Origin of the sequence: Streptomyces sp. NBC_00328, from assembly GCF_036139655.1 — a bacterium.
Classification (GTDB): domain Bacteria; phylum Actinomycetota; class Actinomycetes; order Streptomycetales; family Streptomycetaceae; genus Streptomyces.
In genome coordinates this window covers 4,539,798-4,766,878 of sequence record NZ_CP108013.1, presented here as the reverse complement: position 1 = coordinate 4,766,878, position 227,081 = coordinate 4,539,798, and the positions used below count along the sequence as shown (strand labels likewise).

Sequence of the window (227,081 nt, the reverse complement as noted above, 5' to 3'; positions counted from 1 at the left end):
GCCTGTAGGAGCGTTCTCCTTCCCGTGCGGGTGTCGACTGCTGGGACTGCCGATCCGTAGCGATTCAGTTGTGGTGGTGCGGGTTGACGCGGTGGTGCGGACCGACCATGCTCCCGGCTCCCCTCCGGAGGGGAGCGTGGTCAGCCGGACTGGCGGACGTGGCGTCCGCTCAGCCGGACTGGGCGAGCAGCATCACGAGGATCACGGCCCCGATGCCGCTGACGGTGGTGTTCCGGGCCTTGAGCCCGACGGACAGCGCGACGAACGCGATGATGCCCATCGGTCCGTACTCCCATTGGATGAGCTGCTCGAATCCGATGGCCAGGGCGGCGATGGCGAGGGCGATGAGCGGCATGACGGTCCCTCCTTCGGGACGGGGAGGCGGACCCCCGCTGAGGACCGTCCGCCCCGACCACCCGGCATCCAGGCGGAACTTCGGCGGCCAACCCTCCGGAAGTTTGACCATGTTGAGCAAGTTGGCGACCAACTCACTCTTGGTTATCTCCTTGTTGGGACGACTCATAACCACCTGTCCGGCAACTGCCAAAAGATGGCGGGAAGTTGTAGTGTTCTGGTTGTGGAGACGAAGCATGCCGTCGTCAACGGGCGGAACAGGTCACCACGGCCGCCGAGGTCACACCGAGAGGTGGCCGACGAGCTGCGCAGCCGGATCAGGTCCGGTCAGCTGCGGGCCGGCCAGCGCATGCCGACCCAGGCCAGACTGGCCGACGAGTTCGGCGTCGAACGCGGCGCGGTGCGCCAGGCGCTGCGCATCCTCCAGTCGGAGCACCTGCTCGTCAATGTGTCCAAGGGGAGCCCGGCGACGGTCGCGGACCATCCCGAGCGGGCTCTGACCGGGCCGCAGGACAAGCCGCAGTCCACCGTGGTGGCGCTCGCCCCGCGGATCACGGCGGCCTTCGCGGTCCCGCACGTGGAGATCGACGCGCTGTGTCTGACCGCCGTGTCGCTCACCCTCGCCATGGGCGAGCCGTTGCGCGAGATTCACGCGGGACGCATAAAACCGGCCAAGGTCGACGTCCGGGTGCTGCTTCCCAGCCGGGACATCGACCTCGCGTTCCCCGCGCCGGTCGACGGCCTGACGGACGACCGTCCGCGGCGCCGCTGGCTGGCCCAGCGCAATGCCCAGGTGCAGGTGCTGCGGCACAACCTGATGGCGCTGCGCGCCACGCACGCCATCGACGTGCGGGTCTCCTTCCGCGCGCTGCCCTTCACCCCGCCCGTGAAGCTGTACCTGCTCAACGAGACCGAAGCGCTCTTCGCGTACTACACACTCACGCGGCGGGGCGAGGAGATCGACCACGAATACCTGGAGATGTACGACGCCGAAGGTACGCAGTCGATGCTGTTCCCCTTCGGTCAGGGGATGGGACTGCGGGACACCACGTTCGTGGAACAGTCCCACCTCTGGTTCAACGCGCTGTGGGAGACGATCAGTTCGGAACTGCTGATCACGAACTGACGGCCGGCCCCGCCACCAGCAGGGCCAGGACGACGGCCCCGATGGTGCTGCACGTGGGGTTCTTCGCCTTGATCCCGATGGTGAGCAGCAGCAGTCCGACGATGCCCGTCGGGCCGTACCGCCATTGGACGAGTTGCTCGAAGCCGACGACGGAGACGGCGGAGAGGAGGGCGATGGCGGGCATGGTGGTTCCTCCTGCTTCTCTTCGGTGACCTGCTCGGGGTGTTCGGTGCCACGGATGGGTGAGGGGAGGCAAAACTTCCGCCATCTTGGCTAAGTTGGCAACCAACTCTGCTTAGGTTGTCCCCACTTGGTAAGTGTCGATAAACAACTTTCGAGTAACTCCCCAAAGATGGGAGAGAGTTGTACCGTTTGGTCGTGACTCAGGAGAACGTTGTGGCGAGTGACAGCAGCAGAAGGCTTTCGCCCCAGGAGATCGCCGACGTCCTGCGGGAGCGCATCCGCACCGGCGAGCTGAAGGCCGGCGACCGTCTGCCCACCCAGGCGGAACTGGCCGACGAGTTCGGCGTCGAGCGCGGCACGGTCCGGCTGGCCCTGCGCGAGCTCCAGGAAGGCGGCCTGCTCAGCAACGTCAGCAAGGGCAGCCCGCCGCGGATCGCGGAAGTCACTCCCACCCGGAACGGGCCCCAGCCGACCATGGTGGCCCTCGCCCCGCGTATCACCGAGGCGTTCTCCGTCCCCCATGTGCGGATCGACGCGGCCTGCCTCACCGCGGAGACGCTGATGGTGGCGCTCGCCGAGCCGGTCCGCCAGATCCACGACGGAAGGATCCGCCCGGAGCGCATCGACGTGCGGATCCTGCTGCCCAGCCGGGAGATCAACCTGGCGTTCCCCGTCTCCGTCGACGACCAGGGCGACGACGACCCGGTCCACGAACGCTGGCTGATGCAGCGCAACGCGCAGGGCCACGTCCTGCGCCACAACCTCCAGTCCCTGCGCTCCTCCCACGGCATCGAGGTCCATGTGACCTTCCGGGCCCTGCCCTTCACCCCGCCGGTGAAGCTGTACCTGCTCAACGGGTCGGAGGCGCTGATGGCGTACTACACGATCACCAGGCGGGAAGAGGAGATCTCGAAAGACGAGAAACTGGACATGTACGACGCCCTCGGCGCCGAGTCCCTGCTCTTCTCCTTCGAGAAGCGGGCCGGCGGCCGGGACACCGCGTTCGTGGACGAGTCCCAGAAGTGGTTCAACGCCCTCTGGGAAACCATCACCAAGGACCTCAGACTCTCGTAGTGACTTCTGATACGACGCAGACTGATGCGGTGGCGACACAGACGGAGAACCTGCGGGACACGATCACCGGCGCGCGCTTCGTGCTCTTCGACTTCGACGGGCCGGTCTGCCGGCTGTACGCGGGGCACGCCGCCGAGAAGGTGGCCAGGGACCTGGTCGAGTGGCTCGAACAGCAGGGGATGCGCAGGCTGTTGACCCCGGAGGAACGTGAGCACGCCGATCCGTTGGAAGTCCTGCACGCGGTCAACCGGCGGCGTCCGCGCAGCGACCTGGTGGCCGAGCTGGAGGAACGATTCACCCAGCAGGAGCTCAAGGCGGTGGCCAAGGCCTGGCCCACCGAGTACGCCGACGCGGTGATACGGACCTGGAGGGCCGTCGGCGCCCGGCTGGCGATCGCCACCAACAACTCGCCCCGCACGGCCTCCCGTTACCTGGAAGGCCGCGGTCTGGCCGAATGCTTCGCACCCCACGTCTACGGCCGTACCCAGAACCTCGCCCACCTCAAGCCCGATCCGAACTGCCTCAACCGGGCCCTGAACGCCCTCGGCGCGGACCCGTCGAAGGCGCTCATGATCGGTGACGCCCCCTCGGATCTGCACGCCGCCCGGCGCGCCGGGGTCCCGTTCCTCGGCTACGCGCGTCACCCCGACAAGGAGAAACTGCTCCGGGACGCCGGAGCCGAGCATGTGGTGGCGTCGCTGAAGACGGTGCTGCAAACCCTGCGGGGTCAGCTGTGAAGCGCGCGGGCCGTGCCCCGAGGGGGTGAACCGTGTGACCCCCGCGCGGCGGCCCGCGCGAGCCGTAGCCGCTGCTCAGTGCCCGCGTCACGACAGCGGGAAGTCGGGTCTTCGCGTAGCGGATCAGCGCGCTGAGGAGCAGGTCTTCTGGAATTATGCCCATTCACGAGTGGCGACGGAGTACCGTTCTCCCCTCTTTTCTCTTTGGTTGCGGTTGCGTGAGAGAACGGTCAATGTCACCCGAATCGGCTTCCTTGGCTCTGCGGCGAGCCGTTGAGATGAGTGGCGACGCGGGAGTGGTCGAGGGGCCACTCCATGGCTACCACCACGAGACGTATGTCGTTCCGCTGCCGGGCCGGCCGGGAGAAGCCGAACCGGTCCGCTGGAAATGCCGGGAACCGCGTCCTGGGCTGCTGTGGTTCGACCGGCGATGTTTCGCGTCCGAGGAGGAGCTGCTCCGCGCGTTGCAGGGGCGCATCGAGGGCATCCCCGACCTGATCCAGGCGGGCTCCGCCGGTCTTCAGCGGTTCATCGAGGGCGAGACGCTGGGGACCCTGTACGGATCCGGTGGCGGGATCCCCTCGTCCCTCCTCGGGCAAATCGTTTCCCTCTTCGGGCAGTTGGCCCGAGTAAGACCCGATTCCCTGACGGCGGAACGGACGTGCACATCTGTTTACCGGGCTGCGGAGGGAGACAGCGACGGCTTTTTGGAGCGGCTGATCCTGTTCACGGAAGAGGAGGTGTACCAGCGGAATATGCCCGACTTCAAAGGCCTGTTCTGCGACCTCGGACTGGACGAGGTCTCCTTCGAAAAGCTCCGTGAGTGTGTGTCGGGACTGACCCGCCGCCCTTTCCATCTGCTGCACGCCGATCTGCACCGCGAGAATTTCGTGGTCGACGGAATGGGCCGGCTCTGGACGATCGACTGGGAACTGGCGATGTTCGGAGACCCGCTCTACGACCTGGCCACGCACCTCTACCTGATGCGGTACCCCCGGGACCAGGAAGACCTGATGGTCGAGCAGTGGTGCGAGGCCGTCGAGAGCGAGAGCGTCGTCCCCGGCAGTTCGGACGGCTGGGAGAAGGACCTTCCCAAGCTTCTCGACTTCAAGAGGGCCCAGTCCGTCTTCACCGACGTCATCCGGACGGCCCTGTCGCTGGAGGAGGAGGAGCGGACGGCCGACGCGAGTCTCCTCGCCCGGGCGGGCGACAGGATCCGGCAGGTGCTGAGCGCCGCGACGGTGCCGCTGGGGATCAAGGTCCCGGCCGAGGAGAGCGTCACGGCCGCGTTGGGTCGTTGGTGCGAAGAACGGGCGGAGAGCGCGGGAGTCATGGCCGGGGCCGCGGTCCCCGGTGGTGCGTAGGCTCGTGACCATGAGTGACACCGGACTGCGCGAACGCAAGAGGCGGCGGATGTACCAGTCCGTCTCCGACACCGCCATCGGCCTCTTCCTGGAGAAGGGGTTCGACGCCGTGTCCGTCGCCGAGGTCGCGGCCGCCTCCGAAATCTCCAAGCCGACGGTCTTCCGGTACTTCCCTTCCAAGGAGGACCTGGTCCTGCACCGTTTCGCGGACCACGAGACCGAGGCCGCGCGGGTCGTCGAGGAGGGCCGGGCGGCCGGCCGGTCCGCGATCGACGCCCTCCGCGAGCACTTCCTGGACGGTCTGCGCAGGGAGGACCCCGTCACCGGGCTCAACGAGCATCCCGGCGTTCTCGCCTTCCACCGGCTGCTCTACGGGACGCCGTCGCTGGTGGCGCGGATGTACGGGTACCTGGAGCGGTCCGAGGCCGCGCTCGCCGAAGCTCTCGCGGAGCCGCTGGGCACCGGGCTCGACGCACGGCTCGCCGCCGGACAGATCACGGCCGTACGCCGCATCCTCGCCGAGGAGAACCTGCGGCGGATCGCGGAGGGGGAGCGGGTGGCCGCCGTACGGCCGGACGCGGTGGCGGCGGCCGAGCGGGCCTTCGCGCGGCTCGCGGCCGGGTTCCCCGGGCTCGCCTGACCCCGGGATCTCCGGATCCCCGGGTTTGCCTGGTGGGGCGGCCGGGGGTCTGTTCAGGGGTCTGCGGAGCCACCCAAGGTGTGACCAGGTAAAGAATGTTACTTGGTTAAGTTATTCCGGTACCCTGGATGGAATGACGCCACCCGACCCCGCCCGACGGCCTGCCCCGGACCTGCCGCTCGCCCGCTCCCTCTCCCGTGAGCGCGCCTTTCACGACACCTGTCGCGCCGCCCTCGCCGCGATGGTCGACGGCGCCGAGGAGCAGGTCGTCACCGGTGAGGACGTCTCCGCGTCCGGGGCCGACGCCGAAGTGCTCGGGTATCAGCTGCGCAGCCAGGCCAAGGAGATGCGGGAGCTGCCCCAGGGGCCCCTGTTCTTCGGCCGGCTGGACTTCCAGGACTCGGTGGCGGCGGCCGGCGACCACGCCGGGCAGAGCTATCACATCGGGCGGCTGCGGATCAGGGAACACCCCGCCGCCCCGCCCCTCGTCGTCGACTGGCGGGCCCCCGTCTCGCGCGCCTTCTACCAGGCGGGCGCCCGCGACCCCCAGGGCGTCGCCGTCCGCCGGCGCTTCGGCTGGGCCCCCGGCAGCCGCGGCGACTCCGCCGACCTCACGGGTCTTGAGGACGAACCCATCGGGATGGAGAGGTCCTCGCCGGGAGCGGTTCCGCCGGAGCCGACCGGAGCCGGAGCCGCCGGATCCAACTCCGACTCCGACTCCGACTCCGACTCCGGGGCCGGGGGCGGAGGCGGGGAGGGCCGGGCCGTGCTGAGCGGGACCGGTCAAGGGAGTTCGATCCTCTCCGAGGAGATCGAGCGCCCCCGTGTCGGCCCCATGCGGGACATCGCCGCCACCATCCAGCCCGAACAGGACGATCTCGTACGGGCCGATCTGTCGGCGTCGGTCTGTGTGCAGGGCGCCCCGGGCACCGGCAAGACCGCCGTCGGCCTGCACCGGGCCGCCTACCTCCTCTACACCCATCCGCAGCGCGTCCGCCGCGGCGGCCTGCTGATCCTCGGCCCCAACCGCACCTTCCTGTCGTACATCGCGGAGGTCCTTCCCGCGCTCGGGGAGACCGGCGTGCGCCAGTCGACGATCGGCGAGGAGATCGCCGGCCGTCCGGTGACGGGCGAGGACGGCGAACGAGCCGCGGCCGTCAAGCACGACGCCCGGATGGCGCGGGTGCTGCGCCGGGCGCTGTACGGGAACATCGGCGTCCCGGCCGAGGACCTCGCCGTGCCGGACGGCACGTACCGCTGGCGGGTCCCCGTCGCCGTACTGCGCCGCATCGTGGACGACGTACGAGCCGAGGAACCGCCGTACGCCGTCGGGCGGGAGCGGGTGCGGACACGGGTCGTGCGGTATGTGCGGGCACGGGCCGAGCTGCGGGCCGGGCCGCAGACGAACGCCTGGGCGCAGCGGATCTCCAGGGCCCGGCCGGTCGGCGCGTACGTCGACGTGGTGTGGCCCCGGGTGCGCCCCGAAGAGCTGCTCACCCGGCTGCTCGGCGACGCCGAGGCGCTGGAGCGGGTGGCCGAGGGGATCCTCGACGCCGAGGAGCGCAAGGCGGTCCTGTGGGCGCGGCCGCCGCGGTCGTGGAAGTCGGCGCGGTGGTCGGCCGCCGATCTGGTCCTGCTCGACGAGATCGCCGGGCTGATCGAGCACCCCGAGGGATACGGCCACTTGGTGATCGACGAGGCGCAGGACCTGTCGCCGATGGAATGCCGGGCCATCGCACGGCGGGCCTCCTTCGGGTCGCTGACCGTGCTCGGGGACCTCGCGCAGGGCACGACTCCCTGGGCGGCACGGGAGTGGGGCGAACTCCTGGCCCATCTGGGCAAACCGGAGGCGGCTGTCGTCCCCCTGACGGTCGGGTTCCGGGTGCCCGGGGTCATCGTCGAACTCGCCAACCGGGTGCTGGAACGCCTGGACGTGGGTGTCCCGCCGGCCCGGTCCCTGCGCGGGGACGGCGCGTTGAGGATCCGGCCGACCTCCGACCCGTCGGCCGAGACCGTCGCGGCCGTACGGGAGGCGCTCGCGCACGAGGGGTCCATCGGGGTCATCACCGCGGACGCCGACGTCACCGAGGTGCGGGAGGCGCTCGGCGCCGCGGGGATCCGCGCCGCCGGAGCCGATGAACCGGGCGCCCGGATCGCGGTGCTGCCCGCGAGTCTGGCCAAGGGGCTGGAGTACGACCATGTCGTGGCCGTGGAACCGGCGGCGATGGCGGAGGCCGAGGCGCGGGGCCTGCACCGGCTCTACGTGGTGCTGACCCGGGCGGTGTCGCGCCTGGACGTGATCCACGCGCGCCCGCTGCCCTGGTGACCCTGCCGCGGTACTACGGCGCGAGCGGGACAGGCCGACGGCCGGTGTCCCGCTCGGCCCGTGCGGCGCGCACACCCTCGGGCGTGCGCGCCGCACGGCTTACCGCCGGGCCGCGCGGCGGCGTACGAGCAGGACCGCGCCCGCACCGGCGGCGACGGCCGCGGCCGCGGCGCCCGCGAGGGGCAGTGCCGGGCCGGAACCGGTGGCGGCGAGGTCACCGCCGGTGGTGGCGCTCCCCGAGGATCCGGTGGCCGAGGAGCCGCCGCTGGTGTTCGCTCCGCCGCCCGTGGTCCCGGATCCCCCCGTCGTCCCGCTTCCGCCGGTGGAACCCGAACCGCCCGCGGAGCCGCTTCCGCCGGTGGACCCCGAACCGCCCGTGGAGCCGCTTCCGCCCGTCGAACCACCGCCCTCGACGTCGAGCAGGATGTCGGCCTTGTCGTTCGCCTTGTTCACGTCGTACGGGCGGGCTTCGGAAGTGAGGGCCACCGAGCCCTTGGCTCCCGCCACCGCCTTGTTGATCTTCAGTTTGAAGGAGTAGGTGTTCACCTGGTCCTCCTCCACCCAGTCCTGCGCGATGTTGCAGGAGTAGGTTCCGACTGTCGGGGTGTCGCAATACTGGAGTCCCTTGACCACGGTCGTACCCGCGGGAATTTTGATCAGGGTCCGGGTCGGCACCAGGTCCGGCATGCTCAGCACCCACGCGGGGCCGGCGTTGGTGAACTTCACCTTGGCGTCGACCGTGTCCCCGACCCGGCCCTTCAGTTCCGTTCCGGACACCTGGAAGTCGGCCGTGTTCACCGTGTTCACCCGCACCCGGGCCCTGACGGAGCCCTCCGAGCCACCGCCGGGCAGAACGGAGCCGGGCCGCGCCACCAGCTTCGCCGCGGGAGCGGTTCCGCGTACGGGCCTGCGGGCGTATTCGTCGCCGCCCTCGTATTCGTAGTCCCAGACGACGACGTCGAGTTGGTCGTACAGCGCCCTGTCGAGAGCTTTGAAGGGCAGCTTGTCGGGGGCGTAGACGACACCGGGCTCGACGGTCTGGTCGAACTCGCAGGTCAGAAGGGTTCTGGGCGGCAACTCGTCGTACTCGCCGATGTTCCACCGCACGCAGTTCGAGGGCACGTCGGCGAAGTCCAACCCCTTGGTGACGTAGTACCACAGATAGATCTTGTCCAGCGCCTTGGTGCCCGTGGTGCCGAAGGTGACCGGCGCCTCGAAGGTGCTCCCCGGCTTCACTCCGTCGATCGGTGCGGTGTTCAGCACCAGCCCGGTCCCGGGGCCGTCGGCCATCGCGGAGGGAGCGCTGCCCAACGTGATCAGCGCGCCGGCGCCGATGATGCCGACGGCCGTGCGGAGTGTGCGGAGGCTGGGCCCGGAGCGGAGCATACGGTTACCTCTGGGTTGAAGTGGCGGGTACACGCGGTGAATTGCGGGTCGCAAGTCCCGGACATCAGACACGCGCAGAGGTCGAACGGTTGTACTGGCGCCGTCATGATCGGCCGAGGGGCCACGTCCTTCGTGGCGTGACACACTTTTGCAAGCATGTGCTTGCAATAGTTAGCGACGATGGGGCAAGGTGGAGGCATGGCATCGCTCAACGTCGGCAATCTCGGCGAGTATCTGCGGGAGCAGCGGCGCAGCGCGCAGCTGTCGCTGCGGCAGCTCGCCGACGCCGCCGGGGTGTCCAATCCGTATCTGAGTCAGATCGAGCGCGGGCTGCGCAAGCCGAGCGCGGAGGTGCTCCAGCAGGTCGCCAAGGCCCTGCGGATCTCCGCCGAGACGCTGTACGTGCGGGCCGGCATCCTCGACGCCGAGCGGGACCGCGACGAGGTGGAGACGCGTGCCGTCATCCTCGCCGATCCCACGCTGAACGAGCGGCAGAAGCAGGTGCTGCTCCAGATCTACGAGTCCTTCCGCAAGGAGAACGGATTCGAGATCGCACCGGCGGACGAGACCGGTCACGGCACCGACGCACCCGAGACTCAGGACATACCGGACGCCCAGCCTCCGCAGGACACCGCCGTCCGCGGCCCCCGCAGGGCCGACGGCAGCGATGCCGGTCCGCAGCAGACCGCGAGTTGACCGCATGCGGATCACACAACCCTCAGCTGAAAGCGATTACGGGAGGACCATCGTCATGGCCATCACCGACGACATCCGCAAGGCCGCCACGGACCCGACCCCGCTCTACTTCCTCGCCGGCACCGCCGACCTGGCCGTTCAGCAGGCGAAGAAGGTCCCCGGCATCGTGGAGCAGATCCGCGCCGAGGCCCCGGGCCGCATCGACACCGTGAAGAACATCGACCCCAACGCCGTCCAGGAGAAGGCCACCGCCCGCGCCAAGGAGGCGCAGGAGACCCTTCAGGCCAAGGTGACGGAGTTCCTCGGCACCCTCGACACCGACCTGAAGAAGTTCGGCGAGTCCGCCCAGGACTTCGCCCTGCGCGGTGTCGGCGTCGCCGCCGAGTACGCCGTCAAGGCGCGGGAGACGTACGAGAAGGTCGCCGAGCACGGCGAGCAGACCGTGCGGACCTGGCGCGGCGAGGCCGCCGAGGAGATCGAGGACTTCGCCATCGCCGTCGAGCCGAACGCCGAGCCGGTCGAGGTCAAGGAAGAGGTGAAGCCGGCGGACGCCGCCGAGGACACCTCCTCCAAGAAGACCCCGGCGAAGAAGACCCCGGTGCGCAAGCCGGTCGCCAAGAAGACGGCTCCGCCCGCGAAGTAGGCGAGCGGGGCGACACCACTTCGCCTGACGCGGACGGGCCGGGCACTCTCCGAGTTCCCGGCCCGTTCTCCGGGTACGGTGGCCGTAGAGACGACTCGAACAGGCGGTGGGCATTGTGCTGATGACGGCATTCGGCGGTCTGATGTGGCTGATCTTCACAGCCATACTCGTTCTCGCCGTGGTGGCGCTGGTGATGGCCGCGATCGCCCGCGAGGACGCCTATCGTGCCGCCGACAAGCAGAACAAGATGTTCTGGCTGATCATCCTCGGTGTCACCGTGGCGGTGAACCTGGTGGTGCCCTACCTCTTCCTGCAGCTCGCGGGCCTGGTCGCCACGATCGTCTTCTTCGTCGACGTCCGCCCCGCGCTGCGGCAGGTGTCGGGCGGCGGCCGGGGCCGCCGTGGCGGCAGCAGCAGCGACGGCCCGTACGGCCCGTACAACGGCGGCAGGTAGACCACCCCCGCCCGGCGGGGCGCCGGGCATGGCCGGACCCCGGTCACGGAACACCCGTGGCTATCCCGGGCACGGAACACCCGTGGCTACCCCGGCCGCGGGACACCCGTGGCTAAGGAGTCCGGTCCAGCAGCAGTACCGCCACGTCGTCCGCCAGTTCCCCGCCGTTGAGTTCGCGCGCCTCGTTCACCGCCGCGCGCAGCAGGTCCTCGCCCTGGAGTCCCTGGGCGAGCTGGCGGCGGACCATGTCCACCATGCCGTCCAGGCCCAGGCGTTCCTTGCCCACGCCGGTGTGGCCCTCGATCAGGCCGTCGGTGTAGAGCATCAGGCTCCACGCGGCACCCAGCTCCACCTGCATGCGCGGCCAGCGGGCGTTCGGCAGCAGACCGAGCGCGGGGCCGTTGTTGTCGTACGGCAGCAGCTGGGCGGGCCGGCCCGGACGGGCGATCAGCGGTGACGGGTGACCGGCCAGGCAGAGCCCGGCGCGGCGGCCGTCCGGCGCGATGTCCACGGTGCACAGCGTCGCGAAGATCTCGTCGTTCTCGCGCTCGTGCTCCAGGACCTGCTGGAGCGTGGACAGGAGTTCGTCGCCGCACAGGCCCGCGAACGTCAGGGCGCGCCAGGCGATGCGCAACTCCACACCGAGCGCCGCCTCGTCGGGTCCGTGCCCGCAGACGTCGCCGATCATCGCGTGCACCGTGCCGTCGGCCGTGCGCACGGTGTCGTAGAAGTCGCCGCCGAGCAGCGCGCGGGAGCGGCCCGGGCGGTAGCGCGCGGCGAAGCGCAGCGGGGAGCCCTCCAGCAGCGGGGTCGGCAGCAGGCCGCGCTCCAGGCGGGCGTTCTCCTGGGCGCGGAGCTTGGACTCGGTGAGCCGTCGTTCGGCCTTGTCGGAACGTTTCCGCTCCACCGCGTACCGGATCGCGCGGCTCAGCAGCCGGCTGTCCAGCTCGTCGCGGAACAGGTAGTCCTGGGCGCCGACGCGCACCGCCTCCGTGCCGCGCTCCGCGTCGCCGGACGCGGTGAGCGCGAGGACGGCGTGGCCGGGCGCGAGCCGCAGGACGTGCTTGAGCGTCGCCAGCTCGTCGGCGCTCTCCGCCGCACGGCCCGGTGCGGGCAGCGCGAGGTCGAGCAGGATGCAGTGGACGTCGTCGGTGAGCAGTCGCTCGGCCTCGGTGAGGTTGCGGGCGGTGCGGACCCGGACCGGCCTGCCGGCCGCGTCGAGTATTTCGGGCACACCGAGCGAACCCGCCGGGTCGTCTTCGATGACCAGGAGAGTCAGATGGGTGGTGCCGGTGATCGGGGTCGTGGTGCGGGCTTCCGGTGTCGTCCCGGCGGGGCCGCCGGTGGTGTCGCCGGATGGGCCGCCGGGTGAGAACACGTCTTGAGCCTGACCACTCTCCACGGCCGGGATCGCTCTCTGCCGCGGTACGGGTACGGGCATCGTCTGGGTTCCTTCCCTCCCCCCGAGGGCGTGGTGGGGCGAAGGACCTCGACCCACCGACGGGGACCATAGCGCCCGCCGGTGCCGCAACGGAATGGCGTACGGTGCGGTGCCGGGCGAAGGGTCACCGTCATATGCCGCATCCCGTAACGCACTTGGACAGGACGCGGTTCCCCGGGGGATGACGAAGGTCACGTCCCCGGCTCCGAGCGGCCGGGGCAACCGTGCGGTAGGTCACGTGCGGTGCGTCACGCGTGTGCCGTCACGCCTGACGGCACACCCCGTTCGCGGCGCTCCGTGCCTGTTGGGGCGTCCTACGCGTCCGGCCGTACGACGCCCAGGATCTGCATCGAACCCGCGCCCGTGATCGTCACCGTGCGCCCGGGGCGAGGGGCGTGCACGAGCGCGCCGTCCCCTATGTACATCCCGACGTGGCTGGCGTCGTCGAAGTAGATGATCAGGTCGCCGGGGCGCATGTCCTTGATGTCGATGTGCTTGAGCTGCTTCCACTGCTCCTGCGAGGTGCGGGGGATGGGGTGACCGGCGGCCGCCCAGGCCTGGGAGGTGAGCCCCGAGCAGTCGAACGTCTTCGGGCCCTCGGCGCCCCACTCGTACGGCTTGCCGATCTGGTCGGTCGCGTACTTCACGGCCTTCTTGCCCTGTTCGGAGGCGTCGCTCTTGATGTCCGAGAGGACGCCGGAGCTCAGCCAGACGGACTGCGCCTGGTGGGCGGCCTCCTCCTCCAGCTTCGCGAGCCGCTCCTTCTCCTTCTTCTCCAGCCGGGACTCCAGCTTCTCGGCGTCGGAGATCCGCTGTTTGATCTTCTTCTTGGCCTCGGCCCGGGTCTCGCGGTCGGCTTCCAGCTTCCGCCACTGAGTGGAGGCGTCCTTCGCGTACTGCCGCAAGTCCTCCTGGGTGCGGGCCATCTCGCCCATCAGTCCCTTGGTGGCGTGCTCGCCCTGCCGCACCCGCCCCGCGCCGTCCAGGAACTCCTGCGGGTCGTCGCTCAGCCACAGCCGCGCCTGGGGCGGCAGCCCGCCGCCCCGGTACTGGGCGCGGGCCGCGGCACCCGCGCGGTCCTTCAAAGCGTCCAGCTTCGCCTGGCCCTTGACGATCTGCCGGGCCAGCCCGACGATCTCGGCGGACTGCTTCTGGACCTTCTCCTCGGCCGCGTTGTAGGCGTCCGTGGCGACCGCGGCTTCGTGGTAGAGCTTGTCGAGCTTCTTGCGGACCGCTTCAAGGTCCTTGTTGCTCACGGGTGTCGGGGCCGCCGTGGGAGTCCTCGTCGACGTCGGCTTCGGTTCCGGGCTCGCGTAGGCCGTCCCCGCCGACGCCAGCACCACACAGGCACATGCGCAAGCCAGGGCCATGGCCGCCGTGGTCAGGCTCCGCTTGCCGGATCCCATTTCTCCGCCCCCCACCTGATTTACCGTCAGTAACATACGGATGCCTGAGGGATCGTGCCATGTCGGCGCGCAATGCGACAGAGCCGGGCAAGAACTCCCTTCCCGTCGCGCGAGCGGCAGGCAGGAGCTCCCTCCCCCTCGCGCACGCGGCAGGCAGGAACTCCCTTCCCCGCGGCTCGCGTCGGCATGACGATCTCATCCCCCCGCCTGTGTGACGAGCGACTCACCGAGATCGTTCCCGCCGGTTCGCGCACCGGTCGCCTCCCGGTCGCCGCGGCGGCTCGCCGGGCCCCTGCTCCGTCAGGCGCGGGGCGCCAACGCCTCCCAGCGCACCGTCACTTCGCCCTGGCGCCAGCGGGCGATCCCGTCCACGACCGGCCAGTCGGCCCTCAGGTCGCGGACGGTGCGTATCCAGCGCTGCCTCGCGCCGTACGCCGCGTACGGCGCGGCGGCCGCCCAGGCGCGGTCGAAGTCACGCAGGAAGGAATGCACGGGCTCGCCCGGCACATTGCGGTGGATGAGGGCCTTCGGCAGCCGCTCGGCCAGGTCGGACGGACGGTCCAGGGAGCCGAGCCGGGTGGCGAAGGTGACCGTGCGCGGGCCTTCCGGGCCGAGGGCGACCCAGACGTGCCGACGGCCGATCTCGTCGCAGGTGCCCTCGACGAGCAGTCCGCCCCGGGAGCCGGGGCCCGCGGGCGCGAGCCGTGCGCGGAGCCGCTGCCAGACCTCGGCGACCTGCTCCTCGTCGTACTGGCGCAGCACGTTCGCCGCCCGGATCAGCTGCGGCCGGCCCGGCACCGGGACCTCGAAGCCGCCGTGCCGGAACGCGAGGCCCTCACGTTCGTACGGGCGGGCGGCGGCGACCCGCGCGGGCTCGATCTCGATGCCGAACACGTGGGTGCGGGGCGCGGCGGTGCGCAGCCGGGTCAGCAGCTCGACCGCGGTCCAGGGCGCGGCACCGTAGCCGAGGTCCACCGCCACCGGTTCCGGCGCCCGGCGGAGCTCGGCGCCGTGCACCGCCGCGATCCAGCGGTCCATGCGGCGCAGGCGGTTGGGGTTCGTCGTCCCGCGCGTCACCGTGCCCACGGGCCGGGACGCTGCGCGGGTTGTCATGCGTACGAGAGTAGGCGGCCCGGCGCGGACCCGGTGACCCTGTGGGCAACCGACGGGCGCCCCCGCCCTGCCTGTGGAAAACCCCGGCGGATCCGGACGGACAGGGAGGCAGACGCCTCCCGTGGTCGAACGGTTGAGCGATATGGGGTAATGATTCGGCAAAGGGGAAATGGAGCGGACACCTCCGGCGTTCTCCCCCCTGGAGGGCGTGACACGTCCTCCGTCCGGCATGCCCGCAGCAAGGAGGACCGCCACGTGAGCCAGTACGTCAGCAGGCTCGGGCGTCGCTCCCCGGCGGGGGCCTCGCGGCTCAGACTGCACCGCAGGCCCCGTCGAGTCGCCATGCTCTCCGTGCACACCTCGCCCCTGCACCAGCCCGGCACGGGCGACGCGGGCGGCATGAACGTGTACATCGTCGAACTCGCCCAGCGGCTCGCCGCGATCAACATCGAGGTCGAGATCTTCACGCGGGCCACGACCGGGGCACTCCCGCCGGCCGTCGAGCTGGCACCGGGCGTCCTCGTCCGGCACGTCGACGCGGGCCCCTACGAGGGCCTCGCCAAGGAAGACCTCCCCGCCCAGCTGTGCGCGTTCACCCACGGCGTCATGCAGGCCTGGGCCGGTCACCGCCCCGGCTACTACGACCTCGTGCACTCCCACTACTGGCTCTCCGGCCACGTCGGCTGGCTGGCCGCCGAACGCTGGGGCGCGCCCCTGGTGCACGCGATGCACACCATGGCCAAGGTCAAGAACGCGGCGCTGGCCGAGGGCGACACCCCCGAGCCCGCCGCCCGTGTCATCGGCGAGACCCAGATCGTGCGCGCCGCCGACCGCCTCATCGCGAACACCGCGGAGGAGGCCGACGAGCTCGTACGCCACTACGGGGCGGACTCCGGCAGCGTCGCCGTCGTCCATCCCGGGGTCAACCTCGACCGCTTCCGGCCCGCCGACGGCCGGGCCGCCGCCCGCGCGCGGCTCGGCCTCCCGCAGGATGCCCTGATCCCCCTGTTCGCGGGCCGCATACAGCCCCTCAAGGCCCCCGACGTGCTGCTGCGCGCGGTCGCCGTCCTGCTCGACGAGCGGCCCGAGCTGCGCGGCCGGATCGTCGTCCCTGTAGTGGGCGGTCCGAGCGGCAGCGGACTCGCCAAGCCCGAAGGCCTCCAGAAGCTCGCCGCGCGGCTGGGTATCGCCGACGTCGTACGGTTCCGGCCGCCCGTCGGCCAGGATCAGCTCGCGGACTGGTTCCGGGCCGCGTCGGTGCTGGTCATGCCCTCGTACAGCGAGTCCTTCGGACTGGTCGCCATCGAGGCGCAGGCGGCCGGTACGCCGGTGCTCGCGGCCGAGGTCGGCGGCCTGCCGGTGGCCGTACGCCACCAGGAGACCGGCTTCCTCGTACAGGGACACCATCCCGCCGACTACGCGCGCGTGCTGGGCGAGTTCGCCGACGACGAGACCCTCGTGACCCGTATGGGGGCCGCCGCGGCACGCCACGCGGAGCGCTTCGGCTGGGACACCGCGGCGGCGGCGACGGCGGACGTGTACACGGCGGCGACACAGGACCACCGACGCCGCCTGCGCGCGCACCACGCCTGAGACCGGCGGCGGACGCGCCACCCCCGGTATCCGTCCGCAGGGCTACCACGCCCGACAACCGTCCGCGGAGGCACCACGTCCGGTATCCGTCTGCGGACGCGCCACGCCCGACAACCGTCCGCGGAGGCACCACGCCCCACGTCGGCTCCCCGCGTCCGACCAGGCGCGGCACCCCCGACGCGGGTCACGTACGCTCGGCCCATGGCTGACGCAGCGTCGATCATCGAGCGGGTCCTCACCGAGGCCGAGCTGGAGTGGGAGAGCCCCGACGCGGGCTCGTACGTCGTGAAACTGCCCGGCACCCGCAAGCTGTCGACGACGGTCTCGCTGATCGTCGGCAAGCACTCGCTGTCGCTGAACGCGTTCGTGATCCGCCACCCCGACGAGAACCACGAAGCGGTCCACCGCTGGCTCCTGGGGCGCAATCTCAAGCTCTACGGGGTCGCCTACGCGGTCGACTCCCTCGGGGACGTCTATCTGGTCGGCAAGCTGCCGCTGACCGCCGTCACCCCGGAGGAGGTGGACCGTCTCCTCGGGTCCGTCCTCGAAGCCGCCGACGGCTCCTTCAACACTCTCCTGGAACTCGGTTTCGCCTCCTCGATCCGCAAGGAGTACGCCTGGCGGGTGTCCCGCGGCGAGTCGACGCGCAACCTGGACGCGTTCACACATCTGACTCAGCGTCCTGCCAACTGACGCTCGCCGTCCGGCAGTTCCCTGGTGCCCGACCTCCGCTAAATAGCCATTGCGGGACCCTTTCCCCGCGCGGGGTCCCCGTGGCATGCTCGCCGCCGACGCACACCTGAACATCGTTCACGTACATGAAAATCCGCAGGGAAATGCATGGAAGGGCGGACGGCCATGACCGACAGGCACGGGTACGGGTACGGGTACACGGGGATCACCAGGCGGGCCCTGCTCGGCAGTGCCACGGCGGTGGCGGCCACGGCAGTCACCGGCACGACGGCCGCCGCGGCGCCAGGCGCCACCGCGGCGGGCCCGCCACCCGCCCGGGGCACGGCCGCCGCACTGTCCGGCGGCGCGCCGACCGCCTCCGCCCGGTCAGGCGAAGTGCCCCCGCTCTGGAGGGAGTTCGTCCGCTCCCCGTTCACCCACCCGCAGATCCCGTACGTCGGCAGGGCCGGCGCGCACCGCGGGGCCGCGCGCTTTCCCCGCCGGCCCGTCGTGACCGACATCCGCGACCACGGCGCCGTCGCCGACGGCACGACGGACTGCGCTCCCGCGATCAACCGTGCCGTCGCCGCCGCCGGAAGGGCCGGCGGTGGCACGGTCACCATCCCTCCCGGGACGTTCCGCATCGACGACCTGATCCACATCGGCCACTCGAACGTGATCCTGCGGGGCGCCGGCAGCGGCCGTACGACCCTGTACGCGACCCGGAACCTCACCGAACTGATCGGCGCCTACGGATCCCGCTACGGCGGCGACAAGTCGTCCTGGTCCTGGGCCGGCGGCCTCATCTGGCTGGCCCCCACGGCTCGTTGGGACGCGCTCGTCTCCGCCGTCAAGGCGAAGGCGTGGCCCTTCGAGGGCTGGACCGGCAACACACGCGACGCCTGGCGGACCCTCACGACCGTCGAGCCCGCACGCCAGGGCTCCTGGACGGTGACCGTCGCGGACGCCTCCGAACTGCGCCCCGGAGCACTCGTCCTCCTCCGCCTGGCCGACGACGCCGAGCACACGCTCCTGGAGCACATGTCGGGCGGCGGACCCGGGCCCGAGGCGTATTTCTGGGACGACAAGACCAAGCTGACCTCGTACGTCCCCTACGAGTGGCCCGTCCGCGTCGCCCGGGTGCGCGGACGACGCGTGACCTTCGAACGCCCTCTCCCGCTCGACGTACGCCCGGAGTGGAACCCCCGGCTGACCACGCACGTCGAGGAGCTGACCGGCTCGGCGGTGGAGGGGCTGACCCTGGAGGCCGTCGAGACACCTCAGTCCCCGCACCTGCTCGACAAGGGCTACAACGGAGTCGTCCTGCAGTGCGCCTACGACTGCTGGGTGGACGACGTCACGGTCCGCCACGTCGACAACGGATTCGGGCTCGTCGCCGCCTCCGCCTGCACCCTGCGCCGTACGACCGTCGCCGGACGCGGCTCGCACCACCCGTACTTCTGCCGCGAGGGCTCGCACGACAACCTGATCGAGGACTTCACCGTCGAGGAGCGCACCGTTCCCGCGCCCGCCGGAACCCAGTTGCACGGCATCAACGTCGAGGGCCTGTCCTCGTACAACGTCTGGTCGCGCGGCGACATGCGGATGGGCACCTTCGACTCCCACCGCGGACTGCCCTTCGCGAACGTCCGTACCGACATCACCGTCGACAACGACGGCCGGCACGGCGGCGACGCCTCGGCGGGACCGCTCTTCGGGGCGCGCTTCACGCACTGGAACATCCGGGTCACCAACGGCCGGGCCGGTCTGATGAAGATCGACGGCCTCGCTCCCCGCAGCGCCACCGTCGGCGTCAACGAGGTCACCGAGTCCGACCAGATCGACGTCCCCGACTTCACCGGGGACCTGCACTCCCGGCTGGAGCTGTACGGGACGACGGACGTCGTACGGCCCCGCAATCTCCACGAGGCCCAGCGCGACCTGTAGGCCGGACGGACCTGTAGGCCGGGCGGAACCGTGGGTTCACGACCGTGCGTACCGCCCCGGAGTCACCCCCACCAACCTCCGGAAGTGACGGGTGAGATGGGACTGGTCGTAGAAGCCGGTCAGGGTGGCCACCTCGCCCGGCGGGCGTCCGTCGAGGAGCAGGCGGCGGGCGCGGTCCACGCGGCGGGACATCAGGTACTGGTGCGGTGCGATGCCGAACGCGCCGCTGAACGCCCGGACCAGATGCGCGGGGTGGGCGTGCGCCAGCCGCGCGGCCTCGTCGAGGGTGACGCCTTCCACGACCCGCTCGTCGAGGAGCTCGCGCAGGCGGAGGGCGAGCGGCCGGTCGGCGGGCGGGAGTTCCGGCGCCGACCGGGGGAGGAGCAGCGCGCGCAGCCGGTCCGAGATCAGCGTCAGTCTGCTGTCGGCCTCCAGCTCGTCCCCGGGGCGGGCGAGCGCCGTGTGCACCTGGGCGACCCGGGCCCGCAGTACGGGATCCGCGAGATCGGGGCCGTCCACCGTGGGGCCGATGAGGTCGTCGGCGAGGCGCGAGCCGTCGAGGTAGAGGACCCGCTTGCGGAAACCGTGCTCGGTGGCGGGAGCGCCGTTGTGCGGGATGTGCGGCGGGAGCAGGGTCACCGTGTCGCGCGGGGTGCCGTGCTGGTGCCGGTCGAGGTCGTAGCGGACGGCGCCGTCGTCGACGATCAGCAGGGTCCAGGCCTCGTGCACGTGCATCGGGTACGCGTACTCGGTGTAGTGCGCGTGAAAGACCTCGACGATGCCCGGGACGCCGGGGCGCCAGGCGGACGTCTCACGCTGGGGGGCCATGCAAAGAACGTACAAGACGACGGGGTACGCGGCTCGGCAGTCTTCTCGCATGAGCAGCGAGACCGACATGAACCCGTCCGGCGAGACCGACATGAACCCGTCCGGCGAGACCGGGATGAACCCGTCCGGTGCCGGCGGCGCGGGCCTTCCGGACGCCGCACCCGTCCGCTTCGACACCAAGATCACCGTTGTCCTGCGGGACGACCTGGAGCCCTGGCAGCGGCTCAATGTGACCGCCTTCCTGGTCAGCGGCCTGGGGACGGCCGTCCCCGAGGTGGTCGGGGAGCCGTACGAGGACGCCGACGGGATCTCCTACCTGCCGATGTTCCGGCAGCCGGTGCTGGTCCTGGAGGCCTCGAAGGAGACGCTGACCGCCGCCCATGCCCGCGCGCTGTCCCGTGCGCTGCCGCGAGCGGTCTTCACCTCGGACCTCTTCGGCACGGGCAACGACCGGGACAACCGCGCGGCCGTACGAGCCGTGCCGACCGGCGAACTGGACCTGGTGGGACTCGCGGTGTACGGACCGCGTAACGCGGTGGACAAGGTGGTGAAGGGGGCGCGGATGCATCCGTGAGGTGCGGACGCATCCGCGGAGCGGACTTCCGGGCGGGGTGACGCCGGGCCGGGTCGACGCCGGGCCGGGCCGGGGTGTCCCGGTGCGGCCGGTTCCGCAGGCCGGGGGCTCAGGCGAGGGTGACTCCGGCTCCGGCACCCTGGGCCGGCTCCCGCACGGAGTCGGGCACGGACTCCCGTACCGATTCCTGTACGGAGTCGGGGACCGATCCTGCCCCCCGGACGGACTCCTCCGCCGGAAGCCGTCGCATGAGCAGCCCGTACCCGAGACCCGCCGCCGTGCCGACCACCGCGCACAGCCCCCAGAGCCAGACCGCGCCGAAGCGGTCGATGACGACGCCGGACATCACCGGGGCGATCAGCGCGGCGAGGGCCCAGGAAAGCGTGTACATGCCCTGATAGCGGCCGCGCCCGTGGACGGGGGAGAGGCGGACGACGAGACCTGTCTGCGTCGGGGCGTTGACGATCTCGGCGAGGGTCCACACGCAGACGGTGAGCGTGAAGACCCCGACCGACCCGGCGAAGGCGGTGAGCCCGAACCCGTATCCGGCGAGCAGCGACGAGATGACGAGCAGCGACTTGGGGTCCCGGTGCTCGATGAAACGGCCGACCGGGATCTGGAGCGCGACGATCATGACGCCGTTGACGGCCATGGCCATGCCGTAGTCGGCCGGGGTGAAGCCGGCCCGGCCCATGGCGACCGGCAGTCCGACGGAGCCCTGCTGGAAGACGAGGGCGACGAGGAACGACAGCCCGACCACGCTCATGAACCGTCCGTCGCGCAGCACCGTCCCGAGCCCGACCGCGGGTTCCGCGTCCTTGGCGACCTGCACCGGCCTGGACTCCGGGAGCTTCGCGAAGACGACGAGCGCGCAGACGAGGGTCATGGCGGCCTCGATGAGGAAGCCGGCGAGGTAGCTGAACTCGGCGATGAAGCCGGCGCCCATCGAGGAGACGGCGAAACCGAGGTTGATGGCCCAGTAGTTGAGCGAGAAGGCGCGGACGCGGTCCTCGGGCCGGACGATGTCGGCCATCATCGCCTGCACGGCGGGCCGGGAGGCGTTGCTGGCCATGCCGACGAGGAAGGCGACGGCGGCGATGGCCGCGGGGTCGTGCATGAAGCCGAGCAGGGCGACCGAGGCGGCCGTCGACACCTGCGCGACGAGCAGCGTGGGGCGCCGCCCGAACCGGTCGGTCATGACACCCGCGACAAGCGAGGAGATCACGCCGCCGAGGCCGTGCAGGGACGCGACCAGACCCGCGTACGAGGCGGAGTAGCCGCGGTCGAGGGTCAGGTACAGGGCCATGAAGGTGGCGACGAAGGCCCCGAGCCGGTTGATGAGTGTGCTGGTCCACAGCCACCAGAACTCGCGGGGGAGCCCTGAGACGGTCTCTCGGACGGCACGTCTCATGACGGCGGCTGGCATGGATCCCCCACGGATGTAAGCGGCTCGGGCGGTGAGCACAACTTACGAGCCGTCTGTCGTCGAGATCCACTCAATTAACAGATGCCGTCAACTGAAGGGCGTCGGGGCGGGCGGGGGACGGCCGTACGGGGGCTCCCGTGTCCGACAGATGGCCGGAGGCGCGAGCTGTCGCGGGGTTCGATTACGCTCGGAGCCATGGCCGACGCACCGTACAAGCTGATCCTCCTCCGCCACGGCGAGAGCGAATGGAACGCGAAGAACCTGTTCACCGGTTGGGTGGACGTCAACCTCAACGAGAAGGGCGAGAAGGAGGCAGTACGCGGCGGTGAGCTGCTCAAGGACGCCGGCCTGCTGCCCGACGTGGTCCACACCTCGCTCCAGAAGCGCGCGATCCGCACCGCGCAGCTGGCGCTGGAGTCCGCGGACCGCCTCTGGATCCCGGTCCACCGCAGCTGGCGCCTGAACGAGCGTCACTACGGCGCCCTGCAGGGCAAGGACAAGGCCCAGACGCTCGCCGAGTTCGGCGAGGAGCAGTTCATGCTCTGGCGCCGCTCGTACGACACCCCGCCGCCGGCGCTGGACCGCGACGCCGAGTACTCCCAGTTCGACGACGCGCGCTACGCGGCCCTGCCGCCCGAGCTGCGCCCGCAGACGGAGTGCCTCAAGGACGTCGTCGTCCGCATGCTCCCGTACTGGTTCGACGGCATCGTCCCGGACCTGCTGACCGGCCGTACGGTCCTGGTCGCGGCCCACGGCAACTCGCTGCGCGCCCTGGTCAAGCACCTCGACGGCATCTCCGACGCCGACATCGCGGGCCTGAACATCCCCACCGGCATCCCCCTCTCCTACGAGCTGGACGCCGACTTCAAGCCCCTCAACCCGGGCGGCACCTACCTCGACCCGGACGCGGCGGCGGCTGCGATCGAGGCGGTCAAGAACCAGGGCAAGAAGAAGTAACGCGACATCAGTAAGCCCCCGACCTGCTGTTTCTTGGCGGGGCGGGGGCTTTTTGCGTACTTGGGTGCCGGCGGCAGTGTCAGACCATCGCGGTACCGTCGGGCCATGACGTTCGACGGCGGAGCGGCCAGGCGGTTTCGGTCCAGGGATGCGGACGACGATCCTTGGCGGGGTGATGAGCGTCATCGTGTGATGGCCGAGGCGCTGAACCGCTACGGATTGTGGGATCACCTGTCGGCTGAGCTGCGTGAGTCCGCGATGACCGAGACCGCGACCGGCTGCCATCCGCTGCATTTCGACCTCTACTTCGAGCAGGTCGAGTTCTCCGCGGACGGAGAGGGACTGGCCGAGGGCGGGGTCGAGAGGTTCCTTCGAGAGCTGGCACCGGCACTGGTGCGATACGGCGTGGTGCTGGAGGTCGAGACAGTCCGGGATGTCGACGACTACACCGTCTCGATCAACGGGATCCGTTGCGTGGTCTTGAGGCCCGCGGACTGGGAGAGCGGAAGTCCGTGGGCTCTGGCAACCGTCCGTCCCCTGACTGTCGTCAACCAACTGCTCGCCGCTGCCGGGCGTAGCGCGCTGCGTGCTCACACCCTCTACACGGGTGGGAATGATGGACTCGTCCTCCTGATGGATCCACGAGCCGCCGAGGCGATGCGGGCCAGCGGCTTGTTCCCCGAGGACGAAGTGCCGGCGCCGGCCGACGGGACAGTGCGTGCCTACTGAGGTCGTAGGCCCGGCTCCCCTGTCCGAGGTGTCCGGCTTCAGTTGTCGTTGTCTGCGTCCGTGGCCGCGGCGGGGGCCGATTCCGTGTTGTCCGGCATGACCGCGGTGACCCAGTAGTGATGTGCGATGCCCTCGGGGGCGCTCGTGTCCGAGTAGAAGCGGGTGCCGGCGCTCAGCGGGGTGCTTGTCAGCCGTACGTACGACGAGGTGCGGCCGTCCCACCGGTAGACGTGGAATCCCGTCGCGCCGGCACAGTCCTCGGCGTGACAGCTCCAGGTCAGCTCCGCCCAGGCCTCGCTGATCGACCTCGCGGTGAGCTGCAGCGGCGCGCCGGGTGGTGTCGGAATCGTGGGGGTGGCCAGGTCGAGTTCGGTCACGGTGACGAAGGAGAAGGTCTCGCCCGTGTCGAACCGTGAGTTGCCCGACTCGTCGACGGCGACCACGGCGTAGCGCACGGTTTCACCGTCCGCAGGGGTCTCGTCGAAGTAGGAGGGGTGATCGCCGACGCTGTACCACTCTTCCCAGAGCAGGTAGTAGGTCCAGGTGCCCGCCGCGTACTCGCCCTTGTAGACCTGGTACTGCGAGATGTCCTCGCTCTTGCCCGGCTGCCATCTGACCGCGACGCCGTCCTCTCGCGGGGTGGCGCTCACCCCTGCGACGGGAGCCGGTGCCAGTCCTTCACGCGGGGCCACGGCGGAGGCCTTCACGGACTTCACCGACTCGTTCGACTGGCTGTCCACCGCGGTGACCGTGTAGTCGTACTTCTCGTCGTGGAGCACGTACGGGTCGGTGTACGTGGCCGTCCGCAGGTAGTCCTCGACGAGCTCGCCATCTCTGTACACGTGGTAGTGAAGGACGTCCTCGCTCGGCGAGGCGGTCCACTTCAGCACGATGCCGGTGCCGGACACGGGCGAGGCCGTGAGACCGGTCGGCGGGAGCGGCGGGTGGTCGCCGCGGGTGACGCCGTCGACCGCTGACCGCGCGGACACATTGCCCGCCGCGTCCACGGCCGAGACGCGGTAAAGATGGTTCAGCCCTTCCCGGGCGGTGGTGTCCGTCCAGGAGGCGGTGGTGACCGTGGCGACCTTGCTGTAGGCGGGGGCCGAGTCGTCGTCCATGATCTGGCTCGCCCGGTAGACGTAGTAGCGGGCAGCGCCCGCGACCGGCTGCCAGGCCACGGCGATGCCCGACGAGCGGTCCGTGGCGGTGAGCCCCGTGGGTACGGGGGGCGGTGTCCTGTCGGTGGTGGTGACGGTCCGGAGGGGCGAGCTGCCCGATTCGTTGCCGGCCTTGTCCACGGCGCGTACGACGTACTCGTATGCGGCACCGGTGGCGGGCGGGCTGTCGGTGAAGGACGTCGTGGTGGGTGCGGCGATCCGGGTCCAGGCCGTGACGCCGGCGAGGCGCCGGTAGACGCGGTAGCCGGCGAGGTCCATTTCGGGGCTCTTCGCCCAACGGGTGCTGACCTTGAGGGTGGTGGCGTCGTAGGCCGCCGAGACGCCGGTGGGAGTCAGTGGCTTGATGGTGTCGACGGTCGCCGAGGTGCGGGGCGCGTAGCCGAATTTGACGTTGGCGTAGCCCGTCCACGCGACGAAGTCGACACGGATGCTGTGACGGCCGCTCGGAATGGTGAGGTTGACGGTTTTGACCTGGGTCGTGGAGACGTTCTTCCACAGGTCGACCTTGCGGGTGCCGTCGACATAGACGCGGATGCCGTCGCGGACGGCGATGCCGAAGCTGAAGGGTCCCCCGGAGCCGAAGTCGCGGGTGGTCTGCCAGCGGACGCCGAAGTTGTCGCTGGGCAAGGTGACCCCGGCCGGGTCGCCGGTGCCGTAGTCCTCGTTGATCGAGGTGTCGCAGGTGGTCAGCCTGGGCGTACCGCTGAAGGAGGTGTTCGGATGGTACGTGGCCTTCCACACCCCGTCCGCGCAGGTGACGGTGGCGTGGGCGGTGGCCGGCAGGGCAAGTCCCGCGGTGGCCGCGGCGATGGCGGCGGCCGTGGCGCGGGCAGCGCGGAAACGCATGTGCATGAGTATCGGTGAATCGCTCTCGGTCATGGGGGCGTGGAGGACGGCGCCGAGCCATGGGGCCGGGGAGCACCGGCCGAATGATCGCATGTCTGTGCGTTCGCTGTCAGTGCTTTTCTGGAGGCGGCCACCGTCACGGCAGGCCGAGGCACGTATCGCGTCCTGAACGAGGCATGGCCCCGCGAGCGGGCGGATCGGCGCGGGACCGTCGGTGGTGGGGGTCCGTCAGGGGCTCGGCACGGTGGTGCGGAGCCAGTTGGTGAGGGTGGTGAAGTCGATCGTGGTCAGGCCCTCGGACGGGGGGACGTGGTACAGCAAGTAGGGGCTCTCGTACTGTGCGGCCACCCACAGGCGGTCCACGGGGCCGATCTCGTCGTCGACCCAGATGAACGGACGGCCTCCGGCCCGTTCGACGATGGGGCGGGTCTTCCAGTGCAGACCCCGCGGACCCGTTTCGGTCGCCTCGGGCCATTCCAGCACAGGCAGCGGGGGCAGTCCGATCCGTGGGCCGACGGACTCGTTCGCCTCCTCCATCCACGTCGTGGCCCACACCAGGTCGCATCCCAGCGCCGTCAGCCGCGGGCCCACGGCGGGGTCGAGCCGTCCGAGCAGTGGGTTCCCCTCGTCGGGGAGTGCTTCGGAGCCCGATCCGGAGTCGGAGGACTCGCGGGGTGCCCGCGAAGGGCCGAACGGGATCAGGGGGCCGTCGACGTCGAGGAAGAGGATCGGGCGGTCCACATCCACCGTGTTTCCTGGGTAGTTGCTCACCCGGCGGCGTCCCCCGGGCAGTTGTCGCATCAGACCCGTCTTGCTGGACAGGTCCTGGGCAGGTCCTGGACAGGCGTCTCCTGGACAGGTGTTTCTGATCGTCGGGGACGGTGGGTGCGTCCCCGACAGATCAGTCAATCGACCGGTCGAGTCGTGGTCAATCGGTTCAATCGGTCAGTCGGTCAGGTGCAGGGCGGCTCGTGCGTCCGGGCCGTGCCAGCCTGCCGCCGTTCGCCATACGACGTGCACACCGAAGGCCTCCCGGATCGCGTCGGGAGCCCAGTCCTCCGTGGGCGGCTCGGACAGGACCAGGTATCGGACGTCCGCCGGGCGCGCTTCCACCCGGTCGAGTTCCATCAGGCGGGCCGCTCCCGCCCGCAGCTGCGCGTAGCCGGAACGGTCGGCGCCGAGCACCTCGTAGCGGAAGCAGCCCTCCGGGCCCTCCAGGGTCGCGTCGGAGACCGGGGAGTCCGAAGGCCGGAGTCCCGCTCGCAGGAGCGCTGCCTTCAGCTCGAAGCGCACGGCCTCGTGCGTGTTGCAGTCCCGGTCGGCCTGTGCCTCGACGTCCAGTCGCCGCGCGAGTGCCTCGCTCCATGCCGTCCGTCCCTCGGACGAGGCGGCGGACGAGTCGGCGGACGGGGCGGCGGGCTCGATTTCCAGGAGAGCGGCAGTGTTCATGGGGTCGGTGTCCTTCTGTTGTTCGAGTGTTCTGCGGGGCTCGGTCGGCGGGGCCGTGATCGTCCCGGGTGGTGCTGTCTCGGTCGGCGTGCCGGTCCCGGTCGCCGGGGGCCCGGTCTCCGCACCCGTTTCCGGGCCGGTGTGCATCCGATGGCGGAGTTCGTCGCGGGCCCGGTCGAGAGCGTCGGTCCAGTGCCGGAACGCCGGGTCGTCCGTCAGGGCGGCTCGCAGGCCGGGGGTGTCCGCGCCGATCGCCTGCCGGGTGCGCTGGGCGAGGTCCGCCAGATCGCTCAGCCGGTCACGGTCGGCGGAGCCCAGCAGGCGCCAGACGCTGAGCCAGTCGACCCGGTCGCGCCGCAGGCAGCGGCCGGCCATGCCCTTCAGTTCGGCGAGGAGGGCCGTCGTCTCCGGTGGGGCCGCGTCGTCGCCGTTCGCGATGTCCCGCAGGACACCGAGCGCGGCCTCGTAACGGGGAGCCATCCGGGAGGAGATGGGCCGACGCCCGAACTCGCCGGCCGAGACCAGGCTCAACTGGCCTTCGTTCCGGGTCACCCAGCCGTCCAGCCGCGAGCCCGTGGCCGGGGTGGGTTCACCGTGGCGCGGGACGAGAAGGACGGTTCGCTCCGTGTCGGGCGCGAGGACCTTCACCTTCAGGTGGGAACCAGGGCCGGGGCCGAGCACCCGCACCTCGACGGGGGTGCCGACCGGCAGGTCGTCGCCCGTGGGATCGGTGCTGCCGGAGGCGTGGGCGGCGGAGGCATGGGTGGAATCGCCGGGGTCCGTCCCGTTCTCCGGCCGGGCGGCCATGGGCGTCAAGTAGGCGTAGGCGGAGGTGACTTCGCCGTCCGTGCCGTCGGCCGGTGTGCCGAGTTCGCCCGGCAGCGGTGTCGTGTGGAGCACCGTCAGCGTCTGGGTGCTGCGGGACAGGGCGACGTACAGCCGGCGCGGTCCGGCGGGACCCCGCTCGGCGATGGCCGCCGGCTCCAGCACCAGGACATGGTCGAACTCCATGCCCTTGGCCTGGGCGGCGGGGAGCACGGACACGGTCCGCAAGGTCTCCTCGGTCATGCCGTCCACGAGGCCGACGCGCCGACGGACCTCCTCCAGCCAGTCGGAGTCGTCGGGCACGATGACGGCGATCGACCGCGGGGACCGGCCGTCGTTCGTGCCCGCGAGACGTGCCGTGCGGGTCGCCGCGTCGTCCAGCAGCTCCCAGGGAGTCGTGGGGACCAGCCGCACGGCCCCGTCGCCGGCCCGTCGTACGGCCGTCGGGTAGGGCAGGGACGGGGCGATGGCCCGGGCCAGCGGCGCCACGAAATCCATGATCTCCGCGGGGACCCGGTAGCTGGTGTTCAGCTCGGCCACGCGCCAGTCACCCTGCGCGGACAGAATTCCGCCCAGCTGTTTCCAACTGGTGTAGGAATGCGGTCCGGTGGCCTGGGCCAGATCGCCGAGCACGGTCATCGAGCCGGTCGGACACCGTCTGCGCAGGGACCTCGCCTGCATCGGGGTGAGGTCCTGCGCCTCGTCGACCACGATGTGCCGGTACCTCCGCGGACTCTCGCCCGCGATGAGGAAGCGCAGCTCTTCGAGGCACACCAAGTCGTCCGTCGTCCACGGCTCTTCGGCGGCGCTTTCGGCCTTCCGCCTCTGCAGGGAGGCCTGTTCACCCGGGTCGAGGATCCCGTCGGCGCACTCACGCAGTCTGGTGGGGGAGTTGAGCAGGCCGCGCAGTGCCACCTCGGGGCTCAGCGCGGGCCAGACCCGGTCGACGAGGGTGGTGACCTGCCGGTTGCGCTCCAGGTCGCGGCGCACGGTCGCGTCCCTGCCGCGGTGCGGGGCGACGCCGGCGAGTTCGCCCAGCAGCCGGTCCACCAGCAGGGTGCGGAACCGGTCCCTGCGCGCCCGGTAGCCCTCGGTTCCCTCCCGGGCGTCCTGGAGGAGTCCGAGCACCTCCGAGCGCGGCAGACGCAGGGAGGTGCCGCCCACGACAACGACGAAGGCCGGTTCGTCCTGGGCGTGGGAGGGGGCGGAGACGACGGTGTCGATGGCCTCGGGCCGGCACTCGCTCTCCACCCGCCTGCGCAGGACGGCCGCCATCCGTTCGTCGGACTTCACCAGCCGCGCGGTGGGGGAGTCCGAGCCCCGGACCTCCCCTTCCCAGAGACGGCCGAGCTGTACGGCGGTGACGTTCCGGGTGCCGAGGGTGGGCAGGACGCGCCCCACGTACTCCAGGAAGTTCTGGTGCGGGCCCACGACCAGGATGTCCTGGGCACGGAAGTGATCGTTGTTGACGAGCCAGGTCACGCGGTGCAGGCCGACCGCGGACTTTCCGGTGCCGGGCCCGCCCTGGATGACGAGGATGTCCGCCGGGGAACCGGTGACCAGCGCCAGCTGGTCGCGTCTGATCGTCTCGACGATGTCGCGCATCCGGCCGCTGCGCGACCGGCGCAGCTCCCGCAGGAGGAACTCGTCGACCGGCTGCGGCTTTTGACGCCGTCGGCCGGTGGCCTGCCGCTGTGCCGGGACGACGGCACGCGGCCGTGCGTGGCGGCCTCCGGCGGGCGGGGCGGTGGCGCTTTCCGCCTCCGCCGGGGCTTCCTCCGGGGCTTCTCCCGAAGATTCCTCCGGGGCTTCTCCCGAGGATTCCTCCGGGGATCCTCCCGGGGAGTCTTCCGGGACTTCCTCGCCATCGCCGGAGCGAGGGATTTCCGGGACGTCAGGGACGTCGGGTATCTCGGCGGCTTCGGGGAGGTACGGGGCTTCGAGCGGAGCGGGCTCGTCCACGAAACGCGGCGGCAGGCCGGCTTCCTGCCCGGGCTCCGGCGAGCCGGGGTACGGTCCCGCGCCCGGGGTGATCTCGTCCAGGAAGTCCTCGACCCGGCGCCCGGCGCACCGTAACCGGCGCCGCAGGAGCACCTCGCCCGGCGTCTCCGGCCGGGCGTTGTGCCAGCTCACGGCGATCGGGTTCGTCCAGGAGACCACGACCTGATCGCGGGTCTCCGTGTCGAAGACATGGCGTCGTCCGACATAGAACGTCTCCGGCTCGGCGTCGCCCGCCTCCTGGACGTCGACACGGCTGATGACCAGGGCCTCGCCCCCGAGACCGCCGTACTCCTCCGCCGCGCTCACCGCCTTCTCGCGGACCGCGATGCCGTCCTTGCCGCTCGCGGAAGCCGTGGCCGCCGACGGCGACGTCATCTCCGCGAGCCTGGCTTCGTAGCAGTCGTAGGCGCGATCGACGGCCTTCTGCTCGATGGCGATGACCGTGTCCCGTGGTGTCGTGCTCACGTGTGTCCCCTCCTGGCGACGCCCCTCGCGCCGCCGCGGGCCAGAGCCCGCCTCCCCTGTCCCAGAGGTAGCAGAGTTCGTCGGTCAGACCACGGTCAATCAGACAACAGCACCATAATCGTGCAGATTTCGGTCGGACCCGGACGCATCCGATCCTCGCGTGTACGTCTTCGTGCGACGGGCCGAGCCGGAGGGGCGCGGGCCGGGTCACGTGGCCGAGGAAGGGAGAAGGGCCCCGTCGCGGCGACGGGGCCCTTCCGGACGTACGTAGGTGATCAGCCGCACTGGCAGGGATTGCCCGACTGGCAGCCGCAGCCGCAGCCTGAGCCGCAGCCGCAGGCGCCGAACAAAGGGAGGTTCTTGATCTCGGCGGGCTGTTGGGTGTCGCGGTCCTGGGTCGGGTCGGGCGTGCTGGGGGATTCGGCCATGGGTCCCTCCTTCAGGCACGGAGGCGTCGGCGCACACCGCGCCGCACGGCTCCTGTCGCCCATCACATGCCCAGTCGGGCGGGCGCATCAACGGCGCACTGAGGCGTCCTACGCGCCCGGGGTGCGAATTCCGCGCGGGGCGGGCCGGAACCAGGTCACGCAGCCCCGCCCGCGAGCCGCCCCTGCCCGAGGGCCGACTCGGGCGGGCCGTCCCGCGGTCTTGGCCCGCAGGGGAAGCCGGTCCCGCCGACCCAGCCCACCGGGACGGACCTGCCCGCCGCCCCATGTCCGTCGGGGACGACACTCCCGGCGTCCATGCCCGCCGCCCCTCACGGTGACGACTGCCCCGGACCGCCCCCGGGAACGCGGCCGGGCCCGGCCATTCCCTGGGGGGAGCGGCTGGGCCCGTCGGCTTCACGAGTACGGAAGGGGCGCCCGCCCAAGGCAGGCCGGTCGCCGGCCGCTTCCCGGGAGGTCACGCGTCCCACGCTCGGTGCCCGACAGGACTGGGCACCACGGGGTCCGCGCCCGGTGAGGCTGGGCCCCCGCGGCCGGTGCACGGCGAGGCTGGGTACCACCGTGTCCGTGCCCGGTGAGGCTGGGCACTTCCCGGTCCGTGCCCGGTGTGCTGGGCGCCCCGCCGCCGGTGCACGGCGAGACGGGGCGTCCCACGCTCGGTGCCCGACAGGACTGGGCACCACGGTGTCCGTGCCTGGTGAGGCTAGGCCCCCGCGGCCGGTGCACGGCGACGCTGGGCACCACTGTGTCCGCGCCCGGTGAGGCTGGCCCCCGCGGCCGGTGCACGGCGAGGCTGGGCACCACCGTGTCCGTGCCCGGTGAGGCTGAGCCTCCCGCGGCCAATGCCCGGCAGGGCTGAGCCCCTCCGTGTCCGTGCCCGGTGAGGCTGGGCCTCTTGCGGGCCGGTGCCCGGTGAGGCTGGGCGCCCTTCCGGTTTCCGGCCGGCAAGGGCTCCGCCCCCGGTTTCCGCCCGGCAAGGGCTACGCGCCCTCCACCCCCGTGACCGGCTGGATGTCCGACTGCAGCTCGTCGGCGTGTTCGCCGGTGACCAGGTAGACGACGCGCTTGGCGACCGAGACGGCGTGGTCGGCGAAGCGCTCGTAGTAGCGGCCGAGGAGGGTGACGTCGACGGCGGTCTCGATGCCGTGCTTCCACTTGTCGTCCAGCAGGTGCTGGAAGAGCGTGCGGTGCAGGAGGTCCATCTCGTCGTCGTCCTGTTCCAGCTGCATCGCCAGGTCGACGTCCTTGGTGATGATGACCTCGGCCGCCTTGGCCATCAGGCGCTGGGCGAGCTGGCCCATCTCCAGGATCGTGGCGTGCAGGTCGTGCGGGATGGCGCGGTCGGGGAAACGGAGCCGGGCCAGCTTGGCCACGTGCTGGGCCAGGTCGCCGGAGCGCTCCAGGTCGGCGGACATCCGCAGCGAGGTGACGACGATACGGAGGTCCGTCGCCACCGGCTGCTGGCGTGCCAGCAGGGCTATCGCGCGGGCCTCCAGCTCGTGCTGGAGGTCGTCGACCCTCTGGTCGGCGGCGATCACGCTCTCGGCCAGCTTCAGGTCGGAATCGAGTATGGCCGTCGTGGCGCGCCCGATCGCCGACCCGACGAGCCGGGCCATCTCGACCAGGCCGTCGCCGATCGAGTCAAGTTCCTCGTGATACGCGTCACGCATGTGGTCGTCCCTCTCGTACGTCAGCTTCGGGGGTCCGGGGTCCGGGACCGTGCTGTTCCGGCCACCGCCCGGCGGCCGGAGGGACCCGAGAACCCCACGCTCCCACGTTCGGACCCGTACGCGTCCGTTTCCGGCACCTCAAGTGAATCAACACTGGCTCCTGGGTGAACTCTGGGCGACGAGTGTTCGAGCTCGCACCCGGATGGCTGTGGCCGGGAGCGACGGCATGCCTAACCTGGGTGCATGGACGTGAACGCGGCGGTCGCCGCAGCGGCAGCGATCGCCGGAGTACTGACCGGTGTCATCGCCATGCTGGCGTTCCGTTGGAGCGAGCGCGACCAGAAACGCCCGACCCGCACTTCTCTGCACACGGACGCGGTCCTTCCGCCCGGTGTCGACACCGTGCTGTCGGTTCTCAGGTCCTCGGCAGTCGTACTCGACGAAGCGGACGCCGTGGTCAAAGCCAGCTCGGCGGCTTATGCCCTCGGACTGGTGCGCGGCGGAAAACTCGCCGTCGAACCGATGATCAACATGGCGCGTGACACCCGTCGTGACGGGGAGATACGTCAGGTGGAGCTGGACCTGCCCAGAAGGGGCACGGGGAGGGGTGAGGCCCTCGCGGTCTCCGCGCGGGTGGCTCCCCTCGGATCGCGCCTGGTCCTCCTTCTCGTCGAGGACCTGACGGAGGCACGCCGCATCGAAGCGGTGCGGCGGGACTTCGTCGCGAACGTGAGCCATGAACTGAAGACTCCCGTCGGAGCGCTCTCCCTGCTCTCCGAGGCCGTCATGGACGCCTCGGACGACCCGGAGGCCGTCGAGCGGTTCGCCGGACGCATGCAGATAGAGGCCACCCGGCTCACCAACCTCGTCCAGGAGCTCATCGACCTGTCGAGGGTGCAGAACGACGACCCACTGGAGGACGCCGAGCCGGTCCGGGTCGACGAGCTGGTCGCCGAGGCGATCGACCGCTGCCGCCACCAGGCCGGCACGAAGCAGATCACCATGGCCGCCGGCGGCACCGCCGACCTGAGCCTGTGGGGGAACCGGGGCCAGCTCGCCGCGGCCCTCGGCAACCTCGTCGAGAACGCCGTCAACTACTCGCCCGCCCGCACCCGCGTCGGGATAGCCGCCCGCCGGGTGACGGCACCTGGTGGGGAACACATCGAGATCGCCGTGACCGACCAGGGCATCGGCATCTCGGACAAGGACAAGGAGCGCATCTTCGAGCGCTTCTACCGTGTCGATCCGGCCCGCTCCCGTGCCACCGGCGGTACGGGCCTCGGGCTGGCGATCGTCAAGCACGTGGCCGCCTCGCACGGCGGGGAGGTCACGGTGTGGAGCTCCGAGGGTCAGGGCTCCACGTTCACCCTGCGGCTGCCGGAGGCGACCGCGGCCCGCGACCGCGTCACCGATCACCACATGCCCGGACTCGACGAAGAGGACGAGACCGGGCAGCCCGACGGGACGACCACCGTCACATCCCCGTACGAACCGCTTCCTGCCCCGGAGGTCCTTCCGTGACCCGTGTGCTCGTCGTCGAGGACGAGGAGTCCTTCTCCGACGCCCTGTCGTACATGCTCCGCAAGGAGGGCTTCGAGGTCGCCATCGCGACCACCGGGCCCGACGGACTCGACGAGTTCGAGCGCAACGGCGCCGACCTCGTCCTCCTCGACCTGATGCTGCCGGGCCTGCCCGGCACCGAGGTCTGCCGTCAGCTGCGCGGCCGCTCCAACGTCCCGGTGATCATGGTCACCGCCAAGGACAGCGAGATCGACAAGGTGGTCGGACTCGAAATAGGAGCCGACGACTATGTCACCAAGCCCTTCTCCTCGCGTGAGCTGGTCGCCCGCATCCGGGCCGTCCTGCGCCGCCGCGGGGAGCCGGAGGAGGTGGCTCCCGCCGCCCTGGAGGCCGGTCCGGTCCGGATGGACGTCGACCGTCACGTGGTCACCGTCTCCGGCGGCAAGGTCGACCTCCCGCTGAAGGAGTTCGACCTCCTGGAGATGCTGCTGCGCAACGCGGGCCGCGTGCTGACCCGCATGCAGCTCATCGACCGGGTCTGGGGTGCCGACTACGTCGGTGACACCAAGACCCTCGACGTCCACGTCAAGCGCCTGCGGGCGAAGATCGAGCCGGACCCGGGCGCGCCGCGGTACCTGGTGACGGTTCGCGGTCTCGGTTACAAGTTCGAGCCGTAGACCGGCCTCGTCCCCAGCGGCACGGCACGGCGGTACGGCGGTACGGCACGGCGGTACGCCGAAGGGCGGGACCCCTCTCCGGGGGTCCCGCCCTTCGGCGTACCGGACTGCTGTGCGCGCGTACGGCCGCGTGACGGGTGCCGGACGCGTGACGGACCGTGTGCCGGCCTCTGTCTAGCGCGCCTTCGGCGTCACTGGCCGGCGGACGCCGACGCCGTGGCCGTCGTGCTCGACGACTCGGTCGTGCCGGGCTCGCCCGACGCGGACTCGGACGCGGACGGGGAGCCCGTGGCCGACTCGGACGGCGAGGTGGCCGGGGCCGAGGAGGTCGCCGGCGCCGAGGGGATGTCGCTCGGGCCCCACTTGGAGAAGTAGCTCTCGGCCGGGACGACGAAGGCGCTCAGGCTCACGGCACCGGTCTCGCTGAAGGAGAAGGTGACCTTCTGGACGCTGCCGTTCAGGACGGTCTCGGAGGGGCTGGACAGCGCCGCGGAGGCGTTGCCCTTGCCGCCGATGACGACCGAGCCGCCGGCCGGGACGGTCAGCTTGCCCTGGCCCTCGGCGGGCGTGATCTGGGCGGAGCCCTCACCCTCGACGCTGATCGAGTCCAGGGTCTGCTCGGTGGTGCCGTTGTTGAACAGCGTCGCGGAGATCACCGCCGGACCGGTGGCCTTCACATCGGGCTGGGTGATGACGAGCGCGTTCTGGACCTTGATGACGCCCACGGAGGTGGCCGCGTTGTCCGGCTTGACCTCCAGCGTCTGGGCGTCGCTGCCGGCGCCACACGCGGCGAGCGAGGCGATCGAGAACGCGATGACGGCGGCGGCGAGAGTGCCGCGTCGAAGGCTGCTGCTCACGGCGGCGCAACTCCTTGAACGTGGGCGAAGCAGGGCGACCTCTGTGTAAAGCCGCCCTAAGGGTCTGTCAGCGGCCTTAGGTTACCGATCCGTTCCCGCCCGACCGCACCCGACCCTCCCCAAGCCGCCGACTTTGCTCGCCGGAGAGGGAAGAGGGAGGGGAGAGGGAGGGAGGAGGGGGTGCGCTCGGGGCCGTCCGGTGCAGGGCGGCGGGCATGCGCACGCGTCCCGGGTGGCGGTCATGCGCCCGCGGGCTCCATTGCGCCGTGTGTGCGCCCCGCCGGACACGATCCGCCCCATCGGCGTGTCCGCTACTTTGACCCGCGTCCCGTCCGCCATTCACATAACTTCCGCAGTCTTAGGCCTGCGCATTTCATGGAATGAATGCCCGGCTCTCCGAAAAAGGATCACGGTGTCATCGAGGGCCGTTGAGTACGTGATCATCGAACGTCTTGATCAATTCCGGATTCGGCTCGTACTCGGCTCCGCCCGTCGAACGGAGTAGCGGAACTCGCGCTCTTGGAGCAGGACAAAACGGGATGTTCGGACCCTGGTGACGGGCTCCGGGTGTGTGTAACGTACGCGTTTCGCTCCGCATGGACAGCCGCTCCCACCTGCGAATACCCTCTTCCGCTCGCCCCTCGCAGCACGTTCCTGTTGCGGTTGTCAAGCCCCGAGATATGCCCTGACCTGCGAAAACGCCATTCAGAAGACGCCGTTTCCGTGTTACTCTGGATAGCCACGGAAGGGGTACCTGTCACATGACGTTCAAGGTTGGCGACACCGTGGTCTATCCCCATCACGGGGCCGCGCTGATCGAGGCCATCGAAACTCGCCAGATCAAAGGCGTGGACAAGACCTACTTGGTGCTGAAGGTCGCCCAGGGTGACCTGACGGTACGTGTGCCAGCGGACAATGCGGAGTTCGTCGGCGTACGTGATGTGGTCGGTCAGGACGGGCTGGACCGGGTCTTCGAGGTGCTGCGCGCGCCGTACGCCGAGGAGCCCACGAACTGGTCGCGTCGCTACAAGGCAAATCTGGAGAAGCTCGCCTCCGGCGATGTCATCAAGGTCGCGGAAGTCGTGCGTGACCTGTGGCGTCGTGAGCGCGAGCGCGGACTCTCCGCAGGTGAGAAGCGCATGCTCGCCAAGGCCCGCCAGATTCTGGTGAGCGAGCTCGCCCTCGCGGAGAACACCAACGAGGACAAGGCCGAGGCCCTGCTCGACGAGGTTCTCGCGTCCTGACGCCGGCTCAGTCGCCGAGACGCGAGCCGTCTTGACGTACGCCCAAGCCCGCGCACAAGCGCAATGAAATGCCGCGGTGCCCGATGACGCAATTGCCAAATTGCTGTCGCCGGGCGCTGCGGCATGTTCGTACCCGCACCCATTCGGTCAACCGGACGTTCACCCGGCATCGGCTTTCCCGCGGTATACCGGCGTAACCGATACTTGGGATACCGACCCGGGCGGTCGACTTGACCGGATGTCACGGAAGGGTCCGGTCAGGGCGTCGCGCCCGGTGCTCCCCCGGCTCTCCGAGCAGGGGGTACCCCCAGGCCATACCCATCCCGGTCGAGCACACAAACCTGACAGGAACCGATGTCTGACGTTTCGCTCCCTTCGCCGCCGGAGGCCCGCACCGCCGCCGTGATCCCGGCCGCCGGACGAGGTGTGCGCCTCGGTCCGGGTGCCCCGAAGGCGCTCCGCGCGCTGAACGGCACGCCCATGCTCATCCACGCCGTCCGCGCGATGGCCGCATCGCGCGCCGTCTCCCTGGTCGTCGTCGTGGCTCCGCCGGACGGCACGGCCGAGGTCAAGACGCTGCTCGACGCGCACGCGCTGCCCGAGCGCACCGACTTCGTCGTCGTCCCGGGCGGTGACAGCCGCCAGGAGTCCGTGAAGTACGGCCTCGACGCGCTGCCGCCCGGCATCGACATCGTCCTGGTGCACGACGCGGCCCGGCCGCTCGTCCCCGTGGACACCGTGGACGCCGTCATCGAGGCCGTACGGGACGGCGCTCCCGCCGTCGTACCGGCGCTGCCGCTCGCCGACACGGTCAAGGAGGTCGAGCCCGCGGCCGTCGCCGGGGAGCCCGAGCCGGTCGTGGCCACGCCCGAACGCGCGCGGCTGCGTGCCGTGCAGACGCCCCAGGGCTTCGACCGCGAGACGCTGCTGCGGGCCCACGAGACCGTCACCGACGACGTGACCGACGACGCGAGCATGGCCGAGCAGTTGGGCGTGCGGGTCGTTGTCGTGCCGGGGCACGAGGAGGCGTTCAAGGTGACGCGTCCGCTGGATCTGGTGCTGGCGGAGGCGGTTCTCGCACGGCGGAGGCTCAACGATGGGTTCTGAGACACCGGAGCCGACGGCCGGACCGGGGCATGGCCGGCTCCCCGTCCAGGGCCTGGTGCTCCCGCTGGTCGGGATCGGCACCGACATCCACGCCTTCGAGGAAGGCCGGGAGCTGTGGTGCGCCGGCCTGAAGTGGGAGGGGGAGGGGCCCGGACTCGCCGGGCACTCCGACGCGGACGTCGTCGCGCACGCCGCGTGCAACGCGCTCTTCTCGGCCGCGGGCCTCGGTGACCTCGGGGCCCACTTCGGCACCGGACGCCCGGAGTGGTCCGGGGCGCCCGGGGTCGTACTGCTGACGGAGACGGCGCGGATCGTCCGCGAGGCCGGCTTCGTCGTCGGCAATGTCGCGGTCCAGGTCGTCGGACCCCGTCCGAAGATCGGCAAGCGGCGGGACGAGGCCCAGAAGATCCTGTCGGACGCGGTGGGGGCGCCGGTGTCGGTGTCGGGTGCCACGACGGACGGGCTCGGGTTCCCGGGCCGCGACGAGGGTCTGATGGCGGTCGCCACGGCACTGGTCGTGCGGGCGGACTGAGAGCAGCGGCCGTCCGGGCGGAGCGGGGGCACCGGCCTTCCCGGCGCGGCGGGACCGCCGCGCCCGGGGCGGTTGACACCGCGGTGCGGGCGGAGCGGGAGCAGCGGCTGTCCGGGTGCGCCGGGCAGAGCCTTCCGTGGCGGGTGATACCGCCGTCCGGGTGGTCCGGGACCGGGGCAGGAACTGCCCCGACGCTCCCTGGTCCGCCCGCCGTTCGCCCGAAAGGTCCGTCCCGGGACGCCCGGCGGGCGGCGAGGTCCCTCCGTATGTCACGAATACGTGGCCTTGCCGCGGAAAGGGGCGCGGGGCACTGCCCGGGGCCCACTACCCTGGAGTGGTGACTATTCGCCTGTACGACACCAGCGCCCGGCAGATCCGTGACTTCACCCCGCTAGTGCCGGGTTGTGTCTCGATCTACCTCTGTGGCGCGACCGTGCAGGCCGCACCGCACATCGGGCACATCCGCTCGGGCCTCAACTTCGACATCATGCGCCGCTGGTTCGCGTACCGCGGCTATGACGTGACGTTCATCAGGAACGTCACGGACATCGACGACAAGATCATCAAGAAGTCGGCCGAGCAGGGCCGCCCCTGGTGGTCCATCGGTTACGACAACGAGCGTGCCTTCAACGACGGTTACGACGCGCTCGGCTGCCTCCCGCCCACGTACGAACCCCGTGCCACCGGCCACATCCCCGAGATGATCGAGATGATGCGCGGGCTCATCGAGCGCGGTCACGCGTACGCGGCCGACGGGAACGTCTACTTCGACGTGCGGTCGTTCGAGGGCTATCTCCAGCTCTCCAACCAGGAGCTCGACAACCTGCTCCAGCCGTCCGGCGAGGGGGAGACGGGCAAGCGCGACCCGCGTGACTTCGCCATGTGGAAGGCCGTGAAGCCGGGCGAGCCCAGCTGGGAGACGCCCTGGGGCCGCGGCCGTCCGGGCTGGCACCTGGAGTGCTCGGCCATGGCCCACAAGTACCTGGGCATCGCCTTCGACATCCACGGCGGCGGGATCGACCTGATCTTCCCGCACCACGAGAACGAGATCGCCCAGGCCAAGGCTTTCGGGGACGAGTTCGCGAAGTACTGGGTGCACAACGCCTGGGTCACCCTCAAGGGCGACAAGATGTCGAAGTCCCTCGGGAACTCGGTCCTCGTGTCCACGATGACCAAGGCGTGGCGTCCCATCGTGCTGCGCTACTACCTCGGCACCCCGCACTACCGCTCCATGATCGAGTACAGCGAGGAAGCCCTGCGCGACGCCGAGTCGGCGTTCGCGCGCATCGAGGGCTTCGTGCAGCGGGTGGTCGAGAAGGCGGGGGGCGTCGTCGAGCCGTCCGCCGAGGTGCCGCCCGCGTTCGCCGAGGCGATGGACGACGACCTGGGTGTCCCGCAGGCGCTCGCCATCGTGCACACGACGGTCCGCCAGGGGAACTCCGCCCTGGCCGCCGACGACAAGGAAGCCGCCGTCGCCCGCCTCGCCGAGGTACGGGCCATGCTCGGCGTCCTCGGACTCGACCCGCTCGACCCGCAGTGGGCCGAGGAGGGCGACCGCGGCGACGATCTGCACGGTGTCGTCGACACCCTCGTCCACCTGGTCCTCGACCAGCGCGAGGCCGCCCGCGCCCGCAAGGACTGGGCCGCCGCGGACGCCATCCGCGACCAGCTCAACCAGTCCGGCCTGGTCGTCGAGGACGGCCCGCAGGGGCCGCGCTGGACGCTCGGACCGCGCTGACGGCCCGCTCCGGCGCCCCCGGCCGACCCCGGTCGGCCTTGATCGATTGTGCCGCCCGGACCTCCGGGCGGCACACTTCATATACGTACGCACGCACGTCTCAAACAGACAGGTAGGTCATGGCTGCTAACAACCGCCGCATGTCCGGCAAGAAGGGCGCGCAGGTCGGCAGTGGCGGCCAGCGACGCCGGGGCCTGGAAGGCAAGGGTCCGACCCCGCCCGCCGAGGCGCGCAAGGGTCACAAGAAGAACCGCGTCGCCAACGCCAAGGCGAAGCAGATCGTCCGCCGCCCCGCCCACCCCAAGGGCCGCGGCGGCAAGGGCACGTCCGAGATGGTCGTCGGCCGCAACTCCGTCGTTGAGGCGCTGCGCGAGGGCGTCCCCGCGATGACGCTGTACGTGCAGCAGTTCATCGACAACGACGAGCGGGTCCGCGAGGCGCTCCAGCTCGTCGCCGAACGCGGCGGCATCCACCTGATGGAGGCCCCGCGTCCCGAGCTGGACCGCATGACCAACGGGCTCAACCACCAGGGCCTCGTCCTCCAGGTCCCGCCGTACGAGTACGCGCACCCCGAGGACCTCGCCGCCGCCGCGTACGACGAGGGCCAGGACCCGCTGATCGTCGCCCTCGACGGTGTGACCGACCCGCGCAACCTCGGAGCGGTCGTCCGTTCCGCCTCCGCCTTCGGCGGCCACGGCGTCGTCGTGCCCGAGCGGCGTGCGGCCGGCATGACCGCCGGTGCCTGGAAGACGTCGGCCGGTGCCGCCGCCCGTACGCCCGTCGCGCGCGCCGCCAACCTGACGCGGGCCCTGGAGTCGTACAAGAAGGCCGGCCTCGTGGTGGTCGGCCTGGCCGCGGACGGCGAGGTCGAGGTCGGTGAGCTGGAGGCGCTGGGCGGCCCCGTCGTCATCGTCGTCGGCAGCGAGGGCAAGGGCCTGTCCCGACTCGTCGGCGAGACCTGCGACTTCCGGGTGCGGATCCCGATGCCCGGTGGCGCCGAGTCGCTGAACGCCGGTGTGGCGGCGGGAGTTGTGCTGTACGAGGCCGCGCGCCGCCGCGCCTGACCCGGCGTACGGGCGGTCATCCTCGTGGTGTGACCGGGGTGTTCGGAACGATCTTGACGCGGTCCGGACAGTCGGCGTGGTCAAAGCAGTGTCCTAACCACACGTCACTCGGTTAGATGAGTGTGGACACCAGAACACCCCGCACACCCACGGGGGACCGCTCGTCGGGATTCGACGACGTTCCCGCGCTGAGCATGGTGAAGGTGCCGAGCGATCCGGCGCAGGTCATCGTCAACCATGCGAGCTTCCGCGTCCAGTTGGCGGGTGCGTCACGGGGCCAGTCCCCGCGCATCGCGCGGCACTCGGGCTCTCCCGGCGCCGGTGCGCCGGGCCGACCGGGCGGGGCCGGTCCGGCCGGCGGGTCCCGCCGCCGTGCGCCCGTCGTCTGGAGCGGGAAGTCCGCGCCGGACGACACCGGCGCCCACCGCCTGCTCCAGGCCGTACGGACCGCGGGCATGACCCACGGCTCCACCGGGCCGACGGGTGACGCCGGTTCGACCCGGGTCATCCCGCGCGTCGGTGAACAGCCGGGCTACGCGGGCGACCTGACCGTCGACACGGTCGAGACGCCCCTCGTCGGCGGCCAGCGCGCCCCCTTCGGCGAAGAGCAGCGACTGCTGCCCCGGATGCGCAATGCGGGCAGCGCCTACGACGAACCGCGGTACGGCGGTCCGCCCTACGGCGAACACGCCTACACGGACGCCGACTTCGGGGACGAAGACGGCTACGAGGACGACGGCTACGACACGGCCGCGGGCGATGCCCCCGGCAGGCGGCGCGGCTCCGACTCGGTCCGGCACGCCTATCACCCCGGGCGCCGGATGAACCTGGGCGTCGTGCTGCTCCCGCTGCGCGTCTTCCTCGGATTCATCTCCGTCTACGCCGGCATGGGCAAGCTCTGCGACCCCGTCTACTTCGACGGCGGCAAGCGCGGCTCCATGACGAAGTGGCTCAACACGCTGCACCCGTGGGAAGTCGCCGAGCCGCTGCGGCAGTTCGCGCTCCACCACCCCGTCGGCTCCGGACTCGTCATCGCCTTCTTCCAGGTCATCGTCGGCGTTCTGACCGTCCTCGGGCTGTGGCAGCGGGTGGCGGCCGTCGTCGGCGCGACGCTGTCGGCGGCGCTCATCGTCACCGTCAGCTGGAAGACGGTGCCCGTGTACGACACGCCCGACATCATCTACCTCGCCGCCTGGTCCCCGCTGATCATCGCGGGTGCCCCGGTCTACTCCGCCGACGGACGGCTCTCCAGCGAGGCCTGGCGCACGCTCGGGCCGCGCGCCGACATCTGGGACCTGCGTGCCCGCGTGCTGCGGCGCGGCGCGCTGCTCACGGCCGTCGCGGTCGGACTGACGCTGCTCATCGGTTCGCTCCTCGGCGGCGCCGTCCGCGACTCCAGCCGGATCGTGGTCCCCGGTCCCGGCGAGGCCCCGCGCAACGAACTGCCCGGTTCCCCGCTCCCCGAGACGCCCGGCGAACGGCACCGGAAAGCCACCCCCTCGGCCTCGAAGGCGCCCACCCGGAGCAGCTCCGCGACCCCGTCGCACACGGCGGGCACGCCGGGTGCGACCCAGGAGACCAGCCCCTCCGGCAGCGCGCAGCAGCAGCCCAGCCAGACCCAGGGCAGCGGTCAGGCCCCGCCCCAGCAGTCCTCGCCGGTCGGCGAGGCCCCGAGCACCAGCGCGGGCCCCTCCAGCAGCGGCGGCTCGTCGACCGGCGGCAGTGGCGGAAGTGGCGGCACCGGCAGTGCCGGAGGCACGGGCACCGGGAGCGGCACCTCCACCGGCGGCAGCTCGTCCACCGGTCAGCCGGGCCTGGTGGGCGGCCTGCTGGGCTGACGTCTCACCGAGGCGCGCCGGCCCGCCAGGCCGGGCGCGACGACGGCAGGGCCCCGCACACGGATGTGCGGGGCCCTGCCGTCGTGTCGTCGCGCGCCCGCGGTCCCGCTCTCGCAGAGCCTCGGCTGTCCGGCCGTGCCCCTCGGAGGACCTCGGCTGTCTGTCCCCGTGCCCCTCGTATGGCCTGGGGGTGGGCCGCCCGTGGCTCGCGTAGGGCCGTGCGGGCGTCTCTAGCGGCCCAGGGCCGCGAGTTCCTTCGCCGCCTCCGTGAGGTCCTTGGCGGTGTCGATGGCGCGCCAGTAGGCGCCCTGCGGGATCGGGAAGCCGGACAGCCGGCGTTCACGGGCCAGGCGCGGGAACGTGGTGCGCTCGTGGTCGCCGCGCTCGGGGAGCATGTCGGTGAACTCGGGCGAGAAGACGTAGACGCCCGCGTTGATCTCGAAGGTGGAGGGCGGGGCCTCGATGAAGTCCGTGATGTGACCGAAGCCGTCCGTCTTGACGGCGCCCCACGGGATGCGCGGACGGGCCAGCGCGAGCGTGGCGACGGCGTCGCGCTCGGCGTGGAAGTCCGCCATGTCGCGCAGCGAGAAACGGGTCCAGATGTCACCGTTCGTCGCGTACCAGGGCAGGTCGGGGTGCGGCAGATGCGCGGCGGCGTACTTGAGGCCGCCGCCGCGGCCGAGGGGCTCCGTCTCGACGACCGTCGTGACGTTGAGCGGGAGGTCGGCCGAGTCCAGCCACTTCTGGAGGACGTCGGCGAGGTGACCGCAGGAGACGACGACGTCGGTCACGCCTTCCTCGGCGAGCCAGGTGAGCTGGTGGCCGATGATCGGTGTCCCGGTGCCGGGGATCTCGACCATCGGCTTGGGCCGGTCGTCGGTGTAGGGACGCAGCCGGGAACCCTGGCCGCCGGCCAGGACGACGGCTTGAACGGGGCGCGACGCGGCGTTCGGATCGGTCATGTTCGAACTGTACGTGGCGCCCCGCACGCGGTTCCCCGCGGCAACCGTTCCTTAACCGGCTGTTACCGCGGTCGGCCGTGAAGGGCCGTACCCCTCGGAGGGAACGGGGAACTGTGGTCTCCGAGGGGAACCGGGCCGGGTGCGGTGACCTCAGGAGCGGGCCGCGACCCCCGAGGCGAACGCCGTGTCGCACACGGGCCGGGCGTAGGACTGGGCACGCGTCGGCCCGTACGCGCGGACCGCGGCGTGGCCGAGGGCGCGGGCGATGGTGACGCAGTGCTTCGCGAGCGACGGCCGGCCGTTCACCGCCTCCTGGAGGTGGGTGAGGGCCACGCCCGGGTTCTTCTCCTGGAGTTCCAGGAGAAGCCTGTCGCGCAGGACGTCCTGCGGGGCGCGGGAGACGGCTCGCGTCGAGACCTCCTCGGAGGACGCGGTGAGCACCGAGCTCGCGGGGTTCCCCGACCAGTTGACTTGGGTGACCGCGAGAGTCCCGGAGAGCACCAGGACGACAGGCAGAACGAGGGCGAGGGTGCGGCCGATCTGGCGGGCGGGGCCACGGCCACGCCGGGGCCGCTGGTTAGTGGTGGAGTGCTTCACGCGAGTGAGGGTAGCGCGGGGTGATGATTTGGCGACATTTAGTCACCGGTTCGGGGGACGGAGAAATTGGCTTTTCTGGGTAGCGGGTTGACGCGCGGCTGCCGTGCGGCCGCCGCGCGGGGGTCGAAATGCCCGGTCTGTCGGGGTATTTGTCGACAACGAAGAGGGCCCCGCGGCCGGCCGCGGGGCCCTCTTCGTCAACGTGGGTGAATTCAACCCTTACAGGGGTGAGTGCTTTCGCCCGGATGACGCGGACGTCAGTCGGACAGGCGCTCGCCCGTCGAGGTGGAGAACACGTGGATCTCGCCCGGACGCGGCACGACGTGCAGCGTGGCGCCCTTGTCCGGGACCGAGCGGCCGCTGACGCGGACGACGAGGTCCGTGAGCTTGTCGTCGACCTTGGCGGAGCCGTAGACGTAGCCGTCGGCGCCGAGCTCCTCGACGACGTTCACGGAGACGGCGAGACCGGCCGGGGCGTCCTCGGTGTCCTTGGAGAGCGACTTGGCGGCCTCGCCGTTGTGCTCGACGACATCGAAGTGCTCGGGGCGGACGCCGACGGTGACCGTGCGGTCGCCCTTGTCGGCGGCGGCCTTGAGGGCCTCGCGGTTGACCGGGACGACGCTGTTGCCGAACTTCACGCCGCCGTCGGTGATCGGGACCTCGACCAGGTTCATGGCCGGGGAGCCGATGAAGCCGGCGACGAAGAGGTTGGCCGGGCGGTCGTACATGTTGCGCGGCGAGTCGACCTGCTGGAGCAGACCGTCCTTGAGCACGGCCACGCGGTCGCCCATGGTCATGGCCTCGACCTGGTCGTGGGTGACGTAGACCGTGGTGATGCCGAGACGGCGCTGGAGCGAGGCGATCTGCGTACGCGTGGAGACGCGGAGCTTGGCGTCGAGGTTCGACAGCGGCTCGTCCATGAGGAAGACCTGGGGCTCGCGCACGATGGCGCGGCCCATGGCGACGCGCTGGCGCTGACCGCCGGAGAGGGCCTTCGGCTTGCGGCCGAGGTACTCGGTGAGGTCGAGGATCTTCGCCGCGTCCTCGACCTTCTGGCGGATCTCGGCCTTGTTGACGCCGGCGATCTTGAGCGCGAAGCCCATGTTGTCGGCGACGGTCATGTGCGGGTACAGCGCGTAGTTCTGGAACACCATCGCGATGTCCCGGTCCTTGGGCGGCAGGTGCGTGACGTCGCGGTCGCCGATGTGGATCGAGCCGCCGTTGACGTCCTCGAGACCCGCGAGCATGCGCAGGGAGGTGGACTTTCCGCAGCCGGAGGGGCCGACGAGGACGAGGAACTCGCCGTCCGCGACGTCGAGCTCGAGCTGGTCGACGGCGGGCTTGTCGCCACCCGGGTAGATGCGGGTCGCCTTGTTGAACGAGACAGTGGCCATGGTGAGGGGCCCCCTTCACCGGCAGGAACGTGCCGGACGATCCGTTGTAAAGGTGGTGAACCACTACGGAAACGCCCATAGTGGTGTAGTCCACATGAGTGAACCGGGTCAGGACGCTACCTGGCGTTCATGTGTTCTGTCAGCACCCCGGGACCGGTGAAGTTCGCGGAAACTCCCGACGGCCCCCCGCGGCGACCTGGGTACACTGCACGGGCACGCACGCCCCACGCGCGCGGCATGCCTCCTTAGCTCAGATGGCCAGAGCAACGCACTTGTAATGCGTAGGTCGTCGGTTCGAATCCGACAGGGGGCTCTGCTTCAAGCCCAGCTCGGACGTCGTCCGAGCTGGGCTTTTGCGTTCAGCGGACGCGACGGCGGCGCCGGGCGCGGGTCGGGCGGCTGTCGGGGGTCTCGGTCTGCTGCGGGGTGACCGGGGGTGTTGGCTCGGCAGACCCGATCGAGCTGGCCGTTCGGGGCGCAGGGGCGTAGCGTTTTTAGGCAAGGCAGGGTGACCTTACCTATCGACACGGGGAGTGCCTCATGATCGGCGCCACCGTCACCTTCTCCTACACCGGCGACTTCGATCGCTCACGGATAACCAAGGTGGCCGAGGACGGCCGCGCCATGTTCGAAGGCATGCCAGGCGTGCGGTTCAAGTTCTTCACCTTCGACGAGAAGCATCAGCAGGCGGTCAACTTCTACGTCTGGGACTCGAAAGAGCAGGCGGAACAGTTCTTCTCCGATGAGCTGCGCGAGCGAGTGACCGGTCTCTACGGCGTCGCGCCAGTCGTCGAGTTCGTGGAGATCGCCGAGATCGTCGACAATTCGGCTCGGTAGCGGCGTGCTCGTTCACGCGTCCCAGTAGCGCGATGGCGCTGCCGCTTGCCTCTCAGCCGCGCTTTCCGAGGGTTTCCAGCGCGTCGTCCGTCAGCCGGTACACCGTCCACTCGTCCTGCGGGCGCGCGCCGAGCGACTCGTAGAAGTCGATCGCGGGCCGGTTCCAGTTCAGGACGGACCACTCCAGGCGCTGGTAGCCGCGCTCGACGCAGATCCGCGCGAGTTCCGTGAGCAGCGCCTTTCCGTGGCCGCCGCCACGTGCCGTCGGGCGTACGTACAGGTCCTCCAGGTAGACGCCGTGGACACCGCGCCACGTCGAGAAGTTCAGGAACCACAGGGAGAAGCCGACCGGCTCGCCCGTCACGTCGTCCTCCGCGATGTGCGCGTACGCGGCCGGATTCGTTCCGAACAGCGCCTCGCGCAGCTGCTCCGGCGTCGCCCGCGCCTCCTCCAGGGCCTTCTCGTACTCGGCGAGTTCACGGACCAGGGCGTGGATGACGGGGATGTCGTCGGGGGTAGCGGTACGGATCATGGGCCGAGAGTAGGCGTCCCCGCGGCCGCCCGCCCGGGGCGGGTCCGCCGTCGTGCCGGGCGCTCCGGTGACGTGGCCGGATCGTCCGGAATGTCGATCACGTCAGGGACACTGCGGGCATGGGTGAATCAGGCCATGCGGGGTGAGCGGTTCTTCCACAGGGTGTGGATGTACGTGCGCGGGGCGCCGGGCACGTACATCTGGCTGACGATTCTCTTCGTCACCACCGTGGCCCTGCACCACATGTCCCCGGATTTCGAAGAGGACTTCCTGCGGCAGCGCTCGACGAACATCCACGAACTGTCGAACAACCCGGTGCGGGTGCTGTTCGCGAGCGCGATGTGGATCGACGGCGGGCACTGGGTGCCGTACGCCGTTCTCTACACCGTCTTCCAGGCGCCCGCCGAACTCTGGCTGGGAACCGCCCGCTGGCTGGCGGTCAACGCGGCCGCGCACGTCCTGTCGACGCTGGTCAGCGAGGGTGCGCTGCTCTGGGCGATCAAGCACGGCGTGGCACCGCACTCCGCGGCCGACACCCTCGATGTCGGGGTGAGCTACGCGCTCGCGGGGGTGGTCGGCGTGCTCACCTACCGGATCGCCACGCCCTGGCGATACGCGTATCTGGCGGCCGTCCTGGCGGCGTACGGGATTCCCTTCATGATGGAGCGGACCTTCACCGATCTCGGGCATTTCACCTCCGTTCTCATCGGACTCGCCTGTTATCCGCTGACCAGAGGACGCGGAAAAGCACGGAATCCGAAGGAGACAGCCGGCACCCGGCGGAGTTAGCGTCCCGCCATGAGCAGCTCGGCGAGCAAGGTCGTGAACGGTGGCATCTCCTTCTGGTACGCGGACGACGGCCTGCCCGCACCCCGGGAGCCGTTGCCCGGCGACGCGACCGCCGACGTCGTCGTGGTCGGCGGCGGCTACACGGGACTGTGGACCGCGTACTACCTGAAGAAGGCGGCCCCCTCCCTGCGCGTCACCGTCCTGGAGCAGAAGTTCTGCGGCTACGGCGCCTCGGGGCGCAACGGCGGCTGGCTCTACAACGGCATCGCGGGCCGCGACCGGTACGCGAAGCTGCACGGCCGGGAGGCGGCCGTACGGCTCCAGCAGGCGATGAACGACACCGTGGACGAGGTCGTCAAGGTGGCCGCCGAAGAGGGCGTCGAGGCGGACATCCACCAGGGCGGCGTCCTCGAAGTGGCTTACACGCCCGCCCAGTTGGCTCGCCTCAAGGCCTTCCACGCGCACGAGCTGTCGTTCGGCGAGAAGGACCGCGAACTGTACGGCGCGAAGGAGACCGCCGAGCGGATCCGGGTCGCGGACGCGGTCGGCTCGGCCTGGACCCCGCACGGGGCCCGGCTGCACCCGGTGAAGCTGGTCAAGGGTCTCGCCGCCGCCGTGGAGGCGCTCGGCGTCACCATCCACGAGCAGACGCCGGTGACCGAGATCCGCCCGCAGCACGCGGTGACCCCGTACGGCACCGTCCGCGCCCCCTACGTCCTGCGCTGCACCGAGGGGTTCACCGCGAGCCTCAAGGGCCAGAAGCGGACCTGGCTGCCGATGAACTCCTCGATGATCGCGACGGAGCCGCTGACCGCCGGCCAGTGGGCGGAGATCGGCTGGGAGGGCCGCGAGACGCTCGGCGACATGGCCCACGCGTACATGTACGCCCAGCGCACCGCCGACGACCGGATCGCGCTCGGCGGCCGCGGCGTCCCGTACCGCTTCGGCTCGCGCACCGACAACGACGGCCGCACCCAGCCGGCGACCGTCGACGCCCTGTACGAGATCCTCGTGCGTTTCTTCCCGTCGCTGACCGGCGTCCAGGTGGCCCACGCCTGGTCGGGCGTCCTCGGCGTCCCGCGCGACTGGTGCGCCACGGTCACCCTGGACCGGGCGACGGGCCTCGGCTGGGCCGGCGGTTACGTCGGCTCCGGCGTCGCCACCGCCAACCTCGCCGCCCGCACCCTGCGCGACCTCGTGCGGCAGGACTCCGGCCAGGCGGGCGCGACCGAGCTGACAGGCCTGCCCTGGGTCGGCCACAAGGTCCGCAAGTGGGAACCGGAGCCCTTCCGCTGGATCGGCGTCCACGGCATGTACGCGACCTACCGCACGGCCGACCGCCGTGAAGGGACCACCCGCAGCCCGGAGTCGTCCCGGCTGGCCCGGATCGCCGACCGGGTGGCGGGGCGCCACTGACCCGGCGCCGGTGTGGCCCCGGGCCGCCGGCTCCCCGCGGCCCGGGGCCACACCGTCCGGGGGCCGGGGTCAGCCCACCGACTCCGCGACCGCCGCGTCCGACGGCGCGCGCTTGGGGGCCTTGGCCGTGACCATGAGCCCCGCGACCAGGCCGGCCAGCAGCATGATGCCGACGGCCCACCAGATGGCCACGGTGTACCCGTGGACGACGCCCTCCCGGGTGATCAGCTCCCGCTGCGAGGGATTGCGGAGATGAGCGGCGATGTAGGCCGTGCTCGCGGTGGTGGCGATGGTGTTCAGCAGCGCCGTGCCGATCGAACCGCCCACCTGCTGCGAGGTGTTGACGGTCGCCGAGGTGACGCCCGCGTCCTGCGGGGCGACCCCGGCGGTCGCGGTGGCGAAGACCGGCATGAAGGTCAGGCCCATGCCGAGACCCAGCAGGAGCAGCCCCGGCAGCAGCTCGGTGGCGTAGGCGGAGTCGACGGTGAGCTGGGTGAAGAACAGCATGCCGCCGGCCGCGAGGACCATGCCCGGGACCATCAGCACGCGCGGCGCCACACGGGGCAGCAGCCGCGCCGAGATCTGCGTCGAACCGATGATGATCGCGACGGTCAGCGGCAGGAACGCCAGACCGGTCTTCACCGGCGAGTATCCGAGGACGACCTGGAGGTAGTAGGTCATGAACAGGAACACGCCGAACATGCCGATGACGGCGAGCCCCATCGTCAGGAAGCAGCCGGCGCGGTTGCGGTCCTTGACGATGTGCAGCGGCAGGAGCGGGCTCGGCGCCCTGTTCTGCCACCACACGAACGCGACCAGCAGCGCGACCCCGCCCGCGATCAGACCCAGCACCAGCGGGGACGACCAGCCGTGCGACTCCGCCTCGCTGACCCCGTACACGATCGCCACCAGTCCGCCGCAGCCCAGCACCGCGCCGGGCACGTCCAGCCGGACGTTCTTGTGGCCGGGCCGGTCGCGCAGCAGTCCGAACGCGCCGAAGACCGCGATGACCGCGATGGGGATGTTGACGTACAGACACCAGCGCCAGTTCAGGTACTCCGTCAGCAGGCCGCCCAGGATGAACCCGATGGCCGCGCCGGAGCCCGCCAGCGCTCCGTAGACACCGAACGCCTTTCCGCGTTCCTTCGGATCGGTGAAGGTCGTGGTCAGCAGGGACAGTGCCGAGGGCGCGAGCAGGGCGGCGAAGGCGCCCTGGAGGGCGCGGGCGCCGAACAGCATGCCGGACGTGGTCGCCGCGCCGCCGATGCCCGACGCCACCGCGAAGCCGATCAGCCCGATGACGAAGGTGCGTTTGCGTCCGACGAGGTCGGCGACACGGCCGCCGAGCAGCAGCAGCCCGCCGAAGGCCAGCGTGTAGGCCGTGATGACCCACTGCCGGTCGCCGTCGGATATGCCGAGATCGTGCTGCGCGGACGGAAGGGCGATGTTCACGATCGTCGCGTCCAGCACGACCATGAGCTGGGCGAGCGCGATGATCACCAGCGCCCACCAGCGATGGGGGTCGGGACCCACGGGCGCTTCTGGTTCACCTGTCCGGGTGACACTCATTCGCCCAGAAGACCATGGAACGGAATGGGTCGCATCTTTGGGCGATTCGGCCTCATGAGGTGCGTTCCACCGGCTCGTGGTCATGGTTCCAGCACCACCTTTCCGATCGTCGCCCTGTTCTCCAGGGCCCGGTGCGCCGCGGCCGCCTCGGCGAGGGGGAAACGGGTCACGGCCGGGACCAGGCGGCCGGCCGCGGCCTCGGCCAGGGCCCGCAGCTCCAGGGTCCGCACGGGGTCGGGTCCGCCCGCCCTGCGCATCATCACGGGGCCGAGCACCTGCTCGGACACCCCTTCCACGAGGTACGGGGAGCCGCCGAGCAGGCCCGCCCCGGACCAGCCGAAGACGATGTGCCGGCCACCGGGGCCGAGCAGCCCGACGGCCTCCCGGGCCACGTCACCGCCGACGCCGTCGAGCACGACGGTCGCCGCCCGGCCGCCGAGCCGCGCGCGGACTTTCCCCGGCCAGCCGGGATCGGTGTAGTCGACGGCCGGATCGGCGCCGTTCGCGCGGGCCAGCGCCACCTTCTCGGGACCGCCCGCGAGGCCCACCACGGTCGCGCCCGCGTGGTGCGCGTGCTGCACGAGGAGCGTGCCGACGCCGCCCGCCGCCGCGGGCACGACGACCACGGCCGAGGGGCCGAACTCGGCGAACTGCGCGATCCCCATGGCCGTACGGCCCGTCCCGATCATGGCGACGGCCTGCACGAAGTCGAGATTCCCGGGAATGTCGTGGAGGCGCTCGACGTCCGTGACCGCCAGCTCGGCGTAGCCCCCGGGGGCGAAACCGAGGTGGGCGACGACGCGCCTGCCGAGCCAGAGCCCGGCGACGCCCTCGCCGAGGGACTCGACGGTCCCGGCGACCTCACGGCCGGGGACGGTCGGCAGGACGGGCTCGGGGGCCGGGCCGCCCCGCATGCCCGCGCGCAGGGCGGTGTCCAGGAAGTGGACGCCCGCGGCGGCCACGGCGATCCGGACCTGGCCGGGTCCCGGCTCCGGGTCCTCCGTCCGCTCGTGGACGAGATTCTCGGCGGGGCCGAAGGCGTGCAGTCGGATCGCGTACATCGGGGGGCTCCTCGGAATCGGCGGGATCGACCGGTCGGGCCCTGACCACTGTTCAACCTCAAGCTCGCTTGAGGTCAAGGCGCTCCCGGAGGCCCAGGGCCAGCGACACGGCCTCCATCGCGCTGTTGAAGGACACCTCCGAGAGCACCCCGGGAGCCGCGACCTGGTCACCCACGAGGTAGACGCCGTCGCCCCGGTCGATGCGCGGACGGTCCCGCCAGGTCGTGCCGGGCAGGTCGACCGCGCCCGTGCGGCCGTTCGCGACGCTCGTACGCCGCCAGGTGACGCGCTCGCGCCAGCCCTGGAAGGCGAGGTCGAGGAGCTGCTCGGCACGGGCGGCGCCGTGTGCCCCGGACTCTCCCGGAGCGATCGGGAACTGCCCCTGGAGGAGCTGCTCACCGGCCGGGGCGAGGGTGCGGTCCCGGGCGGTGAAGCGCTCGATCCAGCCCGGCGCGTCCAGGTCGGAGACGGCGAACGCGTCCCCGCGGCGGCTCCGCAGCGCCAGGTCGACCAGGGCCGTACGGCCGCTCGGCCAGGTCAGCGAGTCGTCCTTGAGCAGACGGCGGGCCGAGGCCAGCGAGGTGGCGACGACGACCGGGCCCCCGCCCTCGGGGACGGCGTCCACCCGGGCCAGCGTCTCCATCCGCACGCCGAGGTTCCATGCCCGCCCCGCCATCCGGTCGATGACGCCGGCCCAGCCGCCCCGGGGGCAGTGCACCTCCGTCGGCACCTTCATGGCCCGGCGCAGCCGCTCCTGCGCGAACGCCGCCGACAGCGAACCGGGATCGTGGTGGAAGAGGACGACCGCCGCATAGTGAGCCGCGGCCCGCGCGCCCTCCTCTCCGGCCTGTCCCCTCGCCCAGGTCATGAAGTCGACGTCCGCCGGAGCCCGCTGGCAGGAGCGCCGCAGCAGCTTCAGCATCGCGAACGGTGGGGTGCGGCGCAGCACGCCCCGGTGCCGCAGGCGCAGCCGGGCCGCCTCCAGGGGCGGGATCGGGGCGAGCGCTCCGATCAGGTCCCGCTGATGGAGCCAGGTCCGGTGCGGGCCCGCGCTGTAGAGGGCGTGCGGTCCCTCGTTCGTCCGGTACGGCCCCTCGGAGGTCCGGGCCCGCCCGCCGAGGGTGTGGTGAGCCTCGTAGACGGTGACCTCGGCGCCCGCCTCGGCGGCGGTGACGGCGGCGGTGAGTCCGGCGAAGCCGCCGCCGATGACGGTGATGCGGTACATGGCTGGAGGTCTCCTCTGCTCGGTGTCGGCCGACCTGCGCTCGCGCTTCCGGCGGTGCTCCGACGACAGGGCTTTCCGTGTGTACGACGTGACGCGGGCCCGTGATGTGACATGCCGTGCGTTTCCGCAGGCCGGCGCCCGTTGTCAGTGGCGGCGGGCAGGATGGGGGCATGGCGAGGAGAGTGGCGGGCGGACGCGGCGGGACGGGTGCGAAGGCGCCGGGAGCAGGCCCGAGGGCGGCACGGCGGCCGGAGCTGCGGCTGCCCGCGCTGGAGCCGTACGACGGTGCGGAGCTGGAGCCGGACGGCGACTACGACGGGCTGGAGTTCCGGGAGGCGGACTTCGCGGGACAGGACGGCGGGGGAGCCCGCTTCATGGACTGCGCGCTGACGGGCTGCGCGCTGGACGAGACACGGCTGCACCACGCGCGCGTGCTGGACTCGGTCCTCACGGGCATCCGGGGCGTGGGCACCGATCTCGCCGAGTCGACGCTGCGCGATGTCGAGCTGATCGACGCCCGCCTCGGCGGGGCGCAGTTGTACGGCTCCGTCCTGGAGCGGGTGGTCGTGCGCGGCGGGAAGATCGACTACCTGAATCTGCGCAACGCGAGACTCAAGGACGTCGTCTTCGAGGGCTGTGTCCTGGTCGAGCCGGACTTCGGGGGCGCCCGCCTGGAGCGGGTGGAGTTCGTGGACTGCGTCCTGAAGGGAGCGGACCTCACCGGGGCCACCCTCGTGGACGTGGACCTGCGCGCGGCGGCGGAGCTGGACATCGCGCGGGGTGTGGACCGGCTCGCGGGCGCGGTCATCAGTACCCACCAGCTCCTGGACCTGGCACCGGTGCTGGCGGCAGCCCTGGGGGTGCGGGTGGACGGCGGCGCGGAGGGGGCCTGAGACCCGCCGGCTGTCCGGTCCGCTTGCTAGGAGACGCGGGGGAAGCGGGCCTGGAGCGTCCAGATCGCCGGGTTCTCGGCAAGGTCCTCGTGCAGGTCGGTGAGGTCCGCGAGCAGGTCGTGCAGGAAGTCACGGGCCTCGCGGCGGAACTCGGTGTGCGAGAAGGTCAGCGGCTCCTCGTCGCCCGGCATCCAGTCGGCCTCGATGTCCACCCAGCCGAAGCGGCGCTCGAAGAGCATGCGGTCGGTCGACTCGGTGAAGTCCAGTTCCGCCTGCTGGGGGCGGGAGGCCCGGCTGCCCAGCGGGTCGCGGTCGAGCTGCTCCACGATGTCGCACAGCGCCCACGCGAAGTCGAGCACCGGCACCCAGCCCCAGCCCGTGGACACCTCCCGGTCCGTCTTGGTGTCGGCGAGGTACACGTCCCCGCAGAACAGGTCGTGCCGCAGCGCGTGGACGTCCGCGCGGCGGTAGTCGGTCTGCGGGGGGTCGGGGAAGCGGTTGGAGAGGGCGTAGCCGATGTCGAGCACGAGGTGATGGTGTCACGCCGGGCGGCGTCCGCTTTCCGGTCGGGTGGGAGCCACGGTTTGCGCCCGGGCCGGGGGCGCCGGAGGCTGCGGTTCCCGCCCGGGCCGGGACGCCAGGAGTCGCGCTTTCCGGCCGGGCCGAGGGCGCCGGGGCTGCGGTTTTCGGCCGGGCCGAGGGTGCCGGGGCGGTGGTTTCCGGCCGGACCGGGGGCGTCGGACCGCGGGGATGCGGCGGCCGCCCCGCAGGTGGCGGAGAGGCCGCCTAGGATCGCGGATGTGCCCCGATTTTCCGTCATTGTCCCCTTTGTTCTGGCTCTCGCGCTCGGCGCCGGGCTCACCGCCTGCGGCGGGGACGGCGTGCACGGGAAACCCGGCGCGGCCGGCGTCGGCGACCCGTACTTCCCGAAGATGGGCAACGGCGGCTACGACGTCACGCACTACGGACTCACGCTGTCCTACGACCCCCGGGACAGACGGCTGACGGGGACCGCCGAGATCACCGCGCGGGCCCTGGAGGACCTCAGCGCCTTCCGTCTCGACCTGCTGGGGCTGGATGTCTCCGACGTCACCGTCGAGGGCCGCGGCGCCCGCTGGAACCGGGCGGGCCAGGAGCTGACCGTGCGTCCGCACGACGACCTCGACAAGGGGGAGACGTTCAGCACGACGGTCCGCTACTCCGGGATCCCCCGGACGATCACCGACGCCGACTCCTCCAAGGAGGGCTGGCTGCGCACGGCCGACGGCGCCCTCGCCCTCGGGGAGCCCACGGGGTCGATGGCCTGGTTCCCCGGCGACCACCACCCCTCCGACAAGGCGTCGTACGACGTCAGGATCACCGTCCCGAAGGGCCTCCAGGCCGTCTCCAACGGCGAGTTGACGAGCGAGTCGACCACGGGCGGCCGGACGACCTACGCCTGGCACACCGCGGAACCGATGGCGAGCTATGTGGCGACGCTCGCGATCGGCGGCTACGACGTCACCCGCTCGACGACGAAGAACGGGCTGCCGGTCTACACGGCGGTGGACCCGACCCAGAAGCAGGCGAGTAAGAAGGTGCTGGGGGAGATCCCCGAGATCATGGACTGGGCGGAGTACAACTTCGGTCCGTACCCCTTCTCCTCCACCGGGGCGATCGTGGACCGCGCCGACGACGCCGGCTACGCCCTGGAGACCCAGACGCGCCCCGTCTTCCCCGGCGCGCCGGACACCAGAACCCTGGTCCACGAACTGGCCCACCAGTGGTTCGGCGACTCGGTCACCCCGAAGTCCTGGCGGGACATGTGGCTCAACGAGGGCTTCGCCACCTACGCGGAGTGGCTGTGGCAGGAGGACCACGACGGCGACTCGGCCGAGGAGATCTTCAACGCCCTCTACAAGGGCGACTACTACGAACCGGTCGACAGCAGCGAGATCTGGGCCTTCCCGCCCGCCGACCCGCCCGGTGCCGCGCAGATCTCCGACCCGCCCGTCTACTACCGCGGTGCGATGGTCCTGCACAAGATTCGCCGACTGGTGGGCGACGACACCTTCTACGACATCGTCCAGGGCTGGGCCGCCACCCGTCGTCACGCGAACGCGGACACGGCCGAGTTCACCGCGTACGTCGAGAAGGCCGCGCCGGACAAGGACTTCGGCGGGATCTGGAAGAACTGGCTGTACGGAAAGGGCAAGCCGGCCCACCCGTGAGCCACCGGGCAGGCCGACGCCCGTGAGCGCCCCGGCGTCCCGCCCGCCGGACGGCTCGGACAGTGCTGCCCCATGAGAGGAGCCCCCGGGTGAACCGCGGTCCGGGGGCTTCGCTCATCGTGCGCGTGCGCGCGGCTGTCAGACGCTGACGCCGAAGTCCTGCGCGATACCCGAGAGGCCCGAGGCGTAGCCCTGGCCGACCGCGCGGAACTTCCACTCCGCGCCGTTGCGGTAGAGCTCGCCGAAGACCATGGCGGTCTCGGTGGCGGCGTCCTCGGAGAGGTCGTAGCGGGCGATCTCGGCGCCGCCGGCCTGGTTCACGATGCGGATGTAGGCGTTGCGGACCTGGCCGAAGTTCTGCGTGCGGGTCTCCGCGTCGTAGATGGAGACCGGGAAGACGATCTTCTCGACGTCGGCGGGGAGGCCCGCCAGGTTGACGTTGATCGCCTCGTCGTCGCCCGCGCCCTCACCCGTCCGGTTGTCACCGGTGTGGACGATGGTCTGGTCCGGGGTCTGCTTGTTGTTGAAGAAGACGAAGTGGGCGTCCGAGTAGACCTTGCCCTGGGGGTTGACCGCGATGGCCGAGGCGTCGAGGTCGAACTCGGTGCCCGTGGTGGTGCGGACATCCCAGCCGAGACCCACGGTGACGGCGGTCAGGCCCGGAGCCTCCTTGGTGAGCGAGACGTTGCCACCCTTGGACAGGCTTACAGCCATTGTTGGGAGTCCCTTCCCTCGTGACATACGGGCTTCGTACTGGGGACGAAGCTACCGTCACCCCTATGAACGCCGCGGGAGGTACCCGAGGTTCCGTCTGTCTTTACCTTTTTTACCCGGACTCCCCTCTTCACCCCGAGAGACACCGAAAATCGCGTGACGCGGACCGGCCGCGCGGGCGACCATGAACACATGTCCGGTCCCTATGTCATCCGCGGCTCCGTCTCCCTGCCCGAGGCCGAGCTCATGTGGCGTTTCTCGCGCTCCGGCGGGCCGGGCGGGCAGCACGTGAACACCAGCGACTCGCAGGTCGAGCTCCGCTTCGACCTCGCGAACACCGAGGCGCTGCCGCCCGTGTGGAAGGACCGCGCCCTCGAGAAGCTCGCGGGACGGCTCGTCGACGGGGTCGTCAGCGTCCGGTCCTCCGAGCACCGCTCCCAGTGGCGCAACCGTGAGACGGCGGCCGTGCGCCTGGCCGCCCTTCTCGCCGAGGCCACCGCGCCGCCGCCCCGGCCGCGCCGCGCCACCCGTATTCCCCGGGGCATCAACGAACGTCGGCTGCGCGAGAAGAAGGCCCGCTCCGAGACCAAGCGCGGCCGCACGGGCCGTGACTGGGGTTAGACCCCGGCCGCCCGGGGAGTGGTGTTCGGCGCCGCCCCGGGCCGTTTCAGCCGAGCTGCCGGTAGCGGCCCTTGAAGTACGCCAGGGGCCCGCCGTCGGCGCTCGGCACCCGGGCCGTCAGGACGCGGCCGATGACGAGGGTGTGGTCGCCCGCGGGGATCCGCTGCTCGGTGCTGCACTCCAGGGTGGCCAGGGCGCCGCCCATCAGGAGCGCCCCGGACGCCTCGCCGCGGACGTACGGGATGTCCTCGAAGAGGAGCCGGTCGCTGATGCGGCCCTTCATGGAGAAGCGGCCGGCGATGTGGCGCTGGCTCTCCGAGAGCACGGAGACGCCCCACAGCGGCTGTTCGTCGAGCAGGTCGTCCATCCGGGACCCCTCGCGCAGACTGACCAGGACCAGCGGCGGGTCCAGGGAGACGGACATGAACGCGGTCGCGGTCATGCCGACGTCCTCGCCGCGCGGCCCGTCGGGGGCCAGCGCGGGTTCGTGCGCGGTCACCAGGACCACACCCGCGGCGAGCCGGGTCATGGCGGCGCGGAACTCGTCGTTGCTCACCCCCTCAGCATGCACGGACGGGGTGGCGGCGAGAGCGGGGGGAGTCGTGAGCACGCCGAAACGCTAGTCTCCGCGCCGGGAGCGCCGCATCGGACCTCGGCCCGAACCGGGACCTAGGTCCGGGGACCGAGAGAGGCCCGGGCGGAGAGGCGTCGGCGCCGGGGCCGGAGGCGGGGCGGGCGAACGCGGAGGCCGGGACGGCCGTACTCTCGTCCGTACTCGTTCCACGGGTCCGGGCGTGCACAGGTTTTGCACAGTCGGCCAATAATGCATGTGTCAGACGCACACGGAAATGCAGAATCTCCACTCAATTGCTCAGGTTCTGCTGTGACTTGAGTCACAGGAGCCATATTTTGTTGACCCTGTGTACCGAGTGGGGAGCGCGCTGTGATTCAGTGGCGGAGGCGTTGAGCGGGAAGCTACCAAGCAGTACGGCGTGAAGGGGTTCGCGGGGAAGCGCCGGGCAGTCAGCACGGAACCGAAAGAGCACCCAGTACGCCGAGTGAACCCTGGAGTTGCTGCGAGGTCTCGAGGGGAGGGCGAATGGAGACCGAGTCGGAGCCCTACGTCCGTCTTGCGACCCTGCGGCAGCTGCACCAGGCGATGGCGGACATGAACACCGCCCGCAGCCTGGCGGACACGCTGCAGACCGTCGCCGACGGCGTGGTCACCGGGCTCGGCTACGAGCTGGCGTGTGTCAACCTCGTACGCCCCGACGGCGACCTCGTCGTCGCCGCTCTGGCCGGAAACCCCGCGGCCGAAGCCCTCATCACCGGCCGCGTCGGCTCCCGCACGTCCTGGGAGCGCCGGCTCACCATGGGCGAGGCCTGGGGCGACCTGCGGTTCATACCGCACACCGAGGGCTGGGTCCTCGACGAGGACGACGTACCGCAGTGGTACACCGACGGTCCCGCGCCCCGCTTCGAGGACGAGTGGCATCCCTCCGACCGTCTCTTCGCGCCGTTGTACACCCCGAACGTCAACGGCGGCAGCAGTGGCGGCCGCGGCGAGCTGATCGGCGTGCTGTCGGTGGACCGGCCGCGCAACGGCCGCAAGCCGGGCGCCTGGGGCCGCGAGGCCCTTCAGATGTACGCCTTCCAGGCCGCCATCGCTATCAGCAACGCACGTCTACGCGCGAATATGCAGCGCGCCCTGGTCCGCCTGGAACGTGAGCAGCAGGCTCTGCGCGCCAGTGAGGAATCCTTCCGGCAGGCCTTCGAGTACGCCCCCTCCGGCATGGCGATCGCCGAGATGGGCGGGGACCAGCACGGCCGCATCCTGCGCACCAACGACGCCCTGTGCCGACTGCTGGGCCGGCCCGCCTCCGCGATGCGCCGCTACTCCTTCTCCGACCTCGTGCACCCCGAGGACATCGGCACCCTGCTGCGGACCTCCGCCGAGGGCGGACGGGCCGAGCTGCGGCTCGGGCGCCGCGACGGCACCTACGTCTGGGTCCACCTGCGCAACTCCGTCGTCGCGGACGCCGCCGACGGCCCCCGCTTCCTGCTCACCCACGTCGAGGACATAGAGGACCGCAAGCGCCGTGAGCTCCAGCTCGCGCACCGCGCCTCGCACGACGCCCTCACCGGCCTGCCCAACTCCGCCGAGCTGCGCTCCCGGCTCGGCGCCCGCCTCTGCCGGCGCCCGGCGTCCCTGCCGCCCGGCGTGGTCGCCTCGCTGGACGCGGCGTACGGCCACGGGGATTTCACGGACCCGCTGTCCGGCGAGTACGACGACAACGGCCACCCCGCCTACGACGGGAACGGGCACGGCTTCGACTTCCGGGCCGGCGCCGAGGCGTTCGAGGCCTTCGACCACCATGTGCACACCATCGCGCCCGAGGGTGAGACGGACGACGGCACCAAGGGGCTCGCGGTGCTCTTCTGCGACCTCGACGGTTTCAAGTCGATCAACGACCGGTTCGGGCACAACGCGGGTGACGAGGTTCTCATCGAGGTCGCCCGCCGCCTCACCCATGGGGTCCGGGACGGCGACACGGTGGCGAGGCTCGGCGGCGACGAGTTCGTGGTGCTCGCCGACGGCCTCGGCCGCGCGGACGCCCAGGACCTCGCCGTACGCCTGAGGAACGCGATCATCCCTCCCATCAGGGTCGATGGACGGGCCGTCCGCGTCGGCGCCAGTTTCGGCATCGGGTGGGCCCACTGCGGAATGACGGCGGACGAGGTGTTGAAATCGGCTGACGAACGGATGTACGTCGAGAAACGTTCTCGTCCCAAACAGCACAGGCGCGCGGGGTAAGACGCAGGTCAGTGCATCGATGCGGTGAAGGCCACCCGTTCGGCCCAGGGAAACCGGGTAGGCTCGCCATTCATTCGTGTACCGCATCAGAACCGCACCCGCTGAGGAGACCAAGGGATGACGCCCGGCAACAACGGCGCGAGCACGCCCGAGGAGGACGACCCGTTCGGCTATCTCTACGCCGACGGTCAGGCCAACGGAGCCACGCCGCCCTCTGGAGGCGGCGGCTACGGCTACCCGGGCTCGGTCAACCGGGTGCGGGCGGTCGGCGAGCGCAAGTACGGCCACCAGGCCGCTCAGGGCACCTACGGCCAGCAGGCCCCCACCGCCCCGTACGGCCAGGTGCCGCAGCAGGGCGGCTACGGCCAGCCGAACGCCCACTACGGGGCCCCCGAGACCGTTCCCGGCGGCGCGCAGACGGCGCGGACGCCGATGCCCGGTCACGGTGACGGCGGTCGCGGCCGCGGCCCGAACACCAAGGGCCTCCTCATCGGCGCGATCGCCGTGGTCGCCGCCGTGGTGATCGGCATCGCCATCGCCATGACGGGCGGCGGTGACGACGACAAGGACGGCGACCAGGCGGGCACGACCCCGACGGCCTCCCAGAGCGCCGCGCCGACCCAGGAGGAGACGAAGGGCGCCGACAAGCCCAAGGACCTCCCCAAGCTCGACGCGAAGGCGCTGAACCTGGGCGCGGGCGTCACCACGGCGTCCGACATCAAGGGTGCGAAGGCGGACGGCGGCGTCTACGTCACGGGGTTCAACCACGTCGGCGCGTCGGTCGTCTGGAACGTCAGCGGCATCGAGAAGGCCGGCAAGTACACGCTGAACATCGACTACGGAGTGCCCGGCAAGGACGCCAACGCCATCCTCACGGTCAACGGCACGGCGCAGGACCGCCCCCTCAACATGAAGAACTTCGCCAAGGCGGCGGAGGGCGACTATGAGAAGGGCTGGACCAACACCTGGGCGGACATCACGCTCAACAAGGGCACCAACACGATTCAGATCTCCTGCGGGGAGGGCAACCAGTGCGACGCGAACTTCGACCAGCTCTGGTTGGAATCCGGGTGGAAGTAGCCCAAGGCCGGTAGCCGGTAGACGAACGCGAAGGGGCGTCCCGACAGCGAGACTGTCGCGGCGCCCCTTTTCCGTCGGGTCGGATCGCGTCACACGGGCTACGCCGCGGACGCCTCGCTCGTCACCGCCACCTGTTCCGTCAGGGTCTCGTACGTCGGGCGATCGAACTCACCCGCGGCCGGGGCCAGTACGGTCGCAGCGGACAGGGCCACGGCCCGTGCCAGACGGTCCGGCCACGGCAGGTTCTCGACCAGGCCCGACAGCAGGCCCGCGACCGCCGAGTCGCCCGCGCCCGTCGGATTGCCGTGGACCTGGCGCGGGGGAGCGGCCCGCCAGCGGCCCGCCGCGTTCTCCGCGAGGAGTCCCTCCGCGCCCAGGGAGGCCACGACGGTGTGGGCGCCGCGCCGGCGTGCCGAGCGGATGGCCTGGAGCGGGTCGTGGGAGCCGGTGAGTTCGGCCAGTTCCTCGGCGTTCGGCTTGACGATGTCGGGGCGGGCGGCGACTCCCCGGCGCAGGGGCTCGCCGCTGGTGTCCAGGAGCACCGGGACGGCCGAGGCACGTGCGGTGCGGACGAGCTGGGCGTAGGCGCCGACCGGGACGCCCGGGGGCAGGCTGCCGCACAGGGCCACCGCGGAGGCGGAGCGCAGCAGATGCTCGTACCTCTCCTGGAAGGCCGACCACTCGGCGGGTGTTATCGCCGGTCCCGGTTCGTTGAGCTGGGTCGTGTCACCGGTCGTCGTGTCGACCACGGCTATCGTGCGGCGCGTCGAGCCCCGCACCGGGACGAGCGCGTCCACCACCCCGGCCGACTCGGCCAGCTGGTCCCGTACGGAGCGGCCGGTCGCGCCGCCCGTGAAACCGGTGACCGTCACCTCGTGCCCGAGCGCGGCGAGCACCCGCCCCACGTTCAGGCCTTTGCCGCCCGGGCGTTCGGTCACCTCGCTCACCCGGTGCGAGCTGTGCGGGCGCAACGCCCGCACGCGATAGGTGATGTCGAGAGCGGTGTTCAGTGTGACCGTGAGGATCACCTGGGCCGACCTCCCCCGAAGAGTTCTGTGACATGGCGCCGGTCGGACGCCCGCCGGTGGTTCCGGAGGCTTGATCATGCCAAACACAACGGCGGTCGGCCCAGTCCCCCCAGGCCAACCGCCGCACGCAACAAAGGTGTGAATCACCCCAGTCGGGGATCGACCACCCATTCTCCGCCGCGCATCACGCCCTTGAGCGCGAAGTCGGCGTCGAGAACCACGAGGTCCGCGTCCTTGCCCGGCTCCAGGGAGCCCACGCGGTCGTACGCGCCGAGCAGACGGGCGGGGTTGGCGGAGATGGCCGCCACGACGTCCTCGACCGGCAGCCTGTCGACCGTGACGGCGCGCTGGAAGGCACGGTCGAGGGTGAGCGTGGAGCCCGCGATCGAACCGCCCTCCACCAGGCGGGCGACGCCGTCCGCGACCTCGACCTCCAGCGGGCCGAGCATGTAGCGGCCGTCGCCGAAGCCCGCCGCGTCCATCGCGTCGGTGATGAACGCGACCCGGCCGGGGCCCGCGTGATGGAACGCCAGCTCCAGCGAGGCGGGGTGCAGATGCGTGCCGTCGTTGATCAGCTCGACGGTGATCCGCCCGTCCTCGAGGAGGGCGGCGATCGGGCCCGGCGCACGGTGCCCGAGCGCCGGCATCGCGTTGAACAGGTGCGTCGCCACGGTCGCGCCCGCGTCGATGGCCGCCTTCGTCTGCTCGTACGTCGCGTCGGTGTGCCCGATCGCGGCGATCACCCCGTGTTCGGCGAGCAGCCGTACGGAGTCGAGTCCGCCCGGCAGTTCGGGGGCGAGCGTGACCATGCTGGCCCGGCCGCGCGCCGCGTCGAGGAGCTTGCGGACGTCGGCCGGGTCCGGGTCGCGCAGCAGTTCCTCGGAGTGCGCGCCCTTGCGGCACGGCGAGATGAACGGACCCTCGAAGTGGATGCCCGCGATATCGCCCTGTTCGGCCAGCTCGGAGAGCATCCCGGCGCGTTCGGCGAGGCCGTGCATGTCACCGGTGACGGTCGAGGCGACGACGGTCGTGGTGCCGTGCAGCCGGTGGGTGCGGATGCCCCGCAGGACGTCCTCGACCGTTCCCGAGGTGAAGGACGCGCCGCCGCCGCCGTGGTTGTGGATGTCGACGAAGCCGGGGACCACCCAGTGGCCGGACAGGTCGGTCACGGGCGTGTCCGCGGGGGCTCCCCCGGGAACTCCGGCGGGTCGCGTCTCGGGGGCACCCGCGCCGGCGATCCGCGCACCGTCGATGATCACGCGGCCGTCGTGCACGATCCCGGTGGGCAGTACCACCCGGGCGCCGGCGAGAACCTTGCTAGGGGCCATCGGGTGGTTACCTCCGGGGAGTCGTAGGAGTGGTGTTCAGGAGGTCCCGGGCGAGGAGCCCGGCACCGAGGCATCCGGCGGTGTCCCCGAGGGCCGCGGGGACGATGGACGGCAGCTTCTGGAACGTGACGCGTCGCTCGACCGCGGCTCGCAGTGGTGTGAACAAGGTTTCCCCCGCCTCGGCGAGGCCGCCACCGATGATCAGCGTGCGCGGGTCCAGGAGGGTGAGCGCGGTGACCAGGCCGTCGGCGAGCGCGTCGACGGCCTCCTGCCAGACGGCCCGCGCCCTCGGGTCGCCCGATTCGACGGCCTTGGCGCAGTCCGCCGCGTCCGCCCCGGGGTCGCCGGACGCCTCGGCCCAGGCCTGGCTGACGGCCGCCGCGGAGGCGAACCGTTCCAGACAGCCGCGCTGCCCGCACGGGCACGGGGTTCCGCCGGGCCGTACGACGATGTGGCCGATCTCGCCCGCGAAGCCGTGCGCGCCCTCCTCGACGGCGCCGTTGATGCCGATGGCGCCCGCGATGCCGGTGCCCAGCGGGACGAACAGGAAGCGGTCCGCTCCCCGCCCGGCGCCGATCCGGCCCTCCGCGAGCCCGCCGGTGCGCACGTCGTGCCCGAGCGCGACGGGGACGCCGCCGAGCCGCTCGCCGAGCAGCCGGCGCAGCGGGACGTCGCGCCAGCCGAGGTTGGCGGCGTAGACCGCGATGCCCTCGGCGGCGTCGACGATGCCGGGGACGGCGACACCGGCCGCCAGGGCGCTCTCGCCGAAGTGCTCCTCGCCGTGGGCGCGCAGTTCGGCGGCGAAGTCGAGGATCTCCTCGACGACGGCGTCGGGCCCGCGTTCGCGGCCGGTCGCCCGGCGGGCCTGGTGCAGCAGCGCGGGGTGCCCGGGGGCATGCGGCCGCGGCGCGTCGGGGCGGTCCGGGGAGGGCTCGGTGTCCACCCCGACGAGGGCGGCCTTCATCCCGGTGCCGCCCACATCGAGGGCGATGACGTGTCTCACGGGGGACAGTGTCGCCCTTTACCCCTGGAAAGGTCTAGTCCACTCACGTGATAGGGGGCGTTGTATTCCGCGTGTTCCGCGTTCCGGGACCGGTACCCCGCGCGCGGCGGCACGGCGGCCCCGGCCCCGGCGCTTGTCGGTGGCGGGGACTACCGTGCTGTCCATGGAAGAGCTGCCCGCGCGCGAACGGAGCATTCTCGCCCTGGAGCGCCGCGGCTTCCCCGGTCCCGGCGCCAAGGAGCGCGCCATACGCGAGCAACTGGGCCTGGCCCCGGTCCGCTACTACCAGCTCCTGAACGCGCTCCTGAACGACCCGCGCGCCCTCGCGCACGACCCCGTCACGGTGAACAGACTGCGCCGGGTCCGGGAGGCCCGCCGGGACGAGCGGTGAGACGGCGGCATCCGGCCTGAGCTGGAGTATCAAGTGCTCGACAGCATGCGGCATTTGACGTCGTGTCACACGATCGTGTGATTTGAGTTAAGATCCAAAAGTCTGTTGACCAAGGAAAACGGGGCTTCGTATGAACATGCTCAAGAAAAGTCTGACGATGGCGGCTGTGGCCGGTGCGCTGCTGGGCGGCACGTTCGTCACGCCGGCCGCGGCGGCTGATCCCAACACCTGTCCGAAGGGATTTGCGTGTGGATGGACGGGCGCGAACAGGACTGGTGAGAGGCACGTCAACTCTCTGACGCCCGGCTGCTATCCCCTCGGAAGGGTCAACCGGTCCGTCTCGAACCAGACGTCCTATCGCGTAGTGCTCTGGCACGTCACCGACGGCTGCGGCAGCGGCACCAAGCTGGCCACTCTGAAGCCGGGCACCTACGCGGACAACCCCGGCGCCGTTACCGGGATCGAGGTTTACAAAATATAGTGCCGCGGCCTTCGTATCGAAGGCCGAGCCCGAGATGCACCGACGGTGTTCCGCCCGTGACGGGCGGAACACCGCGCTTGGGCGCCCACGGCGTCCACCCCCCACCAGAGCCGTCACTCCCGCTCGTCCATAGGAACGGTGCGGTCGCCCCCGCCCGGATAGGGTCGCCCCATGGGCAGCCACCCCGAATCCAAGGACTCCTTGCCGGCCCCGGTGACCCCCGCCGGACGCGACGCTCTGGAAGCGATCCTCACGCGCCCCACCCACACCGTCGTCGCACTCGACTTCGACGGCACCCTCGCCCCCATCGTCCCCGACCCCGACCGGGCCCGCGCGCACCCCGACGCGGTCCCCGCACTCGCCGCACTCGCCCCCAAGGTCGCCTCCGTCGCCGTGGTCACCGGCCGCCCCGCCGGTGTGGCCGTGCGCCACGGCGGCTTCGCGGGCGTGGCCGGACTGGAGCACCTGGTCGTCCTCGGCCACTACGGCGCCGAGCGCTGGGACGCGGTGAGCGGCACCGTCACCGCCCCCGCCCCGCATCCCGGCGTGGCCGCCGTCCGCGCCGAACTGCCGGGGTTCCTCGACGGTATCGGCGCCTGGCAGGGCACCTGGATCGAGGAGAAGGGCCGTGCCGTCGCGGTGCACACGCGGCGTGCCGCCGATCCTCAGGCCGCCTTCGAGGCGCTCCGGGAGCCGCTGGGCGAACTGGCCGCCCGGCACGGGCTGATCGTCGAGCCGGGGCGCATGGTCCTGGAGCTGCGTCCGCCCGGGATGGACAAGGGTGTCGCTCTCATGGAGTACGTCCGGGAGATCGGTGCGGAGGCCGTTCTGTACGCGGGTGACGACCTGGGGGACCTGCCCGCCTTCGCCGCCGTCGACAAGCTCCGCTCCGACGGGATCCCCGGCCTTCTGGTGTGCAGCGGCAGTTCCGAGGTCGCCGAACTCGCCGACCGTGCCGACCTGGTGGTCGACGGGCCCGCCGGAGTCGTCCGCCTCCTCGCGGCCCTCGCGGCCGAACTCGCCTGACCGGCCGCTCGTCTTCCGTGCGGGCCGGGGCGGCGGCAGGCTTTTTTCGCCCCCTCCGCCCCTACCCGTCCCACCCCGGGGCTCCGCCCCGGACCCCGCTCCTCAAACGCCGGAGGGGCTGGATTCAAGTTCGCGGAGCTGGTCCAGGAACCACTGGGACGGGGGGAGGGCGGTGGCCGCGGCGGCCAGGCGCTTGGTGCGTTCGGCTCGTTCGCCCGGCTGCATGCCGAGCGCCTCGTGCAGCGCCCGCGCCGTACCGGTCACGTCGTACGGGTTCACGGAGATCGCGTCCTCGCCCAGTTCCTCGTACGCCCCGGCCTCCCGCGACAGGACCAGCGCGCAGCCCTCGTCGGAGACGACCGGGATCTCCTTGGCGACGAGGTTCATGCCGTCCCTGATGGGGTTGACGAGGGCGACGTCGGCCAGCCGGTAGGCGGCGAGCGAGCGCGCGAAGTCGTCCTTCACATGCAGCACCACCGGGGTCCAACCGGGTGTCCCGTACTGGGAGTTGATCTCGTCGGCGACGCGCTGCACCTCGGCCGTGTAGTCCCGGTACACCGCGAGGTCCTGCCGCGAGGGGTAGGCGAACGCCACGTGGACGACCCGCTCGCGCCACTCGGGGTGGTCGTCGAGAAGCTGCCGGTACGCCAGCAGGCCCCGCACGATGTTCTTGGACAGCTCGGTCCGGTCGACGCGCACGATCGTCCTGCGGCCGGCCCCGATCTCCTCGCGCAGCGCGGCCATCCGTTCCCCGACGTCCGCCCGGTGCGAGCGCTCGCGCAGGAACTCGGCGTCCGCGCCGAGGCCGTGCACACCGACGAGGGTCAGACCGGGCGGGGAGCCGTCGAGGTGCTCGATCTCCGGCCGGTCGACCGGGGACGAGGCCACCCGGTACCGCTCCGGGGCGGCCGTCTCCACGCACCGCGTGAAGGCCGTCGCCCACCGCCGGGTCAGGAACGCCACGCGGTCCGCGCCGAGCATGCCGTCCAGCAGTTCCGCGCGGATGTCGTCGGGGAGCATCCGGAAGTAGTCCTCGGGCGCCCACGGGGTGTGGGAGAAATGGCCGATGCGCAGGTCGGGGCGCAGTTCGCGGAGCATCCCGGGCACCAGGCACAGGTGGTAGTCCTGGACCAGCACGGAGGCGCCGTCCGCGGCCTCCTCCGCCAGCGCCTCGGCGAAGGCGCGGTTGTAGGTGCGGTACGACTCCCACTGGCGCCGGAACTCCGCGTCGAAGACCGGCTCCAGCGGGGTCTGGTAGAGCATGTGGTGGACGAACCACAGCACGGAGTTGGCGATGCCGTTGTACGCGTCGGCGTGGACCTCGGCGTCGATGGCCAGCATCCGTACGCCGTCCTCGCCGACCCCGCGCCGGACCGCCTCCCGGTCACCGTCGCCGAGGGCCGAGCACACCCACAGGGCGCCCGCGTCCGGCCCGATCGCCGAGAGTCCCGAGACGAGGCCGCCGCCGCCGCGTTTGGCGTGCAGCGAGCCGTCCTCCCGTACCTCGTAGGTGACCGGGCCGCGGTTGGAGGCGACCAGAATCCTGTGGGCACCATGCGTTGAAGCCATGCCTCGAAACCTAGCCCCGTGTCGAAACGCTCAAACGCGCCCCTTCGGCCGTATGTGATCGCGGCCGTCAGGGCCGGTCTACGCGGCCCTGCGCCGCTGGTACTCGGAGATTTCGCTCATCGGCGGCCTTTCCTCGGTGTCCACCGAGTACGTGCGCGGCTGGAAACCGTCCCGGCCACGCTCGAACTGGGTGAGGGCGGGGCGGATCAGGTGACCGCGGGCCAGCCGGAGCTGGGCGGTGCGGTAGATCGCGGCGGCCATGCGGCCGAGTGCCTGGCCGTCCTGGTGGCGGTGCTTGCGCACCCCCACGTCGACCTGGGCGAGGGCGTCCAGGCCCACCAGGTGCAGGGCGTCGACCAGCATGCCGAGTTCGACGCCGTAGCCGACGGGGAAGGGGAGCTGTTCGAGCAGCGATCGGCGGGCCGCGTACTCGCCGCCGAGCGGCTGGACGAAGCCCGCGAGCTGCGGCCAGTGCATGTTCAGCAGGGGGCGGGCCATCAGCTCGGTGACCCGGCCGCCCTGTCCCGAGGCGCCGCCCAGCGGGCGGTCGTACATGGCCTTGACCAGGTCGACGCCGGGATCGGTGAGCAGCGGGCCCACGATCCCGGAGACGAAGTCGGAGGAGAACTCCTTGAGGTCCGCGTCGATGAAACAGACGATGTCCCCGCTCGTGACGAGGAGCGACCGCCACAGCACCTCGCCCTTGCCGGGCACCGCGGGAATGCGCGGGAGGATGTCGTCGCGGTGCACGACCCTCGCGCCCGCGGCGGCGGCGACCGCGGAGGTGCGGTCGGTCGAGCCGGAGTCGACGACGACGATCTCGTCGACGAGGGGCACCTGCTGCATCAGGTCGTGGCGGATGATCGCGACGATCTCGCCGACCGTCTCCTCCTCGTTGAGCGCGGGCAGCACGACGCTGACCGTCGATCCCGTGATGCGTTTCGCGGCCAGGATCTTGTGGAGCGGGCGGTCGGTCACGGACCAGGAGCGTGTGCTCAGCCAGCTTTCGACGTCTTTCAGCACGGTCTGCGGCTCCTCACTGTCTGATCACACGCTCTCATCGGCGTGCCCGCTGCGGCCAGCGGCAGATCGATTGCCGTCGTCTCGCGGTTCGGACGACTATCTCAACTGTCCTGGCCTTCGGTTACAGTCTTGAACAACGCGGATGACCATCGCATGTCCTGGATCGTCGGTACGTATCGCGTTCAACAGTTCAACAATCAAATACCGCTCATCCAGAGGGGCAGAGGGATACGGCCCGATGAAGCCCCGGCAACCCTCCAGCCGGTCTCGTACCGATCGATGTCGATCGCGTCGCGAGGCTCCCGGCTCGGGAAGGTGCCAAATCCGTCTCACGGCGAAGTGCGTCGTGAGGAAGATGAGGAAAGGGCCTCGCCTCCATGGCTGCGCAGACAGTTGCAAGTACCACGAACTCCGCCGAAGCGGTTGACCTCGGCCCCGCCGCGGCGCTCTCCTGCCGCGAATGCGGCCACCGCGTCCCGCTCGGTCCGGTCTTCGCCTGCGAGGAGTGTTTCGGCCCGCTGGAGATCGCCTACGACTTCTCGGCCTACGAAACCGAAGAACTCCGCAAGCGCATCGAAGCGGGACCCGCGAACATCTGGCGCTACGCGCCGCTGCTGCCCGTCCCCGCGGACGTGGCGGACAAGCCCAACATCAACCCCGGCTGGACCAAGCTCGTGCAGGCCGACAACCTGGCCCGTGAGCTCGGTGTCGACGCCGGAAAGCTCTTCGTCAAGGACGACTCCGGCAACCCGACGCACTCCTTCAAGGACCGCGTCGTCGCCCAGGCCATCGAAGCGGCCCGCGTCTTCGGCTTCACCACCCTCTCCTGCTCCTCCACGGGCAACCTCGCCGGCGCCGTGGGCGCCGCGGCTGCCCGCGCCGGCTTCCGTTCCTGCGTGTTCATCCCGCACGACCTGGAGCAGGGCAAGGTCGTCATGGCCGCGGTCTACGGCGGCGAACTCGTCGGCATCGAGGGCAACTACGACGCCGTGAACCGCTTCTGCTCCGAGCTGATCGGCGACCCGGCCGGCGAGGGCTGGGGCTTCGTCAACGTCAACCTGCGGCCCTACTACGCCGAGGGCTCCAAGACCCTGGCGTACGAGATCTGCGAGCAGCTCGGCTGGAAGCTCCCCGACCAGCTCGTCGTGCCGATCGCCTCCGGCTCCCAGCTCACGAAGATCGACAAGGGACTCCAGGAGCTGATCAAGCTCGGGCTCGTCGAGGACAGGCCCTACAAGATCTTCGGCGCCCAGGCCGAGGGCTGCTCACCGGTCTCCGTCGCCTACAAGGCCGGCCACGACGTCGTACGGCCGCAGAAGCCGGACACCATCGCCAAGTCGCTCGCCATCGGCAACCCGGCGGACGGACCGTACGTGCTCGACATCGCGCGGCGCACCGGCGGCGCAGTGGAGGACGTGAACGACGAGCAGATCGTCGACGCGATCAAGCTGCTCGCGCGCACCGAGGGCATCTTCGCCGAGACGGCGGGCGGTGTGACCGTCGGCGTCACCCGCAAGCTGATCGAGAACGGTCTCCTCGACCCGACCCTCACCACGGTCGTGCTGAACACCGGCGACGGCCTCAAGACTCTGGACGCGGTGGCCTCGGACACCGGGCTGACCGCGACCATCCGCCCGAACCTCGACTCCTTCCGAGAGGCTGGCCTCGCATCATGAGCGTCAACGTCCGCATCCCCACCATCCTGCGCACCTACACCGGTGGCGCCGCCGAGGTGACGGCCGAGGGCACGACCCTCGCCGAGGTCATCAGCGACCTGGAGAAGAACCACACGGGCATCGCCGCGCGCGTCCTGGACGACCAGGGCAAGCTGCGCCGCTTCGTCAACGTGTACGTCAACGACGACGACGTCCGCTTCGAGCAGGGACTGGAGACGGCGACTCCGGACGGTGTCGGCGTTTCGATCATTCCGGCCGTCGCCGGAGGCTGATCGTTACCCTCGGTAATGCCGGACACAGCGCGTTCACATAATTGCCCCCTCCGTAAGACAAACGGAGGGGGCAATTCTGTTGGGTTGAACGCGCTAGAGTTGGGGAAGTCGCTCCGATTTTGATGTTGGTTTCATGCCGGACGCATATGAGTGACCGTTCGGCGGGCGACAAGAAGTAGCCAAAGTAGCTCACCTTTTTGGGCATTTTATGGCATTTGCGGGGCCCGACTTGCCCTGAATCCTTGCGCATTCTCCGCATATCATTGATCGGCCATGCCCAGAATTCTCGTCCGATTGACCTGTTGCAGAGGGCAGTTGGACAGATACATTCAGCCGCGGTCGACGCGTTCCGGCGCACACCCCCAACCGTTGGGGGGTGAGGTCTGACCCGGATCCGCGAAGTGTGGATCTGTGCAAGGGCCAGTAATAGGGGAGTTAGGCATGGCTCAGGGCACCGTCAAGTGGTTCAACGCGGAGAAGGGGTACGGCTTCATCGCGGTCGACGGTGGTGCGGACGTCTTCGTGCACTACAGCGCGATTCAGATGGACGGCTACCGCACCCTTGAAGAGGGTCAGCGAGTGGAGTTCGAAATCTCGCAGGGCCAGAAGGGTCCACAGGCGGACATGGTCAAACTCGCCGTCTGATCGGGCGCGAACGACCACCGACGCACTCACACACGAGGGGCCCGCATCCCGCAGGGGATGCGGGCCCCTCGTGCGTCCCCGGCCGTCTTGGGCCGTCCTCCGCTTGTCCCGCGCGCGCCCGCGAGCGCGCCCGTGCGGGACAAGCGCGGGGGCCGCCCTCCAGGGCGCGTGCGGAGGTCGCCCATCGGCCCCGTTTTCGTGAGAGGCGCTTGCACTCGCAGTGGTCGAGTGCTAATCATTGGCGTTAGCACTCTCCCAGTGAGAGTGACAGAACTTGGATCGGGTCAGCGAGGCCCGCAGGCCTGTGGGGCAAGGAACCACAAGGCTTGCAGGCCGTCCGTCGCGGGCGCGGGCACGATCCGGAGCAATCCACCCCGTCCGGGAGGACCACTTCACATGGCCAAGATCATCGCGTTCAACGAGGAGGCACGGCGCGGTCTCGAGCGCGGGATGAACCAGCTCGCTGACGCCGTCAAGGTCACCCTCGGCCCCAAGGGCCGTAACGTCGTCCTCGAGAAGAAGTGGGGCGCCCCCACGATCACCAACGATGGTGTTTCCATCGCCAAGGAGATCGAGCTCGAGGACCCGTACGAGAAGATCGGCGCCGAGCTGGTCAAGGAAGTCGCCAAGAAGACGGACGACGTCGCCGGCGACGGTACGACCACGGCGACCGTGCTGGCCCAGGCGCTCGTGCGCGAGGGTCTGCGCAACGTCGCCGCCGGCGCCAACCCGATGGCCCTCAAGCGCGGTATCGAGAAGGCCGTCGAGGCCGTCTCCGGTGCCCTGCTGGAGCAGGCGAAGGATGTCGAGACCAAGGAGCAGATCGCTTCGACGGCCTCCATCTCCGCCGCCGACACCCAGATCGGCGAGCTCATCGCCGAGGCGATGGACAAGGTCGGCAAGGAAGGCGTCATCACCGTCGAGGAGTCCCAGACCTTCGGTCTGGAGCTGGAGCTCACCGAGGGTATGCGCTTCGACAAGGGCTACATCTCGGCGTACTTCGCCACCGACATGGAGCGTATGGAGGCCGTCCTCGACGACCCGTACATCCTGATCGCGAACTCCAAGATCGCGAACGTGAAGGACCTGCTCCCGCTCCTGGAGAAGGTCATGCAGGGCGGCAAGCCGCTGCTGATCATCGCCGAGGACGTCGAGGGCGAGGCCCTGTCGACCCTGGTCGTCAACAAGATCCGTGGCACCTTCAAGTCCGTCGCCGTCAAGGCTCCGGGCTTCGGTGACCGCCGCAAGGCCATGCTCGGCGACATCGCCATCCTCACGGGCGGCGAGGTCATCTCCGAGGAGGTCGGCCTCAAGCTGGAGAACGCGGGTCTGGACCTGCTGGGCCGCGCCCGCAAGGTCGTCATCACCAAGGACGAGACCACGATCGTCGACGGGTCCGGCTCCGCCGACCAGGTCGCCGGCCGTGTGAACCAGATCCGTGCCGAGATCGAGAACTCGGACTCGGACTACGACCGCGAGAAGCTCCAGGAGCGTCTGGCGAAGCTGGCCGGCGGCGTGGCCGTCATCAAGGCCGGTGCCGCCACCGAGGTCGAGCTCAAGGAGCGCAAGCACCGCATCGAGGACGCCGTTCGCAACGCGAAGGCGGCCGTCGAGGAGGGCATCGTCGCCGGTGGTGGCGTGGCCCTGCTCCAGGCTTCCTCGGTCTTCGAGAAGCTCGAGCTCACGGGTGACGAGGCGACCGGCGCCAACGCCGTGCGTCTCGCCCTGGAGGCCCCGCTCAAGCAGATCGCCGTCAACGGTGGTCTCGAGGGTGGCGTCATCGTCGAGAAGGTGCGCAACCTGCCCGTCGGCCACGGCCTGAACGCCGCGACCGGTGAGTACGTCGACATGATCGCCGAAGGCATCATCGACCCGGCGAAGGTGACCCGTTCCGCTCTGCAGAACGCCGCCTCCATCGCCGCGCTGTTCCTGACCACCGAGGCCGTCATCGCCGACAAGCCGGAGAAGGCCGCCGCCGGCGGCGCTCCGGGCGGCATGCCGGGCGGTGACATGGACTTCTGATCGACCCCGGTCGATCAACCGTCCTGACGTTCCGAGGGCGGCACCTTCCCGCAAGGGGGGTGCCGCCCTCGGGCGTTTCCCGGCCCGCTCCCGGACGGCTTCCGGGGCCGCGCCCCGCCCCCGGCGTGTCCCGGATCACAGGGGCGGGCGCGGGTACGGCGGAATGTCCCGCCCGGTGCGGAGGTTGACGCTGACGAGCAGTTGATGCATGTGCACATACCGCACGGAATCTCCTGCTTCGCAGACCGCTCGACGTCATACCGACCACCTCTTCGAGGAGCCCCCACGTGACCACTGACGCCGCGACCCGCGCAGCCGAGATCCTGTCCCGTCCCGTCTCGATCAACGGCCTGACCGTCCCGAACCGGATCGCCATGGCCCCGATGACCCGGATGTTCTCGCCGGGCGGTGTGCCGGGGGAGGACGTCGTCGGCTACTACTCCCGCCGCGCCGCCGCGGGCGTCGGCCTGATCGTCACCGAGGGCACCTACGTCGGCCACGACTCGGCCGGACAGAGCGACGCGGTGCCGCGCTTCCACGGCGAGGACCAGCTCGCCGGATGGGCGAAGGTCGCCGACGCCGTGCACGCGGCGGGCGGCACGATCGTCCCGCAGCTCTGGCACATCGGCATGGTCCGCAAGGCGGGCGAGCCGCCCTTCGCGGACGCCCCGCCCGTCGGCCCCTCCGGCCTCTACAAGGAGGGCGCCGAGGTCACCGGCAAGAGCATGACCCAGCAGGACCTCGACGACGTCATCGAGGCGTTCGCCAAGGCCGCCGCGGACGCCGAGCGCATCGGCTTCGACGGTGTCGAGCTGCACGGCGCCCACGGCTACCTGCTCGACCAGTTCCACTGGGCGGGCACCAACCGGCGCGAGGACGCGTACGGCGGCGACCCGGTGGCCCGTACGAAGTTCTCGGCGGAGATCGTCGCCGCGGTGCGCGCCGCGGTCTCGCCCGAGTTCCCCGTCATCTTCCGCTACTCGCAGTGGAAGCAGCAGGCCTACGACGCCCGGATCGCCGAGACCCCGGAGGAGCTGGAGGCGATCCTCGCCCCGCTCGCCGCCGCCGGAGTGGACTCCTTCCACGCCTCCACCCGCCGCTACTGGGTGCCCGAGTTCGACGGTTCCGACCTCAACCTCGCCGGCTGGACGAAGAAGCTGACGGGCAAGCCCACCATCACCGTCGGCTCGGTCGGCCTGGACGGCGACTTCATCAAGGCCTTCGCGGGCGAGGGCTCCCCGGTCAAGGGCATCGACGACCTCCTCGACCGCATGGAGCGCGACGAGTTCGACCTCGTCGCCGTCGGCCGCGCGCTGCTCCAGGACCCCGAGTGGGCGGCGAAGGTCCTGGCCGGCCGCTTCGAGGACCTGGCCCCGTACGACGCGGCGGCGCTGGGTTCCCTCAGCTGACCTGAGCTGACCTGACCTGGAGGGGCGGCGCCCGCTGTACCGCGGGCGCCGCCCCTTTTTTCGCGCTTCGCGCCGGTCAGCCGGTGGCTCCGAGGTGGCCCACGAAGGCGCCCCACGCGGCGGCACCGAAGGCGATCACGGGCCCGAGCGGATTCTTGGAGTCCCGCACGGGGACGAGAGTGGCGTGCCCGTCGGCGACTTCGAGGCAGTCGCCGCCGTCACCGGCGCTGTACGTCGACTTGCGCCAGCTAGCGACCTCCAGGCAGTTGCCGCCGCTGGCGTCGCTGTAGTTGGACCTGTGCCAGGTGACCGAACTCAGTTCGTACTCATGGGCGTTGTTCTCCATGCTCGTAATCATGCGCCACGGACTCGACCAGGGACAGGGAAGCCTGAGGTGCGAGTGCCGCCGCCTGAATGAGGTTGAAGGTAAGGCTGTGCCGGGCCACCGTGGCCGGGTCGTCCACCAGTTTCCCCATGTCCACTCCCTCGACGAAGCACAGCGGGGGCGCGTCCATGAACTCCATGAGCTTCAACGAGCCGCCCATCGCGGCATGTGTACCGGCGTCGAACGTCAGCACCTGCATGATGATCCGGCGGCGGTGCGCCAGGTCCGCCAAATGGCGAAGAGCCTCTGCCATCGTTGCGGCTCCGCCGACCGGTCGGCGGAGAGCGGCCTCGTCCAGGACCACCCACAACAACGGGGTTGTTGGATCGTCAAGAAGGCGGGCGCGTTCCATGCGGGTCGCCACCAACTCCTCGATCTCGGTGTCGGGGACTGTCGGCCGATAGGTGCGGAACAGGTCTGCGGCGTACGCCGGGGTCTGCAGCAAACCGGGGATGAGCAGCGGGAGGTAGTGCCTGATCGCCGTAGCGATCGCTTCTGCCTCCGCCGCCTCCGCGAAGTGGTCCGGGTATCTCGACTTGGCGAGGGCTGCGCAGTTGCGGGTGAAGAACCCGTTCGTCCCCAGGATCTCGTCTATCTGGACGGCGTATTCGAGCTGCAACCGCCTTGTCCCCGACTCCAGTTGACCGACGAAGGAACCGCTGACGAAGAGTGGTTCGCCCAGTTCGGCCTGGCTCAGGCCGGCGTTCTCGCGGGCGTGCCGCAACTCTGCGCCGATCATGGCGCGCGGTGAGGAGGACGGGTCGAGGTCCTTGGGGCCGGGCATCGCGACTCCCTGTCACACAGGTGGGGTTGTTGGAGCGCCGACTCTGGCCAGGTTAGAGGTGTTATGGCCACGCTGGGTGGTGAATGCGAACACTCAGCGTGGAGGGTGCGGTGCGATGGAGATGACGTCGAGCAAGCGGGTACGCCCGACGGAGGAGATCGTGGAGGAGCTGCGGGCGGCCCTGACCGGGGTCGGTGTGGTGCTGCCGTCGCTGCGGGTCGATCCGGTGACCGGCGCGAGCGACGAGCCCTTCGCCCTGGTCGCGCTCGGCCGCTGCAACGTGGGCACCGCCCAGAAGCTGACCGCCGTACTGCGCGCGTGCGGCACCGGCGAGGGCGGTGGCGGGGCGTGAGCGCGGAGTACGCCGTCGACGCGCGGGACGGGCGGCTCGGGCAGGTGATGGGGCGCGAGGGCGGCCTCGTACAACTGCGGCCGCCCGGCGGGGGGATCGAGTGGGACTGTCCGCCCGAGGCCCTGGCGGAGGCGCCGCCGGGGGAGGTGCTGCGGGCGCGGGTGCGGCGGATCAACGCGGAGGGGCGGCTGCCCTGACCCGGGAGCCGGGGAGGGGGCCCGCCGTCGGGCCCCGCCTGTCGGAAGGTTCTGCGGCCTGCCTAAAGGTTGCCCATCGGCTCGATGTCGACCTTGACCGGGGTGCCCCAGATGCGGAGCACCTCGTAGTCCGTGAACTCGTGGACGAGGCGGTAGGCCATGCCGGGGCGGGGGGCCCGGCGCTCGGCGGCGAGGTAGTGCTCGGCCTCCTGGCGGTCGCGCCGGGGGGTACCGCACAGGTGCCACTCCTGGCCGCTCCAGACCTCCGGGAGCCAGCGCTGCTGGGGCTGGGGGCGGTCGGCGCGGACTCCGTAGCGCGTCATCGTGCGGTCGGGCAGCTCGTCCGGGGAGGGTGCCCGGCCGTGTGTGTACGCGTCGTTCACCTCGGTGCGGCGGGCGGTGCGGCGGCGGGTCTCGCAGAGCAGACAGCGGTCCGGGGCGCTCTCGTCCACCGGGCCGCTCGGGTGCTCGGAGCAGCGGGTGGTCGGCTTGGCCGTCGCCACCGTCTCGTCGAGCAGGTCCAGGGCCCGCTTCAGGTCCGCCTTGACCTCGTGCAGCTTGGCGTCGGGGGTGTCGGCGTTCAGTGCGTCGCCGTGCTCCCCGAGCAGCCGCAGGGCGCGGCCGAGGGCGGTCAGCTGTGCGTGGTTCATGCTCCCAGCCTCGCATGCGCCACCGACAGCGCGGCTACACGGCGGCCTGTTCCGGCCGGCGGGCCGGTGACGCGTCGCCGGTGTCACGGTCGAGTCCGCCGTCGGGACCGTCTCGGAGGGCGCCGCCGAGGCCGAAGAAGTAGGTGGCCGCGAACCCGACGGCGTACCCGGTCAGCAGGCCGCCCGCGTAGATCGCCGCGGTGACGGCGAGGCCCCGGTTGCCGGACAGCAGCGGGAACAGGGCCACGCCGGAGGGTCCGATGGCCGTCGAGCCGACGTGGTCGCCCAGCATCGAGAAGAAGCCGATGAAGGCACCGCCCGCCGCGCCGCCCGCGCAGGCCGTGACGAAGGGGCGGCCGAGGGGCAGGGAGACGCCGTAGATCAGGGGCTCGCCGACGCCGAGGAGCCCGGCCGGGAGCGCCGATCTGATCGTCGTACGGATCGAGGTGTCGTGGCGCAGCCGGACGTAGACCGCGAGGGCGGCGCCGACCTGGCCGGCGCCCGCCATGGCGAGCACGGGCAGCAGGACGGTGTAGCCCTGCTGCTCGATGAGCGTGGTGTGGATGGGGATGAGGGCCTGGTGCAGGCCCAGCATCACCAGGGGGAGGAACAGGGCGCCGAGGACGAGCCCGGCGAGGGCGCCGGTGGTGGAGAGCAGCCAGGCGGCGGCGGTGCCGATGGCGGCGGAGAGTTCACCGGCCGCGTACATCAGCGCGTACAGCGTGACCAGGCCGGTCAGCAGCACGGTGAGGGTGGGGGTGACCAGGACGTCCAGGGTCGGCGGGACCCAGCGGCGGCACCACTTCTCCACGTACGTTCCGAGCAGGGCCGCGGCCAGGGCGCCGAGGACACCGCCCTGGCCGGGGGCGAGCGTCACCCCGAGGACGGTCACCTTGGCGACCCCCGCGTACACGACGACCGAGGCCACCGCGCCGCCCAGGACCGGGGTGCCGCCGAACACCTTGGCCGTGTTGAATCCCACGAAGACGGCGATCAGCGCCATGAACCCGGCGGCGATGGCGGTCAGCGCGGGGGTCAGGCCCCTCAGTACGCCGAGGTTGATCAGCAGGCCGTTGAGGCCGGCGATGACCCCGCAGCCGATCAGGGCGGGGATCAGGGGCACGAAGACGTCCGCGATCCGCCGCAGGAACAGCTTGAGGGGGGTGGCGTTGCGGCGGGTCCGGGAGGCCTTCAGCTCGGCGCCGCGCAGGGCGAGCCGGTCCGCGGTGGTCGCCGGTTCGGTACCCGGAGCGGTGGCCGGAGCGGTGGCCGGTTCCGTGCCGGGCGGGGCGAGGGGGGCCGGGGCGCTCGCCAGCAGCGCCTCGAAGGCGGGCGTCACCCGGGCGACCGTGCCGGGGCCCAGCACGATCTGGTACGAGCCGTCGTCCGCGACCAGGCCGAGGACGGCGGGAAGGGCCCGCAGGCCCGCCTCGTCCACCAGGCCGCCGTCCCGCAGACCCAGCCGGAGCCGGGTCATGCAGTGGGCGACGGTGAGGACGTTCGCGGGTCCGCCCACGAGGGGGAGGATGGCCGCCGCTGTGTTGGAGTCCGGTGTGCTCACTCCCCGAGCGTGCTGGTCAGCCGGCCGAAGCCGCCAGCGCGGCGCGCAGATGGCCCTCCGAGTCCTCCAGAAGGCGGGCGGCGGTGGGCCCGTCGACGCCGCCGAGGATCGTCAGGATGGCGTTCTTCACCTCGCCGTCGGTGGCGGCGAGCGCGCGCTCGATCTCCTCGTCGGAGGCCCCGGTGGCGAGGGCGACGATGCGGCGGGAGCGGGCCCGCAGCTTCTCGTTCGAGGCCCGTACGTCGACCATCAGGTTCCCGTACGTCTTGCCGAGCCGGATCATCGTGATCGTCGAGAGCATGTTGAGGACGAGTTTCTGCGCGGTGCCGGACTTCAGCCGGGTGGAGCCCGTGAGCAGTTCGGGGCCGACCACGACCTCGATGCCGTGGTCCGCGGCGGAGGCGAGCGCGCTGTGCGCGTTGCAGGACAGGCCGACCGTGAGCGCGCCCTGTTTGCGGGCGTGCTCGACCGCGCCGACGGCGTACGGGGTGCGGCCCGAGGCGGAGACGCCCACCACGGTGTCGTCGGCCGTCAGGGCGAGCGCGTCCAGGTCGGCAGCCGCGAGTTCCCGGGAGTCCTCGGCGCCCTCGACCGAGGTGACCATGGCGGTCGGGCCGCCCGCGATCACGCCGACGACCCGGGAGGGATCGGTGTTGAAGGTGGGCGGGCACTCCGAGGCGTCCAGGACGCCGAGGCGGCCCGCGGTGCCGGCGCCCGCGTAGACGAGGCGGCCGCCGCGGGCCATGCGCTCCGCGATGCCGTCGATCGCGGCGGCGATGAGCGGGAGCTGCGCGGCGACGGCCGCCGGCACCGTCGTGTCCTCGCCGTTCATGAGCCGCGCGATCTCCAGCGTGGACAGGCGGTCGATGTCCGACAGCTCGGGGCGGAACGCCTCGGTGGTCAGCGTCTCCAACTCTGCTCGGAGATCACCGTAGTTGGGCATGGAGGTCATGACAGGGTCGGCTCTTTCCGGTGAGGTGTCGTATCCGCGGCCCCGGGGGCGGGGCGCGGGCCGGGACGACGCGCGGCACCGCCGCGCGGGCGCCGACAGCCGCCCGCGGGACCGCGCTCTCCCTGCTGGTTCAATTTCCCCGGTGCCCCGAGGCGCCGGCTCCAGCTCCGCCGGTCGGTGCCGCGGCCCCGGATCCCGGGTCCGGCGGGATGCGGTGCGGCTAGCGGCCGCCGCGCGGGGAGTGGCGGTGCGCCAGGGCCTCGTACGAGGCGGACAGCGCGGGCGCCGCCGTCTCGTAGGTGCGCTGGGCCACCCCCACGAACAGACAGTCCACCACCAGGAGCTGGCTGGTGCGCGACGACATGGCCGCCGGGCGCAGCTCGCTCTCCCGGGCGGTCGAGGTGGTGAGGACGTGGTCGGCGTACTGCGCGACCGGTCCGCTCGGGCGGCCGGTGATCGCCACCGTCGTCGCTCCGTGCTCGAAGGCGACCCGCAGCGGTTCGATGACGTCGCCGGTCGAGCCGGAGTGCGTGATGGCTATCGCCACGTCCTTGGCGCGCAGCTGCACCGCGCCCGTCACCGCGAGGTGCGGGTCGCTGTGCGCGTGGGCCATGAGCCCGATCCGCAGGAGTTTCTGCAGGAGATCCTGGGCGACGAGCCCGGACGCGCCGACACCGTAGATGTCGACGCGGCGGGCGGTGGCGATGGCGGCGACGGCGGCGCCGAGCTGGACCGTGTCGAGCGCGGCGGCGGTGTCGGCGAGGGTCTGCTGCTCGTCGTAGGCGAGCTTGGCGACGACGTCGGCGATGGGGTCGTCGACCGCTATGTCGGCGGTGACGGCGGGGGCCCGGCCCGACTGCTGCTGCGCGGCGAGCCCGGCGAGCGCGAGGCGCAGGTCGCGGTATCCGGGGTAGCCGAGGAGGCGGGCCGTGCGTACGACCGTGGCCTCGCTGGTGCCGGTGAGCTCGGCGAGTCCGGTGACCGTGAGGGCCGCGCACCCGGCCGGGTCACCGGCGACGGCCTCGGCGACCCGCTGCATGGAGCGTGTCATCGTGGGGGCGAGGGTCCGCACCTTGGCCGCGAGGGCCGCGGGGGCGGGCGGTGCCTCACCCGCGAAAATTTCCTTCACGTCATGGGTCACGTTATGAAAGATATTTTCCTTTGGGGCATGCGGTCAAGGGTGCGCACAATAGGGGCATGGACCCCACCGGCAGCCCCCTCAGCCCCCTGGAGCAGGCGTTGCACGCGGCGCGCGCCCGTGTGCTCGCCGACCTGATCGCGGGCCGGGTGGCCGAGGCGGACGTCGTCTCCCTGGTCGAGGACTCGGTGGTGCAGCGCCGCTGGTGGGTCGAGCAGTGGCCGGAAGGCGCCGGGTTCGTCGCCGGGCTCGTCGCCCAGGACGTGCAGGACGCGATCCTGGAGCGGCACGGACGGTGGCCGCTGTGCCCGGTGTGCTCCAGCGGCGACCCGCACGCCCTGGAGGTGGAGCCCGAGTTGGGCCCCGACCCGCACTGGGTGTGCCACCAGGCGGGCGTGAAGATCTCCCCGGTGGGCGCCCTCGGCTCGGCGACCGGCACGAATCCGCCCTCGTGACCGTGTACATCGATCCGCCCACCTGGCCGGGCCACGGCCGGGTGTGGTCCCACCTGATCAGCGATGTCTCCTACGACGAACTCCACGTGTTCGCCGACCGGCTGGGCGCGCCCCCGCGGGCCTTCGAGCGCGACCACTACGACATCCCCTCGCACCGCTACGCCGACGCGGTCGCCGCGGGCGCGGTGGAGGTCAGCAGCCGTGAGGTCGTACGGCTGCTGCACGGGGCGGGCCTGCGCCGGCGCAAGCGGGCGCGGTGACCGGAGGAAACCCCGGAGGAAACCCGCTCGCGCGGCGAGGCCGACGGTGTGCGGGCCAGCGTACGGGCGGAGGCGCGCCGGGACACTCCGACGGTCTCAGCTGTCGCGGGCGTACAGCCGCAACGACCCCTCCCTGTCGTGCAGTTCGTGGCCGAACTGCTCCAGGCCCTCGCTCACGCGGGTGAATCCGGCGCGGGCGACCACGCGTTGGGAGGGAGCGTTGTCCCGGTCGATGGTGGCGAACAGGAGCTTGACGTCGTCGCGGGCGAGGGCGTACTCGGCCAGGGCGCGCAGGGCCTCGGTGGCGTACCCCTGGCCGCGGGCGTTCTCCGCGAGGTCGTAGCCGACCTCGGCGCGCTCGTTCTCGTCGGGCGCGCCGTGGAAGCCCATCGCGCCGACCGCCCGCCCGTCCTCGCGCCGCACGAGCACGAATATCCCCCACTCCGGCCGGTGCAGTCCCTTCTCGTAGGCGCTCACGGCCATCCCGGAGGCGTCCCGGGTGCCCTCGAAGGGGCCGCCCTCGACCCACTCGAAGCCGCCGGTGCCGCCCGTGTGCAGATCGGCGGCGGCGGCCGGGGTGACCCCCTCGAGGGTGAGCCGCTCGGTGTCGATCACCAGGTTGTTGCTCCAGCGCCACTCGGTGAGCGGTTCCCGGCCGGGCAGGTCGCCGCGCCCGGTGGCCCACAGGAGCGTGCTCCACGGGGCGTCGGGCTCGGGGCGCACGTGCGGGAAGATCGTGGTGAGGACCCGGGTGCACAGCTCGGCCGGAGGCTCGTACGGCAGGCCGAGGCCCTCGGCGATGTCGTGCGTGTGCAGCAGGACCTCGGCGACCCCCATCGCGGCGAAGCCCTCCCGGTTCGCGCTGCGGAACGGGTACGGGTGGAAGGCGCGCACCTCGCGCGGGGTCGTGCGGACGGCGGCGGCGAGCAGGGCGCCGGTCGTCTCGATCACGTCGACGACCCCCGCGTCGCCGGTGCCCTCGTCCAGCGTGATCCCGAACGGCACGTACGCCGTGCCGGCCCGCCCGGCCAGTTGCCCGGCGTACGCGATGAGATCACTCGCGATGTGTTCGGCGGTCCGCCGGCAGCTCCACTCCAGCCGTCCCGCCCGTACGCCGTCCCAGTCACGTCCGGCCGCCGCCCGCAGCAGCGCGGCGCAGCTCGCGACGGCTTCCTCGATCTGATCCCCGCCCATGTCTGTCATGCGGCCGAGAATAGGACGGATCTCCCCTGGGAACGTACGGGTTTCCTGGCCACGAGGGTCAGACAGACGGCGGCGGCCGTCAGCGCCGCGCCCACCCAGGCGGTGGCCGGGTATCCGAGCCCCGCGTCGATGACGGCCCCCCCGAGCCAGGGACCGGCGGTGTTGCCCAGGTTGAAGGCGGCCGTGGTGGTGGCGGCCGCCAGGGTCGGGGCGGCCGCCGCGACCTGGAACATCCGGGCGTTCAGGGCCGCGGCGGTGCTGAAGCAGGCGGCTCCGAGGAGGAGACCGGAAGCTGCCCCGTCAGGCGTCCGTCAGCGACGCCAGTTCGTCCTCCATGTTCCGGCGGGCCGGTGCCGCCCAGACACGTTCGCCGTACGTGGTCCTGAACAGCCGTGGCAGGTCGAGGAGCTGACGCAGGACGGCCGCGCGGCCCACGCGGAAGGCGTCGTCGGGGACGAAGGCGTACTCCTCGCGGACGGCGGCGGCGTAGGCGGCGTACGCGGCCGGGGGCGAGGCCAGGATCGCGAGATCCGCGTCGCACAGGACGGCGCCGTCGGTGTCGTGGCCGGCGGGGTCGTGGGAGACGGTGAGCCGGACGAGCCGGGCGACCTCGGCGGTGCGGTCCGGGGCGATGCCCAGTTCGGCCAGGGCCCGTTCGGCGAGCCGGGCGGAGCGCTCCTCGTTCTCCGAACGGTCCGGGAGGTACACGGCGTCGTGGAACCAGGCGGCCAGGCGCACGGCGGCCGGATCGCCCGCGCGCTCCCCGTGGGCCTCCAGTACGTCGATGTGGCCGAGGACCGCGAGGAGATGGTCGGTGGTGTGGTACCGGCGCCGGGGTTCGGCCCAGCGGGCCAGGAGGTCGGCCCCGTAGGGCTCCGGCGCGGGGCCGGACCCGCCCTCGCCCTCACGTGCGGCCAGGACGGTCTCCGCCCAGCGCTTCGTCAGCTCCGCGTGGGCCGGGTGGCGGTTGCTCTCTGCTGCCATGCCGCCATTGTCCCCGCCGCGGGGCTCCCCGTCGTGGTGCCCGTATCGGTCCCCGTCGTGGTGCTAGGCGAAGGCGCGGGGCCGGGGACAGGGGCGGGGCGGGTCCGTGCGCGGAAGGTGCGGCGGTAGGCGTCCGGGGGCACGCCCACCGTGCGGTTGAAGTGCCGGCGCAGTGTCGTCCCGGTTCCCATGCCGGTGGCCGCCGCGATGGCGTCGACGCCCGCGTCGGTGGTCTCCAGCAACTCCTGCGCATGGCGGATCCGTTGGGTCAGCAGCCACTGGAGCGGGGTGGTGCCGGTCACCGACCTGAAGTGGCGGCCCAGGTTGCGCGAGCTCATCCGCGCCTGGCGGGCCAGGTCCTCCACGGTCAGCGGACGGTCCAGCCGCTCGATGACCCAGGGGAACAGCTCGGCGAGCGGATGGTGGTCGGGTGCGGGCACCGGCGTGCTGACGAACTGGGCCTGGCCGCCGTCCCGGTGCGGGGGCACGACCAGGTTGCGGGCGACGGTGTTGGCGACCGAGGAGCCGTGGTCGAGGCGGACGAGGTGCAGGCACAGGTCCATGGCGGCGGCCTTGCCGGCGGAGGTGAGCACGCCGCCGTCGTCCACGTACAGGACGTCCGGGTCCACCAGCACCCGGGGATGGCGGGCGGCCAGGGTCCGGGTGTGCGCCCAGTGCGTGGTCGCGCGCTTCCCGTCCAGCAGCCCGGCGGCGGCCAGGACGAACGCGCCGGTGCACAGGGAGGCCACGCGTGCGCCCGCCTCGTGGGCCGCGCGCACCGCGTCGACGAGGGCGGCGGGCGGCTCCCGGTCGATGTCGGCCCAGCCCGGGACGATCACCGTGTCGGCGTACCGGAGCCGGTCGAGGCCGCGGTCGGGCTCCAGCCGGAACGGTCCGACGCGCACCGCCTTCGGCCCGCAGAGCGCGAGGTCGTACCAGGGCACCCGCACGGCGTCCGGAGCGGAGCCGAAGACCTCGCAGGCCAGGGCCAGTTCGAAGTGCAGCATCCCGTCGGTGACGGCCAGCGCGACAGAGGTCATGTCCGGAATTGTATGGGGCCTGGCGTTCCGGACACTCGTACGGGGCGCCCGTTCTCGCCAGGATGTCCTTACGGATCAAGGCAGTTCACTTCGAGCACGGGGGAGAACCCATGGAGTCGGGGCAGGCAGTGACGGTGTTCGGCGCGTACGGGCACACCGGCCGGTTCGTGGTGGCCGAACTGCTGGAGCGCGGGTTCACCCCGATCCTCTCCGGCCGGGACGCCGAGAAGCTGAAGGAACTGGCGGCCTCGTGGCCGGGCCTGGACGTCCGGCCGGCCACGGTCGACGATCCGGCGTCCCTCGACCGGGCGCTGACCGGCGCCGCGGCCGTGGTCAACTGCGCCGGGCCGTTCGCCACGACGGCCGGCCCCGTGATCGAGGCGGCCCTGCGCGCCGGGATCCCGTACGTGGACGTGGCGGCCGAGATCGAGGCCAACCTCGACACGTTCGCGCACTTCGCGGAGCCGGCCGAGGCCGCGGAAACGGTGATCGTCCCCGCGATGGCCTTCTACGGCGGCTTCGGCGACCTGCTGGTCACCGCCGCGATGGGCGAGTGGACGGCGGCCGACGAGGCGCACATCGCGTACGGGCTGAGCGGCTGGCACCCCACCGCCGGGACGCGCGCCGCGGGCGCGGTCTCCCGGGAGCGGCGCGGCGGCCGGCGCGTCCGCTACACCGAAGGGCGGCTGGAGTACGTCGAGGACGCCCTGCCCACCCTGGAGTGGCCGTTCCCCGAGCCGATGGGCCCGCGCGCCGTTCTCGGGGAGTTCTCGATGGCCGACGTGGTCACCGTGCCCAGCCACCTCGCCGTCTCCGAGGTGCGCACCTACATGACCGTCGAGGCGGCCGGGGAACTGGCGGCCGCGGACACCCCCTCTCCGAGCCCGGTCGACGAGCGCGGGCGGTCCGGGCAGACCTTCCTCGTCGACGTCGTGGTGCGCTCCGGCGGCGCCGAACGGCGTGCCGTGGCGCGGGGCCAGGACATCTACGCCGTCACCGCGCCACTCGTGGTGGAGGCGCTCGAACGCATCCTGACGGGACGTACCAGGACGGTCGGCGTCGCCTCCGCCGGCGAGATCTTCGACGCCCGGGACTTCCTCCGCGCGCTGTCCCCGCACATCTCCTTCGAACTGCGCCGGTAGCCCCTAGCGTGGAGTCATGATTCCTCAAGACGCACACGATGTACGGGACCCGGAACTGCCCGGTCTGCTCCTGCGCACCGAGCGCGACGCGCTGATCCCGCTGCTGCGGGCCCGCCCGGAGGACGACTTCGCCCGCCTGACGGCCGGGTGCCCGGCGTGGACGGTGCGGGACGTGCTGGCGCATTGCTCGGCCGTGCTGACACGGGTGGTCGAGCGCCGTTTCGAACCAGGGGTGTTCGAGGCCGAGGTCAACGACCGCGACATCGCCGAGCGTGCCGACTGGCCGACGGCGCGGGTCATCGACGAACTGGAACGCGGGATGACCGAGGCGGGCCCGGCTATCGCCCGTACCCGGGGCGTGCTCGACGCGGTCGCGCTCGGCGAGTGGATCCACGCCGGAGACGTGCGCGAGGCGTTCGGCGAGCCGGGCGCCTACGAGGGGGAGGGACTCCCGCACGCCCTCGCGCTCCTGGTCCGCTTCAGTCGCGCGGGCGACGGGGTACCGCTGCACGCCGACCTCGACCATCTCGACGACCCGCTGCGCCTGGGTGGCGTCCCCGGCGACCGTCCCCCGGCCCGTTACATCGGCGACGCCGCGACCCTCGTACGGCTCTTCTCGGGGCGGCCGGTCCCGAAGACGACGGCGTACGAGCTGGTGGGGGCACGGGAGGAAGAGCTCAATCTGTTCGGTTGAACCGTCGGTCGAACGTCGGTCGAACCGCGGACCGGATCCTCGGCGAGCGCGACGGATCCGGCGGTCAGGGCGGGCCACCGCACCGGCACGGCGCGGTGGCCCCGACCGGCCGGACGACTACTTGAGGTACACCAGTCCGTCGGTCGTGACCGTGGGCCGCCCACCGGTGCCGACGACCAGGAGCTTCACCGTGTGCCTGGCGGCGGCGGCCCAGGTCGTCGCCCAGATCGCGTCGCGGTACTTGGTGGTCGTCGTCCTCAGGTCCACGGTGGCCGTCTTCTTGCCGTCCAGGTAGACGTACACCTGACCGGAGGTCGCGGCGCGCGAGACCACCAGGGCCGCCGAGCGTCCGGTGAAGGTCCAGGTCAGCGAGGAGCTCTTCGTGGAGCTGCTGTACGACTTGCCGCCCAGGTAGCTGCTCGACGACTTGGACGTCCAGGTGCCGGTCCTGGTGGCCGCGCTCTCCTGGAGGATCACGGGGGTGCCGCTCACGGAGGCCGAGCGGGCGTTGCCGGTCCGGTCGTACGCCGTCATCCTCCAGGTCGTGGCCACACCGGACTTGGCCGTGAGGCTCGCGCTCGTGACCGTCGGGCCGTACGTCCTGGCGACCGGGGCGGTGAGGCGGACCTCCTTCAGCTCCTTCGTGTCGGTGGCCTTCCACTTCAGGGTGAGCGGGACGGCCGTGGTGCTCACCGTGCCGGTGCGCAGGGCGAGATTCGGCTGGGTGGAGAAGACCGGGGGCGTGGTGTCGGCGGGGGTGGGTGCCTTTGTGGTGGGCGAGGCGGTCGGGGTGGGGGTGGTCGCCTTCGAGGTGGGTGAGGTGGGCGAGGAGGTTGCGGCGGGGGTGGTGGCCTTGGCGGTGGGCGAGGCGGTGGCCGCGGGGGTGGTGGGGTTCGTCGTGGGCGGGGTGGTCGTGGCGGGGGGCGTGAGGGCCGGGGCGGGGTCGGCGAGGACGGTGACGTCCTCGGTGATCGCGGTCCGGCCGGACTGGTGGACGCCCCGCACGGAGACCTTGTGGGTACCCGGGGCCAGCTTCACCTCGGCGGAGGAGGCGGTGCCGGCGACTGTGGCCGCGACCTCGCCGTCGACCAGGACGTCGTACCGCCTGACCAGGGCGGCCGGGGTCGAGGCCGACCACTTCAGGGTGACGGCGGTGTCGGTGAGGACGGTGGTGCCGGACACGCCGGTACCGGTGACCGAGTCGAGCTTGAGCCCTTCGACCGTCCCGCCCGCCCAGGCGCGGACCGTGGGCAGCATGGCGTAGTACGCGTCGCCGGGGCACACGGTGTTGTAGCCGTCGCGGTGGCCGTGGATGACGGGGAAGGTCATCCTGGTGCCCGCGTCCCAGGTCTGGCGGAAGTAGTTCGGCCCGCTCGCGCCCGCGGTGAGGGTGGTGGTGCCCGTCGGGTCGACGCCGTACTGGCCGAGCTTCCACGCGGCGAGCCGGGCGACCGAGGTCATCGCCTCCTTCGAGGGGGCGATGTCGCTGTAGTCACCGATGACGGCGATGCCCGTGGTCTCTGAGTTGAAGCCGTAGGCGTGCGCGCCCATCACGGGCCGGTCGACGCCTCCCTTGCGGCCTTCGTAGATCGTGCCGCACTTGTCGACGAGGAAGTTGTAGCCGATGTCCTTCCAGGTCAACTGCTGTACGTCGTAGGCGTAGACGGCCCGGACGAGGGCGGGGGCCTCGGCGCAGGTGTAGTCGTTGGAGGTGGCGGTGTGGTGCAGCACCACCGCCTTGATCCTCCCTCCGGGCAGATAGCCGGGCTCCTCGGGGCTGATGGACTCGTCGGCGCCCCAGCCCTCGCGCGAGGTGATCGGCGGGCGGGGCGCGGTGGACGGCGGGGCCGGGGGCACGGTCGCGGTCGGCGAGGCCGGGTCCGGCGCGGAGACGGTCGGGGAAGGACTCGCGCTCCCGGTGGACGGCTGCGTCTGCGTCCGCGTGGGTTCCGCGGAGTCCGTCGGACCGGACGAGGGCCCGGCGGTCCGGGTCGAGGACGGGGCGGGAGAGGTGGTGTCCGCGGGGGCGTCCGTCGTGGCCGGATCCGTCGCGCCCGCCGTGCCGGTCGGGTCGGCCGTGCCGGTCGGGTCGGCTTCGCCGGTCGGGTCGACCGGGTCCATCACGAACCCGGCGGGCTCCATCGCCGAGGCCGTACCGCCGGGGTCGATCATGTCCAGCCGGAGACCCTCGGGCAGCCGCCGCGACGCACCGCTCGACATCCGCACCTGGACCCCGTCGGACGGGCCCACCCACGCGGGCGCGGTGCCGCCGCGGGACGCGCCCCGCTCGCCCTCGCCGCTGTCACCGTCCAGCCGCAGCCACGTCGACCACGTGTGACGCGCCGTGTCCCGGGTCCGGACCTCGATGGTGCCGCTCACCCGTGCGGACGCCTCGGCCCAGGTGATGCCGAGCATGCTGAAGGGCACGGTGTGCCGCCGGTCCAGCCGGGCGGACGTGCCACCGTCGGCCACCGTCAGCGCGGCGGTGGCCGAACCGGTCCGGATCGGCCCGGACCTCCCGTGGCCCCCGGAGCCGCCCGTGTCCCCGCTGCCCGCCCCCTGGACGATCAGTGTCCCGGACACCGCCGCGACCGCCAGAACGGCCGCACCCCACCCGCGTCGTCGCACTGCCCCACCCTTCACGCGACCTTTACATGATCTCTGCGCACGAGGAGGTTATATGAGGGTTCAACTATGGCTGGAACAGGGCGGAGCCGGGCCCGCGGGCCGGGGGTGCCGGGAGGGACCCGGGCCGGAAACCGCCGCGACCTCCCCTTCGTTCGCCGTGATCTTCTCGCGCCTCCGCTCCCGCCCGCGTACTGTTTGATTGGACTAGACCTATAGCGGCCCAGGAGAAGAGGTCCGATGAGTGAGCGGAAGAGCGCAGTCCTGGAGGTGATCGCCCTCGGCGTGGAGGACGCGGTCGCCGCTCAGGCCGGCGGGGCGGACCGGCTGGAGCTGGTCACGGACATGGCGGCCGACGGGCTGACCCCGTCGGTGGAGACCTTCGCCGGGATCCGTGCTTCCGTCGACATCGCGCTGCGCGTGATGCTGCGCCTGTCCGACGGCTTCTCGGCCGGCGGCGCGGCGGGCGTCGACGCTCTCGTACGGGCCGCGGGCGACCTGCGGGACGCGGGCGCGGACGAGTTCGTGCTCGGTTTCCTCGACGAGCACGGCGGCCCCGACCTGGCCGCCCTGGAGCGGATCGTCGCCGAACTGGACGGCTGCCGCTGGACGTTCCACCGCGCGATCGACCGCGCCGCCGACCGTGACGCCCTGCGCAAGCAGCTCGCGGACCTGCCCGGTCTCGACGCCTATCTGACCGCCGGGTCCCCGACGGGCGTCGACGACGGACTCCCCGTCCTCACGGCCGAGGGTGCCCGCCACGGGGAACCGGGGTACGAGCCGCGGATCATGGTCGGCGGCGGTCTGCGCCTCGACCATCTGCCGCAGCTGCGAGCGGCGGGCCTCGACACCTTCCACATCGGCGGTGCCGCACGTCCCGGGGGCTGGACGGGGCCGGTCTCCGCGGAGTCGGTACGGCAGTGGCGGACGGCCGTCGACGCGTAGGCGGCCGGTCCCGCGGGGCGGGTCCCGCGCGTCGGTCCCGCGTTCCGGTCGGCTGCGGGCGATCCGGTCCGGCAGGTCACGGATCCATCTCCGCCACGTAGTTGTTGTGTTGTGAGAGTCGCACGGCGATCACCGAGCAGCCTTTTGCGTGCATATTTGGTCGCGCCCCGATCGGCCGGGGCATGACAATCACACATGTGTGCGTGCCGGCGAAAGCGGTGCGGCAGCACAGCAGCATCAGGGGGACCAGGCTTCATGCCATCCATACGCAGCCGCACGCTCGCGGCAGCCGCGGCCGTGATCGCGGCCGTCATGATCACCACCACGGCCTGTGACAGCAAGAAGGACGACGAGGGGGCCGTCGCCAAGCCCACGGCGTCCGCCCAGGCCGGCAAGGGCGTCGACACCGGCCAGGACGACGGCTCCGTCTCGATCGGCGGCTACAAGCTGCCCGCGGGCATTCCCACCGAACTCAGCGGCGCCGCCCTGGACAAGTGGAAGAGCGGAGGGTGGCAGGACTACAGCAACTGGGCTTCCAAGGCGGAGGACTTCGCCAACCCGTACATCAAGGACTTCTGGTCGCCGGAGAAGATGGCCGAGGCCAAGGCCGGCATCCCGGTCGCCCAGGCGGGCAGCACCAGTTCGGGCTCGGGCAGCGGTGCCACCTCCTACCTGCCCGACGGCAAGGTGAAGAAGCAGACCGCCGCCAAGGTCAAGGGCACCTATCACCACTACGCGCCGCCCGTCGGCAAGATGTTCTTCTCCTCGCCCCAGGGCAACATGGTCTGCTCGGCCGCCGTCGTCACCGACCCGGCCCACCCCGGCAAGTCCAACCTGGTGTGGACCGCGGGCCACTGCGTGCACGCGGGCAAGGGCGGCGGCTGGTACCGCAACATCGCCTTCGTCCCCTCGTACAACAACAGCGCGAGCCTGAGCAGCCGCCAGATCACCGACCCGCGCGCCAAGTCCGTCTCCCCGTACGGCATCTGGTGGGCCGACTGGGCCACCACCTCGTCCCAGTGGATGAAGGGCGGCGCCCACACGGGCAACGCGGCCTCCGGGTACGACTACGCCGTGCTCCACGTCAAGCCCGAGAAGGGTGGCAAGTCCCTTCAGGAGCAGCTCGGTTCGGCGCTGCCGGTGTGGTTCGGCGCTCCGGCCGCCAACAAGGTCACGTCCATGAAGGTCCGCGGCTACCCGGCCGAGTCGCCCTACGACGGCTCGAAGATGTACGACTGCCACGGCGCCACCAAGCGGTTCGTGCTCGCGAGCAACGTCCCCGCCCAGTTCATGATCGGCTGCACCATGAACGGCGGCGCCTCCGGAGGGCCTTGGTTCATGAGCCACAACGGCCGGACCTATCTGGTCTCCAACAACTCGCTGAGCGACCGCAAGACGTTCATCACCGGGCCGCGCCTCGGTGAGAACGCCAAGCAGGTCTACCTGGCCACCAGCAGGAAATTCAATTAGGGCTCCGCGGCACACGGCGAACGGCCCTCGGCGTACATGCCGGGGGCCGTCGGCGTCCGTGGCGAGGGCGCGGCCGGGGGCCGTCCGCTCGCCCGCTCAGCCCAGTTCGGCCGGGAGCGGTGCCGCGTGGGTCACGACCAGCCCCGAGACCGCACGGGTGAGCGCCACGTACAGACGGCGCAGCCCGGTGCGCTCGTCGGGCTCGCCGTCGACGACGGCCTGTGGCTCGTCCAGGACCACGTAGTCGTACTCCAGGCCCTTGGCGAGCGAGGCCGGCACCAGCGTCAGCCGGGTCTCGGCCGTCGTCTCCTCGCCCGGACCGAGATACGTCCGCCCCGCCGCCGTCAGCGCCTCGGCGAGCACGGGGATCCGGGCGTCGGCGGCGATCAGCCCGACCGACCCCTCGTGACCCAGCAACTCCTCCACCGCGCCGAGGACTTCGGCGTCCGCCGCGCTCGCGCGCACCTCGAAGAAGCCCGGGTTCTCGCGCACCGAGGCGACCGGCGCGAGACCGGGCGCGATGTACGGCAGCAGCCGGGAGGCGTAGGTGATGACGTCCGTGGGGACACGGAAACCCGCGGTCAGCTCCTCGACGACCGCGTCCCCCTTGCCCAGATGCCCGAGGGCCTCCTCCCAGCTCCGGGTCGCCCACGGGGTCGTCCCCTGCGCCAGGTCCCCGAGCACGGTCGCCGACCCCGTCGTGCAGCGCCGGCCCACCGCGCGGTACTGCATCGGGGAGAGGTCCTGCGCCTCGTCGAGCACCACGTGCCCGAGGGAGTGCGTGCGCTGGACGAGATCCGTGGCCTCGTCGATCAGTACGGCGTCGGCGGCCGACCACTTCGCGCTCTTCACGCTGCGCACCGGCTTCGCCCAGAGGATCTCCTTCTGCTCGCCCTCGTCCAGCAGCCCCTCCGCGTGCGCGGCGAGGAACTCCGCGTCGGTCAGCAGCCGGAGCACCAGCTTGGCGGGGTCGACCTGCGGCCAGATCGCCTTCACGGCGGCCTTCACGGCGGCGTTGCGGGCCACGGCGTCCTGCACCCGGTCGTCCGGCGCCTCCCCGGAGCGCTCCATCTGGACCAGCACGGCATGCGCGATGCGCTGCGGAAGGGCCTGGTGGGCGGCGCCGTACCGGATGTCCCGGTCGAGCAGCTCCCGGACGATCTCTTCCAGTTCGTACGCCGGGACGCGCCAGCGCCGGGACCCCCTGACCACCACCACCGGCTCGGCCGGGACGGTCACGTGCGAGCGCACGGCCCGGCGCAGCACCTGGGCCATCCGGGCGTCGCCCTTGATCACGGCCGCGGCCGCGTCGTCGCTTCCGCGCACCTCGACATGCGCGACGAGGTCGTCGACGGTCGCCTGCCTGACCTCCAGCTCGCCGAGCGCGGGCAGGACCTGCTCGATGTAGTGCAGGAAGGACTTGTTCGGCCCGATCACCAGGGTGCCGGTGCGGGCGAGCCGCTCCCGGTGCGCGTACAGCAGATACGCGACCCGGTGCAGGCCGACGGCGGTCTTTCCGGTGCCGGGACCTCCCTGCACACAGACCGAGCCGGACAGCCCGGACCGTACGATCTCGTCCTGTTCGGGCTGGATGGTCGCCACGATGTCGCGCATCGGGCCGACGCGCGGGCGCTCGATCTCCTGCTGGAGCAGCTTGCTGGTGGACGCCGCCTCGGCCGGGTCGGACAGGTGCTCGTCCTCGTAGGCCGTGAGGTCGCCGCCGGTGTAGCCGAAGCGGCGGCGCAGCCCGACGTCCATCGGGTCCTTCTTGGAGGCCCGGTAGAACGGCTGGGACACCGGCGCGCGCCAGTCGATGACCATCGGGTCGCCGTCGTCGTCGTGGACATGGCGTCGCCCGATGTAGAACCGCTCGCCCTCGGCGCCCTCCGCCAGGTCGGAGCCCGGGGCGTGCAGATAGTCGAGCCGCCCGAAGAACAGCGGGGTGTGGCTGAGGTCGGCGAGGGCCTTGATGCGCTCGGCGATCTGCCGGTGCAGCACCTCGGCGTTCACCCAGTTCGCGGTGACGTCGCGGATGTCGAGGTTCTCCGCGTCCTCGCGCATCGCGCGGAGCGCGGAACGGGACCGGGCGAGATGGGAGCGCTCGCGGGAGAGGGGATCGTCGGAATCGGTCGGGGCGCCGGCCGGACCGTCGGACAGGGGGGACACGGGGAATTGCCTCCGGAAACCTGCGTGGGGGTGCTGCGGGAGTACCGCGGTGCTCTGGCAGTGCTGCGCGATGATGCAGATCGTGAATCGCTGCGGATTTCGTCGGGAATCCGTCGGGAATCCCTGCGGAATCCGTGGTGATTCCGGGTGCCGTCCGGTTTCCGGCCGGGCGGCGGCACTCCGTGAAGGGAGGCGGGCAAGACCGAAGATTCTAGGCGAAGGACGGATGCCGGGGCCAATGGTTTTCCCGGTGCCCGAGCGCCGTGTCCTTGCGGTGCCCGCCTGGCGTGTCAGGGTCCGGCCCCTGAGTCCCTAGGGGGCGGGGTCCGTCGTGAGGCGTAGAGCGGACCGTCCGGGCCGTACCTGGGGTGTGGGTGGGGTTCGGTCCGGGGACTGACGCCGTTCGGGTCGGGGCAGTCGCACCATGGAGGTATGAGCGCAGTCACTTTCACCCCAGGTCCTGCCCATCCCGGGTCCGTCGCGCACGGCGCGACGGCCGTCACGTCCGTCGACCACCGTCACCGCCTCGGCGACGCGCTGAAGGCCGTCAAGGTGTTCGGGCGCGCGGCCATCGGGGTCGTGTTGCTCGGCGAATACGGCGAAGAAGCGGGCGTACGGCGCCACTGACGTGTACGCCCGCTTCCTTTTGCCGCTAACCCGGACCCCGGCCCGCCGGTAGACGGCTCGGCCTCGTTCGACTTGCCCGCCCCTGGGGCTCCGCCCCGGACCCCGCTCCTCAAACGCCGGAGGGGCTGGAGTTTTCGCCGGCCGGGGCTGAATTTTCGTGGCCCGGGCCCGGAATTTTGGCCTGTCGGGCCACGAATTTTGGCCGGCCCGGTCCGGAATTTTGGCCGGCCGGGCTGGATCTTCATGGCGGCCGGGCTGGTTCTTTGCGGTGGCCGGGCTGGATTCTGAGCGCCGGGCTACTCGGTGTCGGCCAGGATTTCGTCGGCGTCCATGATCCGGTAGGCGTAGCCCTGTTCCGCCAGGAAGCGCTGGCGGTGGGCGGCGAAGTCCTGGTCGATCGTGTCGCGGGCGACCACGGAGTAGAAGTGGGCCTGGTGGCCGTCGGCCTTCGGGCGCAGGACGCGGCCCAGACGCTGGGCCTCCTCCTGGCGGGAGCCGAAGGTGCCCGAGACCTGGATGGCCACCGTGGCCTCCGGCAGGTCGATGGAGAAGTTGGCGACCTTGGACACGACGAGCACGCTGATCTCGCCCTCCCGGAAGGCGTCGAACAGCTTCTCCCGCTGGGCATTGCTGGTCTCGCCCTTGATGACGGGCGCGTTCAGATGCTCGCCCAGCTCGTCGAGCTGGTCGATGTACTGGCCGATCACGAGGATCTGCTGACCCGCGAACCTGCGGACCAGCGCCTCGGTCACCTTCCGCTTGGTCGCGGTGGTGGCGCAGAAGCGGTACTTCTCCTCGTTCTCGGCGGTGGCGTACGCGAGCCGCTCGGAGTCGGTGAGGTTCACCCGCACCTCGACACAGTCGGCCGGCGCGATGTAGCCCTGCGCCTCGATCTCCTTCCAGGGCGCGTCGAACCGCTTGGGCCCGATGAGCGAGAAGACGTCCGACTCGCGCCCGTCCTCGCGTACCAGCGTGGCGGTCAGCCCCAGCCGGCGCCGGGCCTGGAGGTCGGCGGTGAACTTGAAGACCGGGGCGGGCAGCAGGTGGACCTCGTCGTAGAGGATGAGGCCCCAGTCGCGGGAGTCGAAGAGCTCCAGGTGCGGGTAGACGCCCTTACGCCGGGTCGTCAGCACCTGGTAGGTGGCGATGGTGACCGGGCGGATCTCCTTGCGGGTGCCGCTGTATTCGCCGATCTCGTCCTCGGTCAGCGAGGTCCGCTTCACCAGCTCGTGCTTCCACTGCCGGGCGGAGACGGTGTTGGTGACGAGGATGAGCGTGGTCGCCTTGGCCTCCGCCATCGCACCGGCGCCGACGAGCGTCTTGCCCGCGCCACAGGGCAGCACGACCACCCCGGACCCGCCGTGCCAGAAGTTCTCCACGGCCTGCCGCTGGTAGGGCCGCAGCGCCCAGCCGGTCTCGTCGAGCTCGATGGCGTGCGCCTCGCCGTCCACGTACCCGGCGAGGTCCTCGGCCGGCCAGCCGAGCTTCAGCAGGGTCTGCTTGATCTGGCCGCGCTCGGAGGGGTGCACGGCCACGGTGTCCGGGTCGATCCGGTTGCCGACGAGCGGCGCGACGCGCTTGGAGCGCAGCACCTCTTCGAGGACGGGCCGGTCGGTGGTGGTCAGGACGAGCCCGTGGGCCGGGTGCTTGCTCAGCGTGAGGCGTCCGTAGCGGTCCATCGTCTCGGCGATGTCCACGAGCAGCGCGTGCGGGACGGGATAGCGGCTGAACTCCACCAGCGCGTCCACGACCTGCTCGGCGTCGTGCCCGGCGGCCCGCGCGTTCCACAGGCCGAGCGGCGTCACCCGGTAGGTGTGGATGTGCTCGGGCGCCCGCTCCAGCTCGGCGAAGGGGGCGATGACCCGACGGCAGGCGTCGGCCCGCTCGTGATCGACTTCCAGCAGAAGCGTTTTGTCGGACTGGACGATGAGCGGTCCGTTCACACGCGTCCCTTTCTGCGCGGCGGCACCCGGCGCGGATGCTCGGCCAAACCTCCAGTGTGCCCTACCGGCGGGCGATCACGGCTGGTCGTCGGCCAGCTCCGCGACCCCCGTGACCCGGTGCAGCGGATAGGTGCGGACCTCGTCCGCCGTGTGGTCGTACGCCGTGACGAAGCCGCCCTCGACCCGGATGGGGGCGATGACGCGCTGGCTGGCCGACCCCTCGGCGTTGACGTAGCCGATCCACACCGCCTCGCCCGTCATCACGGCGGCCTGCATGGTCGCGAGGGTCTCGGCGGAGCTGGTGCGGGGCAGCGCGCCGTTGCCGGGACGGCCGGCGGCCGGGTCGTCCTTGCGCGGGGCCGTGGAGGCGAGGTCACCGGCCCGGATCGCGCGGACCGCCGCACCGAGGAGCGTGGCGTCGGGGACCGGCGGACCGTCCGGGACGGGCTCGGGCGCCGTGCGCGGCGGGGTGCGGTGGGCGTGCGCCCGGCTGATCAGCACGTCACCCTCCGCCGACTCGGCGGCCGGCGCGAAGCCCATCGTCCTGAGGCCGGTCAGGAGGCTCGCCGGGTCGGTCTGCGCGACCAGCACCGTCGGCGCGATCCGCCGCAGCGCGAACTCCTGCGAACGCTTGTCGGCGAGGATCTCGTTGAGCACCGCCTCGTCGTCGCAGCGGACGTACGCGGAGGCCGCCCCGATCCGCAGATGGCCGTGCCGGCGCGCCATGTCGTCGATCAGATAGGCCAGCGGCTGCGGGACCGGCGTACGGGAATGGGCGGCGAGGAAGGCGTGCAGGTCGGACGCCGAACGGCCCGCGTCCAGCGCCCGGCGCACCGAGGCGGGGGTGAAGCGGTAGACGGTCGCCCCGCCCTTGGACTCGACGTCCGCGAGGACTCCGAGTGTGTCGGCCAGCGGACGCTCCAGCGGGCCGGGCGCGACCGCCGTCAGATCCGCCTGGAGCAGGACGTGGTCGAGCGGCTCGGGCAGCAGCGGCGCGAGGAGCGCGGCGGCACGGTCCGCCGCCGCGGCCCGCTCGGCGGGGGAGTGCGGTACGGGGGCGGTCACCGGCGGGCGCCGCCTGTGCGGCGCAGGAAGTCTGTCGCCCGGACCGGACGGCTCCGCCGCGCGCGCGCCCGCCGGGGCCGGCAGGCCCAGCAGCGTCCGCCCCTGCGCGGACAGCGCGCCCCGGCCGGTCACCCCGAGCAGCTCCGACTCGGACAGCGTCCAGCGGGCCAGCCGGGCCCGCAGCTCGTCCGGAGCGGGCCGGACAGTGCGCGAGGGCCGTTCCCAGTACAGCCGGGCGAGGAGCGAGTCCGTGTCGGGTGAGGCGCCCTCGGGAAGCTCCGCGAGCAGGGCGAGGACGCGGCGGCGGACCTCGGGTGCCGCGGAGCGGTCGAGGCCCGGGCCGAGCGCCGAGAGCGTACGGTCCTTCGCGTCCCGTCCGCCCACCAGACCGGCCGTGCGGGTCGCCGCGAGCCACGCCGAGGCGAGCCGCGCCCAGCGCTCCGCAGCGGGCAGCTCCAGCCACGTGTCGTACGCCGGTGTCGCCGCGTAGCGCTCCTCCGCCTCGCCGTCCGAGGCCACCAGGCCCGCCGCGTAGGCGAGTTCCACCCAGAAGGCGGCGACCGGTTCGGGGACGTCGAGCGCCACCGCCGTCCGCTTCAGGTCCCGCACGCTCAGGCCGCCCGCGCGCAGCACGGCGGGACCGCCCTCGTGCCAGTCCTTCAGCAGCTCCTCGACGGTCGCCAGCGTCGTGTACGCCTGACCGGCCGCGGCGGCGTCCACAGCCTGCGGACGGTGGCTGGTCGCGGCCTCGACCGCGGGCGCCACCGGTTCCGTCACATGGTGCGCGCGGCCCGCCCGCAGATGCAGGGCGACCTCCCGCGGCAGCACGACCGTGCCCGGTGCCGTCGGCAGCAGCAGCCCCCGCCCGATCAGCCAGCGAAGATGCGCCGCGGGTTCGGCCGTCACCTGCCCGTACGGCGGCCCCCACACCAGCCGGGACAGCACCCCCACCGCCTCGGCGGGGGCTTCGTCGAGCAGCGCGGACATCCGGCTCCGGTCGGCGAACAGGCCGCTCAGCGACGCCACCGCCGACACGGAGTCATGGGTGGACGCCAGCCCCGCCGCGGCCACGATCTCCTGGATACGCCCCGGCGACATGCCGGCCGTGGCCTCGCCGACCGTCGGCCCGAGCCCCGTCGGGGACGGGTGCTGCGGGGACGGGGCGAGCAGTTCACGCGCCGTGCGCACCAGCCGGAGGCGGTCGTCGGCCCCCCACAGGAGAGCCTGCTCGCGCAAGGTCCCGAGCGCCTGCGGGAAGGCCGCCGTGACCGCCGGGTCGCCGTCGTCGCCCGCCAGCAGCCCGAGCAGTTCGTCGTACGTCGCCGGTTCCCGCGCCACCGCGAGCGCCTCCGCCGTCTGCAGCGTGAACCGGTCCAGACGCTCCAGGGCACGGACGACCGACGCCCGGGTGCCCGCCCGTGTGGCGAGCTGGGTGAGATCCGTGGGGACGGGGGTGATCAGGTCCGGCCGGGACCGCAGAAGGGCGGACAGCGAGGCGTCGTCCCGCGCGCGGAGTGCTTCCGCCAGGGACCGCGGGGCGGTCGTCTCGGGGCTCATCCTGCCAACGGTAGCGGGTGGCACGCCCGCCGGGCCCGGCCCCCGCCCGGTGGACTGTCAGGAGGCCACGCGATCTCCCGGGCCGGCGGACGTCGCACGGCAGACCGAGCCCCGGACCGGACGCTCCCGCGCGCCGGAAACCGGTACCTTCGTCCCCACGGGGTATCCAACGCACCCGCCCCGGAGGGGACTTCGTGGGGATCGAGAGCGACCAGCTGGTCTTCGACTACCTGAGCCGGGTCGGCGACCTGGCCCAGCAACGGCAGTTGCCGTCGGCCACCCGCATGCGGCTGGTCACGGAACTGCGCGAGGAGATCGGCCGCCGCCGGGCCGGAGCCATCGCCGACACCCCCGCCGCGGTCCGCCGCATCCTCGACCGCCTCGGCACCCCCGACGCGATCGTCGCGGCGGCCGGAGGGGGCACCGGAGGCACCGAGGCCGGCACCCGGACCTGGGCCGCCGTGCCGTCCCAGCGCGCCGCCGCCGAACCGGAGGAGCGCCCCAAGGGACTGCGCCGCGTCGTCCCCCGCCCCCGCCCGGCCCAGCAGCCCGCCGAGAGCGCCGGGGCCGACGCGCCCTCCCCGCCCCATCTGGCGAGCGCGTCCGAACTGGGCGACAGCGCGATGCGGCCCGACTGGTGGCGTGCCACCGGCAGCCCCTTCGGGCTCGGCGACAGCGTGCCCGGGTTCGTCGGCGGAGTGGAGATCCCCGAGCTGCTCAAGCCGCCCCCGGGGAACGGGGACAAGGACGGCGGTCCCGGGGAAGAGGCGAATCCGGCGAAGGAGACGGCTGCCGCACCGGCTCCCGAGGACGAGCCGCCCGCCGGGGCCGGCGCCCTGCGCCGCCTGCCCCGCCGTCTCCTCCCGCGCCTCGGCGGCTACACCAACCCGCTGCTCCTGCTCGCCGCCGCCCTCCTCGTCGCCGGCGCGGTCCTCGGCAACTGGTTCGCGCTCGGCCTCGGCTGGCTGATCGCCTACGGCTCGCGCCGGCTGACCCGGGCGGAGTCGAAATGGGCCGTCCTCGTCCTGCCGGGCCTGTCCGCCGCGGCCGGCATCGTCTGGCTCTGGGGCCGTTCGGACGGCCGCTGGGGCACGCCCGTCGCCGAGGGTCACATGAACGAGGCGATGACCCAGACCTGGCCCTTCGTCGTCCGCGGCGCGGCGATCGCCTCGGCCCTGTACCTGGTCTGGCGCTCCCAGCGAAACCGCTGACGCCCGGCACGGCCCCGGAAGGCGCCAGGGAGAGACGTGCTTCCGGGCGCCCTAGAGAGAGGGCGAAGGGGCACGGGCGTCTGGGGGAGACGGCGACGGGAGTCCGGCGCCCGGAAGAGGCGGCGACGCGGGCCCGGCGTCCGGAAGTCCCGACCGGAGCCCCGTGAGGCCGTCCCGGACCGCGCCCGGACCCGCACCCCGAGGCGCCCCGCGAAAAGGCCTGGACCGGTTCCCCGGCGACCTGGGCACAATGGCCCATATGACCTCACCAGCGCTGACTGTCGGCTTCGACCTCGACATGACCCTGATCGACTCCCGCCCCGGGATCCACGCCTGCTTCGAGGCGTTGTCGGCACGGACCGGGACGTACATCGACTCCGATCTCGTGGTCACACGGCTGGGGCCCCCGCTGGAGCAGGAAATCGCCCACTGGTTCCCGGCCGAGGACATACCGGCGATGGCCGACCTCTACCGCGCGATGTACCCCGAGCACGCGATCACCGGCTCGCTCGCGATGCCCGGTGCGCGCGAGGCTGTCACAGCGGTGCGGGCGGCCGGCGGGCGTGCCGTCGTCGTGACCGCGAAGTGGGAGCCCAACGCCAGACTGCACCTGGACCACCTCGGCATCGACGCGGACGACGTCGTCGGCAGCCTGTGGGCCGAACAGAAGGCGGTCGCGCTGCGCGAGCACGGCGCGAGCGTGTACGTGGGCGACCACATCGGCGACGTACGCGGAGCGCGCACCGCGCGGGCGTACAGCGTGGCCGTGGCGACCGGGCCGTGCGACGCCGAGGAACTGCGCGCGGCGGGCGCGGATGTCGTCCTCGGCGACCTCACGGAGTTCCCGGCGTGGCTGGAGAACCACCGCTGAGGGCACGCCGAACCCGGCCCCGGCCCACTGGAACAGCCGCCGCCAGGGCGACCACCCTCAGGACCGACGGCCTCAGGACCGACGGCCTCAGGACCGACCGTCCGACCGTCGGGACCGGCCGCCGTCAGGAACGGGCGGCGCGGGCCCGGCGGCGGCCCTGCGCGGCGGACTGGAGCACACCCGCGCCGGCCAGCAGGAATCCGGCACCCATGAGCATGCTCAAGCCGAACATGTAGAACGGAAAAGGTTTCGTACCGAGCAACAGCGGGGCCACGGTGACCAGAGTGGCCAATGCTCCGACGAAGAACACGATGGCACCGGCACGGATCAGCCTGTCACCGGCTTCGGGGGAATTCGCTTGGGTTTTGTCACGCACTCCACCAGGGTAGTTCCCTGCGCGAAGGAACAATCCAGCGACGTCTTGTCACGAGCCGACGGACCATTAGCCTTGGTACCGGCGGGTCGGTGCCGACGAGTACGAGGGAAGGCGTGCCCACCGGCAAAGTGGATCCGGTTATCTAGGCACACAGACTTCGCTAGCCTCCCCTTATGACGACTGCCTCTGGCCGGACACCAGGCCTGCGCTACCTCTCGTGCCTCAGGCTGTCTGCCGACTCGGACGGCTCCACATCGATCGAGTGGCAGCGTGGAGTGATCCGCCACCACGTGGCCTCCCCGCTCCTGTCCGGCGTCCTGGTGAGCGAGGCAGAGGACACGGATGTCTCAGGCTCCCTTTCCCCGTTCAAGCGCCCCAAGCTGGGCAAGTGGCTCACGTCCAGGGCTGATGAGTTCGACGTCCTGATCGCAGCCAAGATGGACAGGCTCACCCGACGCTCGATGCACTTCAATGATCTGTTGGAGTGGGCGCAGGAGAACGGGAAGTTCATCGTGTGCGTAGAGGAGGGGTTCGACCTCTCCACTCCTCAGGGAAAGATGATGGCGCGCATGACAGCTGTCTTCGCCGAGGCTGAGTGGGACACGATCCAGGCCCGCATCCTGAACGGCGTACAGACCCGTCTTGAGAACCGTTCATGGCTGGTAGGAGCGCCCCCGACCGGCTACAAAATCAAGGCAGTTGAAGGCGGGAAGCGCAAGATCCTGGAGATTGACCAGGACTTCCACCCCTACGTAGAAGAGATCTTCCGGCGCGTCACTGAGGGGCAGTCCACACACCGGATCGCACGTGACTTCAACGCCAGAGGCGTACTCACGTGGTCGGATCACCTCAGGAAGCTCAAGGGGGAGAAGACCAAGGGGACTCAGTGGCAGGCCACCATCCTCAACAAGTTCATCCGCTCCTCATGGGTCCCAGGTCTCTACACCTACAAGGGAGAGGCTGTCCTGGACGACCAGGGGGAGCCGGTCATCCTCCCCGAAAAGCCACTGGCCGCGATGGACGAGTGGACAGACCTGGTGGACCGGATCAAACAGGCTCCCAAGCCCGAGGGAGCAGAGAACCGCGTCAGCACCAGGAGCCTGCTGGCCGGCATCGCGCGGTGCGGCGCGTGCGGAGCAGCCGTTACCTCTCTCCTGAACTCCGGACACACCAAGAAAGACGGCACAAGGGTTCCGGGGCGCCGGTATTACCGCTGCTCCAACAAGTTCAAGGGCGGCACGTGCTCAGAGGGCTTCTCCATCCGTACCGACTTGCTGGACGCGTGGGTTGACCAGCAGATCCAGGGGAGCGTAGGCCAGTGGGACATGTACGAGAGGGCAGGGGTCGGACCCTCTCAGGCAAGGGAACTTCAGTCGACAAGGACGCGCCTGGAGAAGCTGGAATCTGACTTCCTGTCAGGAGAGTACGACGGAGAGGGACAGGAAGAGTCCTACCGCCGTATGCACAAGTCTCTCTCCGGGAGAGTCGCTCTCCTGGCAAGGCAGGAAGAGGGGAGGGCTCACCCGGCCCTGAAAGCCACGGGAAAGAAGTACGGGGAAGTCTGGGAGTCCAAAGACCAGGAAGACAGGCGAGAGTTCCTGAGGGTCTATCAGATCAAGGTCTGGGGATGGAACAAGGGAACGGACGGGAGCACGGCAGGACTGGTCATGGATCTTGGGGATATCCAGGCCATGGCTCAAGAACTTTCCCTCTCGCTTCCTGGGAAAGGCGAGATGGCAAGGCAATTGATCAGCCACAACGTACCGGAGGGGCATCGCTTCAAGTTCTTCTGAGCGCCCCCGCGAGGGTCTGAGTTCCGTCACCGACGTTGTCCCGCACGGGAGGTGCACGCCGCCGCTCAAAGCTCCGGGAAGGGTGCCGCCTCGTCCATCGTCCGCAACAGACTGCGTGCTGCTTCGGCCTCTTCCGGCCGCACGGACGAGGCGAGACCTTCGATGATCGGTCGGCCTGCGCGCACAGCCGCTCGGGCTGCCACCTCCCAGGCGGGTTGTTCCTGGAAGCTCGTGTTTTTCCAGCCGCTCGCCGCCGCGGCGGAGTGCCATTGCTCTGCCTGGCAGATGCTCTCCAGCAGATCCATCAGCTCCGCCTTGCACGGCACGTCCGGGGCCCCGACCAGTTCCAGAAGAAAGGGGACTGTCGGGGCCGTCGCCTCCCCGACGACGAACCCCGACGAACAGATGATGTCGCCGAGTTCATCGATCGCCATGTGGGCGGTGTCGTCGCCTCCGTAGGCGATCCGCGAGAGCAGGGGCGGTATGTCCCTGGCGGGGGACTGTCGCGCGTCGTGCAGTTTCTTCCAGTGCACGCCAGTGACGCCCTTCAGTAGACTTCCCACGCGCTGCCACCTTTCATCGGCCCGCCCTCGCATCGGACCATCAGTGTCCTGGCGTGGCGATCTGTGCCAATCCCAGTTTGCTTTCTGTATCTGTAATCCTGGGCGACGGAACTCCTGCCGGGTGGATGACCGTTGCCGTGTCGGGTGTGATCACGGCGTCGGAGCCGTCTTGGACAGCCCCGTTCACCGGGCTGAGCCCGCGCTGGTCCACCAGGCCGGTGACAGCGTTGCGGCGTGAGGGCGCCGAGGAGACGCGCCGGGGACACCCTTCGGGTCTGCCTCTTTCGGATCGCGTGCTGCTGGTGGCGGCTTGCCTTCACCCTTCCTGCACCACTTTGAGCCTCTGTCACAACGGCAGGGGCTCACTCTCGTTTTAAGCCGTGTTGTGGTGGAGAGACCCCCGGTAGGCTGTCATGACGGCAGATCAACCGGCGTGCGAAGCAGCCGGGACCGATAGAGGGAGCGTGTGCTTTGCCGACTGGCAAGGTCAAGTGGTTCAACACCGAGAAAGGCTTCGGCTTTCTCTCCCGCGACGACGGCGGCGACGTCTTCGTCCATTCCTCGGTCCTGCCCGCCGGAGTAGACGCCCTCAAGCCCGGCCAGCGTGTCGAGTTCGGCGTCGTCGCCGGTCAGCGCGGCGATCAGGCCCTCTCGGTGACCCTTTTGGACCCGACTCCCTCGGTCGCGGCCGCCCAGCGCCGCAAACCGGATGAACTGGCGTCCATCGTGCAGGACCTGACGACCCTCCTCGAGAACATCACGCCCACCCTGGAACAGGGCCGCTACCCCGACAAGGCCTCCGGCAAGAAGATCGCGGGCCTGCTGCGCGCGGTCGCCGACCAGCTCGACGTATGACCGGCCGTCAGCGGCCGGAGCGACCGGGTTCCTGAGGGACCCGGCCGGTTCCGGAGCGGGAACCGGGCATCAGGGAAACGCCAGCGCGTCCGGTCCGAGGGGCGGCACCAGCCCCTCGGCCGCCGCACGCGTGAGCAGCCCGCGGACCGCCGCGTATCCGGGCTCGCCCAGATCGGCCGTGAACTCGTTGACGTACAGGCCGATGTGCTGGTCCGCGACGCCCGGGTCCATTTCCTGGGCGTGCTCCAGGACGTAGGGGCGGGAGGCCTCGGGGTCGTCCCAGGCGGCGCGGACCGAGGCGCGGGCCGCCTCGGCGAGCTCCCGGAGCCGCTCGGCCCCCAGCGACCGCCTGGCGATGATCGCGCCCAGCGGGATCGGCAGCCCCGTGGTGTGCTCCCAGTACTCGCCCATGTCGGCGAGCTTGTGCAGCCCGTAGTTCTGGTACGTGAAACGCGCCTCGTGGATGACGAGTCCCGCGTCGACCTTCCCGTCCCGCACGGCCGGCATGATCTCGTGGAACGGCATGACCACGATCTCGCCGACCCCGCCGGGAACCGTGTCCGCCGCCCACAGCCGGAACAGCAGATACGCCGTCGACCTCTCACTGGGCACCGCGACCGTGCGTCCCGTGAGTCCCCCGAACTCCCGGCTTCGCTCGAGCAGGGAGGCGCCCCCGGCGCCCGTCTCCCTGGTCAGCACCAGCGGCCCGCAGCCCCGCCCCAGCGCGCCGCCGCACGGCAGCAGCGCGTAGTCGTCGAGGACGTACGGCAGCACGGCGTACGACACCTTCAGCACGTCGAACTCGCCGCGCTCGGCCATGCCGTTGGTGATGTCGATGTCCGCGAAGGTCACGTCGAGGGAGGGCGCGCCGGGGACGCGGCCGTGTGCCCAGGCGTCGAAGACGAAGGTGTCGTTCGGGCAGGGCGAGTAGGCGATCCGCAGGGCTTCGGCGGATTCAGTCGGTGTGCTCATGAGGGTTCCAACTCTCCAGCAGGGGCCCCAGCTTCCCGAAGGCGCCCGTGAGGGCCGCGAGGGCATCGCCGATGCGCCACGCGGAGCGGTCCCGCGGGCCGACGGGATTGGACACCGCGCGGATCTCCAGCACCGGCACACCGTGCGCGGCGGCGGCCTCGGCGACCCCGAAGCCCTCCATCGCCTCGGCGAGGGCACGCGGGTGCCGGGCGCGCAGTTCGGCGGCGCGTGCGGCGCTTCCGGTCACGGTCGACACCGTGAGGACCGTTCCGACGCGGGCGGCGGTGACGGCCGCGGCTTCTCGTACGAGTGATTTCGGAGGCCGGTGGCTGACGGTCCCGAAGCCGAGCTCGGTGACCGGGAGGAAGCCCTCCGGCGCCTCGGCGCCCAGGTCCGCCGCGACGATGTCGTCGGCGACCACGAGCGATCCCACGGGCGCGCCGGGCTGGAAGCCGCCGGCGATCCCCGCGCAGACGACGAGGCGGTAGGGAGTGCCGCCGAGGGCGGCGGCGGTCAGTGCGGCGGAGACGGAGGCGGCGGCGAGCGCGGGGCCGACACCGGCGGCGAGCAGATCGTGCCCGCCGGTCCGGTGGAGCGTCGCCCCCGGGAGCCGTATCTCCCGCGCCGTGCCGGACGACGCCGCGGCCACCGCTTCCCGCTCCGCGGGGACGGCGGTGGCCACGAGCACACTCGGCCCGGCGGCGGCGATCAGTTGTCCGTGTCCTTCTTGAACTTGAAGGACCACAGGCCGGTGGCCGTCGCCTTGCCCTCCTTGATGGAGACGAGCGTCGAGCTGCCGGTGGCGCCGTACTGCTGGTTGAAGAAGACGCTGCCCGGAATCGTCAGGTACGTCTTCTTGGTGGTCTCGGGCAGCAGCTGCTGCCCGTTCATCAGGAGCGTCCAGCCTTTGTCCGCGATATCCGGGTCCACGCCGAACCGCACGGTCTCGTCGGGGTCGACGGTGATGGACTTGATGTCCTTGGACCGCAGGCAGCCCGACAGGTCCGTGGCCTTCAGGGCGTCGCCGTCGTTGTAGCAGTCGGCCTCGGAGCTCACCGACTTGTCGCCGACCGTGACGGTGGCCATCGGGGTCGGTTTGTCACAGGCGGACAGGACGAGGAGTCCGGCGGAAACGGCGCCGACCGTGGCGACGGCGCGGCGACGGCGCGCAGCGCGTTGTCCATTAGCGGCTCTGCCGCGGGGCAGGGAGGTCATGACCGAAGGCTATCGGGCAGGCCCACCGGTGCCCCCACGTGGGGTGCGGCGTGCCGTGTGTGGCCCCCGCGCGGCTCAGGAGACGTGACCGCGCGCCGATCCGCCGCGCCGGGCCACCTTGAGCAGTCCCCGCACGGTCGTCAGCCACCCCACGGCCACGATCCCCGCCGCCACCGAGAGGCCGAGCGGGCCGTTGAGCGGCATCGCGATACCGACGGCTCCGCCGAGCACCCAGGCCATCTGGAGCAGCGTCTCGGAGCGTGCGAAGGCCGAATTCCGGACAAGTTCGGGGACGTCCCGCTGGATCAGGGCGTCCAGGGACAGCTTGGCGAGGGCCTGGGCGAAGCCGGCGATCGCCGCTAGGCACGCCACCATCAGGGTGCCGAAGAAGAGCGCCGCCGTGATCGCGGTGCCCAGTACGACCGCCACCACCGTCACGATGATGATCTCCGGGGAGCGCTGCTTCAGCCAGGCGCCGACGGCCGTGCCGATCGCGTTGCCCACTCCCGCCGAGACGACCACCAGGCCGAGCGAGACCGCGGCGCTCTTGCCGGTGAGCGGGTGCTCGCGCAGCAGGAAGGCGAGGAAGAAGATCAGGAAGCCGGACAGACAGCGCAGCGAGGCGTTGGCGCCCAGAGCGTGGGTGACGGCCGTCCCCACGGTCCGCAGTCCGGGGCGCGGGGGTTTCTTCAGGCGCGGGCCGTGCAGATGCTCGGGGTCGGCGGCGAGCAGCGCCGTGTCCTCGCCCTTGGCGGAGTCGACCTTGGGCGGCAGCGAGAACGACAGGAACGTGCCCCCGATGAAGATCACGAAGGCGCCGTAGAGCGGATAGCGCGCCCCCAGCGAATGGAGCAGCGCGGCGATCGGCCCGGCCACACCGGTGGCCAGGAGCCCGCCCAGAGTGACACGGGAGTTCGCCTTGACCAGGGAGAACGTGGGCGGCAGCAGCCGGGGTACGACGGCGCTGCGCACCACGCCGTACGCCTTGGAGGCGACGAGCACGCCGAGCGCGGCGGGATACAGCTCGAAGGTGCCGGTGACGACCGCGCCCGACAGCATCAGGGCGAGCATCGCCCGGGCGAGCATCGAGCCCGCCATCGCGGCCCGCCGGCCGTGCGGCAGACGGTCGAGCAGCGGACCGATCACGGGGGCCAGGACGGCGAAGGGCGCCATGGTGATGCCCAGGTAGAGGGCGACTCTTCCGCGGGCCTCGTCGGTCGGCACGGAGAAGAACACGGTGGACGCCAGGGCCACCGTGATCATGACATCGCCCGCGCCGTTCACCGCGTGCAGTTCGATCAGTTTCCCGAGGCCCGACTCGCCCGCTCCGTGCGCGTGCGTCGCCTTGCGGATGCCGCGGGCGGTCCGTGTCACCGGGAAGTGCAGGGCACGCCCCACCGCACGGACGGATCCGGTCACCCGGCCCGATCCGCCACTCCGGTTGTTCCCCTTGGCGCCACCGACACCGGTTGCTCCCTGGGGTGACCTTGCGGATGCCACTCCGTCATAGTGCCCCGACTTCGGGGTGCGTAGTGCGGTTACCGCGCGTATGGGTGCCGAGTGGGGCCCATCGGACTGGGCGAGACGGGTGGGCGGATGGGAAACTTTTGGCGTGGAGCGGCTGGGAACGGGCTGCGGAGCGGCGAAGATCCCGGCGCGGAGCGCCGAAGACGGCCGCCGGTGTGGGCCCAGGCGCCAGGAGAAGGTAGCGTGCGTAAAGCGCCTGCGGCGATTGTTCTCGGCCGCGCGCCTCTCGGCCATCCCGCAGAATGGATGGCGTAGGTGCGCCCGAGTGCGATCGGGCGCGGACGTCGACGCGGCCCACCGGTCCGCTCCGTCCGCACCCCCGCCGGAGGAATGGCGCACCCGTGAGACGGCGTAGGAGAGAAGCGATACCTGTGAGCGCAGCGACAACGCGAAGCCGCACCCCTGACCGCCTGTGCGCAGAGGCCGTCGATCTCGCCCGCGCGGCCGCCGAGGAAGCCGCGTACCCCGGCGTCGTCGGCGAGCACCTCGGGCTGGTCTCCGAGGGGGACCGCGTTGTCACGCACTACTTCGAGTGCAAGGAACCCGGGTACCGCGGCTGGCGCTGGGCGTCGACCGTGGCCCGCGCCTCCCGGGCGAAGATCGTCACTCTTGACGAGACGGTTCTGCTGCCCGGCACGGACGCTCTGCTGGCCCCCGAGTGGGTGCCGTGGAGCGAGCGGCTCCGCCCCGGCGACATGGGCCCGGGGGACCTGCTCCCCACGGACGCCGAGGATCTGCGGCTGGAGCCGGGCTACTCCGGCGAGGACGAGCCCGCGCCGAACTCCGCGGTCTCCGAGGACATGGCCGAGCTGGTGGAGGCGGAGGACGCGGAGGTGACCGCGGGAACGCCCGCGAACCTGCCGATGGCTCCGCGCCGGGGCTCGATCGCCGCCGTGGCCGAGGAGCTGGGGCTGCGCCGGGCCCGGGTGCTCTCCCGGTACGGGCTGCATGTCGCGGCCGACCGCTGGGAGGACTCGTACGGTGCCAAGACGGCGATGGCGCAGGCCGCGCCCGCGACGTGCGTGAGCTGTGGCTTCCTGAACCGTATCGGGGGCTCGCTCGGACAGGCGTTCGGTGTCTGTGCGAATGAGTTCTCGCCGGCGGACGGGCGTGTGGTGTCTCTCGCGTACGGGTGCGGTGGGCACTCCGAGGCAGCGGTCATGCCGACGCCTCCGCGGCCGCCGCTTCCGGTGATCGACGAGACCCAGGTCGACCCCTTCCCGCTCCGCCCGTCCCCCGACTCGGGCTCGGTACCGGCCACGACGGACGAATCCACGGCGGAACTGGGCCACTCGTAGGTCTTCACCGGCCCCGGGGCCGGGAACCGGCGGTCTCGCCGTCCCCGGCACCCCGGCACGGTGTGCCCCAACCGGGTGCGGCCCGAGCCTTCTCTCGCCCCCTCCGCCCCTGCCCTTCCCACCCCTGGGGCTCCGCCCCAGACCCCGCTCCTCAATCGCCGGAGGGGCTGGATCTTGCCCCCGCGGTCAAAAGTGGCTCGGACGGACTGGATCTAGCCCTCTCGGTCAAAAGCGGCTCGGACGGACTGGATCTCGCACCCGCAGTGAATGGCCGGAACCACGACGCACCCGCAGCCGGAATTCGGCGGGAGGGGCCGTGCCGGTACATCACATGCCCGTCGCTTACGTTCGGATCGAGCAGCGGCTCCCCAGGGAACTCACGTCTGATCCAACGGCGACGGGCGGATGTACCGGCACGGCCCCGACCCACCCACCGAACCCGCACCGCACCGCGAACGGGCCGCACGGCACCGCGAACGCCGGCGCAGCGAACCCGCACGTGGACCCCGCCAGGAGAGGGGGAGCGCGCGCGGTACCTTCAAGCCGCGACCCGGTGCAGCATTCGCGGTCGCGCCAGGCGAGAGGGAGAGTGAACCCGTGAGTAAGTTCGTGCGGCCTGCTGCCGAGGGTGCGGACCCGTTCGGCACGGCCCGCCTGCGCCGCGGAGTACTGGACGCCTGGGCGGCCAGCCCGGCCAGGTTCCGCGAGGACGCCAACGCCGAGGAGGACCTGGTCCTCGGCGGGTACCGCGACCGGCTCGTCGTGGAACTCGCCCAGAACGCCGCGGACGCCTCGGCCCGGGCGGGCACCCCGGGCCGCCTGCGTCTCACGCTCCGCGACGGCGTCCTGGTGGCGGCCAACACCGGCGCCCCCCTCGACGCGGCCGGCGTCGAGTCCCTCGCCACCCTCAGGGCCTCCGCGAAGCGGGACGCGCACGACACGGCCGTGGGCCGCTTCGGCGTCGGCTTCGCCGCGGTCCTCGCCGTCACCGACGAGCCCGCCGTCGTGGGCCGGCACGGCGGCGTCCGCTGGGCGCTCGCCGAGGCCCACGACCTCGCCGCGGGTATCGCCGCGGACAGCCCCGGCCTCGGCGACGAGATCCGCCGACGGGACGGCCATGTGCCGCTGCTGAGGCTGCCGTTCGCGGCCGAGGGCACCGCCCCGGACCCGTACGACACCGCCGTGATCATGCCGCTGCGCGACACCGCCGCGGAGGATCTCGCCGAGCGCCTCCTGCGGACCATCGACGACGCCCTCCTGCTGGCGCTGCCCGGCCTGGAGGAAGTGGTGGTGGAGATCGGCGACGCGGAGATCCGCACCCTGCGCCGGACCGCCGCCGAGCACGGCGCCCTCATCGACGACTCCCGCGACGGCACCACCCGCTACCGCACCGTCGCGGCGCACGGCCCCCTCGACCCCGCCCTGCTCGTCGGCCGCCCGGTCGAGGAGCGGCTGCGCCCGCACTGGTCCGTGACCTGGGCCGTCCCGGTCGACCCGGAGGGATCCCCGGCCCGCCCGAGGACCAGCCCCGTCGTGCACGCGCCGACACCGAGCGACGAAGCCCTCGGCGTCCCGGCGCTCCTCATCGCCTCCCTCCCCCTCGACACCACCCGGCGCCACGCGGCCCCCGGCCCGCTGACCGACTTCCTGGTGGAGCGCGCGGCCGACGCGTACGCCGAACTCCTCGCCGACTGGCGGCCGGTGGACACCGGGATCATCGACCTGGTGCCCGGCCCGCTCGGCAGGGGCGAGCTCGACGGAGCGCTGCGCCAGGCGATCCTGGACCGGCTGCCGCGCACCGCGTTCCTGCCGCCCGCCAGCCCGCCGGCCCGGCTGCCGGACACCGACGCCCCCGAGGACTGGCCCGGGAGCAGCCCCGCGGAGAACCCCGCCGCCCTGCGGCCGCGCGACGCCGAGGTGGTGGAGGGCGCGGGCGCCGAGACCGTCCGGGTGCTCGCGGAGGTGCTGACCGGCCTGCTGCCAGCCGGGCTCGAACGGCGGGTGGAGCTGCGCACGCTGGGCGTCGCCCGGGTGCCGCTCACCGAGGCCGTGGACCGGCTGGCCGGCCTGGAGAAGGACCCGGAGTGGTGGTACCGCCTGTACGACAGCCTCGCCGGGGTCGACCCGGACCGGCTGTCGGGACTGCCGGTGCCGCTGGCCGACGGCCGTACGACGATCGGGCCCCGCCAGATCCTGCTGCCCACCGCCGAGGGGTCCCTGGTGGCCCCCGGCACGCTCGCCCGGCTCGGCCTCAAGGTCGCGCACCCGGACGCGGCCCACCCCCTGCTGGAGAAGCTGGGCGCTCTCCCGGCCTCGGCCCGCGCGGTGCTCACCACCCCGCAGGTGCGGGCCGCGGTGGCCGCCTCGCTCGACGACGAGGGCGGGGCGTGGGACGAGGACACCCTGGACGCGGAGGAGCTCGCGGACACCGTCCTCGCGCTGGTCCGTGACGCCGCGCTCGAACCCGGCGACGAGCCCTGGCTCGGCGCTCTCGCCCTGCCCGACGAGGAGGGTGAGCTCGTGCCCGCCGGTGAACTCGTCCTGCCCGGCAGCCCGTTCGCCCGGATCATGCGCGAGGACGAACTCGCCTTCGTCGACTCCGAGCTCGCCGGCCGCTGGGGCGAGCAGCCCCTCGCGGCCTGCGGCGTGCTGGCCGGCTTCGCCCTGGTGCGGGCCACCGACGTCGTGCTCGATCCGGACGAACTGGAGCCGCGCGAAGGGGACTTCGCCGAACCCGACGACGCGGGTCTGCTGGACGCGGTGGACGTGTGGTGCGAGGACGTCCTGGACCGGCTGCCCGACTCGCCGGTGCCGCCCGTCGCCACCGAGATCGTGGCCGTACGGGATCTGGACCTGGTGGACGACGACCGGTGGCCGGAGGCCCTCGCGCTGCTCGCCCAGCCGCCGCTGCGGGACGCGATCATCCAGCAGGTACGCGTCCTGCTTCCGGACGGCACGCACGAGATCGTCCGCCCGTACACGGCGTGGTGGCTGCGCGGGCATCCGGTGCTCGACGGTCGCCGGCCGGCCGGTCTGCTGGCGGCCGGCGGCGATCCGCTGCTGCGCGGCCTGTACGACGAGGCCGACGCGACCGGCTTCGACGACGAGCAGGTCCTGCGGGCGCTCGGTGTCCGTACGTCCGTGGCCGCCCTGCTCGACGAGCCGGGCGGCGCGGCCGAACTGCTCGACCGGCTCGCCGATCCCGGACGCCGGGTCTCCGGATCCCAACTGCACGCCCTGTACAGCGCGTTGGCCGATCTCGACCCCGAGCGGGTGACACTGCCGGACGAGCTGCGGGCGGTCGTGGACGGCGAGGTGAAGGTCGTGGACGCGGCCGACGCGGTGGTCGTGGACTCCCCGGACCTGCTGGCCTTCACCGCCGGGGTGCCGCTGCTGCCGGTGCCGCCGTCGCGGGCCGCGGAGCTCGCCGAGCTGTTCCAGGTGCGGAGGCTCAGCGAGTCCGTCACCGGCGAGGTGACCTCCGAGGGCACCGAGCACGACGTACAGGAGTCCGTACGGGTCCTGCTGGGCCCCGCGACCCCCGCTTCGTACGTCGAGCACGAGGAACTCGTGGTCGACGGGACCGAACTCGACTGGCGCCGGAGCCGGGACGGGGTGCTGCACGCCGCCACCCTGGAGGGTGTCGCCGCCGGGCTCGCCTGGTCGGCGGGCCAGTGGCCGCGCCGCTTCGAGGTGGCCGCCCTGCTCGAGGACCCGTCCCGCACGGAGGAACTGGCCCGGGACCGCTGGTTCGACTGACCACCCTCGGCCGACTGTTCACGGCGGGCCGGCCTGTCGGTCGGCCGGCCGGTCGGGTTCCGCCGTATTCGGACGGCGCGTTTCGCCCGGTCCCGGGAATTCCGGGGCCGGGCTTTTCTCTCGGTTTCGCCATCCCCGCGTAACGCGAACCTAAAAACTGCGACTTCTTCACCCCGCCCGTACAACCAGTCCCACCCCTCACTAATCTCACCTCTTGAGTCAACAGACTCATCGATCACTTGGGTCCCGTGCCGACGACGAGCCGTGAGGAACGACCACCGCCGGGACCCCCTTTCTCCACTTGGGGAACCCCATGCGCATACGAGCCACCGTGGCCGCCGTCTCCGGCGCCCTGGCCCTTTCCGCTCTCGCCGTGCCGGCCGCGCAGGCCGCAGGCAACCCGGTGTCCGGCGTCACCTTCTCCAGCGTCGTGATCAACAGTGGCAAGAACATCGTGGTCGGCGCCTCCGCGCAGGTCACGATCAGCGCGACCTACACGGTGACGCACCCCTCCAGCGTCAGCCTGAGTTCCTTCGCGAACGGCCCGATGCTCTACCGCGGCACCTCGGTCACCTCGCCGACCGACGTCATCTTCGGCGACGACCCCGGCACCTGCACCGCCTCCTCCTCGACCGTGGCCAAGTGCACGGCCAAGATCGAGTTCCGTCCGGCCGGCTCCGCCGAGGTGGACCTGACCGACGCCCAGGCCGGTGCCTGGAAGGTCGGCGCGCTCGCCATCGACGGCAGCGACAATGCCAAGTGGCAGGGCGACCTGGGCACCAAGAACGTCCAGCGTCTGTCGAAGCTGACGGTCAACGCCGCGCCCGAGCCGGTCAAGAAGGGCAAGACCGTCACGGTCACCGGCGCCCTGACCCGCGCGAACTGGGACAACGCCAAGTACCAGGGCTACACGGGCCAGTCGGTGAAGCTGCAGTTCCGCAAGGCGGGCAGCACCACCTACACCACGATCAAGACGATCAAGACGGACAGCTCCGGCAACCTGAAGACGACCACCACGGCCACCGCCGACGGTTACTTCCGCTACAGCTTCGCGGGCACCACGACCACCCCGGCCGTCAGTGCCGCGGGTGACTACGTCGACGTGCAGTAACACCTGAACACGCGGTACCGCCCGAACACGCGGTACCACCTGATGTCATCGGAAATCCCCGGCCTTCAGGCCGGGGATTTCTGTTTGTCCCGATCTCCGTCCCGATATCACCGCCGACGATTTCTTCGACGAGCCACGTCGACGTGCGGTAGCACCTGGCTCGGCCTGGTGTCCGACGTGACCCGAGTCCCGGCCGCAGGGCCGGGGACTCGGGTCAGTTCGGAAGGCGTGCACAAAAAGTTCACCCCGCGTACAACCTTTTGCGCGCCTCGGCGATCATGTCTTCCGAGTCAACAGACTCCATCATCATTTGGGCCCCCGGCGACCACGAGCCGTCAGGACCGACCGCTGTCGGGGCCCCTTTCTCCACGTGGGGATCGCATGCGCATACGTGCCACCGTGGCCGCCGTCTCCGGCGCCCTGGCTCTTTCCGCCCTCGCCGTACCCGCCGCCCAGGCGACGGGCAGCCACTCGTACAGCCACGACGACGTCCAGAAGGCCGCGCAGGCCGCGCGCGAGGCCACCGACGGCAAGTCGGCCTACACCGGCTCGACGGGCGAGGACGGCGAGCCGTACCCGCTGGACGTCACCTTCTCCGCCGTGAAGGTCAACAACGGCAAGCCGATCGTGGTGGGCATCAGCAACAAGGTCACGGTCCCCGTCACCTTCACCGTGACGCACGCCGCGGACGTCGACATCCACGCCGCCGACACCTACCTGGACGTCGAGCTCTACCGCGGCGCCTACGAAAACCAGGACAACTGGCTGGTCGGCCCGGACTGGCCGGTCTGCACCGACGTCTCCGCGACGAAGGCGAACTGCAAGAGCACCATCGAGGCCGACCCGACCTGGGACCTGCTGGGCAACGAGGACGCCACCACGTGGAAGGCCGACGGTTACCTCCTCGACTTCAACGACCAGGATCCGCTGGGCGAGGAGATCGACTGGAGCCAGGTCGGTTTCGCCGGGGCCGGCGACCTCGCCACCACCAAGCTCCAGCGCTACTCCAAGCTGACGGTCAACGCCGCTCCGGAGCCGGTGAAGAAGGGCAAGACCGTCACGGTCACCGGCAAGCTGTCCCGCGCCAACTGGGACGACCTCGCCTACCACGGCTACACCCTCCAGTCGGTGAAGCTCCAGTTCCGCAAGAAGACCAGCAGCACCTACACCACGCTCAAGACGATCAAGTCGGACAGCACCGGCAACCTGAAGACGACCACGACGGCCACCGTCGACGGTTACTTCCGCTACAGCTTCGCGGGCACCTCGACCACCCCGGCCGTCAACGCCACGGGTGACTACGTCGACGTGCAGTAGTCCATGACGTAGCCCTACGCGGGCACGCGGCGGTCGACCCATCTCCACAGGAACTCCAGGACGGCCGCCGCTGTCACCGAGATCAGCACCGCGACCCACGGCATCGTCGTGCCGACCAGCTTCAGCGCGAAGAAGTGCTGGAGCCTCGGCACCACGAGCACCAGCAGGAACGCCCCGCCCATCGAGGCGACGAGGCAGATCCGCCACCAGGTGTAGGGCCGGGCGATGATCGCGAGCACCCACATCGAGACCAGGAACAGCGTCAGCGTCGCGGCGCTCGTCTCCGCCTCCAGCGAGCCCTCTCCCGTGTAGTAGTGGCGCGCGATCAGGTACATCGCGAAGGTCGCCGCTCCCGCGACGACGCCGCCCGGGACCGAGTACCGCATCACCCGCCGCACGAAGTGGGGCTGGGCGCGCTCCTTGTTCGGGGCGAGGGCGAGGAAGAACGCCGGGACGCCGATCGTGAGGGTCGACAGCAGGGTCAGGTGGCGCGGCAGGAACGGGTACTCGACCTGCCAGCACACCACGAGGACGGCCAGCAGCACCGAGTAGACCGTCTTCACCAGGAACAGCGTCGCGACCCGGGTGATGTTCCCGATGACCCGGCGGCCCTCGCCGACCACCGAGGGCAGCGTCGAGAAGCTGTTGTTCAGCAGCACGATCTGGGCCACCGCACGGGTCGCCTCGGACCCCGAGCCCATGCTCACCCCGATGTCGGCGTCCTTCAGGGCCAGGACGTCGTTCACGCCGTCGCCGGTCATCGCCACCGTGTGCCCGCGGGCCTGCAGGGCGCCGACCATGTCCCGCTTCTGCTGCGGGGTGACCCGCCCGAAGACCGTGCCCTTCTCCAGGGACTTCGCCATCTCCTCACGCTCGTCCGGCAGCCGGCGCGCGTCCACGACCTCGCCGGTGAGCCCCAGCTTTCCGGCGACCGCGCCCACCGACACCGCGTTGTCGCCGGAGATGACCTTGGCCTTGACGTCCTGATCGGCGAAATAGCGCAGGGTGTCGGCCGCGTCCGGGCGCAGCCGCTGCTCCAGCACGACCAGGGCGGCGGGCCGGGCGGCCTCCGCGACACCGGCGTCGTCGAGGTCCTTGGTGGTCCTCGCGAGCAGCAGCACCCGCAGCCCCGCCTCGTTGAGCCGCTCGGTCTCGCCGAGTGCCGGGTCCCCGGGGGCCAGCAGGACGTCGGGGGCGCCGAGCAGCCAGGTGCTCGACTCGCCGTTGCCCTCGCTGAAGCCGGCGCCGCTGTATTTGCGGGCGGAGGAAAAGGGCAGGGACTGGGTGCAGCGCCACTCCTCGCTGTCCGGGTAGGCGGCGATGATCGCCTGGAGGGAGGCGTTCGGCCGCGGATCGGACTCGCCGAGGGCGCCGAGGACCTTGCGCAGGTACGACTCGTCGGCGCCGTGGAGCGGCCGCAGCTCGGTGACGTCCATGCCGCCCTCGGTGAGGGTGCCGGTCTTGTCGAGACAGACGGTGTCGATGCGGGCGAGGCCCTCGATGGCGGGAAGTTCCTGTACGAGGCACTGTTTTCGGCCAAGGCGGATGACGCCGATCGCGAAGGCGACGGAGGTGAGCAGGACCAGGCCCTCCGGGACCATCGGCACGATCCCGCCGACGGTCCGCGCGACGGAGTCCTTGAAGCCGTGCTGTTTGACGACGAGCTGGCTGACGATCAGGCCGATGGCGGTCGGGATCATCATCCACGTCACGTACTTGAGGATCGTGGAGATACCGCTGCGCAGCTCCGAGTGGACCAGCGTGAACCGCGAGGCCTCCTCCGCGAGCTGGGCCGCGTACGCCTCCCGGCCCACCTTCGTCGCCGTGAAGGCGCCGCTGCCCGCGACCACGAAGCTGCCCGACATCACCGGGTCGCCGGCGTGCTTGACCACGGGATCGGCCTCGCCGGTGAGCAGCGACTCGTCGATCTCCAGCCCGTCGGCCTCCGCGCAGGTGCCGTCGACGGCGACCTTGTCGCCCGGCCCGATCTCGAGGAGGTCCCCGAGCACGATCTGCGAGGAGCTCACCTCGGCGGCGACCCCGTCCCTGCGGACGGTCGGTTTCACCTCGCCGATCACCGCGAGCGAGTCCAGGGTCTTCTTGGCCCGCCACTCCTGGACGATGCCGATCCCGGTGTTGGCGATGATCACGTAGCCGAACAGGCTGTCCTGGAACGGTGCCACGAACAGCATGACCAGCCAGAGGACACCGATGATCGCGTTGAACCGGGTGAACACGTTCGCCTGGACGATCTCGCCGATGGAGCGGCTGCTGCGCGCCGGGACGTCGTTCACCTCGCCGCGTGCGACCCGCTCGGCCACCTCGGCGGCCGAGAGCCCCTCGGCACGCCGGGAGACGGGTATGGGCACCGGGTGAACCGGATCGAGTCCGGCGTCCGCGTCGGTGTGGGTCATGCCCTCGACGGTACGTGCGGATTTGCGGCTTCACCCGCCGAGTGGGCCAAACCTCCGACTTGGGGAGGAGGGGAGACGGCGGGCAATGCTGCCCTGGGTGGAGAAGCCCCCTACAGGCCCCTACTCCGTCACGGGGGTGGCGGGGGAGCCGGCCGCCTGGGCGCGCTTGATCGCGGCGTCACGCTTGCGGACGTACCAGATGCCGATCAGCCCGAGGCCCGCGCCGGCCAGGCAGGTCCACAGCCACCACAGGTGTCCGTGGTCGTCGAACCAGCCGTAGAACGGCAGCTGCACCAGGAAGAGGACGAACCAGAGGATCGTGCCGCCCGTGATGGTGGCGACGACGGGGCCCTCCAGGGGCTCCGGCGCCTCGTGCTTGGGGGTCCACTTCGCCATGTGCACAGCTTACGAGGGTCGGCGACCGGTTGTGTCCGCACCCGGCCTCCCTTGCACGGCAAGGGTCTACGCGCGGAGATAGCGATTTCCAACTCATATGTTCATACTGAAACGGTCCGAGTCTGGCCAGTTGTATTCGTATGAATCACCAAAAGGGATCTGGGGGAAACCTTCTGGTGGTCGATCGCTGACCAGGCTCGATCATGTTCCCCGTCCCCCGCACGTTTGAGGACTCGCATGTCCACCTCGGCCGCCACCAAGGCCCCCGCCCCGCAGGAGCCGGAGTCCCGGCCCGCGCAGAGCGCCCTCGACCGCTTCTTCAAGATCTCCGAGCGAGGCTCCAGCCTTCCCCGGGAGATCCGAGGCGGTTTCGCCACCTTCTTCGCGATGGCGTACATCATCGTGCTGAACCCGATCATCCTGGGCAGCGCGAAGGACATGTACGGGCACCACCTCGACAACGGGCAGCTCGTGACGGCGACCGCGCTGACCGCGGCCTTCACCACGCTCCTCATGGGCGTCATCGGCAATGTGCCGATCGCGCTGGCGGCGGGCCTCGGCGTGAACACGGTCGTCGCCCTCCAGCTCGCGCCCCGGATGTCCTGGCCGGACGCCATGGGCATGGTGGTCCTCGCGGGCTTCATCGTGATGCTCCTGGTCGCCACCGGTCTGCGTGAGCGCGTCATGAACGCGGTGCCGCTCGGCCTGCGCAAGGGCATCGCGATCGGCATCGGCCTGTTCATCATGCTGATCGGCCTGGTCGACTCCGGCTTCGTCACGCGCATCCCGGACATCGCCCAGACGACCGTCCCGCTGCAGCTCGGCACCGACGGTCACCTGCACGGCTGGCCCGTGCTGGTCTTCGTCCTCGGCACCCTGTTCACCCTCGCGCTGATCGTGCGCAAGGTGCCCGGCGCCATCCTCATCTCGATCGTCACCATGACGGTCGCCGCGGTGATCATCAACGCCGTCACCACCGTCCCGTCCTGGGGTCTGACCACCCCGAAGTGGCCGGGCAACCCGGTCGCCAGCCCGGACTTCGGTCTGATCGGCCAGTTCAGCCTCTTCGGCGGCTTCTCCAAGGTCGGCGTGCTGACCGGCATCCTCTTCGTCTTCACCGTGCTGCTGTCGTGCTTCTTCGACGCGATGGGCACGATCATGGGCATCAGCGACGAGGCCAAGCTGACGGACGCGCAGGGCAACATGCCCGGCATCAACAAGGTCCTCTTCGTCGACGGCGTCGCCGTCGCCGCGGGCGGCGCCTCCTCCTCCTCGGCCACCACCTGCTTCGTGGAGTCCACGGCCGGCGTCGGCGAGGGTGCCCGTACGGGCTTCGCGAACGTGGTCACCGGCGCGCTGTTCGCCGTCGCCCTGTTCCTGACCCCCGTCGCCACGATGGTCCCGTCCCAGGCGGCCACCCCCGCGCTCATCGCGGTCGGCTTCCTGATCATGTCCCACTCGGTCAAGGAGATCGACTGGGCGGACTACACGATCGCCATCCCGGCCTTCGTGACGATGATGATGATGCCGTTCACCTACTCGATCACCAACGGCATCGGGATGGGCTTCATCACCTTCGTCGTGCTGCGCCTGGCGGCGGGCCGCGGCCGTGACATCCCGGTCGCCATGTACGTGGTGTCGGCCGTGTTCACCTTCTACTACCTCATGCCGGCCCTCGGCCTGACCTGAGCGGCCTCGGCCGTGCGGGGGGTCACGTGACCCCGTAGAACTTCTCCGTCTCCTCGACAGCGGTCTGGAACCGCTCGTCGAAGTCGTCGCGAATGAGCGTCCGGACCACATAGTCCTGGACGCTCATTCCGCGTTTCGCGGCATGTTGGCGGAGCCGGTCGAGCAGCTCCCCGTCGATACGCAGGCTGAGCACGCTGGTCCCCATGAAGTCGAGGGTCGCCTCTTCCCGACCGGAATCGGGTCACTTTCCGGTGCGATCTCACTCATATGAGTGATCCCCGTGTCGGATGGCGCGTTTCACGGGGGCCCCATTGTTCTTTAGCGAGAGTAATGAGTTACGCTAAAGAACATGCCTGACCTCACCCATGGCGACGACGAGGCCGCCGTGAACGCCTTGCGCTCCGCAGTGATGCGGTTGTCGCGTCGACTCAAGCACCAGCGGGTCGACGAGTCGCTGAGCCCCACCGAAATGTCGGTGCTCGGCACCCTCGCCCGCTGCGGCAGCGCCACACCCGGCGAGCTCGCCCGCAAGGAACACGTGCAGCCGCCGTCGATGACCCGCATCGTCGCGCTGCTCGAAGCCAAGGGGCTCGTCAGGCTGGAGCCGCACGCCGAGGACCGGCGCCAGAAGGTGGTGACGCAGACCGACAAGGCGGAGGCGATGCTCGAGGAGAGCCGCCGCAAGCGGAACGCGTTCCTTGCCGGACTGGTCGAGGCCCTCGACGAGGACGAGTGGGCCAAGCTCCGCGAGGCCGCTCCCGTCCTGGAGAAGCTCGCGCACATCTGACCGACGGTGGCCCTCTTTCGCTCCCCGATCCCGGTCCGGATCACCGGTTGGAACGCTGATCACTGGCCTCGGTCCGGATCGCTGATCTCGGTCTGGATCACCGGTCTCGGTCCGGATCACCGGTCACGACGCTGATCAGCGGTCTCGGTTCGGATCGCCGGTCTCGGTCCGGATCACTGATCTCGGTTCGGATCGCCGGCCTCGGAGCAACGGAGGGTCCGCCCTTCCCCGCAAGCGCCGACGCCCCCCATGACGCCGACGTCCACGATCGCACTGGAGGCGAGCCCTTTTGAGTACGGGATCCGGAGCACACTCCGCCCCCGCACCAGCCACCCACGACTCCACAGCCGCCCGCGACTCCCCCCGCTCCTCCTCGATGTTCAGCTCGCTGAAGATCCGGAACTACCGACTGTTCTTCCTGGGCCAGGTCGTCTCCAACACCGGCACCTGGATGCAGCGCATCGCCCAGGACTGGCTGGTGCTGAGCCTGACCGGCTCCTCCGCCGCGGTCGGTATCACCACCGCGCTCCAGTTCCTGCCGATGCTGCTCTTCGGCCTGTACGGCGGTGTTCTCGTCGACCGTCTCCCCAAGCGCCCCACGCTGCTGGTGACCCAGACGGCGATGGCCCTCACCGGTCTCGCGCTCGCCTTCCTCACCCTCTCCGGCCACGTCCAGGTCTGGCACGTCTATCTCGCCGCGTTCGCCGTCGGTATGGCCACCGTCGTCGACAACCCGGCACGCCAGTCCTTCGTCTCCGAGATGGTCGGCCCCGGCCAGCTCCAGAACGCGGTCAGCCTGAACTCGGCCAACTTCCAGTCCGCGCGGCTGGTCGGACCCGCCGTCGCGGGCCTGCTGATCACCGGCGTGGGCACCGGCTGGGCCTTCCTGCTGAACGGCCTGTCGTTCGTGGCCCCGCTGGCGAGCCTGCTGCTGATGCGTGCCCGTGAACTGCACATCGTCGAGCGGGCGCCGCGCGCCAAGGGCCAGCTCCGCGAAGGCCTGCGCTACGTCGCCGGGCGCCCCGAACTGATCTGGCCGATCGTCCTCGTCGGCTTCATCGGCACGTTCGGCTTCAACTTCCCCGTCTGGCTGTCGGCGTACGCGGACGACATCTTCGACTCGGGCGCCGGGGCCTACAGCCTCTTCAACACGCTGATAGCGCTGGGTTCGCTGGCCGGAGCGCTGCTCGCGGCCCGGCGCGGCACGGCCCGGCTGCGCGTGCTGATCGCGGCCGCGGTGGCTTTCGGCGCGCTGGAGGTGGTGGCCGCCACGGCGCCCACGCTCTGGCTGTTCTCGCTCCTGATGGTCCCGATCGGCATCTTCGGACTGACGGTGAACGTCACCGCGAACACCTCGGTCCAGATGGCCACCGACCCGGCCATGCGCGGCCGGGTCATGGCGCTGTTCATGATGGTCTTCGTGGGCGGCTCACCGCTCGGCGCGCCGCTGGTCGGCTGGGTCACCGACGTCTACGGTCCCCGGGTGGGCTTCGCGCTCGGCGGGCTGGTCTCGATGACCGCGGCGACGGCGATCGGTCTGGTCCTGGCCCGCCTCGGCGGCCTGCGGGTCTCCCTCGGGTGGCATCACGGCCGCCCCAGGATCCGCTTCGTCCCGCGTGAGCGGAGCGAGGAGCGGGTCGCCGCCGCGGTGTGACCAGGTGGTTCGGAGGCGGTCGGCCGGCTCGGGCGGCCGACCGTCTCGCGCACTCCGGTGTGCTGATCGCCGTTCCCTGGAAGGCTGGCCCCCATGAGACTCTTCGCCGCGGTACTGCCCCCCGCCGGAGCGGTGCGTGAACTGGCCCCTGCGGTGGACGCGTTGCAGCGGACGCCGGGTGCGGACGCCTTGCGCTGGACGGGCCGCCCCGGCTGGCACTTCACCCTCGCGTTCTACGGAGAGGTCGCCGACGACCTCGTCCCGGACCTCACGGAACGGCTGCTGCGGGCCGCCCGTCGCACCGACCCGTTCCCGCTGTCCCTGCGCGGCGGCGGGCACTTCGGCGGGCGTGCCCTGTGGGTGGGCGCGGCGGGGGACATCCCGACCATGCGGCTGCTGGCGGACCGGGCGGAGGCGGCGGGACGCAAGGCGGGCGTCGAGATGGAGGAGCACCGCCGCTACCGGCCGCACCTGACGGTGGCCCGCAGCCGCGACTCCGCGGACTTCAAGCCGTACGTCGCCGCGCTGGACGCGTTCGCCGGGAAGCCCTGGACGGTGGGTGAGCTGTGTCTCGTCCGCAGCAACCTGCCGACGTCGGGAGTGCCCGGTGAGCAGCCCCGATACGAAACGGTGGCCGGTTGCCCGCTGGGGGCGGGCGACGGGACCGGCCCGGCGGCCCGTTAACCTCGTTGGCGTGAACCCGAAGACCCGTAACCGGATCATGGCCGGTGTGCTCGTGCTGATGTTCTTCGTCGTGGCCATGGCGGCGGCGGTCAGATAGCGGCCGTCGTGGCCCTGGCGGCGGCGGCCGGACAACGACCGCCACCGCTGGACGCCGCCACCGCTGGACGCCGCCCCCGCTACCAGGCGAACGCCTCGGGGGACGGGCCCGGGCCCGGGAAGATCTCGTCGAGCCCCTCCAGGACCTCCTCCGACAGCTCCAGCTCCACCGCGCGCAGCGCCGATTCGAGCTGCTCCGCGGTGCGCGGGCCCACGATGGGGCCGGTGACACCGGGACGGGTCAGCAGCCAGGCCAGCGCGGCCTCTCCGGGCTCCAGGCCGTGCTTCTCCAGCAGATCCTCGTACGACTGGATCTGGGCGCGTACGGCCGTGTTGGCGAGGGCGTCGGCGGACCGGCCGCTCGCCCGGCGGCCGCCCTCGACCTCTTTCTTGATCACACCGCCCAGCAGTCCGCCGTGCAGCGGCGACCAGGGGATGACGCCGAGCCCGTACTCCTCGGCGGCCGGGATGACCTCCATCTCGGCGCGGCGCTCGGCGAGGTTGTAGAGGCACTGCTCGCTGACCAGGCCGATGGTCCCGCCCCGGCGGGCGGCGATCTCGTTGGCCTGGGCGATCTTGTAGCCGGGGAAGTTGCTGGACCCCACGTAGAGGATCTTCCCCTGCCGCACCAGGACGTCGACCGCCTGCCAGATCTCCTCGAAGGGGGTGGACCGGTCGACGTGGTGGAACTGGTAGACGTCGATGTAGTCGGTCCGGAGCCGCTTCAGGCTCGCCTCCACCGCGCGCCGGATGTTCAGGGCGGAGAGCTTGTCGTGGTTGGGCCACGGGTCGCCCTCGGCGCCCATGTTCCCGTACACCTTGGTTGCGAGGACCGTCCGGTCGCGCCGGTCGCCGCCCTTGGCGAACCAGTTGCCGATGATCGATTCGGTACGGCCCTTGTTCTCGCCCCAGCCGTACACATTTGCCGTGTCGAAGTAATTGATTCCGGCGTCGAGTGCCGCGTCCATGATGGCGTGGCTGTCGGCCTCGTCCGTCTGCGGTCCGAAGTTCATCGTGCCGAGGACGAGCCGGCTGACCTTGAGCCCCGTGCGTCCGAGCTGTGTGTACTTCATGGTTCACCAGCCAACGGCGTGGAGTGCGCTCTAGGCAAGGGCAGGCCGGGTGACCGACGGCGCCCCGGGGTCCGTCAGGCGGACGCGGCCGTGTACGGGTCGCCCAGGTCCCAGGCCTGGTGCATCGCCTCCGCGAAACCCTCCGCGATCTTGTGTTCGCCGCTCGCGTTCGGGTGGGTGCCGTCGTACGTGTCGAAGGTGGTGTCGTACGAGGGGGGCGGGGACGCGAGCAGCAGCGGGGAGCGCGGTTCGTCGAGGTCGGCGACCGCCTTGCCGAGGAGCTCGTTGAAGGCGGCCACCTCGGCGGCGAAGGGGGCGTCGGACTCGGCGCGGACGTTCGGTATCACCGGGAGCAGGACCATGCGGATGCGCGGGTTCGCGGCGCGGGCCTCCTCGACGAAGACGCGGACGTTGTCGGCGGTCTGCACGGCGTTGGTGTAGAAGCCGAGGTCGATGAGGCCGAGCGAGACCAGCAGGACGTCGGCGCGCTGCGCGCGGACCGTCTCGCGGATCACCGGGGCCATGTGCAGCCAGCCCTCGCCCCAGCCGGCCAGGTGGGCGCGGGGGAATTCCGGGTCCGCGTACTCGTGCGAGTCGGGGGAGCCGGTCGACTTGTCGTAGAGCGTCTCGCGCGGGCCGACGATCTTGAACGGGCCCCCGTACGTCGCACGCAGGTGCTGCCACATCCGGTAGCGCCATGTGTGTTCGCCCGCGCTACCGATCGTCATGGAGTCGCCGACGGGCATGAACCTGAGCATCCGATCATCATGGACGATCGGTCCGGGCGCCACGGGCCGCCAGGGTGTGAAGCTGGACACGCCCGCGGGCGGCCCGGCGCGGTGCACGGGGCCGGGCGGGGCACGAGGGCCGGGCGGCGCGGGCCCGGGCGGACGCCGGTCACATGAACGGGCCGGTGGGATGGCAGGCTTGGGCCATGCGCCGATCGCACTCGTTCGTGTCCGGAGCCGCCGCCGGAGCCCTTGCCGGAGCGGCCCTCGTCCTCGCCCTGGCGGCGCCCGCTCTCGCCGACGGCGGGGACGGCGGGTTCACCATCAAGGATCCCCGGATCAAGGAGTCCAGCGGTCTCGCCGCCTCACGCCTCCACCCGGGCGTCTACTGGACCCACAACGACAGCGACGACGGGCCCTACCTGTACGCGGTCGACAGCAGGACGGGCCGGACCGTCGCCACGGTCACCATGAGCGGGGTCGGCGCGCCCCGGGACGTCGAGGCGATCTCCCTCGGCCCCGACGGCGACCTGTACGTCGGTGACATCGGCGACAACCTCGGCGGCTCGTGGGACCACGTGTGGATCTACAAGCTCCCCGAGCCGAAGGTCCTCAAGGACCAGACGATCCGTGCCACCCAGTACGTCGTGAAGTACTCGGACGGTCCCCGCAACGCGGAGGCGCTGATGGTGCACCCCAAGACGGGGCGCGTCTACATCGCCGACAAGAACGAGGACGGCGGCCACCTCTACGAAGGCCCCGCCGAACTCAGCGCCTCCGCGACCAACGTGTTCAAGCCCGTCGCCACCGTCGACCTGTGGGTCACGGACGGGGCCTTCTCCCCCGACGGCCGCCAGCTCGCCGTGCGGGGCTATTTCGGCGGGATCGCGTACACCTGGAACGGCGGGCGGATCAAGCGCCTGGAGCGCCTGAACGTGCCCCTCCAGGGCCAGGGCGAGTCGATCACCTACACCCGCGACGGATCGAAGCTCCTGTACGGCAGCGAGGGCGCGGACAGCGGCGTGGAGCCCGAGGACGCGCCGGGTGCCGCGGGGTCCGGCTCCAACTCGTCCTCCAAGGGCGGCGGTTCGGCCGCCGGGGGCGGGAGCGGCGACGGGACGAGCGGTCAGGTGAAGGTCGGCGCCATCGCGGTCGCGGCCCTTTTCGCCGTGGTGTTCGGCTTCAGGCGGCTGCTGCGCCGCCGCTGAACGCGGCCGCGGGGCCGTAGCAACGGACGGCGGCCGCGGCCCGCGTCACGACGGACGGCGGCTACGGACCCGTACGAGGCGGACGGCGGCCAAGGCCCCCCTGCACACGGTGAAGCGGACGGCGGCCAAGGCCCCGTACACACGGCGAAGGGGCGTCCGGCACGCTCGCGCGCCGGACGCCCCTCGAAGGCCGGGACGGTTACAGCTTCTCGATCACGTAGTCGATGCAGTGCGTCAGCGCCTCGACGTCCGCCGGGTCGATCGCCGGGAACATGGCGACGCGCAGCTGGTTGCGGCCGAGCTTGCGGTAGGGCTCGGTGTCGACGATGCCGTTGACGCGCAGGACCTTGGCGACGGCGGCGGCGTCGATCTCGTCGGCGAAGTCGATCGTGCCGATGACCTGCGAGCGCTTGGCCGCGTCCGTCACGAACGGGGTGGCGTACTTGCTGTCCTCGGCCCAGCGGTACAGGCGGGTCGAGGAGTCCTTCGTCCGGGCGGCCGACCAGGCGAGGCCGCCCTGGCCGTTGATCCACTCGATCTGCTCGTTGAGCAGGAAGATCGTGGCCAGCGCCGGGGTGTTGTACGTCTGGTTCTTGCGGGAGTTGTCGATCGCCGTGGGCAGCGAGAAGAACTCCGGGATGTGGCGGCCCGAGGCGTGGATGCGCTCGGCGCGCTCGATCGCGGCCGGGGAGAACACGCCGATCCACAGTCCGCCGTCGGAGGCGAAGGACTTCTGCGGGGCGAAGTAGTAGACGTCGGTCTCGGCGATGTCGACGGGCAGGCCGCCGGCGCCGGAGGTGGCGTCCACCAGGACGAGGGAGCCCTCGTCGGCACCCGCGACCCGCTTGATCGGGGCGGCGACACCGGTGGAGGTCTCGTTGTGGGTGAAGGCGTAGACGTCGGCGCCCGCCTCGGCGACCGGCTCGGGGTGCGTGCCCGGGTCGGAGGAGACCACGGTCGGCGCGGCGAGCCACGGGGCGAGCTTGGCCGCCTTCGCGAACTTGGAGGAGAACTCGCCGAACGTGAGGTGCTGCGACTTGTTCTCGATCAGGCCGTGCGTCGCGACGTCCCAGAACGCGGTGGAGCCGCCGTTGCCGAGGACGACCTCGTACCCGTCGGGCAGGGAGAACAGCTCGCTCACGCCCTCGCGCACCTTGCCGACCAGGTTCTTGACCGGGGCCTGGCGGTGGGATGTGCCGAGCAGAGAGCTACCGGTCGCGGCCAGCGCGTCCAGTGCCTCCGTCCGCACCTTGGAGGGGCCAGCGCCGAATCGTCCGTCGGCGGGCTTGATGTCAGCGGGGATCTGGATATCAGCCACGTCAGGAGCCTAGCCGTTCCGGGAAACCTCGGTGAAACGTCGTCCGTCGGCTGAGACGGGGCGTGTTGACGGCGGCGGCCGCGGGAGGGCCCGTCAGGGGCCTTCCCGCGGCCGGCGGCTCATGGGGTCCGGCTATCCGGCGGTGAGCCTGACCGGCAGCTCGAACAGGTCGTTCTGCGTCACCACCGGCTTGTTGCGGAGCTCCGACACCGGGACGGCCAGGTCCAGGGAGGGGAAGCGCTCGTACAGGGCGGGCAGGGCGACGCCCGCCTCCAGGCGGGACAGGGCCGCGCCGGGGCAGACGTGGGGCCCGTGACCGAAGGAGATGTGCCGGTTCTTGCCGGTGCGGCTGACGTCGAACTCGCCCGCGGTGGGCCCGTGGGCGTTCTCGTCGCGGCCGATCGCGCCGTACGACACGATGAGCGCGTCGCCCGCCGGGATCACCTTGTCGCCGACCGGGACGTCCTCCGTGGCGAAGCGGATGAGGACGTGGGAGGTCGGGGTGGAGTGGCGCAGGGTCTCCTCGACGACCGCGGACCAGTCGGCCTCGCCGGACAGGACGAGGGCGCGCTGGTCGGGGTGGGCGGACAGGTTGACCACCGCGTTGACGATGAGGGAGATGGTCGTCTCGTGGCCCGCCGCGACCATCAGCTGGAGGGTGGAGACGATCTCCGCGTCGGTGAGGTGGTCACCGTCCTCGGAGGCCAGGATCAGCGCGCTGGTCAGGTCGTCGCCCGGCTCGGCACGCTTGGCCGCCACCGTGTCCGCCATGATCCCGGCCAGCTCGGTGAGGGTCGCGATGACCTCGGCGGGCGGGGTCTGCGTCGAGAAGAACTTCTCGAACAGCTCCTTCAGACGCGGCAGGCGGGACTCCTCGATGCCCATGAGGTCGGCGATCACGTACATGGGCAGGGGGTAGGCGAAGTCGGCCTTCAGGTCGACGACGTCCCCGGTGAGGTTGTCGAGCAGGCTCTCCGTCAGCTTCGAGATCCGCTCCCGCATCTGCTCCACCCGGCGCGGGGTCAGCGCCTGCGCCACCAGGGTGCGCATCCGCCGGTGGTCCGCGCCGTCCACGGTGAGCATGGAGCGGCCGGGGTTGGCGAGTCCGATCAGCGGCCAGTCGGGGGCGATCTCGCCGCGCTGCCAGGCACCCCAGACGTTGATGTCCTTCACCAGACGGGGGTCCGTGAGCAGGGCGCGCGCCTCGGCGTGGTGGGTGACCGCCCACACCGGGACACCGCCGGGCAGTTCGACGGCGGCGAGCGGTCCCGCGGCGCGCAGCGCTGCGCTCTCGCCGTCCAGGTCGGTGACGAAGGGGTCCAGGACTATGCGGGTCTCTTCGGTACCGGTGGTCATGCGGGGGTGCCTCCAAGGGCTGGGGTGGGGGTGACGCGTCTTCTCCGGGGCATGGGGACAGCCCCGGGCCCCGGCCGGGCGGGTGCGCCGGCCGGGTGGCAACGGTGTCTCAGAGGACGGGTACGGGCGTGAACCGCACCGGCAGTTCGTTCAGGCCCCGTAGCCACGGGGAGGGGCGCCGGGTCAGTGTGTCGGCGGGTACCGCCAGGTCGATGTCCGGCAGCCGGTCCAGGACGATCTCGATGCCGGTCCGCGCGATGACCTCGGCGACCTCCTGTGCCGGGAACGGGCAGCGGTGCTCCCCGTGACCGAAGGAGAAGTGGGCGTTGTTGCCGCCGGTGAGGACCGAACTGTCGGTGCGGACCTGGGGGTCGGAGTTGGCGCCCTGGAGGCCGAGCAGCAGCAGGTCGCCGGCGCGGATGCGGCGGCCGCCGAGCTGGGTGTTGCGGGAGGCCCAGCGTCCGGCCACGTTCTGGGTGGGGGTGTCCTCCCACAGGACCTCGTTCATGGCCTCGGCGACGCTGTGCCGGCCGCCGAACAGGGAGGCGGCGAACCGTTCGTCGGTGAGCATCAGGCGCAGCGAGTTGCCGATCCAGTCGGCCGTGGGCTGGTGGCCGGCGGCCATCATGACCATGAGGTCCTGGACGATCTCCATGTCGTCGAAGCCCGCGGTGTTCGCGAGCATCCGGGACACGACGTCGTCGGCGGGCGTTTCCTTGCGGTCGGCGATCAACCGGGCCATGGAGGAAGCCAGATGCTGCTGTCCGGCCAGCGCGCCCTCGCGCCCGTTGATCATGTCGTTCAGGGCGGTGACCAGGCCGGGACCCTGCTCGTCCGCGAAGCCGTAGAGCGTCGCGAGGACCCGTACGGGCAGCAGGGCCGCGTAGTCGCCGATGAGGTCCGTCTCGCCCTTGGGGCAGATCGCGTCGATCAGCTCGTCGGCGAACTTCTCGGCCTGGGAGCGCAGTTCGGAGGGGTCGATGGCTTCGAGGGCGTCGCTGATCATCGCGGCGCGCTCGCGGTGGCGCTCGCCGACGGTGTACAGGATGGAGGGCTGTTTGCGGCCGATCATCGGCAGCAGCGGCCAGTCGTCGGGGATGCGGTCCCACTGGCTCCACAGGTCCGAGTCCCGGCTGAACAGCTGGGGATCGCCGGTGACCTGGTGCAGTTCGCGGTAGCCGAGCACGAGCCAGGCGGGGATGTCGCCGTCGAGGACGACCGGCACGACGGATCCGTGGTCGCGCCGCATCTCCCGGTACAGCTCGGCGGGTTCGGTCTGGAACCGCGGCCCGCCGAGGGGGACGGGCGCGGTGGCGGAGGCGGGGGTCACAGAGCGGGCTCCGGTGATTGAAGGGCGCCTTCCGCGGCTGCGGCGCCGTGACGGGCGTAGCGGGACTGGAGGTGCTCCACCAGCGTGATCAGCACCTGCTTGCTGGACTCCCGGGAGCGGGCGTCGCAGTCGAGCAGCGGTACGTGCGGGTCGAGGTCGAGGGCCTCGCGGATCTGCGCGGGGGTGTGCGGGGGCCCGCCGAAGTCGTTGCAGGCCACGATGAAGGGCGTGCCGTAGTGCTCCAGCCGGTCGATGGCGTACCAGGATTCGTCGATGCGGCGGGTGTCCACCAGGACGATCGCCCCGAGCGTTCCGGAGAACAGCCGGTCCCACAGGAACCAGAACCGCTCCTGTCCGGGTGCGCCGAACAGGTACAGGATGTTGTGCGTGTCCAGCGTGATGCGTCCGAAGTCGAAGGCGACGGTGGTCGCGGACTTGCCGCGCACCTCGCTGATGTCGTCGACGCTCGCGCCGGCCTGCGTCATCGTCTCCTCGGTGTTGAGGGGACGGATCTCGCTGACCGAGCGGACGAGGGTCGTCTTGCCGACACCGAACCCGCCCACGATCACGATCTTGAGGCCGTTGTCGGCGGACGCGGACAGGGGCGCACGAGCGTCAGAGGTTACGGAGTCCAACGAGCACCTGCTCCAGGATGTCGGGATCGGGAAGACCGGAGGGAACAGTGGTGTGCGGGTGACGGGCGCTGACCCGGCCCGTGGAGAGCAGGTCGGAGAGCAGGACGCGGGTGATCGACACCGGCAGTCCCAGCTCCGCCGCGATCTCCACGACGGCCGTCGGCCGCTCGCACATCCGCAGGATCGCGGCGTGCTCGGACTGCATGCCCACCGCCGGATCGCACTCGGCGACCACCAGTGTCACGAGGTCGAAGGGGGTGTCGGGGCCGGAACGGGTGCGCCCTCCGGTGAGGGTGTACAGCCGGTCGGGCGCGTCGTCCCTGCCAGGACGGCTCATGACGACCGGGGCGGCGAGGTCAGGTGCTCGCCGAGTTGTTCCACGAGTTCGCTCATGTTGTGTCCCACCAGTCCGGCGTCGGCGTCCTCGGCGGTGACGACGGCGAGGTGCGCGCCGTCGCCCGCTTCCACGATGAACAGCACCCCTCCGTAGAACTCGGCCATCGCCGAGCGCACGCCCCCGCTGCCGTCGCCGAACTCCATGGAGGCGCCGTGGGACAGCGACTGGATGCCAGCGGCGATGGCGGCGAGCTGGTCGGCCTGGTCGACCGACAGCTCCGGAGTGCGGCACAGCTTCAGTCCGTCGCGGGAGAGCACGAGCGCGTGCCGTGCGCCCGGGGTGCGCTCAAGGAGGCCCTCGATGAGCCAGGTGAGCTTCTCGTCGGCGGTGATGGTGCCGGTCATGGGGTGGTGTCGCCTTCCGGGAGCGCGGTGGGGGTGGTGGGGGTCGTGGTGGGGGAACTGGTGGACGCGGTTGCGTGGTCCTCGGGCCGTGCCGGTGCTTCGGTCCGGGGCGGATCGTCGGCCGGTACGGGTCCGGGGGCGCCCGGTGCCGTGCCGCGCACCGCTTGGCGGAAGGTGCCGAAGCGGGCGGCGGACCGGATCTTGGGGTCGTCGCCGGTACGGGGTTCGGGGTCGGCCGGGGGTGTGACGTGTGAGCGGCTGCGCTCGGCGTGGGCGAGGGTGCGTCCGCGGCGGCGCTTGGGCAGGCCGCCGGTGGACGGGAGGCCCTGCTCGTGCCGGGGCGAGTCGTGGGCCGGGACGGGGTCCGGGTCGAGGTCGCCGGCCGCGCGGGCGGCGGCGTACGACACGGGGGAGGCCGGGGATTCCTGGGAGGTGCGGGATTCCTGCGGGTCCGGGGACCACGGGGATTCCGGGGATTCCCGGCCGTCCGGTGGCCTCGGCGCGGTGGCGTGGCCGTCGACGCCGGTCGGGGCGGAGGGGACGGGCTCGGACCCGGCCGGCAGCGGCGCCCCGGTGAGGTGGAGGCTGGGCTGGGTGAGGATGTCCTGCGGTATGAGGACCAGCACGCCGGTGCCGCCGCGGGCGGAAGGCCGGAAGGACACCTTCAGGCCGTGCTTGCGGGCGAGCCGGCCGACCACCGAGAGGCCGAGGCGGGTGCCGGTGAGGCCGCCGAGCCCGGACCGGGGCCCGACGGGGCCGGTGACGGCGCGTTCGGCGCGGCGCAGCTGGACGTCTCCCATCACCAGGCCGCTGTCCTCGACGGAGACGATGACACCCGCGGGGACCTCCTCGACGTACACATGCACTTCGGCGGTGGGCGGCGAGAAGTTGGCGGCGTTGTCGAGGAGTTCGGCCAGTGCGTGCATGACGCCCTCGGCGGCGTGTCCGGCGACGGCGACCTCGCTGGCGGAGTGGACGCGCACCCGCTGGTAGCCGCCGATGCGGCCCATGGCGCCGCGCAGGATCGACTCCATGACGATCGGGCGGGCCCAGCGGCGCCCCGAGCGAGCGCCCGCCAGGACGGCGACGGAGTCGGCGAGGCGGCCGGCCTGCGCGGTGCGGTGGTCGAGGTGGAGCAGGTCCGCGAGGACGTCCTCGTCGGAGTGCCTCTCCTCCATCGCGCGCAGGTCGGCCAGCATGCCGGTGGACAGCGCCTGCATGCGTCCGGCCGCGTTGGCGATCGCCGAGATCGCGGCGGCGCGGTCGGCGGCGGCCTGCCGGGTGCGCTCGGAGAGTTCGGCGTTGCGCTCGGTGAGCCGGGCGCGGTCGCCGGTGAGGAGTTCCCTCTCCTTGGTGAACTCCTCGGTGAGGCGGGCGTGTTCGCGGGCGGCCGTCTCGGTCAGACGGGCCCGCTCCTGGGCCGCGGTCTCGGCCGCGCGGGCGCGTTCGCGGGCGGCCTCGTCGACGAGCCTGGCCCGGTCCTGGCCGAACTCCTCCGCCAGTCTGGCGCGTTCCTGGAGGAGCCGGCCGGCGTCCTTGGTCACGCTGTCGAGGCGTCGCAGCGCGATGCGCCTGGTCTGCACGGCGTGGGCGGCCACCGCGACGGCGGCGCACAGCAGCACCGCGGCGGCGCCGGTGCCCCAGGCGAGGGGCACGCGGGCCGGTTCGGGGGCGAGCAGGACGGCGGCCACCACCGCGGCCGCGGCCGGGACGGCGGCGGCCAGCACGGCTTTCGCCGTGGTGCGTGGGGTGGGTCGTTCGCCGGAGGGCAGGGGCGGGGTCATCAATCGGTCCTCGGTCGTGTTCCTGGGGGGAGAACGTGTCCTCGGTCGTGTCCTCGGTCGGTCCTGGGCGAGAAGCGACACTCGATGCTCAACTCGCGGTCACTATATGAGAGTTCGTGATTCGATTGGGAGGCTTCGGGAAGCGGTTTCATGATCGCCCCGGCATATCGGTGCCTTTCGGGTGTCCGGCCACAGGGCCGCCGCCGGTGCCCGGCGGCATCCTGGAGACATGACGGATCTGGGTGGACGGCCGGACGGACGACCGGACGGAAGGCCGAGCGGACGGCCCGCAGGGCAGCCGGACGGGCCGCCGGCGGAGTCGGCCGGTCGGCTCCGGTCCGAACTGGCGGGGGCCGTGCGCGGCGAGGTCTCCTTCGACACGACGGCGCGGGCGCTGACCACCATGGACGCCTCCAACTACCGGCGCGTACCGCTCGGTGTGGTGGCCCCGCGGGACGCCGAGGACGTGGCCGCCACGCTCGCCGTGTGCCGCGCCCACGCGGTGCCGGTCGTGGCGCGCGGCGGCGGCACCTCGATCGCCGGACAGGCCACGGGCACCGGCGTCGTCCTGGACTTCACCCGCCACATGGACCGGATCCTCGCACTGGACCCGGACGCCCGTACGGCCGTCGTCCAGCCCGGTGCAGTCCTCGACCGCCTCCAGGAAGCCGCCGCCCCGCACGGACTGCGCTTCGGCCCCGACCCCTCCACGCACAGCCGCTGCACCCTCGGCGGGATGATCGGCAACAACTCCTGCGGCTCCCACTCGGTCGCCTGGGGCACCACGGCGGACAACGTGCGGGAGCTCACGGTCGTCGGCGCGGCCGGGGACACCCGCCGCCTCGGCCGGGACTGGCAGGGCGCTCCGGACGGGCTGAAGGCCCTGGTCGAGAGCGAGTTGGCGCTGCTGCGGACCGGCTTCCCGGACCTCCCGCGGCGGATCTCCGGGTACGCCCTCGACGCGCTCCTGCCCGAACGCGGCGCGGACGTGGCCCGCGCGTTCTGCGGCTCCGAGGGCACCTGGGGCCTGCTCACCGAGGCGGTCGTACGCCTGGTCGAGGCACCCCGGGCACGGGCGCTGGCCGTCCTGGCCTACCCCGACGAGAGCGCCGCCGCGGACGCCGCGGCCGGCCTGCTCGGGTACGGGCCGCTGACCGTGGAGGGGATGGCCGCCGACCTCGTACCCGCCGACGCGGGGCTGCCGCGCGGCGGGGCCTGGCTGTTCGTGGAGACGGGCGGCGGATCGCCGGCGGAGGCACGCGCGCGTGCGGACACGATCGTGCGGGCCGCGGACGTGGGGGACGCCCTGGTGGTCACCGACCCGGCGGGGCAGCGGGCGCTGTGGCGGCTGCGGGAGGACGCGAGCGGCACGGCGACCCGGATGCCGTACGCCGGGGACCGCTCCCCGTTCGGCGCCGCCCGCGGGCTCGGCGAAGAGGCCTGGCCCGGCTGGGAGGACTGCGCGGTGCCGCCCGCCCGCCTCGGCACGTATCTGCGGGACTTCCGGGCCCTGCTCGCCGCCCACGGGCTGCACGGCACCCCGTACGGCCACTTCGGCGACGGCTGCATCCACGTCCGGATCGACTTCGACCTGATCACCGCGGCGGGCGTCACCCGCTTCCGGCGCTTCTCGGAGGATGCCGCCCGCCTCGTCGTCGCGCACGGCGGCTCGCTGTCCGGCGAGCACGGCGACGGACAGGCCCGCGCGGAACTGCTGCCCGCGATGTACGGAGCGGAGATGGTCCGCCTCTTCGAACGGGCGAAGGACCTCTGGGACCCGCGCGGCCTGCTCAACCCCGGCATGCTCGTGCGCCCGCACCGGCTGGACGAGAACCTGCGGTTCGCGGTGCTGCCGAAGCGCCCGGTGGACGTGGAGTTCGGCTATCCGGCGGACGGCGGCGACTTCTCGGCGGCGGTGCGCCGCTGCGTGGGTGTCGCCAAGTGCCGTACGGCCTCGGTCCCGGGCGGCGCCGAGGTCATGTGCCCCTCCTTCCGGGTGACCGGCGAGGAGGCGCACTCCACGCGCGGGCGGGCCAGACTGCTGCACGAGATGCTCGCCGGCGAGATCGTCACCGACGGGTGGCGCTCGACGGAGGTCCGGGACGCGCTGGACCTGTGCCTGTCCTGCAAGGGATGCAGGTCCGACTGCCCGGTCGGCGTCGACATGGCCACCTACAAGGCGGAGTTCCTCCACCACCACTACGCGGGCCGCCGCCGTCCCGCCGCGCACTACACCCTGGGGCGGCTCCCCTTCTGGCTCGCGGCGGTGACCCGAACCCGCTCGGCCCGGCTCGTCAACTCGCTCGCGTCCCTGCGCCCCTTGGCCGCCGCCGCCAAGCGCCTGGCCGGTGTGGCGCCCGACCGGGAGATCCCGAGGCTGGCGCCCGTGACGTTCAGCCAGTGGTGGTCGGCCCGGTTCCGGGACCGGGCACGGGCGCGCGAGCGCGAACGGCGCCGGGACACCCAGGACACCCCGGGCGGACCGGGCGGGGAGAGGCGCGGGGGCGGGCGGCCCGCCGACGCGCTGTTCCCGGGCTTCGGCGGCAGGACGGTCCTCCTGTGGCCGGACACCTTCACCGAACACCTGGAACCCTCCGTCGGACGCGCGGCCGTAAGGGTCCTGGAGGCCGCCGGACTGGCCGTGCTGCTGCCCCCGAGGACGGTGATGCGGCACGGGCCCGTCGGCGACGGCGTGACCCGGGGCCCCCTCCGCCTCGGCACACTGCTGCCGCGCCGCCGCCGTCGCGTCTGCTGCGGACTGACGTACGTCTCGACCGGCCAGCTCGACCGCGCCCGCACCGTGCTCCGCCGCACCCTCGACCTCATGGAGCCCTACCTCGCCATGGACGACGTCCCGGTCGTCGTCCTGGAACCGAGCTGCGCCGCCGCGCTGCGCACGGACCTCCCGGAACTGCTGCCCGGCGACCCGCGCGCGGCACGGCTGGCGGCGGCGGTGACGACCTTCGCCGAGGCGCTGGAACGGTACGCGCCGGCCTGGACGCCGCCGCGCCTGGACCGCCCGGCGGCCGGCCAGACGCACTGCCATCAGCACGCGGTCCTCGGCGACGCGGCCGAACGCCGGCTGCGCGACGCGGCGGGCCTGACCGGCACCCTCGCGGGCGGCTGCTGCGGACTCGCGGGCAACTTCGGCTTCGAGAGGGGCCACGAGGAGGTGTCACGGGCCTGCGCGGAGGAACAGCTGCTCCCGGCGGTACGGGCGGCCGACGACACCGCGGTGATCCTGGCCGACGGCTTCTCCTGCCGCACCCAGCTGGCCCAGCTCTCCGGCCGCCGGGGCCGCCACCTGGCGGAGGTCCTGGCCGAGGCGCTGGAGAACGGCCCGCGGGACGACGGGTCCGCGCCCACCGCGTAAGTACGCTGGGATTTCACCGGCCGAAGACGTTCGAGGAGCGACGCGCATGACTCTCCGCCTGCAGGCGATCACCCGCGACGAGCACCTGGCGTTCGTCCGCTCGCGGCCCTCGGCCAGCCATATGCAGGTGCCGTCCTGGGGGGACGTGAAGCCGGACTGGCGTGCGGAGAGCCTCGGCTGGTTCGACGCGGACGGCCGCCTCCAGGGGGCCGGCCTCGTGCTGCTGCGCCCACTGCCGAGGATCAAGCGGTACCTCGCGTACCTGCCCGAGGGCCCCGTCATCGACTGGCACGACCCGGACCTCGCCGAACGCTGGCTGCGGCCGATGGTCGCGCATCTGAAGTCGCGCGGCGCGTTCACCGTGAAGATGGGCCCGCCCGTGGTCGCGCGCCGCTGGAGCGCCGACACGCTCAAGACGGCCATCGCCGATCCGGCGGCACGGCGCCTCGGCGAGGTGACCGCGACCTCGTACGAACCGGGCGCGGACGGGATCGCCGACCGGCTGCGGGCGATGGGCTGGCAGCGGACCGAGCCCGGCGGCGAGGACGGCTTCGCGGCGGGACAGCCGCGCTACGTCTTCCAGGTCCCCTTCGCCGGACGGTCCCTGGAGGAGATCCACAAGGGCCTCAACCAGCAGTGGCGGCGCAACATCAAGAAGGCCGACAAGGCCGGCGTCGAGGTGGTCCGGGGCGGCTACGACGACCTGCCCGCCTTCTACGAGCTCTACGCGGAGACGGCGGAACGCGACCGTTTCATCCCGCGCCCGCTGCCCTACTTCCAGCGGATGTGGACCTCGCTGACGGCCGAGGACCCCGACCGCATGCGGCTCTATCTCGCCCGCCACGAGGGCGACGTCCTGGCCGCGGCCACCATGCTGACCGTCGGCAGCCATGTCTGGTACTCCTACGGCGCCTCCACCAGCCGCAAACGCGAGGTCCAGCCCAACAACGCCATCCAGTGGCGCATGATGACCGACGCCCACGCGCTGGGCGCCGCCGTCTACGACTTCCGCGGGATCACCGACACCCTGGACGAGAGCGACCACCTCGTCGGCCTCCTGCGCTTCAAGGCGGGCGCGGGCGGCGAGGCCGCGGAGTACCTCGGCGAGTGGGACCTCCCCATCAACCGGGTGCTGCACAAGGCGCTGGACGTCTACATGTCCCGCCGCTGAACGGCCCGTAGGGGGCCGGCCGGCGACGGGGCGGAGCGTCCCGGTCCGGGTCTCAGCATCCAGGACAGCTACATAAGCAGTTCACACTCCTGACGAAGTCCACTACCCTGGACTCGGCAGTACATCGTGATGAACACCTGACCGAGCCAGCCTCCAGGACCGCCCGTGAGCACCCCCAGCGCCACCACCTCGTCGTCCGCGCCCGTCTCCGGGACGGTGCACGCCCCCGTGTCCCCGGGCGGAGCTCCCGGCCGTCTCGGTTCCCTCGGGCCCGTCGGGCTGGTGCTGGCCGGAGGGATCTCGGTCCAGTTCGGCGGCGCCCTCGCGGTGACCCTCATGCCGAGGGCCGGCGCGCTCGGCGTGGTGACCCTGCGCCTGCTCGCCGCCGCGGTGGTCCTGCTCGTGGTCTGCCGCCCCCGGCTGCGCGGCCACTCACGCGCCGACTGGGGGACGGTCGCCGTCTTCGGCATCGCCATGGGCGCGATGAACGGCCTCTTCTACGAGTCGGTCGCCCGCATCCCCCTCGGCGCCGCCGTCACTCTGGAGGTGCTCGGCCCCCTCGCCCTCTCGGTGCTGGCCTCCCGCCGCGCGGTCAACGCGGTCTGGGCGGGCCTGGCCCTGTGCGGCGTCTTCCTGCTGGGCGGCGGAGGGTTCGGGGACCTGGACCCGGTGGGCGCGGCCTTCGCGCTCGGGGCGGGCGCGATGTGGGCGGCGTACATCGTCTTCAGCGCCCGTACGGGCCGCCGGTTCCCCCAGGCCGACGGCCTGGCGCTGGCCATGGCGGTGGCGGCGCTGCTGTTCCTGCCGCTCGGGATCGTCTCGTCCGGCACCCGGCTGCTGGACCCGACCACGGTGGCCCTGGGCTCCGCGGTGGCGATCCTGTCCTCGGTCCTCCCCTACACCCTCGAACTCCTCGCCCTGCGCCGCCTGCCGGCCTCCACCTTCGCGATCCTCATGAGCCTGGAGCCCGCCATCGCGGCGACAGCGGGCTTCCTGATCCTCGACCAGTCCCTGTCCACGACCCAGGCGGCCGCGATCGCCCTGGTCATCGGCGCGAGCATGGGCGCGGTGCGGACCCAGGTGGGCCGGGGGAAGGCGACGGTCCCGGTCGACGCGCCCTGACCCCAGCCGGCGCGGGGCCCTGTTCACGGTCCCGGCGGCCGGACGCGTTCTCCTGGACCTCGCGGCACCGCGCGCCCTGACCCCCACCCGGCCCGGCGGCCCCATCACGGCCGCCACGGGGACCCGGGGCGCTCCGGGCCCGACATCCACTCGGCTGCCCCGGTGCGGTCACGGCCGGGCGCCCGGCGCGGGCCGCCGACCTCGCGGTGCGACGCCCCCGACGCCCATGTCCACGTCCACCCGGCGCCCCGGTGCGATGCGCCCCGGCGGCACCCGGGGCGCGCCCGGCTCAGGAAGCCGTCTCCACCCACTCCGCGAACGCCGGGCCCGCGAGCCTGGCGTCCGCCCCCGGGAGCAGGCCGCCGTTCTCGAACAGGTCCCGCTCCGGGTTGTCCGGGTCGCTCACGGCGACCACCTTCACGTCCGGGTCCCGGCGGGCCATCAGCAGCCGTGCCGCCTCTTCCAGGCTCTCCTCGCGCGGACCGGCCACCTCCGGGAACGGGGCCCGCGCCCCCGGCGCGTCCTCGGCCTCCGCCAGCTCCACCAGCGCCTCCGCGACGGCCCGCGCCGCGACGAGCTGGGTCCGCATCCTGGGGACGTGGACGGTGTCGCCCTGGCGCCCCCACTGCGTGAACTGCTCCACGAGCTCGTGGAACTGCGCCGCCCGCAGCACCCGCACCGGCACCGGTCCCGCCAGCACCGCGCGCTCGTGCTCCAGCTTGGCCGCGTTGTACCCGGCGGCCGATGCGTCGATGCCGATGATCGACACGACCACCAGCCGGCCGACCCCGGCCTTCTGTCCGGCCTCGTGCAGATTGCGGGCCGCGGCCGTGAAGAACTCCGTCGCCACCTTCCGGTCGGGCGAGGGCGTGCTGGACGCGTCGATCACGACGTCCACACCCTCCAGCGCCTCGGCCAGCCCGGCGCCGGTGACGATGTCGACCCCGGTGGCCCGGGACATCGGTACGACGGTGTGCCCGCGCTCCGTCAGCACGTCCACGACATGCCGCCCGAGCCGCCCGGTCGCCCCGGCCACCGCGATCTTCTTGGCCTCGCTCATGTTCATGTCTCCCTCTGTGTTCCTCTGTCCGCGTCGTCATCGGTATGACGGACCGGGGACAGGAGATGTGACAAGGAGGCGGCGGAGCGCGGGGAAATAAATTGATGCAAGCATGCTTGATTGTTTCTGGGGGCGCTGCCATGCTCCCCCCATGTCCGATCCGACGCCCGTGTTCGACGATCTGCGTGACGAAAGCGAAGAACTCGACCGGCTCGTGGCCGAGTTGAGTCCGGAGCGGTGGGCGCTCCCGACGCCCGCCGCCGGCTGGACCGTCGCCCATCAGATCGCCCACCTCGCCTGGACCGACCACTCCGCCCTCCTCTCCGTCACGGACGCCGACGCCTTCCACGGCCTCGTCGAGAAGGCCCTCGCGGCGCCCACGACGTTCGTGGACGAGGGCGCCGAGGAGGGAGCCCGGCTCCCGTCCGCCGACCTGCTGGCGCGCTGGCGCACCGGGCGGGCCGCGCTGGACCGGGCGCTGCGGGCGTCCGTTCCGGGCGCCCGTTTCCCCTGGTACGGCCCGCCCATGTCCGGTGCCTCCATGGCCACCGGTCGGCTCATGGAGACCTGGGCCCACGGCCAGGACGTCGCCGACGCCCTGGGTGTGGTCCGTCCCCCCACCGACCGGCTCAGGCATGTGGTCCGCATCGGGGTCCGCACACGGGACTTCGCCTTCGCCGCGCGCGGGCTCGCCGCGCCCGCCGAGGAGTTCCGGGTGGAGATCCTCGCCCCCTCCGGCGACACCTGGACCTACGGCCCCGAGGACGCCCCCCAGCGCGTCACCGGCACCGCGCTCGACTTCTGTCTGCTGGTCACCCAGCGGGCGCACCGCGCCGACGTCGACGTGCGCGCCGAGGGTCCCGACGCCGACCGCTGGCTCGGCATCGCCCAGGCCTTCGCGGGCCCGCCCGGCGACGGACGCCCGCCGAAGGAGGACGCGGAGTGACGCTGCGCATCGGCAACGCCTCCGGCTTCTACGGCGACCGCTTCGACGCCGTGCGCGAGATGCTCACCGGCGGCGAGCTCGACGTCCTCACCGGCGACTACCTCGCCGAGCTGACCATGCTGATCCTGGGCCGGGACCGGCTGAAGGACCCCGCCGCCGGATACGCCCGTACCTTCCTGCGCCAGCTGGAGGACTCTCTCGGCCTGGCCCACGAGCGGTCCGTGAAGATCGTGACGAACGCCGGCGGCCTCAACCCGGCCGGGCTCGCCGACGCGGTGCGGACCCTGGCCGGCCGGCTCGGCATCCCGGTGAGCGTCGCCCACGTCGAGGGCGACGACCTCACCGCCGCAAACCCCGGCAGCCTCGCCGCCCACGCCTACCTCGGCGGCTTCGGCATCGCGGAGTGCCTGCGGGCGGGCGCGGACATCGTCGTCACCGGACGGGTCACCGACGCGGCCCTGGTCACCGGGCCCGCCGCCGCCCACTTCGGCTGGCGGCCGGGGGACCACGACCGGCTGGCGGGAGCCGTCGTCGCCGGGCACGTGCTGGAGTGCGGAACCCAGGCCACCGGCGGCAACTACGCCTTCTTCGGCGGCGGCGACGTACGCCGCCCCGGCTTCCCGCTCGCGGAGATCCACGAGGACGGAAGCTGCGTCGTCACCAAGCACCCCGGCACCGGCGGCTTCGTCGACGTCGGCACGGTCACCGCGCAGCTGCTGTACGAGACCGGGGGCGCCCGGTACGCGGGACCCGATGTCACCGCCCGCCTGGACACCGTACGGCTCGTCCAGGACGGCCCGGACCGGGTGCGGATCGAGGGCGTGCGCGGCGAGGCACCGCCCCCCACCCTCAAGGTCGGCCTCAACAGGCTCGGCGGCTTCCGCAACGAGGTCACCTTCGTCCTGACCGGACTCGACATCGAGGCCAAGGCGGCGCTGGTGCGCGAGCAGATGAGTGACGCGCTCGCCAAGTCGCCGCCCGCGGAAGTGCGCTGGGAACTGGTGCGCACCGACCGCCCCGACGCGGACACCGAGGAGACGGCGAGCGCCCTGCTGCGGCTCGTCGTCCGCGACCCCGACCAGGCCACCGTGGGGCGCGCGCTGAGCGGGGCCGCCATCGAACTGGCGCTCGCCAGCTACCCCGGATTCCATGTGGTGGCGCCACCGGGGAAGGGCGCTCCCTATGGGGTCTTCGAGGATGTGTACGTCCCCCAGGACGCCGTCGACCACAGGGCCGTCCTCCACGACGGGAGCCGTCTCCCGGTGATCCCGGCCCAGGACACGCTCGTACTGGAGACACTCGAAGAACCGTCCCTGCCCGAGCCGTTGCCCGCGGGTCCGGCCCGCCGCGCCCCCCTCGGCCTGATCGCCGGTGCCCGCAGCGGCGACAAGGGCGGCAACGCCAACGTCGGCGTCTGGGTCCGCACCGACGAGGCCTGGCGCTGGCTCGCCCACGAGCTGACGGCCGACCGCTTCCGGGAGCTGATCCCGGAGAGCCGCCCGCTGAAGGTCGTCCGGCACGTCCTGCCCGGCCTGCGCGCCGTCAACTTCGTGGTCGAGGGGATCCTCGGCGAAGGCGTCGCTTCCCAGGCCCGCTTCGACCCCCAGGCCAAGGCCCTCGGCGAATGGCTCCGCTCCCGTCACCTGGATATCCCGGAGGTCCTGCTATGACGGTCCTTTCGTCCGCCCTGGACGTGGGCGGCCCGGACTACCGGGCGAACCGCGAGGCCATGCTCGGCAAGCTCGCCGACCTCGACACCGAGCACGCCAAGGCCCTCGCGGGCGGCGGGGAGAAGTACGTCCAGCGGCACCGCAAGCGCGGCAAACTGCTCGCCCGCGAGCGCATCGAACTGCTCCTCGACCCGGACACCCCGTTCCTGGAGCTGTCCCCGCTGGCCGCCTGGGGCAGCGACTACGCCGTCGGCGCCTCCCTGGTCACCGGCATCGGGGTGGTCGAGGGCGTCGAGTGCCTGATCACCGCCAACGACCCGACGGTGCGCGGCGGCGCCAGCAACCCCTGGAGCCTGAAGAAGGCCCTGCGGGCCAACGACATCGCCCTCGCGAACCGGCTGCCCTGCATCAGCCTGGTCGAGTCGGGCGGCGCCGACCTGCCCTCGCAGAAGGAGATCTTCATCCCCGGGGGCGCGATCTTCCGCGACCTCACCCGGCTGTCGGCGGCCGGGATCCCCACGGTGGCGGTGGTCTTCGGGAACTCGACGGCCGGAGGCGCCTACGTCCCCGGCATGTCCGATCACGTGATCATGGTCAAGGAGAAGGCGAAGGTCTTCCTCGGCGGGCCGCCGCTGGTGAAGATGGCCACGGGCGAGGAGAGCGACGACGAGTCGCTGGGCGGCGCGGAGATGCACGCGCGCGTGTCGGGCCTCGCGGACTACTTCGCCGTCGACGAGCGGGACGCGCTCCGCCAGGCCCGCCGGGTCGTCGCCCGGCTGAACCACCGCAAGGCGTACGGCGATCCGGCCGTCGCCGAGCCCCCCAAGTACGACGAGGACGAGCTGCTGGGGATCGTCCCGGGGGATCTGAAGCACCCGTTCGACCCGCGCGAGGTGATCGCCCGGATCGTCGACGGCTCGGACTTCGACGAGTTCAAGCCGCTGTACGGGACGAGCCTGACCACCGGCTGGGCGAGCCTGCACGGCTATCCGGTCGGCGTCCTCGCCAACGCCCAGGGCGTGCTGTTCAGCGCCGAGTCCCAGAAGGCCGCCCAGTTCATCCAGCTCGCCAACCAGCGCGACATCCCGCTGCTCTTCCTGCACAACACCACCGGCTACATGGTCGGCAGGGAGTACGAGCAGGGCGGCATCATCAAGCACGGCGCGATGATGATCAACGCGGTGAGCAACTCGCGGGTCCCGCATCTGTCGGTGCTCATGGGCGCCTCCTACGGAGCCGGTCACTACGGGATGTGCGGACGTGCCTACGACCCGCGGTTCCTGTTCGCCTGGCCCAGCGCCAAGTCGGCCGTGATGGGCCCGCAGCAGCTCGCGGGCGTCCTGTCGATCGTCGCCCGGCAGTCGGCCGCCGCGAAGGGGCACCCGTACGACGACGACGCCGACGCGGCGCTGCGCGCCATGGTGGAGCAGCAGATCGAGTCCGAGTCGCTGCCCATGTTCCTGTCCGGGCGGCTGTACGACGACGGGGTCATCGACCCGCGCGACACCCGCACCGTCCTCGGCCTGTGCCTGTCCGCGATCCACACGGCGCCCTTCGAGGGCGCGCGCGGTGGCTTCGGCGTCTTCCGGATGTGAGGGATCACGTGATTTCGAGTCTGCTGGTCGCCAACCGGGGCGAGATCGCCTGCCGGGTCTTCCGCACCTGCCGTGAGGCCGGGGTGCGCACGGTCGCGGTGTATTCGGACGCCGACGAGAACGCCCTGCACACGCGCGAGGCGGACGCCGCGGTACGGCTGCCGGGCGCGACACCCGCACAGACGTATCTGCGGGGCGATCTGATCGTGCGGGCCGCGCTGGACGCGGGCGCGGACGCGGTGCACCCGGGGTACGGGTTCCTGTCGGAGAACGCGGACTTCGCGCGGGCGGTGATCGACGCGGGGCTGGTGTGGGTCGGTCCGCCGCCGGAGGCGATCGAGGCGATGGCGTCCAAGACCCGGGCCAAGAAACTGATGGGTCTCGAACCCCTGGAGCGGGTCACCGAGGCGGACCTTCCGGTGCTGGTCAAGGCGGCCTCGGGCGGCGGCGGCCGCGGGATGCGGATCGTCCGTGAACTGGCCGACCTGGACGCCGAGTTGGAGGCGGCCCGGGCGGAGGCGCTGAGCGCCTTCGGTGACGGTGAGGTGTTCGTCGAGCCGTACGTGGAGGGCGGCCGGCACGTCGAGGTGCAGATCCTGGCCGACGCGCACGGCACGGTGTGGCCGCTCGGCACCCGGGACTGCTCCCTCCAGCGCCGCCACCAGAAGGTGATCGAGGAGGCGCCCGCTCCCGGACTCGGTGGCGAACTCACGCGCACCCTCTACGAGTTGTCGGTGCGGGCCGCCCGCGCCGTGGACTACGTCGGCGCCGGGACGGTCGAGTTCCTGGTCGCCGGCGGCACCGCGCACTTCCTGGAGATGAACACCCGCCTCCAGGTCGAACACCCCGTGACGGAGGCGGTGTTCGGGGTCGACCTGGTCGCCCTGCAACTGCGGGTCGCCGAGGGGGAGCGGCTGGAGAGCGAGCCCCCGCCCGCGCGGGGCCACGCGGTGGAGGCCCGGCTGTACGCGGAGGACCCGGCGGGCGCCTGGGCGCCACAGACGGGCACCCTGCACCGGATCGCCGTCCCGGACGGTGTCCGGCTGGACACCGGGTTCACCGACGGGGATACCGTCTCCGTCCACTACGACCCGATGCTCGCGAAGGTCGTCGCGCACGGCGCCACCCGCGCGGAGGCCGTGCGGAAACTGGCCGGCGCGCTGGAGCGGGCCGCGGTCCACGGCCCGGTCACCAACCGGGATCTGCTCGTACGGTCGCTGCGCCACGAGGAGTTCGCCGGGGCCCGGATGGACACGGGGTTCTACGACCGACACCTCGCCGCGCTGACCGAGCCCGCCCCGGACCCGTACGCCCCGCTGGCCGCGGCCCTGGCCGACGCGCACGGGCGTTCGCGGTTCGGCGGCTGGCGGAACCTGGCGTCGGGGCCGCAGACCAAGCGCTACCGGATGCACGGAGCCGAGTACGAGGCCGCGTACCGGCACACCCGCGAGGGCCTCGCGGCCGACGGGGTGCGCGTGCTGCACGCCGACGCGGGCCGGGTCGTCCTCGAAGTGGCGGGCGTGCGGCGGACGTTCGAGGTGGCGCGGTACGCCGACGGCCGGGTCTTCGTGAACGCGGCCGCGCTGACCGAGCTCCCCCGTTTCCCCGATCCGGCCGCGGACCGGGCTCCGGGATCGCTGCTCGCGCCGATGCCCGGCACCGTGGTCCGGGTGGCCGAGGGGCTCGCCGAGGGCGCCGCCGTGCGGGCCGGGGAGCCGCTGTTGTGGCTGGAGGCGATGAAGATGGAGCACAGGATCTCGGCGCCGGCGGCGGGCACGCTCACCGCGCTGCACGCCGTGGTCGGACAGCAGGTGGAGGTGGGCGCGCTGCTGGCCGTCGTGCGGGAGGAAGCGGTGCCCGGGGAAGCGCCGGCGGACGACGCCCGGTGAGCGGGCGCCCCGCCGCGGGGCGCCCGGACGGACCACCGCGCGGCTGTGCCGCGCGGGCTCGAACAGTTACGTACAGGACGCGTTTTCCGTACTCTCCGTACCGAGGAGCCCTCATGAGCCCTGTCACAGAGACCGACGAACACAAGGCGCTCCGTTCCGCGGTCGCCGCTCTCGGCAAGCGCTACGGTCGCGCGTACATGACCAAGGCCATCGCCGAAGGCGGTCACCCCGACGAGCTGTGGGCCGAGGCCGGCAAGCTCGGCTATCTCGGGGTGAACCTGCCGGAGGAGTACGGCGGCGGAGGCGGCGGCATCGCGGAACTGTCCATCGTGCTGGAGGAGTTGGGCGCGGCGGGCTGCCCGCTGCTGATGCTCGTCGTCTCGCCCGCCATCTGCGGCACGGTCATCGCCCGCTTCGGCACCGAGGAACAGAAGCGGACGTGGCTGCCGGGCCTTTCGGACGGCACCCGCACCATGGCGTTCGGCATCACCGAGCCCGACGCCGGTTCCAACTCGCACCGCATCACCACCACGGCCCGCCGCGACGGCACCGACTGGGTCCTGACCGGCCGCAAGGTGTTCATCTCCGGCGTCGACATCGCCGACGCGACGCTCGTCGTGGGCCGTACGGAGGACGCGCGGACCGGCAGCCTCAAGCCCTGCCTGTTCATCGTCCCGCGCGACGCCGAGGGCTTCGGCCGGCGGCAGATCGACATGGAACTGTCCAGCGCCGAGAAGCAGTTCGAGCTCACCCTGGACGAGGTGCGGCTGCCGGCCGACGCGCTGGTCGGCGACGAGGACGCGGGACTGCTGCAACTGTTCGCCGGGCTCAACCCGGAGCGGGTGATGACGGCCGCGTTCGCGATCGGCATGGGCCGTTTCGCCCTTGCCAGGGCCGTGGAGTACGCGCGGGACCGTACCGTCTGGAAGGCGCCGATCGGCGCCCACCAGGCCATCGCCCACCCTCTCGCGCAGGCCCACATCGAACTCGAACTGGCCCGTCTGATGATGCAGAAGGCCGCGTACCTGTACGACGAGGGGGACGACGTCGGTGCGGGGGAGGCTGCCAACATGGCCAAGTACGCGGCCGGAGAGGCCTGCGTACGGGCTGTCGACCAGGCGGTGCACACCCTCGGGGGCAACGGCCTCACCCGTGAGTTCGGCCTCGCCTCCCTGATCACGGCGGCGCGCGTGTCCCGTATCGCGCCCGTCAGCAGGGAGATGATTCTCAACTACGTCTCCCACCAGACCCTGGGTCTGCCCAAGTCGTACTGAGCGCTCTAGGAGGAACCGTGTTCCGCAGCGAGTACGCAGATGTCCCGGCCGTCGAGGAACCGATCCACGACGCCGTGCTGGGCCGCGCCGCCGAGCGCGGCGGGACGCCCGCGCTCGTCGACGGCGTCGACGGCACCACGCTCACCTACGCCCAGGTCGACCAGTACCACCGGCGACTGGCCGCCGCGTTCGCCGAGGCGGGACTGCGCAAGGGAGACGTGCTCGCCCTGCACAGCCCCAACACCATCGCCTTCCCCGTCGTCTTCTACGGGGCCACGCGCGCGGGTGCCTCGGTCACGACGGTGCACCCGCTCGCCACGCCGGAGGAGTTCGCCAAGCAGCTGCGCGACTCCTCGGCCCGCTGGATCGTGACCGTCTCGCCCCTGCTGGAGACGGCCCGCCAGGCCGCCGAACTCGCGGGCGGCGTACGGGAGATCTTCGTGTGCGACCAGGCGGAGGGCCACCGCTCCATGCTCGACCTGCTGGGCAGCACCGCGCCCGAACCGCAGGCCGACATCGACCCCGTTCAGGACGTGGCGGCCCTTCCGTACTCCTCGGGCACCACCGGCGTCCCCAAGGGCGTCATGCTCACCCACCGCTCCATAGCCACCAACCTCGCCCAGCTCTCCCCGGCCATGCCGATGAACCCGGGCGACCGCATCCTCGCCGTGCTGCCGTTCTTCCACATCTACGGACTGACGGCCCTGATGAACGCGCCCCTGCGGCAGGGCGCCACCGTGGTCGTGCTGCCCCGCTTCGACCTCGACACCTTCCTCGGCGCCATCCAGGAACACCGCATCACCGGCCTGTACGTGGCGCCGCCGATCGTCCTGGCGCTCGCCAAGCACCCCGCCGTCGCGGAGTACGACCTGTCCTCCCTGGAGTACATCGTCTGTTCGGCCGCGCCCCTGGACGCCGCGCTGGCCGCCGCCTGCTCGGCCCGGCTCGGGCTGCCGCCGGTGGGCCAGGCGTACGGCATGACGGAGCTGTCGCCCGGCACGCACGTCGTCCCGCTGGACGCCGTGAACCCGCCCCCGGGAACGGTCGGCAAGCTCGTCGCGGGCACCGAGATGCGCATCGTCTCCCTGGACGACCCGGACAAGGACCTCGGGGTCGGCGAGCGCGGCGAGATCGTCGTCCGCGGACCGCAGGTCATGAAGGGCTATCTGGGCCGGCCCGATGCCACCGCCGCGATGATCGACCCGGACGGCTGGCTGCACACCGGCGACGTCGGTCACGTGGACGAGGACGGCTGGCTGTTCGTCGTGGACCGCGTCAAGGAACTCATCAAGTACAAGGGCTTCCAGGTCGCCCCCGCCGAACTGGAGGCACTGCTGCTCACCCACCCCGGCATCGCCGACGCCGCCGTCATCGGGTCCTACAACGAGGACAACAACGAGGTCCCGCACGCCTTCGTGGTGCGCCAGCCCTCGGCCGCCGGCCTCTTGGCGAACGAGGTCATGCTGTACGTCGCCGAGCGCGTCGCCCCGTACAAGCGGGTCCGTATCGTCACCTTCATCGACGCGATCCCGAGGGCGGTCTCCGGGAAGATCCTGCGCCGCGAACTGCGAGGCCTGTCATGACCGTCGTCCGCACGGAACACGAGCGCGGCATCACCACGCTCACCCTCGACTCGCCCCCCACCCGCAACGCGCTGTCGGCCGCCCTCGTGGGCGAGCTCACCGACGCGCTCACCCGCTGCGGCAAGGACGGCGACGTACGCGCCGTCGTCCTGACCCACACCGGGAACACCTTCTGCGCGGGCGCCGACCTGCGCGACCCCCCGCCCCCGGAGGCCTTCGTCGGCCTGCTGCGGGGGATCGCCGAGCTGCGCAAGCCCGTCGTGGCCCGGGTGGCCGGACACGTCAGGGCGGGCGGCCTCGGGCTGCTCGGGGCCTGTGACATCGCGGTGGCGGGCGAGGCGGCGAGCTTCGCCTTCACCGAGGTACGGATCGGGGTCGCCCCCGCCGTCATCTCGCTGCCGCTGCTGCCCCGCGCCGACCCGCGCGCACTCGCCCGGTACTACCTCACCGGGGAGCGCTTCGACGCCGCCGAGGCGGTCCGCACCGGGCTCCTCACCGCGGCCGGGGACGACGTGGACGCCGTACTCGCGCCCGTTCTGGACGGGCTGCGCCGGGCGGCCCCCGAAGCCCTGGCCGAGACGAAGGCACTGCTCACGGCTAAGGTGCTGGAGACCTTCGACCGGGACGCGGCGGACCTGACCGCGCTCTCGGCCCGGCTGTTCTCCTCCGCGCAGGCCCGCGAGGGGATGACGGCCTTCCTCGAACGACGGGATCCCGCATGGGTGGTGTGAGCGCGGCGGAACACGCGGCACGTACTCCGCACGTCCCCAAACAGGACCGCAGCCGGGCCACCCGGCAGCGGCTCCTGGCCGCCGCCGTGGCCTGCCTCGCCGAACACGGCTGGGCGGGCTCCACGGTCTCCGTCGTCGCCGAGCGCGCCGGAGTGTCCCGGGGCGCCGCCCAGCATCACTTCCCCACCCGCGAGGACCTCTTCACGGCGGCGGTCGAGTACGTCGCCGAGGAGCGCTCCAGCGCACTGCGCGACCTCTTCCCCGACGGCCCCGCCGACCGGTGTGCCGTCGTCGAGGCCCTCGTCGGCCTCTACACCGGGCCGCTGTTCCGTGCCGCCCTCCACCTGTGGGTCGCGGCCTCGAACGAGGACCAGCTCCGTGCGCGGGTGACCGAGCTCGAAGGCCGCGTCGGCCGCGAGAGCCACCGCATCGCGGTGGACCTGCTGGGCGCGGACGAGTCCCGGCCCGGGGTGCGCGAGACGGTGCAGGGCCTGCTCGACATGGCGCGCGGTCTCGGCCTCGCGAACCTGCTCACCGACGACACCGGGCGCCGCGAGCGGGTCGTGGCGCAGTGGGGGGCGATCGTGGAGGAGACACTCGGCTGAGCCGTGGCCGTGCCCGGCCCGGGTTCAGGGGCATCGGTCCCGGTGCCGCCGTCAGGGGCTGAGCCGCTCGATCCGCCAGCCGCCGTCGGCCCGGGCCACGTAGCGGAGCCGGTCGTGCAGACGGTTCTCGCGGCCCTGCCAGAACTCGACCGTCTGCGGGGCGATCCGGAACCCGCCCCAGTGCGGCGGTACCGGTACCTGCTCGCCCTCCGGGTAGCGGGCGTCCAGCTTCGCGTACGTGACGTCCAGCTCGCTGCGCCCGGAGATGACCGCGGACTGGGTGCTCGCCCAGGCGCCGAGCTGGGAGCCGTGCGGGCGGGTGCGGAAGTACGCGGCGGTCTCCTCCCGGTCCGTGCGCCGTGCCGTCCCGGTGACGATGACCTGCCGGGCCATCGGGTGCCACGGGAAGAGCAGCGAGATGTACGGGTTGTGGGCCAGCTCGTGGGCCTTGCGCGAGTCGTAGTTCGTGTAGAAGACGAAGCCCTGGTCGTCGTACTGCTTGAGCAGCACCGTGCGCGAGCTGGGCCGGCCCTCGGCGTCCGCCGTGGAGACGACCATCGCGTTCGGCTCGTGCACGAAACCGTGCACCGCGGCCTGGGCCGCCTGCTCGAACCAGCGGGAGAACTGCGCCATGGGGTGCGCGGCGAGGTCACCCTCGTCGAGTCCCTCGGCGCGGTAGTGCGCCCGCATGGAGGCGGGATCGGCGGCGATCTCCTCGTGCGCGGCCTCGGCGGCCTCGGCCGCGGCCTGGATGAGGGGCTCGGGCGTGGATTCGTCCGCGAAACGATCGTTCACGGTCTCATCCTGCCGTATCCGGGCCCCCTTCCGGGGCGGGTGTGCGGGCAGGTGTGCTTCGTCACGCGGTGGCACTCAGTGCCGCGTACTCTCCCGGGAGATGGCACTCAGGGATATCGTGCTGGTGCCGTTCCGGTTGGAGGACCAGCCGTACGGGGCATCACCGGGGTGACCGCTTTCGGACCGCGAGTCGGCGCAGACTGATCGAAGAGCATTCGGGAGTCTTCGCAGATGACCGTGGAACCGGCCGGCGAAGCGCCTCACCGTAGACCGTCGCCCCCACAGGGACGCAGGGTCACCACAATCCCGACAACACCATCCGTCGTAAACATCACGAGGAGCCGCCTGATGTCCGACTTCGTACCCGGACTCGAAGGAGTCGTCGCGTTCGAGACGGAGATCGCCGAACCGGATAAGGAGGGCGGCGCTCTCCGGTACCGGGGCGTCGACATCGAGGATCTCGTCGGCCATGTCTCCTTCGGCAACGTGTGGGGACTCCTCGTCGACGGCGCCTTCAACCCCGGTCTGCCGCCCGCCGAGCCGTTCCCCATCCCCGTCCACTCCGGTGACATCCGCGTCGACGTGCAGTCCGCGCTCGCCATGCTCGCGCCCGTCTGGGGCCTCAAACCCCTCCTCGACATCGACGCGGAACAGGCCCGCGAGGACCTCGCCCGCGCCGCCGTCATGGCCCTGTCGTACGTCGCCCAGTCCGCCCGCGGCCAGGGCCTGCCGATGGTCCCGCAGAGCGAGATCGACAAGGCCCACTCCGTCGTCGAGCGGTTCATGATCCGCTGGCGCGGCGAGCCGGACCCCAAGCACGTCGCCGCCGTCGACGCCTACTGGACCTCGGCCGCCGAGCACGGCATGAACGCCTCCACCTTCACCGCGCGCGTGATCGCCTCGACCGGCGCGGACGTCGCCGCGGCGCTCTCCGGGGCCGTGGGAGCCATGTCGGGCCCGCTGCACGGCGGCGCCCCCTCCCGCGTCCTCGGCATGATCGAGGAGATCGAGCGCACCGGGGACGCCGACGCCTACGTCCGGCACGCCCTCGACAACGGCGAGCGCCTGATGGGCTTCGGCCACCGCGTGTACCGCGCCGAGGACCCCCGCGCGCGGGTGCTGCGCCGCACCGCGCGCGAGCTGGGCGCCCCCCGCTACGAGGTCGCCGAAGCCCTGGAGAAGGCCGCCCTCGCCGAGCTCCACGCCCGCCGCCCGGACCGTGTCCTCGCGACGAACGTCGAGTTCTGGGCGGCCATCGTCCTGGACTTCGCCGAGATCCCGGCGCACATGTTCACGTCCATGTTCACGTGCGCCCGTACCGCGGGCTGGTCGGCGCACATCCTGGAACAGAAGCGCACCGGCCGCCTGGTGCGCCCCTCCGCGCGCTACGTGGGCCCCGGCTCGCGCACCGTCGGGGACATCGAGGGGCACGAGGGCATCGCGCACTGACCTCGTGCGGGCCGCCGGTCATCACGCCGGAGCGAGCAGCTCCGCGTGGTGACGGGCGGCGGCGAGCGGGTGCGCCCGCAGCTTGCCCTTGAGCTCGTTGAAGCCGTACTCGGCGAAGAGCGGGTTCGACGGGTCGTCGGTGACGCCGGGCGCGGCTGAGGCGTACGGGAAGGGCAGCGGCTCGATCCGGGCGTCGAGGCGCGGGTTGTAGAAGAACGGCACCGAGAACCGCTCGGTGGCCCCGGCCGGGCTCACCACCCGGTGGTTGGTCGCCAGGAGATACCCGTTCGTGGCGACCTCCAGCAGCTCGCCCAGGTTGACGACGAAGGCACCCGGCAGCGGCGGTACGTCGTGGAAGCGGCCGTCCTCGCGCTGCACCTGGAGCCCGCCGATGTGGTCCTGGAGCAGCAGTGTCAGGAATCCGTAGTCCTTGTGCGCGCCCACGCCCTGATCGGCTCCGTCGCCCGCGCTGCCCGGATAGCGCACCAGCTTCAGGTGCGGGTGCGCCCGCTCGCCGAAGATCGGGTCGTAGAAGCCGGCGGGAGCCCCGATGGCGGTCAGCAGCTCGCGCAGCAGCCGGGCCGCGACCTCGCTCAGCCGTTCCATCCAGGTCAGCGCGGCCGTCCGCAGCTCCGGCAGCGCGGCCGGCCACTGGTTCGGTCCCTGGAGCCACCAGTACGCGGGCTCACCGGGGCGGGGGGTCCGCGCGGGCCGTTCGGCGCCTATGTCGAGCTGGTCCCGCCAGTCCCGGCTGCCGCCGGTGCGCTCGTCGCCCGTCCGCGTGTACCCGCGGAAGTGCGGTGAGCCGACGTTGTCGAGGGCCAGCCGGTCGGCCTCGGGGAGCGCGAAGAACCGGTGCATCGCCCGCAGCAGCGCACCGGTCTCGGCCTCGGTCACTCCGTGCCCGATGAGCTGGAAGAAGCCCACGTCGTGGGCGGCGCTGTGCAACTGCGCGTGCAGCAGCGCCCGTGCCTGGGGGCCGCGGTCGGCCGCCGAGAGGTCGATGATCGGAAGCTGCTGGTACGAGGGGACCGGCCGCCCGTTCGGGGCAGGGGTGGAGAACGTGGAAGACGTGTTCGTCGTCATGAGGTGCGTCCGCGAGGTCTACGGGTGCCCGGGCGGCCGCCGGGGGTGGGGCGGGGGCCACGGGTGCCGGGTGAAGGGGAGAAGCCGTGCGAAAGGGGCTGGGTCAGGCTGAGCGCCGACAGCCCATGCTCGTGACGCGCACGAAATCCACGTGGCGGCGTCGGACGAGCATCGGAAGCATGGCCACAGAGTACTGCTCTCCGCGCGAACCGCCTGTGGCCTGGATCACTCGGAGGTCCGTCCGGAGGCGGGCGAGGGCCGAGAACGCAGACGACCCGTGAGCTCTGGTCCCTCCGCCTCGCGGCGACGGGGCCGGCCGGACGCACCGGCGAGCTCACGGGTCGGGTGACTGCGTTGGATTGGGCCGGCTGCGCGCACTTCACACACGCTGGTCCGGCGCCGAACCGAGTCCGACAACGGGCCGTTAGCCCGCAGTCACCTCGTATGTCCGGGTTTCCGTCATGAGCCGAACCACCTCCTCTCCTACGTGAGAACCACTCTAGGAAGGCATCCCGGGAGTCTCAAGCGATTTATCGGGAGGCGCGGGGCGGGAGGCGCGGGACCGGGGCTCCTGGGGCGGGAGGTGCGGGACCGGGGCTCCTGGGGCGGGAGGTGCGGAAATCCGGCGTACATCGATTTCCGCCCATCTTCGGGGAACGAGGTGTGGGCTGGGTCACGTTCGAGTTGAATGGTGACGAGTGAGCGAACTGTCGCGCCGTACACCACGGACGCAGCCTGCAGGGGGTCCAGGTGAGTGCTTCCCGGCGTAGTGGGACCACGGACGAGCTGGGGCCTGACGAGCCCGAGCCGGACGGCTCCGATCTGCTTGCCGCGCTGTTGGACGGCATGGACGCGGCCCTGTGCGCCTTCGACGCCGACGGGGTCCTCACCCACTGGAACCGCGAGGCCGAGCGCATTCTCGGGTGGACGGCGGCCGAGGCCGTGGGCCGGCGCGGATTCGCCGGCTGGGCGGTGCGGACCGCGGACGCCGAAGAGGTCGAGGGCCGGCTGATGTCCGCCATGGAGGCGCCCGGCCGCCAGGTGCACGAGTTCGCGCTCCTCACCAAGGAGGGCGGCAGGGTGCTCGTCCGCACCCAGTCCGCCGCCGTCCGCGGCCCGGAGGGCAAGCCCGCCGGGGTGTACTGCGCCTTCAGCGAGGTGCACACCCAGATCGACCTCGAACGGTCCATCGCCCTGAGCGAGGCGCTCTTCGAGGACGCCGGCTGGGGCGTGGTGCTGGTCGACGCGGACCTGCGGCCCGCCGTGGTCAACGCGCACGCCGCACAGGCCCTCGGGACCGGACGCAGCTCCGTCCTCGGCCGGCCCCTGGGGGACCTGCTCTCCCGGGGCGTCGAGGAACTGGAGAGCGCCCTCACCCACGTCCTGTCCGAGGGCGCGCCGCCGGCCCCCGCGGAGATGTGGGTCGGCCTGCGCACGCCGGAGGGCGAGAAGCGGCGGTGCTGGCTCAGCGGCTTCGTGCGGCTCGCCTCGCCGCTCGCGGAGGAGCCCGTGCCGCTCGGTGTCGGCTGGCTCTTCCAGGACGTGACCGAGGCCAAACAGACCGAGCAGGAGGCGGCGCTGCTGCGCTTCCGCGCCAACCAGCTCCATCGCGCCGCGCGGGCCGCGGCCGAGTGCGAGAACCCGGGCGAGGCCGCCGCCGTCCACCTCGACTTCGCCCTCGCCGGCTTCGCCGACCACGCCCTGGTCGACCGGGTGGCCGGAGGCGGCCGGGCGGACGGGGAGGGGCCCGTACTGCTCGTACGGACGGTCGCCACGCCCGCCGGGGCACCCGGGCCGAGCCACATCACCGGGAAGGCAGGACTGCCCCTGCGCTACGGGGAGGGGCACCCCGCGCTCCAGTGCGTGGACCGCGCCGGTTCGGTACGGGCCGACGCGACCGCCGCCGACGTCGAGCAGGCGCGCGACTGGGCTCTCGCCCGGCAGTGGCCGCGGGACTCCGTGCACGCCCTGTGCGCGGTGCTGCGCAGCCGCGGGCGGACGCTGGGGGTCGTGACGTTCCTGCGGAGCGCGGGCCGCAGCCGGTTCGAGCGCGCGGACGCGATGTACGCGGAGGACGTGGCCGTACGGATCGCGACGGCCCTGGACCTGGAGGAGCTGGCGGGAAAGTCCTGAGGCCGCCGGGGGCGCGCCCCCGGGCCTGTCCCCCGGGGCATCCGGCTTCTCAGCGCCGGTAGAAGATCCGGTCCCCGTACTCCGTCATGACCCGTCCGTTCCACTCGTGGCCGCCGTCGACGTTGCCCGAGCGGAGCAGGGGCGGTTCGATGCCGCGGTCCGCGAGGGCACCGGCGGCGGTGGCCATGACGGCCTGCAGGAGGGCCGAGGTGACGACGGTCGAGGCGGGGGCGAAGGGCGCCTCGATGGAGTCCAGGGTCAGCTCCGCGTCGCCGACGGGGATCCGCGAGTCGAGGACGACGTCGCAGTGGTCCTTGAGGTAGGTGCCCGACACGTGCCGTGACGTCGTCTCGGTGGCGTAGGCGACGGAGGTGACGCCGATGACCTTCACCCCCAGGGCGCGGGCGTTCATCGCCATCTCCACGGGGAGCGCGTTGCGGCCGGACAGCGAGATGATCACCAGCAGGTCGCCGGAGCGCAGCGGGCTGCAGTCCAGGACCGCGCTCGCCAGACCGTCGACGCGCTCCAGGGCGGAGCCCAGGGTCGCGGGCATGACGTCGACGCCCACCACTCCCGGTACGGCGAGCAGGTTCATCAGGGCGAGGCCGCCCGCGCGGTAGACGATGTCCTGTGCGGCGAGCGAGGAGTGACCGGCGCCGAAGGCGAAGAGCCGGCCGCCGTCCACGACGGTGTCCGCGATCAGGCTCCCGGCCGCCTCGATCTCCCCGGCGTCCTCGTCCCGTACCTGCCGCAGCAGGCCGATCGCGGCGTCGAAGAACTGCCCGGCAAGCATGCTGTCGCTCATCGGCGAAGCCCCTTAGAACTCTCGTCGGCTTGGACGTCTCGTCGGCGCCGGGTCGGCGCAGGGCGGGCGGACGGCTGAACCGGTCGCCCGGCGCGGCCGTACTCCCGTGTCGCGGATCACGTTGCGGTCTGGACCACTGCCCTGTCAATACGGCTTCCGGGGGCGCTCCGAGCCTGGCGGCGAGGGTGCCCGCGGGCCGGCCGGGTGCCGTGCCCGCGGGGACCGCGGGGGTGATCGCCGCCAAGCGGTTTCGCCGGCGAGGCCCGGTTGTCAGTGCTATGCGTCAGAATTGAGTCCAGGGCCAGCGCACACGCCGGCGGGCAATCGAGTCTCCGGCAGAGCTAATCGAGGGGCATGAATGTCCGGACTGATCGACACCACGGAGATGTATCTCCGCACCATCCTCGAGCTGGAGGAGGAAGGCGTTGTCCCCATGCGCGCCCGGATCGCGGAGCGTCTCGACCAGAGCGGCCCGACGGTGAGTCAGACGGTGGCGCGGATGGAGCGCGACGGTCTGGTGGCGGTGGCGAGCGACCGGCATCTGGAGCTCACGGAGGAAGGGCGGCGGCTGGCGACCCGCGTCATGCGCAAGCACCGCCTCGCCGAGTGTCTGCTCGTCGACGTCATCGGCCTGGAGTGGGAGCAGGTGCACGCGGAGGCCTGTCGCTGGGAGCACGTGATGAGCGAGGCGGTGGAGCGGCGCGTGCTGGAACTGCTGCGCCACCCGACCGAGTCGCCGTACGGAAACCCGATCCCGGGCCTGGAGGAGTTGGGCGAGAAGGACGGCGCGGACCCGTTCCTGGACGAGGGCATGGTCTCGCTGTCCGAACTGGACCCGGGTGTGGACGGCAAGACCGTGGTCGTCCGGCGGATCGGGGAGCCGATCCAGACGGACGCCCAGCTGATGTACACGCTGCGGCGGGCGGGCGTGCAGCCCGGTTCCGTGGTCAGCGTGACCGAGTCGGCCGGCGGCGTCCTCGTCGGCAGCGGCGGCGAGGCCGCGGAGCTGGAGGCGGACGTTGCCTCTCATGTGTTCGTCGCCAAGCGCTGACACGGTCGGCGGGCTCACCGGCAGCCGTGCCGCCGGTGGCCGTATTTCCGGTATCCGCGACTCCGGTATTTCCGGTTCCGGATTCCGGCCTTGTTCCACCCGCGCTTCCGGTACCCGCGAGGGGCAGTTCCCGGGCGCCGACCGAGGGGCCGGCAGCCGCTGACCTCCACGTCGGCGTCCGGGAGCACGCCGGACACCGTGGGACGCACCCGGCCCGTACTGCCACGGGCGTGTCAACTGCTGTGACAGCAGGGGCAGTTGTGATGGCTTCGCGACCTTCTCGAAACGAAGATTCAGTGTGCGGAATCGCAGCGCCGGGACCGTTTGCGTGCAAGGCTGTCGCGTGAGGCATATGACCTGAGGGCTCTTGACCGTGTCCGAGAGCGATGGTGCACGGTCGGGGAGGGGGCGTAAGGATGTGCCGCAGATGTGGAGAGGGCCCCGGCGCCGTTCGGCGCCGGGGCCTGTCCTCCCCTGTGCTGACCCGGAGCCCCGAGCTCCCAGGGTCATTCCCTTCGGACCGTTTTCCCCGAGCGGTCCGCCTCCCGCAGAAGATCTCCCCCGAGCGACGGCGGTCAATCCTTGTGGGCGGTCACTCGAACGAGGGGTGTTGCGGCCGGAAAGGCCATTTTCGAATCCCCATTCGATAACGTGACGATGAGGTGGAATGAGGTCCGAGCGAGCTAGGGGGGTGCCATTACCGATGGTGCGGCGCATCGACGTGACGGGAGCGGGCGGTGTACGCCTGGCCGCCTGGGAGTTCGCCGATCCTCCCAAGACCGAGCAGCCGAAGGCGCCCGGCGTGCTGTTACTGCACGGCCTCATGGGCCGCGCCTCGCACTGGGCGTCCACCGCCCGCTGGCTCTCCGGGCGGCACCGCGCCGTCGCCCTCGACCAGCGCGGTCACGGCCAGAGCGACAAGGCCCCGGAGGCCGAGTACACCCGTGAGGCCTACGTCGAGGACGCCGAAGCCGCCCTCGACCAGCTCGGTCTCGGACCGGCCGTCGTCGTCGGCCACGCGATGGGCGCACTGACCGGCTGGCAGCTCGCCGCCAAGCGCCCCGATCTCGTCCGCGCCCTGATCATCTGCGACATGCGGGCCTCGGCGCTCGGCGCCGCCTCCCAGCGCGAGTGGGAGGACTGGTTCCAGGCCTGGCCCGTCCCCTTCGCCACACTCGCCGACGTACGGAAGTGGTTCGGCGAGGACGACCCCTGGGTGGAGCGCCGCAATCCTTCCCGCGGCGAGTTCTACGCCGAGGTGATGCACGAGTCCCCCGACGGCTGGCGCCCCGTCTTCGAACCGGAACAGATGCTCAAGTCCCGCCAGACCTGGGTGTACGACGCCCACTGGGAAGAGCTCGCCCAGGTCCAGTGCCCCGCCCTGGTCGTACGCGGCCTCGACGGCGAGCTCGGCCGGGCCGAGTCCCAGGAGATGGTCCGGGTCCTGCCGCGCGGCCAGTACGCCGAGGTCGCCGACGCCGGCCACCTCGTGCACTACGACCAGCCCGAGGCGTGGCGCGCCGCGATCGAGCCGTTTCTGGACGGAGTACTCACCAAACCCTAGGGCCGTCGCCGCCCGGACGCGTCACGAGATGATCACGAAGGTTCATGGGATCTTCACAGACGGTTCACGAGCTGTGCCCAATAGCTCTGCGGTGCGGTGCGCTGTCTCGGCCGCTCAGCTCACCTTTCAGGGAGACGCGCACCCACCCGCGAAGGAGTGAGCGCCGCCTCACGCGCCGCCCCCCGGATCGCCTCGCGCCGCCCCCCCCCGGATCGCCTCGCGCCGCCCTCTGGAACGGCGCGCGTTCACCCCTTGCTGACCGCCGCCAGGATCTCCGGCAGCCGCTCCGCCGTCCGGGGCGCCGCGAGCCGGAGCCCCAGCAGCGTGATCAGCGCCCCGTAGACGGCGCCCAGGGGCAGCAGCAGCCAGGTCCAGCCGTCGCCGTCGGCGCTCACGTTCAGCCAGATCGTCAGGGCGATGACGGGGGACGCGAGCAGGGCGGCCGAGATCAGGCCGCCGAAGATGGCGATCCAGGCGAGACCGGCCTGACCGGGGGCCACGTTCTTGTAGCCCTCCTGGGGGATCGAGTACGGGAAGCGGGCCGAGGACCACGCGCCGGTCGCCAGCATCGCGCCGAGCAACGCGAAGGACAGACCGAGGACTTCGGGCAGCTTCTCCCACGCGCCGAGCAGCCCGGTCGTCACCGTGGTCACGAGCGTCGCGTACGGCAGGGTGATCACCAGCAGGGCCAGCGCCCGCCCGCGCAGTTCGACGTACGCGTCACGGGTCGAGGAGATCGTCAGCGCCACCATCCAGAACGCGGACGTGTCCTGCCCGAACTGGTTGTACATCTGGATCCCGAGCATTCCGGCGGCGAAGCACGCGAAGTAGACCGAGCCGGTGCCCTGGAGGGCGTTGAACACCGGCACGATCAGACCGATGGCCAGCGAGGTCACCCAGGCCGCCTTGGTCTTCGGATCGCGCCACACGTACCGCAGGCTGCGCTCCATGACCGTGCCGGTGCGCCCGGCCGGAAGCAGCCGCGCGAGCCCCGACGAGCCGCGCTCGCGGCCCACGGGCTCAGCGGCCTGGAGCGTCGACCCGTCGGGCGAGGTCATCAGCCGGGTCAGATGACGGGACCAGAGCGCCAGCAGCCCCGCCAGGGCGGCCGCGCACAGCGCGAGCTGGAGGATCCCGGCCCCGTACGATCCGTCGCTCACCGAGTCCACGGCGCCGATCGCCGACGCGGGCGGGACCCAGCGCAGCACGTCCGTCACCGGGTCCAGCTCCGACAGCCCGCCCGCCGAACCGAGCCGCTGGGCGCCGAAGTTCACCAACTGGGCGCCGACCGCGACGACCAGTCCGCTGAGCACCGCCAGATCGCGGCCCTTGCGGCTGGACAGCAGCCGGATGTTGGCGGCCGCGACGGCCCGCGCGAGGGCCACACAGACCAGCAGGGCCAGCACGAGGGCGGCCACCGCCGTCGCGTACGCCGCCGCGCCGTGGGCGACCGAGATCACCGAACCGAGCAGCAGGCAGAACGTGAAGAGCGGCCCGATGCCGACGAGGGACGCGGCCAGCAGCGCCCGGACCAGGGGCCGCGGCCGCAGCGGCAGCATCACCAGCCGTGTCGGATCGAGCGTCTCGTCGCCGCCGGGGAAGAACAGCGGCATCACGGCCCAGCCGAGCGCCAGGACCGCCACGAGCAGCACGCCGACGGCGGTGGCGTGCGCGTTGCCGCGCAGCGCGACCAGGCCGAGCAGCTGGAGCACCGCGAAGAGCAGCACGAGCACGGTGGACGCGATGAACGCGGCCCGCCGCCCGGCGGACTGCCGCAGGCCGTTGCGCAGGAGCGACAGCTTCAGGCGTACGACGACGGGGGTGATCGACGCGGCGGAGACGCCGGTGCCGGCGCTCACCGGGGAGCCCCGCCGCCCAGCCAGTCCAGGTCGGCCGTGGTGCCGCGGCCGTGGGCGCCGACCAGCTCCAGGAAGGCCTGCTGGAGCGAGGGGGCGCTGCCGCGTACGTCCGCGAGCGGACCGTGCGCGCGGATGCGTCCGGCGGCCATGACGGCGACCCAGTCGCACAGCGACTCGACCAGCTCCATCACATGGGAGGAGAAGACGACGGTGGCGCCGGACGCGGTGTACCGCTCCAGGACGCCCCGGATGGTCTGCGCGGAGACCGGGTCCACGCCCTCGAACGGCTCGTCCAGGAAGAGGACTTCGGGGTTGTGCAGGAGCGCGCAGGCCAGGCCGATCTTCTTGCGCATGCCGGTCGAGTAGTCGACGACCAGTTTGTGCTGGGCGCCCGCGAGGTCGAGGACGTCGAGGAGCTGGGTGGCGCGCTTGTCGACCTCGGCGCCGGGCAGGCCCCGCAACCGGCCGGTGTACCCGAGCAGTTCCCGTCCGGAGAGCCGCTCGAAGAGCCGGAGTCCCTCGGGCAGTACGCCGATCCGGGCCTTCACCTCCGCCGGGTCGCGCCAGACGTCGTGGCCGACGACCTCGACGGTGCCGTGATCGGGTCTGAGCAGCCCGGTCACCATCGAGAGGGTGGTGGTCTTGCCGGCCCCGTTCGGCCCGACGAGCCCGATGAACTGCCCCGCGGGAAGCTCCAGATCGATCCCGGCCACGGCGACCTGCTCACCGAACCGCTTCCAGAGCCCCCGCACACGTACGGCGGGCACGCCGCCGTCCTTCGCTCCCTCGCTCATACAGGCACCCTAAGCGCCACCGGCCGCCCGCCACCCGTCTCCGCCGGGTCTCAGTCGATCTACCGGTCCCGGCGGGCCTCCACCGGCCCCTGCCGGCCTCCGCCGGTCCTACCGGTCGCGGTCGCGTCCGCAGGCGTAGGCCAGCGGCGAGATGAGCTCCTCCACGTCCGGCAGCCAGCGGTTCGCGGGCGTCGGACGGCAGGCCCACTGCACGGCACCCCGGGATCCGACCCGGGTCGGCGGCGCGGCCACATAGGCTCCCTCGCCGAGCGTGGTCAGATCGAGCGAGGCGGGCGACCAGCCCAGCGTCCGTATCAGGCCGGGGGTCTTCGCCGCGGCTCCGGGGAGCACGAAGAAGTGCATGCGACGGTCCGGGGTGCACGTCACCGGCCCGAGGGTGAGCTCCATCCGCCGCATCCGGGCCAGTGCCAGGAACCCGGCGCTTTCGGGCACGTCGATCGTGTCGAACGTACGCCCCGTGGGCAGCAGGATCGACGCCGTCGGCCGCATCGACCAGAGCCGCCCCGCGACCGTCGCGCTGCCCGTGGCCAGGCTCGCCCAGTCCTCGCGCGCCGGATGCGCGCCGGGCACGGCACAGGCGGGTTCGCCGCAGGAGCAGAGCTGCACCCCGCCGGCCGCTTCCAGCCAGGTGCCGGGGAACACGTCCCAGTGGCGTTCCTCGGCATAGCGCACGGCGGCGTCCCGCAGCGATTCGCCACGCTGCTGGGGGATCTGTGCGGACTCGGTGCCTGCGATGGTCTCTTCCACGTGCATCCCAACTCCCGCGTCCACCCCGGGTTACGGGGGACACGCGCGCGGGGGAGGAGCATCGTTTCCCCGCCTGGGGCGCATGGGTGCACGTGTGGGGGCGCGCGAGGGCAGCGGCAGCCGGTAGCGGGTAATCAGGGGTGGGGCCGGGCGACCTTCCTTACCCCGGCAATCCTCACATGTCTCGCATCTTCGGCATGTCTACGGGGCATTGATCTTCGTGGCCGGCTTCCTTCGGTGCGACCGGCCGGTGAGGACACATCAACTCGGTGCGTGGGCAGGCACCGCAGCCACAGGGGGTACGCCATGGCCGCAAGGCCTCTCATCGCCAGGCAGCCGAACGAACGGCTCCAGGCACTCATCCAGGAGGCGGGCTGCTCGAACGCCGGGCTGGCCCGCCGGGTCAACATGTGCGGAGCGGAGCACGGACTCGATCTGCGCTACGACAAGACGTCCGTCGCGCGCTGGCTGCGCGGTCAGCAGCCCCGGGGACGGGCTCCGGCGATCATCGCCGAGGCGCTCGGCCGCAAGCTCGGCAGGACGGTCACGATCGACGAGATCGGCATGGCCAACGGCAAGAACCTGGCCTCCGGTGTCGGTCTCCAGTTCTCGCCGACGATACTGGGCGCCATCGAGCAGGTCTGCGAGCTGTGGCGCAGCGACGTGGGCCGCCGGGACTTCCTGTCCGGCTCGTCCGTCGCCGCCTCCGCGCTCGTCGAGCCCAGCCGTGACTGGCTGATCTCGTCGCCGGACTCGCAGGTGGCCCGGTCCGCGGGTCCGCGCGTCGGGCTCTCGGACGTGGCGGCGGTCCGCGCGATGACCCAGGCCCTCGTCGACCTGGACCACCAGTACGGCAGCGGGCATGTGCGCCCGGTCGTCGTGCACTACCTGAACAGCGTGGTCTCCGGGCTGCTCGCCGGCTCCTACCGTGAGGCGGTCGGACGCGAACTGTTCGCGGCCGTGTCCCGGCTGACGGAACTCGCCGGCTACATGGCCATCGACACCGGCCAGCCAGGGCTCGCCCAGCGCTACTACATCCAGGCGCTGCGGCTCGCGCAGGCGGCCGGTGACCGCGGTTACGGCGGCTACGTCCTCGCCGCGTCCATGAGCCACCTGGCGGCCCAGCTCGGCAACCCGCGCGAGATCGCGCAGTTGGCGCGCGCGGCCCAGGAGGGCGCGCGCGGGCGGGTGACACCGCGGGCGGAGTCGATGTTCCTCGCCGCCGAGGCGCGGGGGCACGCGCTGATGGGCGACGCGCGCGCCGCGCAGGTGGCGTCCGGGCGGGCCGTCACGGCCCTGGAGAACGCGGACGCGGCCTCCGGGGACGACCCGACGTGGATCGCGCACTTCGACGAGGCCTATCTGGCCGACGAGTTGGCCCACTGCCACCGGGACCTCGGCCAGGCCGAGGCGGCCGCGCGGTGCGCCGAGGAGTCCCTGGCCGGCCATCCCGAGTCGCGTGCCCGGCGCCGGGCCATCGGCTATGTCCTGCTGGCCACGGCACAGGTCCAGCAGCGCGAGGTGGAGCAGGCCTGCCACACCGGCCTGCGCGCCGTCGAACTTCTCGGCACGCTCCGCTCCAACCGCGGCGCCGAGTACCTGGAGGACCTTCAGCAGCGCCTGGAGCCGTTCCAGGACGAGGCCGTGGTGCGGGAGTTCGGGGCGCGCATGGAGTTGCAGGCGGCGGCGTGACCGTACGTCGGGGATCTGGGGATCTGGGGATCTGGGGAACCTCGGGGCTTGGGGAGATCTGGGAGTCCTGGGGGACTTGGGGATCTGGGGGTCCTGGGGGACTTCGGAGACTTCGGGGACGAGAGGGACTTCGGGGGCCTGAGTTGAGGGTGTGCCGTCCGGTGCGGCCGGACGGTGCGGGCCGGCCGGGGGCGCACGCCGTGTGCGCCCCCGGCCGGCCCGCGGTCCGCGCGCGGGGGTGTGTGCGATCCGGCTCAGGACCCGGGCCCGGGAGCCCGGTGGACGTCGGGCGGCGGCCGCCGGTACGGGGTGTGATCATTTCGCTTCCACGTCCTCCGGCCGCGCGCTCATGAACATATGGCCCGTACGGGAGTGAACGCCGGGAAAACGAGGGCCCCGTGAGGGAGAGGAGTGAGATACAGCGCATTCGGGGGCGGTTTCGTTACCCGTGTCACACTGCGCCGCGGTCACCGCAGGTGCTGCGTAGCACCGGGTTGTGGGGACCCGGTAGCGTGAGCCGATGATTCCGAAGGTCCCCCATTCGTAGGAGTCCCGGTGACGCAGAGTGGACAGGGCGAGGAGCCCTCGGCGCGGCCCGCGCGCGAAGGCATCGTGCTGCCCTCCGACGGTAGCGAGCCGATGCTGCCGGGCACGACGGGCGACCGTGTGACCCCGGCCAGTGGCCCGGCCTGGGGTGGGCAGTGGGGCCCCGGCCAGTCGGCCGCCCCGGCTCCGCAGTCCGCCGACGGCTGGGGTGCGCCCGCGAACGCCGCTCCGTCGTGGGGTGCCTCCGCGCCCTCCGACTCCCAGGGCTGGCCGGCGGCGGACCCGCACGGCCCACAGCAGGCGCAGGGCTTCGGCGCGCCGGGATCCGGCCCCGCACCGCTGCCGCCCGAGAGCGCGACGTCCTCGGGCTACGGCGCCCAGGGCGGCTATGCGCCGGGGGCGCACGGCTCGCACGCCGCCGCCGGATACGACGGCTACGGCTCCTACGGGGCCCAGGAGCAGCAGGGCGGGCACGCCGGCCCCGGGGCTCAGCTCCCGGCCGGCGGCGAGGACGGCGCCACTCAGTACATTCCGTACATACCGGCCGCCCCGGGTGGCGACGAGGGGGCGACGCAGTTCATCCCGCCGGTCGCCGCCGCGCCGGACGAGGGCGCCACCCAGTTCATCCCGCCGGTGGGGCCGGGCGCTCTGCCGCCGGAGATCCACACCGGTGCGCCGCAGTACCTGGGGCAGTCGGCGCAGGGCGGCGCCGGTTCGGACGCCGACGCCACGCAGTACATCCCGCCCGTGCCCGCGCAGCCGTCAGGGTCCTTCGGGATGCCCTCCGGCGCGCCCGAGGAGCGGCAGCCCCCGGCGGAGTTCGACAGTCTCTTCCGCAGCGAGCCGGAGGTGGCCGGGTCGACGCAGATGCTGCCCCGTATCGACGCGGGCGCCCCACAGGCCCCGTACGGCGCGGGTGACATGTACGGAGCCCAGCCGGCGCCGGGCGCCCCCGGCGGCCGGGCGGGCGGGCGGCGTGGCGGCTCCGCCGCCGGTGACGGAGGCGGAAGCGGCGGCGGCGGTGGCCGCAGCGGCTCGCGCGTCCCGGTGATCGCGGCCGTCGGCATCGGCATCATCGTGCTCGGTGTCGGCGCCGGCGCCCTGCTCAGCGGAGGCGGCGGCAGCGACGACGGCAAGGACGACACCGGCAAGACGGTGGCCGCGACCGCGCCCGCGACGGCGGGTTCGTCGGCTCCCGCCGGTGACGCGGTGAAGGCGCAGGCCGTCGAACTGGACAAGCTCCTCGCGGACAGCACCAGCAGCCGTGGCTCGGTGATCAACGCCGTGGCGAACGTGAAGGCGTGCGACAACCTCGGCCAGGCGGCCACTGATCTGCGGAACGCGGCCAAGCAGCGCGGGGAACTGGTCACCCGGCTCTCCGGCCTCACGGTCGACAAGCTGCCGAACCACGACGAGCTGACCGCCGCCCTCAACAGCGGCTGGAAGGCCTCCGCCTCGGCCGACAGTCACTACGCGGCCTGGGCCGACCAGGTCGCCAACGACAAGAAGGGCTGCCGCAAGGGCAACGCGCGTACCACCGGGCAGACCCAGGCGGGCGACCGGGCCAGCGGCACGGCCTCCGCCCAGAAGGAGAAGGCCGCGCGGCTGTGGAACTCCATCGCGTCCGAGTACGGCCTGACGCAGCGGACCCGCTCCCAGCTCTGACCTGGCACGACGAAGCCCGGTCTCCTCGCCGAACGGCGAGGAGACCGGGCTTCGTCGTGCGCGGGGTCCCGCTTCCGGCCGGGGCGGCTACTGCTCCGCTGTGGCCAGGGTCTTCGCCATGTTGACGAACTTGCTTCCCTGCGCGGTGAGCTGACCGCCGCGAATGACCTGGAAGGTGACGTCGGCGTTGACCAGGCGCGGGAAGTCTGCGGCCGCGGTCTCCGTGTCGAAGCGCCAGCTGAGGGTCGGCGTGACCCCGCCCGTGTCCACCTTGAGGCCGTTGTCGAGCTCGCGCCGGAGGGTGAGCGGCGAGACCTCGCCCGCGCCGAGGGCCTCGATGGACTTCTTCAGCACGGTGTAGGCGATCCAGGTGGTCTGCACCCCGGCGTCGCCGGGATCGATCCGGTTGTCGCCGAAGGCCTGCTCCTTGATCACCGCGCGCATCGGGTTCCAGCGCGCGTCGTCGGCGGTGGGGTACCAGCCGGTGACGTACGACCCCTCGTAGGGGCCCGACTTGCCGCCGGTGGCGTCGATCAGCGACTGGTCGATGTTGCCGATGACCGTACCGGTGTGCACCTTCCGGTAGTCCTCGGCATCGCGCCTGAAGGAGTCCATGAAGGTGTTCGTGCGGTCACCGAGCGCGGGGACCACACAGCCCTGCCGGGTCGGGTCGGAGGTCGCGTGTTCGAGCGCGAGCCGGGTCGGCCGGGAGTACTCGGTGGCGTCGTCGGCCGCCCGCTGGTCCGCGGCCTGCGGGTGGCCCAGGGCCTTCAGGCCGGCGTTGAGCAGCACGGGCAGCTCGTCACCGGCGATGGTGTCCGGGCGTATGAGGGAGACGGGGCCGCAGTTCTTGCCGAGCTGCTTGCCCAGGCCCGCCAGGAGGACGCCCTGTCCGCCGTTGACGGGGTAGGAGATGGGGCTGGTGAACTCGTCGTCGGTGACGCCGAAGCCGCCGATGTAGGGGATGCCCGCACTCTCCAGCGGGGCGAGGAACGCCCGGCTGTGCTGGCTGTAGGAGCCCACGACCGCGACGACGTCCTCGTCGGCGGCCCGCTCGGCGCAGTGCGCCGCGGAGACCGAGTCGTTGTGGTCGTTGCAGGTGAGGACCTCCAGCCGACGTCCGTTGATGCCGCCGTGGGCGTTGACCCAGCGCGCGTAGGCCTTCGCCAGCGCCGGCATTCCGGGCTTGTTCGTCGCGTTGGTCTTCTCGGGGGCCCAGGTCATCACCTTGACGGGGCCATCCCCGGAGCCCCCCGTGGCACCAGGGATGACCCCGCATCCGACGGCGACCGACGCGCACGCGACCAGCGCGCTCGCGTACAGCAGCTTGGCCTTGCGGGGCCGGGGCGGAGTGGGGGAGGTGGTGCGAGTACGTCGCCTACCGGTCATGGGCATGCACGATTCCCCCACACCGAGAACCGTTGTGTGACCCGCGGTCGACACCAGGTGACGCAGAGGTGAATTGCAGGGGGCGATGAACTGTTTTTCACAGGGAACGTACGATCGGTGACCGTGCAAGACTCGGAGAACTCTTCCCGCCGTGGCCGTCGCTCATCCACCATGGGCGGCATGCCACTGAACGACATGCCGTGGTGGCGCTGGCGCAGCAATGTGCGCTCCGCGCTGCACATGCTTTCCGACCCCGCCTTCCAGAGAGACGTCTGGCTCGCCGGCGTCGACGGATACGGCGACGTCACCGACGCCGTGTACCGCCTGGTCGAGGACACCTGGCTGGACAACTGGTCGGCCGAGAAATACGTCGGCACGATCTTCCGGGACTCCCAGGAGGCGGCCCTCGTGGACAGTGCCGTCCTGCGGGTCCTGCGGATCATGCACCAGGTCGGACCCGACGCGCCGGTCTCCGCCTATCTCGACCACCAGGCGTGGCCGGACGCCCTCCAGGCCGCGCGTGCCGCGCACGTACGCCTGGCGTCGAGCGACGGAGAGGACCCGGACACGCCTCCGCGCACCCTTGAGGTCCTGCGGATCCTGACGCGGTCCGCCTGAGCCGCCGGGCCGGCCGGCCCGGCGGCCGTGCCATGCCCTGGGCGGCGTCCGCGTGGCGGAACGGCACTCCTGTGCGGGCGCCCGGTATGAAACGCTGTTCGGCATGAATGAGCCGTCCGTCCGCGAGACCGTGCCCGCCGAGCAGTACGTCCTGACGCTGTCCTGCCCCGACAAGCAGGGCATCGTGCACGCCGTGTCGAGCTACTTGTTCATGACCGGCTGCAACATCGAGGACAGCCAGCAGTTCGGCGACCACGACACGGGTCTGTTCTTCATGCGCGTCCACTTCTCGGCGGAGTCGCCGGTGACCGTGGAGAAACTGCGTGCGAGTTTCACAGCGATCGGCGACGCCTTCCACATGGAGTGGCAGATCCACCGGGCCGAGGACCGGATGCGGGTCGTCCTCATGGTCAGCAGGTTCGGTCACTGCCTGAACGACCTGCTCTTCCGCGCGCGGATCGGCGCGCTGCCCGTCGACATCGCCGCGGTGGTCTCCAACCACACCGACTTCGCGGAGCTGGTGGGGTCGTACGACGTTCCCTTCCACCACATCGCGGTGACGAAGGACACGAAGGCCGAGGCCGAGGCGCAGCTGCTGGAGCTGGTGCGCGAGAAGGGCGTCGAGCTGGTCGTCCTCGCCCGCTACATGCAGGTCCTCTCGGACGACCTGTGCAAGCAGCTCAGCGGCCGCATCATCAACATCCATCACTCCTTCCTGCCGAGCTTCAAGGGCGCCAAGCCGTACCACCAGGCGCACGCCCGGGGGGTCAAGCTCATCGGCGCGACGGCGCACTACGTCACCGCCGACCTCGACGAGGGCCCGATCATCGAGCAGGAGGTCGAGCGGGTCGGCCACGAGGTCACCCCCGACCAGCTGGTCGCCATCGGCCGTGACGTGGAGTGCCAGGCGCTCGCCCGCGCCGTGAAGTGGCACGCGGAGCGCCGCATCCTGCTCAACGGGCGCCGGACGGTCGTTTTCGCCTGACCGCCTGACCGCCTGACCGCCTGACCGCCTGACCGCCTGACCGCCTGACCGCCTGGCGGTCGGGTCACATGCGGCTCAGTGATGCCGCCGCGGACAGTACGTCCCAGATGACGTCGCGGTCGCCGTCCTGTCCCGCGGCCGCCTCCTCCGGCGACACATGCCCCGCGGCCAGGCGGCAGAACTCCACCCCGTCCAGCGCGACGTGGGCCACCTCGTGATCGGCGGAGCCGACGGCGCCGGGCGAGTCGAGCGGGATGAGCCACTCGCCGCCCCCGGAGCCCTCGATCTCCAGGCGCAGGCTGCGCCCCGGAGCACCCGCCGCGACGAGATGGCGGGCCGACCGGGCCGACAGCCCGGCCCGGCGCCGCTCGGCGAGCGAGACGGGCAGCATCCGCGCGGCCAGGTCGATCATCCGGTGCAGATGCCGGGGAGCGGGCGGTTCGTACGGGTAGTCCACCGCGTCGGCGATGTCCCCCGCGTGCACCCAGCACTCGAAGGCCCGGTCCAGCATCGAGTCGCTGAGGGGCAGCTCGAAACCGCCGTACGGCACGGTGAGCCGCCCGGAGGCCTCCCCGCCGGCGACCCCGCCCGCGGCCGGGGCGCCCTCCTCCACGAACGACACGGTCCGCACGATGCCGTGGCTCTGCTCCCGCCAGGGTCCGCGCACGGACGAGGTGGGCGGGACGCGCGAGGAGCGCCAGTACGCCTCGGTGCGCTCCTGCGGTGACGGCCGCTTCGCGTCGGACCCGCCGAGCGGGTCGTCCAGACCCAGCGCTACGGCGACCAGTCCGTCGACGCTCAGCAGATGGGCGATGACCCCGGCGACGGTCGTGCGCCGGCTCACGGGGCCGTCGCCCTCGAACCAGCGCAGCCGCACGGGCGCGTGCCATTCGGAGCCGCCGATGTCCTGGAGCAGGGCGTCGAGACGGGCGGTCTCCGCGTCGTACGGAGCGGCCCACTCGGGTACCGGTATGCGCGGCGGGCGCCGGTCCAGGCAACTCGTCAGGACACGGGTGCGCAGCGTCGGGTCCAGGTCGAGGCTCTCCGGCGGATGCAGCAGCCCGACCGCCTCGCGCAGCCGCAGCGCCTCGTCGGCGCACGAGCCGCAGTCCCCGAGGTGGTCCTCGACGGCACTCGTCTCGTCCGCCGAGCAGGCGGCCAGCGCCCACGCGCCCAGCAGCGACTTCAGGACCCGGTGTTCGAGGAGCAGCGGCGCCGGGCCGGGGGTGGCGGCCGGTTCGGGCAGCGGCAGCCCGGTGTCCTCCACGGAGGCGCGCGGCGGCGGGATGCGCGGCGGTCCGCCCGGCCGCCGTCCGGCGCCGTCGGCGTCCTCGTGCCCGTCCTCGTGCATGCCGCTGTGTCCGTTCTCGTTCTCGTCCGTGTTCCCGTGCACGTCCTCGTGCCCGTCCGCGCGTCCCTCCTCGTCGTCGAACGACGCGAACCGGCCAGGTTCCCCGCTCACACCGCACCCCCGGGTTCCGGCGGTGCGGCGGCGGGTCCGGCGTCGTGGGCGGTGGACAGCAACTGGAGGCCGAGGCGCAGCCGGCGGCGGGCCTCGTCCTCGGTGACGCCGAGATCGGCGGCCGCCTGGCGGTAGTCGCGGCGCTGGAAGTACGCCAGTTCCAGAGCGGTCCGCAGCGGGGTGGGCATGGACGTGACGATGTAGTCCGCGCGGGCGGCGACGGACGCGCTGCGTACCTTGCGCTCCAGCTCCTCGGCGGTGCCGTCGCCGCTCCGGGCGAGCGCGGCGGTCTCGGTGGCGCGCAGGCGCTGCACGGCCAGCCGATGGGTCAGGGTGGCGACCCAGGAACGCAGCGGGCCCTGTTTGGGGTCGTAGGCGTCGGGGTTCTCCCAGACCTGGGTGAAGACCTCGCGGGTGATCCCGTCGGCGGCCCGCTCGTCCCCGAGCACGCGATGGGCGAGACCGTGCACGAGCGAGGCGAACCGGTCGTAGAGCTCGCCGAGCGCGGCGGCCTCCCCGCGCGAGAGCCGCTGTTGCATCCTGCGGTCCCAGCGGGGCGGTGCGTCCTGCGTCGCCATACGGCCCCCTCACCCCTGGTCGTGCCCTGCGCCCGTCCCTGCGTCCGGCCGGTGTACCGGCCGTGTCCCCTGTCGCTGTCCAGCCTGTGCGCACCCGCTGTCTTGAATGTAGTCGGCACGTCCGACAGCGCACGCCCCTTTGCGTCAATGTGCGCCCCTCGGCGGGCCGTGGATGGTAGAAGCGCGCCCGTTCCACCCTCGCACCTGATCACAACTGGCCATATGCGACCGAAAGAGAACCCTCGTGGAGCATTTTCGACCGTAGACAGGCGTTTCTTCCTGGCGGGATCCGTGTTTCATGGAACTACGGCGGGGCAGCCGCGCTGGAAGGAAGCGTACGGAGTGCTTCCGTTTCTGCTGGGCGAGGCGAGCGAGAGGCGTGGCGGTGACGCTCAAGGTGACGCACGTGACCGACGTGCCCGACGTGACCGACGGCGAGAGCGGCGCGGACGGCACGGGGAGAGGGAATGCGGGCGGTTCGGACGTTCCGCGCCGCCACGAGAGCGAGTGGGCCGTGCTGCGGGTGTCGGGCGAGCTCGACCTCGTGACGTCGCCGGCGCTGCGCCAGAACGTCCACGACGTGGTGGCGGCGGGCCGGCACAGCGTCGTCCTGGACCTGTCCGAGGTCGTGTTCTGCGACTCCAGCGGCGTCGGCGTCCTGATCGCCGCCCGCCGTCTCATGCGCTCCTGCCGGGGGCGTCTGCGGCTGATCCTGCCCGCGCAGGGCGCGGTCGACGGCTCCCACGTGAACCGCGTCCTCGGGGCCCTCGGCGTGCGCCGGCTCTTCGACGTGTACCCCGACGTCGACGCCGCCACGGACGAGGAGTCCCGCCCGCTGTCGGCCTGACGGCCCGGACACGGCCCGCCCGCCTCCCTTTCCCTCTCCCTCCGCTCATGGCCCCTCGCCCGGAGCGACAGCACCTGATCACCGCGCGGCACACCAGCACGCCGTTGTCCCGGAATTCTTGCGGTCTTGGTACAACCGTCGCTTTCCGGCACCCCGGACGGTTCGGGCGTCGTACGCTCCGTCCCAGATGAACCGCAGTCCGGCCGAGGCCGGCTGAGAAGTGAGGCGGTCCGACACACCATGGTCAGTTCCGAGTACGAGCGCAGGATCGCCGCCCGGTTCGCCGGCTTCGACCAGGACGGCAACGGCTACATCGACCGGGAGGACTTCAACGCCGCGACCAAGGCCGTCCTCGCCGAGTTCGGCACGCCGGCCCGGTCGGACAAGGGCCAGGCCCTCTACATCGGGGCCGAGGCGTTCTGGCAGGGCATGGCCGGGATAGCGGACCGGGACGGCGACCAGCGGATCACGCGCGAGGAGTTCGTGAGCGGCGCCGTCAAGCGGCTGCGCGACAACCCCGAACGGTTCGCCGAGATCGCCCGGCCCTTCCTGCACGCGGCCCTCGCCGTGGCGGACACCGACGGGGACGGCGCGGCCACGGTCGAGGAGGCCACGCGCGTCCTCAGGGCCCTGGGAGTGGGCGACGGCATCGCCGCCACCGTGGCCGCCGCCCTGGACGCGGACACCGACGGACGGATCGGCGAGACGGAGATCGTGAGCGGCTTCGCCCGCTACTTCACCGTCCCGGAATAGCCGGAGCGGGCCGGCGGGCGGGTCTCACCCCGAGAAACGCTCCCTGAGCCGGTACTTGAGCACCTTCCGTAGCGTCTCGTTGCGCGGAAGGGCGTCCACGACCTCCAGCTGCTCCGGCAGCTTGTGCACGGACAGCCCTTCCCCGCGCAGGTACGACGTCACCGCGGCCAGCGTCAGCTCCGGGGCACCCGGCGGCTGTTCCACCACCGCGCACACGCGTTCCCCGCGTTCGGCGTCGGGCAGTCCGATCACGGCGGCGTCGCCGACCGCCGGGTGCCGGTGCAGCAGGTCCTCGATCTCCTTCGCGGAGATGTTCTCGCCCTTGCGGATGATGATGTCCTTCACCCGGCCGGTCAGGACGAGGTGACCGCTCCCGGTCAGATGCCCCACGTCCCCGGTGATCAGGAACCCGTCCGCGTCGAACGCCTCCGCGGTCTGTTCCGGGTCCAGATATCCCTGGCAGACGGCCTCCCCCCTGAGCCGCACGTCACCATCGACACCGCACGGCCGGGCGGCGCCCGCCGCGTCCACGATCCGTATCTCCATGCCCTGCGGGGGCCTGCCCTCCGTGGTGGCCAGGTTCTTGGCCATGTCGTCCGGCGCGCCCATCGTGATCATCGGGACCTCGGTCATCCCGTATCCGTGGGTGAGCTGTACGCCCATCTCCCGGACGACGGAGTGGTAGACCTCGGGCGGCTTCGGGGCCCCGCCGCCTGCGAGCAGCCGCAGCGTGGGAATGACCGGCTCCCCGGGCTGCTTGCGCTGTTCGGCCAGGAACATCGAGTAGAACGCGGTCGACCCGCCCGCCACGGTCACGCCGTGCCTGCGGTACTCCTCCAGGGCGGCGGGCAGCGCGAAGTGCTCGAACATCACGGCCGGGAAGCCGTACAGCAGCAGCATCACCGTGTAGTCGGGCCCGGCGATGTGCGCGTACGGGAAGGCCATCGAGCCGACGTCGCTCGCGGACAGCCGCAGCGCGTGGGCGAGGCAGGAGCCGCCCGCGATCAGCGAACGGTCGGTGTGCAGCACACCCTTGGGGTCGGAGGTGGTGCCCGAGGTCCAGTAGATCCAGCGGACGGAGGTGCCGTCCGGGGGCGGGCCGGGCAGGACGGCGGGATCGCCGTCGGGCAGCTCGTCGTACGCCTCGAAGACGTTCTTCGCGTCCAGCCGGTGTGCCATCGCGGTGTGGTCGAAGCCGCGCCACCGGCCCGGTACGGCGACGTACTCGGCCTTCGACTCCCGCAGCGCGAAGCCGACCTCGCGGTCGCGGTAGAAGGGGATCACCGGCGACTGCACGGCGCCGACGCGGGCCAGCGCGAAGGACAGCAGGGCGGTCTCGATCCGGGTGGGAAGCTGCCAGGCGACCACCGTGCCCGGCCGTACGCCCTTGTCGTGGAGGCCCGCCGCCACCCGCTCGGCGCGGTCGCGCAGCTCGCCGAAGCTCAGGGAACGGTCGCCCTGGAGCAGGACGGGCCGGTCGGGGGTGAGGTCGGCGCGGCGCTCGACCAGTTCCCACAGCGTGCGCGCGGAACTCAGGGCGTGTGCGATGTCGTTCACTGCGACCCCCTGTGGTCGGTCACTTCGGCGAACAGAGCCGGCGAACAGAGCCGACTGACAGAAATGACGGACAGAACTGACGACAGAACTGACGGTTGGTCAGATTGTGCGCAGAGCGTAGGGCTCGGCGCCTTGTCGGTCCATAGGCGCGGGGCTAGCCTGCTTGTGGAGTTGAATCTGACGGGTCATCAGAAACGTACGCCAGGCGGAGGGGACCATGACCGAACTGCCCCGCATCATCAGCGTCGACGACCATGTGATCGAGCCCGCGCACCTCTTCGAGACCTGGCTGCCGCGGAAGTACCACGACCGGGGGCCGAGGCCGCTGACCGCCGGAATCGGTGAACTCGCCTACGTCGGGGGCAAGTACCAGATCACGATGGACCCGGACGGTCCGCCGACCGACTGGTGGATCTACGAGGACCTCAAGTTCCCGTACAAGCGCAACATCGCCGCCGTCGGCTTCGACCGCGACGAGATGACGCTGGAGGGCATCACCCGCGCGGAGATGCGGCGCGGCTGCTGGGACCCCGCCGAGCGGCTCAAGGACATGGACCTCAACCACGTCGAGGCCAGCCTCTGCTTCCCCACCTTCCCGCGCTTCTGCGGCCAGACCTTCGCCGAGGCCCACGACAAGGAAGTCGCCCTGGCCTGCGTGCGGGCGTACAACGACTGGATGGTCGAGGAGTGGTGCGGCGACAGCGGCGGCCGGCTGATCCCGCTGTGCCTGATCCCCCTGTGGGACGTCGGCCTCGCGGTCGCCGAGATCCGCCGCAACGCCGCCCGGGGCGTCAAGGCCGTCACCTTCTCCGAGATCCCCACCTATCTGGGGCTGCCCTCCATCCACTCCGGCTACTGGGACCCGTTCTTCGCGGTCTGCCAGGAGACCGGGACGGTCGTGAACATGCACATCGGCTCGTCCTCCCAGATGCCGGCCGCGTCCCCCGACGCGCCCCCCGCCGTCCAGGCCTCGCTGTCCTTCAACAACGCGATGGCCTCCATGATGGACTTCCTGTTCAGCGGCGTCCTCGTCAAGTTCCCGCGCCTCAAACTCGCCTACTCCGAAGGCCAGATGGGCTGGATCCCGTACGCCCTGGAGCGCGCCGACGACGTCTGGTCGGAGCACCGCGCCTGGGGCGGGGTCAGGGATCTGATCCCGGAGCCCCCGTCCACGTACTACTACCGGCAGATCTTCTGCTGCTTCTTCCGCGACAAGCACGGGGTGGCGTCCCTGGACGTGGTGGGCCGCGACAACGCCACCTTCGAGACCGACTACCCGCACGTCGACTCGACCTTCCCGCACACCAAGGAGGTCGCCCTCGACCATGTGAAGGGCCTCGACGACGAGACGATCCACAAGCTGATGCGCGGCAACGCCATCCGCATGCTGGAGCTGGACCTGTAGTGGACCTCGCGTACACCCCCGAGGAGGAGGAGTTCCGCGCGCGGCTGCGGACGTGGCTCGCCGGGGTCCTGCCGGCGCTGCCGCCGAAACCGTCCCCGCACGACTGGCCCGCGCGACGGGCGTACGACCTCGGCTGGCAGCGGATGCTGTACGACGCCGGGTACGCGGGGCTGCACTGGCCCGTCGACGCCGGCGGCCGGGGCGCCACGCCGACGCAGCACCTCATCTACCTGGAGGAGACGGAGAAGGCGGGCGCCCCCTACGTAGGAGCCAACTTCGTCGGGCTGCTGCACGCGGGGCCGACCATCGCCTCCGAGGGGAGCGCCGGGCAGCGGGCGCGCTGGCTGCCGCCCGTGCTGCGCGGCGAGGAGGTCTGGTGCCAGGGCTTCAGCGAGCCGGACGCGGGCTCGGACCTCGCGGCGCTGCGCACGCGCGCGTGGCGCGACGGCGACGACTACGTGGTGAGCGGGTCCAAGATCTGGACCTCGCACGCCGAGGTCGCCGACTGGTGCGAGCTGCTGGTGCGCACGGACCCCGCCGCCCGCAAGCACCGGGGCATCACCTGGCTCGCCATGCCCATGGACGCGCCCGGGATCACCGTCCGGCCGCTGCGCACGCTCGCGGGCTCCACCGAGTTCGCGGAGGTCTTCCTCGACGAGGTGCGGGTCCCGGTCGCCAACCGGGTGGGCGCCGAGAACGACGGCTGGCGCGTGACCATGGTGACGCTCTCCTACGAGCGGGGCACCGCCTTCGTGGGCGAGGTGGTCGCCTGCCGACGCGTCCTGTCCGAGGTCGCGCGCGAGGCACGGAAGAACGGCCGCTGGGACGACGCCGTACTGCGCCGCCGTCTCGGCAGGCTGAACGCCGAGTTCCGCGCATTGTGGCGGCTCACCCAGTGGAACGTCAGCGAGGCGCAGAGCGCCGGGGGCGTGCCCGGTGCCGGCGGTTCGGTCTTCAAGCTGAGGTACTCGCACGCCCGCCAGGAGCTGTACGACGCCGCCGCGGAGGTTCTCGGTCCCGAGGCCCTGGACCTGGGACGTGAGTGGACCCTGGACCGGCTCTCGTCGCTGTCGTACACCATCGCGGCCGGCACGTCGCAGATCCAGCGGAACATCGTGGCCGAGCGGATCCTCGGCCTTCCCAAGGGGAGGTGAGTCCGAGAGATGGACTTCCGGCTCACCGACGACCAACGGGCCTTGAAGCAGGGCGTACGCGACCTGTTCGAGGGCCGGTTCGGACGGGAGGCGTTGCGCGCGGCCGTGGACCGGGCGGACGGCAGGCGCGGGGCGGAGGCCCCGGAGAGGGCGGACGGGAAGGGCACGGCAGGCGGGAGAGAGGGGGCGGACGGGAGGCGCCGGGAGGGCGCTCGGGTTCTCGACCGGGAGCTGTGGCGCGAGCTGGGCGCGGCGGGGTTCTTCGCGCTTCGCCTGCCCGAGGCCGGGGGCGGCGTGGGCCAGGGCCTCCCGGAGGCCGTGCTGGCCTTCGAGGAGGCGGGGCGGGTCCTGCTGCCGGGCCCGCTGATCGCCACGCACCTCGCCGCGGGCACCGTGGCCGGGGCCGCCGCCGGGGACGTGGTCGTGACGTCCGCCGACGGGGGACTCGTGGAATGGCTGGAGGAGGCCGACGTCGTCCGGGGCGACGTCACCGGAGCCCAGCCGCTGGCCCCGGTGGACCCGCTGACCCCCCTGCACCGGCTGCCCGCGACCGACGGACGGCCGCCCGGCGGGGGCGCGTTCCGGGCGGTCCGGACGCCGGACGGGCTCCTCGTGTCGCTGTTCACCGCCGCCGAACAGCTCGGCAGTGCCGCCCGAACCTGCGAGAGCGCCGTGCAACACGCCCGGACGCGCGAACAGTTCGGGCAGCCGATCGGTGCCTTCCAGGCGGTGCAGCATCTGTGCGCGGGCATGCTCGCGCGGGTCGAGGTGGCCCGCGCGGCCGTCTACGCCGCCTCCGTCACCGCCGACCCGGTGGACATCGCGGCGGCCCGCCTGCTCGCCGACGAGGCCGCCGTGCGCGGTGCCCGCGACTGCCTCCAGGTGCACGGCGGCATGGGCTTCACCTGGGAGTCCGACATCCACCTGCACCTGAAGAGAGCGTGGACGCGGACGCACCGCGCCGGTGGGACCACGCGGAGTGAGGAGGAGTCGGCGGACGATCTGGTGGCCGGGACGGCGTGAAGGGCCCCCGCGCCGGGGCGCCGCGGGAGGAACGGGGGCGGATGTCGCGGATCGTGGCAGAACGGGATCACGGAGCGTTGAGACCGGGTTGTGTCCTAGGCGTGACTTGTCACGGCCTGGAGTCGGCGCCGGGCTCCGGTACCTTGTGTGGGATGCGAGTGGTTCTGAGGCTGAGCCATCCCGGTGTTGCCCCCGAGGCCGCGCCGGACCCGGCGATGCGCGCCGTTCGCAAGGCGGGACGGACCCCCGTACCTGCCTGTTCGACTCCCCATTGCGAGCGTCGCACAGTATGCCGCACGCGTACTCCTTCGCGCTGGAATATGCCCGAAGCGCTTGTTGGGGTGACTGTACGTCAACCATGCTGTCTCGCAAGGGAATCACGTTCCGTGATCCTTGTTCTGGCCATGCAGAAAATGGCTACGATCGTGGCCCTTGTGAGGCGCGAGGCGATGTGTCCGCCGGTTCGGATGGTGTGAGCGGTGCAGGTGCTTCAAGTGCAGCTGGAGATCCGGCCCGACCCCGCAGAGGTGGGGCGAGCCCGGCGGTGGGCCCGTTCGAGGCTTGCGGGGTCCGGGATAGACGCCGATGAACCACTCGCCGAGACGCTGATCCTGCTCGTCTCCGAGCTCGTCACGAACGCGGTCGTGCACACCGGGTGTCCGGCCGTGCTGCGCCTGTGTCTGCCGGGCGGTGCCGGGGACGCCACCGTGCGCCTCGAAGTGGCCGACTCCAGCGCCCGGCCGCCGATGCCCCGGCACGCGGACGGTGACGAGACCAACGGCCGCGGCCTGGAACTGGTCGACGGCCTCGCGGACCGCTGGGGCTGGAATCCCGAGGGTGCCGGCAAGCGCATCTGGTGCGAGCTGGACCGTTGCGCCTCGGGCGCCGCGCAGGACTCCCCGTACGGCGCCTATGGCGGCTACGCGTACGAGGCGGTCTAGGGCCTGTCCGGCCTGCCCGCCCGGCCCGCTTCCTCGTGGGTGCCGCGCCGGGCGGTGCGCTGCCGTGCCGTGCGGCCGAGGGCGTCCTGGCGGTTCCTCCCCTTCGCGCACATCTCGCGCTTTGTGCATGTATGCACGAAAGCGCTGTACACGGCCGCGGTTGTGGCCGAATGCGCCGGGTCGTGCTTCCGTACGCGTGGTCTCAAATAGGGTGGATTACCGCAAATCCCCGATCGGGTGTTGACGTGGCGTGTCCGTTTGATCACGCTTGTGTTCAGCGATTCGCCGCGAGGGGACGACGAGGGTTCCGGTGACGGGGACCCTCGGCGAGTGCGGGTCGTGATTCGGCGTCGGCTTCCCCACGGCCAGGGGAGGCAGGGCGGGAACGCCGGAGGCGGATGGCGGCGCGCGATGCCGTGCCCGGGGAGAGGTGGGGACCTTCCGGCCGGGCGCAGTCGAGAGTGGGGGAGGCGCGCCGCCACCCGGCCCTTGGACGAACAGGCTCTGGACCGGCCCTCGGAGGGAGAAGCCCTGGGCCGGTCCCCTTGCCGGACGGACCCCTGGAGTCACCTCTCGGGGCGGACGGGTCGTCAGAGTACGGCCACGGGTGCCACCGGTGTGCCGGTGCCGCCGACGAAGGGTTCCGGCATCGCCGACAGCAGGAAGGCGTAGCGGTCTTCTTGTCCACAGGCTGTGGACAACTCTTCTAGATTCCAGTTCTGGCCCTGAATCATCCCCATTTCGACCAGATCGAGTGCGTGCACGGGTAGCCACAGGTCCTCGATCTCGGGCGGGAAGATCTCGAACGTCAGGGTGTCGTTGGCGACCGCCGCGACATCGCGCGCGTGGAACCACTCGGGAGTGCGCACCGACAGGCCCGGCGACGGATACCCGTACCCGTGCTTGTCGCCCGCCAGATACACCTGGATCTGTCCGGTCCTCACGAGCACGATGTCGCCCGCCCTCACCCGTGTGCCCGCCAACTCCTCCGCGGCCTCCAGGTCTTCGGGGGTGACGGCGTGCCCGCCGGCCAGCCGGTGTTCGCCGCGCGCCCGTGCCACGTCGAGCAGGACGCCCCGCGAGACGATGTGCCGCGGCTTGTCGATCCCGCCGAACTCGGCGCCGCCGTGCGGGGTGACGGTGGAGGCGGGGCGTCCGTTGTAGAGCCTGCCGGAGTGCGAGACATGGGGCAGCGCGTCCCAGTGGGTGGCCGCCTGGAGGCCCATGGTCACGGCGTCGTCGCTGCACGCCACCGTGCCGGGGCCGAAGATCTCCTGGTTGATCTGCACCATCGCGTGCAGCGGATTGACCCGCCCGGGGATCATCCCGGTCTGCACGCCGTCCTGCTGGAGCGGCAGGGCGAGCGGCACGCGGTGCCCGGTCCGTACGGTCGCGGCGGCCTCCCGCACCACCTCGTCGGTGACGAGGTTCAGTGTCCCGATCTCGTCGTCGGCCCCCCAGCGCCCCCAGTTGTTGACGCGCTTCGCGATCTCGTGGAACTCCGGATGAAGCGTCGGCCGCGACATGAGTCCTCCCCGGGGCTTGTCTCCAGGTATCTGACGGGTCGTAGAATCCGAGTTGAATCTAACGGACCGTCAGAAACTGCGGGAAGGGGCCGGGCATGGGGAACTTCCTTGCGGGCAAGGCCGTCGCCGTCACGGGCGCGGGCCGGGGGATAGGCCGGGCGGTCGCCCTCGCCGCGGCCGCCGAGGGCGCACGCGTCGTCGTGAACGACTACGGCGTGTCCGTCGAGGGCGGCGAGCCCACGAGTTCGGTCGCCGACACCGTCGTCAAGGAGATCGAGGCGGCCGGCGGGGAAGCGGTCGCGGTGGCCGACGACATCTCGACGATGGCGGGCGGGCAGCGGGTCGTCGACACCGCGCTCGCCTCGTACGGGCGGATCGACGGTGTGGTGTGCGTGGCCGGCATCCTGCGCGAGCGGATGCTCTTCAACATGTCCGAGCAGGAGTGGGACCCGGTCGTCGCCACCCATCTCAAGGGCACGTTCACGCTCTTCCGGGCCGCCTCGGCGGTGATGCGCAAGCAGGGCTCGGGCACGCTGATCGGCTTCACCAGCGGCAACCACCAGGGCTCGGTGGCACAGGCCAACTACAGCGCGGCGAAGGGCGGGATCATCTCGCTGGTGCGCAGCGCGGCCCTCGGACTGCACAAGTACGGGGTCACCGCGAACGCGGTCGCGCCCGTCGCCCGTACCCGCATGTCGGCGAACGTGCCCATGGAGCTGAAGGAGATCGGCGAACCGGAGGACGTGGCCGCGCTCGTGGTCTACCTGCTGTCGGACCGCGCCCGCGCGGAACGCATCACCGGGCAGGTCTACACGATCGCCGGACCCAAGATCGCCGTATGGGCCCAGCCGCGTGAACTGCGCGCCGGGTACGCCGAGGGCGCCTGGACCCCGGAGAGGATCGCCGACTTCCTGCCCGGGACCGTCGGCGTCGATCCGATGCCGCTGCTGGAACAACTGGAGGCGATGGCGCGGGCGGCGGCGGACAAGGCGCGCCCCAACGGGTAATCGTGCCCCCGGGCGCGGTGGGAGGAGAGCGCGTGGATTTCGCATTCGGCCCGCAGGACGAGGCCTTCCGGCGCGAGGCGCGGGCCTGGCTGGAGGAGCGTCTGACCGGCACCCCCGGGCGCCGCGACTGGGAGCGGGAACTCGGCAAGGGCGGCTGGATCGGACTCGGCTGGCAGGAGGACGGGTACGGCAACCGGTGTGCGGACCTGCCCCGTCAGGTCGTGTGGGCCGAGGAGTACGCCCGCTCCGGGGCGCCGGCCCGCTCCGGGCACATCGGGGAGAACCTGCTGGCGCCCACGCTCATCGCGCACGGGACACCGGAGCAGAAGCGCCGCTTCCTGCCGCCGATCGCCGAGGGCCGGGAGCTGTGGTGCCAGGGGTACAGCGAACCCGGCGCGGGCTCCGACCTGGCGGGCATCCGGACCACCGCCGCACGGGCGGCGGACGCGGGGGAGTACCGGATCACGGGGCAGAAGATCTGGACCTCGCTCGCCCACGAGGCCGACTGGTGCTTCGTGCTCGCCCGCACGGATCCGGGGTCCACCCGCCACCACGGCCTGTCCTTCCTCCTCGTCCCCATGGACCAGCCCGGCCGCGTCGAGGTCCGTCCGATCCGCCAGCTGACCGGCACCAGCGAGTTCAACGAGGTGTTCTTCGACGGGGCGGTGGCCCGGGCCGGTCACGTGGTCGGCGGCGAGGGGAACGGCTGGCGGGTCGCCATGAGCCTGCTCGGTTTCGAGCGCGGGGTCTCCACGCTGGCCCAGCAGATCGGATTCGCCGAGGAGTTGGGACGCGTGCTGCGGACGGCCGTCGCGACGGGAGCGGCCGGGGATCCCGTCGTACGCGACCGGCTCGTGCGCTCGTGGGCCGAGCTGCGCACGATGCGATGGAACGCCCTGCGCACCCTGGGCGGTTCCGAGGGCCCGGGAAGCCCTGGGAGGACCGGCGACTCCGGGGGCGAGGGGGCGCCGAGTGTGGCGAAGCTGCTGTGGGGCGGCTGGCACCGGCGGCTCGGTGAACTGGCGGTCCAGGTACGGGGGGCCGCCGCGGCGGCGGGTCCGGCGGACCGGTCGGCCGCGCTGCCCTACGAACTGGACGCCGCCCAGCACCTGTTCCTCTTCAGCCGGGCCGACACGATCTACGGCGGCTCGGACGAGATCCAGCGCACGATCATCGCCGAGCGCGCGCTCGGCCTGCCGAGGGAACCCCGGGGCCGGCCATGAGCGGGCAGGACGGCCGGGTACGGCACGAGAACGGCCCGGCGCGGACCGGGAACAGCCCAGGAACAGCCCACGGACAGCCCGGGTTGGCCCGGGAAGAGGGGAGCCGGCGCGATGCGAGGCGTGATCTTCGACGGGAAGAGGACCCAGGTCGTGGACGACCTGGAGATACGCGATCCAGGGCCCGGAGAGGTTCAGGTGGCGATCGTCGCGGCGGGACTCTGCCACAGCGATCTCTCCGTGGTGGACGGGACCATCCCCTTCCCCGTCCCCGTGGTCCTCGGCCATGAGGGGGCGGGCGTGGTGGAGGCCGTGGGCGCGGGCGTCACCCATGTCGGGCCCGGCGACCACGTGGCGCTGTCCACCCTCGCCAACTGCGGGACCTGCGCGGAGTGCGACCGGGGGCGGCCCACGATGTGCCGCAAGGCGATCGGCATGCCGCAACGGCCGTTCGCGCGCTCGGGAGAGCCGCTGTACCAGTTCGCCGCCAACTCGGCCTTCGCGGAGCGCACGGTGGTGAAGGCGGTGCAGGCGGTCCGGATTCCGAAGGACATTCCGCTGACGTCGGCCGCGCTGATCGGCTGCGGGGTCCTGACGGGCGTCGGAGCGGTCCTGAACCGGGCCCGGGTCGACCGCGGCGACACCGTCCTGGTCATCGGCACCGGCGGCATCGGTCTCAACGTCATCCAGGGCGCCCGGCTCGCGGGCGCCCTGCGGATCGTCGCCGTCGACTCCAATCCGGCCAAGGAGGACGTGGCCCGCCGGTTCGGCGCGACGCACTTCCTCACCTCGGTGGACGGGGTGAAGGACATCCTGCCCACCGGAGCCCAGCACGCCTTCGAATGCGTCGGCCGCGTCGAACTCATCCGCCAGGCCGTCGACGCGCTCGACCGGCACGGCCAGGCGATCCTGCTCGGCGTCCCCCCGGCGACGGCCGAGGCCTCCTTCCTCGTCTCCTCGATGTACCTCGACAAGTCCATCCTGGGCTGCCGCTACGGCTCGTCCCGCCCCCAGCGGGACATCGCCCTGTACGCCGAGCTGTACCGCGAAGGCCGCCTGCTGCTCGACGAGTTGGTGACGGCGACGTACCCGGTCGAGGACTTCGAGAGAGCGGCCGAGGACGCGCACGCGGGGAAGGTGGCGAGGGCGGTGCTGACGTTCTAGTGCCCCGGCAGGCGGGACCTCGTACGGGAGGGGGCGGACGGTTCCCGGGGCAGTCGTCCCGAGGTCATCGCTCGGGCCCGGTGCCCGACCTGAAGGTGCGCCGGTAGGTGGTCGGGGTGACGCCGAGGGTCGCCTGGAGGTGCTGGCGCATCGACTGGGCCGTGCCGAAGCCGGCGTCGCGGGCCACGTGGTCGACGGACAGGTCGCTGGACTCCAGGAGATGGCGGGCGTGCTCCACGCGCTGCTGGGTGAGCCACTGGCCGGGGCTGACACCGACCTCCTCGCGGAAACGCCGGGTGAAGGTGCGCACCGACATGGACTCCTGCTCGGCCATGTCGCGCAGCTGGATCGGCTCGTGGAGGCGGCCGAGCGCCCAGGCGCGGGCGGCGGTCGTGGTGGCCGACCCGGCCTCCGGGACCGGGCGCCGGATGTACTGCGCCTGGCCGCCGTCGCGGTGCGGCGGTACGACGGTCCGGCGGGCCACCTCGTTGGCGACGGCGGCGCCGTGGTCCCGGCGTACGAGATGCAGGCACAGGTCGATCCCGGCCGCGACCCCGGCCGAGGTGAGGACGTCCCCGTCGTCGACGAAGAGCACGTCCGCGTCGACGCTGACGCTCGGGAAGAGCCGCTGGAAGTGCTCGGCGTGCATCCAGTGCGTGGTGGCGGGGCGGCCGTCGAGATATCCGGCGGCGGCGAGGACGTAGCCGCCGGTGCAGATGGAGACGAGGCGGGTGCCGGGACGGATGTGGGTGAGGGCGGCCGCCAGCTCCGGGGTCAGGATGCCCTCCTGCTCCACGGGGCCCAGTTCGTACGAGGCCGGGACGACGACGGTGTCGGCGGTGGCCAGCGCCTCGGGTCCGTTGCCGACGAGGACCGAGAAGTCCGCGTCCGTCTCCACGGGGCCCGGCGGCCGGACCGAGCAGGTGACGACCTCGTACAGCGGGCGCCCGTCGGTGTCCCGCGCCTTGCCGAAGATGCGCTGCGGAATGCCCAGCTCGAAGGGGATCAGACCGTCCAGGGCGAGGACGACGACGCGGTGCGGGGGCAACGTACCGGAAGTGGCCATGGCCCGATCCTAACGAATGCTGTCTCTCGGGCCAGTGGTTCACCGGTGCCCGCTCCCCGAAGCTCTATGACGTGACCCAGACAACCGAAGCCGCGCAGGCCCCGGAGGACTCCCGGCCCGTCCGCCCCGCACCCTCTCACCGCGTCCACCGCGCCTGGCTCGTCGCCGCCGTCACCTTCGTGACGATCATCGGCGCGGCGGCCTTCCGGTCGCTTCCCGGACTGCTGATCGACCCGCTGCACCAGGAGTTCCACTGGTCGCGCGGCACGATCGGCGCGGCGGTCTCGATCAACCTCGCGCTCTACGGACTCACGGCGCCGTTCGCGGCGGCGCTCATGGACCGCTTCGGCATCCGGCGCGTGGTGGCCGTCGCCCTGACCGTGATCGCGGTCGGCTCCGGGCTGACGGTGTGGATGACGGCGGCCTGGCAACTGCTCCTGTGCTGGGGCCTGTTGGTGGGTCTGGGGTCCGGTTCGATGGCACTCGCCTTCGCGGCCACGGTCACCAACCGCTGGTTCACCGAACGCAAGGGCCTGGTGACGGGCATCCTGACGGCGGCCTCGGCCTCCGGACAGCTCATCTTCCTGCCGCTGCTGTCCTGGATCGTCACCGAGCACGACTGGCGTCCGGCCGCGGTGACCGTGTCCCTCGCCGCCCTCGCGGTCGTCCCCTTCGTCTGGCTGCTGCTGCGCGACCACCCGGCCGACGTGGGCCAGATGCCGTACGGGGCGACGGAGTTCGTACCGAAGCCGGAACCGGCTCGGGGGGCCGCCCGGCGCGCGGTGACCGTGCTGTTCTCCGCCGTGCGCACGGGCCCCTTCTGGCTGCTGGCCGGGACGTTCGCGATCTGCGGCGCCTCGACGAACGGCCTGGTGCAGACGCACTTCGTGCCCGCCGCCCACGACCACGGCATGCCCATCACCGCGGCCGCCTCGCTCCTCGCCGTCATCGGCGTCTTCGACGTGATCGGCACGATCGCCTCGGGCTGGTTCACCGACCGCTTCGAGCCCCGCCGCCTGCTGGCGGTGTACTACGCCCTGCGCGGCATCTCGCTGCTGTTCCTCCCCATGCTCCTGGCCCCCACCGTGCACCCGCCGATGATCTTCTTCATCGTCTTCTACGGCCTCGACTGGGTGGCCACGGTCCCGCCCACCCTGGCGCTGTGCCGTGAGCAGTACGGCGAGGACAGCGCCATCGTGTTCGGCTGGGTCCTCGCCTCCCACCAGGTCGGCGCCGCACTCGTCGCCTTCCTCGGCGGTTTCGCCCGCGACCGGTTCGGCTCGTACGACGTGGTCTGGTACGCCTCGGGCGCGCTGTGCGCCGCGGCCGCGCTGATGGCCCTGGTGATCCGCCGCCGCCGTCCGGCGGTCCCGGCCCCGGCCGCGGCGGTGTCACCGGCCCCCGCGTGACGGGCGGTCCGTCCCTGCGTCAGGTGAGGAACCGGCCCTTGTGGAAGAGCAGCGGCGGCACCTCGGCGCCCTCGTCGCCGTCGCCGCTCGCGCCGAGGGCGTCCACGCGGCCCACCACGATCAGATGGTCCCCGCCCGTGTGCACCGCGTGGATCGTGCAGTCGATCCAGGCCGCGGCGCCCGCGAGGCGCGGGGAGCCGGACACCGGAGCGGCGTCGTGGACCACCCCGGCGAACTTGTCCGCACCGCTCACCGCGAAGCCGCGGCACAAGTCGCCCTGGTGCGCGCCGAGTACGTTGACGCAGAACACGCCGGCACGGGCGATGCGCGGCCAGGTCGCGGACGTACGGCCGACCATGAAGCAGATCAGCGGAGGGTCCAGGGAGAGCGAGGCGAACGACTGGCAGGCGAACCCGGCCGAGCCCGCCGGGTCGTCGGGGCCCGCGGCCGGTGCCGTCACGACGGTCACGCCGGTCGCGAAGTGGCCCAGCACGTACCGGAACCGGACCGGATCGACCGGCGCCCGCTCGTCCTCGCCGACCGCGCGCAGATCCGGGCGCGGCAACGCCTCGACGGGCCCCGCGACGGTGGGGGCCCCGGCCGACCTGAGGTAGCGGACGGCGGCGGCGGCCATCCCTGCGTGTCCCATCACCCCTTCATTGAAGCTGACGGCCTGTCAGATAGGAAGGGGTGGGCGAGGCCCGGAGGGCGGGAGCGCGACAGGTCAGGGGCAAAGGCCCCGGGAGGCCGGCCGGGGCGGCCCGCGGGAACCCCTCGGGGGAGCCGTGTGTTTCGCCCGCGTATCTTTCGCCTCATGGGGTGGGGAGACTCAGAGAAGCGCGCGCGCTCCCGGTCGGTGTGGGCGGACGGCGAGGTGAACCTCGCCGCGGCGATCTGCGCGGCGCAGTTCGCGGTCGCCCTCACCCTCCGGTGGGTCGGTACGTTCGACGACGACGACTACGGCGTGGGACTGGGCGGTGGACTCGCCGGACTCGGATTCCTGTGCATGCTGGTCTTCGGACCGCCGCTGCTCGCCGTCCTCGGGCTGCTGCACGCGGTGATGTATACGATGCCGGCGGCCACGTCGGCCCGGTGGGCGACCCGGCGCGCACCCGGTCCCGAGGGCGCCTGGCACCTGGCTTCCGTGCTGGTGCTCGGCACGCTCTGGGCCGCTCTCGCGGTCGCACTCGGCGGCCTCGCTCCCACCGGCGCCACGGCCCTGCTGATCGCCGTGTCCGGTGTCCCGCCGACGCTGGGTGTCGCTTTCGTGCGGCGGCGCGAACGCGTCACCGGACGCCCGCCGACCGCCGACCGCGTCTGGTTCCGCACGGCGCTCGTGGCCCTCGGGGCATGCGTGCTGGTCGTGGCGGCGGGCACCGTGGGGCTGGCCACGGGGCTCATCCAGGAGTACGAGCCCCCGAAGCTCGGCGCCGACCGGCTCACCGGCGTCTGGCGCGGCGATCACGGGGCCGAGCTGCGGCTGCGCGCGGGCGGGCGGGCCGAGCTCTCGGCCGTGCCCGCCCAGCCCGAGTTCGGGGACGTGACCACCAAGGAGTTCACGCGCTGCGACGGCGCCGGCACCTGGTTCCTCGACACCGTCGGCCGCTACGACCCGTACGCCGACGGGCCCGTCTCCGACCGGCGGGACGGCGTGGTCGTGCGCGTCGGCGACTGCGGCCACGACACGTACTGGACCATCGGCGGCACAGAGGCCCACCCGGAACTCTTCGTCCTCTTCGGCGACCCCGACGCGGGGGACCTGCGCATATTGCGGCGGGGGTGAAGGGACCGCGTCCGGTTCGGCCGGTGGGGGCGGGGCCGCGACGGCGTGGGGGGTGACCCGCCCGGCCTGCGGGCATGTGATGTACCGGCACGTCCCCTTCCGTGCGTCGCCGGGTGCGGTTTGTCAGCGGCCCTCGAAGCGGGGGGCCCGGCGTTCCACGAAGCTCCTCACCCCGTCGGTGGCGTCCGCCGTCGTCATGTTGATCTCCTGCGCCGCCGCCTCCGCCGCGAAGGCGCCGGCGCGGTCGGTGTCGAGGGAGGCGTTGACGAGCTGCTTGGCGAGGGCGATGGCACGGGTGGGCCCGGTGGCGAGCCGCTCGGACCACGCGCGGGCCGTCTTCTCCAACTCCTCCGCCGGTACGACCCTGTTGACGAGCCCGATCCGCTCGGCGTCCGAAGCGCTCAGCGCGTCGCCGAAGAACATCAGCTCCTTGGCCCGCTGGGGGCCGACGAGGCGGGGCAGCAGATAGGCCCCGCCGCCGTCCGGTACGAGACCGCGGCGCACGAACACCTCGATGAACCGCGCCGGTTCGGCCGCGAGGACGAGGTCGCACGCGAAGGCGAGGTGCGCGCCGATCCCGGCCGCCGTGCCGTTGACCGCCGCGATCACCGGCTTCTCGCAGTCGAGGACGGCGGCGATCAGACGCTGCGCGCCCAGCCGGATGGTGCGGGCGACATCACCCGGCACCCGTTCCCCGGCGGGCGGACCGCCCCGCAGATCCGCTCCGGCGCAGAACCCGCGACCGGTGGCGGTGATCACCACGGCCCGCACGCCGGGGTCGGCGGACGCCGCCGCGAGCAGATCGATCACGCGCTCGCGCTGGTCCCAGGTGAGCGCGTTCATCGCCTCGGGCCGGTCGAGGGTGATCCACGAGACCGCGTTGTCAGTGGCGTGACGTATCAATGAGTCGAGGGACTTTTCGGCTGGTGCAGGAGATTCAGGAGATTCAGGGGATTCGGGAGCTTCACGGGACACACGGGGGGAGTCAGTCATGAAGGTGCTCCGTTTCGTACGGGGGTGGGCCTGTTTCGTACGGGGGTGGGCCCGCGTCGGCCTCGGCTCAGCGGCACATCACCAGCGCGTCCAGGGCCACGGCGCCCTGTCCCCGGGGCAGCACCATCAGCGGATTGATGTCCAGCTCCGAGATCTCGTCACCGAGTTCCAGCGCCATGCGCTGGACCCGGATCACGACCTCGACCAGCGCGTCCACGTCCACCGGCGGGCCCCCGCGCACCCCGTCGAGCAGGGCCCGCCCCCGCAGCTCGGACAGCATCGCCCGCGCCTGGTCGTCACCGAAGGGCGGCACGCGCACGGCGGTGTCGTGCAGCACCTCGACGAGAACCCCGCCCAGCCCGACGGTCACGGTCGGTCCGAAGAGCTGGTCGTGCGTGACACCGACGACCATCTCGACGCCCCGCTCGACCATCTGGCAGACGAGGACCCCGTCGAGCGAGATTCCCTCGTAGCGGGCGATGTCGGTCAGCTCGCGATAGGCGTCGCGGACCTGGCTGGCGGAGGTCAGCCCGATCTTGACCAGGCCGAGTTCGGTCTTGTGGGCGATCTGCGCGCCGGAGGCCTTCATGACCACCGGGTAGCCGACCTGGCTCGCCGCCCGCACGGCCGCCGCCGCGCTGGTCACCAACTGCTCGCGCGGCACGCGGATCCCGTACGCCCGCAGAAGCTGCTTGGCGCCGTGCTCGCTGAGCTGCTGACCCGGACGCATCAGGGCCTGCGCCTTGCGGAAGGAGGGCGACGGGGTGCGCGGGGCCTCGTCGAAGGGGGAGCGGTAGGCGGCGGTGAACCGCGCGTGGTCGAGGTGGGCGCGGACGGCGGTGATGCAGTTGGCGAACGTACGGAAGGTGGCGACCCGGGAGGAACCGAGCAGGGTCTCGCGGTAGGCGGCCTCGGTGCCGACCGGCGATCCCCACACCACGCACACCAGCTTGTCCGTCTGTTCCGCCGCGTCCACCAGATCCTGCGCCAGTTTGTCGCTCATCGGCGGGAAGGGCCCGGTGATCGGGCAGACCAGCACGCCGACGGCGGGGTCGGCGAGGATCGCGTCGATGATCTTCCGGCCGCGCCAGTCGCCGACCGGGTGGCCCCCGTTGTCGACCGGGTTGGCGACGTTCAGGTACTCCGGTATCCAGGTGTGCAGCTCGGCCTGCCTGGCCTCCGACAGGACCGGCAGGTCGAGACCCGCCTCGGTCGCCAGGTCCGCGAAGTGCGCGCCCGTGCCGCCCGAGATCGAATACACGACGACCCCGTCGGCCTGCGGTGCGCGGGCCCGCGCCAGCAGGGCCGCGGTGTCCTGGAGTTCGTCGAGTCCGTCGACGCGGATCACGCCGTACTGCCGCATCGCCGCGTCCACCACGGTGTCGGCGCCGGTCAGCTTGCCGGTGTGCGAGGCGGCGGTCCGGGCGCCGGTCTCGGTGCGGCCGACCTTCACCGCGACGACGGGCACCTTGCGCCGGGCGGCGCGGTCGGCGGCGAGCAGGAAGGAGCGGCCGTCCTTGAGCCCCTCGACGTAGCAGGCGATGGCGCCGACCTCGGGCCGCTCGGAGAAGTAGGAGATGAAGTCCGCGGTCTCCAGGTCGGCCTCGTTGCCGGTGGGCGCCCAGTGCGAGATGCGGATGCCCAGCTGCTGCATCGCGAACACCGGGCGGCCCTGGTGGCCGGACTGGGTGATGAGCGCGATCGCGGGGCCGTCGAGGTCGTCGCGGAAGTTCTCGAACGCGTTGAGGTTGGTGTTGGGCCCGAGCAGCCGCAGGCCGGAGCCTCGCACGGCGGCTGCGAGCCGGGTCTGCGCGGCGGCGCCCTCGGCCCCGGTCTCGGCGAATCCGGAGGCGAAAACGACCGCGAACCTCACCTTGGCCTCGGCCAGTTCACCGATCACCGGAAGGGGGTCGCCGACGAGGAGCACCGCCAGATCCACCTGCTCCGGCAGGTCCGCGACGGACGGGAGGCACGGCAGACCGAAGACGGACCGGCGGGTGGGATGCACCGGGTGGAGCCGGGCGCCGACCCGCTCGGCCCAGCCGATCAGCTGCCGGGTGATCCCGGTGTTCGGCCGTCCCTCGGCGTCCGAGGCGCCGATGACGGCCATGGATCCGGGACGGAAGAAGCGGTCCAGATCGGGTACGGCGGCGTACAGCGGGCGACCGCTGACGTCCAGGTCGTCGACCTCGGCCGGCCGTCCGTGCACGACCGGTGAGGGCTGCTCGCCGCAGGCGATGACCCGGGCCCGGCGGGAGTCGGTGGTGAGGGTGCCGTGGGTTGATCCAAGCATCGGTCCGCCCGCTCCTGTGTGACAGCCAATGGTTAACTGACGCAGTGTCAGATTACTTAACTGACGCCGTGTCAGGAACCGTTGTGCAGGGGTGGGCTTCTGTTAGGTACCCGGCGGGGGGTCTGGCCTACCCCGGTTCCGGTCGGTGGGTGGGTCGGGGCCGTGCGGGTTCGCTGCGCCGGCGTTCGCGGTGCCGTGCGGCCCGTTCGCGGTGCGGTGCGGGTTCGGTGGGTGGGTCGGGGCCCTGCCGGTACATCCGCCCGTCGCCGTTGGATCAGACGTGGGTTTGGGAGGGAGCCGCTGCTCGATCCGGGCGTAAGCGACGGGCATGTGATGTACCGGCACGGCCCCTCCCGCCGGATCCCGGCCGCGGATACGTCGTGGTTCAGGCCGTTCACTGCGGGTGTGTGGTGGCTTGGGTGTCGGCCCTCGCGGGCGTGATTTTCAGCCCCTCCGGCGTTTGCGGAGCGGGGGCTGGGGCGGAGCCCCAGGGCGGGTCGGGTAGGGGCGGCGGGGGCGAAAGAGCCGTCGATGCGTCAGCGGGTGGGCTGGGGGGTGGGCTCTGTGGTGGAGGTGTGGCGGGCTGCCGCCTTCGCGATCTTCTCCGCGTCGAGGGCGAGCTCGCGGAACATGCCGCTGATGGGGTTGGTGAAGCCGGTGAAGTACAGGCCGGGCGCGTTCTGCGGGGTGTGGCCGCCCTGTGCGACCGGGTGCCCGCGGCCGTCGAGCACGCCGAGGTGTCCGACCATGCCTTCCAGGGCTCGGGTGTATCCGGTCGCGGCGATCACCACGTCGGGGTCGATCCGGTTTCCGTCGGCGAGGACGGCCTTGTCGTCCTCGAACCCCTCCACCGCGGCCACGATCTCGACCTTCCCCTTGCGGACGGCGTCGATGAGGCCGACGTCCTGGACGGGGATGGAGCCCTCGTTGACGCGGGAGTAGAGCCCGGTGTCGGGGCGGGGCAGGCCCTTGGCCGCCAGGTCGGGCACGCTCAGCTTCGCCATCGGCCCGGCCAGCGCGTCCACGAGGCGCACCGGCAGTCGTCGTACGGCGATGCCCGTGAACTGCGCCGCCCAGCCCGCCGTCGAACGGCGCACGATGTGCGGCGTGGTGCGAACGGACAGTCGAACGCGCGAGGCGCCGCCCTCGACCAGGTCCACAGCGATCTCGGCTCCGGTGTTGCCGATGCCGACGACGAGGACGTCGCGGCCCGCGTAGGGGGCGGGGTTGCGGTACTCGCCGGCGTGCAGGAGCTCGCCGGTGTAGGTGTCGCGGCCTGGCCAGTCGGGGACGCGCGGGGTGTGGTTGTAGCCGGTGGCGACGACCACCGCGCTGCCGGTCAGTTCGCGTCCGCCGGTGGCGTGCAGCAGCCAGCCGTCGCCGCCCGGGGCGGGTTCGACGCGGGAGACCTCGACGCCCGTGACGATCTCCAGGCCGTGGTGCTCGGCGTACTTCTCCAGGTAGCGCACCACGTTGTCGCGCGCCACCCAGCGGCCGAACGAGCGTGGCATCGACAGCCCCGGCAGCGCGGACAGGCGCCGGGTGGTGTGCAGGTGCAGTCGGTCGTAGTGGCCCCGCCAGGACGCACCGACCTGGTCCGACTTCTCCAGTACGACGGCTCGCACGCCCCGGGCGCGCAGGGCGTACGCCGCCGCGAGTCCCCCGGGACCGCCTCCGATCACGTACACGGGGCGGTCCTCGTGGGAGGGCACCGTGTGGGAGGTCGTGGAAGCAGTCGAGTCGGCCATAGCGCGAGCGTAATCACGCCTTTGCTTGATAGGTCTCGGTCAAGAGGGGAATCGGTTGCGAAGTGGTCACGACTGTGGGAGGGGTGGGTGGGCCTGGTGGCGTAGGTCACTTCGGTGGGGTGGGGGTGTGGAGAAAGCGTGCTGTCGTCGCAGGTGGGCGCCGGGGCGTACGTCTTGTGCGGGAGCGCGGAAATCGGCTCCGCGCGCCCCCTGGGAGGGGTGGAACGGTGGTGGGTGGTGGCGGGGCGTTCGCGTGCCCCCGCCGGTGGGTGCCGGACCCTTGTGCGGGCGTCCCGGAGAGTCGAAACTGACGTACCGTCAGATACGTTGCCTCTACGGGAGGTTCGGCCATGGACACGATCTGGCTCGGCGGGGCGGAATGGCTGGCCGTGCTCCGTATCGGGCTCGGGCTGTGGTGGCTCGAGAGCTGGCGGCACAAGGACAAGAAGGGCTGGTTCGAGCGCGGGAGCGGTATCGCGTGGGCGGCGGACATCGCGTCCAAGCACCGGTGGAACGCCGTGCGGTCCGGCTTCGACACGATCGTCGCACCGCGCCCCCGGACGATGGCGTACGTGGTCGTGTACGCGGAGCTGGCACTCGGTCTCGGCCTGGTGGCCGGACTGCTGACTCCCGTCGCGCTGGTCGCGGGCCTGCTCCTCAACGTCCTCTACTTCACCCTCATGATCCACGACTGGGCGGAACAGGGACAGAACGCGATGATGGCGCTGGTCTCGGCCGTCGGCCTGTTCGGGATGTCCTGGCAGACATGGTCCCTGGACGAAGCCCTGGGACTCTTCCGGTGAGCGCAACCGGCCTGGGCGCGGCGAGCGAGGACCCGGTGCCTTCCGGGGGCGCGACGGCCTCGGTGGGTGCGCCGGGTCCGGTGGGTGCGAGGGCCTCGGTGGGTGCGCCGGGTCCGGTGGGTGCGACAGGTTCCGGTGGCGGGTTCGACGTCCCCGAGGCCGACGCCTTCACCCGGCCGTACTGGGACGCGGCGGCCGAGGGGCGGCTGCTGATCCGGCACTGCGCGGCCTGCGACCGCGTTCACCACTACCCCCGCGAGTTCTGCCCGCACTGCTGGAGCGAGGACGTGAACTGGAGCCCCGCCGGCGGACGCGCCACGCTCTACACCTGGTCCGTCGTCCACCGCAACGATCTGCCGCCGTTCGACGCGCGCGTGCCGTACGTCGCCGCCGTCGTCGACCTGGCCGAGGGCCCCCGGATGATGACCGAGGTGGTCGAGTGCGAGGAAGCGGCGCTGCGGATCGGGATGGAACTGGAGGTGGCCTTCCGGGCGGGGATTCCCGTGTTCCGGCCCGCGTCACGTTCCGGGGGGTGACGGCGCAGGCTCGGGATCCGTCGCCAGACGTCCATGGAGGTGCAGGTCGCGGAACGCGTCATGGCGGCCGGCCTCGAACATCGCTCCGCGCAGAGTCCCCTCGTGCCGGAATCCGCAGCGTTCGGCGACCCGGCAGGACGCCTCGTGGCCCACGGCATGGCCCAGGTCGAGGCGGTGCAGCGCGAGGTCGGTGAAGGCGAAGCGGGCCGTGAGGGTGAGGGCGCGGGTGGCGACCTGGCGGCCGCGGCACTCCGGGAGGACCCAGTAGCCGACGCGGGCGCAGCTTATGACGTGGTCGATCTCGTTGACGCCGATATGGCCCAGCGTCTCGCCGGTCCCGGCATCGGCGACGCAGAAGGAGACCCCGGTGCCGCCGGCCGCCGCCGCGACGCGCGTCCGCAGCGCCTCACGGGCGGTGTCGATGTCCCGGACGAACCTGAGCGGGGTGTTCCAGCGCTGGAACTCGGGATCCGTCAGCCCGTGCAGGTACGCCGACACATCGGCGTCGGACTCCGGGTCCCAGGGCCGGAGCAGCAGCCCGAGTCCGGTCAGTTCCGGGGCGGGCTGGACGGAGAACTGCACATGGGCGTCGGTCATCCAGCCATTCAAGTCCCTCCGGGCTCACGGGTCACCTGATTCCTGCGAGGATGCCCCGGCGTTCACGCCGGGGAGGAATCGCATCCCGTGTGAGCGACGCGGAGCGTCGTGACCCGGTACGACCGGATGATGGCCCGCCGCAGACCGAAAAGGGCCGGGCCGCCTCGAAGGGCTACCGCGAGGCGAAGAAGTGGCGGGCGAAGACCTACGCGAAGATCGCCCGGCAGCGGCAGGACACGGCCCGAATGGGGTCTCCCCTGCTCGGAGCTTGTCGGAGAGCTTGGGGAAGGGCCAAGCGTGTAGTGACCGACCATGACGCCTTGGCTGTCGAGGACTTCCGCCCGAAGTTCCTCGCCAGGTCGTCGATGGCGCGCAAGGCGGCGGACGCCGCGATCGGCGCCACGAAGAAGGCCCTGATCGAGATGGGCCGCAAGCACGGGCGGGATGTCCGTCTCGTGCACCCCGCGCACACCACCATGGACTGCGCATCGTGCGGAGCGAGAACCAAGCACGCACTTCCTCTTTCGGAACGCACCTACACCTGCAACGCGTGCGGGGCCGTGTCCCCCAGGGACAAGAACTCCGCCCGCGTGATGCTGGTCCGGGCTGGTCTCAACCCGGCTGGTGTCGAGGGCGTAAGACCTCCGGGAGCGCCGCTCCCGGAGGCAGCCTGAGCCAGGAATCCCCTCCCGTTCAGGGAGGGGAGGATTCAAGGCCACAGCAGTCCGGTGTTCCAGCCGGTCTCCGTGCGGCGGTAGACGAACCGGGCGTGGCGCCGGCGGGCGTGACCCTGGAAGAACTCGACCTCGTCCGGCCGGAGGCGGTAGAGCGTCCAGGTGGGGGCGGGGGAGTGCGGGGCGCTCTCGGCCCGCTCCCAGGCCGCGTCCGAGGCCCGGTCCAACTCGTCCCGTGAGGGCAGGACTTCGCTCTGCCGGCCCACCAGGGCGGCGGCCAGCGCACCCGTGGAGCGGGCGTGCAGGTCCGCCTGGCTCTCCTCGGGGGACGCGGGGGTGACCGGGCCGCGGAGCCGGATCTGACGCCCCTGCGCGGGCCAGTAGAAGCCGAGGGCGGCGTACGGCCGCGCGGCCAGCTGGCGTCCCTTGCGGCTCGTCACGTGCGAGGCGAACGCCCAGCCGTCGTCGTCCGCGCCGTGCAGCATCACCGTCCGGACGTCGGGCAGACCGTCCTCGTCGGCCGTCGCGAGCGTCATCGTGTGCGGCTCGGCCTGCCCGGCCGCCACGGCTTCCGCGAACCACCGGGTGAACAGGGTCAGCGGGTCCGCCGGAGCACCCTCCGGGGCGAAGCCGGGCAGCTCGGTGTCCCACACCCGCAGCGATCTCAGCAGCTCATGAAGATCCGGTTCCATGGCTCCGAGTATCGCCTGGCACGGTCCGACGCCCCATGGCACCACCCCGGGCCCCAGCCCCTTCACCCCCGCCCCAGCACCACCGTCCCCGACGAGCAGAACCAGCCTCCCGTCCCGGACGCCACCGCCAGCTCGGGCGGGGAGCCGTCGGGGCGCCGTACCTGCCGTTCCTCCGGGAGATCGCCGCGCAACTGCCGTACGGCCTCCACGAGCAGGAACAGGCCGCGCATGCCCGGGTGCTGGGCCGACAGCCCGCCCCCGTCCGTGTTCACCGGCAGTTCCCCGCCCACCAGCAGTCGCCCCTTCGCCGCGTCCACGAAGGCGCCGCCCTCGCCCTTGGCGCAGAAGCCGAGGTCCTCCAGGGTCACCAGGGTCATGTAGGTGAAGGCGTCGTAGATCTCGGCGAAGTCGATCTCGGCCGGGCGGACTCCGGCGCGTTCGAAGGCGAGCCGGCCGCTCACCGCCGCCGGGGAGACGGTGAAGTCCGCCCACTCGGACATGGTGGTGTGGGAGACGTGCTCGCCGGTTCCGAGTACCCACACCGGGGCCGTACGGCAGTCGCGCACGTACTCCTCGGCCACCAGCAGGACCGCCGCGCCGCCGTCGGAGCGGACGCAGCAGTGCAGCTTGGTGAAAGGGTCCGCGATCATCGGCCCCGACAGGACGTCGTCGACGGTGACCGGGTCGCGGAACATCGCCTCCGGGTTGCGGGCCGCGTTCGCGCGGGCCTGGACGGCCACCGAGGCGAGCTGTTCGAGCGTGGTGCCGTACGTGTGCATGTGGCGGCGCGCGGCCATCGCGTACTTGGCGACGAGCGTGTGGCCGTACGGGGCCTCGAACTGCAGGGGGCCCCGGGCGCCGAAGGACAGGTTGCCGGTGCGGCGGCCCGCCCTGATGTCGGCGCGGGCGGTGGAGCCGTAGACGAGCAGGACGGCGTTCGCGTGGCCCGCCGCGATGGCGTCGGCCGCGTGGGCCGCCATGACCTCCCAGGTGGAGCCGCCGACGGAGGTCGAGTCGACCCAGGTGGGCCGCAGCCCCAGGTATTCGGCCACGTCGACGGGTGCGAGGGTGCCGAGGCCCGCCGACGCGAAACCGTCGATCACCGAGCGGTCCAGGCCGGAGTCGGCCAGCGCGCGGCGCGCGGCCTGGGCGTGCAGCGCGTACGGGGTCGCCCCGTCCACGCGGCCGCAGCCGGACAGGGATACGCCGACGACGGCGGCCTTTCGACGGCTGTGGCCCGGGGTGGCATGCGTCATGAATCTGACGGTACATCAGATAACTGCCCCTCCGGGAGCCGTCGCGCCCCTGTGCATCTGGGACCCCCAGCCCTAACATGACGGCCCGTCAGATCAGCTTCCCGGACTTCCCGGATCAGCCCCCGACGAGGGAGGAGCCCGCCCATGGACACCCGTCTCACCGCGGAGCAGGAGGAGATCCGCCGTACGCTGCGGGAGTTGCTGGTGAAGCGGTGCGGCTCGCGGGAGCTGCGGGCCGCCGAGCCGACCCCCGCCGGCTACGACCCGGCACTCTGGGAGACCCTCGCGCGCAGGCTCGGGCTGCCCGGACTGGCCCTCCCCGAGGCGTACGGCGGTGTCGGCTGCTCGATGACCGAACTCGCCCTGGCCTGCGAGGAGTCGGGACGCGCACTCGCCCCCTCGCCGCTGCTGTCCACCGCCGTTCTCGCCGCCCCGCTGATCCTGGCCCTCGGCACCGAGGCGCAGCGCGCCGCACTGCTGCCGTCGCTGGCCTCGGGCGCGCTGACCGCCGCCCTGGCGGTCCCCGGCACGGGCCTGGCCACCGCCCTCTCGCTGACCGGCGACAACCGCGGCGACTGGGCCGGCGGCGGCCGCGCCGGGGGCGTCCAGGCGCGCCGGGCGGACGGCGCGTGGCGGCTCTACGGGCAGGCGGCGCAGGTGCTCGACGGGCACAGCGCCGGGCTGCTGGTGGTGGCCGCGCACACCGGCGGGTTCGCGCGGTCGCGGACGCTGCTGTTCCTGGTGCGGGACGACGCCGGCGGGCTGGTGCGCGCACGGCAGACCTCCCTGGACCCGACCCGGCCGCAGGCCAGACTCGAACTGCGTGACGTGGAGGCCGAGTTGCTGGGCGACGGCCAGGCCGACGTGCCCGCTGCCCTGGCCGCCGTCGGGGACACCGCCGCCGCCGTCCTCGCCGTGGAGGCCGTGGGCGCCGCCGACCGCGTACTGGAACGCACCGTCGAACACGTGGGCCGGCGTGAGCAGTTCGGGCGGGCGATCGGCTCCTTCCAGGCCGTCAAGCACCGGCTCGCGGACGTGTACGTGGGCGTGCAGTCGGCCCGCTCGGCGGCGTACTACGCGGCCTGGGCCACCGGGACGGGCGGTGAACGCGTGGGCGCCCTCGCGCTGGCCCAGGCGCTGGAGGCGCTGCGCGCCGCCGCCTCCGAGGGCATCCAGCTGCACGGAGGCATCGGCTTCACCTGGGAGCACGACGTCCACCTCTACTTCAAGCGCGCGTCCGGCGACGAACTGCTCTTCGGCCCCGTCCACCGGCTGCGCGCGCACGCGGCCGACGCGGCGCGGCTCTTCGACGGGGCGGAGGTGACGGTCTGATGGCGGCGGAGGGGCGTTCGCGTACGGGGAGCGGTACGGGCGACGGCGACGGCGACGGGGGGAGGGCCCGGGCGGGGACCGGGGCGCGGAGGATGTCCGGTGTGCGGCTGGTGCAGCGGGTCTCCTCCACCCGGACGTTCGCCAGGGTGGCCCCCCACCTCATCCCGGCCCTCGACCGCGCCGTGCACCGGCTCACCCGCGGGAAGGTGCTGCTCAGCGCCCAGATGCTGCCCGGGGTCGTCCTGACGGCGCGCGGCGCCAGGAGCGGTCTGGAGCGCCGTACCCCGCTGGCCTGCATGCCGGAGTCGGGCACCTCGGGTGCGGCGGCCGGTGCGACGGGGGCCGGCTGGATCCTCATCGGGTCCAACTTCGGCCGTACGGGCCACCCCGCCTGGACCGCGAACCTGCTCGCCCGCCCCGACGCCGTCATCAACTGGAAGGGCGAGGACATCCCCGTGACCGCCCGGCTCCTCACGGGCGAGGAGAGGGACGCGGTCTGGACGACGGTGCTGGCGTTCTGGCCGCCGTACGCCACCTATCAGGCGCGGGTGGACCGGGAGATCCGGCTCTTCAGGATCGTGCGCCGGGCGGTGCCGGCCGATTCCGGGAAGGCCGACTCCGGGAAAGCCGACTCCGGGAAGGGTGGGGCCGGGAACGGTGAGGCCGGGTCGGGCTGAACGGGTCTTCCGTTCCGGATGACCGGACGGCCGGGCTGAACGGGCGGCGCGGATGTGCGGGCGGTCCGGCCGGATCCTCGGCGGTGCCCGTGCAGCGCAGCGGGCGGCAGCCCGCCGGACGGTTCTCCGGAACGAACTGCCGCCCGCATGACAGGAGCTGGAGCGTTCAGGCGCGGGGATCTACTTCGTCGGCTTCTTCCCGGTCACACCCAGATACACCAACAGCGCCAGGTTCGGCTTGAGTTCGGCCTGCTTGACGCCCCAGGACTGGAACCCCTTCTGGTGCGAGGCGACCGCCGCGAGCATGGCGACGAGGGAACCGGCCATCGCGGCCGGGTTCACGTCCTTGTCGACCTTCCCCTTGGCCTGGAGTTCGGTGACCGAATCCGTAAGGGAGTTGTTCACGGAGTTCAGGATCTTCATGCGGATCTTGTAGAACCGCTTGTCGCCCTCGGCGGCGCCGAGATCGACGACACGCAGGATCGCGTCGTTCTTCCGCCAGAACTCCAGGAAGCCGTCGACGAGTTCCTGGGCGGTCTGCCAGCCGGCCTTGCCGACCCAGGAACGGCCTTCGAGCAACCGGGTCAACGCGGCGCCCTCGGCGGCCATTTCCTCGGCGATCTCCAGGACGGCGCCTTCGACGTCCGGGAAGTACTGGTAGAAGGTCGCCGGCGAAGTGCCTGCCTTCCGGGCGACGTCAATGACTTTGACATCCCGGTAGGGCGATGAGCTGAGCATCTCGCTGAGGCAGTCGAGCAGCTTCTGCCGGGTCGCCTGCCCACGTCGTCCGGCCACGCGGCCGTCGACGGTACGCACTTGTCCTGTCATGCCGTCAGCTTACCGAGGGGTGATCGGAGCGCGATTCGGCCGACTGCAAATGGGGTGCGGCCGTACATCGCGGGGGTTCGGCGGGGGTTTCGGCGGGGGTCCGGGGGACGTTCGACGAGGAGTTCGCCAGAGCCCGCGAGTGCTTTCCGGGCCCGCTCGACGCACGGCCCGCGAGCCCGTGCGGGGCCCCTGAGCAGGGACGGGGCGTCACCGGAGCAGGTGCGCACGCTCTGCGGGATACCGGCAGGGCCGTTAACTTGGCCGCATGGCCGAATCAGCCGCTGTCGCCGGGTTCTCCGAGGGTGTGCCCTGCTGGGTCGACGCACAGCTTCCCGACGTGGAGGCGGGCAAGCGCTTCTACGGCGAACTCTTCGGCTGGACGTTCCCCGAGGAGTCCGGTCCGGAGGGCTGGGCGGAGCTGGACGGTGAGCCGGTCGCCGCGCTCACGCCCAAACTGGACGGGCGCATGCCCACCGTGTGGACCGTGTACTTCGCGACACCGGACGTCGAGGCGCTCACCCGGCGGATCGTGGCGGCCGGCGGCCGGATCATCTCCGTGCCCACGGCGGTGGGCCCGTCGGGCGAGCTGGGCACGGCCGCCCTCGCCACCGACGCGGAGGGCGCCGTGCTCGGCCTCTGGCAGCCCGGTACCCACCCCGGTTTCGCCAAGCGGCACGAGCCCCGCACGTTCTGCTGGGCCGAGCTGTACGCGCGCGACACCGCGACGGTCGACCGTTTCTACGGCACCTTGTTCCACGACGCGCTGTTCGGGCCCGACGCCACCCCGGATTTCGGCCGCGTTCCCGTGACGGGCGTCTTTCCGGCCGAGATGCCGCCCCATTTCCTCGTCCACTTCGGAGTCGAGGACTGCGAGGAGACACTCGGGACGGTGAACAGGCTCGGCGGCCGTGTCCAGGTGACACCCTTCGACACGTCGTACGGGCGCGTGGCCGTCGTCACGGACAATCAGGGGGCGTCGTTCGCCGTGCTCGAACGGTGAGGGTTCTCCGACCAGCGGTGATGTCGTACCGGCGGTGAGGTTGCTTCACCGTTCAAAGACATCGGGGGATGCTTCGACGGATCAGGCCGAAACGCTTCTGCGGTCAGGGGCACGGCATTTCGACGTGAGGGACGGCACTTCCGGGGGCCGGGGCGGGGTACTTCTGGGGTGAGGGGCGCATTTCGGCCCTGAACAGTGGCGCCCTGGCGGCCGTACCTCTGCCGGGGCGGTTGTTTTGTCACGAGACACCCCGATCCGGCCCCGGGTTCGCAACCGGCGGCTCGGCCAGGAAGAATCGGGGTGCGTGCCGCCATGGCGGTGCGGTGGTGAGACGCTGCACTGGGCCGCGTTCATACGTGGATGACGCGACCCGTACGGGGAGGTGGCAGGCAAGTGGTGGATCAGCTGACGCAGCACGATCCGCGCCGGATCGGGCCGTTCGAGGTGCTGGGACGGCTGGGTGCCGGCGGCATGGGGCTGGTCTATCTCGCGCGCTCGGCCTCCGGCCGGCGCGTGGCGATCAAGACGGTCAGGACCGAGCTCGCAGAGGACCAGTTGTTCCGGGTCCGCTTCTCGCGCGAGGTCGAGGCGGCCCGCGCCGTGTCGGGCTTCTACACGGCGGCCGTGGTCGACGCCGACGCCCGTGCCGCCGTGCCGTGGCTGGCCACCGCCTACGTGCCCGCGCCCTCGCTCGAAGAGATAGTGAATGAGTGCGGGCCGCTTCCGGCCCAGGCCGTGCGCTGGCTGGCGGCGGGTGTCGCGGAGGCACTCCAGTCGATCCACGGCGCCGGACTCGTCCACCGCGACCTGAAGCCCTCGAACGTCCTCGTGGTCGAGGACGGGCCGCGCGTGATCGACTTCGGCATCGCGTCCGGCGTCTCGAACACCCGGCTGACCATGACCAACGTCGCGGTCGGCACCCCCGCCTACATGTCGCCCGAGCAGGCGAAGGACTCGCGCAGCGTCACCGGCGCGAGCGACGTCTTCTCCCTCGGCTCGATGCTCGTCTTCGCGGCCACCGGACACGCCCCCTTCCACGGCGCCAACCCCGTCGAGACGGTGTTCATGCTGCTCCGCGAGGGCCCGGACCTCGAAGGCCTCCCCGACGAGCTGCGCCCGCTCATCGAGTCCTGCATGCAGATGGACGCCACGGGCCGCCCCAACCCCGCCGACCTCCAGGCCCAGCTCGCACCCCACCTCTTCGGCTCGGGCTCCGACGACAGCGGTACGGCGTCGGCGTGGCTGCCCGAGCGCGCGGTGGGCCTGATCGAGACCCGGCGCGGCGGCCGTCCGCCGGTCAAGCAGCCGGCCGGGGGAAGCGGACGCAGCGGCGGGGGGCGCGCCACGGTGCCTCCGCCTCCGTCGCACGCCCCGGTGCCCGTGGGGGCGCCCGACACCAGCCCGGTGCGTCTCGCGGGCGCCCCGGTGCCCATCGGCCCCGGCCCGCGTGTCCTGGACGCCCGCGCGGCGGCCGTGAAGGCGCCGCCCCCGGAAGCCGGGCTCGCGGCGTCCTGGTCCCGGCCGCGCATCGGCGTGAACGGCGCCGAACCGGCGCCGGTGCCCGCGGTCGCGCCTCCGGCGCCCGACGCTCCGGCCGGCTGGCGCCCCTGGCGCTTCCGGATGTCGAACGACGTCTGGGGCACTCCCTCGGTCGCCGACGACCTCGTCTACGTCACCTCCTTCGAGGTCCACGCCCTCGACGTGGCGACCGGCCGGCGCCGTTTCAAGACCCGCGACGTGGCGTGGTCCATGGCGGTGGCGGACGGCCGCATCCACGCGTCCGACGGCCCGACGCTGTACGCGCTCGAAGCCAGGGAGGGCGCGGACCTGTGGCGCCTGTCCACGGACGCCTGGGTCTACTCCCTCCGGGCCGACCGCGGAACGGTCGTCACCGGCACGCGCGGCGGCGGCGTCCAGGCCTGGGAGGCGGCGAACGGCCAGAAGCTCTGGGAGATCAGCGGCGCCCAGACGGACTTCGAGTCCCCGGAGGCCGGTCCGTCGATCCACGACGGCACGGTGTACGTCTGGAAGGACGCGCGGCTGCGCGCCCTGGAGGCCCGTACGGGCGAGGAGCGCTGGTCGTACCCGATCGGCGACACGGCCTCCTGCGGCGGCGTACCGGTCCGTATGACCCACGCGCCGGACGGCTACGTCTACATCTCCGCCGGCACCCGTGTCCTCGCCGTGGACACGGCGAGCGGTCACGTCCGCTGGCACTTCGAGGCCCCGGCCGTCTTCCTGTCCCCGCCCACCTTCGCCCCGGGCCCCGCGGTGACGGGCGGCGGCGTCTACCTCGCCGACTACCTCGGCACCGTGTACGCCCTGGACGCGACCGACGGCCGCGACCGCTGGCGCATCGCCACCGAGTCCCGCGCCTCCACCGAGCCGGTCCTGGTGGCGGCCGGGCACGTCCATGTGGGCAGCGGCAAGGGCCTGTACACGCTGGACGCCGTCACCGGCACCCCGAAGTGGCGCTTCCAGGCCGGTGGCGACCTGGTGGGCGCCCCCGTGGTGGCCGAGGGCCGTATCCACTTCGGCTCCACGGACCACCTGCTGTACACCCTGAAGGCCGACGACGGGCGCCTGCGCTGGAAGCTGGCCACCGGCGGCGAGATCACCGGGGCGCCCGTGGTCAAGGACGGCGTCGTGTACGCGTGCAGCAAGGACCGCTGTGTGTACGCGCTGGACGCGGAGAAGGGCACCGGGACCGCCCGCACCACGTGAGCGGGGCGAAAGCTGTGTGACGGCCGCCGTACCGGGCACGGAAGGGTCTCCGGACGGCGGCCGTCGTTCACACGGACGGCCTTGCGGAAGCCGTTCCGGGTGCCGAGGCTACGCCCGGAGTGACCGGCCCGCCACAGGGAGCGAGGCCCGGTCCGGCCCGCTCCGGCCCGGTTCGAGGGTTTCTCCGGCCGCACGGGAGCGGGGTTCGACCGCCCGGCGTCCGGGCGGCCCTCAGCGCAGCCGGAATCCCGGCCGGCGGGCCGAGAACAGTTCCGCCTGCCGCTCGCCCGGCAGGTTTCCCAGGGAGACGAGCTGCGGAGCGTGCGCCAGGGCCGCCGCGCGGGTCGCCTCCTGCGCCGACCACAGCGCCCGTACGGTCCCCTGGACGGCTTCGGCCGGGTAGGACGCGATGACCGCCGCGCACGCGACGGCCGCCGCCAACGCCCCTCCCGGCGGGGCGAGTTCGGACACCAGCCCCACCTCGTACGCCCGCCGCGCCGAGACCCGCTCGGCGGTCCCCATCAGCGCCATCCGCGCCACCTCCCCGAACGGCATCCGCTGCGCGAGGTAGACGGACTCGTACGCGCTGACCATTCCGTACGTCGTGTGCGGGTCGAAGAAGGTGGCCTCCTCGTCGGCGACGACGAACTCCGACTCGCCCAGCAGATAGAAGGCGCCGCCGCAGGCGATCCCGTTCACGGCGGCGATCACCGGCTTCCACAGGCCGTTGGCCTTCGGCCCGATCGCGGCCAGCGGATCGTCCACCATGTAGGGGGAGCCGGGCTGCGGCACCTCGGCGCCGCGGTCGATCCCGGTGCAGAAGGCCCGCCGTCCCGCGCCGGTGACCACGACCGCCCGTACGGTGTCGTCGAACCGGAACTCGCGCCAGGCGGCGACCAGTTCGGCGGCCGTCGGAAGGTCGATGGCATTGAGCCGGTCCTGCCGGTCGAGCGTGAGGACGGCGACCCCGGTGTCCTTGTCGACGCTCACCACGAGCCCGCCGGCTCCGGCCCGCCCGCTCACGCCCGCTCCAGGACCCAGCGCGGCACGGTGACGCCGTTCACCTCGGCGAACACGGCCTGCACCCGGGCCCCGATCCGGATCCGCCGGGCCGGAACGGAGCCGATGGGCTCGTCCGGCCCGCTCACCAGGTTCCCGGCCAGCCGTATCCGCGGCGCCTCGTCCAGCTCCACCACGATCGCGTTGTACGGGGCCAGCGCCGCGTAGGCGGGAAGGAGCGGCGGATGCGGGACGACGTACGACCAGATCCGGCCCCGCCCGCTCATCCTGCGCCACTCGTCCGCGAAGGAGTGGCAGTGCGGGCAGCAGGGGCGCGGCGGGAAGCGGAGTTCACCGCAGCCGGCGCAGGCCTGGACGCGGAGTTCACCCCGGGCGGCGTACTCCCAGAAGGGCGCCCCGTCGTCGTCCGGGACGGGGGACAGCAGCGGCTCCTTGGCCCCGTCCCTCCCGTCGGCCCCGGTACGCGCGCCCTCGCCGGCCGTGGCGGTCGTGCCGGCCCGGGTGTTCACGTTCGCCCCGGTCGTCTCTGTCATGTCGGCCATCCCGGCTCCTCAGCTCCTCAGCAGGAGTGCGGAGGTCGGGACCCCTTCCCCCGCTGTGACCAGACAGGTCGCCGCTCCCGGCACCTGTGCCGTACTCGTGCCGCGCAACTGCTTCACGCCCTCGTTGATGAGGTTGAAGCCGTGCACGTAGGCCTCGCTGAGCCCGCCGCCCCCGGTGTTGACGGGCAGCCGTCCGCCGATCTCCAGCGCGCCGCCCTCCGTGAAGGCCGCGCCCTCACCGCGCCCGCAGAAGCCGTATCCCTCCAGCGAGAGGGGTATCAGGGGCGTGAACGCGTCGTAGATCTGCGCCACGTCCACGTCCTCGGGGGTGAGGTCGGCGTGCTTCCACAGGTGCCGGGCGGCGGTCCAGGCGGGCCCGGTGAGCGGGTCGTCGTTCCAGTAGTTGACCATCCCGTGGTGCTGGGCGGGCAGGCCCTGGGCGGCCGAGTGGACGTACACGGGCCGCTGCCGGCAGTCGCGGGCCCGCTCGGCGGACACGATCACGCAGGCGAGCGCGCCGTCCGTCTCCAGGCAGTTGTCGAAGAGGCAGAGCGGCTCGCTGATCCAGCGGGCGGTCATGTACATCTCGCGGGTCAGCGGGCGTTCGTACATCATCGCGGCCGGGTTCTGGTTGGCCCGGTTGCGGCAGGCCAGCGCCACGTTGAAGAGGTGGTCGCGGGTGGCCCCGTACTCGTGCATGTACCGGCGTGCGAGCATCCCGATCTCGTCGGCGGGCCGCAGCAGTCCGAAGGGACGGGTCCACTGGGCCGGGGTGGGGAGCTGGACGGCCGTGTTCTTCCAGGGGCGCGGCCCGCTGCCCCGCTTGCGCGAGCGCCAGGCCACGCCCACCGTCGCCTGGCCGGCGGTGACGGCGGCGGCGAGGTGCGCGACGGTGGCACAGGAACCGCCGCCGCCGTAGCCGACCTTGCTGAAGAAGGTGAGGTCGCCGAGCCCGACGGCCTTGGCGACCTCCACCTCGTCGGTCTCCTCCATGGTGTAGGAGGCGAGCGCGTCGACCTCCGCGGGCGCGATGCCGGCGTCGTCGAGGGCGGCGAGGATCGCGCGGCAGGCCAGAGTCTTCTCGGACTCCGGGAGGTGTTTCGCGAAGGCTGTCTGTCCGATTCCGACGACGGCTGTGGCGTCCTTGAGCCCTGGCATGGGTGACCTCCGCACACGGTCCCGGCTGCTGACAGTCCGTCAGGCTACAGCTAATCTGACGGTCAGTCAGCTAGTGGTGCTTCGGCGGGAGGTGCGCGATGCGCGGTGACCTGGAGTGGGGCGGCGTCCCGGGTCTTGTACGGTCGGCGGCGGCCCGTTTCCCGGACCGCGAGGCGGTCGTCGAGGGCCGGACGCGCGTCTCCTACGCGGAGTTGGGCGCCCGGGTGGAGCGCGCCGCGGCCGCCTGCATGGCGAGCGGTGTCCGCATGGGCGACCGTGTGGCCATCTGGGCCCCGAACACCCTCGACTGGATCGTCTCCGCCCTCGGCGCGGTGTCCGCCGGAGCGGTCCTGGTCCCCCTCAACACCCGCTTCAAGGGCACCGAGGCGGCGTACGTGCTGGCCAGGAGCCGGGCGAAGCTGCTCTTCGTGACAGGAACGTTCCTCGGCACGTCCTACGTGGCGTCGCTGCGCCGCGCGGCGGGGGAGCCGGGGAAAACGGCCCCCGGACCCGCCGCCGGCCCGCTCCCCGGACTCCCGCACCTGGAGCGGGTGGTGGTCCTCGCGGACGACGCTCCCGCCGACTTCCGCACCTGGAAGGACTTCCTGGCGGACGGGGAGGGTGTGGGGAGCGACGAGGTGCGCCGCCGGGGCGCGGCCGTGTCCGGCGCCTCGCCCTGCGACATCATCTTCACCTCGGGCACCACGGGCCGGCCGAAGGGCGCCCTGATCACCCACGCCCAGACGCTGCGCGGCTACGCGATCTGGAGCGACCTCGCCGGTCTGCGCGAGGGCGACCGCTATCTGATCGTGAACCCCTTCTTCCACACCTTCGGCTACAAGGCCGGGATCATCGCCTGTCTGATGCGCGGGGCGACGATGGTGCCGCAGCCGGTGTTCGACGTGGACACGGTGCTCGCGAACGTGGCCGCGGAACGCATATCCGTCCTCCCCGGCCCGCCCACCCTCCACCAGTCCCTCCTCGACCACCCCGCCCGCGACACCTACGACCTCTCCGCGCTGCGGCTGGTGGTGACCGGCGCCGCCGTGGTCCCGCTGCGTCTGGTCGAGCGTCTGCGCACGGAGCTCGGTGTGGACACGGTCCTGACGGCGTACGGCCTCTCCGAGGCGAGCGGCATCGTCACCATGTGCCGCAGGGGGGACCGGCCGGAGGTGATCGCCTCGACCTCGGGCCGGGCGATCCCGGACACCGAGGTGCGGGTGGTGGACGCCTCGGGAGCCCCGGCGGCCCCCGGATCCCCCGGCGAGGTCCTGGTCCGCGGCTTCAACGTGATGAGCGGTTACTTCGAGGACGCGGCGGCCACGGCGGAGGTCCTGACACCGGACGGCTGGCTGCGCACGGGCGACGTGGGCGTCCTCGACCCCGAGGGCAACCTCCGCATCACCGACCGGATCAAGGACATGTTCATCGTCGGCGGCTTCAACGCCTACCCCGCGGAGATCGAGCAGCTGCTCGGCCTGCACCCCGATGTCGCCGACGTGGCGGTCGTCGGCGTACCGGACAGCCGCCTCGGCGAGGTCGGCAGGGCCTACGTTGTCCGCCGCCCGCGCTCCGCCCTCACGGCCGACGACCTGATCACCTGGTCCCGCCGCGAAATGGCCAACTACAAGGTGCCCCGCACGATCGCCTTCGTCACCGAACTGCCCCGCAACGCGAGCGGGAAGGTGGTGAAGGGGGAGCTGCGGGGGCGGTAGTCGGGTGCCGCGCCCCGGACGCACGGCGACCGCGGCGGCTCCCCCTCCGCGCCGCCGCGGTCGATCCCCGTGTGGTGTAAGTCCGCCCCCCCAGGTGGGACTTAGACCGGCTCGTCCGTCGCGTGGATGTTGTCCGTCGAGGCGTCGCCGGTGCCGTCGTCCTTGGTGATCAGGTTCTTGCCGGTGAGCGGCTCGCTCGTGGCGTGGATGTTGTCCGTGGAAGCCCCGCCCGTCGGCTCGTCCGTGGCGTGGATGTTGTCGGTGCTGTTGGTGTCGCTCATGGTGGCTGTCCCCCTGACAGTCTTGGTGCGTTGTTTGGAGCGGTCCGTCCGGCAGCTCCCCCGTGGGCCGCCGGACGGGCACTCGGGGCCGATTACCTTAGTGCTACGGCCTCAGATCGTCCCGCCTGCCCCCCGACGCGACGGATCGACAACACAGAGACTGCCGGGCCGCGATAAACGAACGATGAACGCCCCGGCATGCGAACGCCTATGAAGTCCCGGACCCGTCCTAGGTGACGGCCAGCGGATTGAGGAGCGCCTTGACCGTGGCGGCCTCCGGAGCCCCCAACGTCTGGAAGATGTCCAGGGATTCGCGCCAGCAGACCTGGGCCCGGCCGGAGTGGCCGATCGCGTTCAGCGCCTGCCCGAGCACGACGAGGACATTGCCCCGGCGCCACTCACCGCCGATGCCGCGCAGCACCGTCAGAGCCGTCTCGGCGTTCGTCGCCGCGGCGGCCGGGCGCTGGGCGGCGATATCGGCCTCCGCGAGGCGGAACAAGGACATGCCCTCCCACAGCCGCTGGCGGCTGTTGCGGAACACCGCGAGCGCCTCCCCGAGACGGACGGCCGCCTCCGCCAGCCGGCCGCTCTGGGTGAGGGCGAGGCCCAGCGCGTAACGGCCGTTGGCGCCCTTCAGCGCGTGGCCCATGTCGTCGTACATGTCGGTGCCCTGCTGGGCCAGCGACACGGCGCTGCCGGTGCGTCCGGTGGCGAGGTGGATGCGCGAGAGGTTGCACAGGGCGCTGGCCTCGCCGGCCCGGTCCTGGCAGGCCCGGAAGCTCTCGATCGCCCGCGTGAGATGCGCCTCGCCGTCCTCGTACTGGTTCTGCAGGAGAGCGATCACCCCGAGGGTGTTGGAGGCCCAGCAACTCGTCAGGTGGTCCGTCTCGGCGGCCAGTTCGAGGGCCTGCGCGGCTGCCTCGCGGGCCGGGTCGAACCGGCCGGTGTAGTAGTGGACGTAGGCCAGGGTGACCAGGGACCGCGCCTCGGCGTGCGCGTCGGCCGCCTCCTGGGCCGCTTCCCGCAGCGCGGAGGCGACCCCCTCGTACGCCTTGGAGTTCGTGCCGGACTCCGCCAGGTCCACGGAGGCCCACAGGGCGTCGACCGAGCGCCGGAGGAATCCGTCCTGGGTGGACTGCCGGACACACGCCAGCAGGGAGATCGCCTCCGAGTACAGCCAGTCCTGCGCCCGGTGCCGGTCCTCGAACGTCAGCCCGGCGTACGCCGTCGGTTCCAGATGGTCCACCAGGCGGTCGCCGGGGCGTTCGATCGCGTAGACGCCTGCCGCCGTGCTCAGGTAGAAGTCCAGCAGCCTGGACAGCGCCGCCGCCCGTTCGCTCGGGGGCCGTTCGTCGCGTTCGGCGCACGCACGCGCGTAGAGGCGGACGAGGTCGTGGTAGCGGTAGCGGCCGGGGGCCGCCGACTCCAGCAGGGAGGTGTCGACGAGGGACTCCAGGAGGTCCTCGGTGGCCTCGGCCGGGAGGTCGAGCACCGCCGCGGCGGCGGCCAGGGAGATGTCCGGGCCGTCGGCGAGGCCCAGCAGGCGGAAGGCGCGCGCCTGCGCCGGCTCGAGCTGGCCGTAGCCGAGTTCGAAGGTGGCCTTGACGGCCAGGTCGCCGGCCTGGAGTTCGTCCAGCCGGCGGCGCTCGTCGCCGAGCTTCGCCGCGAGCACCGACACCGTCCAGGTGCGGCGGGCGGCGAGCCGGGACGCGGCGATACGGATGGCCAGCGGGAGGAAGCCGCAGGCCGCGACCACGTCCAGGGCGGCCTCCCGCTCGGAGGCGACCCGCTCCTCGCCCACGATCTTCGTGAAGAGCTGCAGCGCCTCCTCGGGGGACATCACGTCGAGGTCCACGAGATGGGCGCCCGCCAGGTCCACCATCCGGATGCGCGAGGTCACCAGGGCGGCGCAGCCCTCCATGCCGGGCAGCAGCGGCCGCACCTGGGCGGCGTCGCGGGCGTTGTCCAGCAGGACCAGGACGCGGCGCCCGTCGAGGACGGAGCGGTAGAGGGCCGAGCGTTCCTCCAGCGAGTCGGGGATCGCGGAGTCCGCCGTTCCGAGGGCCCGCAGGAAGGCGCCGAGGACCGTCTCCGGTTCGGCCGCCCGTGACCCGGCGCCCTGGAGGTCGACGTAGAGCTGTCCGTCGGGGAACGCGGCGCGGGCCTGGTGGGCCACGTGCACCGCGAGGGTGGTCTTGCCGACGCCGCCGATGCCCGCGAGCGCCGAGACGGCCATGACGCGGCCCTCCTCGGTGGACGCCGCGGCGAGGACGTCGCTCAGTTCCTGCACGAAGGACGCCCGGCCGGTGAAGTCGGTGACGGTCGCCGGGAGCTGGGCCGGGCGGACGAGGGCGACGACGGGCTCCGCCTTGGGGGCGGATGGCTCGGCGAGGCCCGGGTCCGCCTGGAGTATGCGCTGCTGGAGTTCCTTCAGCCCCTGCCGCGGGTCCACGCCCAGTTCGTCGGCGAGCAGCCGCCGGGTGTCCGCGTACACGGCGAGGGCCTCCGCCTGGCGGCCGGAGCGGTACAGCGCCAGCATCAGCAGTTCCCGCAGGCGTTCGCGCAGCGGGTGTGCCGCGGTGAGCGCGGTGAGTTCGGAGACCGCCTCCGCGTGGAAGCCCTGCTCCAGGTCCATGTCCAGGCGGGATTCGAGGAGTTGCAGGCGCCACTCCTCCAGGCGGGCCCGCTGGGTCTCCGCGTAGGGGCCGGGGATGCTCGCGAGCGGTTCGCCGTCCCACAGGGCGAGGGCGTCCCGGAGCAGGTCGCGGGCGCGGGACAGATCGCCCGCCGCGCGCGCCTTCTCGGCGTCGGCGGCGAGTTCCTGGGCGTTCACGTGGTCGAGGGCGCCCTCGCGCAGGGAGCGGATGGCGTAGCCACCGGACTCGCTCACCAGCACCGCGGCGCCGAGCGTCTTGCGCAGCCGGGAGGCGTACGTCCGCAGGGCGGCCAGCGCCTGGGACGGGGGCTCGTCGCCCCACAGGGCGTCGATGAGCTCGGAGGCCGTGGCGGTGCGGCCGTCGCGGAGCAGCAGCGCGGCCAGCAGGGCGCGTTGCTGCGGGGACCCGGCCGGCAGCGGGTCGTCGCCGAGCCAGGCGCGCACCGGGCCGAGCACGCTGAAGCGCAACGCCGCGGGCTCCTCGGAGCCCGGATGCCACTGCTTCGGTACGCGCGGCACACCGTCCATCGCTGTCCCCCTGCCGAACCGTCAGTACAACGAGGCCAGTTTGCCTTGTTCATGGCGGATGCGTCAGCCGTGCGAGACAGCGATCACAAGGCGTGGCCCGGTAGGTCACACGGTCCTCACACAGGCTCCTCACACTTCCCCGCGCATTCATCCTCGCGCCGCCGTCGGCCGGGTGCTCCGCCGGACGCCGGGCGGGCCGACCACAGGTGGCCGACGGATAGCTGACGGACCGTCAGATCAGCGCTACCGTGGCCGGTATGGAGACCACGGAAACCGCGCAGAGCCCCTCGGCGGACGCAGGGACCGCCTTCCCGAGGATCATCTCGGTGGACGACCACACGGTCGAACCGCCCGACGTCTGGCGGGACCGGCTGCCCGCGAAGTACCAGGACACAGGCCCCCGCATCGTCCGCGCGCCCCTGAAGGAAATGACCTTCCTGGGCGGGAAGTTCGCCCCCGTGATGGGCGCTCCGGGCGACGAGGGTCCCGTCGGCGACTGGTGGGTCTACGAAGACCTGCACAGGCCCCTCACCCGCCTCGACACGGCCGTGGGCTACGACCGTGACGAGATCCGGCTCGAGATCATCACGTACGAGCAGATGCGCCCCGGCTCGTACGACGTGCCGCAGCGGCTGGCCGACATGGACGTCAACCACGTCCAGTCCGCCCTCTGCTTCCCCACCTTCCCCCGGTTCTGCGGGCAGACGTTCACCGAGGCCGCCGACCGTGAGCTGGGCCTTCTCGCGGTGCGGGCCTACAACGACTGGATGGTGGAGGAGTGGTGCGGGCCCAGCGCCCGGGGGCGTCTGATACCGCTCACGCTCGTACCGCTGTGGGACGCCCGGCTCGCGGCGGACGAAGTACGGCGCAATGCCGCCCGTGGCGTACGCGCGGTGGCCTTCTCCGAGATCCCGCCGCATCTGGGGCTCCCGTCCGTGCACACCGACGACTGGGACCCCTTCCTCGCCGCGTGCGACGAGACCGGCACCGTCATCGCCATGCACATCGGCTCCAGCAGCCGGATGCCGTCGACCTCGGCCGACGCGCCGCCCGCGGTCGGCTCCACGATCACCTTCGCCAACTGCTGCTTCTCGATGGTCGACTGGCTGATGAGCGGCAAGTTCGAGCGCTTCCCGAACCTGAAGGTGATGTACGCGGAGGGCCAGATCGGCTGGATCCCGTACATCCTGGAACGCGCCGACGTGGTGTGGGAGGAGAACCGGGCCTGGGGCGGGGTGGCCGACAAGGTCCACCGGCCGCCGTCCGAGCTGTTCACCGACCACGTGTACGGCTGCTTCTTCGACGACGCCTTCGGGCTGCGGAACCTCGACGCGATCGGCGTCGGCAACGTCCTCTACGAGACCGACTACCCCCACTCCGACTCCACCTGGCCGAAGTCGAAGGAGGTCGGCGAGGCCCAGATGGGGCACCTGGCCCCGGACGTCGTCGAGCGGATCGTGCGGGGGAACGCGATCGGGCTGCTGGGGCTGACGGAGGACGGGCTCTGGGCGGGCTGAGGGCTCGTGGTGCCGAGCGCGCCCGAGGGGCGGAACCGGTCAACGGTTCGGGAAAATCGCGGTGTCTTCCAGGACAACCCTGTTGCCGCCACGGGAGTCGTACCCGTGGCGGAGTGAGGATCTTCGACTCCTTCGCCGGGCAGCTGCCCATTCACCGCGGGAGTTGGGTTCCACATGAGAAGACGCAAGTTCTGTTCTCGCCTCGGCCTCGCGGCCGCCGTGGCCGTCGCCGGAGCCGTCGTCGGCCCGGTGAGCGCCCACGCGTCCGGTACGGCGAGCGCCGGGGCGACGAGCGTGCGCGCCGACTTCAACGGCGACGGGTACGCGGACCTCGCCGTCGCCGCCCCCTTGGGAAGGATCGGCGGGTCCAACGGGGCGGGGTACGCCGGTGCGGGGTACGTGAGCGTCGTGTACGGCTCCTCGAAGGGGCTTGACACCAGGCACCGGCAGCTCATCAGCCAGGACACGCCCGGCATACCGGGTGCCGCCGAGAGCGGCGACTGGTTCGGCTGGGGCCTGTCCTTCGGAGACCTGGACGGTGACGGGTACACGGACCTGGTCGTCGGCGCGCCCCAGGAGGCCGTCGGGACCGTACGGCAGGCGGGCACCCTGACCGCCGTCTGGGGCGGGAAGACGGGGCTGTCCGGCGGCAAGGTCGTGGCGGCCGGCGCCGGGCTCGACCGTGTCGAGCCCCGGCACGCCACCGTCGGCGACTTCAACGGCGACGGTCACCTCGACGTGGCCGCGGACAACCACCTGCTGTCCGGTCCGTTCACCCGCACCGCCGGTGCCGCGGCGGTCGGGAAGCTCGCCTTCGACGCCGACTACTACACCGACACACCCCCCCACACCGACGACATCGCCGCCGGGGACATCGACCACGACGGCATCACCGATCTCGTCGCGCTCATCCACACCCCCGACGAGGAGGGGCCGGGCGTCGACTACCGCGTCGAATACCTCCGCGGCGCCCGGCAGGGGCTGAGCGCCCCGGTCGAACTGACGCGGGCCGACGGCACCCTGGTACCCGGCGGCTCCAGCCTCGGCATCGGCGACGTGAACAAGGACGGGTACGCCGACCTCGTCATCGGGCGCCCCTTCGGCGCCCGCGGTGAGGAATCCGTCGAGCCGGCGCTCCTCGGCGGGCAGGTCGGTGTGGTGTACGGCTCGGCGAGCGGGCCCGACACCTCCCGTACGACGGTGATCAACCAGAACACGGCGGGCGTGCCCGGAGTGTCCGAGAAGGGCGACGACTTCGGCTCGGGAGTCTCCGTCGGGGACGTCAACGGCGACGGGTACGCGGACGTCGCCGTCGGTACCCCGGGTGAGGGCATCGGCGCGGTCGCCTCGGCGGGCGGCGTGGCTGTGCTGCGCGGCGGCGCGTCCGGCCTCACCGGCAGCGGCGCCGTGTCCTTCAGCCAGGACACCACGGGTGTGCCCGGCACCGCAGAGAAGGGCGACCGCTTCGGCGGGCGCACCGCGCTGGCCGACGCCAACCGCGACGGCCGTGCCGAGCTGTACGCCTCCGCGTACGGGGAGAACACCTCCACCGGCGCCGTCTGGGCCTTCCGCTCCACCGCCACCGGCCCGACCGCCTCCGGCTCGCTCTCCTTCGGGCCCGCCACCCTCGGAGCGCCCGTCACCGACGCCTGGTTCGGCTACGGCTTCGGCCGCTGACGCACCCCACGGGCCCTCTCCCGGGCAGCAGCCCCGGCGGACACGTTCCGCCGGGGCTGCCCCTTGTCTGATGTGGCGTCAGCGACGACTATGTGCGAGTCCCATTCAATCTGACGGACCGTCAGGCAGTCGGGGGGCCCGTCAGTCAGGCAAGGGGGTCGTCGTGCCCGTCCCGTCCGAGGAACGCCTCTCCTACGGCATCCAGCTCCCCGTCCAGTCCCAGAGCACGATCTACGCGGAACCCTGGGAAGCCGCCGCCGGTCCCGCCGACCTCGTCGAGATCGCCCGCGCCGCCGACCGCGCCGGATTCGCCTACATCGCGAGCTGCGACCACGTCGCCATTCCGCGCCGGCTCGCGGGCGCGATGAGCACGATCTGGTACGACCCGGTCGCCACGCTCGCCCACCTCGCGGCCGTCACCGAACGCGTACGGCTGCTCAGCCATGTCGCGATCGTCGGGCTCAGGCATCCGCTCGTCACCGCCAAGCAGTACGCGACCCTCGACCACCTCTCCGGCGGCAGGCTGATCCTCGGGGTCGGCGCCGGGCACGTACGGGAGGAGTTCGAGGCGGTCGGGGCCGACTTCGAGCGCCGGGGGGCCGTCCTCGACGAGACGATCGACGCGCTGCGCGCCGCGCTCGGGCCGGACGAGTTCCCCGTCCACCACGGCAAGACCTACGACTTCGAGGGCCTCGGGCAGCGGCCCAGGCCCGCCCAGGCCCGCGTGCCCGTGTGGGTGGGCGGGTCCTCGCCCGCCGCGGTGCGCCGGGCCGCGCTGCGCGGCGACGGCTGGCTGCCGCAGGGCGATCCGCGCGACCGGCTGCCGGGGCAGATCGCCAGGCTCACGGCCCTGCGCGCGGAGGCGGGCGTCGGGGAACCCCTCACGATCGGCGCGATCACCGAGCCGCTGTACGTCGGCGAGCCCGGCTGGGAGGTCGGGCGGCGGGCGCTGAGCGGTCCGCCCGAGGCGCTGGCCGCGTCGCTGCGGGAGTACGGCGCGATGGGCGTGCACCAGATCCAGGTGCGGTTCCGCAGCCGGAGCCGCGACGAACTCACGGACCAGATGGCGGCGTTCGGCGCGGACGTCGCGCCCCACCTCAACTAGGGAGTCAGGGCATGGGCAAGCTGGACGGGCGGGTCGTCCTCATCACCGGCGCCGCGCGCGGGCAGGGCGAACAGGAGGCGCGGCTCTTCGCGGCGGAGGGCGCGCGCGTGATCGTCGCCGACGTGCTCGACGACCAGGGGCGGGAGCTCGCCGAGGAGATCGGCGCGCACTACGTCCATCTGGACGTGAGTCAGGAGGCCGACTGGACGGCGGCGGTCGCCTCCGCGAAGGCCGCGTACGGGCGGATCGACGGGCTGGTCAACAACGCCGGGATCCTGCGCTTCAACGCGCTCGTCGACACCCCGCTGGCCGAGTTCCTGCAGATCGTGCAGGTCAACCAGGTCGGAGTGTTCCTCGGGATCAAGACCCTCGCGCCCGAGATCGCCGAGGCCGGGGGCGGCACGATCGTGAACACGGCGTCCTTCACCGGGCTCACGGGGATGGCGTACGTGGGCGCGTACGCGGCGACCAAGCACGCCATCGTCGGCCTCACCCGGGTGGCGGCGCTGGAGCTCGCGGAGAAGGGGATCCGGGTGAACGCGGTCTGCCCGGGCGCCGTCGACACGGCCATGAGCAACCCGGCGCAGCTCACCCCCGGCGCGGACGGCGGGGAGGCCTCGCAGGCGCTCGACGCGTTCTACGGCAAGCTCGTCCCGCTCGGCCGGATCGGCCGCCCCGAGGACGTGGCCCGGCTGGCCCTGTTCCTGACCGGCGAGGACTCCTCGTACATCACCGGGCAGCCCTTCGTGATCGACGGCGGCTGGCTCGCCGGCGTCAGCGTTCTCTGACGACGCATCAGCTATTGACGGTCCACGCACGCGGTGGAACAGTCGGCTCAAAGAATCTGACGGTATGTCAGATAACTGGATGGGGACGGTGAACCTCCTTGGAATTCGGGCTCTTTGTACAGGGATACGTGGGCAAGCGGGCCTTGACCGACCCGCTCGCGGAGCACAAGGCGCTGATGGAGGAGACCGAGTACGTCATCCAGGCGGACAAGTCCGGCTTCAAGTACGCCTGGGCGTCCGAGCACCACTTCCTGGAGGAGTACTCGCACCTCTCGGCCAACGACGTCTACCTCGGCTATCTGGCGCACGCCACCGACCGCATCCACCTCGGCTCCGGCATCTTCAACCCGCTCGCCCAGGTCAACCATCCGGTCAAGGTCGCCGAGAAGGTCGCCATGCTCGACCATCTCACCGAGAACCGCTTCGAGTTCGGGTCCGGCCGCGGCGCCGGCTCGCACGAGATCCTCGGCTTCCTCCCCGGCATCACCGACATGAACTTCACCAAGGAGATCTGGGAAGAGACCATCGCCGAGTTCCCGAAGATGTGGCTCCAGGACGAGTACGCCGGGTTCCAGGGCAAGCACTGGTCGCTGCCGCCGCGCAAGATCCTGCCCAAGCCGTACGGGAAGTCGCACCCCGCGATGTGGTACGCCGCCGGGTCCCCGCCCTCGTACTCCATGGCCGCCCGCAAGGGCCTCGGCGTGCTCGGCTTCAGCGTGCAGAAGGTCTCCGACATGGAGTGGGTCCTGGAGCAGTACAAGACCGCCGTCGTGAACGCCGAGCCCATCGGCGACTTCGTCAACGACAACGTCATGGTGACCACCACCGCCATCTGCGCGCCCACCCACGACGAGGCGATCCGGATCGCGGTCGGCGGCGGGCTGCACTACCTGCCCTCCCTCGTCTTCCGCTACCACGACACCTTCCCGCGCCCCGAGGGCTTCCCCGTGTGGCCCGAGACGCTCCCCGAGTACAACGCGGAGTTCGTCGAACTCCTCATCGAGGAGGAGCTGCTGATCTGCGGCGACCCGGACGAGGTGCTCACCCAGTGCAAGCGCTGGGAGCAGGCCGGCGCCGACCAGCTCAGCTTCGGACTGCCCGTCGGCGTCCCCAAGGAGGAGACGCTCCAGACGATCCGGCTGATCGGCGAGCACGTGATCCCGAAGATCGACACGGACCCGGTGCACCGCACGACCCGCTTCCGCCAAGCCGTCTAGGGGGTACTTCCGCGATGCTCGACCATCTGATCAAGGGCGCGACCGTCGTGGACGGGACGGGAGCGCCCGCCCGCACCGCGGACGTGGGCCTGCGCGACGGCCGGATCGCCGTGATCGGCACGGTCGCCGAGCCGTCCCGGACGAGCGAGGACGCGCACGGACTCGTCCTCGCCCCCGGCTTCGTGGACCCGCACACGCACTACGACGCCCAGCTCTTCTGGGACCCGTACGCGACCCCGTCCCTGAACCACGGGGTCACCACGGTCGCGGGCGGCAACTGCGGCTTCACCCTCGCCCCGCTGAACCCGGAGCGCCCCGAGGACGCCGACTACACGCGCCGCATGATGTCCAAGGTCGAGGGCATGTCCCTGGTCGCCCTGGAGGAGGGCGCGCCCTGGAACTGGAGCACCTTCGGGGAGTACCTCGACGCCCTGGAAGGCCGGATCGCGGTCAACGCGGGCTTCATGGTGGGCCATTGCGCGCTGCGGCGGTACGTGATGGGCCCCGACGCGGTCGGCGGACAGCCCGCCCCGGAGCAACTCGCCGCCATGCTGCGGCTGTTCCACGAGGCCATGGACGCCGGCGCCTGGGGCCTGTCCACCACCCAGTCCTCCACCCATTCCGACGGCGACGGGAAGCCGGTCGCCTCCCGGCACGCCGGCCCCGCCGAACTGCTCGCCCTCGCGCAGGCCGTGGGGGAGCACGAGGGCACCCAGATCGAGGCGATCGTGGCCGGCTGCCTGGACCAGTTCAGCGACGCCGAGATCGATCTGTTCGTGGAGATGAGCGCGGCCGCGGGCCGCCCGCTCAACTGGAACGTCCTGACGATCGACGCCGCCGTCCCCGAGCGCGTCCCGCGCCAGCTGGAGGCGAGCGAACGCGCCCGCAAGTCCGGCGGCCGGGTCGTCGCGCTCACCATGCCGATCCTCACCCCGATGAACATGTCGCTCGGCACCTTCTGCGCGCTGAACCTGATCCCCGGCTGGGGCCCGATTCTCGGGCTGCCCGTCCCGGAGCGCATGGCGAAGCTCGGCGACCCCGAGGTCCGTGCCGAGATGCTGCGCCGCGCGAACAGCAAGGAGGCGGGCGTCTTCCGGCGCCTGGCCGACTTCGGCCGGTACGTCATCGGCGACACCTACAGCGCCGCGAACGAGGGCCTGACCGGGCGCGTGGTGCGGGACATCGCCGCCGAACGCGGCCAGGAGCCCTTCGCGTGCCTGGTGGAGATCTGCGCGGCCGACGAGCTGCGTACGGTCCTGTGGCCCATGCCCACCGACAACGACCCGGACTCCTGGGCCCTGCGCGCCGAGACCTGGCAGCACCAGGACGTCCTGCTCGGCGGCTCCGACGCGGGCGCCCATCTGGACCGCATGTGCGGAGCCCCGTACACCACCCGGTTCCTCGGCGACTGTCTGCGCGGGCGCCGGCTCGCCTCCCTGGAGCAGGCGGTGAAGATGCTGACGGACGATCCGGCGCGGCTCTTCGGGCTGAGGGAACGCGGGCGGATAGCGGAGGGCTTCCATGCGGACCTGGTGCTCTTCGACCCGGAGCGGATCGACGCCGGCAAGGCCGTCCTGGTGCACGACCTGCCGGGTGACAGTCCGCGGCTGGACTCCCGGGCGATCGGGGTTCGGGCCGTGTGGGTCAACGGGGTCGAGGCGATCCGCGACGACGTGGTGACGGGCGCGGTGCCGGGAAAGGTGCTGCGGTCGGGCCGCGACACCCGGACGGTGAGCACCCGGTGACGGCCTCCGGAAGCACCGGGCAGCGGCTGTTCATCGGCGGAGCGTGGGTGACGCCCGACCACGGCTTCTACGAGGTGACCGACCCGGCGACCGAGAAGGCCGTCGGGCTCGCCCCCGAGGCGTCGCGGGCGCAGGTGCACGCGGCCGCGGCGGCGGCCCGCGAGGCCTTCGGGCCGTGGTCGCGCACGTCCGCCGAGGAACGGGCCGGCGTCCTCGCGCGGGCGGCGGACCTCATCCAGCGCGACTTCGTGCCGTACGCCGACCTCGCGCAGGCGGAGAGCGGGGCCACCACCGGGACGGCACGCGGTATGCAGGTCGGGGTCGGGGTGGCCCGCTTCCGGCGCTACGCGCGGCCCGAACCGGTCGAGAGGGCGCTGCCGCCGCAGATCAACGAGGCGGGCCCCTTCGGCGGGGCCGCCGTGATGGGCGCGCTGGCCGTGCGCCAGCCCGTCGGCGTGGTCACCTGCATCACCTCGTACAACAATCCCTGGGCGAACCCTGCGGGCAAGATCGCCCCCGCGCTGGCGATGGGCAACACCGTGGTGGTGAAGCCGGCCCCGCAGGACCCGCTGTCCGTGTACCGGATGGCCGAGGCGCTTCAGGCTGCGGGTGTGCCGCCGGGCGTGGTGAACGTGGTCAGCGGTTCGACGGCGGAGTGCGGCGAGGCGGCGGTCGACTCCCCGGACGTCGACATGGTCAGTTTCACCGGCTCGACGGCGGTCGGGCAGCGGATCGCCGAGGTGTGCGGGCGGGGCATGAAACGCCAGCTCATGGAACTGGGCGGCAAGGGCGCGGCGATCGTCTTCGAGGACGCCGACCTGAAGTCGGCGGTGTCGGGCATCGGTACGACCTTCTCCTTCTACAGCGGACAGATCTGCACGGCGCCGACGCGGGTACTGGTCCAGCGGGGTGCGCACGACCGGCTGGTGCAGCAACTTGCCGCCTACGCAGGGCACCTGAAGGTGGGAGATCCGCGGGAGCGGGGCACGGTGGTCGGCCCGGTCATCTCGGCGGCCCACCGCGACCGCGTCGAGTCCTACGTCGAACTCGGCCGCAAGGAAGGCGCACGCGTGGTGACCGGCGGCGAACGGCCGTCCCTGCCCAGCGGGTTCTACGTCGCACCCGCTCTTCTCACCGACTGCACACCGGACATGAGGGTGGTCCGGGAGGAGATCTTCGGTCCGGTCGTCGTCGTGCTGCCCTTCGACGACGAGGAGGAGGCGATCTCCCTCGCCAACGACTCCGACTACGGCCTGATCGACTACGTCTGGTCCGGGGACGTGGCCCGCGGCTTCCGCGTCGCCCGCCGGCTGCGCGCGGGCGGAGTCGGCGTCAACACCGTCGGCCGCAACATGGAGGCCCCCTTCGGCGGCTTCAAGAAGAGCGGAGTCGGCCGCGACGTGGGCTCGTACGCCCTGCACGCGTACAGCGAGGTGCAGGCGATCGTGTGGCCGGGGTGAGACCCTGGCAGGGGCGAGCGAGGCCCGTCCGGCGGATCCTCTGCGTACAGGCCACCTAGGCCGGGTCGGCCCCTGTCGGCCGCTCCAGTTCTCAAGGACAGACCAGGACCTGCGCCGCGCCGCCGAACAGGGCAAGCTGCGACTCGCACCCGAACTCGCCGCGCAGATGATCATGTCCGCCAACGTCGGCGCCTGCCTGATGCCGGTCTCCCGCCCGGCGACGTTCACGGACGAGACCCTGTCGCGCCGGGTACGGGACGCGGTGCACGCGGTGGTCTTCACCCCGGACGCGACCGCCCCCGGCGCTCCGGCGGATTCCGCCGCCCCCCGGCGTCCCCGCCGCCGCGACCCGCCTCGGCGCGCCGCTCCGGCAGGACCCGAGCCCCGCCTACACCCCCGCCGAGACGGCCCTGTTCACCGAGTGGCTGGACCGCCTGTCCAACTCGGGCTGAAGTCCCGGCCGGGGTCCGTCACTTCGTCATTTCGACATGATGAAGTCCAGGGCGTAGCCGGAAGCGGTCGTCCAGTAGGTGACGAGCTGACCGTCGTCCGCGTAGAGCGTGCTGACGGGCATGGGCACGTCGATCGCCTTGCCCGCGCTGCTGCCGGGTGTGCTGCCCTGGAGGGTGAGGGTGATGTTCTTCGCCTCGTACTCGTCCCTGGCGCCGCCGGCGACGAGCAGAGCGGCGTACGCCTCCTGGCCCGGGGCGAGGGTGACGGGCACGCCCGGGTCCGGGTCGCTGTCCTTGATCACGGGCGTGTTCCGGGTGCCGTCACCGAGCCGCACGAGGGGGTAGCGGTAGAGGTTGCACTTCTTGGTGCTCGCGTTCTGGACGGTGAGGACGAGGTGCCTGGCGTCCCGCTCCTTCACCGCGGACACCCCGAGCTCCGTCTGGGAGCAGGCGGCGATCGCCTCCTTGCCGCCACCGCCGGTGCTGCCACCACTGCTGCCGGCGCTGCCGGTGCTCGTGCCGCCCTTGCTGCTCGTGCCGCCCGTGACGCCGGCGCTGCTCGTGCCGCCACCGCTCCCCGCGCTGCTGCTCGTGCCGCCACCGCTCCCCGTGCTGTTGCCCGTGCTGCCACCGCTCCCCGCGCTGCTGCCGGCGCTTCCCGCGCTGCTGGCACCGCTCCCGGCCCCCTCGGTGCCCGTGCTGCCCGAAGCACCGCCCGGCTTCGCCGAAGCCGTCGCACTCGGCTGGGCCGAGGACTTGGAGCTGTCCGAACCTTCGGCCGCGCCCGGCTGGCACGCCGTGGTCGCGAGCAGCGCCGCGGCCGCCGCGGCCCCGAAGGCGTAGGACTTCCAGCGCTTCGGGCTCATGTGGTTCCTGCGGGCAGGCGTGTTCATGGTGTCCCCGTTTCCTTTTCCGATCCGTATGGAGGTCGCACACGCCGGCGGCCGGGCACCCACACTGGGAATCCGCCCTGGGCATCCGCCCGTCCTGGCCGCATGAGGACACGGGTGTCCCTGTGGACGGGCGGGCCGGGGTGTCGGCGCTGCCGAGCGGACGACCTGCTCAGCCGGTGCGACATCCACAGCATGGGATTCCTCGCGGAGCCGGGGCAACAGCTGCCCCCCAACCCGGGACGGTGGAACCATCCCACCCCGGATGACCTGCGGAAACGTGGAAGCCTGGGATGCCTTTCCGGGATGCGAGGACCTCCCGGCCACCCCTCACCCGCGCAGGTCCACCCGCACCGTCAGCAGCGCCGTACCGATCAGCCGTACCGCCGTGCTGTTGCCCCGGGGCAGGGTGTGCAGCCGGGCCACCGGGTCGTCGTCCGGGAGGAGGTGCGCCGTGCCCTCGTGCCAGCGGCCGCGGAGCCGCACCCGCACCCTCGGGTCCGACTGGATGTTGCGTATGTACTGGGACCGTTCCCCGAACTCCGAGACCAGCCAGAAGGCGTCACCGACGCGGCGGCCGCCGAGCGGGGTGCGCCGGGGCAGGCCGGAGACACGGCCGGTGGTCTCCAGGAGCGTCTGGAACGGCATCCGGCGTGCGAGCGGGTTGACGAGGTGCCGCTGGAAGGCGGTCGTGGTGCGGAACCTGAGGTCGGTGAGACGGGCCATGGTCGGTGGGGCTCCTGTCCGGGCTGGTGTGTGGCACAAGGGAGTTGTTTCAATGGTCCCCGATGTCGCGCGACAGGAGCAGGTGGCTGCGGATGCGGGTTGTGACCTGGAACCTCTGGTGGCGGTTCGGGCCCTGGGAAGAACGGCAGAAGGCCATCCTGGCCGTACTGCGCGAACTGCGGCCCGACGTGGTCGGGTTGCAGGAGGTCTGGGAGTGCGGCGGCCAGAACCTCGCCGGATGGCTCGCGGACGAGCTCGGAATGCACTGGACCTGGGCGGCTTCCGATGCCTCGGACCGCTGGCAGCGGCGGATCGGGGACCCCACGGTCGACGTCGGCAACGCCGTGCTGAGCCGCTGGCCGGTGGTGGCGCAGGAGGTGCTGCGGCTGCCCGCCCCCGAGGAGTTGTACGACGGACGGCTCGCCCTTCACGCCCGCCTGGCGACGCCCACCCACGAGGTGCCCTTCTTCACCACCCACCTCACCTCGGCCGTCCACGCCTCGGGCGTACGCCGCGAACAGGTCACCGCCCTCGCGGAGTTCGTCGCCGCGCACCGGGGCGGCACCGACTTCCCCCCGGTCGTCACGGGCGACTTCAACGCCTGGCCGGACTCCGACGAGATCCGGTTGTTCGGGGGATACAAGACGTCCCCCGCGGTTCCCGGACAGGTCTTCCTCGACGCCTGGGAGTACGCCGACCCGACGGCACCCTGGGCCACCTGGGACCCGGCGAACGCCCATGTCGGCCCGCAAAGCCCCGCCGTGCGCATCGACTACGTCCACGTCGGCACGCCCGGCCCCGGCGGCCTCGGGCACGTCCGGTCCGTACGGCGGGCCGGGGACGGGCCGGTCGACGGGGTGTGGCCCTCGGACCACGCGGCCGTCGTGGCCGACCTGTCCCTTCCCCCGGGCGGTCGGGACACGCCCTGAGGTCCTTCAGCAGCGGTTGCTTCTCTTGAGCGCTCGGAGAAGGGCGCCGAAGGCGGCCGGGGTAGTCGAGAGTATGGAGTGGGCGGGGTCGCCGCTTTCGGTCAGGCGGACCGTTTCTGCGGTGGTGGAGACGGCGACGTGGAGACAGGCCTCGCCTTCCTGGCAATGGGACGACTTCTGCCAGGTGGCGGCGATGTGTAGGCAGGCCTCGCCCTGGGCGCAGTAGGACGACTTCTGCCAGGTGGTGGCGGGCATTTCGGGTCCCTTCACAAGTGCTGGGCGATGTCGTGGATGAGGTCCTGTGAGTCCGCATGGCTGAGGGATGCGGACTCCAGGCGGTCGAGAAGCATCCGGTACTGGGCCAGTTGGGCTTCGGAATCGATGAACACCGGCCCATGGGACTGGTCCAGTTGGGCCGTGTCGAGTGCTGGTACGGGGCCGCTCACGAAGTACACCGACTGGCCCGAGCCGGGGTAGGAGCCCGCGTCGAACGGAATGACCCGGATCGACACATGGTCGTGGTCGCTCACCTTGAGCAGATGCTGAAGCTGAGCGCGCGTCACGGCCCGGCCGCCGAACTTCATTCGCAGGGCCGCTTCGTGGATCACCGCTCGGTAGGGGGCGGGGTGGTCCCGGTAGAGCACCGCCTGACGCTTCACTCGGAATGAGACCCGATGCTCGATCTCCGGAGGGGACATCTCCGGGACGGCCTGCCGGCAGATCTCACGTGCGTGGTCG

The 227,081-nt window shown here is 71.8% G+C and carries 196 protein-coding genes, 1 tRNA gene, 4 pseudogenes and 1 riboswitch (1 of these 202 only partly in view); of the genes and pseudogenes, 109 read left to right on the top strand and 92 right to left on the bottom strand.

Features of this window, described 5'->3' with window-relative positions; translation table 11 throughout:
• Positions 1-169: 169 nt before the first annotated feature.
• A complete protein-coding gene (locus OG485_RS20795; RefSeq protein ID WP_328669821.1) occupies positions 170-355 on the bottom strand; it encodes a hypothetical protein in 186 nt (61 codons plus the stop codon).
• A 291-nt stretch (positions 356-646) separates the two neighbouring features.
• Between OG485_RS20795 and OG485_RS20790 the strand changes: the two genes are divergently transcribed.
• Positions 647-1,480 (top strand): winged helix-turn-helix domain-containing protein, encoded by an 834-nt coding sequence (locus tag OG485_RS20790; protein ID WP_328669820.1) that lies wholly within the window; start codon positions 647-649, stop codon positions 1,478-1,480.
• Here OG485_RS20790 and OG485_RS20785 read toward each other — a convergent pair.
• On the bottom strand, positions 1,470-1,664 hold the full coding sequence (locus OG485_RS20785; protein ID WP_326786991.1) for a hypothetical protein: 195 nt from the start codon (positions 1,662-1,664) through the stop codon (positions 1,470-1,472). The two genes, OG485_RS20790 and OG485_RS20785, sit on opposite strands and share 11 nt — an antisense overlap.
• A gap of 188 nt (positions 1,665-1,852) precedes the next feature.
• On the opposite strand from OG485_RS20785, the gene OG485_RS20780 reads away from it, so the two are divergent.
• The 5 genes from OG485_RS20780 (at position 1,853) to OG485_RS20760 (ending at position 7,804) form a co-directional block, all read left to right on the top strand.
• On the top strand, positions 1,853-2,737 hold the full coding sequence (locus tag OG485_RS20780) for a GntR family transcriptional regulator (RefSeq protein ID WP_328669819.1): 885 nt from the start codon (positions 1,853-1,855) through the stop codon (positions 2,735-2,737).
• The gene (locus OG485_RS20775) at positions 2,737-3,474 is read left to right on the top strand and encodes an HAD family hydrolase (protein ID WP_328669818.1); all 738 of its coding nucleotides are present in this window, start codon (positions 2,737-2,739) and stop codon (positions 3,472-3,474) included. The genes OG485_RS20780 and OG485_RS20775 overlap by 1 nt, the downstream gene beginning before the upstream one ends.
• A 278-nt stretch (positions 3,475-3,752) precedes the next feature.
• Entirely contained in the window at positions 3,753-4,838 is a 1,086-nt protein-coding gene (locus tag OG485_RS20770) for a phosphotransferase (protein ID WP_328669817.1), read from the top strand.
• A gap of 10 nt (positions 4,839-4,848) precedes the next feature.
• Positions 4,849-5,478, top strand: a complete 630-nt coding sequence (locus OG485_RS20765; RefSeq protein WP_328669816.1) for a TetR/AcrR family transcriptional regulator — start codon at positions 4,849-4,851, stop codon at positions 5,476-5,478.
• A 133-nt stretch (positions 5,479-5,611) separates the two neighbouring features.
• Positions 5,612-7,804 (top strand): HelD family protein, encoded by a 2,193-nt coding sequence (locus OG485_RS20760; RefSeq protein ID WP_328669815.1) that lies wholly within the window; start codon positions 5,612-5,614, stop codon positions 7,802-7,804.
• A gap of 99 nt (positions 7,805-7,903) precedes the next feature.
• On the opposite strand, the gene OG485_RS20755 is transcribed toward OG485_RS20760, so the two are convergent.
• On the bottom strand, positions 7,904-9,190 hold the full coding sequence (locus tag OG485_RS20755; protein WP_328669814.1) for a hypothetical protein: 1,287 nt from the start codon (positions 9,188-9,190) through the stop codon (positions 7,904-7,906).
• A gap of 198 nt (positions 9,191-9,388) precedes the next feature.
• Between OG485_RS20755 and OG485_RS20750 the strand changes: the two genes are divergently transcribed.
• The 3 genes from OG485_RS20750 (at position 9,389) to OG485_RS20740 (ending at position 10,983) form a co-directional block, all read left to right on the top strand.
• The gene (locus OG485_RS20750; protein ID WP_328669813.1) at positions 9,389-9,886 is read left to right on the top strand and encodes a helix-turn-helix domain-containing protein; all 498 of its coding nucleotides are present in this window, start codon (positions 9,389-9,391) and stop codon (positions 9,884-9,886) included.
• Positions 9,887-9,941: 55 nt separating this feature from the next.
• On the top strand, positions 9,942-10,529 hold the full coding sequence (locus tag OG485_RS20745) for a hypothetical protein (protein WP_328669812.1): 588 nt from the start codon (positions 9,942-9,944) through the stop codon (positions 10,527-10,529).
• Positions 10,530-10,644: 115 nt separating this feature from the next.
• Positions 10,645-10,983 (top strand): DUF2516 family protein, encoded by a 339-nt coding sequence (locus OG485_RS20740; protein ID WP_326786999.1) that lies wholly within the window; start codon positions 10,645-10,647, stop codon positions 10,981-10,983.
• A gap of 112 nt (positions 10,984-11,095) precedes the next feature.
• Here the strand turns inward: OG485_RS20740 and OG485_RS20735 are convergent, their stop codons facing one another.
• From OG485_RS20735 to OG485_RS20725, 3 genes are all read right to left on the bottom strand, one after another.
• Positions 11,096-12,424, bottom strand: a complete 1,329-nt coding sequence (locus tag OG485_RS20735; RefSeq protein WP_328669811.1) for a PP2C family protein-serine/threonine phosphatase — start codon at positions 12,422-12,424, stop codon at positions 11,096-11,098.
• A gap of 314 nt (positions 12,425-12,738) precedes the next feature.
• On the bottom strand, positions 12,739-13,830 hold the full coding sequence (locus tag OG485_RS20730) for a C40 family peptidase (RefSeq protein ID WP_328669810.1): 1,092 nt from the start codon (positions 13,828-13,830) through the stop codon (positions 12,739-12,741).
• Positions 13,831-14,130: 300 nt separating this feature from the next.
• Positions 14,131-14,943: a class I SAM-dependent methyltransferase gene (locus OG485_RS20725; RefSeq protein ID WP_328669809.1), complete on the bottom strand. Its 813-nt coding sequence runs from the start codon at positions 14,941-14,943 to the stop codon at positions 14,131-14,133.
• A gap of 255 nt (positions 14,944-15,198) precedes the next feature.
• Between OG485_RS20725 and mshA the strand changes: the two genes are divergently transcribed.
• The 3 genes from mshA to OG485_RS20710 all read left to right on the top strand — a co-directional run bounded on the left by mshA (position 15,199) and on the right by OG485_RS20710 (position 19,155).
• Complete coding sequence (gene mshA, locus OG485_RS20720) at positions 15,199-16,536, top strand: D-inositol-3-phosphate glycosyltransferase (protein WP_328669808.1); 1,338 nt, start codon at positions 15,199-15,201, stop codon at positions 16,534-16,536.
• A gap of 201 nt (positions 16,537-16,737) precedes the next feature.
• A complete protein-coding gene (locus OG485_RS20715; RefSeq protein ID WP_328669807.1) occupies positions 16,738-17,229 on the top strand; it encodes a YbjN domain-containing protein in 492 nt (163 codons plus the stop codon).
• A gap of 165 nt (positions 17,230-17,394) precedes the next feature.
• On the top strand, positions 17,395-19,155 hold the full coding sequence (locus OG485_RS20710) for a glycosyl hydrolase family 28-related protein (RefSeq protein WP_328669806.1): 1,761 nt from the start codon (positions 17,395-17,397) through the stop codon (positions 19,153-19,155).
• Positions 19,156-19,191: 36 nt separating this feature from the next.
• Here OG485_RS20710 and OG485_RS20705 read toward each other — a convergent pair whose 3' ends face one another.
• A complete protein-coding gene (locus tag OG485_RS20705; RefSeq protein WP_328669805.1) occupies positions 19,192-19,983 on the bottom strand; it encodes a helix-turn-helix transcriptional regulator in 792 nt (263 codons plus the stop codon).
• Positions 19,984-20,098: 115 nt separating this feature from the next.
• On the opposite strand from OG485_RS20705, the gene OG485_RS20700 reads away from it, so the two are divergent.
• Positions 20,099-20,557, top strand: coding sequence for a DUF2000 domain-containing protein (locus OG485_RS20700; RefSeq protein WP_328674575.1), 459 nt, complete (start codon positions 20,099-20,101; stop codon positions 20,555-20,557).
• A 109-nt stretch (positions 20,558-20,666) separates the two neighbouring features.
• Here OG485_RS20700 and OG485_RS20695 read toward each other — a convergent pair whose 3' ends face one another.
• Entirely contained in the window at positions 20,667-21,983 is a 1,317-nt protein-coding gene (locus tag OG485_RS20695; RefSeq protein WP_328669804.1) for an MDR family MFS transporter, read from the bottom strand.
• Positions 21,984-22,178: 195 nt separating this feature from the next.
• On the opposite strand from OG485_RS20695, the gene OG485_RS20690 reads away from it, so the two are divergent.
• Together OG485_RS20690 and OG485_RS20685 are read left to right on the top strand one after the other, a co-directional pair.
• Complete coding sequence (locus tag OG485_RS20690) at positions 22,179-22,940, top strand: phosphoglyceromutase (RefSeq protein ID WP_328669803.1); 762 nt, start codon at positions 22,179-22,181, stop codon at positions 22,938-22,940.
• 105 nt (positions 22,941-23,045) lie between these two features.
• The gene (locus OG485_RS20685) at positions 23,046-23,669 is read left to right on the top strand and encodes a hypothetical protein (protein WP_328669802.1); all 624 of its coding nucleotides are present in this window, start codon (positions 23,046-23,048) and stop codon (positions 23,667-23,669) included.
• A 38-nt stretch (positions 23,670-23,707) separates the two neighbouring features.
• Here the strand turns inward: OG485_RS20685 and OG485_RS20680 are convergent, their stop codons facing one another.
• The 5 genes from OG485_RS20680 to phoU all read right to left on the bottom strand — a co-directional run bounded on the left by OG485_RS20680 (position 23,708) and on the right by phoU (position 32,549).
• A complete protein-coding gene (locus tag OG485_RS20680; RefSeq protein WP_328669801.1) occupies positions 23,708-25,693 on the bottom strand; it encodes a PA14 domain-containing protein in 1,986 nt (661 codons plus the stop codon).
• 228 nt (positions 25,694-25,921) lie between these two features.
• Positions 25,922-26,464: a hypothetical protein gene (locus OG485_RS20675; protein ID WP_328669800.1), complete on the bottom strand. Its 543-nt coding sequence runs from the start codon at positions 26,462-26,464 to the stop codon at positions 25,922-25,924.
• A 174-nt stretch (positions 26,465-26,638) separates the two neighbouring features.
• A complete protein-coding gene (locus OG485_RS20670) occupies positions 26,639-30,433 on the bottom strand; it encodes an ATP-dependent DNA helicase (protein WP_328669799.1) in 3,795 nt (1,264 codons plus the stop codon).
• Between the two features lie 275 nt (positions 30,434-30,708).
• Entirely contained in the window at positions 30,709-30,861 is a 153-nt protein-coding gene (locus OG485_RS20665) for a hypothetical protein (RefSeq protein WP_328451008.1), read from the bottom strand.
• A 998-nt stretch (positions 30,862-31,859) separates the two neighbouring features.
• On the bottom strand, positions 31,860-32,549 hold the full coding sequence (phoU, locus tag OG485_RS20660) for a phosphate signaling complex protein PhoU (RefSeq protein WP_328669798.1): 690 nt from the start codon (positions 32,547-32,549) through the stop codon (positions 31,860-31,862).
• A 243-nt stretch (positions 32,550-32,792) separates the two neighbouring features.
• Here phoU and OG485_RS20655 point away from each other — a divergent pair, with 243 nt between their 5' ends.
• Positions 32,793-34,070 (top strand): sensor histidine kinase, encoded by a 1,278-nt coding sequence (locus OG485_RS20655; protein WP_328669797.1) that lies wholly within the window; start codon positions 32,793-32,795, stop codon positions 34,068-34,070.
• Complete coding sequence (locus tag OG485_RS20650; protein WP_037622332.1) at positions 34,067-34,747, top strand: response regulator transcription factor; 681 nt, start codon at positions 34,067-34,069, stop codon at positions 34,745-34,747. The genes OG485_RS20655 and OG485_RS20650 overlap by 4 nt, the downstream gene beginning before the upstream one ends.
• A gap of 191 nt (positions 34,748-34,938) precedes the next feature.
• Here the strand turns inward: OG485_RS20650 and OG485_RS20645 are convergent, their stop codons facing one another.
• Positions 34,939-35,604, bottom strand: coding sequence for a DUF461 domain-containing protein (locus OG485_RS20645; RefSeq protein WP_328669796.1), 666 nt, complete (start codon positions 35,602-35,604; stop codon positions 34,939-34,941).
• A 761-nt stretch (positions 35,605-36,365) separates the two neighbouring features.
• Here OG485_RS20645 and OG485_RS20640 point away from each other — a divergent pair.
• The 6 genes from OG485_RS20640 to OG485_RS20615 all read left to right on the top strand — a co-directional run bounded on the left by OG485_RS20640 (position 36,366) and on the right by OG485_RS20615 (position 43,127).
• Positions 36,366-36,848: a CarD family transcriptional regulator gene (locus OG485_RS20640; protein ID WP_003953493.1), complete on the top strand. Its 483-nt coding sequence runs from the start codon at positions 36,366-36,368 to the stop codon at positions 36,846-36,848.
• A 354-nt stretch (positions 36,849-37,202) separates the two neighbouring features.
• Positions 37,203-37,955: a 2-C-methyl-D-erythritol 4-phosphate cytidylyltransferase gene (gene ispD, locus OG485_RS20635; protein ID WP_328669795.1), complete on the top strand. Its 753-nt coding sequence runs from the start codon at positions 37,203-37,205 to the stop codon at positions 37,953-37,955.
• Positions 37,945-38,487 (top strand): 2-C-methyl-D-erythritol 2,4-cyclodiphosphate synthase, encoded by a 543-nt coding sequence (gene ispF, locus OG485_RS20630; protein ID WP_328669794.1) that lies wholly within the window; start codon positions 37,945-37,947, stop codon positions 38,485-38,487. The genes ispD and ispF overlap by 11 nt, the downstream gene beginning before the upstream one ends.
• Before the next feature lie 337 nt (positions 38,488-38,824).
• Entirely contained in the window at positions 38,825-40,225 is a 1,401-nt protein-coding gene (cysS, locus tag OG485_RS20625; RefSeq protein ID WP_328669793.1) for a cysteine--tRNA ligase, read from the top strand.
• A gap of 119 nt (positions 40,226-40,344) precedes the next feature.
• On the top strand, positions 40,345-41,289 hold the full coding sequence (gene rlmB, locus OG485_RS20620) for a 23S rRNA (guanosine(2251)-2'-O)-methyltransferase RlmB (protein WP_266760052.1): 945 nt from the start codon (positions 40,345-40,347) through the stop codon (positions 41,287-41,289).
• Between the two features lie 116 nt (positions 41,290-41,405).
• Positions 41,406-43,127: a DoxX family protein gene (locus OG485_RS20615; protein ID WP_328669792.1), complete on the top strand. Its 1,722-nt coding sequence runs from the start codon at positions 41,406-41,408 to the stop codon at positions 43,125-43,127.
• 230 nt (positions 43,128-43,357) lie between these two features.
• Here OG485_RS20615 and OG485_RS20610 read toward each other — a convergent pair whose 3' ends face one another.
• The 3 genes from OG485_RS20610 to OG485_RS20600 form a co-directional block, all read right to left on the bottom strand.
• Positions 43,358-44,089, bottom strand: a complete 732-nt coding sequence (locus OG485_RS20610) for a nucleotidyltransferase family protein (RefSeq protein WP_261702030.1) — start codon at positions 44,087-44,089, stop codon at positions 43,358-43,360.
• Positions 44,090-44,239: 150 nt separating this feature from the next.
• Complete coding sequence (locus OG485_RS20605; protein ID WP_328669791.1) at positions 44,240-44,686, bottom strand: hypothetical protein; 447 nt, start codon at positions 44,684-44,686, stop codon at positions 44,240-44,242.
• 257 nt (positions 44,687-44,943) lie between these two features.
• A complete protein-coding gene (locus OG485_RS20600; RefSeq protein WP_328669790.1) occupies positions 44,944-46,080 on the bottom strand; it encodes an ABC transporter ATP-binding protein in 1,137 nt (378 codons plus the stop codon).
• A 239-nt stretch (positions 46,081-46,319) separates the two neighbouring features.
• Here OG485_RS20600 and OG485_RS20595 point away from each other — a divergent pair.
• A tRNA-Thr gene (locus tag OG485_RS20595) sits at positions 46,320-46,393 on the top strand.
• A gap of 227 nt (positions 46,394-46,620) precedes the next feature.
• Positions 46,621-46,917, top strand: a complete 297-nt coding sequence (locus OG485_RS20590; RefSeq protein WP_328669789.1) for a hypothetical protein — start codon at positions 46,621-46,623, stop codon at positions 46,915-46,917.
• Positions 46,918-46,969: 52 nt separating this feature from the next.
• On the opposite strand, the gene OG485_RS20585 is transcribed toward OG485_RS20590, so the two are convergent.
• A complete protein-coding gene (locus tag OG485_RS20585) occupies positions 46,970-47,449 on the bottom strand; it encodes a GNAT family N-acetyltransferase (protein ID WP_328669788.1) in 480 nt (159 codons plus the stop codon).
• A gap of 135 nt (positions 47,450-47,584) precedes the next feature.
• On the opposite strand from OG485_RS20585, the gene OG485_RS20580 reads away from it, so the two are divergent.
• Positions 47,585-48,238 carry a rhomboid-like protein gene (locus OG485_RS20580; RefSeq protein WP_328674574.1) on the top strand — a complete coding sequence of 218 codons (654 nt, stop codon included), beginning with the start codon at positions 47,585-47,587 and terminating at the stop codon, positions 48,236-48,238.
• Between the two features lie 9 nt (positions 48,239-48,247).
• Entirely contained in the window at positions 48,248-49,654 is a 1,407-nt protein-coding gene (locus OG485_RS20575; protein ID WP_328669787.1) for an NAD(P)/FAD-dependent oxidoreductase, read from the top strand.
• Positions 49,655-49,723: 69 nt separating this feature from the next.
• On the opposite strand, the gene OG485_RS20570 is transcribed toward OG485_RS20575, so the two are convergent.
• The 3 genes from OG485_RS20570 to OG485_RS20560 form a co-directional block, all read right to left on the bottom strand.
• Entirely contained in the window at positions 49,724-51,223 is a 1,500-nt protein-coding gene (locus OG485_RS20570; RefSeq protein WP_328669786.1) for an MFS transporter, read from the bottom strand.
• 80 nt (positions 51,224-51,303) lie between these two features.
• Positions 51,304-52,284: a zinc-binding dehydrogenase gene (locus tag OG485_RS20565; RefSeq protein WP_328669785.1), complete on the bottom strand. Its 981-nt coding sequence runs from the start codon at positions 52,282-52,284 to the stop codon at positions 51,304-51,306.
• Between the two features lie 58 nt (positions 52,285-52,342).
• A complete protein-coding gene (locus tag OG485_RS20560) occupies positions 52,343-53,509 on the bottom strand; it encodes an NAD(P)-binding protein (protein ID WP_328669784.1) in 1,167 nt (388 codons plus the stop codon).
• Positions 53,510-53,679: 170 nt separating this feature from the next.
• On the opposite strand from OG485_RS20560, the gene OG485_RS20555 reads away from it, so the two are divergent.
• Complete coding sequence (locus tag OG485_RS20555; RefSeq protein WP_328669783.1) at positions 53,680-54,402, top strand: pentapeptide repeat-containing protein; 723 nt, start codon at positions 53,680-53,682, stop codon at positions 54,400-54,402.
• 26 nt (positions 54,403-54,428) lie between these two features.
• Here the strand turns inward: OG485_RS20555 and OG485_RS20550 are convergent, their stop codons facing one another.
• Positions 54,429-54,929, bottom strand: coding sequence for a hypothetical protein (locus OG485_RS20550; RefSeq protein WP_326787033.1), 501 nt, complete (start codon positions 54,927-54,929; stop codon positions 54,429-54,431).
• Positions 54,930-55,202: 273 nt separating this feature from the next.
• Between OG485_RS20550 and OG485_RS20545 the strand changes: the two genes are divergently transcribed.
• Positions 55,203-56,612 (top strand): M1 family metallopeptidase, encoded by a 1,410-nt coding sequence (locus tag OG485_RS20545; protein ID WP_328669782.1) that lies wholly within the window; start codon positions 55,203-55,205, stop codon positions 56,610-56,612.
• A 138-nt stretch (positions 56,613-56,750) separates the two neighbouring features.
• Here OG485_RS20545 and OG485_RS20540 read toward each other — a convergent pair whose 3' ends face one another.
• Positions 56,751-57,326 carry a TerD family protein gene (locus tag OG485_RS20540; protein WP_326787035.1) on the bottom strand — a complete coding sequence of 192 codons (576 nt, stop codon included), beginning with the start codon at positions 57,324-57,326 and terminating at the stop codon, positions 56,751-56,753.
• A gap of 192 nt (positions 57,327-57,518) precedes the next feature.
• Between OG485_RS20540 and arfB the strand changes: the two genes are divergently transcribed.
• The gene (arfB, locus tag OG485_RS20535) at positions 57,519-57,947 is read left to right on the top strand and encodes an alternative ribosome rescue aminoacyl-tRNA hydrolase ArfB (protein WP_326787036.1); all 429 of its coding nucleotides are present in this window, start codon (positions 57,519-57,521) and stop codon (positions 57,945-57,947) included.
• A gap of 46 nt (positions 57,948-57,993) precedes the next feature.
• Here the strand turns inward: arfB and OG485_RS20530 are convergent, their stop codons facing one another.
• Positions 57,994-58,476, bottom strand: a complete 483-nt coding sequence (locus tag OG485_RS20530; RefSeq protein ID WP_443048929.1) for a flavin reductase family protein — start codon at positions 58,474-58,476, stop codon at positions 57,994-57,996.
• 570 nt (positions 58,477-59,046) lie between these two features.
• Between OG485_RS20530 and cdgB the strand changes: the two genes are divergently transcribed.
• Together cdgB and OG485_RS20520 are read left to right on the top strand one after the other, a co-directional pair.
• Positions 59,047-60,762: a diguanylate cyclase CdgB gene (gene cdgB, locus OG485_RS20525; protein WP_328669781.1), complete on the top strand. Its 1,716-nt coding sequence runs from the start codon at positions 59,047-59,049 to the stop codon at positions 60,760-60,762.
• Between the two features lie 117 nt (positions 60,763-60,879).
• Positions 60,880-61,842, top strand: coding sequence for a CBM35 domain-containing protein (locus tag OG485_RS20520; protein WP_328669780.1), 963 nt, complete (start codon positions 60,880-60,882; stop codon positions 61,840-61,842).
• A 98-nt stretch (positions 61,843-61,940) separates the two neighbouring features.
• Here the strand turns inward: OG485_RS20520 and OG485_RS20515 are convergent, their stop codons facing one another.
• The 3 genes from OG485_RS20515 to OG485_RS20505 all read right to left on the bottom strand — a co-directional run bounded on the left by OG485_RS20515 (position 61,941) and on the right by OG485_RS20505 (position 65,201).
• A complete protein-coding gene (locus OG485_RS20515) occupies positions 61,941-62,870 on the bottom strand; it encodes a 1-phosphofructokinase family hexose kinase (protein WP_328669779.1) in 930 nt (309 codons plus the stop codon).
• 143 nt (positions 62,871-63,013) lie between these two features.
• Positions 63,014-64,198: an N-acetylglucosamine-6-phosphate deacetylase gene (nagA, locus tag OG485_RS20510; protein WP_328669778.1), complete on the bottom strand. Its 1,185-nt coding sequence runs from the start codon at positions 64,196-64,198 to the stop codon at positions 63,014-63,016.
• A gap of 7 nt (positions 64,199-64,205) precedes the next feature.
• Positions 64,206-65,201, bottom strand: coding sequence for an ROK family protein (locus tag OG485_RS20505; RefSeq protein ID WP_328669777.1), 996 nt, complete (start codon positions 65,199-65,201; stop codon positions 64,206-64,208).
• A 163-nt stretch (positions 65,202-65,364) separates the two neighbouring features.
• Between OG485_RS20505 and OG485_RS20500 the strand changes: the two genes are divergently transcribed.
• From OG485_RS20500 to otsB, 3 genes are all read left to right on the top strand, one after another.
• A complete protein-coding gene (locus OG485_RS20500; RefSeq protein ID WP_328669776.1) occupies positions 65,365-65,592 on the top strand; it encodes a DUF3263 domain-containing protein in 228 nt (75 codons plus the stop codon).
• Between the two features lie 130 nt (positions 65,593-65,722).
• A complete protein-coding gene (locus OG485_RS20495) occupies positions 65,723-66,073 on the top strand; it encodes a peptidase inhibitor family I36 protein (protein WP_328669775.1) in 351 nt (116 codons plus the stop codon).
• Positions 66,074-66,244: 171 nt separating this feature from the next.
• Positions 66,245-67,099 carry a trehalose-phosphatase gene (gene otsB / locus OG485_RS20490; RefSeq protein WP_328669774.1) on the top strand — a complete coding sequence of 285 codons (855 nt, stop codon included), beginning with the start codon at positions 66,245-66,247 and terminating at the stop codon, positions 67,097-67,099.
• A 102-nt stretch (positions 67,100-67,201) separates the two neighbouring features.
• On the opposite strand, the gene OG485_RS20485 is transcribed toward otsB, so the two are convergent.
• Together OG485_RS20485 and OG485_RS20480 are read right to left on the bottom strand one after the other, a co-directional pair.
• Entirely contained in the window at positions 67,202-68,668 is a 1,467-nt protein-coding gene (locus OG485_RS20485; RefSeq protein WP_328669773.1) for an alpha,alpha-trehalose-phosphate synthase (UDP-forming), read from the bottom strand.
• Positions 68,669-68,746: 78 nt separating this feature from the next.
• Positions 68,747-69,691 (bottom strand): glucosyl-3-phosphoglycerate synthase, encoded by a 945-nt coding sequence (locus OG485_RS20480; RefSeq protein WP_328669772.1) that lies wholly within the window; start codon positions 69,689-69,691, stop codon positions 68,747-68,749.
• Positions 69,692-69,896: 205 nt separating this feature from the next.
• A riboswitch (SAM riboswitch) is annotated at positions 69,897-70,053 on the top strand.
• A gap of 15 nt (positions 70,054-70,068) precedes the next feature.
• On the opposite strand from OG485_RS20480, the gene thrC reads away from it, so the two are divergent.
• The 5 genes from thrC (at position 70,069) to OG485_RS20455 (ending at position 75,715) form a co-directional block, all read left to right on the top strand.
• Entirely contained in the window at positions 70,069-71,367 is a 1,299-nt protein-coding gene (gene thrC / locus OG485_RS20475; RefSeq protein ID WP_328669771.1) for a threonine synthase, read from the top strand.
• Complete coding sequence (locus OG485_RS20470) at positions 71,364-71,639, top strand: MoaD/ThiS family protein (protein ID WP_326787048.1); 276 nt, start codon at positions 71,364-71,366, stop codon at positions 71,637-71,639. The genes thrC and OG485_RS20470 overlap by 4 nt, the downstream gene beginning before the upstream one ends.
• A 441-nt stretch (positions 71,640-72,080) precedes the next feature.
• Positions 72,081-72,284, top strand: a complete 204-nt coding sequence (locus OG485_RS20465) for a cold-shock protein (RefSeq protein ID WP_005315736.1) — start codon at positions 72,081-72,083, stop codon at positions 72,282-72,284.
• A gap of 396 nt (positions 72,285-72,680) precedes the next feature.
• Entirely contained in the window at positions 72,681-74,306 is a 1,626-nt protein-coding gene (groL, locus tag OG485_RS20460; RefSeq protein WP_326787049.1) for a chaperonin GroEL, read from the top strand.
• 287 nt (positions 74,307-74,593) lie between these two features.
• Positions 74,594-75,715: an NADH:flavin oxidoreductase gene (locus OG485_RS20455; protein WP_328669770.1), complete on the top strand. Its 1,122-nt coding sequence runs from the start codon at positions 74,594-74,596 to the stop codon at positions 75,713-75,715.
• A 76-nt stretch (positions 75,716-75,791) separates the two neighbouring features.
• Here OG485_RS20455 and OG485_RS20450 read toward each other — a convergent pair whose 3' ends face one another.
• The gene (locus OG485_RS20450; protein WP_328669769.1) at positions 75,792-76,061 is read right to left on the bottom strand and encodes a DUF397 domain-containing protein; all 270 of its coding nucleotides are present in this window, start codon (positions 76,059-76,061) and stop codon (positions 75,792-75,794) included.
• Complete coding sequence (locus OG485_RS20445; RefSeq protein ID WP_328669768.1) at positions 76,042-76,884, bottom strand: helix-turn-helix domain-containing protein; 843 nt, start codon at positions 76,882-76,884, stop codon at positions 76,042-76,044. The genes OG485_RS20450 and OG485_RS20445 overlap by 20 nt, the downstream gene beginning before the upstream one ends.
• A 115-nt stretch (positions 76,885-76,999) precedes the next feature.
• On the opposite strand from OG485_RS20445, the gene OG485_RS20440 reads away from it, so the two are divergent.
• Complete coding sequence (locus OG485_RS20440) at positions 77,000-77,236, top strand: hypothetical protein (protein ID WP_328669767.1); 237 nt, start codon at positions 77,000-77,002, stop codon at positions 77,234-77,236.
• Entirely contained in the window at positions 77,233-77,433 is a 201-nt protein-coding gene (locus OG485_RS20435; protein WP_328674862.1) for a hypothetical protein, read from the top strand. Before OG485_RS20440 ends, OG485_RS20435 begins: the two co-directional genes overlap by 4 nt.
• Before the next feature lie 62 nt (positions 77,434-77,495).
• Here the strand turns inward: OG485_RS20435 and OG485_RS20430 are convergent, their stop codons facing one another.
• The 4 genes from OG485_RS20430 to OG485_RS20415 form a co-directional block, all read right to left on the bottom strand.
• Entirely contained in the window at positions 77,496-78,083 is a 588-nt protein-coding gene (locus OG485_RS20430) for a hypothetical protein (RefSeq protein ID WP_328669766.1), read from the bottom strand.
• A gap of 34 nt (positions 78,084-78,117) precedes the next feature.
• The gene (locus OG485_RS20425; RefSeq protein ID WP_328669765.1) at positions 78,118-79,644 is read right to left on the bottom strand and encodes a PTS transporter subunit EIIC; all 1,527 of its coding nucleotides are present in this window, start codon (positions 79,642-79,644) and stop codon (positions 78,118-78,120) included.
• A 16-nt stretch (positions 79,645-79,660) separates the two neighbouring features.
• Positions 79,661-80,596: an N-acetylmuramic acid 6-phosphate etherase gene (gene murQ / locus OG485_RS20420; RefSeq protein WP_328669764.1), complete on the bottom strand. Its 936-nt coding sequence runs from the start codon at positions 80,594-80,596 to the stop codon at positions 79,661-79,663.
• A gap of 220 nt (positions 80,597-80,816) precedes the next feature.
• Positions 80,817-81,737 (bottom strand): MurR/RpiR family transcriptional regulator, encoded by a 921-nt coding sequence (locus OG485_RS20415; protein ID WP_328669763.1) that lies wholly within the window; start codon positions 81,735-81,737, stop codon positions 80,817-80,819.
• Between the two features lie 56 nt (positions 81,738-81,793).
• On the opposite strand from OG485_RS20415, the gene OG485_RS20410 reads away from it, so the two are divergent.
• Both OG485_RS20410 and OG485_RS20405 read left to right on the top strand, forming a co-directional pair.
• Positions 81,794-82,189, top strand: a complete 396-nt coding sequence (locus OG485_RS20410) for a hypothetical protein (RefSeq protein WP_328669762.1) — start codon at positions 81,794-81,796, stop codon at positions 82,187-82,189.
• On the top strand, positions 82,186-82,449 hold the full coding sequence (locus OG485_RS20405; protein WP_328669761.1) for a DUF4031 domain-containing protein: 264 nt from the start codon (positions 82,186-82,188) through the stop codon (positions 82,447-82,449). The genes OG485_RS20410 and OG485_RS20405 overlap by 4 nt, the downstream gene beginning before the upstream one ends.
• Before the next feature lie 96 nt (positions 82,450-82,545).
• On the opposite strand, the gene OG485_RS20400 is transcribed toward OG485_RS20405, so the two are convergent.
• The 4 genes and pseudogenes from OG485_RS20400 to OG485_RS20385 all read right to left on the bottom strand — a co-directional run bounded on the left by OG485_RS20400 (position 82,546) and on the right by OG485_RS20385 (position 85,676).
• Positions 82,546-83,652 (bottom strand): GNAT family N-acetyltransferase, encoded by a 1,107-nt coding sequence (locus tag OG485_RS20400; protein WP_328669760.1) that lies wholly within the window; start codon positions 83,650-83,652, stop codon positions 82,546-82,548.
• Positions 83,649-83,945, bottom strand: a pseudogene (locus OG485_RS20395) (Cmx/CmrA family chloramphenicol efflux MFS transporter); the annotation flags it as partial. The gene OG485_RS20400 and the pseudogene OG485_RS20395, both read right to left, overlap by 4 nt.
• Before the next feature lie 7 nt (positions 83,946-83,952).
• Positions 83,953-84,636, bottom strand: a complete 684-nt coding sequence (locus tag OG485_RS20390; RefSeq protein WP_328669759.1) for an HD domain-containing protein — start codon at positions 84,634-84,636, stop codon at positions 83,953-83,955.
• On the bottom strand, positions 84,594-85,676 hold the full coding sequence (locus OG485_RS20385) for a helix-turn-helix domain-containing protein (RefSeq protein ID WP_328669758.1): 1,083 nt from the start codon (positions 85,674-85,676) through the stop codon (positions 84,594-84,596). The genes OG485_RS20390 and OG485_RS20385 overlap by 43 nt, the downstream gene beginning before the upstream one ends.
• A 110-nt stretch (positions 85,677-85,786) precedes the next feature.
• Here OG485_RS20385 and OG485_RS20380 point away from each other — a divergent pair, with 110 nt between their 5' ends.
• Entirely contained in the window at positions 85,787-86,818 is a 1,032-nt protein-coding gene (locus OG485_RS20380) for a saccharopine dehydrogenase family protein (RefSeq protein WP_328669757.1), read from the top strand.
• A 16-nt stretch (positions 86,819-86,834) separates the two neighbouring features.
• Complete coding sequence (locus tag OG485_RS20375; protein ID WP_328669756.1) at positions 86,835-87,512, top strand: maleylpyruvate isomerase family mycothiol-dependent enzyme; 678 nt, start codon at positions 86,835-86,837, stop codon at positions 87,510-87,512.
• A 117-nt stretch (positions 87,513-87,629) separates the two neighbouring features.
• Here OG485_RS20375 and OG485_RS20370 read toward each other — a convergent pair whose 3' ends face one another.
• Positions 87,630-90,140 (bottom strand): peptidoglycan recognition protein family protein, encoded by a 2,511-nt coding sequence (locus OG485_RS20370; RefSeq protein ID WP_328669755.1) that lies wholly within the window; start codon positions 90,138-90,140, stop codon positions 87,630-87,632.
• A gap of 237 nt (positions 90,141-90,377) precedes the next feature.
• Between OG485_RS20370 and OG485_RS20365 the strand changes: the two genes are divergently transcribed.
• Both OG485_RS20365 and OG485_RS20360 read left to right on the top strand, forming a co-directional pair.
• Complete coding sequence (locus OG485_RS20365) at positions 90,378-91,082, top strand: copper homeostasis protein CutC (protein ID WP_328669754.1); 705 nt, start codon at positions 90,378-90,380, stop codon at positions 91,080-91,082.
• Positions 91,083-91,337: 255 nt separating this feature from the next.
• Positions 91,338-92,552 (top strand): trypsin-like serine peptidase, encoded by a 1,215-nt coding sequence (locus OG485_RS20360; protein ID WP_328669753.1) that lies wholly within the window; start codon positions 91,338-91,340, stop codon positions 92,550-92,552.
• Between the two features lie 96 nt (positions 92,553-92,648).
• Here the strand turns inward: OG485_RS20360 and OG485_RS20355 are convergent, their stop codons facing one another.
• Positions 92,649-94,613 carry a HelD family protein gene (locus OG485_RS20355; protein WP_328674572.1) on the bottom strand — a complete coding sequence of 655 codons (1,965 nt, stop codon included), beginning with the start codon at positions 94,611-94,613 and terminating at the stop codon, positions 92,649-92,651.
• A 537-nt stretch (positions 94,614-95,150) separates the two neighbouring features.
• Here OG485_RS20355 and OG485_RS20350 point away from each other — a divergent pair.
• Complete coding sequence (locus OG485_RS20350; protein WP_328451210.1) at positions 95,151-95,345, top strand: hypothetical protein; 195 nt, start codon at positions 95,151-95,153, stop codon at positions 95,343-95,345.
• 296 nt (positions 95,346-95,641) lie between these two features.
• On the opposite strand, the gene OG485_RS20345 is transcribed toward OG485_RS20350, so the two are convergent.
• Together OG485_RS20345 and OG485_RS20340 are read right to left on the bottom strand one after the other, a co-directional pair.
• On the bottom strand, positions 95,642-97,288 hold the full coding sequence (locus OG485_RS20345) for a DNA repair helicase XPB (RefSeq protein ID WP_328669752.1): 1,647 nt from the start codon (positions 97,286-97,288) through the stop codon (positions 95,642-95,644).
• Between the two features lie 75 nt (positions 97,289-97,363).
• Positions 97,364-99,910: a helicase C-terminal domain-containing protein gene (locus tag OG485_RS20340; protein ID WP_328669751.1), complete on the bottom strand. Its 2,547-nt coding sequence runs from the start codon at positions 99,908-99,910 to the stop codon at positions 97,364-97,366.
• A gap of 194 nt (positions 99,911-100,104) precedes the next feature.
• Between OG485_RS20340 and OG485_RS20335 the strand changes: the two genes are divergently transcribed.
• Positions 100,105-101,121 carry a hypothetical protein gene (locus OG485_RS20335; RefSeq protein WP_328669750.1) on the top strand — a complete coding sequence of 339 codons (1,017 nt, stop codon included), beginning with the start codon at positions 100,105-100,107 and terminating at the stop codon, positions 101,119-101,121.
• Between the two features lie 250 nt (positions 101,122-101,371).
• On the top strand, positions 101,372-101,992 hold the full coding sequence (locus tag OG485_RS20330; RefSeq protein WP_328669749.1) for an HAD family hydrolase: 621 nt from the start codon (positions 101,372-101,374) through the stop codon (positions 101,990-101,992).
• Between the two features lie 124 nt (positions 101,993-102,116).
• Here the strand turns inward: OG485_RS20330 and OG485_RS20325 are convergent, their stop codons facing one another.
• On the bottom strand, positions 102,117-102,368 hold the full coding sequence (locus OG485_RS20325) for a hypothetical protein (protein WP_328669748.1): 252 nt from the start codon (positions 102,366-102,368) through the stop codon (positions 102,117-102,119).
• Positions 102,369-102,541: 173 nt separating this feature from the next.
• Here OG485_RS20325 and OG485_RS20320 point away from each other — a divergent pair, with 173 nt between their 5' ends.
• Entirely contained in the window at positions 102,542-104,161 is a 1,620-nt protein-coding gene (locus OG485_RS20320) for a recombinase family protein (protein WP_328669747.1), read from the top strand.
• 65 nt (positions 104,162-104,226) lie between these two features.
• Here the strand turns inward: OG485_RS20320 and OG485_RS20315 are convergent, their stop codons facing one another.
• Positions 104,227-104,595: a hypothetical protein gene (locus OG485_RS20315; RefSeq protein ID WP_328669746.1), complete on the bottom strand. Its 369-nt coding sequence runs from the start codon at positions 104,593-104,595 to the stop codon at positions 104,227-104,229.
• Positions 104,596-104,861: 266 nt separating this feature from the next.
• Here OG485_RS20315 and OG485_RS20310 point away from each other — a divergent pair.
• Both OG485_RS20310 and OG485_RS20305 read left to right on the top strand, forming a co-directional pair.
• Positions 104,862-105,068 (top strand): annotated as a pseudogene (locus OG485_RS20310) (IS5/IS1182 family transposase); the annotation flags it as partial.
• 127 nt (positions 105,069-105,195) lie between these two features.
• Positions 105,196-105,579 carry a cold-shock protein gene (locus OG485_RS20305; RefSeq protein WP_328669745.1) on the top strand — a complete coding sequence of 128 codons (384 nt, stop codon included), beginning with the start codon at positions 105,196-105,198 and terminating at the stop codon, positions 105,577-105,579.
• 69 nt (positions 105,580-105,648) lie between these two features.
• Here OG485_RS20305 and OG485_RS20300 read toward each other — a convergent pair whose 3' ends face one another.
• From OG485_RS20300 to OG485_RS20285, 4 genes are all read right to left on the bottom strand, one after another.
• The gene (locus OG485_RS20300; protein ID WP_328669744.1) at positions 105,649-106,551 is read right to left on the bottom strand and encodes a 1,4-dihydroxy-6-naphthoate synthase; all 903 of its coding nucleotides are present in this window, start codon (positions 106,549-106,551) and stop codon (positions 105,649-105,651) included.
• Complete coding sequence (locus tag OG485_RS20295; protein WP_328669743.1) at positions 106,535-107,233, bottom strand: futalosine hydrolase; 699 nt, start codon at positions 107,231-107,233, stop codon at positions 106,535-106,537. Before OG485_RS20295 ends, OG485_RS20300 begins: the two co-directional genes overlap by 17 nt.
• Positions 107,234-107,259: 26 nt before the next feature.
• Positions 107,260-107,766 carry a DUF2771 domain-containing protein gene (locus OG485_RS20290; protein WP_328451221.1) on the bottom strand — a complete coding sequence of 169 codons (507 nt, stop codon included), beginning with the start codon at positions 107,764-107,766 and terminating at the stop codon, positions 107,260-107,262.
• Between the two features lie 75 nt (positions 107,767-107,841).
• Positions 107,842-109,266, bottom strand: a complete 1,425-nt coding sequence (locus tag OG485_RS20285; RefSeq protein WP_328669742.1) for an MFS transporter — start codon at positions 109,264-109,266, stop codon at positions 107,842-107,844.
• Positions 109,267-109,664: 398 nt separating this feature from the next.
• On the opposite strand from OG485_RS20285, the gene OG485_RS20280 reads away from it, so the two are divergent.
• From OG485_RS20280 to OG485_RS20265, 4 genes are all read left to right on the top strand, one after another.
• A complete protein-coding gene (locus tag OG485_RS20280; RefSeq protein ID WP_326787087.1) occupies positions 109,665-110,591 on the top strand; it encodes a DUF3027 domain-containing protein in 927 nt (308 codons plus the stop codon).
• A 597-nt stretch (positions 110,592-111,188) separates the two neighbouring features.
• Positions 111,189-114,350 (top strand): sacsin N-terminal ATP-binding-like domain-containing protein, encoded by a 3,162-nt coding sequence (locus tag OG485_RS20275; RefSeq protein WP_328669741.1) that lies wholly within the window; start codon positions 111,189-111,191, stop codon positions 114,348-114,350.
• 313 nt (positions 114,351-114,663) lie between these two features.
• Positions 114,664-115,461, top strand: a complete 798-nt coding sequence (locus OG485_RS20270; RefSeq protein WP_328669740.1) for a hypothetical protein — start codon at positions 114,664-114,666, stop codon at positions 115,459-115,461.
• Positions 115,462-115,842: 381 nt separating this feature from the next.
• The gene (locus tag OG485_RS20265; RefSeq protein WP_328669739.1) at positions 115,843-116,778 is read left to right on the top strand and encodes a hypothetical protein; all 936 of its coding nucleotides are present in this window, start codon (positions 115,843-115,845) and stop codon (positions 116,776-116,778) included.
• A 14-nt stretch (positions 116,779-116,792) separates the two neighbouring features.
• On the opposite strand, the gene OG485_RS20260 is transcribed toward OG485_RS20265, so the two are convergent.
• Both OG485_RS20260 and OG485_RS20255 read right to left on the bottom strand, forming a co-directional pair.
• On the bottom strand, positions 116,793-119,192 hold the full coding sequence (locus OG485_RS20260) for a cation-translocating P-type ATPase (protein WP_328669738.1): 2,400 nt from the start codon (positions 119,190-119,192) through the stop codon (positions 116,793-116,795).
• 120 nt (positions 119,193-119,312) lie between these two features.
• Entirely contained in the window at positions 119,313-119,588 is a 276-nt protein-coding gene (locus OG485_RS20255) for a DUF2530 domain-containing protein (RefSeq protein ID WP_328669737.1), read from the bottom strand.
• Between the two features lie 237 nt (positions 119,589-119,825).
• Between OG485_RS20255 and OG485_RS20250 the strand changes: the two genes are divergently transcribed.
• Positions 119,826-121,277, top strand: a complete 1,452-nt coding sequence (locus OG485_RS20250; RefSeq protein WP_328669736.1) for an NCS2 family permease — start codon at positions 119,826-119,828, stop codon at positions 121,275-121,277.
• A gap of 22 nt (positions 121,278-121,299) precedes the next feature.
• On the opposite strand, the gene OG485_RS20245 is transcribed toward OG485_RS20250, so the two are convergent.
• A complete protein-coding gene (locus OG485_RS20245) occupies positions 121,300-121,482 on the bottom strand; it encodes a ribbon-helix-helix protein, CopG family (RefSeq protein ID WP_103551026.1) in 183 nt (60 codons plus the stop codon).
• 144 nt (positions 121,483-121,626) lie between these two features.
• Between OG485_RS20245 and OG485_RS20240 the strand changes: the two genes are divergently transcribed.
• The 3 genes from OG485_RS20240 to thpR all read left to right on the top strand — a co-directional run bounded on the left by OG485_RS20240 (position 121,627) and on the right by thpR (position 124,402).
• Positions 121,627-122,064 carry a MarR family winged helix-turn-helix transcriptional regulator gene (locus tag OG485_RS20240; protein ID WP_328669735.1) on the top strand — a complete coding sequence of 146 codons (438 nt, stop codon included), beginning with the start codon at positions 121,627-121,629 and terminating at the stop codon, positions 122,062-122,064.
• A 289-nt stretch (positions 122,065-122,353) separates the two neighbouring features.
• Positions 122,354-123,718: an MFS transporter gene (locus tag OG485_RS20235; RefSeq protein WP_328669734.1), complete on the top strand. Its 1,365-nt coding sequence runs from the start codon at positions 122,354-122,356 to the stop codon at positions 123,716-123,718.
• A gap of 93 nt (positions 123,719-123,811) precedes the next feature.
• Positions 123,812-124,402: an RNA 2',3'-cyclic phosphodiesterase gene (thpR, locus tag OG485_RS20230; RefSeq protein WP_328669733.1), complete on the top strand. Its 591-nt coding sequence runs from the start codon at positions 123,812-123,814 to the stop codon at positions 124,400-124,402.
• 176 nt (positions 124,403-124,578) lie between these two features.
• Here the strand turns inward: thpR and OG485_RS20225 are convergent, their stop codons facing one another.
• On the bottom strand, positions 124,579-125,571 hold the full coding sequence (locus OG485_RS20225) for an aldo/keto reductase (protein WP_328669732.1): 993 nt from the start codon (positions 125,569-125,571) through the stop codon (positions 124,579-124,581).
• A gap of 74 nt (positions 125,572-125,645) precedes the next feature.
• A complete protein-coding gene (locus OG485_RS20220) occupies positions 125,646-126,329 on the bottom strand; it encodes an SGNH/GDSL hydrolase family protein (RefSeq protein WP_328669731.1) in 684 nt (227 codons plus the stop codon).
• Positions 126,330-126,505: 176 nt separating this feature from the next.
• Here OG485_RS20220 and OG485_RS20215 point away from each other — a divergent pair, with 176 nt between their 5' ends.
• The gene (locus OG485_RS20215) at positions 126,506-127,507 is read left to right on the top strand and encodes a WD40 repeat domain-containing protein (protein WP_328669730.1); all 1,002 of its coding nucleotides are present in this window, start codon (positions 126,506-126,508) and stop codon (positions 127,505-127,507) included.
• Positions 127,508-127,706: 199 nt separating this feature from the next.
• Here OG485_RS20215 and serC read toward each other — a convergent pair whose 3' ends face one another.
• The 7 genes from serC to OG485_RS20180 form a co-directional block, all read right to left on the bottom strand.
• Entirely contained in the window at positions 127,707-128,825 is a 1,119-nt protein-coding gene (gene serC, locus OG485_RS20210; protein WP_328669729.1) for a phosphoserine transaminase, read from the bottom strand.
• Positions 128,826-128,957: 132 nt separating this feature from the next.
• Positions 128,958-130,181: a cytochrome P450 family protein gene (locus OG485_RS20205; protein ID WP_328669728.1), complete on the bottom strand. Its 1,224-nt coding sequence runs from the start codon at positions 130,179-130,181 to the stop codon at positions 128,958-128,960.
• A 109-nt stretch (positions 130,182-130,290) separates the two neighbouring features.
• Positions 130,291-131,511, bottom strand: coding sequence for a cytochrome P450 (locus OG485_RS20200; RefSeq protein WP_328669727.1), 1,221 nt, complete (start codon positions 131,509-131,511; stop codon positions 130,291-130,293).
• Positions 131,508-132,146 carry a GTP-binding protein gene (locus tag OG485_RS20195; RefSeq protein ID WP_443048732.1) on the bottom strand — a complete coding sequence of 213 codons (639 nt, stop codon included), beginning with the start codon at positions 132,144-132,146 and terminating at the stop codon, positions 131,508-131,510. Before OG485_RS20195 ends, OG485_RS20200 begins: the two co-directional genes overlap by 4 nt.
• A complete protein-coding gene (locus OG485_RS20190; RefSeq protein WP_037624236.1) occupies positions 132,127-132,483 on the bottom strand; it encodes a DUF742 domain-containing protein in 357 nt (118 codons plus the stop codon). The genes OG485_RS20195 and OG485_RS20190 overlap by 20 nt, the downstream gene beginning before the upstream one ends.
• A complete protein-coding gene (locus tag OG485_RS20185) occupies positions 132,480-132,887 on the bottom strand; it encodes a roadblock/LC7 domain-containing protein (RefSeq protein WP_328669726.1) in 408 nt (135 codons plus the stop codon). The genes OG485_RS20190 and OG485_RS20185 overlap by 4 nt, the downstream gene beginning before the upstream one ends.
• Entirely contained in the window at positions 132,884-134,671 is a 1,788-nt protein-coding gene (locus tag OG485_RS20180) for a sensor histidine kinase (RefSeq protein WP_328669725.1), read from the bottom strand. The genes OG485_RS20185 and OG485_RS20180 overlap by 4 nt, the downstream gene beginning before the upstream one ends.
• Before the next feature lie 229 nt (positions 134,672-134,900).
• Here OG485_RS20180 and OG485_RS20175 point away from each other — a divergent pair, with 229 nt between their 5' ends.
• From OG485_RS20175 to OG485_RS20165, 3 genes are all read left to right on the top strand, one after another.
• The gene (locus OG485_RS20175; RefSeq protein ID WP_443048731.1) at positions 134,901-138,044 is read left to right on the top strand and encodes an FAD-binding and (Fe-S)-binding domain-containing protein; all 3,144 of its coding nucleotides are present in this window, start codon (positions 134,901-134,903) and stop codon (positions 138,042-138,044) included.
• 46 nt (positions 138,045-138,090) lie between these two features.
• Positions 138,091-139,215 (top strand): lipid II:glycine glycyltransferase FemX, encoded by a 1,125-nt coding sequence (locus OG485_RS20170; protein WP_328669724.1) that lies wholly within the window; start codon positions 138,091-138,093, stop codon positions 139,213-139,215.
• 165 nt (positions 139,216-139,380) lie between these two features.
• Positions 139,381-140,337: an EamA family transporter gene (locus OG485_RS20165; RefSeq protein ID WP_328669723.1), complete on the top strand. Its 957-nt coding sequence runs from the start codon at positions 139,381-139,383 to the stop codon at positions 140,335-140,337.
• 289 nt (positions 140,338-140,626) lie between these two features.
• On the opposite strand, the gene OG485_RS20160 is transcribed toward OG485_RS20165, so the two are convergent.
• A complete protein-coding gene (locus OG485_RS20160) occupies positions 140,627-141,397 on the bottom strand; it encodes an SDR family oxidoreductase (protein ID WP_328669722.1) in 771 nt (256 codons plus the stop codon).
• A 151-nt stretch (positions 141,398-141,548) separates the two neighbouring features.
• On the opposite strand from OG485_RS20160, the gene OG485_RS20155 reads away from it, so the two are divergent.
• The 8 genes from OG485_RS20155 to OG485_RS20120 all read left to right on the top strand — a co-directional run bounded on the left by OG485_RS20155 (position 141,549) and on the right by OG485_RS20120 (position 151,690).
• The gene (locus OG485_RS20155) at positions 141,549-142,343 is read left to right on the top strand and encodes a TIGR03084 family metal-binding protein (RefSeq protein WP_328669721.1); all 795 of its coding nucleotides are present in this window, start codon (positions 141,549-141,551) and stop codon (positions 142,341-142,343) included.
• Positions 142,340-144,013, top strand: a complete 1,674-nt coding sequence (locus tag OG485_RS20150; RefSeq protein ID WP_328669720.1) for an acyclic terpene utilization AtuA family protein — start codon at positions 142,340-142,342, stop codon at positions 144,011-144,013. Before OG485_RS20155 ends, OG485_RS20150 begins: the two co-directional genes overlap by 4 nt.
• Positions 144,010-145,608, top strand: coding sequence for an acyl-CoA carboxylase subunit beta (locus tag OG485_RS20145; protein WP_328669719.1), 1,599 nt, complete (start codon positions 144,010-144,012; stop codon positions 145,606-145,608). The genes OG485_RS20150 and OG485_RS20145 overlap by 4 nt, the downstream gene beginning before the upstream one ends.
• A gap of 8 nt (positions 145,609-145,616) precedes the next feature.
• The gene (locus tag OG485_RS20140) at positions 145,617-147,497 is read left to right on the top strand and encodes an acetyl/propionyl/methylcrotonyl-CoA carboxylase subunit alpha (RefSeq protein WP_328669718.1); all 1,881 of its coding nucleotides are present in this window, start codon (positions 145,617-145,619) and stop codon (positions 147,495-147,497) included.
• A 113-nt stretch (positions 147,498-147,610) separates the two neighbouring features.
• Positions 147,611-148,771, top strand: coding sequence for an acyl-CoA dehydrogenase family protein (locus OG485_RS20135; protein ID WP_328669717.1), 1,161 nt, complete (start codon positions 147,611-147,613; stop codon positions 148,769-148,771).
• Positions 148,772-148,788: 17 nt separating this feature from the next.
• Entirely contained in the window at positions 148,789-150,354 is a 1,566-nt protein-coding gene (locus OG485_RS20130; protein ID WP_328669716.1) for a 4-coumarate--CoA ligase family protein, read from the top strand.
• Complete coding sequence (locus tag OG485_RS20125) at positions 150,351-151,085, top strand: enoyl-CoA hydratase family protein (RefSeq protein WP_328669715.1); 735 nt, start codon at positions 150,351-150,353, stop codon at positions 151,083-151,085. Before OG485_RS20130 ends, OG485_RS20125 begins: the two co-directional genes overlap by 4 nt.
• Positions 151,073-151,690: a TetR/AcrR family transcriptional regulator gene (locus OG485_RS20120; RefSeq protein WP_328669714.1), complete on the top strand. Its 618-nt coding sequence runs from the start codon at positions 151,073-151,075 to the stop codon at positions 151,688-151,690. Before OG485_RS20125 ends, OG485_RS20120 begins: the two co-directional genes overlap by 13 nt.
• Positions 151,691-151,741: 51 nt before the next feature.
• Here the strand turns inward: OG485_RS20120 and pdxH are convergent, their stop codons facing one another.
• Positions 151,742-152,380, bottom strand: a complete 639-nt coding sequence (gene pdxH / locus OG485_RS20115) for a pyridoxamine 5'-phosphate oxidase (protein WP_328674569.1) — start codon at positions 152,378-152,380, stop codon at positions 151,742-151,744.
• A gap of 453 nt (positions 152,381-152,833) precedes the next feature.
• Here pdxH and OG485_RS20110 point away from each other — a divergent pair, with 453 nt between their 5' ends.
• The gene (locus OG485_RS20110) at positions 152,834-153,934 is read left to right on the top strand and encodes a citrate synthase 2 (protein ID WP_328669713.1); all 1,101 of its coding nucleotides are present in this window, start codon (positions 152,834-152,836) and stop codon (positions 153,932-153,934) included.
• A 21-nt stretch (positions 153,935-153,955) separates the two neighbouring features.
• Here the strand turns inward: OG485_RS20110 and OG485_RS20105 are convergent, their stop codons facing one another.
• Positions 153,956-155,020 carry an isopenicillin N synthase family dioxygenase gene (locus tag OG485_RS20105; RefSeq protein ID WP_328669712.1) on the bottom strand — a complete coding sequence of 355 codons (1,065 nt, stop codon included), beginning with the start codon at positions 155,018-155,020 and terminating at the stop codon, positions 153,956-153,958.
• A gap of 750 nt (positions 155,021-155,770) precedes the next feature.
• Between OG485_RS20105 and OG485_RS20100 the strand changes: the two genes are divergently transcribed.
• Positions 155,771-157,153 (top strand): PAS domain-containing protein, encoded by a 1,383-nt coding sequence (locus tag OG485_RS20100; RefSeq protein ID WP_328669711.1) that lies wholly within the window; start codon positions 155,771-155,773, stop codon positions 157,151-157,153.
• 49 nt (positions 157,154-157,202) lie between these two features.
• Here the strand turns inward: OG485_RS20100 and OG485_RS20095 are convergent, their stop codons facing one another.
• Positions 157,203-157,958, bottom strand: coding sequence for an SIS domain-containing protein (locus tag OG485_RS20095; protein ID WP_328669710.1), 756 nt, complete (start codon positions 157,956-157,958; stop codon positions 157,203-157,205).
• Between the two features lie 358 nt (positions 157,959-158,316).
• On the opposite strand from OG485_RS20095, the gene OG485_RS20090 reads away from it, so the two are divergent.
• A complete protein-coding gene (locus OG485_RS20090; RefSeq protein WP_328669709.1) occupies positions 158,317-159,009 on the top strand; it encodes a metal-dependent transcriptional regulator in 693 nt (230 codons plus the stop codon).
• A 703-nt stretch (positions 159,010-159,712) separates the two neighbouring features.
• Complete coding sequence (locus OG485_RS20085; protein WP_328669708.1) at positions 159,713-160,573, top strand: alpha/beta fold hydrolase; 861 nt, start codon at positions 159,713-159,715, stop codon at positions 160,571-160,573.
• A gap of 245 nt (positions 160,574-160,818) precedes the next feature.
• On the opposite strand, the gene OG485_RS20080 is transcribed toward OG485_RS20085, so the two are convergent.
• The 3 genes from OG485_RS20080 to OG485_RS20070 form a co-directional block, all read right to left on the bottom strand.
• Positions 160,819-162,432, bottom strand: a complete 1,614-nt coding sequence (locus OG485_RS20080; protein ID WP_328669707.1) for a transporter — start codon at positions 162,430-162,432, stop codon at positions 160,819-160,821.
• A complete protein-coding gene (locus OG485_RS20075; RefSeq protein ID WP_328669706.1) occupies positions 162,429-163,226 on the bottom strand; it encodes an ABC transporter ATP-binding protein in 798 nt (265 codons plus the stop codon). The genes OG485_RS20080 and OG485_RS20075 overlap by 4 nt, the downstream gene beginning before the upstream one ends.
• A gap of 108 nt (positions 163,227-163,334) precedes the next feature.
• Positions 163,335-164,000: a bifunctional DNA primase/polymerase gene (locus tag OG485_RS20070; protein WP_328669705.1), complete on the bottom strand. Its 666-nt coding sequence runs from the start codon at positions 163,998-164,000 to the stop codon at positions 163,335-163,337.
• Positions 164,001-164,300: 300 nt separating this feature from the next.
• Between OG485_RS20070 and OG485_RS20065 the strand changes: the two genes are divergently transcribed.
• Entirely contained in the window at positions 164,301-165,686 is a 1,386-nt protein-coding gene (locus tag OG485_RS20065; protein WP_328669704.1) for a transcriptional regulator, read from the top strand.
• Positions 165,687-166,241: 555 nt separating this feature from the next.
• Complete coding sequence (locus tag OG485_RS20060; protein WP_328669703.1) at positions 166,242-167,897, top strand: hypothetical protein; 1,656 nt, start codon at positions 166,242-166,244, stop codon at positions 167,895-167,897.
• Between the two features lie 87 nt (positions 167,898-167,984).
• On the opposite strand, the gene OG485_RS20055 is transcribed toward OG485_RS20060, so the two are convergent.
• Positions 167,985-169,286, bottom strand: a complete 1,302-nt coding sequence (locus OG485_RS20055) for an ABC transporter substrate-binding protein (protein WP_328669702.1) — start codon at positions 169,284-169,286, stop codon at positions 167,985-167,987.
• Positions 169,287-169,403: 117 nt separating this feature from the next.
• On the opposite strand from OG485_RS20055, the gene OG485_RS20050 reads away from it, so the two are divergent.
• Both OG485_RS20050 and purU read left to right on the top strand, forming a co-directional pair.
• Entirely contained in the window at positions 169,404-169,904 is a 501-nt protein-coding gene (locus OG485_RS20050) for an SCO4402 family protein (RefSeq protein ID WP_328451308.1), read from the top strand.
• Positions 169,905-170,007: 103 nt separating this feature from the next.
• On the top strand, positions 170,008-170,889 hold the full coding sequence (gene purU / locus OG485_RS20045) for a formyltetrahydrofolate deformylase (protein WP_328669701.1): 882 nt from the start codon (positions 170,008-170,010) through the stop codon (positions 170,887-170,889).
• Positions 170,890-170,953: 64 nt separating this feature from the next.
• Here the strand turns inward: purU and OG485_RS20040 are convergent, their stop codons facing one another.
• Both OG485_RS20040 and OG485_RS20035 read right to left on the bottom strand, forming a co-directional pair.
• Entirely contained in the window at positions 170,954-172,240 is a 1,287-nt protein-coding gene (locus OG485_RS20040) for a maleylpyruvate isomerase N-terminal domain-containing protein (protein WP_328674568.1), read from the bottom strand.
• 107 nt (positions 172,241-172,347) lie between these two features.
• A complete protein-coding gene (locus tag OG485_RS20035) occupies positions 172,348-172,929 on the bottom strand; it encodes a sigma-70 family RNA polymerase sigma factor (protein ID WP_328669700.1) in 582 nt (193 codons plus the stop codon).
• Positions 172,930-173,443: 514 nt separating this feature from the next.
• Between OG485_RS20035 and OG485_RS20030 the strand changes: the two genes are divergently transcribed.
• Together OG485_RS20030 and OG485_RS20025 are read left to right on the top strand one after the other, a co-directional pair.
• Positions 173,444-173,776, top strand: a complete 333-nt coding sequence (locus OG485_RS20030) for an STAS domain-containing protein (RefSeq protein ID WP_326790909.1) — start codon at positions 173,444-173,446, stop codon at positions 173,774-173,776.
• A gap of 240 nt (positions 173,777-174,016) precedes the next feature.
• The gene (locus tag OG485_RS20025) at positions 174,017-174,529 is read left to right on the top strand and encodes an EF-hand domain-containing protein (protein WP_328669699.1); all 513 of its coding nucleotides are present in this window, start codon (positions 174,017-174,019) and stop codon (positions 174,527-174,529) included.
• 24 nt (positions 174,530-174,553) lie between these two features.
• On the opposite strand, the gene OG485_RS20020 is transcribed toward OG485_RS20025, so the two are convergent.
• Positions 174,554-176,086, bottom strand: a complete 1,533-nt coding sequence (locus OG485_RS20020) for a class I adenylate-forming enzyme family protein (RefSeq protein WP_328669698.1) — start codon at positions 176,084-176,086, stop codon at positions 174,554-174,556.
• Positions 176,087-176,303: 217 nt separating this feature from the next.
• On the opposite strand from OG485_RS20020, the gene OG485_RS20015 reads away from it, so the two are divergent.
• The 4 genes from OG485_RS20015 to OG485_RS20000 all read left to right on the top strand — a co-directional run bounded on the left by OG485_RS20015 (position 176,304) and on the right by OG485_RS20000 (position 180,609).
• Positions 176,304-177,491 carry an amidohydrolase family protein gene (locus OG485_RS20015; RefSeq protein ID WP_328669697.1) on the top strand — a complete coding sequence of 396 codons (1,188 nt, stop codon included), beginning with the start codon at positions 176,304-176,306 and terminating at the stop codon, positions 177,489-177,491.
• A complete protein-coding gene (locus tag OG485_RS20010; protein WP_328669696.1) occupies positions 177,491-178,645 on the top strand; it encodes an acyl-CoA dehydrogenase in 1,155 nt (384 codons plus the stop codon). The genes OG485_RS20015 and OG485_RS20010 overlap by 1 nt, the downstream gene beginning before the upstream one ends.
• Before the next feature lie 9 nt (positions 178,646-178,654).
• The gene (locus OG485_RS20005) at positions 178,655-179,668 is read left to right on the top strand and encodes an acyl-CoA dehydrogenase (RefSeq protein WP_328669695.1); all 1,014 of its coding nucleotides are present in this window, start codon (positions 178,655-178,657) and stop codon (positions 179,666-179,668) included.
• Between the two features lie 479 nt (positions 179,669-180,147).
• On the top strand, positions 180,148-180,609 hold the full coding sequence (locus OG485_RS20000; protein ID WP_328669694.1) for an ATP-binding protein: 462 nt from the start codon (positions 180,148-180,150) through the stop codon (positions 180,607-180,609).
• Here the strand turns inward: OG485_RS20000 and OG485_RS19995 are convergent.
• Together OG485_RS19995 and OG485_RS19990 are read right to left on the bottom strand one after the other, a co-directional pair.
• Complete coding sequence (locus tag OG485_RS19995) at positions 180,606-180,746, bottom strand: hypothetical protein (RefSeq protein WP_328669693.1); 141 nt, start codon at positions 180,744-180,746, stop codon at positions 180,606-180,608. The two genes, OG485_RS20000 and OG485_RS19995, sit on opposite strands and share 4 nt — an antisense overlap.
• 453 nt (positions 180,747-181,199) lie before the next feature.
• Positions 181,200-182,135: a cyclase family protein gene (locus tag OG485_RS19990; protein ID WP_328669692.1), complete on the bottom strand. Its 936-nt coding sequence runs from the start codon at positions 182,133-182,135 to the stop codon at positions 181,200-181,202.
• A gap of 95 nt (positions 182,136-182,230) precedes the next feature.
• Between OG485_RS19990 and OG485_RS19985 the strand changes: the two genes are divergently transcribed.
• The 3 genes from OG485_RS19985 (at position 182,231) to OG485_RS19975 (ending at position 185,526) form a co-directional block, all read left to right on the top strand.
• A complete protein-coding gene (locus tag OG485_RS19985; protein ID WP_328669691.1) occupies positions 182,231-183,142 on the top strand; it encodes an SDR family oxidoreductase in 912 nt (303 codons plus the stop codon).
• Between the two features lie 32 nt (positions 183,143-183,174).
• On the top strand, positions 183,175-184,365 hold the full coding sequence (locus OG485_RS19980) for an acyl-CoA dehydrogenase family protein (protein WP_328669690.1): 1,191 nt from the start codon (positions 183,175-183,177) through the stop codon (positions 184,363-184,365).
• A gap of 111 nt (positions 184,366-184,476) precedes the next feature.
• A complete protein-coding gene (locus tag OG485_RS19975) occupies positions 184,477-185,526 on the top strand; it encodes a Zn-dependent alcohol dehydrogenase (RefSeq protein ID WP_328669689.1) in 1,050 nt (349 codons plus the stop codon).
• Between the two features lie 64 nt (positions 185,527-185,590).
• On the opposite strand, the gene OG485_RS19970 is transcribed toward OG485_RS19975, so the two are convergent.
• Positions 185,591-186,592 (bottom strand): GlxA family transcriptional regulator, encoded by a 1,002-nt coding sequence (locus OG485_RS19970; RefSeq protein ID WP_328669688.1) that lies wholly within the window; start codon positions 186,590-186,592, stop codon positions 185,591-185,593.
• Positions 186,593-186,663: 71 nt separating this feature from the next.
• Between OG485_RS19970 and OG485_RS19965 the strand changes: the two genes are divergently transcribed.
• Positions 186,664-188,001: an MFS transporter gene (locus tag OG485_RS19965; protein ID WP_328669687.1), complete on the top strand. Its 1,338-nt coding sequence runs from the start codon at positions 186,664-186,666 to the stop codon at positions 187,999-188,001.
• Positions 188,002-188,020: 19 nt separating this feature from the next.
• Here OG485_RS19965 and OG485_RS19960 read toward each other — a convergent pair whose 3' ends face one another.
• Positions 188,021-188,650, bottom strand: a complete 630-nt coding sequence (locus OG485_RS19960) for a flavin reductase family protein (RefSeq protein WP_328669686.1) — start codon at positions 188,648-188,650, stop codon at positions 188,021-188,023.
• A 165-nt stretch (positions 188,651-188,815) separates the two neighbouring features.
• Here OG485_RS19960 and OG485_RS19955 point away from each other — a divergent pair, with 165 nt between their 5' ends.
• A complete protein-coding gene (locus OG485_RS19955; RefSeq protein WP_328669685.1) occupies positions 188,816-189,784 on the top strand; it encodes a hypothetical protein in 969 nt (322 codons plus the stop codon).
• A 123-nt stretch (positions 189,785-189,907) separates the two neighbouring features.
• On the opposite strand, the gene OG485_RS19950 is transcribed toward OG485_RS19955, so the two are convergent.
• The 3 genes from OG485_RS19950 to OG485_RS19940 form a co-directional block, all read right to left on the bottom strand.
• Positions 189,908-190,777 carry an enoyl-CoA hydratase/isomerase family protein gene (locus OG485_RS19950; protein WP_328669684.1) on the bottom strand — a complete coding sequence of 290 codons (870 nt, stop codon included), beginning with the start codon at positions 190,775-190,777 and terminating at the stop codon, positions 189,908-189,910.
• Positions 190,778-190,844: 67 nt separating this feature from the next.
• Complete coding sequence (locus tag OG485_RS19945) at positions 190,845-193,070, bottom strand: acetate--CoA ligase family protein (RefSeq protein WP_328669683.1); 2,226 nt, start codon at positions 193,068-193,070, stop codon at positions 190,845-190,847.
• A 536-nt stretch (positions 193,071-193,606) separates the two neighbouring features.
• On the bottom strand, positions 193,607-194,818 hold the full coding sequence (locus OG485_RS19940) for a flavin-containing monooxygenase (RefSeq protein ID WP_328669682.1): 1,212 nt from the start codon (positions 194,816-194,818) through the stop codon (positions 193,607-193,609).
• A gap of 350 nt (positions 194,819-195,168) precedes the next feature.
• On the opposite strand from OG485_RS19940, the gene OG485_RS19935 reads away from it, so the two are divergent.
• Together OG485_RS19935 and OG485_RS19930 are read left to right on the top strand one after the other, a co-directional pair.
• The gene (locus tag OG485_RS19935) at positions 195,169-195,621 is read left to right on the top strand and encodes a DoxX family protein (RefSeq protein WP_328669681.1); all 453 of its coding nucleotides are present in this window, start codon (positions 195,169-195,171) and stop codon (positions 195,619-195,621) included.
• A gap of 98 nt (positions 195,622-195,719) precedes the next feature.
• Positions 195,720-196,157 carry a Zn-ribbon domain-containing OB-fold protein gene (locus OG485_RS19930; protein ID WP_443048928.1) on the top strand — a complete coding sequence of 146 codons (438 nt, stop codon included), beginning with the start codon at positions 195,720-195,722 and terminating at the stop codon, positions 196,155-196,157.
• Here the strand turns inward: OG485_RS19930 and OG485_RS19925 are convergent.
• Entirely contained in the window at positions 196,140-196,754 is a 615-nt protein-coding gene (locus OG485_RS19925; protein WP_328669680.1) for a GNAT family N-acetyltransferase, read from the bottom strand. The two genes, OG485_RS19930 and OG485_RS19925, sit on opposite strands and share 18 nt — an antisense overlap.
• Before the next feature lie 108 nt (positions 196,755-196,862).
• Between OG485_RS19925 and OG485_RS19920 the strand changes: the two are divergent.
• Positions 196,863-197,428: pseudogene (locus OG485_RS19920) on the top strand (zinc ribbon domain-containing protein); the annotation flags it as partial.
• A 35-nt stretch (positions 197,429-197,463) separates the two neighbouring features.
• Here the strand turns inward: OG485_RS19920 and OG485_RS19915 are convergent.
• Together OG485_RS19915 and OG485_RS19910 are read right to left on the bottom strand one after the other, a co-directional pair.
• A complete protein-coding gene (locus OG485_RS19915; RefSeq protein ID WP_328669679.1) occupies positions 197,464-198,120 on the bottom strand; it encodes a pyridoxine/pyridoxamine 5'-phosphate oxidase in 657 nt (218 codons plus the stop codon).
• A gap of 62 nt (positions 198,121-198,182) precedes the next feature.
• The gene (locus OG485_RS19910; protein ID WP_328669678.1) at positions 198,183-199,376 is read right to left on the bottom strand and encodes a thiolase C-terminal domain-containing protein; all 1,194 of its coding nucleotides are present in this window, start codon (positions 199,374-199,376) and stop codon (positions 198,183-198,185) included.
• A gap of 144 nt (positions 199,377-199,520) precedes the next feature.
• Here OG485_RS19910 and OG485_RS19905 point away from each other — a divergent pair, with 144 nt between their 5' ends.
• Positions 199,521-200,708 (top strand): acyl-CoA dehydrogenase family protein, encoded by a 1,188-nt coding sequence (locus tag OG485_RS19905; protein ID WP_328669677.1) that lies wholly within the window; start codon positions 199,521-199,523, stop codon positions 200,706-200,708.
• A gap of 92 nt (positions 200,709-200,800) precedes the next feature.
• Positions 200,801-201,295, top strand: a pseudogene (locus OG485_RS19900) (nitroreductase family deazaflavin-dependent oxidoreductase); the annotation flags it as partial.
• A 270-nt stretch (positions 201,296-201,565) separates the two neighbouring features.
• Here the strand turns inward: OG485_RS19900 and OG485_RS19895 are convergent.
• Entirely contained in the window at positions 201,566-202,213 is a 648-nt protein-coding gene (locus OG485_RS19895; protein WP_326787161.1) for a TetR family transcriptional regulator, read from the bottom strand.
• A 265-nt stretch (positions 202,214-202,478) separates the two neighbouring features.
• On the opposite strand from OG485_RS19895, the gene OG485_RS19890 reads away from it, so the two are divergent.
• Positions 202,479-203,213, top strand: a complete 735-nt coding sequence (locus tag OG485_RS19890) for a VOC family protein (RefSeq protein ID WP_328669676.1) — start codon at positions 202,479-202,481, stop codon at positions 203,211-203,213.
• Positions 203,214-203,606: 393 nt separating this feature from the next.
• On the top strand, positions 203,607-205,937 hold the full coding sequence (locus tag OG485_RS19885) for a serine/threonine-protein kinase (protein ID WP_328669675.1): 2,331 nt from the start codon (positions 203,607-203,609) through the stop codon (positions 205,935-205,937).
• Positions 205,938-206,168: 231 nt separating this feature from the next.
• On the opposite strand, the gene OG485_RS19880 is transcribed toward OG485_RS19885, so the two are convergent.
• The 3 genes from OG485_RS19880 to OG485_RS19870 form a co-directional block, all read right to left on the bottom strand.
• Positions 206,169-206,960 carry an enoyl-CoA hydratase/isomerase family protein gene (locus OG485_RS19880; RefSeq protein ID WP_328669674.1) on the bottom strand — a complete coding sequence of 264 codons (792 nt, stop codon included), beginning with the start codon at positions 206,958-206,960 and terminating at the stop codon, positions 206,169-206,171.
• A complete protein-coding gene (locus OG485_RS19875) occupies positions 206,957-207,382 on the bottom strand; it encodes a Zn-ribbon domain-containing OB-fold protein (RefSeq protein WP_443048927.1) in 426 nt (141 codons plus the stop codon). The genes OG485_RS19880 and OG485_RS19875 overlap by 4 nt, the downstream gene beginning before the upstream one ends.
• A gap of 126 nt (positions 207,383-207,508) precedes the next feature.
• A complete protein-coding gene (locus OG485_RS19870) occupies positions 207,509-208,657 on the bottom strand; it encodes a lipid-transfer protein (protein WP_328669672.1) in 1,149 nt (382 codons plus the stop codon).
• Positions 208,658-208,755: 98 nt separating this feature from the next.
• Here OG485_RS19870 and OG485_RS19865 point away from each other — a divergent pair, with 98 nt between their 5' ends.
• Positions 208,756-210,372 carry a FadD3 family acyl-CoA ligase gene (locus tag OG485_RS19865; RefSeq protein ID WP_328669671.1) on the top strand — a complete coding sequence of 539 codons (1,617 nt, stop codon included), beginning with the start codon at positions 208,756-208,758 and terminating at the stop codon, positions 210,370-210,372.
• A gap of 101 nt (positions 210,373-210,473) precedes the next feature.
• Here the strand turns inward: OG485_RS19865 and OG485_RS19860 are convergent, their stop codons facing one another.
• Together OG485_RS19860 and OG485_RS19855 are read right to left on the bottom strand one after the other, a co-directional pair.
• Positions 210,474-210,653 carry a hypothetical protein gene (locus OG485_RS19860; protein WP_326787167.1) on the bottom strand — a complete coding sequence of 60 codons (180 nt, stop codon included), beginning with the start codon at positions 210,651-210,653 and terminating at the stop codon, positions 210,474-210,476.
• Between the two features lie 229 nt (positions 210,654-210,882).
• Positions 210,883-213,837: an AfsR/SARP family transcriptional regulator gene (locus tag OG485_RS19855; RefSeq protein ID WP_328669670.1), complete on the bottom strand. Its 2,955-nt coding sequence runs from the start codon at positions 213,835-213,837 to the stop codon at positions 210,883-210,885.
• Between the two features lie 257 nt (positions 213,838-214,094).
• Here OG485_RS19855 and OG485_RS19850 point away from each other — a divergent pair, with 257 nt between their 5' ends.
• From OG485_RS19850 to OG485_RS19820, 7 genes are all read left to right on the top strand, one after another.
• Positions 214,095-215,354 carry an amidohydrolase family protein gene (locus OG485_RS19850; protein WP_328669669.1) on the top strand — a complete coding sequence of 420 codons (1,260 nt, stop codon included), beginning with the start codon at positions 214,095-214,097 and terminating at the stop codon, positions 215,352-215,354.
• Between the two features lie 174 nt (positions 215,355-215,528).
• A complete protein-coding gene (locus OG485_RS19845; RefSeq protein WP_328669668.1) occupies positions 215,529-217,031 on the top strand; it encodes a VCBS repeat-containing protein in 1,503 nt (500 codons plus the stop codon).
• Positions 217,032-217,230: 199 nt separating this feature from the next.
• Positions 217,231-218,136: an LLM class F420-dependent oxidoreductase gene (locus OG485_RS19840; protein WP_443048926.1), complete on the top strand. Its 906-nt coding sequence runs from the start codon at positions 217,231-217,233 to the stop codon at positions 218,134-218,136.
• Positions 218,137-218,147: 11 nt separating this feature from the next.
• On the top strand, positions 218,148-218,924 hold the full coding sequence (locus OG485_RS19835) for an SDR family NAD(P)-dependent oxidoreductase (protein ID WP_328669666.1): 777 nt from the start codon (positions 218,148-218,150) through the stop codon (positions 218,922-218,924).
• A 98-nt stretch (positions 218,925-219,022) separates the two neighbouring features.
• Entirely contained in the window at positions 219,023-220,141 is a 1,119-nt protein-coding gene (locus OG485_RS19830; RefSeq protein ID WP_328669665.1) for an LLM class flavin-dependent oxidoreductase, read from the top strand.
• Between the two features lie 14 nt (positions 220,142-220,155).
• On the top strand, positions 220,156-221,886 hold the full coding sequence (locus OG485_RS19825) for an N-acyl-D-amino-acid deacylase family protein (RefSeq protein WP_328669664.1): 1,731 nt from the start codon (positions 220,156-220,158) through the stop codon (positions 221,884-221,886).
• Complete coding sequence (locus tag OG485_RS19820) at positions 221,883-223,346, top strand: aldehyde dehydrogenase family protein (RefSeq protein ID WP_328669663.1); 1,464 nt, start codon at positions 221,883-221,885, stop codon at positions 223,344-223,346. The genes OG485_RS19825 and OG485_RS19820 overlap by 4 nt, the downstream gene beginning before the upstream one ends.
• Positions 223,347-223,824: 478 nt before the next feature.
• Here the strand turns inward: OG485_RS19820 and OG485_RS19815 are convergent, their stop codons facing one another.
• Together OG485_RS19815 and OG485_RS19810 are read right to left on the bottom strand one after the other, a co-directional pair.
• Positions 223,825-224,691 carry a DUF4232 domain-containing protein gene (locus OG485_RS19815; protein WP_328669662.1) on the bottom strand — a complete coding sequence of 289 codons (867 nt, stop codon included), beginning with the start codon at positions 224,689-224,691 and terminating at the stop codon, positions 223,825-223,827.
• A 327-nt stretch (positions 224,692-225,018) separates the two neighbouring features.
• Positions 225,019-225,414: a nitroreductase/quinone reductase family protein gene (locus OG485_RS19810; RefSeq protein WP_328669661.1), complete on the bottom strand. Its 396-nt coding sequence runs from the start codon at positions 225,412-225,414 to the stop codon at positions 225,019-225,021.
• A gap of 92 nt (positions 225,415-225,506) precedes the next feature.
• Between OG485_RS19810 and OG485_RS19805 the strand changes: the two genes are divergently transcribed.
• Positions 225,507-226,343, top strand: coding sequence for an endonuclease/exonuclease/phosphatase family protein (locus tag OG485_RS19805; RefSeq protein ID WP_328669660.1), 837 nt, complete (start codon positions 225,507-225,509; stop codon positions 226,341-226,343).
• 6 nt (positions 226,344-226,349) lie between these two features.
• On the opposite strand, the gene OG485_RS19800 is transcribed toward OG485_RS19805, so the two are convergent.
• Both OG485_RS19800 and OG485_RS19795 read right to left on the bottom strand, forming a co-directional pair.
• Positions 226,350-226,598: a DUF397 domain-containing protein gene (locus OG485_RS19800; RefSeq protein ID WP_328669659.1), complete on the bottom strand. Its 249-nt coding sequence runs from the start codon at positions 226,596-226,598 to the stop codon at positions 226,350-226,352.
• A gap of 11 nt (positions 226,599-226,609) precedes the next feature.
• Positions 226,610-227,081: the 3' portion of a helix-turn-helix domain-containing protein gene (locus tag OG485_RS19795; protein WP_328674566.1), read on the bottom strand. The gene runs 380 nt beyond the window's last position; only the last 472 of its 852 coding nucleotides appear in the window; the start codon falls outside the window, past its right edge; it ends in the stop codon at positions 226,610-226,612.

Excerpts from the sequence above, each read along its gene's own strand:
- OG485_RS20375 (WP_328669756.1), top strand. The coding sequence starts at position 86,835 with ATGATTCCTCAAGACGCACACGATGTACGGGACCCGGAACTGCCCGGT.
- OG485_RS20380 (WP_328669757.1), top strand. The coding sequence starts at position 85,787 with ATGGAGTCGGGGCAGGCAGTGACGGTGTTCGGCGCGTACGGGCACACC.
- OG485_RS20655 (WP_328669797.1), top strand. The coding sequence starts at position 32,793 with ATGGACGTGAACGCGGCGGTCGCCGCAGCGGCAGCGATCGCCGGAGTA.
- OG485_RS20680 (WP_328669801.1), bottom strand. The coding sequence starts at position 25,693 with ATGCGTTTCCGCGCTGCCCGCGCCACGGCCGCCGCCATCGCCGCGGCC.
- OG485_RS20565 (WP_328669785.1), bottom strand. The coding sequence starts at position 52,284 with ATGTACGCGATCCGACTGCACGCCTTCGGCCCCGCCGAGAATCTCGTC.
- OG485_RS19895 (WP_326787161.1), bottom strand. The coding sequence starts at position 202,213 with ATGACAGGACAAGTGCGTACCGTCGACGGCCGCGTGGCCGGACGACGT.
- OG485_RS20450 (WP_328669769.1), bottom strand. The coding sequence starts at position 76,061 with ATGGAGAACAACGCCCATGAGTACGAACTGAGTTCGGTCACCTGGCAC.
- OG485_RS19805 (WP_328669660.1), top strand. The coding sequence starts at position 225,507 with ATGCGGGTTGTGACCTGGAACCTCTGGTGGCGGTTCGGGCCCTGGGAA.
- OG485_RS20715 (WP_328669807.1), top strand. The coding sequence starts at position 16,738 with ATGGCTGACGCAGCGTCGATCATCGAGCGGGTCCTCACCGAGGCCGAG.
- pdxH (WP_328674569.1), bottom strand. The coding sequence starts at position 152,380 with ATGCGGGCGCACTACCGCGCCGAGGGACTCGACGAGGGTGACCTCGCC.
- OG485_RS20615 (WP_328669792.1), top strand. The coding sequence starts at position 41,406 with ATGAGTGTGGACACCAGAACACCCCGCACACCCACGGGGGACCGCTCG.
- OG485_RS19905 (WP_328669677.1), top strand. The coding sequence starts at position 199,521 with ATGGACACCCGTCTCACCGCGGAGCAGGAGGAGATCCGCCGTACGCTG.
- OG485_RS20570 (WP_328669786.1), bottom strand. The coding sequence starts at position 51,223 with ATGAGTGTCACCCGGACAGGTGAACCAGAAGCGCCCGTGGGTCCCGAC.
- OG485_RS19940 (WP_328669682.1), bottom strand. The coding sequence starts at position 194,818 with ATGGCCGACTCGACTGCTTCCACGACCTCCCACACGGTGCCCTCCCAC.
- thrC (WP_328669771.1), top strand. The coding sequence starts at position 70,069 with ATGGCTGCGCAGACAGTTGCAAGTACCACGAACTCCGCCGAAGCGGTT.
- OG485_RS19855 (WP_328669670.1), bottom strand. The coding sequence starts at position 213,837 with ATGGACGGTGTGCCGCGCGTACCGAAGCAGTGGCATCCGGGCTCCGAG.
- nagA (WP_328669778.1), bottom strand. The coding sequence starts at position 64,198 with ATGGCCCCTAGCAAGGTTCTCGCCGGCGCCCGGGTGGTACTGCCCACC.
- OG485_RS20745 (WP_328669812.1), top strand. The coding sequence starts at position 9,942 with ATGGCCATCACCGACGACATCCGCAAGGCCGCCACGGACCCGACCCCG.
- OG485_RS20600 (WP_328669790.1), bottom strand. The coding sequence starts at position 46,080 with ATGGCCACTGTCTCGTTCAACAAGGCGACCCGCATCTACCCGGGTGGC.
- OG485_RS19990 (WP_328669692.1), bottom strand. The coding sequence starts at position 182,135 with ATGTCGCGGCCGACGCTTCATCCGGAGTTCCACGAGATCGCGAAGCGC.
- OG485_RS19955 (WP_328669685.1), top strand. The coding sequence starts at position 188,816 with ATGGGGTGGGGAGACTCAGAGAAGCGCGCGCGCTCCCGGTCGGTGTGG.
- OG485_RS19925 (WP_328669680.1), bottom strand. The coding sequence starts at position 196,754 with ATGACCGACGCCCATGTGCAGTTCTCCGTCCAGCCCGCCCCGGAACTG.
- OG485_RS20445 (WP_328669768.1), bottom strand. The coding sequence starts at position 76,884 with ATGCCCGGCCCCAAGGACCTCGACCCGTCCTCCTCACCGCGCGCCATG.
- OG485_RS20175 (WP_443048731.1), top strand. The coding sequence starts at position 134,901 with ATGACGGATCTGGGTGGACGGCCGGACGGACGACCGGACGGAAGGCCG.
- OG485_RS20485 (WP_328669773.1), bottom strand. The coding sequence starts at position 68,668 with ATGGCTTCAACGCATGGTGCCCACAGGATTCTGGTCGCCTCCAACCGC.
- OG485_RS19985 (WP_328669691.1), top strand. The coding sequence starts at position 182,231 with ATGGGGAACTTCCTTGCGGGCAAGGCCGTCGCCGTCACGGGCGCGGGC.
- OG485_RS19935 (WP_328669681.1), top strand. The coding sequence starts at position 195,169 with ATGGACACGATCTGGCTCGGCGGGGCGGAATGGCTGGCCGTGCTCCGT.
- arfB (WP_326787036.1), top strand. The coding sequence starts at position 57,519 with ATGTCCGGTCCCTATGTCATCCGCGGCTCCGTCTCCCTGCCCGAGGCC.
- OG485_RS20410 (WP_328669762.1), top strand. The coding sequence starts at position 81,794 with ATGGACCCCACCGGCAGCCCCCTCAGCCCCCTGGAGCAGGCGTTGCAC.
- OG485_RS20125 (WP_328669715.1), top strand. The coding sequence starts at position 150,351 with ATGACCGTCGTCCGCACGGAACACGAGCGCGGCATCACCACGCTCACC.
- OG485_RS20755 (WP_328669814.1), bottom strand. The coding sequence starts at position 9,190 with ATGCTCCGCTCCGGGCCCAGCCTCCGCACACTCCGCACGGCCGTCGGC.
- OG485_RS20690 (WP_328669803.1), top strand. The coding sequence starts at position 22,179 with ATGGCCGACGCACCGTACAAGCTGATCCTCCTCCGCCACGGCGAGAGC.
- OG485_RS20465 (WP_005315736.1), top strand. The coding sequence starts at position 72,081 with ATGGCTCAGGGCACCGTCAAGTGGTTCAACGCGGAGAAGGGGTACGGC.
- OG485_RS20120 (WP_328669714.1), top strand. The coding sequence starts at position 151,073 with ATGGGTGGTGTGAGCGCGGCGGAACACGCGGCACGTACTCCGCACGTC.
- OG485_RS20665 (WP_328451008.1), bottom strand. The coding sequence starts at position 30,861 with ATGGCCGAATCCCCCAGCACGCCCGACCCGACCCAGGACCGCGACACC.
- OG485_RS20560 (WP_328669784.1), bottom strand. The coding sequence starts at position 53,509 with ATGTACCGCATCACCGTCATCGGCGGCGGCTTCGCCGGACTCACCGCC.
- OG485_RS20710 (WP_328669806.1), top strand. The coding sequence starts at position 17,395 with ATGACCGACAGGCACGGGTACGGGTACGGGTACACGGGGATCACCAGG.
- OG485_RS20785 (WP_326786991.1), bottom strand. The coding sequence starts at position 1,664 with ATGCCCGCCATCGCCCTCCTCTCCGCCGTCTCCGTCGTCGGCTTCGAG.
- OG485_RS20705 (WP_328669805.1), bottom strand. The coding sequence starts at position 19,983 with ATGGCCCCCCAGCGTGAGACGTCCGCCTGGCGCCCCGGCGTCCCGGGC.
- OG485_RS20695 (WP_328669804.1), bottom strand. The coding sequence starts at position 21,983 with ATGCCAGCCGCCGTCATGAGACGTGCCGTCCGAGAGACCGTCTCAGGG.
- OG485_RS20555 (WP_328669783.1), top strand. The coding sequence starts at position 53,680 with ATGGCGAGGAGAGTGGCGGGCGGACGCGGCGGGACGGGTGCGAAGGCG.
- otsB (WP_328669774.1), top strand. The coding sequence starts at position 66,245 with ATGGGCAGCCACCCCGAATCCAAGGACTCCTTGCCGGCCCCGGTGACC.
- OG485_RS20270 (WP_328669740.1), top strand. The coding sequence starts at position 114,664 with ATGCGCATACGAGCCACCGTGGCCGCCGTCTCCGGCGCCCTGGCCCTT.
- OG485_RS20575 (WP_328669787.1), top strand. The coding sequence starts at position 48,248 with ATGAGCAGCTCGGCGAGCAAGGTCGTGAACGGTGGCATCTCCTTCTGG.
- OG485_RS19845 (WP_328669668.1), top strand. The coding sequence starts at position 215,529 with ATGAGAAGACGCAAGTTCTGTTCTCGCCTCGGCCTCGCGGCCGCCGTG.
- OG485_RS20725 (WP_328669809.1), bottom strand. The coding sequence starts at position 14,943 with ATGACAACCCGCGCAGCGTCCCGGCCCGTGGGCACGGTGACGCGCGGG.
- OG485_RS20005 (WP_328669695.1), top strand. The coding sequence starts at position 178,655 with ATGGACTTCCGGCTCACCGACGACCAACGGGCCTTGAAGCAGGGCGTA.
- OG485_RS19970 (WP_328669688.1), bottom strand. The coding sequence starts at position 186,592 with ATGGCCACTTCCGGTACGTTGCCCCCGCACCGCGTCGTCGTCCTCGCC.
- OG485_RS20430 (WP_328669766.1), bottom strand. The coding sequence starts at position 78,083 with ATGAACCACGCACAGCTGACCGCCCTCGGCCGCGCCCTGCGGCTGCTC.
- OG485_RS20085 (WP_328669708.1), top strand. The coding sequence starts at position 159,713 with ATGGTGCGGCGCATCGACGTGACGGGAGCGGGCGGTGTACGCCTGGCC.
- OG485_RS20640 (WP_003953493.1), top strand. The coding sequence starts at position 36,366 with ATGACGTTCAAGGTTGGCGACACCGTGGTCTATCCCCATCACGGGGCC.
- OG485_RS20260 (WP_328669738.1), bottom strand. The coding sequence starts at position 119,192 with ATGACCCACACCGACGCGGACGCCGGACTCGATCCGGTTCACCCGGTG.
- OG485_RS20155 (WP_328669721.1), top strand. The coding sequence starts at position 141,549 with ATGTCCGATCCGACGCCCGTGTTCGACGATCTGCGTGACGAAAGCGAA.
- OG485_RS20520 (WP_328669780.1), top strand. The coding sequence starts at position 60,880 with ATGACGCCCGGCAACAACGGCGCGAGCACGCCCGAGGAGGACGACCCG.
- OG485_RS20025 (WP_328669699.1), top strand. The coding sequence starts at position 174,017 with ATGGTCAGTTCCGAGTACGAGCGCAGGATCGCCGCCCGGTTCGCCGGC.
- OG485_RS20265 (WP_328669739.1), top strand. The coding sequence starts at position 115,843 with ATGCGCATACGTGCCACCGTGGCCGCCGTCTCCGGCGCCCTGGCTCTT.
- OG485_RS19865 (WP_328669671.1), top strand. The coding sequence starts at position 208,756 with ATGCGCGGTGACCTGGAGTGGGGCGGCGTCCCGGGTCTTGTACGGTCG.
- OG485_RS19815 (WP_328669662.1), bottom strand. The coding sequence starts at position 224,691 with ATGAACACGCCTGCCCGCAGGAACCACATGAGCCCGAAGCGCTGGAAG.
- OG485_RS20095 (WP_328669710.1), bottom strand. The coding sequence starts at position 157,958 with ATGAGCGACAGCATGCTTGCCGGGCAGTTCTTCGACGCCGCGATCGGC.
- OG485_RS20065 (WP_328669704.1), top strand. The coding sequence starts at position 164,301 with ATGGCCGCAAGGCCTCTCATCGCCAGGCAGCCGAACGAACGGCTCCAG.
- murQ (WP_328669764.1), bottom strand. The coding sequence starts at position 80,596 with ATGACCTCCATGCCCAACTACGGTGATCTCCGAGCAGAGTTGGAGACG.
- OG485_RS20215 (WP_328669730.1), top strand. The coding sequence starts at position 126,506 with ATGCGCCGATCGCACTCGTTCGTGTCCGGAGCCGCCGCCGGAGCCCTT.
- OG485_RS19860 (WP_326787167.1), bottom strand. The coding sequence starts at position 210,653 with ATGAGCGACACCAACAGCACCGACAACATCCACGCCACGGACGAGCCG.
- OG485_RS20770 (WP_328669817.1), top strand. The coding sequence starts at position 3,753 with ATGAGTGGCGACGCGGGAGTGGTCGAGGGGCCACTCCATGGCTACCAC.
- OG485_RS20225 (WP_328669732.1), bottom strand. The coding sequence starts at position 125,571 with ATGAAGTACACACAGCTCGGACGCACGGGGCTCAAGGTCAGCCGGCTC.
- OG485_RS20365 (WP_328669754.1), top strand. The coding sequence starts at position 90,378 with ATGAGTGAGCGGAAGAGCGCAGTCCTGGAGGTGATCGCCCTCGGCGTG.
- OG485_RS20730 (WP_328669810.1), bottom strand. The coding sequence starts at position 13,830 with ATGGGATCCGGCAAGCGGAGCCTGACCACGGCGGCCATGGCCCTGGCT.
- OG485_RS20250 (WP_328669736.1), top strand. The coding sequence starts at position 119,826 with ATGTCCACCTCGGCCGCCACCAAGGCCCCCGCCCCGCAGGAGCCGGAG.
- OG485_RS20240 (WP_328669735.1), top strand. The coding sequence starts at position 121,627 with ATGCCTGACCTCACCCATGGCGACGACGAGGCCGCCGTGAACGCCTTG.
- OG485_RS20205 (WP_328669728.1), bottom strand. The coding sequence starts at position 130,181 with ATGACCACCGGTACCGAAGAGACCCGCATAGTCCTGGACCCCTTCGTC.
- OG485_RS19910 (WP_328669678.1), bottom strand. The coding sequence starts at position 199,376 with ATGACGCATGCCACCCCGGGCCACAGCCGTCGAAAGGCCGCCGTCGTC.
- OG485_RS20385 (WP_328669758.1), bottom strand. The coding sequence starts at position 85,676 with ATGACCTCTGTCGCGCTGGCCGTCACCGACGGGATGCTGCACTTCGAA.
- OG485_RS20440 (WP_328669767.1), top strand. The coding sequence starts at position 77,000 with ATGGAGATGACGTCGAGCAAGCGGGTACGCCCGACGGAGGAGATCGTG.
- OG485_RS20245 (WP_103551026.1), bottom strand. The coding sequence starts at position 121,482 with ATGGGGACCAGCGTGCTCAGCCTGCGTATCGACGGGGAGCTGCTCGAC.
- OG485_RS20070 (WP_328669705.1), bottom strand. The coding sequence starts at position 164,000 with ATGCACGTGGAAGAGACCATCGCAGGCACCGAGTCCGCACAGATCCCC.
- OG485_RS20300 (WP_328669744.1), bottom strand. The coding sequence starts at position 106,551 with ATGAGCACACCGACTGAATCCGCCGAAGCCCTGCGGATCGCCTACTCG.
- OG485_RS20170 (WP_328669724.1), top strand. The coding sequence starts at position 138,091 with ATGACTCTCCGCCTGCAGGCGATCACCCGCGACGAGCACCTGGCGTTC.
- OG485_RS20185 (WP_328669726.1), bottom strand. The coding sequence starts at position 132,887 with ATGACCGGCACCATCACCGCCGACGAGAAGCTCACCTGGCTCATCGAG.
- OG485_RS20290 (WP_328451221.1), bottom strand. The coding sequence starts at position 107,766 with ATGACCTCCCTGCCCCGCGGCAGAGCCGCTAATGGACAACGCGCTGCG.
- OG485_RS20580 (WP_328674574.1), top strand. The coding sequence starts at position 47,585 with ATGCGGGGTGAGCGGTTCTTCCACAGGGTGTGGATGTACGTGCGCGGG.
- OG485_RS20180 (WP_328669725.1), bottom strand. The coding sequence starts at position 134,671 with ATGACCCCGCCCCTGCCCTCCGGCGAACGACCCACCCCACGCACCACG.
- thpR (WP_328669733.1), top strand. The coding sequence starts at position 123,812 with ATGAGACTCTTCGCCGCGGTACTGCCCCCCGCCGGAGCGGTGCGTGAA.
- OG485_RS19975 (WP_328669689.1), top strand. The coding sequence starts at position 184,477 with ATGCGAGGCGTGATCTTCGACGGGAAGAGGACCCAGGTCGTGGACGAC.
- OG485_RS20160 (WP_328669722.1), bottom strand. The coding sequence starts at position 141,397 with ATGAGCGAGGCCAAGAAGATCGCGGTGGCCGGGGCGACCGGGCGGCTC.
- OG485_RS19950 (WP_328669684.1), bottom strand. The coding sequence starts at position 190,777 with ATGACTGACTCCCCCCGTGTGTCCCGTGAAGCTCCCGAATCCCCTGAA.
- OG485_RS20330 (WP_328669749.1), top strand. The coding sequence starts at position 101,372 with ATGGCCCATATGACCTCACCAGCGCTGACTGTCGGCTTCGACCTCGAC.
- rlmB (WP_266760052.1), top strand. The coding sequence starts at position 40,345 with ATGGCTGCTAACAACCGCCGCATGTCCGGCAAGAAGGGCGCGCAGGTC.
- OG485_RS20190 (WP_037624236.1), bottom strand. The coding sequence starts at position 132,483 with ATGAGCCGTCCTGGCAGGGACGACGCGCCCGACCGGCTGTACACCCTC.
- OG485_RS20220 (WP_328669731.1), bottom strand. The coding sequence starts at position 126,329 with ATGCTCAGGTTCATGCCCGTCGGCGACTCCATGACGATCGGTAGCGCG.
- OG485_RS20145 (WP_328669719.1), top strand. The coding sequence starts at position 144,010 with ATGACGGTCCTTTCGTCCGCCCTGGACGTGGGCGGCCCGGACTACCGG.
- OG485_RS20585 (WP_328669788.1), bottom strand. The coding sequence starts at position 47,449 with ATGATCCGTACCGCTACCCCCGACGACATCCCCGTCATCCACGCCCTG.
- OG485_RS20090 (WP_328669709.1), top strand. The coding sequence starts at position 158,317 with ATGTCCGGACTGATCGACACCACGGAGATGTATCTCCGCACCATCCTC.
- OG485_RS20340 (WP_328669751.1), bottom strand. The coding sequence starts at position 99,910 with ATGAGCCCCGAGACGACCGCCCCGCGGTCCCTGGCGGAAGCACTCCGC.
- OG485_RS20350 (WP_328451210.1), top strand. The coding sequence starts at position 95,151 with ATGAGCGCAGTCACTTTCACCCCAGGTCCTGCCCATCCCGGGTCCGTC.
- OG485_RS20040 (WP_328674568.1), bottom strand. The coding sequence starts at position 172,240 with ATGCACGAGGACGGGCACGAGGACGCCGACGGCGCCGGACGGCGGCCG.
- OG485_RS20495 (WP_328669775.1), top strand. The coding sequence starts at position 65,723 with ATGAACATGCTCAAGAAAAGTCTGACGATGGCGGCTGTGGCCGGTGCG.
- OG485_RS20075 (WP_328669706.1), bottom strand. The coding sequence starts at position 163,226 with ATGAGCGAGGGAGCGAAGGACGGCGGCGTGCCCGCCGTACGTGTGCGG.
- groL (WP_326787049.1), top strand. The coding sequence starts at position 72,681 with ATGGCCAAGATCATCGCGTTCAACGAGGAGGCACGGCGCGGTCTCGAG.
- OG485_RS19810 (WP_328669661.1), bottom strand. The coding sequence starts at position 225,414 with ATGGCCCGTCTCACCGACCTCAGGTTCCGCACCACGACCGCCTTCCAG.
- OG485_RS20105 (WP_328669712.1), bottom strand. The coding sequence starts at position 155,020 with ATGACGACGAACACGTCTTCCACGTTCTCCACCCCTGCCCCGAACGGG.
- OG485_RS19915 (WP_328669679.1), bottom strand. The coding sequence starts at position 198,120 with ATGGAACCGGATCTTCATGAGCTGCTGAGATCGCTGCGGGTGTGGGAC.
- OG485_RS20360 (WP_328669753.1), top strand. The coding sequence starts at position 91,338 with ATGCCATCCATACGCAGCCGCACGCTCGCGGCAGCCGCGGCCGTGATC.
- OG485_RS20735 (WP_328669811.1), bottom strand. The coding sequence starts at position 12,424 with ATGCCCGTACCCGTACCGCGGCAGAGAGCGATCCCGGCCGTGGAGAGT.
- OG485_RS19890 (WP_328669676.1), top strand. The coding sequence starts at position 202,479 with ATGGCCGAATCAGCCGCTGTCGCCGGGTTCTCCGAGGGTGTGCCCTGC.
- purU (WP_328669701.1), top strand. The coding sequence starts at position 170,008 with ATGAATGAGCCGTCCGTCCGCGAGACCGTGCCCGCCGAGCAGTACGTC.
- OG485_RS20035 (WP_328669700.1), bottom strand. The coding sequence starts at position 172,929 with ATGGCGACGCAGGACGCACCGCCCCGCTGGGACCGCAGGATGCAACAG.
- phoU (WP_328669798.1), bottom strand. The coding sequence starts at position 32,549 with ATGCGTGACGCGTATCACGAGGAACTTGACTCGATCGGCGACGGCCTG.
- OG485_RS19850 (WP_328669669.1), top strand. The coding sequence starts at position 214,095 with ATGGAGACCACGGAAACCGCGCAGAGCCCCTCGGCGGACGCAGGGACC.
- OG485_RS20355 (WP_328674572.1), bottom strand. The coding sequence starts at position 94,613 with ATGCGCGAGGACGCGGAGAACCTCGACATCCGCGACGTCACCGCGAAC.
- cdgB (WP_328669781.1), top strand. The coding sequence starts at position 59,047 with ATGGAGACCGAGTCGGAGCCCTACGTCCGTCTTGCGACCCTGCGGCAG.
- OG485_RS20685 (WP_328669802.1), top strand. The coding sequence starts at position 23,046 with ATGACGTTCGACGGCGGAGCGGCCAGGCGGTTTCGGTCCAGGGATGCG.
- OG485_RS20795 (WP_328669821.1), bottom strand. The coding sequence starts at position 355 with ATGCCGCTCATCGCCCTCGCCATCGCCGCCCTGGCCATCGGATTCGAG.
- OG485_RS20255 (WP_328669737.1), bottom strand. The coding sequence starts at position 119,588 with ATGGCGAAGTGGACCCCCAAGCACGAGGCGCCGGAGCCCCTGGAGGGC.
- OG485_RS19825 (WP_328669664.1), top strand. The coding sequence starts at position 220,156 with ATGCTCGACCATCTGATCAAGGGCGCGACCGTCGTGGACGGGACGGGA.
- OG485_RS20470 (WP_326787048.1), top strand. The coding sequence starts at position 71,364 with ATGAGCGTCAACGTCCGCATCCCCACCATCCTGCGCACCTACACCGGT.
- OG485_RS19870 (WP_328669672.1), bottom strand. The coding sequence starts at position 208,657 with ATGCCAGGGCTCAAGGACGCCACAGCCGTCGTCGGAATCGGACAGACA.
- OG485_RS20760 (WP_328669815.1), top strand. The coding sequence starts at position 5,612 with ATGACGCCACCCGACCCCGCCCGACGGCCTGCCCCGGACCTGCCGCTC.
- ispD (WP_328669795.1), top strand. The coding sequence starts at position 37,203 with ATGTCTGACGTTTCGCTCCCTTCGCCGCCGGAGGCCCGCACCGCCGCC.
- OG485_RS19835 (WP_328669666.1), top strand. The coding sequence starts at position 218,148 with ATGGGCAAGCTGGACGGGCGGGTCGTCCTCATCACCGGCGCCGCGCGC.
- OG485_RS20320 (WP_328669747.1), top strand. The coding sequence starts at position 102,542 with ATGACGACTGCCTCTGGCCGGACACCAGGCCTGCGCTACCTCTCGTGC.
- OG485_RS20750 (WP_328669813.1), top strand. The coding sequence starts at position 9,389 with ATGGCATCGCTCAACGTCGGCAATCTCGGCGAGTATCTGCGGGAGCAG.
- OG485_RS20015 (WP_328669697.1), top strand. The coding sequence starts at position 176,304 with ATGACCGAACTGCCCCGCATCATCAGCGTCGACGACCATGTGATCGAG.
- OG485_RS20700 (WP_328674575.1), top strand. The coding sequence starts at position 20,099 with ATGAACCCGTCCGGTGCCGGCGGCGCGGGCCTTCCGGACGCCGCACCC.
- OG485_RS20315 (WP_328669746.1), bottom strand. The coding sequence starts at position 104,595 with ATGGCGATCGATGAACTCGGCGACATCATCTGTTCGTCGGGGTTCGTC.
- OG485_RS20540 (WP_326787035.1), bottom strand. The coding sequence starts at position 57,326 with ATGGCTGTAAGCCTGTCCAAGGGTGGCAACGTCTCGCTCACCAAGGAG.
- OG485_RS19960 (WP_328669686.1), bottom strand. The coding sequence starts at position 188,650 with ATGGGACACGCAGGGATGGCCGCCGCCGCCGTCCGCTACCTCAGGTCG.
- OG485_RS20135 (WP_328669717.1), top strand. The coding sequence starts at position 147,611 with ATGAGCCCTGTCACAGAGACCGACGAACACAAGGCGCTCCGTTCCGCG.
- OG485_RS20400 (WP_328669760.1), bottom strand. The coding sequence starts at position 83,652 with ATGACAGACATGGGCGGGGATCAGATCGAGGAAGCCGTCGCGAGCTGC.
- OG485_RS20765 (WP_328669816.1), top strand. The coding sequence starts at position 4,849 with ATGAGTGACACCGGACTGCGCGAACGCAAGAGGCGGCGGATGTACCAG.
- OG485_RS20590 (WP_328669789.1), top strand. The coding sequence starts at position 46,621 with ATGATCGGCGCCACCGTCACCTTCTCCTACACCGGCGACTTCGATCGC.
- OG485_RS20530 (WP_443048929.1), bottom strand. The coding sequence starts at position 58,476 with ATGACCCGGCTCGCCGCGGGTGTGGTCCTGGTGACCGCGCACGAACCC.
- OG485_RS20500 (WP_328669776.1), top strand. The coding sequence starts at position 65,365 with ATGGAAGAGCTGCCCGCGCGCGAACGGAGCATTCTCGCCCTGGAGCGC.
- OG485_RS19945 (WP_328669683.1), bottom strand. The coding sequence starts at position 193,070 with ATGCTTGGATCAACCCACGGCACCCTCACCACCGACTCCCGCCGGGCC.
- OG485_RS20610 (WP_261702030.1), bottom strand. The coding sequence starts at position 44,089 with ATGACCGATCCGAACGCCGCGTCGCGCCCCGTTCAAGCCGTCGTCCTG.
- OG485_RS19800 (WP_328669659.1), bottom strand. The coding sequence starts at position 226,598 with ATGCCCGCCACCACCTGGCAGAAGTCGTCCTACTGCGCCCAGGGCGAG.
- ispF (WP_328669794.1), top strand. The coding sequence starts at position 37,945 with ATGGGTTCTGAGACACCGGAGCCGACGGCCGGACCGGGGCATGGCCGG.
- OG485_RS20110 (WP_328669713.1), top strand. The coding sequence starts at position 152,834 with ATGTCCGACTTCGTACCCGGACTCGAAGGAGTCGTCGCGTTCGAGACG.
- OG485_RS20055 (WP_328669702.1), bottom strand. The coding sequence starts at position 169,286 with ATGACCGGTAGGCGACGTACTCGCACCACCTCCCCCACTCCGCCCCGG.
- OG485_RS20390 (WP_328669759.1), bottom strand. The coding sequence starts at position 84,636 with ATGGCAGCAGAGAGCAACCGCCACCCGGCCCACGCGGAGCTGACGAAG.